The 223,587-nt window shown below is 70.4% G+C and carries 210 protein-coding genes, 4 tRNA genes and 1 riboswitch (2 of these 215 only partly in view); of the genes, 156 read left to right on the top strand and 58 right to left on the bottom strand.

The window, feature by feature from the left end; genetic code table 11:
* The 8 genes from nuoH to recQ all read left to right on the top strand — a co-directional run.
* A protein-coding gene (gene nuoH / locus ACZ7LU_RS16385) for an NADH-quinone oxidoreductase subunit NuoH (protein WP_398301386.1) crosses the window boundary here: on the top strand, positions 1-724 show its 3' portion. The gene continues 614 nt to the left of window position 1, outside the view; the window shows 724 of its 1,338 coding nt (coding positions 615-1,338); its start codon lies beyond the left edge, outside the window; it ends in the stop codon at positions 722-724.
* A complete protein-coding gene (gene nuoI / locus ACZ7LU_RS16380) occupies positions 717-1,376 on the top strand; it encodes an NADH-quinone oxidoreductase subunit NuoI (protein ID WP_471916988.1) in 660 nt (219 codons plus the stop codon). Before nuoH ends, nuoI begins: the two co-directional genes overlap by 8 nt.
* Positions 1,373-2,212 carry an NADH-quinone oxidoreductase subunit J gene (locus ACZ7LU_RS16375; protein ID WP_468314270.1) on the top strand — a complete coding sequence of 280 codons (840 nt, stop codon included), beginning with the start codon at positions 1,373-1,375 and terminating at the stop codon, positions 2,210-2,212. The genes nuoI and ACZ7LU_RS16375 overlap by 4 nt, the downstream gene beginning before the upstream one ends.
* Positions 2,209-2,508, top strand: coding sequence for an NADH-quinone oxidoreductase subunit NuoK (gene nuoK, locus ACZ7LU_RS16370; protein WP_003974374.1), 300 nt, complete (start codon positions 2,209-2,211; stop codon positions 2,506-2,508). Before ACZ7LU_RS16375 ends, nuoK (ACZ7LU_RS16370) begins: the two co-directional genes overlap by 4 nt.
* A 14-nt stretch (positions 2,509-2,522) precedes the next feature.
* Positions 2,523-4,418, top strand: coding sequence for an NADH-quinone oxidoreductase subunit L (nuoL, locus tag ACZ7LU_RS16365; protein WP_471916987.1), 1,896 nt, complete (start codon positions 2,523-2,525; stop codon positions 4,416-4,418).
* Between the two features lie 5 nt (positions 4,419-4,423).
* A complete protein-coding gene (locus tag ACZ7LU_RS16360) occupies positions 4,424-5,995 on the top strand; it encodes an NADH-quinone oxidoreductase subunit M (RefSeq protein ID WP_398300084.1) in 1,572 nt (523 codons plus the stop codon).
* Positions 5,992-7,641 carry an NADH-quinone oxidoreductase subunit NuoN gene (gene nuoN, locus ACZ7LU_RS16355; RefSeq protein ID WP_468088051.1) on the top strand — a complete coding sequence of 550 codons (1,650 nt, stop codon included), beginning with the start codon at positions 5,992-5,994 and terminating at the stop codon, positions 7,639-7,641. Before ACZ7LU_RS16360 ends, nuoN begins: the two co-directional genes overlap by 4 nt.
* A gap of 185 nt (positions 7,642-7,826) precedes the next feature.
* The gene (recQ, locus tag ACZ7LU_RS16350; RefSeq protein WP_471917085.1) at positions 7,827-9,902 is read left to right on the top strand and encodes a DNA helicase RecQ; all 2,076 of its coding nucleotides are present in this window, start codon (positions 7,827-7,829) and stop codon (positions 9,900-9,902) included.
* Positions 9,903-9,995: 93 nt separating this feature from the next.
* Here recQ and fahA read toward each other — a convergent pair whose 3' ends face one another.
* Positions 9,996-11,330, bottom strand: a complete 1,335-nt coding sequence (fahA, locus tag ACZ7LU_RS16345) for a fumarylacetoacetase (protein ID WP_471916986.1) — start codon at positions 11,328-11,330, stop codon at positions 9,996-9,998.
* Positions 11,331-11,555: 225 nt separating this feature from the next.
* On the opposite strand from fahA, the gene ACZ7LU_RS16340 reads away from it, so the two are divergent.
* Entirely contained in the window at positions 11,556-12,398 is an 843-nt protein-coding gene (locus ACZ7LU_RS16340; protein WP_398300092.1) for an HAD family hydrolase, read from the top strand.
* Here the strand turns inward: ACZ7LU_RS16340 and ACZ7LU_RS16335 are convergent.
* Both ACZ7LU_RS16335 and ACZ7LU_RS16330 read right to left on the bottom strand, forming a co-directional pair.
* The gene (locus ACZ7LU_RS16335) at positions 12,395-14,386 is read right to left on the bottom strand and encodes a CocE/NonD family hydrolase (protein WP_471916985.1); all 1,992 of its coding nucleotides are present in this window, start codon (positions 14,384-14,386) and stop codon (positions 12,395-12,397) included. The two genes, ACZ7LU_RS16340 and ACZ7LU_RS16335, sit on opposite strands and share 4 nt — an antisense overlap.
* A gap of 63 nt (positions 14,387-14,449) precedes the next feature.
* Positions 14,450-15,964, bottom strand: a complete 1,515-nt coding sequence (locus ACZ7LU_RS16330) for a peptide MFS transporter (protein ID WP_398300096.1) — start codon at positions 15,962-15,964, stop codon at positions 14,450-14,452.
* A gap of 316 nt (positions 15,965-16,280) precedes the next feature.
* Between ACZ7LU_RS16330 and ACZ7LU_RS16325 the strand changes: the two genes are divergently transcribed.
* The 4 genes from ACZ7LU_RS16325 (at position 16,281) to ACZ7LU_RS16310 (ending at position 20,779) form a co-directional block, all read left to right on the top strand.
* Positions 16,281-17,291, top strand: a complete 1,011-nt coding sequence (locus ACZ7LU_RS16325; protein WP_398300098.1) for a polyprenyl synthetase family protein — start codon at positions 16,281-16,283, stop codon at positions 17,289-17,291.
* A gap of 273 nt (positions 17,292-17,564) precedes the next feature.
* The gene (locus ACZ7LU_RS16320; RefSeq protein WP_471113927.1) at positions 17,565-18,806 is read left to right on the top strand and encodes a LolA family protein; all 1,242 of its coding nucleotides are present in this window, start codon (positions 17,565-17,567) and stop codon (positions 18,804-18,806) included.
* Positions 18,807-18,948: 142 nt separating this feature from the next.
* On the top strand, positions 18,949-19,887 hold the full coding sequence (locus tag ACZ7LU_RS16315) for an ABC transporter ATP-binding protein (protein WP_471917084.1): 939 nt from the start codon (positions 18,949-18,951) through the stop codon (positions 19,885-19,887).
* Entirely contained in the window at positions 19,874-20,779 is a 906-nt protein-coding gene (locus ACZ7LU_RS16310) for an ABC transporter permease (RefSeq protein ID WP_471916984.1), read from the top strand. Before ACZ7LU_RS16315 ends, ACZ7LU_RS16310 begins: the two co-directional genes overlap by 14 nt.
* A 40-nt stretch (positions 20,780-20,819) precedes the next feature.
* On the opposite strand, the gene ACZ7LU_RS16305 is transcribed toward ACZ7LU_RS16310, so the two are convergent.
* The 5 genes from ACZ7LU_RS16305 to ACZ7LU_RS16285 all read right to left on the bottom strand — a co-directional run bounded on the left by ACZ7LU_RS16305 (position 20,820) and on the right by ACZ7LU_RS16285 (position 25,994).
* Positions 20,820-21,413, bottom strand: coding sequence for a flavodoxin family protein (locus ACZ7LU_RS16305; protein ID WP_471916983.1), 594 nt, complete (start codon positions 21,411-21,413; stop codon positions 20,820-20,822).
* Positions 21,414-21,530: 117 nt separating this feature from the next.
* Positions 21,531-23,408, bottom strand: a complete 1,878-nt coding sequence (locus tag ACZ7LU_RS16300; protein ID WP_471916982.1) for a hypothetical protein — start codon at positions 23,406-23,408, stop codon at positions 21,531-21,533.
* A gap of 152 nt (positions 23,409-23,560) precedes the next feature.
* A complete protein-coding gene (locus ACZ7LU_RS16295; protein ID WP_398300110.1) occupies positions 23,561-24,013 on the bottom strand; it encodes a VOC family protein in 453 nt (150 codons plus the stop codon).
* A 17-nt stretch (positions 24,014-24,030) separates the two neighbouring features.
* A complete protein-coding gene (gene rarD, locus ACZ7LU_RS16290; RefSeq protein WP_471916981.1) occupies positions 24,031-25,029 on the bottom strand; it encodes an EamA family transporter RarD in 999 nt (332 codons plus the stop codon).
* A gap of 128 nt (positions 25,030-25,157) precedes the next feature.
* A complete protein-coding gene (locus tag ACZ7LU_RS16285; RefSeq protein ID WP_471916980.1) occupies positions 25,158-25,994 on the bottom strand; it encodes an SDR family oxidoreductase in 837 nt (278 codons plus the stop codon).
* 101 nt (positions 25,995-26,095) lie between these two features.
* Between ACZ7LU_RS16285 and ACZ7LU_RS16280 the strand changes: the two genes are divergently transcribed.
* Positions 26,096-26,467 carry a winged helix-turn-helix transcriptional regulator gene (locus ACZ7LU_RS16280; RefSeq protein WP_398300116.1) on the top strand — a complete coding sequence of 124 codons (372 nt, stop codon included), beginning with the start codon at positions 26,096-26,098 and terminating at the stop codon, positions 26,465-26,467.
* Between the two features lie 36 nt (positions 26,468-26,503).
* Here ACZ7LU_RS16280 and ACZ7LU_RS16275 read toward each other — a convergent pair whose 3' ends face one another.
* The 5 genes from ACZ7LU_RS16275 to ACZ7LU_RS16255 all read right to left on the bottom strand — a co-directional run bounded on the left by ACZ7LU_RS16275 (position 26,504) and on the right by ACZ7LU_RS16255 (position 33,462).
* On the bottom strand, positions 26,504-27,595 hold the full coding sequence (locus ACZ7LU_RS16275) for a 2-oxoacid:ferredoxin oxidoreductase subunit beta (RefSeq protein ID WP_398300118.1): 1,092 nt from the start codon (positions 27,593-27,595) through the stop codon (positions 26,504-26,506).
* Positions 27,588-29,519 (bottom strand): 2-oxoacid:acceptor oxidoreductase subunit alpha, encoded by a 1,932-nt coding sequence (locus ACZ7LU_RS16270; RefSeq protein ID WP_398300120.1) that lies wholly within the window; start codon positions 29,517-29,519, stop codon positions 27,588-27,590. The genes ACZ7LU_RS16275 and ACZ7LU_RS16270 overlap by 8 nt, the downstream gene beginning before the upstream one ends.
* 352 nt (positions 29,520-29,871) lie before the next feature.
* On the bottom strand, positions 29,872-30,543 hold the full coding sequence (locus ACZ7LU_RS16265) for a LuxR C-terminal-related transcriptional regulator (RefSeq protein ID WP_471916979.1): 672 nt from the start codon (positions 30,541-30,543) through the stop codon (positions 29,872-29,874).
* A gap of 229 nt (positions 30,544-30,772) precedes the next feature.
* Complete coding sequence (locus ACZ7LU_RS16260; protein ID WP_471916978.1) at positions 30,773-32,134, bottom strand: sensor histidine kinase; 1,362 nt, start codon at positions 32,132-32,134, stop codon at positions 30,773-30,775.
* A gap of 158 nt (positions 32,135-32,292) precedes the next feature.
* A complete protein-coding gene (locus ACZ7LU_RS16255; protein WP_398300126.1) occupies positions 32,293-33,462 on the bottom strand; it encodes a sensor histidine kinase in 1,170 nt (389 codons plus the stop codon).
* 202 nt (positions 33,463-33,664) lie between these two features.
* Between ACZ7LU_RS16255 and ACZ7LU_RS16250 the strand changes: the two genes are divergently transcribed.
* The 13 genes from ACZ7LU_RS16250 to ACZ7LU_RS16190 all read left to right on the top strand — a co-directional run bounded on the left by ACZ7LU_RS16250 (position 33,665) and on the right by ACZ7LU_RS16190 (position 45,534).
* A complete protein-coding gene (locus tag ACZ7LU_RS16250) occupies positions 33,665-34,054 on the top strand; it encodes an NADH-quinone oxidoreductase subunit A (RefSeq protein ID WP_055547887.1) in 390 nt (129 codons plus the stop codon).
* Entirely contained in the window at positions 34,045-34,662 is a 618-nt protein-coding gene (locus tag ACZ7LU_RS16245) for an NADH-quinone oxidoreductase subunit B (protein WP_471916977.1), read from the top strand. Before ACZ7LU_RS16250 ends, ACZ7LU_RS16245 begins: the two co-directional genes overlap by 10 nt.
* Positions 34,659-35,777 carry an NADH-quinone oxidoreductase subunit C gene (locus tag ACZ7LU_RS16240; protein ID WP_471916976.1) on the top strand — a complete coding sequence of 373 codons (1,119 nt, stop codon included), beginning with the start codon at positions 34,659-34,661 and terminating at the stop codon, positions 35,775-35,777. The genes ACZ7LU_RS16245 and ACZ7LU_RS16240 overlap by 4 nt, the downstream gene beginning before the upstream one ends.
* The gene (locus ACZ7LU_RS16235) at positions 35,774-36,742 is read left to right on the top strand and encodes a complex I subunit 1/NuoH family protein (RefSeq protein WP_471916975.1); all 969 of its coding nucleotides are present in this window, start codon (positions 35,774-35,776) and stop codon (positions 36,740-36,742) included. Before ACZ7LU_RS16240 ends, ACZ7LU_RS16235 begins: the two co-directional genes overlap by 4 nt.
* The gene (locus ACZ7LU_RS16230; RefSeq protein WP_471916974.1) at positions 36,742-37,350 is read left to right on the top strand and encodes a NuoI/complex I 23 kDa subunit family protein; all 609 of its coding nucleotides are present in this window, start codon (positions 36,742-36,744) and stop codon (positions 37,348-37,350) included. Before ACZ7LU_RS16235 ends, ACZ7LU_RS16230 begins: the two co-directional genes overlap by 1 nt.
* Positions 37,347-37,925 (top strand): NADH-quinone oxidoreductase subunit J family protein, encoded by a 579-nt coding sequence (locus ACZ7LU_RS16225; RefSeq protein WP_471916973.1) that lies wholly within the window; start codon positions 37,347-37,349, stop codon positions 37,923-37,925. The genes ACZ7LU_RS16230 and ACZ7LU_RS16225 overlap by 4 nt, the downstream gene beginning before the upstream one ends.
* Positions 37,925-38,332 carry an NADH-quinone oxidoreductase subunit NuoK gene (gene nuoK, locus ACZ7LU_RS16220; protein ID WP_471916972.1) on the top strand — a complete coding sequence of 136 codons (408 nt, stop codon included), beginning with the start codon at positions 37,925-37,927 and terminating at the stop codon, positions 38,330-38,332. Before ACZ7LU_RS16225 ends, nuoK (ACZ7LU_RS16220) begins: the two co-directional genes overlap by 1 nt.
* The gene (locus ACZ7LU_RS16215; RefSeq protein ID WP_471916971.1) at positions 38,329-40,338 is read left to right on the top strand and encodes an NADH-quinone oxidoreductase subunit 5 family protein; all 2,010 of its coding nucleotides are present in this window, start codon (positions 38,329-38,331) and stop codon (positions 40,336-40,338) included. The genes nuoK (ACZ7LU_RS16220) and ACZ7LU_RS16215 overlap by 4 nt, the downstream gene beginning before the upstream one ends.
* A 6-nt stretch (positions 40,339-40,344) precedes the next feature.
* The gene (locus ACZ7LU_RS16210) at positions 40,345-41,940 is read left to right on the top strand and encodes an NADH-quinone oxidoreductase subunit M (protein ID WP_398300142.1); all 1,596 of its coding nucleotides are present in this window, start codon (positions 40,345-40,347) and stop codon (positions 41,938-41,940) included.
* Positions 41,937-43,469, top strand: coding sequence for an NADH-quinone oxidoreductase subunit N (locus ACZ7LU_RS16205; RefSeq protein WP_470978805.1), 1,533 nt, complete (start codon positions 41,937-41,939; stop codon positions 43,467-43,469). Before ACZ7LU_RS16210 ends, ACZ7LU_RS16205 begins: the two co-directional genes overlap by 4 nt.
* Before the next feature lie 184 nt (positions 43,470-43,653).
* The gene (gene htpX, locus ACZ7LU_RS16200; RefSeq protein WP_393473013.1) at positions 43,654-44,517 is read left to right on the top strand and encodes a zinc metalloprotease HtpX; all 864 of its coding nucleotides are present in this window, start codon (positions 43,654-43,656) and stop codon (positions 44,515-44,517) included.
* Entirely contained in the window at positions 44,514-44,909 is a 396-nt protein-coding gene (locus tag ACZ7LU_RS16195) for a YccF domain-containing protein (RefSeq protein WP_398300146.1), read from the top strand. The genes htpX and ACZ7LU_RS16195 overlap by 4 nt, the downstream gene beginning before the upstream one ends.
* A gap of 88 nt (positions 44,910-44,997) precedes the next feature.
* Complete coding sequence (locus ACZ7LU_RS16190) at positions 44,998-45,534, top strand: SMI1/KNR4 family protein (RefSeq protein WP_468088007.1); 537 nt, start codon at positions 44,998-45,000, stop codon at positions 45,532-45,534.
* Positions 45,535-45,666: 132 nt separating this feature from the next.
* On the opposite strand, the gene ACZ7LU_RS16185 is transcribed toward ACZ7LU_RS16190, so the two are convergent.
* On the bottom strand, positions 45,667-46,920 hold the full coding sequence (locus ACZ7LU_RS16185; RefSeq protein WP_471916970.1) for an APC family permease: 1,254 nt from the start codon (positions 46,918-46,920) through the stop codon (positions 45,667-45,669).
* A gap of 102 nt (positions 46,921-47,022) precedes the next feature.
* On the opposite strand from ACZ7LU_RS16185, the gene ACZ7LU_RS16180 reads away from it, so the two are divergent.
* Positions 47,023-47,289: a GlsB/YeaQ/YmgE family stress response membrane protein gene (locus ACZ7LU_RS16180; protein WP_362994366.1), complete on the top strand. Its 267-nt coding sequence runs from the start codon at positions 47,023-47,025 to the stop codon at positions 47,287-47,289.
* A gap of 145 nt (positions 47,290-47,434) precedes the next feature.
* Here the strand turns inward: ACZ7LU_RS16180 and ACZ7LU_RS16175 are convergent, their stop codons facing one another.
* Positions 47,435-47,923 (bottom strand): YajQ family cyclic di-GMP-binding protein, encoded by a 489-nt coding sequence (locus ACZ7LU_RS16175; RefSeq protein ID WP_362994368.1) that lies wholly within the window; start codon positions 47,921-47,923, stop codon positions 47,435-47,437.
* 196 nt (positions 47,924-48,119) lie between these two features.
* On the opposite strand from ACZ7LU_RS16175, the gene ACZ7LU_RS16170 reads away from it, so the two are divergent.
* Positions 48,120-48,201 (top strand) — tRNA-Tyr (locus ACZ7LU_RS16170).
* Between the two features lie 75 nt (positions 48,202-48,276).
* Here ACZ7LU_RS16170 and ACZ7LU_RS16165 read toward each other — a convergent pair.
* A complete protein-coding gene (locus ACZ7LU_RS16165; protein ID WP_471916969.1) occupies positions 48,277-50,997 on the bottom strand; it encodes an NACHT domain-containing protein in 2,721 nt (906 codons plus the stop codon).
* Between the two features lie 234 nt (positions 50,998-51,231).
* On the opposite strand from ACZ7LU_RS16165, the gene ACZ7LU_RS16160 reads away from it, so the two are divergent.
* Positions 51,232-51,444: a hypothetical protein gene (locus ACZ7LU_RS16160; protein ID WP_362994372.1), complete on the top strand. Its 213-nt coding sequence runs from the start codon at positions 51,232-51,234 to the stop codon at positions 51,442-51,444.
* 49 nt (positions 51,445-51,493) lie between these two features.
* Here the strand turns inward: ACZ7LU_RS16160 and ACZ7LU_RS16155 are convergent, their stop codons facing one another.
* Positions 51,494-52,150: an SDR family oxidoreductase gene (locus tag ACZ7LU_RS16155; protein WP_398300154.1), complete on the bottom strand. Its 657-nt coding sequence runs from the start codon at positions 52,148-52,150 to the stop codon at positions 51,494-51,496.
* 221 nt (positions 52,151-52,371) lie between these two features.
* Positions 52,372-53,667 carry an amidohydrolase family protein gene (locus ACZ7LU_RS16150; protein ID WP_468715836.1) on the bottom strand — a complete coding sequence of 432 codons (1,296 nt, stop codon included), beginning with the start codon at positions 53,665-53,667 and terminating at the stop codon, positions 52,372-52,374.
* Between the two features lie 245 nt (positions 53,668-53,912).
* On the opposite strand from ACZ7LU_RS16150, the gene ACZ7LU_RS16145 reads away from it, so the two are divergent.
* From ACZ7LU_RS16145 to ACZ7LU_RS16110, 8 genes are all read left to right on the top strand, one after another.
* Positions 53,913-53,985 (top strand) — tRNA-Thr (locus ACZ7LU_RS16145).
* A 48-nt stretch (positions 53,986-54,033) separates the two neighbouring features.
* A tRNA-Met gene (locus ACZ7LU_RS16140) sits at positions 54,034-54,106 on the top strand.
* A gap of 88 nt (positions 54,107-54,194) precedes the next feature.
* Positions 54,195-54,359: a 50S ribosomal protein L33 gene (gene rpmG, locus ACZ7LU_RS16135; RefSeq protein ID WP_004571794.1), complete on the top strand. Its 165-nt coding sequence runs from the start codon at positions 54,195-54,197 to the stop codon at positions 54,357-54,359.
* An 86-nt stretch (positions 54,360-54,445) separates the two neighbouring features.
* Positions 54,446-54,910, top strand: a complete 465-nt coding sequence (locus ACZ7LU_RS16130) for an FAS1-like dehydratase domain-containing protein (RefSeq protein WP_471916968.1) — start codon at positions 54,446-54,448, stop codon at positions 54,908-54,910.
* Positions 54,911-54,914: 4 nt separating this feature from the next.
* On the top strand, positions 54,915-55,343 hold the full coding sequence (locus ACZ7LU_RS16125; protein ID WP_362994382.1) for a MaoC family dehydratase: 429 nt from the start codon (positions 54,915-54,917) through the stop codon (positions 55,341-55,343).
* A 157-nt stretch (positions 55,344-55,500) separates the two neighbouring features.
* Positions 55,501-56,058 (top strand): TetR/AcrR family transcriptional regulator, encoded by a 558-nt coding sequence (locus tag ACZ7LU_RS16120; protein ID WP_468087998.1) that lies wholly within the window; start codon positions 55,501-55,503, stop codon positions 56,056-56,058.
* Between the two features lie 78 nt (positions 56,059-56,136).
* The gene (locus ACZ7LU_RS16115; protein WP_468087996.1) at positions 56,137-57,573 is read left to right on the top strand and encodes an MFS transporter; all 1,437 of its coding nucleotides are present in this window, start codon (positions 56,137-56,139) and stop codon (positions 57,571-57,573) included.
* 70 nt (positions 57,574-57,643) lie between these two features.
* Positions 57,644-58,699: a UDP-N-acetylmuramate dehydrogenase gene (locus ACZ7LU_RS16110; RefSeq protein WP_471916967.1), complete on the top strand. Its 1,056-nt coding sequence runs from the start codon at positions 57,644-57,646 to the stop codon at positions 58,697-58,699.
* On the opposite strand, the gene ACZ7LU_RS16105 is transcribed toward ACZ7LU_RS16110, so the two are convergent.
* Both ACZ7LU_RS16105 and ACZ7LU_RS16100 read right to left on the bottom strand, forming a co-directional pair.
* On the bottom strand, positions 58,689-59,717 hold the full coding sequence (locus ACZ7LU_RS16105; protein ID WP_468087992.1) for an adenosine deaminase: 1,029 nt from the start codon (positions 59,715-59,717) through the stop codon (positions 58,689-58,691). The genes ACZ7LU_RS16110 and ACZ7LU_RS16105 overlap by 11 nt on opposite strands.
* A 141-nt stretch (positions 59,718-59,858) precedes the next feature.
* Positions 59,859-61,085, bottom strand: a complete 1,227-nt coding sequence (locus tag ACZ7LU_RS16100; protein ID WP_398300168.1) for a pyridoxal phosphate-dependent aminotransferase — start codon at positions 61,083-61,085, stop codon at positions 59,859-59,861.
* 181 nt (positions 61,086-61,266) lie between these two features.
* On the opposite strand from ACZ7LU_RS16100, the gene ACZ7LU_RS16095 reads away from it, so the two are divergent.
* The 11 genes from ACZ7LU_RS16095 (at position 61,267) to ACZ7LU_RS16045 (ending at position 75,532) form a co-directional block, all read left to right on the top strand.
* Positions 61,267-61,339: transfer RNA gene (locus ACZ7LU_RS16095), tRNA-Trp, on the top strand.
* Between the two features lie 107 nt (positions 61,340-61,446).
* Positions 61,447-61,734 carry a preprotein translocase subunit SecE gene (secE, locus tag ACZ7LU_RS16090; protein ID WP_398300170.1) on the top strand — a complete coding sequence of 96 codons (288 nt, stop codon included), beginning with the start codon at positions 61,447-61,449 and terminating at the stop codon, positions 61,732-61,734.
* 77 nt (positions 61,735-61,811) lie between these two features.
* A complete protein-coding gene (gene nusG / locus ACZ7LU_RS16085; RefSeq protein ID WP_398300172.1) occupies positions 61,812-62,729 on the top strand; it encodes a transcription termination/antitermination protein NusG in 918 nt (305 codons plus the stop codon).
* 185 nt (positions 62,730-62,914) lie between these two features.
* A complete protein-coding gene (gene rplK, locus ACZ7LU_RS16080) occupies positions 62,915-63,349 on the top strand; it encodes a 50S ribosomal protein L11 (protein WP_030782612.1) in 435 nt (144 codons plus the stop codon).
* Between the two features lie 89 nt (positions 63,350-63,438).
* The gene (rplA, locus tag ACZ7LU_RS16075; RefSeq protein ID WP_362994399.1) at positions 63,439-64,161 is read left to right on the top strand and encodes a 50S ribosomal protein L1; all 723 of its coding nucleotides are present in this window, start codon (positions 63,439-63,441) and stop codon (positions 64,159-64,161) included.
* A gap of 157 nt (positions 64,162-64,318) precedes the next feature.
* On the top strand, positions 64,319-65,212 hold the full coding sequence (locus tag ACZ7LU_RS16070) for an SCO4651 family lipoprotein (RefSeq protein WP_468314132.1): 894 nt from the start codon (positions 64,319-64,321) through the stop codon (positions 65,210-65,212).
* An 80-nt stretch (positions 65,213-65,292) separates the two neighbouring features.
* The gene (locus tag ACZ7LU_RS16065; protein ID WP_471916966.1) at positions 65,293-66,147 is read left to right on the top strand and encodes an SCO4651 family lipoprotein; all 855 of its coding nucleotides are present in this window, start codon (positions 65,293-65,295) and stop codon (positions 66,145-66,147) included.
* A 270-nt stretch (positions 66,148-66,417) separates the two neighbouring features.
* Positions 66,418-66,948, top strand: coding sequence for a 50S ribosomal protein L10 (gene rplJ, locus ACZ7LU_RS16060; protein WP_398300177.1), 531 nt, complete (start codon positions 66,418-66,420; stop codon positions 66,946-66,948).
* Positions 66,949-67,056: 108 nt separating this feature from the next.
* Complete coding sequence (gene rplL, locus ACZ7LU_RS16055) at positions 67,057-67,440, top strand: 50S ribosomal protein L7/L12 (RefSeq protein ID WP_398300179.1); 384 nt, start codon at positions 67,057-67,059, stop codon at positions 67,438-67,440.
* Positions 67,441-68,033: 593 nt separating this feature from the next.
* Positions 68,034-71,519, top strand: coding sequence for a DNA-directed RNA polymerase subunit beta (rpoB, locus tag ACZ7LU_RS16050; protein WP_362994408.1), 3,486 nt, complete (start codon positions 68,034-68,036; stop codon positions 71,517-71,519).
* 98 nt (positions 71,520-71,617) lie between these two features.
* On the top strand, positions 71,618-75,532 hold the full coding sequence (locus ACZ7LU_RS16045) for a DNA-directed RNA polymerase subunit beta' (RefSeq protein WP_398300181.1): 3,915 nt from the start codon (positions 71,618-71,620) through the stop codon (positions 75,530-75,532).
* A gap of 54 nt (positions 75,533-75,586) precedes the next feature.
* On the opposite strand, the gene ACZ7LU_RS16040 is transcribed toward ACZ7LU_RS16045, so the two are convergent.
* The 5 genes from ACZ7LU_RS16040 to ACZ7LU_RS16020 form a co-directional block, all read right to left on the bottom strand.
* On the bottom strand, positions 75,587-76,624 hold the full coding sequence (locus tag ACZ7LU_RS16040; RefSeq protein WP_471916965.1) for a M48 family metalloprotease: 1,038 nt from the start codon (positions 76,622-76,624) through the stop codon (positions 75,587-75,589).
* A gap of 18 nt (positions 76,625-76,642) precedes the next feature.
* Entirely contained in the window at positions 76,643-77,656 is a 1,014-nt protein-coding gene (locus tag ACZ7LU_RS16035; RefSeq protein ID WP_471916964.1) for a hypothetical protein, read from the bottom strand.
* Between the two features lie 17 nt (positions 77,657-77,673).
* Positions 77,674-79,809: a hypothetical protein gene (locus tag ACZ7LU_RS16030; protein WP_471916963.1), complete on the bottom strand. Its 2,136-nt coding sequence runs from the start codon at positions 79,807-79,809 to the stop codon at positions 77,674-77,676.
* Positions 79,806-80,549 carry a hypothetical protein gene (locus ACZ7LU_RS16025; RefSeq protein ID WP_471916962.1) on the bottom strand — a complete coding sequence of 248 codons (744 nt, stop codon included), beginning with the start codon at positions 80,547-80,549 and terminating at the stop codon, positions 79,806-79,808. The genes ACZ7LU_RS16030 and ACZ7LU_RS16025 overlap by 4 nt, the downstream gene beginning before the upstream one ends.
* 114 nt (positions 80,550-80,663) lie before the next feature.
* The gene (locus tag ACZ7LU_RS16020; RefSeq protein ID WP_471916961.1) at positions 80,664-81,380 is read right to left on the bottom strand and encodes a Crp/Fnr family transcriptional regulator; all 717 of its coding nucleotides are present in this window, start codon (positions 81,378-81,380) and stop codon (positions 80,664-80,666) included.
* A 388-nt stretch (positions 81,381-81,768) separates the two neighbouring features.
* Here ACZ7LU_RS16020 and rpsL point away from each other — a divergent pair, with 388 nt between their 5' ends.
* The 35 genes from rpsL (at position 81,769) to truA (ending at position 104,103) form a co-directional block, all read left to right on the top strand.
* The gene (gene rpsL, locus ACZ7LU_RS16015) at positions 81,769-82,140 is read left to right on the top strand and encodes a 30S ribosomal protein S12 (RefSeq protein WP_003948652.1); all 372 of its coding nucleotides are present in this window, start codon (positions 81,769-81,771) and stop codon (positions 82,138-82,140) included.
* A 2-nt stretch (positions 82,141-82,142) separates the two neighbouring features.
* Complete coding sequence (gene rpsG, locus ACZ7LU_RS16010) at positions 82,143-82,613, top strand: 30S ribosomal protein S7 (protein WP_003974303.1); 471 nt, start codon at positions 82,143-82,145, stop codon at positions 82,611-82,613.
* Positions 82,614-82,652: 39 nt separating this feature from the next.
* The gene (gene fusA, locus ACZ7LU_RS16005) at positions 82,653-84,779 is read left to right on the top strand and encodes an elongation factor G (RefSeq protein ID WP_362994424.1); all 2,127 of its coding nucleotides are present in this window, start codon (positions 82,653-82,655) and stop codon (positions 84,777-84,779) included.
* A gap of 144 nt (positions 84,780-84,923) precedes the next feature.
* Positions 84,924-86,117, top strand: coding sequence for an elongation factor Tu (tuf, locus tag ACZ7LU_RS16000; protein ID WP_150171078.1), 1,194 nt, complete (start codon positions 84,924-84,926; stop codon positions 86,115-86,117).
* Between the two features lie 598 nt (positions 86,118-86,715).
* The gene (gene rpsJ / locus ACZ7LU_RS15995; protein WP_003948644.1) at positions 86,716-87,024 is read left to right on the top strand and encodes a 30S ribosomal protein S10; all 309 of its coding nucleotides are present in this window, start codon (positions 86,716-86,718) and stop codon (positions 87,022-87,024) included.
* 14 nt (positions 87,025-87,038) lie between these two features.
* Positions 87,039-87,683, top strand: a complete 645-nt coding sequence (rplC, locus tag ACZ7LU_RS15990) for a 50S ribosomal protein L3 (protein WP_030782583.1) — start codon at positions 87,039-87,041, stop codon at positions 87,681-87,683.
* A gap of 8 nt (positions 87,684-87,691) precedes the next feature.
* Positions 87,692-88,345 (top strand): 50S ribosomal protein L4, encoded by a 654-nt coding sequence (rplD, locus tag ACZ7LU_RS15985; protein ID WP_150171088.1) that lies wholly within the window; start codon positions 87,692-87,694, stop codon positions 88,343-88,345.
* Positions 88,345-88,764, top strand: a complete 420-nt coding sequence (rplW, locus tag ACZ7LU_RS15980) for a 50S ribosomal protein L23 (RefSeq protein WP_055564827.1) — start codon at positions 88,345-88,347, stop codon at positions 88,762-88,764. Before rplD ends, rplW begins: the two co-directional genes overlap by 1 nt.
* Before the next feature lie 39 nt (positions 88,765-88,803).
* On the top strand, positions 88,804-89,640 hold the full coding sequence (gene rplB, locus ACZ7LU_RS15975) for a 50S ribosomal protein L2 (RefSeq protein ID WP_268772968.1): 837 nt from the start codon (positions 88,804-88,806) through the stop codon (positions 89,638-89,640).
* Between the two features lie 12 nt (positions 89,641-89,652).
* Positions 89,653-89,934, top strand: a complete 282-nt coding sequence (rpsS, locus tag ACZ7LU_RS15970) for a 30S ribosomal protein S19 (protein WP_030782571.1) — start codon at positions 89,653-89,655, stop codon at positions 89,932-89,934.
* A 41-nt stretch (positions 89,935-89,975) separates the two neighbouring features.
* Positions 89,976-90,323 (top strand): 50S ribosomal protein L22, encoded by a 348-nt coding sequence (gene rplV / locus ACZ7LU_RS15965; protein ID WP_004571827.1) that lies wholly within the window; start codon positions 89,976-89,978, stop codon positions 90,321-90,323.
* Positions 90,323-91,156 (top strand): 30S ribosomal protein S3, encoded by an 834-nt coding sequence (rpsC, locus tag ACZ7LU_RS15960; RefSeq protein ID WP_055564829.1) that lies wholly within the window; start codon positions 90,323-90,325, stop codon positions 91,154-91,156. Before rplV ends, rpsC begins: the two co-directional genes overlap by 1 nt.
* Before the next feature lie 5 nt (positions 91,157-91,161).
* Entirely contained in the window at positions 91,162-91,581 is a 420-nt protein-coding gene (rplP, locus tag ACZ7LU_RS15955) for a 50S ribosomal protein L16 (protein WP_055698227.1), read from the top strand.
* Positions 91,581-91,805 (top strand): 50S ribosomal protein L29, encoded by a 225-nt coding sequence (gene rpmC, locus ACZ7LU_RS15950; RefSeq protein ID WP_006347226.1) that lies wholly within the window; start codon positions 91,581-91,583, stop codon positions 91,803-91,805. Before rplP ends, rpmC begins: the two co-directional genes overlap by 1 nt.
* A complete protein-coding gene (gene rpsQ / locus ACZ7LU_RS15945; protein WP_164321735.1) occupies positions 91,805-92,092 on the top strand; it encodes a 30S ribosomal protein S17 in 288 nt (95 codons plus the stop codon). Before rpmC ends, rpsQ begins: the two co-directional genes overlap by 1 nt.
* Before the next feature lie 100 nt (positions 92,093-92,192).
* On the top strand, positions 92,193-92,561 hold the full coding sequence (gene rplN / locus ACZ7LU_RS15940; protein WP_003974257.1) for a 50S ribosomal protein L14: 369 nt from the start codon (positions 92,193-92,195) through the stop codon (positions 92,559-92,561).
* Positions 92,562-92,563: 2 nt separating this feature from the next.
* Positions 92,564-92,887 carry a 50S ribosomal protein L24 gene (gene rplX, locus ACZ7LU_RS15935; protein ID WP_030685463.1) on the top strand — a complete coding sequence of 108 codons (324 nt, stop codon included), beginning with the start codon at positions 92,564-92,566 and terminating at the stop codon, positions 92,885-92,887.
* Positions 92,887-93,444: a 50S ribosomal protein L5 gene (rplE, locus tag ACZ7LU_RS15930; RefSeq protein ID WP_362994433.1), complete on the top strand. Its 558-nt coding sequence runs from the start codon at positions 92,887-92,889 to the stop codon at positions 93,442-93,444. The genes rplX and rplE overlap by 1 nt, the downstream gene beginning before the upstream one ends.
* Before the next feature lie 5 nt (positions 93,445-93,449).
* A complete protein-coding gene (locus ACZ7LU_RS15925) occupies positions 93,450-93,635 on the top strand; it encodes a type Z 30S ribosomal protein S14 (protein WP_003956452.1) in 186 nt (61 codons plus the stop codon).
* 221 nt (positions 93,636-93,856) lie between these two features.
* The gene (rpsH, locus tag ACZ7LU_RS15920) at positions 93,857-94,255 is read left to right on the top strand and encodes a 30S ribosomal protein S8 (protein ID WP_018528360.1); all 399 of its coding nucleotides are present in this window, start codon (positions 93,857-93,859) and stop codon (positions 94,253-94,255) included.
* Between the two features lie 21 nt (positions 94,256-94,276).
* Complete coding sequence (rplF, locus tag ACZ7LU_RS15915; RefSeq protein WP_055527119.1) at positions 94,277-94,816, top strand: 50S ribosomal protein L6; 540 nt, start codon at positions 94,277-94,279, stop codon at positions 94,814-94,816.
* Positions 94,817-94,819: 3 nt separating this feature from the next.
* Entirely contained in the window at positions 94,820-95,203 is a 384-nt protein-coding gene (gene rplR, locus ACZ7LU_RS15910) for a 50S ribosomal protein L18 (protein WP_398300201.1), read from the top strand.
* A gap of 41 nt (positions 95,204-95,244) precedes the next feature.
* Complete coding sequence (gene rpsE, locus ACZ7LU_RS15905; protein WP_055564834.1) at positions 95,245-95,850, top strand: 30S ribosomal protein S5; 606 nt, start codon at positions 95,245-95,247, stop codon at positions 95,848-95,850.
* Positions 95,850-96,032 (top strand): 50S ribosomal protein L30, encoded by a 183-nt coding sequence (gene rpmD / locus ACZ7LU_RS15900; RefSeq protein ID WP_005481207.1) that lies wholly within the window; start codon positions 95,850-95,852, stop codon positions 96,030-96,032. The genes rpsE and rpmD overlap by 1 nt, the downstream gene beginning before the upstream one ends.
* A 1-nt stretch (position 96,033) precedes the next feature.
* Positions 96,034-96,489 carry a 50S ribosomal protein L15 gene (gene rplO, locus ACZ7LU_RS15895; protein WP_062775150.1) on the top strand — a complete coding sequence of 152 codons (456 nt, stop codon included), beginning with the start codon at positions 96,034-96,036 and terminating at the stop codon, positions 96,487-96,489.
* A 224-nt stretch (positions 96,490-96,713) separates the two neighbouring features.
* On the top strand, positions 96,714-98,027 hold the full coding sequence (secY, locus tag ACZ7LU_RS15890) for a preprotein translocase subunit SecY (protein WP_468557072.1): 1,314 nt from the start codon (positions 96,714-96,716) through the stop codon (positions 98,025-98,027).
* Positions 98,027-98,680, top strand: coding sequence for an adenylate kinase (locus tag ACZ7LU_RS15885; RefSeq protein WP_398300206.1), 654 nt, complete (start codon positions 98,027-98,029; stop codon positions 98,678-98,680). The genes secY and ACZ7LU_RS15885 overlap by 1 nt, the downstream gene beginning before the upstream one ends.
* 124 nt (positions 98,681-98,804) lie before the next feature.
* Positions 98,805-99,641 carry a type I methionyl aminopeptidase gene (gene map, locus ACZ7LU_RS15880; RefSeq protein ID WP_398300208.1) on the top strand — a complete coding sequence of 279 codons (837 nt, stop codon included), beginning with the start codon at positions 98,805-98,807 and terminating at the stop codon, positions 99,639-99,641.
* 315 nt (positions 99,642-99,956) lie between these two features.
* Positions 99,957-100,178 (top strand): translation initiation factor IF-1, encoded by a 222-nt coding sequence (infA, locus tag ACZ7LU_RS15875; RefSeq protein ID WP_003948620.1) that lies wholly within the window; start codon positions 99,957-99,959, stop codon positions 100,176-100,178.
* Between the two features lie 58 nt (positions 100,179-100,236).
* Positions 100,237-100,350: a 50S ribosomal protein L36 gene (gene rpmJ, locus ACZ7LU_RS15870; RefSeq protein ID WP_003948619.1), complete on the top strand. Its 114-nt coding sequence runs from the start codon at positions 100,237-100,239 to the stop codon at positions 100,348-100,350.
* A gap of 190 nt (positions 100,351-100,540) precedes the next feature.
* A complete protein-coding gene (gene rpsM, locus ACZ7LU_RS15865) occupies positions 100,541-100,921 on the top strand; it encodes a 30S ribosomal protein S13 (RefSeq protein ID WP_030782528.1) in 381 nt (126 codons plus the stop codon).
* 65 nt (positions 100,922-100,986) lie between these two features.
* The gene (gene rpsK / locus ACZ7LU_RS15860; protein ID WP_003948617.1) at positions 100,987-101,391 is read left to right on the top strand and encodes a 30S ribosomal protein S11; all 405 of its coding nucleotides are present in this window, start codon (positions 100,987-100,989) and stop codon (positions 101,389-101,391) included.
* Positions 101,392-101,509: 118 nt separating this feature from the next.
* Positions 101,510-102,532, top strand: coding sequence for a DNA-directed RNA polymerase subunit alpha (locus ACZ7LU_RS15855; RefSeq protein WP_016645160.1), 1,023 nt, complete (start codon positions 101,510-101,512; stop codon positions 102,530-102,532).
* Between the two features lie 135 nt (positions 102,533-102,667).
* Positions 102,668-103,156, top strand: coding sequence for a 50S ribosomal protein L17 (gene rplQ, locus ACZ7LU_RS15850; protein WP_398300211.1), 489 nt, complete (start codon positions 102,668-102,670; stop codon positions 103,154-103,156).
* Positions 103,157-103,248: 92 nt separating this feature from the next.
* A complete protein-coding gene (gene truA / locus ACZ7LU_RS15845) occupies positions 103,249-104,103 on the top strand; it encodes a tRNA pseudouridine(38-40) synthase TruA (RefSeq protein WP_468557070.1) in 855 nt (284 codons plus the stop codon).
* A 15-nt stretch (positions 104,104-104,118) separates the two neighbouring features.
* On the opposite strand, the gene ACZ7LU_RS15840 is transcribed toward truA, so the two are convergent.
* Positions 104,119-104,985, bottom strand: coding sequence for a hypothetical protein (locus ACZ7LU_RS15840; RefSeq protein WP_471916960.1), 867 nt, complete (start codon positions 104,983-104,985; stop codon positions 104,119-104,121).
* Positions 104,986-105,059: 74 nt separating this feature from the next.
* Here ACZ7LU_RS15840 and ACZ7LU_RS15835 point away from each other — a divergent pair, with 74 nt between their 5' ends.
* The 4 genes from ACZ7LU_RS15835 (at position 105,060) to glmM (ending at position 109,023) form a co-directional block, all read left to right on the top strand.
* Entirely contained in the window at positions 105,060-106,286 is a 1,227-nt protein-coding gene (locus ACZ7LU_RS15835) for a glycosyltransferase family 87 protein (RefSeq protein ID WP_471916959.1), read from the top strand.
* Positions 106,287-106,530: 244 nt separating this feature from the next.
* Positions 106,531-106,974, top strand: a complete 444-nt coding sequence (rplM, locus tag ACZ7LU_RS15830) for a 50S ribosomal protein L13 (RefSeq protein WP_030782512.1) — start codon at positions 106,531-106,533, stop codon at positions 106,972-106,974.
* A gap of 42 nt (positions 106,975-107,016) precedes the next feature.
* A complete protein-coding gene (gene rpsI, locus ACZ7LU_RS15825; RefSeq protein WP_150185750.1) occupies positions 107,017-107,538 on the top strand; it encodes a 30S ribosomal protein S9 in 522 nt (173 codons plus the stop codon).
* A 117-nt stretch (positions 107,539-107,655) separates the two neighbouring features.
* Entirely contained in the window at positions 107,656-109,023 is a 1,368-nt protein-coding gene (glmM, locus tag ACZ7LU_RS15820) for a phosphoglucosamine mutase (protein ID WP_398300219.1), read from the top strand.
* Here the strand turns inward: glmM and ACZ7LU_RS15815 are convergent.
* Both ACZ7LU_RS15815 and coaA read right to left on the bottom strand, forming a co-directional pair.
* Positions 109,020-109,967, bottom strand: a complete 948-nt coding sequence (locus ACZ7LU_RS15815; RefSeq protein ID WP_471916958.1) for a DUF389 domain-containing protein — start codon at positions 109,965-109,967, stop codon at positions 109,020-109,022. The genes glmM and ACZ7LU_RS15815 overlap by 4 nt on opposite strands.
* Positions 109,968-109,989: 22 nt before the next feature.
* Entirely contained in the window at positions 109,990-110,988 is a 999-nt protein-coding gene (gene coaA, locus ACZ7LU_RS15810; protein WP_398300223.1) for a type I pantothenate kinase, read from the bottom strand.
* A gap of 105 nt (positions 110,989-111,093) precedes the next feature.
* Between coaA and ACZ7LU_RS15805 the strand changes: the two genes are divergently transcribed.
* From ACZ7LU_RS15805 to tsaE, 5 genes are all read left to right on the top strand, one after another.
* Positions 111,094-111,462: a holo-ACP synthase gene (locus tag ACZ7LU_RS15805; RefSeq protein ID WP_398300225.1), complete on the top strand. Its 369-nt coding sequence runs from the start codon at positions 111,094-111,096 to the stop codon at positions 111,460-111,462.
* Between the two features lie 28 nt (positions 111,463-111,490).
* Positions 111,491-112,927: an NAD(P)H-hydrate dehydratase gene (locus ACZ7LU_RS15800; RefSeq protein ID WP_471916957.1), complete on the top strand. Its 1,437-nt coding sequence runs from the start codon at positions 111,491-111,493 to the stop codon at positions 112,925-112,927.
* Positions 112,928-113,023: 96 nt separating this feature from the next.
* Positions 113,024-114,184 (top strand): alanine racemase, encoded by a 1,161-nt coding sequence (alr, locus tag ACZ7LU_RS15795; protein ID WP_471916956.1) that lies wholly within the window; start codon positions 113,024-113,026, stop codon positions 114,182-114,184.
* A 13-nt stretch (positions 114,185-114,197) separates the two neighbouring features.
* Positions 114,198-115,406, top strand: coding sequence for an alpha/beta fold hydrolase (locus ACZ7LU_RS15790; RefSeq protein ID WP_471916955.1), 1,209 nt, complete (start codon positions 114,198-114,200; stop codon positions 115,404-115,406).
* Between the two features lie 78 nt (positions 115,407-115,484).
* On the top strand, positions 115,485-115,997 hold the full coding sequence (tsaE, locus tag ACZ7LU_RS15785) for a tRNA (adenosine(37)-N6)-threonylcarbamoyltransferase complex ATPase subunit type 1 TsaE (RefSeq protein ID WP_471916954.1): 513 nt from the start codon (positions 115,485-115,487) through the stop codon (positions 115,995-115,997).
* A gap of 430 nt (positions 115,998-116,427) precedes the next feature.
* Here the strand turns inward: tsaE and ACZ7LU_RS15780 are convergent, their stop codons facing one another.
* Positions 116,428-116,976, bottom strand: coding sequence for a hypothetical protein (locus tag ACZ7LU_RS15780; RefSeq protein ID WP_468557059.1), 549 nt, complete (start codon positions 116,974-116,976; stop codon positions 116,428-116,430).
* A 112-nt stretch (positions 116,977-117,088) separates the two neighbouring features.
* Between ACZ7LU_RS15780 and tsaB the strand changes: the two genes are divergently transcribed.
* Genes tsaB through ACZ7LU_RS15760 form a run of 4 tightly spaced genes read left to right on the top strand, consistent with a single transcriptional unit; the run spans position 117,089 to position 119,634 of the window.
* Positions 117,089-117,745 carry a tRNA (adenosine(37)-N6)-threonylcarbamoyltransferase complex dimerization subunit type 1 TsaB gene (tsaB, locus tag ACZ7LU_RS15775; RefSeq protein WP_468087951.1) on the top strand — a complete coding sequence of 219 codons (657 nt, stop codon included), beginning with the start codon at positions 117,089-117,091 and terminating at the stop codon, positions 117,743-117,745.
* 41 nt (positions 117,746-117,786) lie between these two features.
* Positions 117,787-118,269 (top strand): ribosomal protein S18-alanine N-acetyltransferase, encoded by a 483-nt coding sequence (rimI, locus tag ACZ7LU_RS15770; protein WP_398301389.1) that lies wholly within the window; start codon positions 117,787-117,789, stop codon positions 118,267-118,269.
* Positions 118,262-119,380, top strand: a complete 1,119-nt coding sequence (tsaD, locus tag ACZ7LU_RS15765) for a tRNA (adenosine(37)-N6)-threonylcarbamoyltransferase complex transferase subunit TsaD (protein ID WP_468087949.1) — start codon at positions 118,262-118,264, stop codon at positions 119,378-119,380. Before rimI ends, tsaD begins: the two co-directional genes overlap by 8 nt.
* Positions 119,377-119,634 (top strand): hypothetical protein, encoded by a 258-nt coding sequence (locus ACZ7LU_RS15760; protein WP_468087947.1) that lies wholly within the window; start codon positions 119,377-119,379, stop codon positions 119,632-119,634. Before tsaD ends, ACZ7LU_RS15760 begins: the two co-directional genes overlap by 4 nt.
* A gap of 22 nt (positions 119,635-119,656) precedes the next feature.
* Here the strand turns inward: ACZ7LU_RS15760 and ACZ7LU_RS15755 are convergent, their stop codons facing one another.
* The 3 genes from ACZ7LU_RS15755 to ACZ7LU_RS15745 form a co-directional block, all read right to left on the bottom strand.
* Positions 119,657-120,670 carry a hypothetical protein gene (locus ACZ7LU_RS15755; protein WP_471916953.1) on the bottom strand — a complete coding sequence of 338 codons (1,014 nt, stop codon included), beginning with the start codon at positions 120,668-120,670 and terminating at the stop codon, positions 119,657-119,659.
* A 63-nt stretch (positions 120,671-120,733) separates the two neighbouring features.
* Positions 120,734-121,363, bottom strand: a complete 630-nt coding sequence (locus tag ACZ7LU_RS15750) for a class I SAM-dependent methyltransferase (RefSeq protein WP_471916952.1) — start codon at positions 121,361-121,363, stop codon at positions 120,734-120,736.
* 28 nt (positions 121,364-121,391) lie between these two features.
* Positions 121,392-122,054 (bottom strand): TetR/AcrR family transcriptional regulator, encoded by a 663-nt coding sequence (locus ACZ7LU_RS15745; RefSeq protein ID WP_468715884.1) that lies wholly within the window; start codon positions 122,052-122,054, stop codon positions 121,392-121,394.
* 228 nt (positions 122,055-122,282) lie between these two features.
* On the opposite strand from ACZ7LU_RS15745, the gene ACZ7LU_RS15740 reads away from it, so the two are divergent.
* The 3 genes from ACZ7LU_RS15740 (at position 122,283) to ACZ7LU_RS15730 (ending at position 125,543) form a co-directional block, all read left to right on the top strand.
* Complete coding sequence (locus ACZ7LU_RS15740) at positions 122,283-123,803, top strand: MFS transporter (RefSeq protein ID WP_471916951.1); 1,521 nt, start codon at positions 122,283-122,285, stop codon at positions 123,801-123,803.
* A 42-nt stretch (positions 123,804-123,845) separates the two neighbouring features.
* Positions 123,846-124,199, top strand: coding sequence for a YciI family protein (locus tag ACZ7LU_RS15735; protein WP_398300252.1), 354 nt, complete (start codon positions 123,846-123,848; stop codon positions 124,197-124,199).
* 72 nt (positions 124,200-124,271) lie between these two features.
* The gene (locus tag ACZ7LU_RS15730; protein WP_471113976.1) at positions 124,272-125,543 is read left to right on the top strand and encodes an RNA polymerase sigma factor; all 1,272 of its coding nucleotides are present in this window, start codon (positions 124,272-124,274) and stop codon (positions 125,541-125,543) included.
* Here ACZ7LU_RS15730 and ACZ7LU_RS15725 read toward each other — a convergent pair.
* Positions 125,540-126,790 (bottom strand): THUMP-like domain-containing protein, encoded by a 1,251-nt coding sequence (locus tag ACZ7LU_RS15725; protein ID WP_471916950.1) that lies wholly within the window; start codon positions 126,788-126,790, stop codon positions 125,540-125,542. The genes ACZ7LU_RS15730 and ACZ7LU_RS15725 overlap by 4 nt on opposite strands.
* A gap of 82 nt (positions 126,791-126,872) precedes the next feature.
* Between ACZ7LU_RS15725 and ACZ7LU_RS15720 the strand changes: the two genes are divergently transcribed.
* From ACZ7LU_RS15720 to groL, 3 genes are all read left to right on the top strand, one after another.
* On the top strand, positions 126,873-127,799 hold the full coding sequence (locus ACZ7LU_RS15720; protein ID WP_471916949.1) for a polysaccharide deacetylase family protein: 927 nt from the start codon (positions 126,873-126,875) through the stop codon (positions 127,797-127,799).
* Between the two features lie 551 nt (positions 127,800-128,350).
* A complete protein-coding gene (gene groES, locus ACZ7LU_RS15715; protein WP_006347174.1) occupies positions 128,351-128,659 on the top strand; it encodes a co-chaperone GroES in 309 nt (102 codons plus the stop codon).
* 113 nt (positions 128,660-128,772) lie between these two features.
* Positions 128,773-130,401: a chaperonin GroEL gene (gene groL / locus ACZ7LU_RS15710; RefSeq protein WP_398300260.1), complete on the top strand. Its 1,629-nt coding sequence runs from the start codon at positions 128,773-128,775 to the stop codon at positions 130,399-130,401.
* 172 nt (positions 130,402-130,573) lie between these two features.
* Here the strand turns inward: groL and ACZ7LU_RS15705 are convergent, their stop codons facing one another.
* Together ACZ7LU_RS15705 and ACZ7LU_RS15700 are read right to left on the bottom strand one after the other, a co-directional pair.
* Complete coding sequence (locus tag ACZ7LU_RS15705) at positions 130,574-131,347, bottom strand: SDR family NAD(P)-dependent oxidoreductase (RefSeq protein ID WP_468557039.1); 774 nt, start codon at positions 131,345-131,347, stop codon at positions 130,574-130,576.
* A 9-nt stretch (positions 131,348-131,356) separates the two neighbouring features.
* Positions 131,357-132,037: an MOSC domain-containing protein gene (locus tag ACZ7LU_RS15700; RefSeq protein ID WP_471916948.1), complete on the bottom strand. Its 681-nt coding sequence runs from the start codon at positions 132,035-132,037 to the stop codon at positions 131,357-131,359.
* An 81-nt stretch (positions 132,038-132,118) separates the two neighbouring features.
* Between ACZ7LU_RS15700 and ACZ7LU_RS15695 the strand changes: the two genes are divergently transcribed.
* Positions 132,119-133,015: a LysR family transcriptional regulator gene (locus ACZ7LU_RS15695; protein ID WP_471916947.1), complete on the top strand. Its 897-nt coding sequence runs from the start codon at positions 132,119-132,121 to the stop codon at positions 133,013-133,015.
* Positions 133,016-133,055: 40 nt separating this feature from the next.
* Here ACZ7LU_RS15695 and ACZ7LU_RS15690 read toward each other — a convergent pair whose 3' ends face one another.
* On the bottom strand, positions 133,056-133,400 hold the full coding sequence (locus tag ACZ7LU_RS15690; RefSeq protein ID WP_468087925.1) for a WhiB family transcriptional regulator: 345 nt from the start codon (positions 133,398-133,400) through the stop codon (positions 133,056-133,058).
* Positions 133,401-133,790: 390 nt separating this feature from the next.
* On the opposite strand from ACZ7LU_RS15690, the gene ACZ7LU_RS15685 reads away from it, so the two are divergent.
* From ACZ7LU_RS15685 to ACZ7LU_RS15670, 4 genes are all read left to right on the top strand, one after another.
* On the top strand, positions 133,791-134,402 hold the full coding sequence (locus tag ACZ7LU_RS15685; protein WP_003948568.1) for a response regulator transcription factor: 612 nt from the start codon (positions 133,791-133,793) through the stop codon (positions 134,400-134,402).
* 245 nt (positions 134,403-134,647) lie between these two features.
* A complete protein-coding gene (locus ACZ7LU_RS15680; protein WP_127909693.1) occupies positions 134,648-135,223 on the top strand; it encodes a sigma-70 family RNA polymerase sigma factor in 576 nt (191 codons plus the stop codon).
* A 150-nt stretch (positions 135,224-135,373) separates the two neighbouring features.
* Positions 135,374-136,891 (top strand): IMP dehydrogenase, encoded by a 1,518-nt coding sequence (guaB, locus tag ACZ7LU_RS15675; protein ID WP_398300268.1) that lies wholly within the window; start codon positions 135,374-135,376, stop codon positions 136,889-136,891.
* A gap of 113 nt (positions 136,892-137,004) precedes the next feature.
* Positions 137,005-138,129 carry a GuaB3 family IMP dehydrogenase-related protein gene (locus ACZ7LU_RS15670; protein WP_362993411.1) on the top strand — a complete coding sequence of 375 codons (1,125 nt, stop codon included), beginning with the start codon at positions 137,005-137,007 and terminating at the stop codon, positions 138,127-138,129.
* Positions 138,130-138,194: 65 nt separating this feature from the next.
* On the opposite strand, the gene ACZ7LU_RS15665 is transcribed toward ACZ7LU_RS15670, so the two are convergent.
* The gene (locus ACZ7LU_RS15665) at positions 138,195-139,448 is read right to left on the bottom strand and encodes a nucleotide sugar dehydrogenase (protein WP_398300270.1); all 1,254 of its coding nucleotides are present in this window, start codon (positions 139,446-139,448) and stop codon (positions 138,195-138,197) included.
* A gap of 227 nt (positions 139,449-139,675) precedes the next feature.
* Here ACZ7LU_RS15665 and ACZ7LU_RS15660 point away from each other — a divergent pair, with 227 nt between their 5' ends.
* The 8 genes from ACZ7LU_RS15660 to ACZ7LU_RS15625 all read left to right on the top strand — a co-directional run bounded on the left by ACZ7LU_RS15660 (position 139,676) and on the right by ACZ7LU_RS15625 (position 155,631).
* Positions 139,676-141,385, top strand: a complete 1,710-nt coding sequence (locus ACZ7LU_RS15660; protein WP_398300272.1) for a glycerol-3-phosphate dehydrogenase/oxidase — start codon at positions 139,676-139,678, stop codon at positions 141,383-141,385.
* Positions 141,386-141,729: 344 nt separating this feature from the next.
* Positions 141,730-143,847 (top strand): serine/threonine-protein kinase, encoded by a 2,118-nt coding sequence (locus tag ACZ7LU_RS15655; protein WP_471916946.1) that lies wholly within the window; start codon positions 141,730-141,732, stop codon positions 143,845-143,847.
* 128 nt (positions 143,848-143,975) lie between these two features.
* Complete coding sequence (locus ACZ7LU_RS15650; protein ID WP_471916945.1) at positions 143,976-146,396, top strand: protein kinase; 2,421 nt, start codon at positions 143,976-143,978, stop codon at positions 146,394-146,396.
* 132 nt (positions 146,397-146,528) lie between these two features.
* The gene (locus tag ACZ7LU_RS15645; protein WP_471917083.1) at positions 146,529-148,130 is read left to right on the top strand and encodes a serine/threonine-protein kinase; all 1,602 of its coding nucleotides are present in this window, start codon (positions 146,529-146,531) and stop codon (positions 148,128-148,130) included.
* A gap of 112 nt (positions 148,131-148,242) precedes the next feature.
* Positions 148,243-150,051, top strand: coding sequence for a protein kinase domain-containing protein (locus ACZ7LU_RS15640; protein ID WP_471916944.1), 1,809 nt, complete (start codon positions 148,243-148,245; stop codon positions 150,049-150,051).
* A gap of 145 nt (positions 150,052-150,196) precedes the next feature.
* On the top strand, positions 150,197-151,972 hold the full coding sequence (locus ACZ7LU_RS15635) for a serine/threonine-protein kinase (RefSeq protein ID WP_471916943.1): 1,776 nt from the start codon (positions 150,197-150,199) through the stop codon (positions 151,970-151,972).
* Between the two features lie 145 nt (positions 151,973-152,117).
* Complete coding sequence (locus ACZ7LU_RS15630; RefSeq protein WP_468314011.1) at positions 152,118-153,734, top strand: succinic semialdehyde dehydrogenase; 1,617 nt, start codon at positions 152,118-152,120, stop codon at positions 153,732-153,734.
* A gap of 76 nt (positions 153,735-153,810) precedes the next feature.
* On the top strand, positions 153,811-155,631 hold the full coding sequence (locus tag ACZ7LU_RS15625) for a GMC oxidoreductase (protein WP_471916942.1): 1,821 nt from the start codon (positions 153,811-153,813) through the stop codon (positions 155,629-155,631).
* Between the two features lie 79 nt (positions 155,632-155,710).
* On the opposite strand, the gene ACZ7LU_RS15620 is transcribed toward ACZ7LU_RS15625, so the two are convergent.
* The gene (locus ACZ7LU_RS15620) at positions 155,711-156,817 is read right to left on the bottom strand and encodes an LAETG motif-containing sortase-dependent surface protein (RefSeq protein WP_471916941.1); all 1,107 of its coding nucleotides are present in this window, start codon (positions 156,815-156,817) and stop codon (positions 155,711-155,713) included.
* Positions 156,818-157,076: 259 nt separating this feature from the next.
* Here ACZ7LU_RS15620 and ACZ7LU_RS15615 point away from each other — a divergent pair, with 259 nt between their 5' ends.
* The 3 genes from ACZ7LU_RS15615 to ACZ7LU_RS15605 all read left to right on the top strand — a co-directional run bounded on the left by ACZ7LU_RS15615 (position 157,077) and on the right by ACZ7LU_RS15605 (position 159,243).
* A complete protein-coding gene (locus ACZ7LU_RS15615; protein ID WP_471916940.1) occupies positions 157,077-157,442 on the top strand; it encodes a hypothetical protein in 366 nt (121 codons plus the stop codon).
* 101 nt (positions 157,443-157,543) lie between these two features.
* The gene (locus ACZ7LU_RS15610) at positions 157,544-158,347 is read left to right on the top strand and encodes a hypothetical protein (protein WP_471916939.1); all 804 of its coding nucleotides are present in this window, start codon (positions 157,544-157,546) and stop codon (positions 158,345-158,347) included.
* A 179-nt stretch (positions 158,348-158,526) separates the two neighbouring features.
* On the top strand, positions 158,527-159,243 hold the full coding sequence (locus ACZ7LU_RS15605) for a hypothetical protein (protein WP_471151009.1): 717 nt from the start codon (positions 158,527-158,529) through the stop codon (positions 159,241-159,243).
* A gap of 663 nt (positions 159,244-159,906) precedes the next feature.
* Here the strand turns inward: ACZ7LU_RS15605 and ACZ7LU_RS15600 are convergent.
* The gene (locus ACZ7LU_RS15600) at positions 159,907-160,209 is read right to left on the bottom strand and encodes a chorismate mutase (RefSeq protein ID WP_471916938.1); all 303 of its coding nucleotides are present in this window, start codon (positions 160,207-160,209) and stop codon (positions 159,907-159,909) included.
* Between the two features lie 446 nt (positions 160,210-160,655).
* Between ACZ7LU_RS15600 and guaA the strand changes: the two genes are divergently transcribed.
* Positions 160,656-162,242 (top strand): glutamine-hydrolyzing GMP synthase, encoded by a 1,587-nt coding sequence (guaA, locus tag ACZ7LU_RS15595; protein WP_471916937.1) that lies wholly within the window; start codon positions 160,656-160,658, stop codon positions 162,240-162,242.
* Between the two features lie 83 nt (positions 162,243-162,325).
* On the opposite strand, the gene ACZ7LU_RS15590 is transcribed toward guaA, so the two are convergent.
* Positions 162,326-162,805: a pyridoxamine 5'-phosphate oxidase family protein gene (locus ACZ7LU_RS15590; RefSeq protein WP_471151012.1), complete on the bottom strand. Its 480-nt coding sequence runs from the start codon at positions 162,803-162,805 to the stop codon at positions 162,326-162,328.
* 154 nt (positions 162,806-162,959) lie between these two features.
* Here ACZ7LU_RS15590 and ACZ7LU_RS15585 point away from each other — a divergent pair, with 154 nt between their 5' ends.
* From ACZ7LU_RS15585 to ACZ7LU_RS15570, 4 genes are all read left to right on the top strand, one after another.
* A complete protein-coding gene (locus tag ACZ7LU_RS15585; RefSeq protein WP_470978668.1) occupies positions 162,960-163,745 on the top strand; it encodes a class II aldolase/adducin family protein in 786 nt (261 codons plus the stop codon).
* 151 nt (positions 163,746-163,896) lie between these two features.
* Positions 163,897-165,162: a hypothetical protein gene (locus ACZ7LU_RS15580; protein ID WP_471916936.1), complete on the top strand. Its 1,266-nt coding sequence runs from the start codon at positions 163,897-163,899 to the stop codon at positions 165,160-165,162.
* Between the two features lie 131 nt (positions 165,163-165,293).
* Positions 165,294-165,887, top strand: a complete 594-nt coding sequence (locus tag ACZ7LU_RS15575; RefSeq protein ID WP_471916935.1) for a DoxX family protein — start codon at positions 165,294-165,296, stop codon at positions 165,885-165,887.
* Between the two features lie 41 nt (positions 165,888-165,928).
* Entirely contained in the window at positions 165,929-166,669 is a 741-nt protein-coding gene (locus ACZ7LU_RS15570) for a class I SAM-dependent methyltransferase (RefSeq protein ID WP_471916934.1), read from the top strand.
* Positions 166,670-166,828: 159 nt separating this feature from the next.
* On the opposite strand, the gene ACZ7LU_RS15565 is transcribed toward ACZ7LU_RS15570, so the two are convergent.
* Complete coding sequence (locus ACZ7LU_RS15565) at positions 166,829-167,071, bottom strand: hypothetical protein (protein WP_471916933.1); 243 nt, start codon at positions 167,069-167,071, stop codon at positions 166,829-166,831.
* On the bottom strand, positions 167,058-168,407 hold the full coding sequence (locus tag ACZ7LU_RS15560; protein ID WP_471916932.1) for a PspC domain-containing protein: 1,350 nt from the start codon (positions 168,405-168,407) through the stop codon (positions 167,058-167,060). Before ACZ7LU_RS15560 ends, ACZ7LU_RS15565 begins: the two co-directional genes overlap by 14 nt.
* Positions 168,408-168,591: 184 nt before the next feature.
* Here ACZ7LU_RS15560 and ACZ7LU_RS15555 point away from each other — a divergent pair, with 184 nt between their 5' ends.
* The gene (locus ACZ7LU_RS15555; RefSeq protein WP_398300304.1) at positions 168,592-169,881 is read left to right on the top strand and encodes a PspC domain-containing protein; all 1,290 of its coding nucleotides are present in this window, start codon (positions 168,592-168,594) and stop codon (positions 169,879-169,881) included.
* Positions 169,878-170,609, top strand: a complete 732-nt coding sequence (locus ACZ7LU_RS15550) for a LuxR C-terminal-related transcriptional regulator (RefSeq protein ID WP_468604601.1) — start codon at positions 169,878-169,880, stop codon at positions 170,607-170,609. The genes ACZ7LU_RS15555 and ACZ7LU_RS15550 overlap by 4 nt, the downstream gene beginning before the upstream one ends.
* Before the next feature lie 26 nt (positions 170,610-170,635).
* Here the strand turns inward: ACZ7LU_RS15550 and ACZ7LU_RS15545 are convergent, their stop codons facing one another.
* Positions 170,636-171,685 carry a C40 family peptidase gene (locus ACZ7LU_RS15545; protein WP_471916931.1) on the bottom strand — a complete coding sequence of 350 codons (1,050 nt, stop codon included), beginning with the start codon at positions 171,683-171,685 and terminating at the stop codon, positions 170,636-170,638.
* A 346-nt stretch (positions 171,686-172,031) separates the two neighbouring features.
* On the opposite strand from ACZ7LU_RS15545, the gene ACZ7LU_RS15540 reads away from it, so the two are divergent.
* Entirely contained in the window at positions 172,032-172,385 is a 354-nt protein-coding gene (locus tag ACZ7LU_RS15540) for a hypothetical protein (protein ID WP_362993363.1), read from the top strand.
* Between the two features lie 96 nt (positions 172,386-172,481).
* Here the strand turns inward: ACZ7LU_RS15540 and ACZ7LU_RS15535 are convergent, their stop codons facing one another.
* Positions 172,482-173,723, bottom strand: a complete 1,242-nt coding sequence (locus ACZ7LU_RS15535) for a C40 family peptidase (protein WP_471916930.1) — start codon at positions 173,721-173,723, stop codon at positions 172,482-172,484.
* Positions 173,724-173,731: 8 nt separating this feature from the next.
* Positions 173,732-173,887: riboswitch (cyclic di-AMP (ydaO/yuaA leader) on the bottom strand.
* A gap of 254 nt (positions 173,888-174,141) precedes the next feature.
* Between ACZ7LU_RS15535 and pcrA the strand changes: the two genes are divergently transcribed.
* Entirely contained in the window at positions 174,142-176,619 is a 2,478-nt protein-coding gene (gene pcrA / locus ACZ7LU_RS15530; protein WP_471916929.1) for a DNA helicase PcrA, read from the top strand.
* Positions 176,620-176,673: 54 nt separating this feature from the next.
* On the opposite strand, the gene ACZ7LU_RS15525 is transcribed toward pcrA, so the two are convergent.
* Both ACZ7LU_RS15525 and ACZ7LU_RS15520 read right to left on the bottom strand, forming a co-directional pair.
* Entirely contained in the window at positions 176,674-178,107 is a 1,434-nt protein-coding gene (locus tag ACZ7LU_RS15525; RefSeq protein WP_471916928.1) for a M23 family metallopeptidase, read from the bottom strand.
* Between the two features lie 229 nt (positions 178,108-178,336).
* A complete protein-coding gene (locus ACZ7LU_RS15520) occupies positions 178,337-179,290 on the bottom strand; it encodes a lipase family alpha/beta hydrolase (RefSeq protein WP_471916927.1) in 954 nt (317 codons plus the stop codon).
* Positions 179,291-179,712: 422 nt separating this feature from the next.
* On the opposite strand from ACZ7LU_RS15520, the gene ACZ7LU_RS15515 reads away from it, so the two are divergent.
* Positions 179,713-180,123, top strand: coding sequence for a cobalamin B12-binding domain-containing protein (locus ACZ7LU_RS15515; RefSeq protein ID WP_398300317.1), 411 nt, complete (start codon positions 179,713-179,715; stop codon positions 180,121-180,123).
* Positions 180,124-180,187: 64 nt separating this feature from the next.
* On the opposite strand, the gene ACZ7LU_RS15510 is transcribed toward ACZ7LU_RS15515, so the two are convergent.
* Together ACZ7LU_RS15510 and ACZ7LU_RS15505 are read right to left on the bottom strand one after the other, a co-directional pair.
* Positions 180,188-181,801 (bottom strand): DUF5691 domain-containing protein, encoded by a 1,614-nt coding sequence (locus ACZ7LU_RS15510; RefSeq protein ID WP_471916926.1) that lies wholly within the window; start codon positions 181,799-181,801, stop codon positions 180,188-180,190.
* A 116-nt stretch (positions 181,802-181,917) separates the two neighbouring features.
* Positions 181,918-183,270 (bottom strand): SWIM zinc finger family protein, encoded by a 1,353-nt coding sequence (locus tag ACZ7LU_RS15505; protein WP_471916925.1) that lies wholly within the window; start codon positions 183,268-183,270, stop codon positions 181,918-181,920.
* A gap of 153 nt (positions 183,271-183,423) precedes the next feature.
* On the opposite strand from ACZ7LU_RS15505, the gene ACZ7LU_RS15500 reads away from it, so the two are divergent.
* The 7 genes from ACZ7LU_RS15500 (at position 183,424) to sucD (ending at position 192,775) form a co-directional block, all read left to right on the top strand.
* Entirely contained in the window at positions 183,424-184,548 is a 1,125-nt protein-coding gene (locus tag ACZ7LU_RS15500; RefSeq protein ID WP_468087882.1) for an ATP-binding protein, read from the top strand.
* Entirely contained in the window at positions 184,545-187,103 is a 2,559-nt protein-coding gene (locus tag ACZ7LU_RS15495) for a DUF5682 family protein (RefSeq protein ID WP_471916924.1), read from the top strand. The genes ACZ7LU_RS15500 and ACZ7LU_RS15495 overlap by 4 nt, the downstream gene beginning before the upstream one ends.
* An 82-nt stretch (positions 187,104-187,185) precedes the next feature.
* On the top strand, positions 187,186-188,373 hold the full coding sequence (locus ACZ7LU_RS15490) for a VWA domain-containing protein (RefSeq protein ID WP_471916923.1): 1,188 nt from the start codon (positions 187,186-187,188) through the stop codon (positions 188,371-188,373).
* 651 nt (positions 188,374-189,024) lie between these two features.
* Positions 189,025-189,363 (top strand): hypothetical protein, encoded by a 339-nt coding sequence (locus ACZ7LU_RS15485; RefSeq protein ID WP_471916922.1) that lies wholly within the window; start codon positions 189,025-189,027, stop codon positions 189,361-189,363.
* A 139-nt stretch (positions 189,364-189,502) separates the two neighbouring features.
* Complete coding sequence (locus tag ACZ7LU_RS15480; RefSeq protein WP_471916921.1) at positions 189,503-190,351, top strand: hypothetical protein; 849 nt, start codon at positions 189,503-189,505, stop codon at positions 190,349-190,351.
* A gap of 339 nt (positions 190,352-190,690) precedes the next feature.
* A complete protein-coding gene (gene sucC, locus ACZ7LU_RS15475) occupies positions 190,691-191,869 on the top strand; it encodes an ADP-forming succinate--CoA ligase subunit beta (protein WP_398300332.1) in 1,179 nt (392 codons plus the stop codon).
* Between the two features lie 21 nt (positions 191,870-191,890).
* The gene (gene sucD, locus ACZ7LU_RS15470) at positions 191,891-192,775 is read left to right on the top strand and encodes a succinate--CoA ligase subunit alpha (RefSeq protein ID WP_398300334.1); all 885 of its coding nucleotides are present in this window, start codon (positions 191,891-191,893) and stop codon (positions 192,773-192,775) included.
* A 182-nt stretch (positions 192,776-192,957) separates the two neighbouring features.
* Here sucD and ACZ7LU_RS15465 read toward each other — a convergent pair whose 3' ends face one another.
* Positions 192,958-194,124: a helix-turn-helix domain-containing protein gene (locus tag ACZ7LU_RS15465; RefSeq protein WP_471916920.1), complete on the bottom strand. Its 1,167-nt coding sequence runs from the start codon at positions 194,122-194,124 to the stop codon at positions 192,958-192,960.
* 150 nt (positions 194,125-194,274) lie between these two features.
* On the opposite strand from ACZ7LU_RS15465, the gene ACZ7LU_RS15460 reads away from it, so the two are divergent.
* Positions 194,275-196,149: a cell division protein PerM gene (locus tag ACZ7LU_RS15460; RefSeq protein ID WP_471916919.1), complete on the top strand. Its 1,875-nt coding sequence runs from the start codon at positions 194,275-194,277 to the stop codon at positions 196,147-196,149.
* Between the two features lie 61 nt (positions 196,150-196,210).
* Here the strand turns inward: ACZ7LU_RS15460 and ACZ7LU_RS15455 are convergent, their stop codons facing one another.
* Positions 196,211-197,071, bottom strand: a complete 861-nt coding sequence (locus ACZ7LU_RS15455) for a hypothetical protein (RefSeq protein WP_471916918.1) — start codon at positions 197,069-197,071, stop codon at positions 196,211-196,213.
* A gap of 276 nt (positions 197,072-197,347) precedes the next feature.
* On the opposite strand from ACZ7LU_RS15455, the gene purN reads away from it, so the two are divergent.
* Both purN and purH read left to right on the top strand, forming a co-directional pair.
* Positions 197,348-197,986 carry a phosphoribosylglycinamide formyltransferase gene (gene purN / locus ACZ7LU_RS15450; RefSeq protein WP_398300342.1) on the top strand — a complete coding sequence of 213 codons (639 nt, stop codon included), beginning with the start codon at positions 197,348-197,350 and terminating at the stop codon, positions 197,984-197,986.
* Entirely contained in the window at positions 197,983-199,578 is a 1,596-nt protein-coding gene (gene purH / locus ACZ7LU_RS15445) for a bifunctional phosphoribosylaminoimidazolecarboxamide formyltransferase/IMP cyclohydrolase (protein WP_470978618.1), read from the top strand. Before purN ends, purH begins: the two co-directional genes overlap by 4 nt.
* Positions 199,579-199,697: 119 nt before the next feature.
* Here purH and ACZ7LU_RS15440 read toward each other — a convergent pair whose 3' ends face one another.
* Positions 199,698-200,438, bottom strand: coding sequence for an RDD family protein (locus tag ACZ7LU_RS15440; protein ID WP_471916917.1), 741 nt, complete (start codon positions 200,436-200,438; stop codon positions 199,698-199,700).
* A 254-nt stretch (positions 200,439-200,692) separates the two neighbouring features.
* Between ACZ7LU_RS15440 and ACZ7LU_RS15435 the strand changes: the two genes are divergently transcribed.
* The 4 genes from ACZ7LU_RS15435 (at position 200,693) to ACZ7LU_RS15420 (ending at position 204,238) form a co-directional block, all read left to right on the top strand.
* A complete protein-coding gene (locus ACZ7LU_RS15435) occupies positions 200,693-201,547 on the top strand; it encodes a bifunctional methylenetetrahydrofolate dehydrogenase/methenyltetrahydrofolate cyclohydrolase (RefSeq protein WP_398300348.1) in 855 nt (284 codons plus the stop codon).
* 19 nt (positions 201,548-201,566) lie between these two features.
* Positions 201,567-202,055, top strand: coding sequence for a DUF3017 domain-containing protein (locus ACZ7LU_RS15430; protein ID WP_468087869.1), 489 nt, complete (start codon positions 201,567-201,569; stop codon positions 202,053-202,055).
* A 269-nt stretch (positions 202,056-202,324) separates the two neighbouring features.
* Positions 202,325-203,512, top strand: a complete 1,188-nt coding sequence (locus ACZ7LU_RS15425) for a sensor histidine kinase (RefSeq protein WP_471114031.1) — start codon at positions 202,325-202,327, stop codon at positions 203,510-203,512.
* A gap of 21 nt (positions 203,513-203,533) precedes the next feature.
* Entirely contained in the window at positions 203,534-204,238 is a 705-nt protein-coding gene (locus ACZ7LU_RS15420) for a response regulator (protein WP_468556974.1), read from the top strand.
* A gap of 27 nt (positions 204,239-204,265) precedes the next feature.
* On the opposite strand, the gene ACZ7LU_RS15415 is transcribed toward ACZ7LU_RS15420, so the two are convergent.
* On the bottom strand, positions 204,266-204,607 hold the full coding sequence (locus ACZ7LU_RS15415) for a hypothetical protein (protein ID WP_471916916.1): 342 nt from the start codon (positions 204,605-204,607) through the stop codon (positions 204,266-204,268).
* 600 nt (positions 204,608-205,207) lie between these two features.
* Here ACZ7LU_RS15415 and ACZ7LU_RS15410 point away from each other — a divergent pair.
* On the top strand, positions 205,208-206,272 hold the full coding sequence (locus ACZ7LU_RS15410) for a helix-turn-helix domain-containing protein (RefSeq protein WP_470978610.1): 1,065 nt from the start codon (positions 205,208-205,210) through the stop codon (positions 206,270-206,272).
* A 460-nt stretch (positions 206,273-206,732) separates the two neighbouring features.
* Complete coding sequence (locus ACZ7LU_RS15405; RefSeq protein ID WP_398300359.1) at positions 206,733-207,722, top strand: malate dehydrogenase; 990 nt, start codon at positions 206,733-206,735, stop codon at positions 207,720-207,722.
* Between the two features lie 116 nt (positions 207,723-207,838).
* On the opposite strand, the gene ACZ7LU_RS15400 is transcribed toward ACZ7LU_RS15405, so the two are convergent.
* Positions 207,839-208,180 carry a hypothetical protein gene (locus ACZ7LU_RS15400; protein WP_468315894.1) on the bottom strand — a complete coding sequence of 114 codons (342 nt, stop codon included), beginning with the start codon at positions 208,178-208,180 and terminating at the stop codon, positions 207,839-207,841.
* Positions 208,181-208,252: 72 nt separating this feature from the next.
* On the opposite strand from ACZ7LU_RS15400, the gene ACZ7LU_RS15395 reads away from it, so the two are divergent.
* From ACZ7LU_RS15395 to ACZ7LU_RS15365, 7 genes are all read left to right on the top strand, one after another.
* Positions 208,253-208,498 carry a helix-turn-helix transcriptional regulator gene (locus ACZ7LU_RS15395; protein ID WP_398300363.1) on the top strand — a complete coding sequence of 82 codons (246 nt, stop codon included), beginning with the start codon at positions 208,253-208,255 and terminating at the stop codon, positions 208,496-208,498.
* Entirely contained in the window at positions 208,498-209,058 is a 561-nt protein-coding gene (locus ACZ7LU_RS15390) for a hypothetical protein (RefSeq protein WP_471916915.1), read from the top strand. Before ACZ7LU_RS15395 ends, ACZ7LU_RS15390 begins: the two co-directional genes overlap by 1 nt.
* An 84-nt stretch (positions 209,059-209,142) precedes the next feature.
* A complete protein-coding gene (locus tag ACZ7LU_RS15385; RefSeq protein ID WP_398300367.1) occupies positions 209,143-210,672 on the top strand; it encodes an aldehyde dehydrogenase family protein in 1,530 nt (509 codons plus the stop codon).
* Positions 210,673-210,723: 51 nt separating this feature from the next.
* The gene (locus tag ACZ7LU_RS15380) at positions 210,724-212,256 is read left to right on the top strand and encodes a GMC family oxidoreductase (RefSeq protein WP_398300369.1); all 1,533 of its coding nucleotides are present in this window, start codon (positions 210,724-210,726) and stop codon (positions 212,254-212,256) included.
* Positions 212,253-213,362 carry a quaternary amine ABC transporter ATP-binding protein gene (locus ACZ7LU_RS15375; RefSeq protein WP_468087849.1) on the top strand — a complete coding sequence of 370 codons (1,110 nt, stop codon included), beginning with the start codon at positions 212,253-212,255 and terminating at the stop codon, positions 213,360-213,362. Before ACZ7LU_RS15380 ends, ACZ7LU_RS15375 begins: the two co-directional genes overlap by 4 nt.
* Complete coding sequence (locus tag ACZ7LU_RS15370) at positions 213,362-215,338, top strand: ABC transporter permease (RefSeq protein ID WP_471916914.1); 1,977 nt, start codon at positions 213,362-213,364, stop codon at positions 215,336-215,338. The genes ACZ7LU_RS15375 and ACZ7LU_RS15370 overlap by 1 nt, the downstream gene beginning before the upstream one ends.
* A 1-nt stretch (position 215,339) precedes the next feature.
* The gene (locus tag ACZ7LU_RS15365) at positions 215,340-216,320 is read left to right on the top strand and encodes an ABC transporter substrate-binding protein (protein WP_471916913.1); all 981 of its coding nucleotides are present in this window, start codon (positions 215,340-215,342) and stop codon (positions 216,318-216,320) included.
* 57 nt (positions 216,321-216,377) lie between these two features.
* Here ACZ7LU_RS15365 and ACZ7LU_RS15360 read toward each other — a convergent pair whose 3' ends face one another.
* From ACZ7LU_RS15360 to ACZ7LU_RS15350, 3 genes are read right to left on the bottom strand one after another with little or no spacing between them, the layout of a single operon-like run.
* Entirely contained in the window at positions 216,378-217,106 is a 729-nt protein-coding gene (locus tag ACZ7LU_RS15360; RefSeq protein ID WP_471917082.1) for an isocitrate lyase/PEP mutase family protein, read from the bottom strand.
* Positions 217,103-217,549, bottom strand: coding sequence for a carboxymuconolactone decarboxylase family protein (locus ACZ7LU_RS15355; RefSeq protein ID WP_471916912.1), 447 nt, complete (start codon positions 217,547-217,549; stop codon positions 217,103-217,105). Before ACZ7LU_RS15355 ends, ACZ7LU_RS15360 begins: the two co-directional genes overlap by 4 nt.
* Positions 217,546-218,040 (bottom strand): carboxymuconolactone decarboxylase family protein, encoded by a 495-nt coding sequence (locus tag ACZ7LU_RS15350; RefSeq protein WP_468556960.1) that lies wholly within the window; start codon positions 218,038-218,040, stop codon positions 217,546-217,548. The genes ACZ7LU_RS15355 and ACZ7LU_RS15350 overlap by 4 nt, the downstream gene beginning before the upstream one ends.
* Positions 218,041-218,086: 46 nt before the next feature.
* Here ACZ7LU_RS15350 and pdxR point away from each other — a divergent pair, with 46 nt between their 5' ends.
* Positions 218,087-219,493: a MocR-like pyridoxine biosynthesis transcription factor PdxR gene (gene pdxR / locus ACZ7LU_RS15345; protein WP_471916911.1), complete on the top strand. Its 1,407-nt coding sequence runs from the start codon at positions 218,087-218,089 to the stop codon at positions 219,491-219,493.
* Positions 219,494-219,516: 23 nt separating this feature from the next.
* Here the strand turns inward: pdxR and ACZ7LU_RS15340 are convergent, their stop codons facing one another.
* A complete protein-coding gene (locus ACZ7LU_RS15340) occupies positions 219,517-220,383 on the bottom strand; it encodes a DMT family protein (protein WP_471917081.1) in 867 nt (288 codons plus the stop codon).
* A 154-nt stretch (positions 220,384-220,537) separates the two neighbouring features.
* On the opposite strand from ACZ7LU_RS15340, the gene ACZ7LU_RS15335 reads away from it, so the two are divergent.
* Positions 220,538-220,960 (top strand): hypothetical protein, encoded by a 423-nt coding sequence (locus tag ACZ7LU_RS15335; protein WP_471916910.1) that lies wholly within the window; start codon positions 220,538-220,540, stop codon positions 220,958-220,960.
* A gap of 18 nt (positions 220,961-220,978) precedes the next feature.
* On the top strand, positions 220,979-222,163 hold the full coding sequence (locus ACZ7LU_RS15330; RefSeq protein ID WP_398300385.1) for a glutathionylspermidine synthase family protein: 1,185 nt from the start codon (positions 220,979-220,981) through the stop codon (positions 222,161-222,163).
* 12 nt (positions 222,164-222,175) lie between these two features.
* Here the strand turns inward: ACZ7LU_RS15330 and ACZ7LU_RS15325 are convergent, their stop codons facing one another.
* Positions 222,176-223,201 carry an NADP-dependent oxidoreductase gene (locus ACZ7LU_RS15325; protein ID WP_471916909.1) on the bottom strand — a complete coding sequence of 342 codons (1,026 nt, stop codon included), beginning with the start codon at positions 223,199-223,201 and terminating at the stop codon, positions 222,176-222,178.
* 201 nt (positions 223,202-223,402) lie between these two features.
* Here ACZ7LU_RS15325 and ACZ7LU_RS15320 point away from each other — a divergent pair, with 201 nt between their 5' ends.
* Positions 223,403-223,587, top strand: the start of a protein-coding gene (locus tag ACZ7LU_RS15320; RefSeq protein ID WP_471916908.1) for an AfsR/SARP family transcriptional regulator. It continues 3,154 nt past the right edge of the window; 185 of the gene's 3,339 nt are visible here — the first part of the coding sequence; it begins with the start codon at positions 223,403-223,405; the stop codon falls past the right edge of the window.

The raw sequence follows: 223,587 nt of genomic DNA, 5'->3' as shown, positions 1-223,587 counted from the left end.
GATCTACATCGTGACGATGATCGGCGAGACCAACCGCGCGCCGTTCGACATGCCGGAGTCCGAGGGCGACCTCGTCGGTGGCTTCAACACCGAGTACTCCTCCATCAAGTTCGCGATGTTCATGCTCGCCGAGTACATCAACATGGTCACCGTCTCGGCGGTGTCGGTCACGCTCTTCCTGGGAGGCTGGCGGGCGCCGTATCCGATCAGCACGTTCTGGGAGGGCGCGAACCACGGCTGGTGGCCGATGCTCTGGTTCGTGATCAAGGTCCAGCTGCTGCTGTTCTTCTTCATCTGGCTGCGCGGCTCGCTGCCCCGCGTCCGCTACGACCAGCTGATGAAGCTCGGCTGGAAGGTCCTGATCCCGGTCTCGGTCGTCTGGCTGATGCTCGTCGCCACGGTCAGGGCGATGCGGAACGAGGACTACGAATTCACCTCGATCGCGCTCTATGTGGGCGGCGGGGTCATCGCCCTGCTATTGCTCTCCGTGGTCGTCGACATCTTCCGCGACAAGCGGGAGAAGGAAGCCGCCGCCGAGGAGGAGAAGCCGGTCGCCTTCGACCCGATGGCGGGCGGATTCCCTGTTCCGCCGCTGCCCGGCCAGAGCCTGCCACCCGTCCCGCGCCGCCGCCCGCGCCATGAGCGGGAGCTGATTGTCAGTGGTGGCCCGGATACTCAAAGTGACGGAACCCGAAGTGACGGAAAGGAGGCGTCCGATGGCTGAGTCGAACCAGGAGTCGCACGACCCGAACCAATCGAAGCAGGGGTTCCAGAACCCTGTCGCGGGCTTCGGCGTGACCTTCAAGGCCATGTTCAAGAAGCGGCTGACCGAGCAGTATCCGGAGCAGCAGAAGACCACCGCTCCCCGCTTCCACGGCAGGCACCAGCTGAACCGCCATCCGGACGGCCTGGAGAAGTGCGTCGGCTGTGAGCTCTGCGCCTGGGCCTGTCCCGCGGACGCCATCTATGTGGAGGGCGCGGACAACACGGACGAGGAAAGGTATTCGCCCGGCGAGAGGTACGGCCGCGTCTACCAGATCAACTACGCCCGCTGCATCCTGTGCGGCCTGTGCATCGAGGCGTGCCCCACGCGCGCGCTGACGATGACGAACCAGTTCGAGCTGGCCGACAGCAGCCGCGAGAACCTCATCTACACCAAGGAGCAGCTGCTCGCCGGTCTGGAAGAGGGCATGGTCGACTCGCCGCACGCGATTTACCCGGGCATGGACGAGCAGGACTACTACCGGGGCCAGGTGACCGAGGCGGCGCCGGGGACGGTGCCCCAGGTCGCGCTCTCCAAGGGCGAGACGCCGCAGGAGGCCGCCGCGGACTTCGGGGACGGCGAGCCGGCGTCGGAGAAGGTGGTCGGCCGATGACGCAGCTCGCCGCCTATTCGACCTCCACCGGCGAGGCCTTCCAGTTCTGGGTGCTCGGCACGGTCGCGGTGATCGGCGCCCTGTGCACCATCCTGATGAAGAAGGCCGTGCACAGCGCGCTCTGCCTGGCCGGAACCATGATCATCCTCGCGGTGTTCTACCTGGCCAACGGCGCGTATTTCCTGGGCATCGTCCAGATCGTCGTCTACACCGGCGCGATCATGATGCTCTTCCTCTTCGTGGTCATGCTCGTCGGCGTCACCGCCGCCGACTCCCTGACGGAGACCATCAAGGGACAGCGCTGGCTGGCCCTGCTCTGCGGGCTCGGCTTCGCGGTGCTGCTCTTCGCGGGCATCGGGAACGCCTCGGTGAAGGAGTTCAACGGCCTCACCAAGGCGAACTCCGGAGGCAATGTGGAGGGCCTCGCCGGGCTCATCTTCACCAAGTACGTCTTCGCCTTCGAGATCACCGGCGCCCTGCTCATCACGGCGACGGTCGGCGCGATGGTCCTCACCCACCGCGAGCGCACGGAGCGCGCCAAGACGCAGCGCGAGCTCTCCGAGGAGCGCGTGCGCGAGGGCAAGCACCTGCCGCCGCTCCCCGCCCCGGGTGTCTACGCCCGGCACAACGCCGTGGACATCGCGGGCCTGCTCCCCGACGGCACCCCGTCGGAGCTCACGGTCAACAAGACGCTGCGCGAGCGCGGCCAGATCCGCGACGTGTCGCGCGAGGCACTGGACGACCTGCGCGCCCTCGAACAGCGTTCCACCGACCGGCTGGAGCGGCCCGACCTGCGGAGCGACGACATCGGGCGGACCGAGGAGGCGTCGAAGTGAACCCCGTCAACTACCTGTATCTGGCCGCCCTGTTGTTCACGATCGGCGCGACCGGCGTGCTCATCAGGCGGAACGCGATCGTGGTGTTCATGTGCATCGAGCTCATGCTCAACGCCTGCAACCTCGCGTTCGTGGCCTTCTCCCGGATGCACGGCAACCTCGACGGCCAGATCATCGCGTTCTTCACGATGGTCGTCGCCGCCGCGGAGGTCGTGGTCGGGCTCGCGATCATCGTGTCGCTGTTCCGTTCCCGCCACTCGGCCTCGGTCGACGACGCCAGCCTGATGAAGCTCTGAGGGGTCGCTGAATCGTGGAGAACTTGATTGCGCTGCTCGTCGCGGCGCCGCTGCTCGGAGCGGCCGTACTGCTGTGCGGCGGCCGGGCACTGGACCGCGCGGGCCACTGGCTCGGCACGCTGCTCGCGGCCGCCTCCTTCGTCGTCGCCGTCGTGCTGTTCACCGACATGCTGGGCAAGGGCGCCGAGGAGCGCTCGCTGTCGCAGCACCTGTTCAGCTGGATCCCCGTGGAGGGCTTCCAGGCGGACGTCGCCTTCCAGCTCGACCAGTTGTCGATGACGTTCGTCCTGCTGATCTCCGGTGTGGGCACGCTCATCCACATCTACTCCATCGGGTACATGGAGCACGACGAGCGGCGCCGCCGCTTCTTCGGCTACCTGAACCTCTTCCTCGCGGCGATGCTCCTCCTGGTCCTCGCCGACAACTACCTCCTCCTGTACGTCGGGTGGGAGGGCGTCGGCCTCGCCTCGTACCTCCTGATCGGCTTCTGGCAGCACAAGCCCAGCGCGGCCACCGCCGCGAAGAAGGCCTTCCTGGTCAACCGCGTCGGTGACGTGGGCCTTTCGATCGCCATCATGCTGATGTTCACCACCTTCGGGACCTTCGCCTTCGGCCCGGTCCTGGAGGCGACGGACGGGGCGTCGGAGGGCAAGCTCACCGCCATCGGCCTGATGCTGCTGCTCGCCGCGTGCGGCAAGTCCGCGCAGGTGCCGCTGCAGTCCTGGCTGGGCGACGCGATGGAGGGCCCGACCCCGGTCTCGGCCCTGATCCACGCCGCGACGATGGTGACCGCGGGTGTGTATCTGATCGTCCGCTCCGGCGAGATCTTCAACGCCGCCCCGGACGCCCAGCTGGTCGTGACCATCGTCGGAGCGGTCACGCTGCTGTTCGGTGCGATCGTCGGTTGCGCGAAGGACGACATCAAGAAGGCTCTCGCCGGCTCGACGATGTCCCAGATCGGCTACATGATCCTCGCCGCGGGCCTCGGCCCCATCGGCTACGTCTTCGCGATCATGCACCTGGTCACGCACGGCTTCTTCAAGGCCGGTCTCTTCCTCGGCGCCGGTTCGGTCATGCACGGCATGAACGACGAGGTCGACATGCGGAAGTACGGCGGCCTCAGGAAGTACATGCCGGTCACCTTCGTGACCTTCGGCCTCGGCTATCTGGCGATCATCGGCTTCCCCGGTCTTTCCGGCTTCTTCTCCAAGGACAAGATCATCGAAGCGGCGTTCGCCAAGGGCGGCACGGAGGGCTGGATCCTCGGCTCGGTGGCGCTCCTGGGCGCGGCCATCACCGCGTACTACATGACGCGCGTGATGATCATGACGTTCTTCGGTGAGAAGCGGTGGCAGCCGGATGCGGAAGGCAATGAACCGCACCCGCACGAGTCGCCGAAGTCCATGACGATCCCGATGATCGTGCTCGCCTTCGGGTCGGTGTTCGCGGGTGGCTTCTTCAGCATCGGCGACCGCTTCATGCACTGGCTCGAGCCGGTCACCCACCACGACCACGGCGACTCGCCGCTGAGCGCGGCCACGGTCACCGGCGCCACCATGGTGGTCCTGCTCATCGGTGTGGCCCTCGCCTACGTCCAGTACGGCCGCCGGCCCGTCCCGGTGACCGCCCCGCGCGGCTCGGTCCTGACCCGCGCCGCCCGCCGCGACCTCCTCCAGGACGACTTCAACCACGTCGTCCTGGTCCGCGGCGGCGAGCACCTCACGCGGTCCTTGGTCTACGTCGACCACACCCTGGTCGACGGGGTCGTCAACGGCACGGCGGCCTCGATGGGCGGCCTCTCCGGCCGCCTGCGCAAACTGCAGAACGGCTACGCCCGCTCCTACGCGGTCTCGATGTTCGGCGGCGCTGCGGTGCTCATCGCCGCGACCCTGCTGATGAGGGCGGTCTGATACCGATGTCCTTTCCCCTCCTGACAGCGACGGCGGTCCTGCCCGCGGTCGGCGCGATCGCCACGGCAGCCGTCCCGGCCGCCCGGCGGACCGCCGCCAAGTGGCTCGCGCTGCTCGTCTCGCTCGCCACGCTCGGCCTCGCCGGGACCGTGCTCGTCCGGTTCGACCCGGACGGCGACCGCTATCAACTGACCGAATCGCGCGCCTGGATCAAGGACTTCGGCGTGCGGTACGAGCTCGGGGTCGACGGCATCGCCGTCGCACTCATCGCGCTCACCGCGCTCCTGATCCCCTTCATCATCCTGGCGGGCTGGCACGACGCCGACCCCCTGGAAACCAAATCGTCGCGCTGGCGCCCGACCCAGGGCTTCTTCGCCCTGATCCTCGCCGTCGAGGCGATGGTGATCATCTCCTTCGAGGCCACCGACGTCTTCCTCTTCTACATCTTCTTCGAAGCCATGCTCATCCCGATGTACTTCCTCATCGGCGGCTTCGGAGACCGCGCCCACGCGGGCACCGACGAGAACGCCTCGGCACAGCGCTCGTACGCCGCGGTGAAGTTCCTCCTCTACAACCTCGTCGGCGGCCTCATCATGCTGGCCGCCGTGATCGGGCTCTACGTGGTCGCGGGGAACTTCTCGCTCCAGGAGATCGCCGCCGCGCGCGCGGACGGTTCGCTCGACATGGCGACCAACACCGAGCGGTGGCTCTTCCTCGGCTTCTTCTTCGCGTTCGCGGTGAAGGCCCCGCTGTGGCCGCTCCACACCTGGCTGCCGAACGCGATGGGAGAGTCCACCGCCCCGGTCGCCGTGCTGATCACGGCCGTCGTCGACAAGGTCGGCACGTTCGCGATGCTGCGGTTCTGCCTCGGGCTCTTCCCGGAGGCGAGCGAGTGGGCGACGCCCGTCATCCTCGTCCTCGCCCTGATCAGCATCATCTACGGAGCGCTGCTCGCGGTCGGCCAGCGCGACATCAAGCGCCTCGTGGCGTACGCGTCCATCTCGCACTTCGGCTTCATCGTGCTCGGCATCTTCGCGATGACGTCGCAGGGCCAGTCCGGCGCGACGCTCTACATGGTCAACCACGGCATCTCGACCGCCGCCCTGATGCTGGTGGCCGGCTTCCTGATCTCGCGGCGCGGCTCGCGTCTGATCGCCGACTACGGAGGGGTGCAGAAAGTCGCCCCGGTGCTCGCGGGCACCTTCCTGATCGGCGGCCTCGCGACGCTCTCGCTCCCCGGGCTCGCGCCCTTCGTGAGCGAGTTCCTCGTCCTGGTCGGCGCGTTCGCGCGCTACCCGGTGGTCGGCATCATCGCGACCGTCGGCATCGTGCTCGCCGCGCTGTACACACTCGTCCTCTACCAACGGACGATGACGGGCCCCGTGAAGGCGGAGGTCGCGACCATGCCCGACCTGCGGGTGCGTGAACTGGTCGTCGTGGCACCGCTGATCGCGCTCCTGATCGGCCTCGGGGTCTACCCGAAGCCGCTCACCGAGGTGGTCAACCCTGCGGTCGAGCACACGATGTCCGACGTACAGAAGAAAGACCCCAAGCCCGAGGTGGAGGCGGCCAAGTGAGCGCAACAGCCGTCCACAGCCTGTGGACAACGGCGGCGGAACCGATCGGCAAGATCGACGCCCCCGACATCGAGTACGGACAGCTGTCGCCGACGTTGATCGTCATCGGCGCGGCCGTCCTCGGAGTGCTCATCGAAGCCTTCGTCCCGCGCAAGTCCCGTTACTACGTACAGCTCTTCGTCTCCGTCGTCGCCCTGGCCGCCGCCTTCGCCGCGGTCGTCGGACTCGCGGCCCGTGGCTTCGGCACCACCAAGGCCCAGATCGCGGCAATGGGCGCGATCGCGGTCGACGGTCCCGCGCTCTTCCTGCAGGGCACCATCCTGCTCACCGGAATCGTCGCGATCTTCACCTTCGCGGAGCGGCGCCTCGACCCGGCGGCGCACGGCAACCGCGTCGACTCGTTCGTGGCGCAGGCCGGCGCCGTGCCGGGCAGCGAGGCCGAACAGGCCGCCACCAAGGCCGGGTTCACCACCACCGAGGTGTTCCCGCTGGCCCTCTTCGCCATCGGCGGCATGCTCGTCTTCCCCGCGGCCAACGACCTCCTGACGCTCTTCATCGCGCTGGAAGTCTTCTCCCTGCCGCTGTACCTGCTCTGCGCGCTCGCCCGGCGCAAGCGCCTGATGTCGCAGGAATCCGCCGTCAAGTACTTCCTGCTCGGCGCGTTCGCCTCGGCGTTCACGCTCTTCGGCATCGCGCTCCTCTACGGCTACGCGGGCTCCGTGTCGTACGCCACGATCGCGAACGTCGTCGAGGGCAACGTCAAGACCGTGAACCCGGCGCTCGCCGACACCATGGGCAATGACGCGCTGCTCCTGATCGGCGTCGCGATGGTGGTCATGGGGCTGCTCTTCAAGGTCGGCGCGGTGCCGTTCCACATGTGGACCCCGGACGTCTACCAGGGCGCCCCGACGCCGGTCACCGGCTTCATGGCGGCGGCGACGAAGGTGGCCGCGTTCGGCGCGCTCCTCCGTCTCCTCTACGTGGTGCTTCCCGGCCTGCGCTGGGACTGGCGGCCGGTCATGTGGGGCGTCGCGATCATCACGATGCTGGGCGGCGCGATCATCGCGATCACGCAGACCGACATCAAGCGGCTCCTCGCGTACTCGTCGATCGCGCACGCCGGCTTCATCCTCGCCGGTGTCATCGCCACCACCCCGGACGGCATCTCCTCCGTCCTCTTCTATCTGGGCGCCTACTCCTTCGTGACCATCGGCGCCTTCGCCGTCGTCACGCTGGTGCGGGACGCGGGCGGCGAGGCGACGCACCTGTCGAAGTGGGCGGGGCTCGGCCGCCGGTCGCCCCTGGTCGCCGCGGTCTTCGCGGTCTTCCTGCTCGCCTTCGCCGGCATCCCGCTGACCTCCGGGTTCGCCGGGAAGTTCGCCGTCTTCAAGGCGGCAGCGGAGGGCGGCGCGGGCGCGCTGGTCGTGGTCGGTGTCCTGTCGTCGGCGATCGCCGCGTTCTTCTACATCCGCGTGATCGTCCTGATGTTCTTCAGCGAGCCGAAGGCGGACGGCCCCACGGTCGCCGTGCCCTCGCCGCTGACGATGACGGCGATCGGTGTGGGCGTCGCGGTGACGCTGGTCCTCGGTGTGGCCCCGCAGTACTTCTTGGATCTGGCGAACCAGGCGGGAGTCTTCGTCCGGTAGCCGGAGCCCTTCGTATCTTTCGTACACGTGTCGCCGCCCGGCATCCCGAGAGGGGGTGCCGGGCGGTTGCCTGTGGATAACTGTCCGGGGTGTCGGTGGGGAGCCCTATCGTGGAGGCAGTGGTCGAGGTAGTGGCCGAGGCAGGAAGCACGGCGGGGGACAGGGCGATGGATGGGACCAAAGGCATGAGCGAGGTGACGGCGGCGGTAGCGGCGCCGGGCGCGGCGACCGGCTCCGTGACGGAGAGCGACGCCCTGCGGACGCTCCACCGCGTCTTCGGGTACGACGCCTTCCGCGGCGAGCAGGAAACGATCATCGACCACGTGGTGGGCGGCGGCGACGCCGTCGTCCTCATGCCGACCGGCGGCGGCAAGTCCCTCTGCTACCAGATCCCGGCCCTGGTCAGACCGGGCACGGGCGTCGTGGTCTCCCCGCTCATCGCGCTCATGCAGGACCAGGTGGACGCGCTGCGGGCGCTCGGTGTGCGCGCCGGGTTCATCAACTCCACGCAGGACTTCGACCAGCGGCGCGTGATGGAGGCGGAGTTCCTCGCGGGCGAGCTCGATGTGCTGTATCTCGCACCGGAGCGGCTGCGCCTGGACGCCACGCTGGACCTCCTCTCGCGGGGCCGGATCTCCGTCTTCGCGATCGACGAGGCGCACTGCGTCGCCCAGTGGGGGCACGACTTCCGGCCCGACTACCTCGCGCTCTCCGTGCTCGGGCAGCGCTGGCCCGACGTGCCGCGGATCGCCCTGACCGCGACGGCCACGCACGCCACGCACCGGGAGATCACCGAGCGGCTCGGCATGCCGGACGCCAAGCACTTCGTGGCGAGCTTCGACCGGCCCAACATCCAGTACCGCATCGTGCCGAAGGCCGAGCCGAAGAAGCAGCTCCTGTCCTTCCTGAAGGAGGAGCACGCGGGCGACGCCGGCATCGTCTACTGCCTGTCACGCAATTCGGTCGAGAAGACCGCCGAGTTCCTGTGCAGGAACGGCATCGAGGCCGTCCCGTACCACGCGGGCCTGGACGGCGGCACCCGCGCGGCCCACCAGTCCCGCTTCCTGCGGGAGGAGGGCCTCGTCGTCTGCGCCACGATCGCCTTCGGCATGGGCATCGACAAGCCGGACGTCCGCTTCGTCGCCCACCTCGACCTGCCCAAGTCGGTCGAGGGGTACTACCAGGAGACCGGCCGCGCGGGCCGCGACGGCCTGCCCTCCACGGCCTGGATGGCGTACGGCCTCCAGGACGTCGTCCAGCAGCGCAAGATGATCCAGAGCAGCGAGGGCGACGAGGCGTTCCGCCGCCGGGCGGCCTCGCACCTCGACTCGATGCTGGCGCTCTGCGAGACCGCGCAGTGCCGCCGCACCCAGCTCCTCACCTACTTCGGCCAGGAAGCGGCGGCGGAGTCCTGCGGGAACTGCGACACGTGCCTCACCCCGCCCGAGACCTGGGACGGCACGGTGGCGGCGCAGAAGGTGCTGTCCACGGTGGTGCGCCTGCAGCGTGAGCGCGGGCAGAAGTTCGGCGCGGGCCAGATCATCGACATCCTGCTCGGCAAGAAGACCGCGAAGGTCATCCAGTTCGACCACGACCAGCTGTCGGTCTTCGGCATCGGCGAGGAGCTGGCGGAGGCCGAATGGCGGGGCGTGGTGCGGCAGTTGCTGGCGCAGGGCCTGCTCGCCGTCGAGGGGGAGTACGGCACGCTGGTGCTCACCGAGACGAGCGGTTCCGTCCTGGGCCGGGAGCGTGAGGTGCGGCTGCGCAAGGAGCCGAAGCGGGCTCCGGCGGCGCGGGCGGCCAAGGGCGAGCGCAAGGCGAAGTCGGCGGCGGCCGTCGCCGAGCTGCCCCAGGAGGCGGTGCCGATCTTCGAGGCGCTGCGCGCCTGGCGTGCGGCCCAGGCGAAGGAGCAGGGCGTCCCCGCGTATGTGATCTTCCACGACGCCACGCTCCGGGAGATCGCCACGCTGCGGCCCACGTCCGTGTCGGACCTCGAAGGCATCAGCGGAGTGGGCGAGAAGAAGCGGACGACGTACGGCGAGGGTGTGGTCGGGGTCGTGGCGGAGTTCGTGGGCGGCGCCACGGATTCCGGCGGGGCGCCTGACAGGGCGGCTGACGGGGCGGCTGACGGGGCTGCCCGGCCGGGCGAGGCACCCGGCGGCGCCTCCGCCGGCGGGCCGGCCGGCGGAGGCACCCCGGCTCCGGCCGATGAGGCGGAGCTGGGCTGGGGCGACGAGGAGGAGCCGGACTGGGCGTCGTGACGCGTCCGGACTGGGGGCCCTGACGCGTGCCGGGCCGGGCGTCCTGACGTGTGGCCGCGGTCAGGTGGGGTGTCGTCGGCGCCCCGCCCCGCGTTACCTCGCCGCCACGATGCGGCCCGTCACCTCGCCGAGGCCCACCTTCGTGCCGCCCGGGCCCGGGGCCCAGGCGGAGAGGGTGACCTCGTCGCCGTCCTCCAGGAAGGTGCGCTTGCCGTCGGGGAGTTCGAGGGGGTCGCGGCCGTTCCAGGTGATCTCGATCAGGGAGCCGTACTGACCGGGTTCGGAGCCGCTGACCGTGCCCGAGCCGTACAGGTCGCCGGTGCGGAGTGAGGCGCCGTTGACCGTCATGTGGGCCAGCTGCTGCGCGGCCGTCCAGTACACCGTGGAGAACGGCGGCTCGGAGATGACCTGGCCGTTCAGGGTGACCGTCATGCGCAGGTCGTAGCCGCCGGGCTCGTCCGCCGACGACTCGGCGGAGTCGTCCAGGTAGGGCAGGAGCGGATGCGTCCGCTCCGGGGGTGCGACCCGCGCCGAGTCCAGCGCCTCCAGGGGGGTGATCCACGCGGAGACCGAGGTGGCGAAGGACTTCCCGAGGAACGGGCCGAGGGGGACGTACTCCCAGGCCTGGATGTCGCGCGCGGACCAGTCGTTGAGGAGGGTAAGCCCGAAGACGTGCTCGCGGAAGTCCGCCAGGGGGACGGGGGTTCCCTGCGCCGAGGAGGCGCCGACCACGAAGCCGACCTCCGCCTCGATGTCGAGCCGGACCGAGGGGCCGAAGACGGGAGCCGCGTCGGAGGGCGCCTTGCGCTGGCCCGTCGGGCGGACCACGTCCGTGCCGGAGACGACGACCGTGCCGGCCCGCCCGTGGTAACCGATGGGCAGGTGCTTCCAGTTGGGGGTCAGCGGGGTCGGCGAGTCCGGGCGGAACATCTTGCCCAGGTTCGTCGCGTGGTTCTCCGAGGCGTAGAAGTCGACGTAGTCCGCGACCTCGAACGGCAGGTGCAGGGTCACTTCGGAGAGAGGGTGCAGCAGGGGGCGTACGGCTTCGCGGTGGGCGGGCACCGTCACCCACGCCGTCAGGGCGCGCCGCACGTCGGACCAGGCGGTGCGGCCCGCGGCGAGCAGCGGGTTCAGGGTGGGGCGCGCGAGGAGCGAGACGTAGGGGGAGCCGAGTGCGGCGGCCGCGGCGCCCGCGTCCAGGACGTACGAGCCGAGCCGCACCCCGACCCTGCGCCGGCCGGTCGCCTCGCCGGCCAGGGAGAACACGCCGTAGGGGAGGTTGTGCGGTCCGAAGGGGTCGCCCTCGGGAAGGCCGAAGGGATCGCCCTCGGGAAGACCGGTGGAGCCGCCCTCGGGGTGGCCGGTGGGGCCTCCGGAGAGGTCGGCGGAGTCACCGGCGGCCGGGTCGAGCGGGGTCTGCTCGGACATGCGTACCTGCCTCGCTTTCCATAGGGGTGTGCCACACGTTACGTGTGGAGGGCCCTGTTGCGGCAGTGCCTGAAGAGTGCGCAATGTCCGGATAACGCGCGCCGCGCGAGGTGGAATATCACCTTCCGCTTTCCTGTGAGGGAGGAACTGCCCGTCCTCACCCGGCCGTATGCGCACCTTGCCAAGCAGCTTCCGGTGGAGCGCAGGATCCGTATTCTCTGGATCATGGCCGCTCCCCTCGCATATGCACTCATCGCCACTGACCTGGACGGGACGCTGCTGCGCGGCGACGACACGGTCTCGGACCGGTCGCGGCGGGCACTGGCCGCCGCCGGCGAGGCGGGCGCCCGGCACCTCGTGGTGACAGGCCGCCCGGCACCGAGGGTGCGGCCCCTCCTGGACGAACTCGGCTACGCGGGCCTCGCCGTCTGCGGTCAGGGGGCGCAGCTGTACGACGCGGGGGCGAACCGGATGGAGTGGTCCGTGAAGCTCGACCGCGAGCTCGCCGAGGCCGCGCTCGGCAAGATCGAGGCGGAGGTCGGGCAGGTCTACGCGGCCGTGGACCAGGACGGGGTCCACGGCCTCACGCTCATCGAGCCGGGGTACGAGATGCCGCACCCCACGCTTCCCGCGATGCGGGTGCCCGGGCGGGACGTGCTGTGGGAGGAGCCCATCAGCAAGGTGCTCCTGCGCCATCCGTGGCTGCCGGACGACGAGTTGGCGGCGGTGGCGCGCGACGCGGTGGGTTCCCTCGCGACGGTCACCATGTCGGGGCCCGGCACGGTGGAGCTCCAGCCGTGCGGGGTGACCAAGGCGACCGGGCTCGCGCTGGCCGCCGAGCGGCTCGGCCTGACGGCCGCGGACACGATCGCCTTCGGGGACATGCCGAACGACATCCCCATGTTCCTGTGGGCCGCCCACGGGGTGGCCATGGCCAACGCCCACGGGGAACTCAAAGCGGTGGCCGACGAGTTGACCCTCTCGAACGAGGACGACGGCATCGCCGTCGTCCTCGACCGTCTCCTGCGGGGCGACCTCCGGACCAGGTCCTGGGCCGACAGGTCCTAGCCCGCGGTCCGCCGGATCCGCTTCTCCCACGTCCGGTGGAAGACGACCTCGTCGCCGGCCCTGCACACCACCTCGTTCGAGGTGATGAAGTCCGCCGCGTCGCACGTGATCTCCGAGCGGGTCTCGACGCGCGTGTCCCAGCCGAGTTCGGGCCGGTGCAGGCGGATCGTCCAGTCCGAGCGGGTGCGGGCGCTCAGCGGGTCGCCCTCCTGGATCGTGTACGTCTCCAGCGCGTCCTCGGTGAATTCGAGACCGTCGGGGTACACGCGGGTGCCGCCGTAGCGCGGGTCGACCTCCAGGCGCCACTCGCCCTTGGCGACGTCGCGTACGACCAGGCGCTCGGGCCGCTGTTCGTCCAGGGTCGCCGGATACGCCACACCGAGCGGCTCCGACTGCTCGGCGGGCGCGAAGGTGATCGACGGGTCGAAGTCGCCTTCACGGACGGGCAGTTCCAGGGAGCTGCCCACCGGCTCCAGGGTGAAGCCCACCGAGTCCGCCTGCGGCCAGATCCAGGGCCAGTACGCGGAGGAGACCGCGAGGCGGATGCGGTGGCCCGGCGGGAAGGTGTGGCCGATGCCGTTGAGCTCGAACGTCACGTCCTCGGTGGCGCCGAGGGGCCAGGCGTCCGCGCGGTCCCTGCCGTGCCGGGCGGAGAGGTTGAGCACGCCCCGGGTGACCAGGGTCGACGAGCCGTCGGGGGCGATGTCGCAGAGGCGGGCGACGGCCTGCCCGAAGGGCACGTCCATCCGCAGCCGCAGCGTCACCCTGGGGCGCCCGAGGATCCGTACCTCCGAGGGGACCTCGAATTCGAAGCACGCCGACTTCGCGTCCTCGTCCCGCTGGTCGGGCGGCAGGTCCGCGTCGTTCCCGAAGGGGAAGAAGCGGCCCGCGTCCAGGCCCGTGTGCTGCGGGGAGCCGACGAGGACGGGGGTGCCCTGGAGCGCGTACGAGACGGGGGTGACGTTCGGGGACGGCCAGGACGGGTCGCCGACCCAGCCGCCGGACAGCTCCGGATAGACCGTCGCCGGCGGGTGCGAGTCGCTGATCCAGGAGCGGAGCTTCGGCTCGGCCATGACGCCGGTGTCGACACCCTTGAGGTGGTGGTCCCACCAGCGCAGGGTCTCCTGGAGGAAGCCGATCGCGGGGCCCGGCGGCAGGCCGCGGTCCGGGTACTGGTGCGACCAGGGGCCGATCAGGCCGCGCACCCGGTCGTCGGGGAGGTGCTCGACCAGACGCAGGACGGTGTCGCGGTACGGGTCGTGCCAGCCGCCGACCGCGAGCACCGCGGCGCCGATCGCGGAGTAGTCCTCGCAGACGCTGCCGTGCCGCCAGTAGTCGTCGCGGGTCTGGTGGTCGAGCCAGGTGTGGATGAGGGGTTCGACGGCTTCGAGGCGCGTCAGCCACATCTCGCGCCAGGCGTCACCCACGAAGTACGGGTCCGGCGGGCGCGACGCGAAGGCGAGCATCGTCGCCGCCCACGCGTGCATGTCCACCGCGAGGACGGAACCGCCCATGTAGTGCACGTCGTTGTCATAGCGGTCGTCCGCCGAGCAGACCGTGACGATCGCCTTGAGCGACTCGGGTGCGAGCGCCGCGATCTGGAGGGAGTTGAAGCCGCCCCAGGAGATGCCGAACATGCCGACCTTGCCGGTCGACCAAGGCTGCGCGGCCAGCCAGTTCACCACCTCGACGCCGTCGGCCAGCTCCTGCGGCGAGTACTCGTCGGTGGGCAGGCCCTCGCTGTTGCCGTGGCCGCGGACGTCGACGCGCACGGAGGCGTAGCCGTGGCCCGCGTACCAGGGGTGGCGCTGCCAGTCGCGCGGCGCCGTCCAGTCGCTGAGGCGGTAGGGGAGGTATTCGAGGAGCACGGGGACCGGCTCGTCGGTGACCGGGCGCCACACACGCGCGTAGAGCCTGGTCCCGTCGGAGAGGGGTACGTGGAAGTCCTCGCGGGTGGTCTCGTACGGGAAGGAGTCGCGGATCTGCATGAGTGGAACCTCAGTGGACGGGGTGTCTCCGGTGGACGGGTCGTATCCGGTGGGCGGGGTGTCCTAGTGGACGGGGTGCATGGTGCGGCGCAGCCACGGTGCGAGCGCGATCACGGCGACGCCCGCGAGGACGGCGATCGCGCCGTTCACGCCGAAGTACGCCGGGTTGGAGACCTCTCCGTAGACCTTCACGACCTGCGCCTGGATGCCGTTGGCGAGCGCGAGGGAGAGGAACCACAGGGCCATGGTCTGGCTGGCGAAGGCCTTCGGGGCGAGCTTGGTCGTCGCGGACATGCCCGAGGTCTCCACGAGGATGTCGCCGAGCCCGAGCAGCAGGTAGGAGCCGACGATCCACCAGACCGCCATCTTGTACGTGTCGTCGGCGTGCCCGGAGGTGGGCAGCGTCATCAGGAGGAACGACAGACCGCCCAGGATCACACCGAAGGCGATCTTGTTGGAGGCATGCGGCTGGCGACGGCCCATCCGCGCCCAGACGGCGGCGACGACCGGCGCGAGCCCGACCTCGAAGGCGCCGAGCGCGGAGGCGTACCAGCTCGCGGGGAAGGTGAAGCCGAAGATCGACGTCTCGGCGTTCGTCGACGCGAGCAGGATCATCGTCGAGTACGCCTGGAAGAGGATGAAGTTGAAGACCACCGAGGCCAGGAAGAGGACCACGTACGGCCGGAGGCGGCCGCGCTCCTCGGCGCTCACGCGCGGGCTGCGGAACATCACCGCGAAGTAGACGACCGGCGCGATCACGGAGACGAGGGTGAGCAGGTCGACGAAGCGGTCCATGGTGAGCCAGCCGACGGCGGCGAGGAGCCCGGCGACGGCGGCGGCCGCGACCAGGCCTGCGACGATCAGCAGGACGGCCCGGCGCATCGCGTCCCTCGGCAGCGCGAACTCCGCGGACGCCTTCCGGCCCGCGAGATGGCGCCGTCCCGCGACGTACTGGACGAGGCCGAAGGTCATGCCGATCGCGGCCGCCGAGAAGCCCCAGTGCCAGCCCTTGTGGTCGCCGAGCCAGCCGGTGATCAGCGGGCCCGCGAAGGCGCCCACGTTGATCGCCATGTAGTACAGCGCGAAGCCCGCGTCGCGGCGCTCGTCCTCGGTGCGGTAGAGCTTGCCGACCATCGAGGCGACATTGGGCTTGAGGAGGCCGGTGCCCGCGCTGATCAGGCCGAGCCCCACCCAGGTCATCGTCGCCGTCGGCACGGCCATCGAGTAGTGGCCGCAGGCGATCAGGATGCCGCCCCACAGCACCGCGCGGTACGAGCCGAGGATGCGGTCGGCGAGCCAGCCGCCCGCCACGGAGACGAGGTAGACCAGCGTGCCGTACGCCGCCGAGACCGACGCGGCCGTGCCGGCATCCATCCCCATGCCGTCGTTCGCGACGGAGTCGGCGAAGTAGAGGACCAGGATGGCCTGCATGCCGAGGAACGAGAAGCGCTCCCAGACCTCAAGGCCTGAGAGGGTGAGCAGGCCGCGCGGCTGGCCGAAGAAGGCGCGGTCGTCGCCCGGCGGCGGATCGCCGGTCGGCTCGGCTGGCGGCTCGTACTCGGCCGTAGTACGGGACAAAGACTCTTCTCCCGGTCGTTACGGGTCTTGCGGGGCAGGACGGCCTTCTCGGGCTTATGGGCTGATCAAGAACATACCGGTGAGCGTCGCACACCGCTCGGCCTGGTGTGCGAAGAGGGTGCGGGGGGACTCGGTATCCGCTCCGACCAGCGCGGCGGCGTGCGACGGGCGGGCAGGTGCTCGCCGTGATCGAAAGTCGACCGGATACGCTGACTTGAGTGATGGCAGCGACACATCGACAAACCCGTGTCATCGAACGAGATCCAATGATCGACCGAGTTGGCCATGTGATCGTCAGCAGACAGGAGAACCTCTCGTGACCGTCGTCGGGCCTTTTGGGCTGAGCGTGCGGGACCAGGCTCTCGAAGCCGATGTCCAGGTCGGATTGGCGGCTGTCGAGGAGGGACTGCTCGAAGCCACCAAGAGCGAGGTGCCCTTCATCACCGAGGCCGCCCAGCACTTGGTCCGCGCCGGGGGCAAGCGTTTCCGGCCGCTGCTCGTGATGCTCGCTGCCCAGTTCGGCGACCCCTACGCGCCGGGTGTCGTGCCCTCCGCCGTCGTCGTCGAGCTGACCCACCTCGCGACGCTGTACCACGACGACGTCATGGACGAGGCCGATGTGCGCCGCGGCGTCGAGAGCGCCAACCAGCGCTGGGGGAACTCCGTCGCCGTGCTGACCGGCGACTTCCTCTTCGCCCGCGCCTCGTACATCCTGGCCGACCTCGGCCCGGAGGCCGTCCGCATCCAGGCCGAGGCCTTCGAGCGGCTGGTCACCGGCCAGATCCTGGAGACCGCGGGACCGACCGAGGGCCGCGACCCGGTCGACCACTACCTCGACGTGCTCCGGGGCAAGACCGGTTCGCTGGTCGCCGTGGCCTGCCGGTTCGGCGCGATGATGTCCGGCGCGGACGAGACCGTCGTGGACGTCCTCACGCAGTACGGCGAGCGGCTCGGTGTCGCCTTCCAGCTGGCCGACGACGTGCTCGACATCGCCTCCGACTCGCACGAGTCCGGCAAGACGCCGGGCACGGACCTGCGCGAGGGCATCCCCACGCTGCCGGTGCTCCGGCTGCGCGAGCGGGCCGCGCGGCTCGGCCTCGCCGAGGACATCGCCCTGTGCGAGCTCCTCGACTCGGACCTCACGGACGACGCACGGCACGCGGAGGCCCTCACCAGGCTGCGCGCGCACCCCGCCCTCGAACACGCGCGCAGGGACACGGTCTGCTACGCGGAGAGCGCACGGGCCGCCCTCGGCCCGCTGCCCGAGGGCGACGCGAAGGCGTCGCTGATCGAGCTCTGCGACCTCGTGGTGCACCGGGCGGGCTGAGCGCCCGTCCTTTTCCCGGGCCGCCACAGGAGCCCGGACTGTCGATCGGCGGTGCCACCCCCTACGGGACGGGGGAGGCACCGCTGATTCATGTCATCCCAGAGCAGTACATGGAGTTGCTTCCGGGGTCTGACGCTTCTTGGTGGCCGATTTGGTCGGATGGAGTCCAGCGAGAACAACCACTCCTGACCTATTCGGGTGAGAATGGCGGCACAGGGTGGACGAAGGCACGTACAGGGAAGGCCGCCGCCGACCACGGAGGTAAGGCAGACAATGGCACCGTACGAATCGGCGAAGGACACCAGCGAGGCCGCGGACCTGCGCGCCGGCCGCCGCAAGGCAGCCCGTTACGCGGTCCCGATCGCGGTGGCGGGGGTGGCGGCGGCGACGATCGGGCTCGTCCCGGCGCTCGCCACATCGGGCGACCCGGACCTCCCGAAGGTCACCGCACAGGAGCTCATCGAGAAGATCGCCGCGTCGGACACGCAGCAGCTCTCCGGCAACGTCAAGATCAGCACCGACCTGGGCCTGCCGTCGTTCGGCGGCATGGCGGGCGGCTTCGGCGGCGGGGGCGGCGCGGACCGGGGCGACGACGACGGCGACGAGAAGGGCTCGGCGGCCGACCCCAAGAGCAAGCTCATGGAGCTGGCGTCCGGCACGCACACGCTGCGCGTCGCGGCCGACGGCCCCGACAAGCAGAAGGTGTCCGTCCTCGGCGACGCCTCCGAGTACAGCCTCATCCACAACGGCGACGACGTGTGGGCGTACGACAGCGCGTCGAACGAGGCCTACCACGCGAAGGACGAGGGCGCCTCTCCGGAGAAGGGCGAAAACCACGGCGCGGTGCCGAAGGGGGAGCTGCCCAGCACCCCGAAGGAGTTCGCCGAGCAGGCCCTGAAGGCCGTCGACGACACCACGTCCGTCAAGGTCGACGGCACCGCGCAGGTCGCGGGCCGCGACGCGTACCGCCTGGTGATCAAGCCGAAGCAGGCAGGTTCGACGGTCGGCCAGATCACCGTCGCGGTGGACGAGAAGACCGGCACACCCCTCAAGTTCACCCTGACCCCGGCCTCCGGCGGCGCGGCCGTCGTCGACGCGGGCTTCACGAAGGTCGACTTCGACAAGCCGTCCGCGTCCACCTTCGACTTCACGCCCCCCAAGGGCACGAAGGTCACCGAGGCCGACGAGCAGAGCCGTGACTTCAAGGGCAAGGACGGAAAGAAGTTCGACGAGGGCGACCTCAACGAACCGAAGGTCATCGGGAAGGGCTGGAGCTCCATCGCCGAGCTGAAGCTGCCCGGCGGCCAGGGCCTGCCCACGGCCGGCTCCGGCGACGTCCCGCAGGACGCGCAGAAGCTGCTCGACTCCCTGGGCGACCAGGTCGACGGAAAGTTCGGCTCCGGCACGGTCTTCTCGACCCGCCTGATCAACGCCCTCGTCACCGACGACGGCACGGTCTACGTGGGCGCGGTCACGAAGGACGCGCTGGTGAAGGCGGCGAACGAAGCGCACTAGCGGTGCGTACGGCATAAGGGAACGGGAACGGCGGATGGGAGGTGCCGGACGGGCACCTTCCATCCGTCTCTTCGGAGAACGGGAGGGCAGCGTGCCGGGCAACAGCGGCAGTTCGCAGGGCTCGGCAGGGCCAAAGGCCCCGGTGGAGCACGTCATCGAGACGCACGCGCTCACCAAGCGCTACGGAAAGCACCTCGCCGTCGACCGGCTCGACCTCACCGTCCCCGAAGGCAGCGTCTTCGGCTTCCTCGGGCCGAACGGCTCGGGCAAGACGACGACGATCCGCATGCTGATGGGCCTCATCGAGCCGACCTCCGGCCGCGCCCAGGTCCTTGGCCGCCCCATGCCGCGCGCCACGCGCACCGTCCTCCCGCACGTGGGCGCGCTGATCGAGGGCCCCGCCCTCTACGGCTTCCTGTCGGGCCGCGACAACCTCCTGCGGTACGACTCCGCGGACCCGACCGCCGACCCGCGCACCCGGAAGGCGCGGGCCGATGCGGCCCTCGACCGGGTCGGGCTCACCGCGGCCGCGGGCAAGAAGGCGAAGGCGTACTCCCTCGGCATGAAGCAGCGGCTCGGGCTCGCGGCCGCGCTGCTCCAGCCGCGCAGGCTCCTGGTCCTGGACGAGCCGACGAACGGCCTCGACCCGCAGGGCATGCGCGAGATCCGCACCCTGGTGCGGGAGCTGGCCGCGGAGGGCACGACCGTCTTCCTCTCCTCGCACCTGCTCGACGAGATCGAGCAGGTCTGCACGCACGCGGCCGTGATGACCCGGGGCCGTCTCATCACCCAGGGGTCCGTCGCCGAGCTGGCGGCGGGCGCGCGGGGCAGGCTCGTCGTGACGACACCGGACCCGGGCGAGGCGGCCCGCGTCCTGAAGGAGCAGGGTGTGACGGATCTGGTCTCTACGGAGGACCGTGTCACCGGCGAACCACCGGTTCAGGACGGCGTGGACCTGGCCGATCTGAACGCCGCGCTGGTCGGCGCGGGCGTCCGCGTCCGCGGCTTCGGGCTCGAACGTGCCTCTCTGGAGGACGCGTTCGTGGCGCTGACGGGGGAGGGCTTCGATGTCGCGGGCTGAGGTCGCCGAGACCACGGACGTGTCCCGGGCGGACGTCCCGAGGGAGCAGCGCTGGATCTGGACGCTCGGTCTCTTCCGCAGCGAGCTGGGGATCACGTTCCGCCGCTGGCGGACCATCGCGCTGCTCGCGGTCCTCGCCGCCGTGCCGATCCTGGTGGGCATCGCGGTCAAGATCGAGACGAGCGACGGCTCCACGATCGGCGGGGGCGGCGACGAGGGCGGGCCCGCCTTCATCGCGCAGATCACCAACAACGGCCTGTTCCTGGTCTTCACCGCGCTCGCCGCGACCCTGCCGTTCTTCCTGCCCATGGCGATCGGCGTCGTCGCGGGAGACGCCGTCGCGGGCGAGGCGAGCGCGGGCACGCTGCGCTATCTGCTGGTCGCGCCCGCGGGACGGACCCGGCTGCTCCTCGTCAAGTACGCGACCACGCTGACGTTCTGCCTGGTCGCGACCCTGGTCGTCGCCACGTCCGCGCTCGCGACCGGCGCGCTGCTCTTCCCGCTCGGCGAGGTCACGACGATCTCAGGCACCCGCATGGGCTTCGGCGAGGGGCTGCTGCGGGCCCTGCTGATCGCGCTGGTCGTCGCCGTGTCGCTGATCGGCGTGGCGGCGCTCGGCCTGTTCGTCTCGACGCTCACCAGCAGCGGCATCGCGGCGATGGCGACGACGGTGGGGCTGCTGATCACGGTCCAGATCCTCGACCAGATCCCGCAGCTGCACGCCCTCCACCCGTACTTCTTCTCGCACTACTGGCTGTCGTTCGCCGACCTGATGCGCGAGCCGGTCTACTGGGACGACATCATCAAGAACCTGCAGATGCAGGGCCTGTATGCGGCCGTGTTCGGCTCGGCCGCGTGGGCGCGGTTCGGGGCGAAGGACGTCATGGCGTAGGCCGTGCGGCGGGTGGTCGGCCGGGTGGCCGGTCGGGTGGTCAGTTGTCGTACGGGTAGCGGGCCAGCGGGGGCTCCTGGGCGAAGAACGTCTTGGCGCGCGCCAGGGCCTCGGTGTCCTCCAGGACGTGGCCGGGCCGGGTGCCGTTGCCCAGCAGGACGCCGCCGAAGCGCATGGGGAAGAAGGCGGCGGTGTGGTTCAACGTGCCGATCAGCGGCTGCGCCACCTCCTCCTCGCGGTGCGCGAGCGCCGTCACGCCCCACAGGGTGCGGCCCTTGAGGGTCTCCTTGAAGTCGATCTCCGGGGTCTCCAGCCAGGCGTCCCAGTAGTCGAGGTAGCGCTTGACGGTGGCCGACACCGAGTACCAGTACAGCGGCGAGGCGATGACGATGTCCGTCGCCTCCAGGGTGGCCTCCAGGAGCAGCGCTTCGTTGTCGCCGACGGGGCGGGGCCGGGCGCGCGGGCGGGTGTCGTCGTGCCGCTGGTCCTCGAAGTCGGGGAGCGGTACGTCGGCGAGGTTCACCCAGCGCTGCTCGACGTCCGGGGGCAGCTGCTCGGCGGCCTTGCGGGTCAGGATCTCGGTGTTGCCCTCCGGGCGGGCGCTGCCGAGGACGAAGAGGAACTTGCGGGTCATGGGATCCCCCTGGGGTCGCTTGCACACGGCGGTTGCTTGCACGTGCACTATATGCACGCGCAATGAAAGTCGTCCAGGGGTGGCCGCTTCACGTGACGGCACGTCACGGGAGCCCGGTTACGGGCGTACGTGGACGGCCCACCCCGAGGCATAGGTGTCGGGTACGGGGTGGCGGGGCCAGGAACGGGCCCAGTGCGGGGGGCCCGCCTCGCGCAGGACGAGGGCGGCGGGGTGGCGCGGGTCGTCCGGCTCTGCGGGGGCGCAGCCGGCCACGTACGCGATGGGGATCACGGAGGCGTTGCCGCGCAGGACGCACGGAGTGCCGCCGGTCCCGGATCCGTCACCCCCGACGCCGTGGTCGTGCAGGACTTCGGCGATCCGCGCCCAGTCGCCGCGGGCGCCCGCCTGGATCCCGGCGTTCCCGTGGACGAGGGGGAGCTGGACGGCGAAGTGTCCGGCGAGGACGAGCCCCAGCGCGGCGAGGCCGACCCACGGCCGACGGGACGCGCGGGCGGCCGCGGCGAGGGCGAGCACTCCGAGGGCGGCGGCCGGGGCGAGCAGGGCGTGGGTGGGGAGGAGGAAGCGAGGGGCGGCGTAGGGGACGAGGAGGAGGTAGGGCAGGGCGACGGCAACCGCGACGACGACAGCGAGCAGACAGCCGCGGAGGACGGCGGGGGCGGGGGGACGGATCTCCGACCCCCCGACAGGCGCACCACGTGCACCTCCCGCATCACGCACACCCCCCAAGTCCCGCGCGCCTTCCGCGTCCTGCGGACTGCCCGCGTCCCGCGCGCCTTCCGCGTCCTGCGGGCTGCCTGCGTTCTGCGGACTTCCTGCGTCCCGCGCACTCCCCGCGTCCCGCGCGCCTTCCGCGTCCTGCGGGCTGCCTGCGTCCTGCGGACTTCCTGCGTCCCGCGCGCCTTCCGCGTCCCGCGCGCCTTCCGCGTCCTGCGGACTTCCTGCGTCCTGCGGACTTCCTGCGTCCTGCGGACTTCCTGCGTCCTGCGGACTTCCTGCGTCCTGCGGACTTCCTGCGTCCTGCGGACTGCCCGCGTCCCGCGGACTCCCCGCGTCCCGCACACCCCCCAAGCCCTGCGAACCCCCCGAGCCCTGCACACCCCCCAAGCCCCGCAGTCCCCCCACCCCCCGCACGCTCCACAACCCCACCCCCACCAGAACCGGCAGCAGCAGCCACCACTCCGTTGCGATGGGGCGGATGCCGTCGGCGGCGCAGGGGCGGCAGAGGAGCGGGCCGTCCATGACGGTGAAGTGGTGGGCCAGGGAGAGCAGCGGCCGCAGATCCCCCTGCACTTCGCTCGCCTCCCTCAGCCGTTCGCGGACGCCGCCGAAACGGACGTACGCCTCGACGATCCACGGCAGCGCACCCGCCGCGAGCCCGCCGAGCACGGCGAGAACGCGGCCCCGCCCCCGCCAGCCGGGGACGACGAGAGCGGCGACCAGCAGGGGCACACCCAGGGCGACGCCGTCGTTGGGGCGCATCAGCGTGGCGAGGGCGAGGCCGCACGCGATCCCGGCGCGGGTCGCGGCGGACTGCCGCGGCCACAGGAAGAGGCCGACCGCCCCGACGGCACCCATGGCGGTGTAGTGGTTGGGCATCGCGGCGCTCGCGTAGAACAGCGCGAACCACAGGCCGCCGTAGAGCGCGGCGGCGAGGGCGGCCGCCGACGGCCGGTGCAGGACGCGCAGCCAGGGGCGGAACCCCAGATAGAGCGCGGCGGTCGCGAGCAACGTCAGCCACACCCTGAGCAGCACGACGGAGTCGCTCCAGGCCGCCACGGGCGCGATCAGGAACGGCACACCACGGGTGCGGGGCGCGCTGAACGGCGTGGCGGGGCCGTGCGGGGAGTAGCGGCTGGCGTAGACGATCTCGTCCCAGCCGAGGGGCAGGGAGAGCGGGACGAGAAGGAGGGACAGCAGGGCGAAGGCACCGCAGACGGCGAGGAGGAGACGGTGGGCGCGCGGCTGCTGTGCCATCGTCCCAGCTTGCCAAAGACCGGCCTGCCGCCCCGGCTCGGCCACGCGGCGACACCGTCAAGAACCTGCCGGGGAGGTATGGGGAAACCGGCGACGCCGACCGTCTGGGTGACGGGGACCGCCTGGGCGGGGGACGCCGAGCCGTGGACCGCCTAGTGGACGCAGAACTCGTTCCCCTCCGGGTCCGTCATGATCACCCACTCGCCGCCGGGCTCCTTGACGTGCCGCGCCACGGCGGCGCCCAGCGCCTCCAGCCGGCGCACCTCGTCGTCGCGGCGGCCCGGCCCGGTGTGCACGTCGAGGTGCAGCCGGTTCTTGCCGGTCTTGGGCTCGGGCACGCGCTGGAAGAGGATCCGGCGGCCGAGGCCGGTGCCGCTGGCCTCGTCGTACGGGTCGTCGGGGTGCCGGACGGCGATGAGGTCGCGCCAGGCGCGGCGGCCGCGGAATTCGACGGTCGCGGCTTCGGGCGCCGCGCCGAGGCCGAGCAGACGGTCGATGAGGGCGCTGTTGTCCTCGACCTCGTACCCCAACGTCTCGGCCCAGAAGGCCGCTTGGGCGTGCGGGTCGGCGGCGTCGATGACCAGCTTCCAGTGCAGGGTTGCCATGTAACCAGTTATACCGGTTAGGCGGTGCGGGTGGGTGCCTCTTCAGGCGACACAGGCACTGTCGGCGCCCCTGCCGCCGCCCCCGCCGCCCTCGCGGCCACCACCCGCGCCGCGTTCCGCCGGGCCGTGCGCAGCGCGTCCCAGGTCAGCAGGGAGAGTGCCAGCCAGACGAGGCCGAAGCCCGCCCACCGCTCGGGCGGCATCGCCTCGTGGAAGTACAGGATGCCGAGCAGGAACTGGAAGACCGGCGCGAGGTACTGCAGAAGGCCCAGGGTGGAGAGCGGCACCCGGATCGCCGCGGCCCCGAAGCAGACGAGGGGAGCGGCGGTCACCACACCGGTGGCCGCGAGCAGCGCCGCGTGCCCGGCGCCCTCCGTGCCGAACACGATGTCGCCCTGCGTGGCGAGCCACGCCAGATAGCCGACGGCGGGCAGGAACTGCACGGCGGTCTCCGCGGCGAGCGACTCCAGGCCGCCGAGGTTGACCTTCTTCTTCACCAGGCCGTACGTCGCGAAGGTGAAGGCGAGGCAGAGCGAGATCCACGGCGGCCTGCCGTACCCGAACGCGAGCACGAGGACCGCCGCGAACCCGATGCCGACCGCCGCCCACTGCACCGGCCGCAGCCGCTCGCCGAGCAGCAGGACGCCCATGGCGATGGTGACCAGCGGGTTGATGAAGTAGCCGAGGGACGCCTCGACGACGTGACCGGAGTTCACGGACCAGATGTAGACGCCCCAGTTGACGGTGATGACCGCCGCGGCGATCGCCACCAGGCCGAGCCTGCGCGGCTGGCGCAGCAGCTCGCGGGCCCAGCCCCAGCGTCGTACGAAAAGCAGCGCGACGCCGACGACCACGAGCGACCAGGCCATCCGGTGGGCGAGGATCTCGACGGCGCCGGCGGGTTTCAGGAGCGGCCAGAAGAGAGGGACCAGACCCCACATCCCGTAGGCGGCGAAGCCGTTCAGCAGCCCGACGCGCTGCTCGTTCCCCGGCTTCCCGGCTGCTCCGCTGTCCACGGCCCCTCCTTCGTGCACGGCAGCCCGCGCTGCCCCACTGAAGGTAGCGCCGGGAACCCTCGGCTGTCATGCCCGTTCCACGGTGACGCTCGTGACGCCTCGGGGGTGCTCCTGGGATGCGGCCGGGCTCAGCCCCGGAGCGCCGCCGCCACCGCGTCCGCGAGCGGGGTCGTGGGCCGGCCGATCAGCTTCGCCAGCTCCCCGCTGGTCCCCGCCAGGCGCCCGCGCGCGATGGCCGCGTCCACGTCGACGAGGACCGCCGCCATCGGCTCGGGCACCCCGGCGCCGGTCAGCACGGCGAGGTGTTGCTCGGCGGGCACGTTCGCGTACGAGATGTCCTTGCCGGTCTGCGCCGCGACCTCGGCGGCGTACTCGGCGAAGCTCCACGCGACATCGCCGCTGAGCTCGTAGACCTTGCCCTCGTGGCCCTCGCCCGTCAGGACGGCGACGGCGGCCGCGGCGTAGTCTGCGCGGGCCGCGGAGGCGACGACGGCGCCGTGCTCCAGGACCGGGGCGAGGTGCTCGGTGTAGTTCTCGTGGTACCAGCCGTTGCGCAGGAAGGTGTGCGGCAGGCCGGAGTCGAGGATCAGCTGTTCGGTCGCCTTGTGCTCGGCCGCCAGGTCGAAGTCGGCGTCGGGGCCGCCGAGGATGCCCGTGTAGGCGAGGAGCGCGACGCCCGCCTCGCGCGCGGCGTCGACGACCGCGCGGTGCTGCGGCACGCGCCGCCCGATCTCGCTGCCGGAGATCAGCAGCACGCGATCGCCTGCGGCGAAGACGCCGCGCAGGCTCTCGGGGGCGCTGTAGTCGGCGACGCGCAGCTCGACGCCGCGCTCGGCGAGGCCGGCCGCCTTGTCCTTGTCGCGTACGACGGCCGCGATGTCCCCGGCGGGGACCCGGGCGGCGAGCAGCCCCTCGATGACGAGACGGCCGAGGTGTCCGGTGGCTCCGGTGACGACGATGCTCATGTCTGGTTGCTCCTGTTACGTCCGGTGGAAGTCGGTATGACACCCACCTTAGGAGCAGCGCTAACTTTCCGTAAGTACCCACTTTGAAGTAAGGTACTGGCATGGACGTAAGTACCTGGAACGTCGCGGGCGAGGAGATGTGCCCCCACCGCCTCGTCCTGGAGCACGTGACGAGCCGCTGGGGCGTCCTCGTCCTGCTCGCCCTGGAGGAGCGTTCGTACCGGTTCAGCGAGCTGCGCCGCGAGATCGGCCGCGTCAGCGAGAAGATGCTGGCCCAGACCCTGCAGACCCTGGAGCGCGACGGCCTGGTGCACCGCGACGCCAAGCCGGTCATCCCGCCCCGCGTCGACTACTCCCTCACCGGGCTCGGCCGCGAGGCCGCCGAGCAGGTGCGGGCCCTCGCGGCCTGGACGGAGCGGCGCATGGGCGACGTGCAGAAGGCGCGCACGGCATACGACGAGGCCCGGTCCTGACGGATCAGGACCGGGCCTCGTGCCGAGCGGGTCGGGCTAGCCGACGACCGTCCATGTGTCGCCGCCGGCGAGCAGTGCGGCGAGGTCGCCCTTGCCGTCCCGCTCGATGGCGGTGTCGAGCTGGTCGGCCATGAGCGTGTCGTAGACCGGCCGTCGGACGTTGCGCAGGACGCCGATCGGGGTGTGGTGCAGGGTGTCGGGGTCGGCGAGCCGGGAGAGCGCGAAGGCCGTGGTCGGTGACGTGGCGTGCGCGTCGTGGACCAGGATGTCGGCTTCGTTGTCCGGGGTGACGGCGACGACCTTGAGGTCGCCGGTCACCGCGTCGCGTACGACGCCCTTGGAACCGTCGGCGCCGAAGCGGATCGGCTGCCCGTGCTCCAGGCGGATCACCGCCTCCTCGGCCTGCTGCTTGTCCTTGAGGACCTCGAAGGCGCCGTCGTTGAAGATGTTGCAGTTCTGGTAGATCTCCACCAGCGCGGTGCCGGGGTGCGCGGCGGCCTCGCGCAGCACCGAGGTGAGGTGCTTACGGTCGGAGTCCACGGTGCGGGCCACGAAGGACGCCTCGGCGCCGATCGCGAGGGAGACCGGGTTGAAGGGCGCGTCGAGCGATCCCATGGGCGTCGACTTGGTGATCTTGCCGACCTCGGAGGTCGGGGAGTACTGGCCCTTGGTGAGGCCGTAGATCCGGTTGTTGAACAGCAGGATCTTCAGGTTCACGTTGCGCCGCAGGGCGTGGATGAGGTGGTTGCCGCCGATGGACAGCGCGTCGCCGTCGCCGGTGACCACCCACACGGACAGGTCGCGGCGCGAGGAGGCCAGGCCGGTGGCGATGGCCGGGGCGCGGCCGTGGATGGAGTGCATCCCGTAGGTGTTCATGTAGTACGGGAAGCGGGAGGAGCAGCCGATGCCCGAGACGAAGACGATGTTCTCCTTCGCCAGGCCGAGCTCGGGCATGAAGCTCTGCACGGCGGCCAGCACGGCGTAGTCACCGCAGCCGGGGCACCAGCGCACCTCCTGGTCGGACTTGAAGTCCTTCATGGACTGCTGGGCGTCGGCCTTGGGCACCAGGGAAAGCGCTTCGATCGTGCTCCCGGTCCCCTCCGGCCCGGCCGTCTTCGTGTCAGCCATCGATGGTCTCCTTGAGAGCCGTGGCGAGCTGCTCGGCCTTGAAGGGCATTCCATTGACCTGGTTGTACGAGACCGCGTCCACCAGGTACTTGGCGCGGATCAGGGTGGCGAGCTGACCGAGGTTCATCTCGGGGATCACCACCTTGTCGTAACGCGCGAGGACATCGCCCAGATTCCGCGGCAGCGGGTTGAGGTGGCGCAGATGGGCCTGCGCGATGGGGACACCGGCCGCGCGCAGCCGGCGGACGGCCGCGGTGATCGGGCCGTACGTCGAACCCCAGCCGAGCACCAGCGTGTCGGCGGTCCCGCCGGCGTCGTCGACCTCCACGTCGGGCACGGCGATGCCGTCGACCTTGGCCTGGCGGGTGCGGACCATGAAGTCGTGGTTGGCCGGGTCGTAGGAGATGTTGCCCGTGCCGTCCTGCTTCTCGATGCCGCCGATGCGGTGCTCCAGGCCCGGCGTGCCCGGGATCGCCCACGGGCGCGCGAGGGTCTGCGGGTCGCGCTTGTAGGGCCAGAAGGTCTCGGTGCCGTCGGCCTCGGTGTGGTTGGGACCGGAGGCGAACTGCACGCGCAGGTCGGGCAGTTCGTCGACCTCGGGGATGCGCCACGGCTCGCTGCCGTTGGCCAGATAGCCGTCGCTCAGCAGGAAGACCGGCGTGCGGTAGGTGACCGCGATGCGGGCCGCCTCCAGCGCCGCGTCGAAGCAGTCCGCCGGGGTCCTGGGCGCCACGATCGGCACCGGCGCCTCGCCGTTGCGCCCGTACATCGCCTGCAGCAGGTCGGCCTGCTCGGTCTTGGTCGGCAGGCCCGTGCTCGGACCGCCGCGCTGGATGTCCACGATCAGCAGCGGCAGTTCGAGCGAGACGGCCAGACCGATGGTCTCCGACTTCAGCGCCACACCGGGACCGGAGGTCGTCGTCACCGCGAGCGACCCGCCGAACGCAGCCCCGAGCGCCGCGCCGATGCCCGCGATCTCGTCCTCGGCCTGGAAGGTGCGCACGCCGAAGTTCTTGTGCTTGGACAGCTCGTGCAGGATGTCCGAGGCCGGGGTGATGGGGTAACTGCCCAAATAGAGCGGCAGATCCGCCTGCCGGCCCGCCGCGATCAGACCGTACGACAGCGCCAGGTTCCCCGAGATGTTGCGGTAGGTGCCGGTCGCGAACGCCTGGGCGGCGGGGGCGACTTCGTAGGAGACCGCGAAGTCCTCGGTGGTCTCGCCGAAGTTCCAGCCCGCGTGGAAGGCGGCGATGTTCGCCTCGGCGATCTCCGGCTTCTTCGCGAACTTCGCCCGCAGGAACCTCTCGGTGCCCTCGGTCGGCCGGTGGTACATCCACGACAACAGCCCCAGCGCGAACATGTTCTTGCTGCGCCCGGCGTCCTTGCGGGACAGGTCGAAGTCCTTCAGCGCCTCCACCGTCAGCGTGGTCAGCGGCACCGGGTGCACGCTGTAGCCGTCCAGGGAGCCGTCCTCCAGCGGGGAGGTGGCGTAACCGACCTTCTGCATCGCGCGCTTGGAGAACTCGTCGGTGTTGACGATGACTTCCGCGCCGCGCGGCACGTCACCGATGTTCGCCTTCAGCGCCGCCGGGTTCATCGCCACCAGGACGTTCGGCGCGTCGCCCGGGGTCAGGATGTCGTGGTCGGCGAAGTGCAGCTGGAAGGAGGAGACACCCGGCAGGGTCCCGGCGGGTGCGCGGATCTCGGCGGGGAAGTTCGGCAGCGTCGACAGGTCGTTGCCGAAAGAGGCGGTCTCCGAAGTGAACCGGTCGCCCGTGAGCTGCATTCCGTCGCCGGAGTCACCCGCGAAGCGGATGATGACCCGGTCCAGACGGCGCACATCCTTGTCACCTGCGGGCTTGCGTTGTCCTCCGACGACTGCCCCGTCGGCCTGCTCGGCTTGGCTACTGACCTGGCTGGTCACTGAACTGGACCTCCCTCGAGGCGACTGTGCGGAATCGCCGGGACGGCCGGCGCTCCCAAGGTCCACCCTACGTCTGTAAGGGTCGCCTTCCTGGGCTTGCTCGCATTCTGGATGCATTTCTGAGACGCCGTGTCGCACTGGTTTGCCATGGTTTGCCTCGCCCCCCGGTCCTTCATGGATGACGCTCCCCGCTCATCCTTTGGTTCTAGGACTTGCCTTGACCGACTCCGTGCTCGTGACTCTCTGTGTTCACGCCCGTTCACGCCCGTTCACACCTGTTCATACCTGTCCGGGCCGGAGGGGCGCTCGATTCCGGGTGCCGCCCGGCACCGTCTGGCAGGCTGTCAGTCGTTCACGAATTGAGATAGGTGAGGACCGCGAGCACGCGGCGGTGATCCCCGTCACTCTGTGACAGGCCGAGCTTCAGGAAGATGTTGCTCACGTGCTTCTCGACGGCACCGTCGCTCACCACGAGCTGCCGGGCCACCGCCGAGTTCGTCCGTCCTTCGGCCATCAGGCCGAGTACCTCGCGTTCCCGTGGTGTAAGCCCCGCGAGCACGTCCTGCTTGCGGCTGCGGCCCAGCAGCTGCGCCACGACCTCCGGGTCGAGCGCCGTGCCGCCCTCCGCCACCCGCACCACCGCGTCGACGAACTCCCGCACCTCGGCGACCCGGTCCTTGAGCAGATAGCCCACGCCGCGGCTCGACCCGGCGAGCAACTCGGTGGCGTACTGCTCCTCCACGTACTGCGAAAGGACCAGGACCCCGAGGTCGGGGTACTGACTGCGCAGATACACCGCCGCGCGCACGCCCTCGTCGGTGTGGGTCGGAGGCATCCGCACATCGGCGACGACCACGTCCGGCAGGGTGTCCTGCCCGGCGAGGTCGGTGATCGTCTTGATCAGCGCATCGGCATCGCCCACACCGGCGACCACGTCGTGCCCGCGGTCGGTCAGCAGGCGGGTCAGGCCCTCCCGAAGCAGCACTGAATCCTCGGCGATGACGACCCGCACTTTGTCCTCCATTTTTTGGCCCCCCGGCACTTTTTGGCCCCCCGGCGCGCTTGTCTGGCCCGCATCGGTCCGACAGCGGTCGCGTCGGCCGAACACTCGGCTCCTCAGTATCGCGCGATCCGCCGCCGCCCACCGGGCCGGTCGCCGGACTGTTGCGCTCCGGACCACGGGACAGCGCGCGGCCCCGGCTCTGGGGGAGAGCCGGGGCCGCGCGCGGGCGGGTGTCGGGGCCGGTGTCGGGTCAGGCCTTGCGCCACGGCAGTTCCGCCGTGACCGTCGTCGGGCCGCCCGCCGGCGAGTCGACGACCAGGATCCCGTCGACCGCGTCGAGCCGCTCCGCGAGGCCCGCAAGGCCGGAGCCCGCCGACACATCGGCGCCGCCCGCCCCGTTGTCGCTCACCTGGAGCATCAGCCGGTCCTCGGCCCGCCAGACGTCGACGCTCGCGGCGCTCGCCCCGCTGTGCTTGCTGATGTTCTGCAGCAGCTCAGAGACCGTGAAGTACGCGATGCCCTCGATCGCCGCCGCCGGGCGGCTCGTCAGATCCACCTCCATCTGGACCGGCACCGTGCAACGGGCGGCCAGCGAGGAGAGCGCCGCGTCCAGGCCGCGGTCGGTGAGGACGGCCGGGTGGATGCCGCGGGCCAGGTCGCGCAGTTCCTGCAGCGCCACCTTCACCTCGCCGTGCGCCTCGTCGACCATGCGCGCCGCGGCTTCCGGGTCCTCGGCCAGCTTCTCCTTGGCGAGCCCCAGATCCATCGCGAGGGCGACAAGGCGGGCCTGCGCGCCGTCGTGCAGATCGCGCTCGATGCGGCGCAGGTCGGCGGCGGCGGTGTCCACGACGACACCGCGGTCCGACTCCAGTTCGACGACGCGGGTCGCGAGCCGCGAGGGGCCGAGCAGCCCGGACACCATGACGCGGTCCACGGTCGTCAGGGCCCGCAGGATCCACGGGGTGGCCAGCGTGACGAGGAGACCGGTCGCGGCGGTGATGCCGAGCTCGAACGGATTGTCGAGGTAGATGCGGTGGTCGTCGTCGCCCCCGTAGAGCTGGATGCCGTCCTGCCCCCCGTACATCGGGAAGAGCCAGAACCAGAGCGGATACGTCAGCATCAGCCAGCCGTACGACCAGAACACCGCCGCCACCGCGAACGAGAAGAGCGACCACGGCAGCATCAGCAGCGAGTACAGCAGGTGCCGCCAGGACGCGCCGCTCTTCAGGACGGCACCCATGAGCGCCAGCAGGCCACCGCCCTTGGGCCGCAGCGGCTCCGGCGGCGCGATGTCCAGGCCGAGCAGCCCGCGCGCCCGCGTCCGCTCGATGGCGCCGATGCCGCGGCAGCCGGCCAGACCCGCCGCGAGCACCGGGATGCCGATGAAGGTGATCAGGAGGCCCACGCCGAGCGAGAGCATCGTGATGGCGAAGACGAAGGACGTGATGCCGATCGGCAGGCTCAGCAGGGTGTAGCCGAACTCCCGCCAGGTGCGCGCCTCGATGGGCGCGCGCAGCCCGGCGGGCAGGCGGTGCCGCCGCTCCTCGACGTCGGTGCCCCGGAATTCCGGCCGGTCCATCCGCGCGTACCCCTGTCCGTAGTCCGTGGCCATCGCTGCCGTCCGTTTCTGCGTCTGTGGCTCAGAGGCTCTATGGCCCTGTGGCCGGCTCTGTGCTTGTGGTGTCCGCTGTAAGTGCCCTGGTTACAGACTCGTCGGCGCGGCCGCTCGCGGCCATGGAGCGGGTCGGCGTCTTCCACCGGGGGTTTTCCCTACCCCACGCGGTCCCGCCACGGCAGCTCCGCCGTGATCGTCGTGGGCCCGCCCTGCGGCGAATCGATCACGAAGAGCCCGTCCACGGCGCCGAGCCGGTCCGCGAGCCCCGCCATGCCCGTCCCGCCGTCGAGCCGCGCCCCGCCGCGCCCGTCGTCCCACACCTGGATGAGCAGCCGCTCCTCCGAACGCCAGACGTCGACGCTCGCGGACTTCGCCCCGCTGTGCTTGCTGACGTTCTGCAGGAGCTCGGAGACCGTGAAGTACGCGATGCCCTCGATGGCGGCCGCCGGGCGCGCCGGGAGCTCGGCGGTCACCTTCACCGGGACCGTGCAGCGCGACGCGACGGAGGAGAGCGCGGCGTTGAGGCCGCGGTCCGTGAGGACGGCCGGGTGGATGCCGCGGGCCAGATCGCGCAGTTCCTGCAGCGCCAGCTTCACCTCGCCGTGCGCCTCGTCGACCATGGAGGCCGCGGCGTCCGGGTCCTCAAGGAGCTTCTCCTTGGCGAGGCCGAGCCCCATGGCGAGGGCGACAAGGCGGGCCTGCGCGCCGTCGTGCAGATCGCGTTCGATGCGGCGCAGGTCGGCGGCGGCGGTGTCCACCACCACGCCCCGGTCGGACTCCAGTTCGGCGATGCGCCGCTCCAACTCGTCGGACGGTGACAGCAGTCCGCGCACCATCGCCCGGTCGGCGTTGGCGAGGCCGCGCGCGATGAAGGGCAGAACCGGCCAGAGCACGAAGAGCCCGGTGAGGGTGACCGTGAAGGTCACCACGCCCCACGGCAGCCGGATGAACGCGTACAGCATGGTGCGCCAGCCCACCGGGTCCTTCAGGTTCGCCCACAGCCGGCCGAGGAAGCCCTGCCCGCGGTGTCCCGGCATCGGGCTCGGCTCGTCGACCCGGACGCCGAGCAGTTTCCTGGCCCGGCCCCGTTCGGCCCGGCCGATGAGGCGCGCGCCGAGCAGCCCCAGCGCGAGCAGCGGCAGACCGATCACCGTCACCGTCAGGCCGGTGCCCACGGCCAGCACGGTGATCGCGTAGACGAAGCCGGCGATCCCCATCGGCAGGTTCACCAGGAGGTGTGCGATCTCCTTCCAGGTGTGCCGGTCGTACGCGAAGCGCGCGGGTGGTGGCCGGTCGTCCTGCGGAGACGTGGTGCGTGCGGTCATACGCGCTAGGGTGCCCGGCTCGCCGCCGCGACGCCATGAGGGCGGCCGCCGGGGCAGCCGGGGGATAACCCCACCCCGGCCGGATCATTGCGTGACGCTCTGCTTACTGAACCTTTAGCAGGCCCTAGACTCCCGTGCGTACAGATCGTCGAAAAGGGTCAGGTTCAGGGAGTGACAGGCGGTCAGGGAGTGAGGGAGTGACGTGCACGTGACGAACGTCGCGGCAAGCTACTACCAGTCGTACTCCGTCGTCGGACTGCTCGCCGTCGTGGGCGTGCTGTTCGTCGCCGTGGCCTTCGGCGCGGGGCGGCTGCTGCGCCCGGTGGTGCCGACCCCGGAGAAACTCCTGACGTACGAGTGCGGCGTCGACCCCGTCGGCGAGGGCTGGGCCCACACCCAGGTCCGCTACTACGTCTACGCGTTCCTCTACGTGATCTTCGCCGTCGACTCGATCTTCCTCTTCCCCTGGGCGACGGTCTTCGCCGCGCCCGGCTACGGCGCGACGACACTCGTGGAGATGTTCATCTTCCTCGGCTTCCTGGCCGTGGGCCTGCTGTACGCATACAAGAAGGGCGTCCTGACGTGGACGTGACCCCGGAGACCGAAGGGCGGCCGCGGCCCGTGCTGCTCCCCGAGCCGAAGAGGCTGGGCGCGCTCGCCCGCCTCGCCCCCGAGCCGATGAAGGTGGTCCTCAACTGGGGCCGCCGGTACTCCCTCTGGGTCTTCAACTTCGGCCTCGCCTGCTGCGCCATCGAGTTCATCGCCGCGTCCATGGCGCGCCACGACTTCATCCGGCTCGGCGTCATCCCGTTCGCGCCGGGCCCGCGCCAGGCCGACCTGATGGTCGTCTCCGGCACGGTCACGGACAAGATGGCGCCCGCGGTCAAGCGCCTGTACGAGCAGATGCCCGAACCGAAGTACGTCATCTCCTTCGGCGCCTGCTCCAACTGCGGCGGCCCCTACTGGGACTCGTACTCCGTGACGAAGGGCGTCGACCAGATCATCCCCGTCGACGTGTACGTCCCCGGCTGCCCGCCCCGCCCCGAGGCGCTCCTCCAGGGCATCCTCAAGCTCCAGGAGAAGATCGCGCGGGAGTCGCTGGGGGAGCGGTACGGGAACGGTTCCGGTGGCCGGCCCTCGGCGGCCGCGCTCCGGAGCGGCCTGGTGAAGGCGCCCGCGCCGGGGGAGGACCAGGCATGACCGGCTGGCTGCCGAGCCCCGTCGAGGAGCTCTTCGGCGCGGAGGCGACGGCCGACGAGTCGTACGACGTACTCACCGTCGACGTCCCTGCCGCCGCGTGGACCACCGCCCTTGAAACCGCCCGCACCACCCTGACCTGCACCTATTTCGACTGGCTGAGCGCGGTCGACGAACCGGGCACCGGCTTCAGGGTGGCCGCCCACGTCGTGGCGCTCTCTCCCGTACGCCGCCTCCTGCTCCGTACGACGGTCGCGCACGACGCCCCGGTGCTCGCCTCCGCGGTCGGCGTCTACGCGGGCGCGGCCTGGCACGAGCGCGAGACGCACGAAATGTTCGGCGTGACCTTCGAGGGCCACCCCGGGCTGACCCCGCTGCTCCTGCCCGACAGCTTCGAGGGCCACCCCCTCCGCAAGGACTTCGTGCTCGCGGCCCGCGTCACGAAGGCCTGGCCGGGCGCCAAGGAGCCGGGGGAGTCCGAGCACGGCGGCCCCAAGCGCCGCCAGATGCTGCCGCCCGGCGTGCCCGACCCGAACGAATGGGGCCCTCTGAAGGGCCAGCTCCCTCCGGCTCCGGCACGTCCGGCGCGCGGGGCGGGGCGCGCCGGGGCCGCTGGGGCAGGTGCTGCCGGGGCGGCGGGGCGCGCCGCCGGGGAACGCCCCGTGCGGCGGACCCGGAGCGTGAGCGAGGGCTCTGCCAGCCAGGCCGCGCCGACGCCTCCGGCGGAGGGCGCATCGGCCACGCCCGCCGAGCGGGAGGCGCCGGCCCGGCCCCCGAGGCGCGCGCGGAGCGCGAGCCAGGGATCGGCGTCACAGCGTGCGCAGACGCCGCCCGAAGCCACGGTTCCGGCCGAAGCCACGGCTCCGCCCGAAGCCGCGGTTCCGGCCGCAGCTCCGGCCGATGTGGAACCCAAGGCTCCGCGCAGCTCCGACGCGCCCTGGCACCACGCCCGCCCGACGTTCGACACCACGAAGCAGCCCAAGTCCGAGTCCGAGTCCGCCCCCGAGCCTGGTCCCGACCCGACGGCCGCGCCGGAGACCCCCCGTACCGGGGGCACCGGAAGCACGGGGGCCGCCGAAGACAACGGGGACACCGAAGACACTGGAGGGAACGAGTGAACGACGCCCTCGACGTCGCCCTGCGCCTCGTCATCGTCTTCGCGGCGTTCCTGGTCCTGCCCCTCGTCGTCGGCCAGACCGAGCACAAGGTGATGGCCCACATGCAGGGCCGCCTCGGCCCCATGCACGCGGGTGGTTTCCACGGCTGGGCCCAACTGATCGCCGACGGCGTGAAGTTCGCCCAGAAGGAAGACGTCGTCCCGGCCAAGGCCGACCGCCGCGTCTTCCAGGTGGCACCCGCCATCGCCCTCCTCCCGTACCTCCTCGTCCTGATCGCGATTCCGATCGGCCCCGGCGAGGGCGCGGTCGGCGAGGTCGTCGACGCGGGCATCTTCTTCGTGCTCGCGGTCATGGGCGTCGGCGTACTCGGCTCGCTCATGGCGGGCTGGGCCAGCGCCAACAAGTTCTCCCTCCTCGGCGGCCTCCGCACCGCCGCCCAGCTCCTCGCGTACGAACTGCCCATGCTGCTCGCCGCCGCCTCGGTCGCGATGGCCGCGGGCACGGTCTCGCTGCCCGGCATCGTCGACGCGTTCGAGTGGTGGTGGCTGCCCTGGCAGATCGTCGGTGCCCTCGTCTTCTTCGTCGCGGGCCTCGCCGAACTCCAGCGCCCGCCCTTCGACATGCCGGTCGCCGACTCCGAGATCATCTTCGGCGCCTACACCGAGTACACCGGTCTGCGCTTCGCCCTCTTCCTCCTCGCCGAGTACGCCGGAATCGTCGTCCTGTGCGGCCTGACCACCGTCCTCTTCCTGGGCGGCTGGCACGGCCCGTGGGGTGCCGACGGGCTCGGCTGGGTCTGGACCCTGCTGAAGACGGCGGTGCTCGCCTTCGTCGTCATCTGGCTGCGTGTCAGCTACCCCCGTCTCCGCGAGGACCAGCTCCAGAAGCTCGCCTGGACCCTCCTCGTCCCGCTCGCCCTCGCGCAGATCGCGCTCACCGGCATCGTGAAGGTGGCGATCAACTGATGCCTCCGATCCCCGGGTCAGGCCTCGCCAAGGGCCTCGCCGTCACCCTCCGCACGATGACGAAGAAGACCGTCACCGAGCAGTACCCCGAGCACCAGCCCGAACTGCCGCCCCGCACCCGGGGCGTCATCGGCCTGTTCGAGGAGAACTGCACGGTCTGCATGCTGTGCGCCCGCGAGTGCCCCGACTGGTGCATCTACATCGACTCCCACAAGGAGACGGTCCCGCCCGCCGCCCCCGGCGGCCGCGAGCGCAGCCGCAACGTCCTCGACCGCTTCGCCATCGACTTCGCCCTCTGCATGTACTGCGGCATCTGCATCGAGGTCTGCCCCTTCGACGCGCTCTTCTGGTCGCCGGAGTTCGAGTACGCCGAGACCGACATCCACGAACTCACCCACGAGCGCGACAAGCTGCGCGAGTGGATGTGGACGGTCCCCGCCCCGCCCGCCCTGGACGCCGGCGCCGAGGAGCCGAAGGAACTCGCCGCCGCCCGCAAGGCCGCGGAGAAACTGGCCGCCGCCGAAGCCGCCGCGACCGCATCGCCGGCCACGCGTCCCGGGGCCCCCGGGATCCCCGAGAGCCCCGAGACGAAGGGCGAGGAGTCGTGAACGAGGTCGTGCACATCGCCGCCGAAACACACGGCTTCCTCTCCCCGACCGGCGTCGAGATCGCCTTCCTCCTGGTCGGCGTCGTCACGCTCGGCGCGGCGGTCATCACGGTCACGACCAAGCAGCTGGTGCACGCCGCCCTGTGGCTCGTGGTCGCGCTCGGCGGACTCGCCGTCGAGTACCTCCTGCTGACCGCCGAGTTCATCGCCTGGGTGCAGGTCCTCATCTACGTCGGTTCCGTGGTCGTCCTCCTCCTCTTCGGACTGATGCTCACCAGGGCGCCCATCGGCCGCTCCCCGGACGCCGACTCGGGCAACCGCCCGGTCGCGCTCGCGGTGGCCCTCACCGCTGCCGCCGCCCTGGTCTGGGTCGTCGTGGACGCCTTCCGCACCACGGTGATCGACCTGGACGGCGCCGCCCAGGGCTCCACCGACGTGACCGGCTCGGTCCTCTTCCGGCACTGGGTGCTCCCCTTCGAGGCGCTCTCGGTCCTCCTCCTCGCCGCCCTCGTCGGCGCGATCGTCCTGTCCCGCAAGACGGCCAAGGGCACGTCCGCCCCGGAGGGAGACCGCTGATGCACCTCCACCTCGCCTATCCCGCCGTTCTCGCCGTCCTCCTCTTCAGCGTCGGCCTGTACGGAGTCCTCGCCCGCCGCAACGCGATCCTGGTCCTGATGTCCGTCGAGCTGATGCTCAACGCCGTCAACCTCAACCTCGTCGCCTTCGACGTCTGGCTCCGCGACTCCCTCCACGCCGGCCAGGCCCTGACCCTCTTCGTCATCGCCATCGCCGCCGCCGAGATCGGCATCGGCCTCGCGATCGTCCTGGCGGTCTACCGCAACCGCGGCAGCTCCGCCGTCGACGAACTCCGCGACACCGCAGAGGCCACCTCCGAGGCAACCGAGGCCGCCGCCGAAGAGCCCGACCCCGCACAGCAGCCGCCGTCGGCGCAGACGTCGAAGAAGGCTGAGGCCACCGCGTGACCACGACCACCCTCGCCGTCCTCGTCCCCCTCCTTCCGTTCCTGGGCGCGGCCGCGGGCCTGCTCCTCGGCCGCCGCGTCCCCGGCCTCGTCCGGCCCCTCGCGGTCCTGCCCACCCTGACGGCCCTCGTGCTCGCCGTGCTCGTGGCGGCCCGGCAGGGCGGCGGCACCGGCGGCGGCAAGGCCCCGGTCGACGCCGCGACCGAGCTCACCCCGACCGGCTCGGTCCCCATCGAGCTCGCCCTGCACATCGACGGCTTCGCCGCCCTCGTCGCCGTCCTGGTCGGCGTCGTCGCCTCCTGCGTGCAGATCTACTCGACGGGCTACCTCCGCGACGACCGCCGCTACCCCTCGTACGCCGCTCTCGTCTCCCTCTTCACCTCCGCGATGCTGCTCGTCGTCTACTCCGGCGACCTGATGGTGCTCCTGGTCGGCTGGGAGATCATGGGCATCTGTTCGTACTTCCTGGTGGGCCACTACTGGGAGACCCCCGAGGCGCGCGCCGCCTCCCTGAAGGCCTTCCTCGTCACCAAGCTCGGCGACGTCCCCTTCCTGATCGGTCTGTTCGCGCTCGCCGCCGACACGGGCTCCTTCCGCATCACGACGATCCTCGCGACGGTCACGGACGGCGGCCTGGACCACCCCACGCTCATCGCCCTGCTGCTCCTCGCGGGCGTGGCGGGCAAGTCGGCGCAGTTCCCGCTGCACACCTGGCTGCCCGACGCGATGGCAGGCCCCACGCCCGTCTCCGCGCTGATCCACGCCGCGACGATGGTCGCCGCCGGTGTCTACTTCGTGGCCCGGCTCCTCCCCGTCTTCGCCGGCTCCGACGCGGCCCTGGTCGTCCTCGCCGTCATGGCCGCCGTCACCATGGCCGGGTCGGCACTCGCCGCGCTCGCCCAGGACGACATCAAGCGCGTCCTCGCGTACTCGACGATCGGCCAGCTCGGTTACATGACCGGCGCCCTCGCCGTCGGCGACCGCGGAGCCGCCGTCTTCCACCTCCTGTCCCACGGCGCCTTCAAGGCGCTCCTGTTCCTCACCGCGGGCGTGCTCATCCACGCCGCCGGCACCAACTCGCTGGCCGCCATGTCCCGCATGAAGGGCCTGCGCGACCGCGTCCCCGACGCCTACTGGACGATGACCGTGGCGCTCCTCGCGCTCGCCGCGATCCCGCCGTTCAGCGGCTTCTTCTCCAAGGAGGCCGTGCTCGGTGCCGCCGAGCACACGGCCACGGGCCATGCCGCGACCGCGCCCACCGCGGCGGGCTGGATCGTCCTCGTCGCCGGGCTGCTCACCGCCCTCCTCACCGCCGCGTACGCGACGCGGCTCTGGCTGCTCGCCTTCAACGGCCGGGGGACCGAAGCCCCCCGGCACGGCAGGCAGCCCGTCGCCATGACCGCCGTGCTCTGGGTGCTCGCCGTCCCCTCCCTCGTCTTCGGTCTGACCGTCGGCGTCCTGCCGGACTGGTTCGACGGCCACTCGCTCGCCCCGACGCTCACCACCTCCGTCGTGGGCACGGGTCTCGCGCTCGTCGGCGGTCTGGTCACCTATGGCGCGTGGCGGCACACCACGGCGCTCACCGACCGCGTCCCGATGGGCGCGGTCGCCGCGAGCCCCGACGGTGACGGCGGCCTGGTCGAGGCAGAAGCCATCGCCACCCACGCCCCCGCGTACGGAGACGTGGCCTCGGCACCGGACCCGGCCGACCCCGGCCGCCTGCTGCTCGGACCGCTGCACCGGCACGCGGCCGCCGGCTTCCACCTCGACGCCGTCTACACCGCCCTGTTCGTGCGCCCTGTCCGGGCCGCCGCGGGACTCGTCCGCTTCCTCGACCGCGAGGTCGTCGAGACGTACGTGCGCGGCGCGGGCGCCGCACCCCGCTGGCTCGGCGCGGCCGTCCGCCGCGCACAGACCGGCAACGTGCAGACCTATCTGAGCGCGCTGCTCGCAGGCACGGTCGTCCTGGCCGTCGCCGCCGTCCTCGTCGCCACCGCCGGAGCGTGAGCAGCCGTGATCGGTATCAGTGAGTCCGTGATGCAGTTTCTTCTGGCGTTGATCGTCGTCGGCCCGCTCATCGGTGCCGTGGCCGCCCTTCTGCCGGCCCCGCCCGGGCTGAAGGGAAAGTCGCCCGACCAGGCCGTGCTGCGCCACGGCGTGACCGTGACCGGCGTGATCCTGCTCGCCGCGATCGTCCTCGCGCTCGGCTTCGACCACGACCAGCCGTCGAAGATGCAGGCCACGACCGATATCAGCTGGATCCCCGCACTCGACGTGCGCATCCATCTCGGCATCGACGGCATCTCGCTCCCCCTTCTGGTCCTGACCGCGCTGCTGACGTTCCTCTGTGCGCTGTACTCCTACTTCAAGCTGCCCGCGGGCCCGTCCCCCAAGGCATTCGTCGCACTGATCCTCATGCTCGAGTCCGGCACCCTCGCGACCTTCGCCGTCCTCGATCTGCTGTTGTTCTTCCTGGCGTTCGAGATGGTGCTCATCCCGATGTACTTCCTCATCGCCCGCTGGGGCGGTGAGCAACGCACGCAGGCCGCCTGGAAGTTCATCCTGTACACCCTGCTCGGATCCGTCGTGATGCTGCTGGGCCTGCTCCTCATCGGGCTCAAGTCCGGCACATTCGACATGGTGGCACTCGCCACTGACAACGGCCGGGGCCTGACCACATCCGTGCAGGTCATCGCCGTTCTGGCGATCGGGATCGGGCTCGCGGTCAAGACGCCGATGTGGCCGTTGCACAGCTGGCTGCCCGACGCCCACACCGCCGCGCCGACCGTCGGCTCGGTCCTGCTGGCCGGCGTGCTGCTGAAGATGGGTACGTACGGGTTCGTCCGGATCATCCTGCCCATCGCCCCCGACGGAATGCGGGAGTTCGCGCCGTACCTCGCGGCCTTCGCGGTCGTCGGGATCATCTACGGATCCCTGGCCTGCCTCGCGCTCGCCAAGCAGGGCGCGAAGGGCGACCTCAAGCGCCTCATCGCGTACTCGTCCGTCGGCCACATGGGCTTCGTCCTGCTCGGCATCGCGACGATGAGCCCGACCGGCGTGAACGGCGCGCTGTTCGCCAACATCGCCCACGGCCTCATCACCGGCCTGCTCTTCTTCCTCGTCGGCGCGCTGAAGGACCGCACCGGCACCACCGACCTCGACGCCCTCGCGCGGGAGTCCGGCGCCGCGCTGTACGGCAAGGCACCCCGCCTCGGCGGCCTCCTGGCCTTCGGTGCCGTCGCCTCCCTCGGCCTGCCGGGCCTCGCCGGGTTCTGGGGCGAAATGCTCGCCCTCTTCGGCGCGTTCGAGCCCGCTGCCGACCTGAGCCGCCCGGCCTTCCTCACCTTCATGGCCATCGCCGCCTTCGGCACCCTGCTCACCGCCGCGTACATGCTCATCGTCGTACGCCGTGTCTGCATGGGCCCGATGCCGCAGACCGCCACGGCCGACGAGCCGGCCCCCAAGGCCCTCGCCGACGTCCACGGCTACGAATTCGCCGCCTGGACCCCGCTCGTCGCCCTCACCGTCCTCGCCGGGCTCTGGCCCGCGGCTCTCCTCGGCCTGACCGACCCGGCCGTGCAGAAGCTCCTCACTGGAGGCAAGTCGTGACCGTGGCCGCCGAAAGCGCCGCCAGCCTCGTCCAGTCCGTCGACTGGCTCGCGATCGCGCCGCCGACCATCGCCGCGGTCGTCGGCCTCGTCGTGCTCGTGGCCGACCTCTTCGTGAAGGACGGCAAGAAGGCGCTCCTCGGCTGGCTCTCCGTGGCGGGCCTGGCCGCGGCGGCGCTCTCCCTGCTCCCCCTCCTGGACGACGACCGCTCGACCTTCTGCCTGACCGGCGGGGGCACGCACGCGTGCAGCTACACCGCCGACCGCTTCACCCTCGTCATCCAGCTCCTCGTCCTCGGCGGCGCCCTGCTCGCCGCCCTGCTCTCGATGAGCACCCTCAAGGACTCGGGCGATGAACTCCCCGCAGGGGAGTTCTGGTTCCTGCTGCTTTCCTCCGCGGCGGGCGCCGCCCTGCTGCCCGCCTCGCGCGACCTCGCGACGCTCATCGTCGCCCTCGAAGTGGCGTCCCTGCCGGCGTTCGCCCTCGTCGGCCTCAGGCGCGGCGACAAGCGCTCCTCCGAAGCGGCCCTGAAGTTCTTCCTGTCCTCGGTCACCGCGACCGCGGTGAGCCTCATGGGCGTCAGCTTCGTGTACGCGGCGACCGGCACCCTGCACCTCACGGAGATCGCCACCAAGCTCCAGGAAGTCGACGGACAGCTCCACACGCTCGCCCAGACCGGTGTCGCGCTCACCCTCGTCGGCTTCGCCTTCAAGGTGGCCGCCGTGCCCTTCCACTTCTGGGTGCCGGACACCTACGTAGGCGCGCCCCTGCCCGTCGCCGCCTACCTCTCCGTCGTCGGGAAGGCCGTCGGCTTCACCGGCCTCATCCTCGTCACCGTCGTCGCCTTCCCGTCGTACGCGGACGTGTGGGGCCCCGCGCTCGCCGTCCTCGCCGCGCTCACCATGACCGCGGGCAACGTGGCGGCCCTGCGCCAGCAGTCCACGCGCGCGTACAGCGCGGTACGCCTCCTCGCCTGGTCCTCGGTCGGCCAGGCCGGGTACCTCCTGGTCCCGATCGCCGCCGCCGGGTACGCCGACAACGAGGCCGCCGCCGAGAAGGCCATCGGCTCCACCGTCGCGTACGCCCTGATGTACGCCGCCGTGAACCTCGGCGCCTTCGCCGTGGCCGCCCTCGTCGGCCGTACGCAGCGCCTGAACCGCGTCAGCGACTACCGCGGCCTGTACGCGCGGAGCCCCCTCGCCGCCCTCGTCCTCGGCTTCTTCCTGCTCTGCCTGGCGGGACTGCCGCCCGGCATCATCGGTCTCTTCGCGAAGGTCACCGTCTTCTCGGCCGCCGTCGACGCGGGCCTCGGCTGGCTCGCCGTGGTCATGGCCGTCAACGTGGTGATCGCGCTCTTCTACTACCTCCAGTGGACGGCGCTCCTGTTCCGCGCCCCGGAAGGGGAGCCGGTCAAGCACCGCGTCCCCGCCCCGCTCACCGCGGCCATCGCGCTGACGGCGGTCCTCGGCATCGCGCTCTCCGGAGCGCCCCAGCTGGTCCTGAGGTTCTCGGACACCGGCCTGTTCTGACGGCCCGCTCCGACAGAGCGCCCCCGGCCGCCCCCGGCCGTCACCCGCGCGGCCTACACCGCTCATGCGTGCACAAGGGAACTAGTGCTCCCCGCCTGGCGTTGACCAGTACGGGAGGGTCCACTGAACAGTGGAAGCACCAGTCAGCAGAGGGTTCCCCCACGCACCACCAGGAGGGCGTACCGTGCACCGCCGGCACAACGGGTTGAAGACCGCCGTACTCCTCGGGGGACTGTCCGCGCTCATCCTTGTCATCGGCAGTTTCTTCGGGCGTACAGGCCTGATCGTCGCGCTCTTCGTGGCGCTCGGCACCAACGCGTACGCGTACTGGAACAGCGACAAGCTCGCCCTGCGCGCCATGCGGGCCCGCCCGGTGAGCGAATTCGAGGCCCCCGAGCTGTACCGCATGGTCCGCGAGCTCTCCACCCAGGCCCGCCAGCCCATGCCCCGTCTGTACATCTCACCCACCGAGGCGCCGAACGCGTTCGCGACGGGCCGCAACCCCCGCAACGCGGCGGTGTGCTGCACCGACGGCATCCTCCGCCTCCTCGACGAGCGCGAACTGCGCGGCGTCATCGGCCACGAGCTCAGCCACGTCTACAACCGCGACATCCTGATCTCGTCGGTCGCGGGCGCCCTCGCCTCCGTGATCATGTTCCTGGTCAACTTCGCCTGGCTGATCCCCGTCGGCCGGTCGAACGACAACGAAGGCCCCGGCATCTTCGGCATGCTCCTGATCATGCTGCTCGGCCCGCTGGCGGCCTCCGTCATCCAGCTCGCGATCAGCCGCTCCAGGGAGTACGAGGCCGACGCGTCCGGCGCGCAGCTCACCGGCGACCCCCTCGCCCTCGCGAGCGCCCTGCGCAAACTCGACGCGGGGACGAAGCAGTTGCCGCTGCCTCCCGAGCCCCGCCTCGAGACGGCGAGTCACATGATGATCGCCAACCCCTTCCGTCCGGGACAGGGCATGTCCAAGATGTTCTCCACCCATCCGCCGATGGCGGAGCGCATCGCCCGACTCGAGCAGATGGCAGGTCGCCACCAGTGAAGACAATCCTGAACGTCATATGGCTCGTCCTCTGCGGCTTCTGGATGTTCCTGGCCTACTTGGTCGCGGGTGCGATCCTCTGCGTCACGATCATCGGCATCCCGTTCGGCCTGGCCAGCTTCCGCATCGGCCGCTATGCCCTGTGGCCCTTCGGCTACACCACGGTCGAGCGCCGCGACGCGGGCGCGCCCTCCTGCGTGGGCAACGTGCTGTGGCTGCTCCTCGCGGGCTGGTGGCTCGCCCTCGGCCACATCTTCACCGGCATCCTCCTGTGCGTCACGATCATCGGCATCCCTCTGGGCATCGCCAACTTCAAGCTGATCCCGGTCTCGCTGCTGCCCCTCGGCCGCGACATCGTCCGCACCGACCAGCCCTTCGCCGCGCGCTATTGAGGCGCGGTGCCCTGAAGAGGCGCTGGAGTCCGGCGAAGGAGACCTCGGCCAAGGCCCGATTGTCAGTGCCGGGGTCCACCATGAACTCATGAACAACAGCGAGCAGTTGCTGGCCCGTGTCGCCACCGAGGCGCGCGCCACCCGTCCCTGGGGCTGGGACACCCTCCCCACCCCCGTGGACGCGGCGACCCTGGCCCGGGCGGAGGCCTCCCTGGGCTTTACCCTGCCGCCCCTGCTCGCCGCGCTCTACACCCGCATAGGCGACGGCGGCTGGGGCCCGGAGTACGGCTTGTTGCCCCTGCTCGAAGGCAAGTCGTCAGGAGGCGAGCCCGCCGTCGTCGAGGAGTACTTCACGATGCGCGGCTCCGAGTGGGGCTGGCCCGAAGGCGTCCTGCCGATATCCCACTGGGGCTGCGCGATGTACGCGTGCGTGGACTGCCACACCGACGACGCGCAGGTCCTGCTCTTCGAGCCCAACGGCGGCGACCCGCGGCACGCCTGGTTCGTCGACTCCCCGGACCTCACGACGTGGCTCACCGCATGGCTCGACGGCACGGGCTGGTACGAGGAGGACAACGACGGCCTGGACCTGCCGGCCTGGCAGGACGCCCGCACGCGCGCGTAAGGCACCCTTCCCACGGCCTCTGCCTAGACCTACGGCCTCTCCCAGGGCACACCCGCCAGCCGCCAGCCGCCAGCCGCCAGCCGCCAGCCGCCAGCCGCCAGCCGCCAGCCGTCAGCCGTCAGCCGTCACCTGTCAGCCGTCAGTGCCACCGCCCCGCACTCGTCCCCGTACCCCATAGGCGACGACACCCACCGCCAGCACCAGCACCCCGGCCACCACCGACGACACCGGCAGGGCGAACGCCAGCGTGACGCAGCCGATCACGCCCACCAGCGGCACGACACGCGCTGTCGGCTCCGGACTCAGCGTCCAAGCCGACGCGTTGGCCACCCCGTAGTACACGAGCACCCCGAAGGAGGAGAAGCCGATCGCCCCACGCACATCCGCCGTCGCCGCCACCACCGCGACCACGGCCCCCACGGCGAGCTCCGCGCGGTGCGGCACCCGGAAGCGCGGATGCACGGCCGCGAGCGCCCCTGGCAGGTGCCCGTCCCGCGCCATGGCCAGCGTGGTCCGCGACACGCCCAGGACCAGCGCGAGCAGCGAGCCGAGCGCCGCCACCGCCGCGCCCGCCCGGACCACCGGCACCAGCCCCGGTGCCCCCGCCGCACGCGCCGCCTCCACCAGCGGCGCCGACGCGCCGGCGAGCCCGTCGGAACCGAGTACGGTCAGCGCGGCCACCGCCACGGCCGCGTACACGCACAGCGTGATGCCCAGGGCCAGCGGGATCGCCCGCGGAATGGTCCGCGCGGGGTCCCGTACCTCCTCGCCGAGCGTCGCGATCCGCGCGTACCCGGCGAAGGCGAAGAACAGCAGCCCGGCCGCCTGCAGCACCCCGCCGAACCCACCCGAGAGCCCCACTTCGAGGCGTCCCGCGTCGGAGGCCCCCGATCCCGCGCAAGCGGCCACGACGGCCGCCAGCACGGCGAGCACCACAGCGACGATCCCGCGCGTCAGCCACGCCGACTTCTGCACACCCACATAGTTGACGGCGGTCAGCAGCACCACGGCTCCGACGGCCACCGCGTGCGCCTGCCCCGGCCAGAGGTACGCCCCCACGGTGAGCGCCATCGCCGCACACGAAGCGGTCTTGCCGACGACGAACGCCCAGCCCGCCAAGTAGCCCCAGAACGCTCCGAGCCGTTCCCGCCCGTAGACGTAGGTCCCGCCCGACGCGGGGTAGCGGGCGGCGAGCCGTGCCGACGACATCGCGTTGCAGTACGCCACCACGGCGGCGACGCCGAGGCCGATCAGCAGCCCCGACCCGGCGGCTCCCGCGGCCGGCCCGAGCGCCGCGAAGATACCCGCCCCCATCATCGACCCGAGGCCGATCACCACCGCGTCGAAGACGCCGAGCGTCCGCCGAAGCTCCGGCTGCTGTGTCATACGCCGCACCCTACGGATCACCGCAACCGCGACTCTCCGTAGAGACGTCCTTCAGGACAACAGCGCACAAAAGCTCACCGCGCGAGAAAGGCCGGTCACCGCATGGGCATCATCAGCTGGATCGTTCTGGGACTGCTGGCCGGAGCCGTCGCCAAACTGCTGCTGCCCGGTCGCGACCCGGGCGGCTTCATCGGCACGACCGTCATCGGCATCGCCGGCGCCTTCATCGGCGGCTGGATCTCCGCCCGCTACCTCGACCACCCCATCGCCGACGACTTCTACGACGGCGCCACCTGGGCGGCGGCCATCGGCGGCTCACTGGTCCTGCTGGTCGCGTACCGCATCCTCTTCGGCCACTCACGGCGCTGAGACGCCGTTCCCCGATCTGCGGCCAGCAGCAAGGGCGGGCACCCCACCCGGGGTGCCCGCCCTCCGTCGTCCGTACGACAGCGGACCACCGGCCGTACGACCGGCCGTACGACCGGCCGTACGACCGGCCGTACTACCGGCAGTGCTACCGGTAGTTCACGAACTGCAGTGCGAAGTCGAAGTCCTGCCCCTTGAGCAGCGCCTGTACGGCCTGCAGGTCGTCCCGGCTCTTCGAGCTGACCCGCAGCTCATCGCCCTGGACCTGCGCCTTGACGCCCTTGGGGCCCTCGTCGCGGATGATCTTGGCGACCTTCTTCGCGTTCTCCTGGGAGATGCCCTCCTCGATGGAGGCGAAGATCTTGTACTCCTTGCCGGACAGCTGCGGCTCGCCCACCTCCAGCGCCTTCAGCGAGATGCCGCGCTTGACCAGCTTGGACTGGAAGACATCGAGGATCGCCTTGACCCGCTCCTCGCCGCTCGCCTCCATCAGGATCTTCTCGCCGGACCACGAGATCGAGGCGCCCGTGCCCTTGAAGTCGTAACGCTGCGAGATCTCCTTGGCGGCCTGGTTGAGGGCGTTGTCGACCTCCTGCCGCTCGACCTTCGAGACGATGTCGAAACTGGAGTCGGCCATGTCCTGTGGCTCCTTGTATCGGGGTATGCGTACTCAGCGGTTACACGGCCGACTGACGCTGGCCGCATCCGCAAAGCCTAGCCACCGCCCCCGCGCGGGGTGCCGCTCAATCGGGTGGCGAAGCACCCCTGTGCATCAGGTATCGTTTACGTCGTTGCCACGGAGCGCCGCGAAAGCGGAGCTTGGCGACAAACCCGGCGGTGTGCCCGAGCGGCCAAAGGGAGCAGACTGTAAATCTGCCGGCTCAGCCTTCCCAGGTTCGAATCCTGGCGCCGCCACATGAAGGTGAACCCCCTCCGATCTGCGGAAACGCAGATCGGAGGGGGTTTCTTCGTATATGGCGGCGCGCACGTTCAGACCGTGCCGAGACGCCCCCGTACGACCTTCGTGGACTCCGGCAACAGATGAGCGCCGACAAGGGCGGTGTCTTCGGGGACACGCAGAGTGAGTAGGGAGCGCACCCTCTCCAGGGTGCTGAGGTCGATGCTCGGCTGGAGCGTATCGATGGTGAGCTCGCACAGTTTGGGGAAGAGACCCAGCCAGTCCCAGGTGGATCCCATGTCCGCCTCGACCCACAGATGGGTGAGGCGCTGACCCGGGCACGTGGCGACGAACTCCTCGACGGTGAATTCGCCCGTGATCCTGATGCGGGAGCGGCCGCCGAAGCTGCGCAGCGCGCGCAGCTCGTTCAGGTTCGACACGGGGAAGTAGAGCCCGTCCTCAGCGAGGTGAGCGACCACCTCCTGGCCGTACAGCTCGGTGTCGTACCGCCCCCACGCCTGGGCGAGTTCGTTGCGTACCCGCAGGTCAGGGTGGTTGCGGTAGAGGGCGAGCACCTCGATCGCGGCATACGTGGCGATGGGCGTGGCGGTCAGCACGGTGAAGTACGCCTCATCGGCCACGACGCGGTAGGCGGCCTCCGCCGCCGCGGCCGCCGCCTTCTGCTCTTCCGTGGCGAAGGGGCCCGGGGCGTTTGGGCGCGTGGGCAGCTCCCGGGGGCCGGACAGCAGCTCGATGACGACGGGACCGATGGCCGCCAGGGCGCGCGCCTGGTCCGGCGAACGCGGCGGGATGAGGGCCGCCGCCCGCTCCTGCACTTCCGCCCGTACCGAAGGGGCGAGCTCGGTCGCGTGCTCCAGGCAGGCGGCCGCGAGGAGGTGGAGCCGGTCCATGCCCTGACGTGAGGTGTCATCGCGCCTGATGAGGCCGGTGAGGAGATACGTCCGCTCGGTGGGCCGCGCATGGGCGACGGCCATGCGGATGACGTCCTCCCACTGGTCCAGGTGCGCGTTGGCGATGAGGAAGTCGAAGTCGAGCCCTTCGACCGCCGCCTTGGCCCCCAGGTAGTCCTGGAAGGTCCGGTGGACGAAATCCATGGAGTCCGCACTCGGTTCCCGGAGGAGGCCGCTGCGGACGAGCAGATGCCTGTAGACCTCCTCCGGAGTGCCCTGTTCGGCGACCTTCGGCATGGCCGGCAGGACCTGGCCCAGGAGCTCCACCGCGTCGGTGCGGTTCATCTCGGAGCGGCCGTTGCGGATCATCCAGTAGGCCAGTTTCTGGATCAGCTGGATGTGCTCGGCCTCGCTGATGTGGATGGGCCCGGACTTGTGCACACCGCGCTCACGGTCGCGCCGGAAGAGCAGCATGGACAGGGCCGCGTCGTAGATCTCCTTGCGGCCCTCGGGCAGGAAGCCGCGGCGGTCCTGGTGCAGTGCGCAGATCAGGCCGCACATCAGCGGGTTGATCGCGAGCCTGCTCAGGTCCTCCTGGGCGCGGACCGCGCGCAGCAGCTCGGTGGCGTACTGGTCGCTGATGCCGGCCGCCTTGTGCCACCGCTGGATGAACTCCGCGATGTTGGCCCGGTTCATGGGGGCGAGGTCCAGCTCGGCGAAGTCGTCGTCGGTCAGCCAGCGTTCCCGTACGGCAGAGGGCCGGGAGGTGACGAGCCAGCGGTTGTCGGGGTAGGCGCTGAGCAGCTCCCGCAGCCAGCGACGGGCGTCGTTGCGGTCGTCCTCGGGCACCTCGTCGATGCCGTCGACCAGGATGAGCCCGCGCCCCTCCTGCAGCACCCGGTCGATCCAGCCGTGCGGCTGGCTGCCGGCGATCGGGCAGTCCACCGCGGCCAGGAAGCCGTCGGGAGCGGGCAGCGGAGCGCCACTGCGGGTCAGGGTGCGCAGAGGGAGGACGAAAGGCACGACTCCGTAGAGGTACAGCAGCTGTTCATCCAGGGACTTCTTCGCCGTGGTCACCGCCAGCCACTGGATGAGAGTGGTTTTTCCGGAGCCGGCCACACCCCGTAGGAGTACGCGGTTACGGCCCGCCAGGACGTGGTCGGCCGAGACCACGCTGGGAGTGGCGCTCAACGCGTCGGCGGCCGCGTCCAGCCTGAGGTAGGCCACGTCGAGCCGCCAGCTCTCCGGAGCTCCGGACAGGTCGAGGCCGAAGATGCTCAGCTTGCCGTGCTTGGTCGCGATGTAGTGCGCGTACCGCTCCTCGAACGGTCCGTCAGCCGGGGAGGGCGACCGGGTGATCAGGGAGTCGATCTTGCGGGTCAACTCCTCGATGCCGCGGCTCTGTTCGAGCAGGGTGCGGGGGACGAAGGTGGACCGCTGGGTGAAGAAGTTCAAGATGTGCAGGCACGCGGTGTCCAGCACGCCGGCGTGCAGGGTGACCGCGTCGTGGGACAGGCCGAGCGTCGCCGTCCGGTTCTGGGCGCGCAGGTGGCGGGAGAGCTCCAGATGGCCGAGCCGTACGGCCTGCACATCGTCCATGTCGAGTGTGCCGAGGGTGCGCAGGGAGTCGGTGACGGCGTGGATCACGGCCTGCTTCTCGAAGGAGGGCAGCAGCTCTTCCACGTTGGTCGAGTGGGCGGCTCGCTTGACCAGCTCCTCCGCGATCTTGTGCAGATCCTTGTCGGAGAGCGTCCGCTTCTCACCGCGGAACGAGACGAGCCGCGACACCCGGACGGGTCTGTCGACCAGCTCGGCCCCGGCGCCCTCGGACACGAACAACTTCCTGACCAGCGGTCCCACGATGCTCGAGGCGAGCCGGGCTCCGATCACGGCGGGTTCCATCAGCCCAGCCCTCCGAGGCGTTCCGCGCGGCGTGCGCGGCCCGAGCCGCCGACCGCCCTCGCGGCAGGATAGGGCCGAATGCGGGACGGGATGCCCAACTTCCCGGATACGTCACCCAGTTGGGAGTCGCTTCTTTGACCTGCGGGAATGCTGGAGGGATGAGTGTCCGTACGTACTTTCGGAGCGTCTGGCCACGGCGCGCGGCCACACCGCCCGCACGGGCACACTGATCCCATGTCGTCCCGTCGCAGAAACTGCCCGGAGTGCCGCCGCGAGATCGCTGTCGTCGGCGGCCGGTTCGCCCGCCACGACCCGCCGGGCCCGCGCGGCACCGGTGACCTGATCTCCTGTCCGGGGTCCCGCAGGCAGGCCCCGCTGGGAGCCGCACAGGCGGCTCTGGACGGCTATGTGGTCCCGGACCACCCCGGGCAGCTCCCGCTGTTCTGAGCGGGCCTCAGAAGCCGTCCTCGGACCGGCTGAACGGCTGCCCCGGTCCTCAGTTGCCCGCGACCGACTTGACCGCCACCGACACCGGCACGGACCCGCTGACCAGCTCCAGCGTCAGCCCGGCCGTCGCCGGTGTCTCCAGGAGCTCCGCGAGCACCGCGGCGACGTCGTCCCGGGGGACCGGCCCGCGCCCGGTCGACGCCTCCAGGCGTACGAGACCGGTGCCCGCGTCGTCCGTCAGCATCCCGGGACGCAGGATCGTCCAGTCGAGGGCGGCACGCGCGCGTACGTTCGCGTCCGCCTCGCCCTTGGCCCGCAGATAGGCGTCGAAGACCTCGTCGCCCTGGTGCTCGGGATCGGCGCCCATCGACGACACGACGATGTAGCGTCGCACCCCGGCCCGCTCCGCCGCGTCCGCGAAGAGCACGGCCGCGCCACGGTCCACGGTGTTCTTGCGGTCGACGCCGCTGCCCGGCCCCGCGCCCGCCGCGAAGACCGCCGCGTCGGCGCCGCGCAGCCGCTCGGCGACCTCGTCGACCGACGCCGACTCCAGGTCGCACAACACCGGTTCGGCACCCGCCGCGCGCAGATCGGCCTCCTGATCGGCGTTGCGGATCACCCCGGCGACTTCGTCACCACGCGCGGCGAGCAGACGCTCCAGCCGCAGCGCGATCTGACCATGACCCCCAGCGATGACAATGCGCATACTCCCGACCGTACGGCAGGGCGGACGCGATCGCTCAACGCGCGCGTGCGCACCAGCGGGAACACGCGCGTGTGCCCCACGGGAACATGCGCGTGTGCCCCACGGGAACATGCGCGTGGGGCCTGGGAAACACGCGCGGGGGCCCCGGAAGACACGCGCGCGTGGGACCCGGAAAACACGACAGCGAGGCACGCCACACACGCGTGGAGGCCGTCCAGCCCTCAGGAGGACGGCTCGTCACCCTTCGGGCGTCCGGGCGCCGCCCCCGCCGACCGACCCTGCCGCGGCAGGTCCAACGCCACCGCCACCGCGGAGTCGCAGTACTCGCGCACCGCACTGGTCCGCGCCACGACGCGCCCTCCGTGCACCACGATCCGGCTGTACGCGAGCGACAGCGCCCCCGCGAGCCGGTCGCCGCGCACGGCGAGCAGTTCGGCGGGAAAGCCCGCCTCCACCCGCACCTCGGGCAGCCCCATGGCCGTCCGCGCGGCCCCGCTCACCGCTCCGTAGGCGTCCTCGGGCCGCAGCCCGAACCCCGTGGCCAGCAGGTACGCCGCCTCCAGCGGATCCCCGCGCCCCACCGGGTTCGACACGTCCCGCATCGCCCCGCTGCCCGCGGCGACCCGCACCCCGGCCGCGCGCAGCAGCCGCACGGGAGCCGTCCTGCGCCGTTCCGCGCTCCCGCAGCCGCCCTGAGGCAGACACACCACCGTCACCCCGGCCGACGCGAGCTGCTCGGCGGTGCGCGAGGCCACGTCGGCGGGCAGCCGTCCGAGACCGCCGCACGGCCCGACCGTCACCCCGGCCCGCAGACCGGCCGCCATCGCCGCGAGCCGCCCGAGCCGGGCCGGGTCGTCACCGTCCGTGTGCAGGTCGACCGGGCACCCGTGCTCCGCGGCGAGCTCCAGGACCGCCTCCGTGTAGCCCGTCGGGTCGGGGTCGAGATCAGGACAACCGCCCACTACGGAGGCGCCCATTTTCACCGCGTCCCGCAGCATCGCGAGCCCGTCGGCGCCCGCGACGCCGGTCAGCAGCCGCGGCACCGCGACGGTCGTCATGTCGACCAGACCCCGCAGCGAGCGCCGCGCCTGAAGCACCGCCTCCATCGGGCCGAGCCCCTGCACGTCACCGATCCGCACGTGCGAACGCACCGCCGTGGCGCCGTGTCCGAGCTGCAGCAGGGCCGCCTCTGTGGCCCTGCGCTGCACGTCGGGGACGTCGTACGAGACGGGGCCCACCGTGTCCGCCGACAGCGCCGTGTCGCCGTGTGCGTGCGGCTCCGCGGGTGCCGGCAGCAGGAGGTAGCCGTCGAGGTCCACGCGCGCGGCGTGCGAGGTCAGGCTGCCGGCCGTGCCGACCGCCTCGATGCGCCCGCCGCCGAGCCGGACGTCGACGGTCCGGCCGTCGGTGAGCCGGGCACCGCAGAGCAGCAGGGCCCCCGGATCGTCCGCGGGGCCGGAACCGGACGGTCCGGGGGCACCGGAGGAGTGGGGCTGCTGCGGCTGGCTGTCGGGCATCGCACTCCTGGGGCTCGGGGGGCGGCTGCAGTCGTTTCGAGGCGTCAAGATCACGCAGCGCGCGTCGAGCCTAGGACGGCGAAAGGCCCGCTTCGAGGAGGAGCGGAATAGTCGTACCGGTGTGGTTCGAGCAGGCGGACGGGGCGTTCGCAGACGCCTGTGGCGGGCCGGCCGACGTCCTGGGGCAGCCCCGGCGAAACGGATTTGGGCGATCGGCGACCAACCGTGTAATGTCTTCATCGCTCGCCCCAATAGCTCAGTCGGTAGAGCGTCTCCATGGTAAGGAGAAGGTCTGCGGTTCGATTCCGCATTGGGGCTCTGATGTCGAGTGATCCTCGCTTTCGGGTGAGGAGATCACGGCATCGCAGCGGTGTAGCTCAGTCGGTAGAGCAAGCGGCTCATAATCGCTGTGTCACCGGTTCAAGTCCGGTCACCGCTACTCCTGGTAGCCGATTGTGGGGTCGGTCCTTCGATCGGCTACTCTTTTATGCGTTCATCCGTCCATCGTCCGTCCAAGGAGCACTCACGTGGCTGCCACCGACGTCCGCCCGAAGATCACGCTGGCCTGCGTGGAGTGCAAGGAGCGGAACTACATCACCAAGAAGAACCGGCGTAACGACCCGGACCGACTGGAGATGAAGAAGCACTGCCCGCGCTGCAACGCGCACACTGCGCACCGCGAAACGCGCTAAACACAGGCTCGTACACGAGGCCGTCCCCGTTGTTCGGGGGCGGCCTCGCGTCGTTTACGAAACCAACCGCAGGAGGTGCCGAGCCCATGGCGCTCGACCAGTCCTTCGTGGGGCGGTCCTATCCCCCCACTGATCCTTATGAGGTCGGCCGGGAGAAGATCCGTGAGTTCGCCGAAGCGGTGGGAGACGCCAATCCCGCCTACACGGACACGGAGACAGCCAAAGCGCTCGGTTACCCCGATGTGATCGCTCCGCCCACTTTTGTGTTTGCGATCACGTTCAAGGCGGCGGGTCAGGTCATCGAGGACCCGCAGCTGGGCCTCGACTACAGCCGCGTGGTGCACGGCGATCAGAAGTTCGCCTACAGCCGCCCGGTGCGCGCGGGTGACCGGCTCACGGTCAGCTCGACCATCGAGGGGATCAAGTCGCTCGCGGGCAACGACATCCTGGACATCCGCGGCGAGGTCCACGACGAGGCCGGCGAGCACGTCGTGACCGCCTGGATCAAGCTCGTCGCGCGCGCGGCGGAGCCCGTGGCAGAGGAGGCGTGAAGCGATGACGGCGAAGATTTCCTACGACGACGTCGAGGTCGGCACCGAGCTGCCGGCCCAGTCCTTCCCGGTGACCCGCGCCACCCTCGTGCGGTACGCGGGCGCCTCCGGTGACTTCAACCCGATCCACTGGAACGAGAAGTTCGCGGTCGAGGTCGGCCTCCCCGACGTCATCGCCCACGGCATGTTCACCATGGCCGAGGCGATCCGCGTCGTGACCGACTGGCTGGGCGACCCCGGGGCCGTCGTCGAGTACGGCGTCCGCTTCACCAAGCCGGTCGTCGTCCCGAACGACGACAAGGGCGCCACCATCGACGTCAGCGCCAAGGTCGCGGCCAAGCTGGACGACAACCGCGTGCGGGTCGACCTTCTCGCGAAGAGCGGCGACCAGAAGGTCCTCGGCATGTCGCGAGCGGTCGTGCAGCTGGCCTGACGGCTGGTGAGGGTCTGCCGGGCTGTTAAGGGTCTACGTAGACGCAGGTAAGGGGCACCCCGCAATGGGGGGTGCCCCTTACGCATGTCTGCAGAGGTGCACACAGAGGCACCACCGCGCGCTTGACTGCTTAGTGATTGGCCACTAACTTAGCCGCATGGTCAGGATGAGCGCAGAAGAGCGGCGCGAAAGCGTCGTCCGCGCGGCGATGGTCGAGTTCGCCCGCGGGGGCTACAACGGCACGTCCACCGAGGTGATCGCCAAGCGGGTGGGTGTGTCGCAGCCGTACCTCTTCCGGCTCTTTCCGGGGAAGCAGGCCATCTTCCTCGCCGCGTCCGGCCGCTGTTGCGAGGAGGTCACCGAGGTCTTCCGCAAGGCGTCCGAGGGGCTGGAGGGGGAGGAGGCGCTGCACGCCATGGGTGAGGCCTACCAGGCGCTCATCGCCGACGACCCGGACAAGCTCCTCATGCAGATGCAGATGTACGTCGCCGTGGCTTCCGCGGAGGCGTCGGGCGACCGCGAGTTCGGTGACGCGCTGCGGGCCGCCTGGATGGAGATGTACGACACGGTCCGCCTCGCGCTGGGCGCGGACGTCGGGGAGGCGACGCAGTTCCTGGCGTACGGGATGCTGATCAACGTCCTGGTGTCGATGGGATTCAGGCCCGACCACCGGGTGTGGGCCGGTTTCTACGATTCGGCGCAGCCCAAGACGTGAGTGCGTGCGGGTCGGAGGAGTGCGTTTTTCTACGGCCAGGAAAGTTAGTCATCAATAACTAACCTCAGGGGGAAAGCAATGTCACAACAGACAGCGCAGCGCGGGGGAGCGGCCTGGGCCCTCGTCATCACCAGCGTCGCCGGATTCATGGCGGCACTCGACAACCTCGTCGTCACCACCGCCCTGCCCTCCATCCGCGAGGACCTCGGGGGAGCCCTGCACGACCTCGAATGGACGGTGAGCGCCTACACCCTCACCTTCGCCGTGCTGCTGATGTTCGGCGCGGCCCTGGGCGACCGGTTCGGCCGCCGCCGGCTCTTCATGGTCGGCCTCTCCGTCTTCACCGGCGCCTCCGCCGCCGCGGCGCTCGCGCCGGGTCTCGACGCGCTGATCGCCGCCCGCGCGGTGCAGGGCGTCGGTGCCGCGATCATGATGCCGCTCACGCTGACCCTGCTGACCGCGGCGGTGTCGCCGGCCAAGCGCGGTATGGCGTACGGCATCTGGGGCGCCGTCAACGGCCTCGCGGTCGCCGGTGGCCCGCTGATCGGCGGCAGCCTCACCGAGCACGTCTCCTGGCAGTGGATCTTCTGGCTGAACGTCCCGCTCGGCCTGGTCCTGCTGCCCCTCGCCCGCCTCCGCCTCGCCGAGTCGTACGCCCGCGGCGCCCGTCTCGACATCGTGGGCACCCTGCTGGCCAGTGGTGGACTCTTCGGAATCGTGTACGCCCTGGTGCGCGGCCCCATCGACGGCTGGTCCAGCGCCACGGTCCTCGTCAGCCTCACCGTGGGCATCGCGCTGCTCGGCGGCTTCGTTCGGCACGGGATGCACCACAAGGCGCCCATGCTTCCGATGCGCCTCTTTCGTAGTCGTGCGTTTTCCGGGATCAACGCCGCGAGCCTGCTGATGTTCCTCGGGATGTTCGGCTCGATCTTCCTGCTCAGCCAGTACATGCAGAACGTCCTCGGCTACTCGCCGACCGAAGCCGGGCTGCGGATGCTGCCCTGGACCGGCATGCCGATGCTCGTCTCGCCGCTCGCCGGCTACCTCTCCGACCGGATAGGCGGCCGCCCGGTCGTCGCCGCCGGGCTCTTCCTTCAGGCCACGGGGCTGGCCTGGTACGCCACCGTGGTCGCGACCGACGCCACGTACAGCGCCCAGCTGCCGGCGCTGATCATCAGCGGCATCGGCATGTCCCTGTACTTCGCCCCGGCCTCCAACCTGGTCATGTCCAGCGTCCGCCCGCAGGAGCAGGGCATCGCCTCCGGTGCCAACAACGCGCTGCGCGAGGTCGGCGGCGCCCTCGGCATCGCCGTGATGTCCTCCATCTTCTCGGCGCAGGGCGGCTACGGCTCCGGCCAGGACTTCGTCGACGGCCTGGAGCCCGCGCTCTGGGTCGGCGCCGCGGTGGTGGCCCTCGCGGCGGTGGCCGCGCTGGTCATCCCCTCCCGCGGGAAGACCGACGCGTCCGCCCCGGGGACGTCGAAGGAGCCGGACGGCGAGCTCGTCGCCGCCTGACGCCCCGCTCCACGGCTCACGACAACGGCCCCGCCCTGACCGGCGGGGCCGTTCTCGTACTCTTGAGCACGTGCAGGAACTCCACGATGCCCCGCTCGCCCCGCTGACCACCTTCCGGCTCGGCGGTCCCGCGACCCGTCTGATCACCGCGACGACCGACGCCGAGGTGATCGCCGCCGTCCGGGAGGCCGACGAATCCGGAACGCCGCTGCTGCTGATCGGCGGCGGCTCGAACCTCGTCATCGGCGACAAGGGCTTCGACGGCACCGCCCTGCGCATCGCCACCCAGGGCTTCGCGCTCGACGGCACGAAGCTGGAGCTGGCGGCCGGCGAGACCTGGACCGACGCGGTCGCGCGCACCGTCGACGCCGGTCTCGCGGGCATCGAGTGCCTCGCCGGGATCCCCGGCTCCGCGGGCGCGACCCCGATCCAGAACGTGGGGGCGTACGGCCAGGAAGTCTCGTCGACCATCACCGAAGTGATCGCGTACGACCGGAAGACGCAGGAAACGGTCGCGATGACGAACGCCGAGTGCGACTTCTCGTACCGTCACAGTCGTTTCAAGGCCGACCCCGACCGGTTCGTGGTGCTGCGGGTCCGCTTCGAGCTCGAGGACGCACAGGGGATGAGCGCCCCCATCAAGTACCCGGAGACGGCGCGCACGCTCGGTGTCGAAGCGGGCGACCGGGTCCCCGCAGCGGTGGCCAGGGAGACCGTCCTGAAGCTCCGCGCGGGCAAGGGCATGGTGCTCGACCCCGAGGACCACGACAGCTGGTCGGCCGGCTCCTTCTTCACCAACCCGATCCTCACCGAGGAGGAGTTCGCCGCCTTCCACGCGCGCGTGGAGGACCGCCTCGGCCCGGACGTTACCCCGCCCGCCTTCCCGACGGGCGACGGCCGCGTGAAGACCTCCGCCGCCTGGCTCATCGACAAGGCAGGCTTCACCAAGGGCTACGGAGAGGGCCGCGCCCGGATCTCCACCAAGCACACCCTCGCGCTCACCAACCGCGGCGGCGCGACCACCGAAGACCTCCTGGCACTGGCCCGCGAGGTCGTCGCCGGGGTGCACGCCGCCTTCGGCGTCACGCTGGTCAACGAACCGGTGACGGTGGGCGTCAGCCTGTAGGGGCCGTCAGCCAGTCGTCGATCCCGGCCAGCAGCTTGTCCTGCACGTCGGCGGGCGCGGCCGAGCCGCGGACCGACTGCCGAGCCAGCTCGGCCAGTTCGGCGTCGGAGAACGCGTGGTACCGCCGCGCGATCTCGTACTGCGCGGCCAGCCGCGACCCGAAGAGCAGCGGGTCGTCGGCGCCGAGCGCTATCGGCACCCCGGCCTCGAACAGCGTGCGCAGGGGAATGTCGTCCGGCTTCTCGTAGACCCCCAGGGCCACGTTGGACGCCGGGCACACCTCGCAGGTCACGCCCCGGTCCGCGAGCCGCTTGAGGAGCCGCGGGTCCTCGGCGGCCCGCACCCCGTGCCCGATCCGCGTCGCGTCCAGGTCGTCCAGACAGTCCCGCACCGACGCGGGCCCCGTCAGCTCGCCGCCGTGCGGCGCCGCCAGCAGACCGCCGTCCCGCGCGATCGCGAAGGCCCTGTCGAAGTCGCGCGCCATGCCGCGCCGCTCGTCGTTGGAGAGCCCGAAGCCGACGATGCCCCGGTCCGCGTACCGCACCGCGAGCCGGGCCAGCGTGCGGGCGTCCAGCGGGTGCTTCATGCGGTTGGCGGCGACCAGGACGCGCATGCCGAGGCCGGTCTCCCGCGAGGCGCTCTCGACGGCGTCCAGGATGATCTCCAGGGCCGGGATCAGACCGCCGAGGCGCGGCGCGTACGACGTCGGGTCGACCTGGATCTCCAGCCACCCCGACCCGTCCCGCAGATCCTCCTCCGCGGCCTCGCGCACCAGGCGCCGGATGTCCTCCGGCTCGCGCAGACAGGAGCGCGCGGCGTCGTAGAGCCGCTGGAAGCGGAACCACCCGCGCTCGTCCGTGGCGCGCAGCTTCGGCGGCTCGGCGCCGGTCAGCGCCTCCGGGAGCCGCACGCCGTACTTGTCGGCGAGCTCCAGCAGGGTGGTGGGCCGCATCGACCCGGTGAAGTGCAGGTGCAGATGGGCCTTGGGCAGCTCTCTTACGTCTCGTACACGCTCCATTGGAGGATCTTGCCGTACGCACCTGGCGTCCCGGTAGCCGCTTTCCACCTTCGTGGTCTCCCCGAACGAAGAAACGGGCCGCCTCCCCGAAGAGGGGAGACGGCCCGCACGCGCGCGTGGAGCGCGAAAACCACCGAAGCGTCAGTCGCGGGCCTCGGCGAGCAGCTTCTGGATCCGTGAGACGCCCTCGACGAGGTCCTCGTCACCCAGCGCGTACGAAAGGCGGAGGTAACCCGGCGTCCCGAAGGCCTCGCCCGGAACGACCGCGACCTCGGCCTCCTCCAGGATGAGCGCGGCCAGCTCCACGGAGTCCTGCGGGCGCTTGCCGCGGATCTCCTTGCCGATGAGGCCCTTCACCGAGGGGTACGCGTAGAAGGCGCCCTCGGGCTCGGGGCAGACGACGCCCTGGATGTCGTTGAGCATCCGCACGATCGTCCTGCGACGCCGGTCGAAGGCCTCGCGCATCTTCTCGACGGCGACCAGGTCACCGGAGACGGCCGCGAGGGCGGCGGCCTGCGCGACGTTCGACACGTTGGACGTGGCGTGCGACTGCAGGTTCGTCGCGGCCTTCACGACATCCTTGGGGCCGATGATCCAGCCCACTCGCCAACCGGTCATCGCATACGTCTTGGCGACGCCGTTGACCACGATGCACTTGTCGCGCAGCTCGGGGAGGATCGCGGGGAGCGAGGTGAACTTCGCGTCTCCGTAGACGAGGTGTTCGTAGATCTCGTCGGTCATGACCCACAGGCCGTGCTCGACGGCCCAGCGGCCGATCGCCTCGGCGTCGGCCTCGCTGTAGACGGCACCCGTGGGGTTCGACGGCGACACGAAGAGGACGACCTTCGTGCGCTCCGTGCGCGCGGCCTCCAGCTGCTCCACGGAGACGCGGTAACCGGTGGTCTCGTCGGCGACGACCGGGACCGGCACACCGCCGGCGAGACGGATCGACTCCGGGTACGTCGTCCAGTAGGGCGCGGGGACGATGACCTCGTCGCCCGGGTCGAGGATCGCGGCGAACGCCTCGTAGATGGCCTGCTTGCCGCCGTTGGTCACCAGGATCTGGGACGCGTCGACCTCGTACCCCGAATCGCGCAGGGTCTTCGTGGCGATCGCGGCCTTGAGCTCGGGGAGGCCCCCGGCCGGCGTGTAGCGGTGGAACTTCGGGTTCTTGCAGGCCTCGATGGCCGCTTCGACGATGTAGTCCGGCGTCGGGAAGTCGGGCTCGCCGGCACCGAAGCCGATCACCGGACGGCCCGCGGCCTTGAGGGCCTTGGCCTTGGCGTCGACAGCGAGGGTCGCGGACTCGGAGATCGCGCCGATGCGCGCGGACACCCGGCGCTCGGTCGGAGAAGTTGCAGCGCTCATCACCCCATCGTTCCAGACCCCGAACGGGCCCGGCGCGCGGGTTTACCGGACCATCGGATCCCTTTCTGTTCGACGGGGCGCCGCTGAGCACGTACACTCACTGCTCGTTGGCCCTCACCGGCCGCTGCCTCCCGACGCACTCCGTGCACTTGGGCGGATGCGGTAGGTTGGGGGAAATCAAAGGGTCGTAGCTCAATTGGTAGAGCACTGGTCTCCAAAACCAGCGGTTGGGGGTTCAAGTCCCTCCGGCCCTGCTACACACTCCTTCGCCAGGATGTGTGCGCATGTACGTACTGCATTGCACCGCCGTGCGGCTCAACCGGGCGCGGCACGGCCACGACCCGGAATCAGGTGAGGACGAGTGACGGACGCCGTGGGCTCCATCGACATGCCTGATGCCCAGGACGAGGCGCCGGAGTCGAAGAAGAAGTCCCGCAAGGGCGGCAAGCGCGGCAAGAAGGGCCCCTTCGGCCGTCTCGCGCTCTTCTACCGCCAGATCATCGCGGAGCTCCGCAAGGTCGTCTGGCCGACTCGCAGTCAGCTCACGACCTACACCACAGTGGTGATTGTCTTCGTCGTCATCATGATCGGCCTTGTGACCGTGATTGACTATGGCTTCAGCCACGCTGTCAAGTACATCTTCGGCTGAGCCGAGAGCGAAGGGCGCTGTTCGTGGCGCCCATTTCGCGCGTTCCACCCCTCTGTATCCAGGAAGAAGCAGCCACCGTGTCTGACCCGAACCTGAACGATGCCGTTGAGCCTCGCGGAGAGAACGCGGAGTCCGTGGAGGACCAGCTCGACATCGTCGAGGCGGCGGACGCCGAGGACCCGGACCAGGCCGACGCTGCCGACGCCGCCGCGGGCGAGCCCGCCGAAGAGGCCGCCATCCACCTGGAGGGCGACGCCGAGGCCGTAGCCGAGTCCGACGAGGACGAGGCCGCCGTCGCCGAGGTCGCCGACGAGGAGTCCGCCGAGGACACCGATGGCGCGGACGCCGCGGACGAGCCCGAGGAGGAGGCCGAGCCGGTCGACCCGATCGTCGCCCTCCGCGAGGAGCTCCGCACCCTCCCCGGCGAGTGGTACGTCATCCACACCTACGCCGGTTACGAGAACCGCGTGAAGACCAACCTCGAGCAGCGCGCCGTCTCGCTCAACGTCGAGGACTTCATCTTCCAGGCCGAGGTGCCGCAGGAAGAGGTCGCCCAGATCAAGAACGGCGAGCGCAAGACGATCCGCCAGAACAAGCTCCCCGGCTACGTGCTGGTGCGCATGGACCTGACGAACGAGTCGTGGGGCGTCGTCCGCAACACCCCCGGCGTCACCGGCTTCGTGGGCAACGCCTACGACCCGTACCCGCTGACCCTGGACGAGATCGTCAAGATGCTCGCCCCGGAGGCCGAGGAGAAGGCCGCCCGCGAGGCCGCCGAGGCCGAGGGCAAGCCGGCTCCCGCCCGCAAGGTCGAGGTCCAGGTCCTGGACTTCGAGGTCGGCGACTCGGTCACCGTCACCGACGGCCCGTTCGCGACGCTGCAGGCGACGATCAACGAGATCAACGCCGACTCGAAGAAGGTCAAGGGCCTCGTCGAGATCTTCGGCCGCGAGACCCCGGTCGAGCTCAGCTTCGACCAGATCCAGAAGAACTAGCCCTCGCGGCTTCCTGAGCTTCCTCTGGAACACACACCTCCGACCAGGTCAGACGGGCTGCCAAAGCCGGTCTGACCTGCTCGGTTTTTAGCCGCGCGACTATACCCGTTATCGTTGTGCGGTATGCCTCCATCCGGATGACCGGATGGCCGGCTGAAAACTCTCACTAGGACCCGGAGAGAGCTATGCCTCCCAAGAAGAAGAAGGTCACGGGGCTTATCAAGCTCCAGATCCAGGCTGGTGCCGCCAACCCGGCCCCGCCGGTCGGCCCCGCCCTGGGCCAGCACGGCGTCAACATCATGGAGTTCTGCAAGGCCTACAACGCCGCGACCGAGTCGCAGCGTGGCTGGGTGATCCCGGTGGAGATCACGGTCTACGAAGACCGCTCCTTCACCTTCATCACCAAGACGCCGCCGGCCGCCAAGATGATCCTCAAGGCCGCTGGTGTCGAGAAGGGCTCCGGCGAGCCCCACAAGACCAAGGTCGCCAAGGTCACCGAGGCGCAGATCCGTGAGATCGCGCAGACCAAGATGGAAGACCTCAACGCCAACGACCTGGACGCCGCGTCGAAGATCATCGCCGGCACCGCCCGTTCCATGGGCATCACGGTCGAGGGCTGAGACTCCTCCCCCGTCTGACCTTTCTCCAGTGGTAGGGCCAAGCGCTGGCCCGCACCACGACTCCATACCTGAACACACCAGGAGCAGAAGTGAAGCGCAGCAAGACTCTCCGCGCTGCGGACGCCAAGATCGACCGGGAGAAGCTGTACGCCCCGCTCGAGGCCGTCCGTCTCGCCAAGGAGACCTCCGCGACCAAGTTCGACGGCACCGTCGAGGTCGCCATGCGTCTGGGCGTCGACCCGCGCAAGGCCGACCAGATGGTCCGTGGCACCGTGAACCTCCCGCACGGCACCGGCAAGACCGCCCGGGTCCTGGTCTTCGCGACCGGTGACCGTGCTGCGGCCGCGGAAGCCGCTGGCGCCGACATCGTCGGCTCCGACGAGCTCATCGACGAGGTCGCGAAGGGCCGCCTGGACTTCGACGCCGTCGTCGCCACCCCGGACCTCATGGGCAAGGTCGGCCGCCTCGGCCGCGTGCTCGGTCCGCGTGGTCTGATGCCGAACCCGAAGACCGGCACCGTGACCCCCGACGTCGTGAAGGCTGTCAACGACATCAAGGGCGGCAAGATCGAGTTCCGCGTCGACAAGCACTCGAACCTGCACTTCATCATCGGCAAGGTGTCCTTCGACGACACCAAGCTGGTGGAGAACTACGCCGCGGCCCTGGAGGAGATCCTCCGTCTGAAGCCGTCGGCCGCCAAGGGTCGCTATATCAAGAAGGCCGCCATCACCACCACGATGGGCCCCGGCATTCCGCTCGACTCGAACCGCACCCGCAACCTCCTCACCGAGGAGGACCCGGCCGCCGTCTGAAACTGACGGCAGCCGCGTCGCGTACGCGTTCTGTGGACGGGCCCCGCAACCTTTCGAGGTGCGGGGCCCGTCCTGTTTGTGTACGGGCCTTTCGGTTACGTCTGTCAGAGGCCTGCGTTAGCGTGCAGACACCATGAACGCCAAGGGGTGGGACAACATGAACAGCACGATCATGCGCCGGACAGGTCTCTCGATCGCGGTGGTCGCGGCACTGACGGGTCTTACGGCCTGTGGCTCGGGGGACTCCTCGGACAAGGCCGACGGCGACAAGGGCAAGGGCGGGATCAGCCTCAGCCCGATAGCCGCCCTGCGCACGGTTGAGAAGTCGACCGACAAGGCGGACACCGCCCGGATCGACGGTTCGACCACCATGGGCACGCTCACGTCCATGGACATGAAGGGCGTCATGGGATGGTCCGACGGGATCACGGGCAATGTCACGGTGACGTTCACGGGCGGCACGCAGGCCCAGCAGATGCGGCAGCTGGGCCAGACGAAGCTCGACTACCGCTATCTGAAGGACGGCTTCTACGCGAACATGGGCGACAAGTTCGCGGCCCAGGCGGGCGGGGGCAAGCACTGGCTCGAGTACGACTACGACACGCTCGCCGAGATGAGCGGCGCCGCCGGCCAGGCCTTCCAGGACCAGATGCAGAACAGCACGCCGAACCAGTCGGTGAAGATGCTCCTTGCCTCCGGTGACGTGAAGCGCGTCGGCGAGGAGAAGGTCCGCGGGACGCAGACGACCCACTACTCCGGCAAGGTCGACATCGCGGACTTCACCGCCAAGAGCGCGGACCTGGACAAGAACCGGCTGTCCGAGCTGAAGAAGCAGTTCGAGCAGGCCGGCATCAGCACCGAGACCATCGACATCTGGGTCAACGAGGACGACCTCCTGGTCAAGAAGATCGAGAAGGCCGACACGAAGAACGGCCCCTTCGAGCAGACGGCCTACTACAGCGACTACGGCACCCCGCTCTCCGTCGAGAAGCCCCCGGCCTCGGACACCATGAGCTTCAAGGACCTCCTGAACAGGCAGCCCGCGGCATAACCCGTGAGCTCCGGCCCCCGCCCTCGGGTACTCTCTGCAAGCAGAAAATAAGTCGATCATGTGTTCCTAGGGGTGGGGTCATGAGCATTTCCGTACGTATGGGCAGCAAGAGAACCGCGAGCACCGCGCTGGCGGCCTTGCTGCTCGCCGGCGGCGCGGTCAGCTGCGGGTCGGAGAAGTCCGACAAGGCGGGGGAGGACATGGCGCCCGCGGCGGCCGTGAAGAAGGCCGCGGACAGGACCGAGGACCTCACCTCGTTCACGTTCCGGATGAAGGGCACCGTCCCGGGTGACGGGCGGGTCCAGGCCGACGCGGCGATGAGCACCAAGCCGCTCGCCATGCAGATGAAGATGTCCGCGCCCGACCAGGGCCCGGACAAGATGGAGCTGCGCTACGTCGACGGCGGCATCTACCTCGGCGGCGGCAAGGCGGCCGCCAAGGAGATGGAGGGCAAGAGCTGGATCAAGTTCGACGCCAAGGCCATGGAGAAGGCGGGCGGCAAGTCCGCCGCCACCTCGGCCTCGGCCCAGGCCGACAACAACCCGGCCGACCAGTCCACGCTCCTGACCGGCTCCAAGGACCTGAAGAAGGTCGGCAGCGAGTCCGTCGGCGGCGTCGAGACCACCCGCTACACGGGCACGGTCACGCTCGACCAGATGCGCAAGCTCATCGAGGACGAGGACGCGGCCACCAAGAAGCGCCGCGAGAAGAGCATCAAGCAGTACGAGGACATGGGCGTCGAGAAGCTCACCATGGACATGTGGGTCGACGGCGAGGACCACACCAAGCAGTTCCGCGCCCGCGGCAAGGGCGACAAGGGCCGCCTCGACATGACCATCACCTTCCTCGACTACAACAAGCCGGTGAACGTCGAGGCCCCGCCGAAGGCGCAGGTCATGGACCTCTCCAAGGAGATGAAGGGCCTCGAGGGCTGACGGCCGACGCCGGATTTGCCTGACGCGGACCCGTTCGCGTAGTCTTCCCCAGAAGCCAAAGACCGCTGGTCGTTGCCGTTCTCTCGCAAGAGGGGGCGGTGGCCGAAGGATCCGCTGAGACGGCGGACGACCCGCGCAGGTGACTGTGGATGTGCTCCTGAATCGCATGCGATTCGGTCGAGCTCACGCCCCGTGCGCCTGCGCCGGGGCGTTTCGTTTTGTCGGCCCCTTTTGAGCGGTCCTCATCACCCGGAAGGAGGCCGACGCTCTATGCCGACGCCCGACAAGGCTGCCGCGGTAGCCGAGCTCACGGACAAGTTCCGCAGCTCGAACGCCGCCGTGCTGACCGAGTACCGGGGTCTCACCGTGGCCCAGCTCAAGCAGCTGCGCCGTTCCCTCGGTGAAAACTCCGAGTACGCCGTGGTGAAGAACACGCTGACCAAGATTGCGGCCAACGAGGCCGGGATCGACACGCTCGACGACCTGTTCACGGGTCCGACGGCGGTTGCCTTCGTCACCGGTGACCCGGTGGAGTCGGCGAAGGGTCTTCGTGACTTCGCCAAGGACAACCCGAATCTCGTCATCAAGGGCGGTGTCCTTGATGGCAAGGCGCTGTCCGCCGATGAGTTCAAGAAGCTCGCGGACCTCGAGTCCCGCGAGGTTCTGCTCGCCAAGCTGGCGGGCGCCATGAAGGGCAAGCAGTCCCAGGCTGCCGCGCTCTTCCAGGCGCTTCCCTCGAAGTTCGTCCGCACCGCGGAGGCGCTTCGTGCCAAGAAGGCCGAGCAGGGCGGTGCCGAGTAATTCGGCTCGCACATTGACCGCCGCCTGAGGCGACGGTCACAGCGGGCCCAACGTACGCCCGCCTCCATGTACACCCGGCACCAGCCGAATTAGTGGAAGGACGCCATCATGGCGAAGCTGTCCCAGGACGACCTGCTCGCGCAGTTCGAAGAGATGACCCTCATCGAGCTCTCCGAGTTCGTGAAGGCCTTCGAGGAGAAGTTCGACGTCACCGCCGCCGCCCCGGCCGCCGTCGCCGTCGCGGGCCCGGGTGCCCCGGCCGCCGAGGCCGAGGCCGAGCAGGACGAGTTCGACGTCATCCTCACCGGCGCCGGCGAGAAGAAGATCCAGGTCATCAAGGTCGTGCGTGAGCTGACCTCGCTGGGTCTCAAGGAGGCCAAGGACCTCGTCGACGGCACCCCGAAGCCGGTCCTCGAGAAGGTCGCCAAGGACGCCGCTGAGAAGGCCGCCGAGGCCCTCAAGGGCGCCGGCGCCTCCGTCGAGGTCAAGTGACCTCACGAGTCGTCTGACTCTCTTCACCGCACGTACGGCGGAAACGCTGTAACGCGCGGGACGCCTAAGGCGATCACCCATGTGGGTGGTCGCCTTTCGGCGTTCCCGGGCACGCGTGTGAGGGCGCCTTGCGATGTCGGTCCCGGCGAGTATGGTGATCTTCGTTGTGCCTCGGGACAGCCCGTGACGGTGAGTGTCCCAGGGCGACGTCTGGGCAGGGGGGCCTTGACGAACCGCACGCAGCGCGCAATTCTCAGGACGCGTCGTCACAACGATCCGGATCCGAGGCATGGATCGGCGGCGAAGAGGGCAGTATCGATGTGCATCGAGGGCGTGGCTTGCAGCAGGGGTTGAGAACAACGAGGGTCTCCCAGAACCCGCACTGGACATCAGTGGGCCAACTGGCTACACTGACCCTTTGCGCTGCCTGTTAGCTGCCTCCTGCCCGTCACCAGGGGCATGCCCATGCTTGAGCACCGTGGACTGAAACTGCCCTGACCTGGCCAAACAGCCAAGTCAGGGGGATCCGTCTCTGTGTCCAGCCTGGGACCGGTACGCGCGTAGTGAGTCCGAGCCCTCGGAAGGACCCCCTCTTGGCCGCCTCGCGCACTGCCTCGACCGCGAATACGAACAACGGCGCCAGCACCGCCCCGCTGCGCATCTCCTTTGCAAAGATCAAGGAGCCCCTCGAGGTTCCGAACCTTCTTGCGCTGCAGACCGAGAGCTTTGACTGGCTGCTCGGCAATGACGCGTGGAAGGCTCGTGTCGAGGCGGCTCTGGAAAGCGGACAGGACGTCCCCACCAAGTCCGGTCTGGAGGAGATCTTCGAGGAGATCTCCCCGATCGAGGACTTCTCCGGGTCGATGTCCCTGACGTTCCGCGACCACCGCTTCGAGCCCCCCAAGAACTCGATCGACGAGTGCAAGGAGCGCGACTTCACGTTCGCCGCCCCGCTCTTCGTCACGGCCGAGTTCACCAACAACGAGACCGGCGAGATCAAGTCCCAGACGGTCTTCATGGGCGACTTCCCGCTCATGACCAACAAGGGCACCTTCGTCATCAACGGCACCGAGCGTGTCGTCGTGTCGCAGCTGGTCCGTTCGCCGGGTGTCTACTTCGATTCCTCGATCGACAAGACGTCCGACAAGGACATCTTCTCCGCCAAGATCATCCCGTCCCGGGGTGCCTGGCTGGAGATGGAAATCGACAAGCGCGACATGGTCGGTGTGCGCATCGACCGCAAGCGCAAGCAGTCGGTCACCGTTCTGCTCAAGGCTCTCGGTTGGACGACCGAGCAGATCCTCGAGGAGTTCGGCGAGTACGAGTCCATGCGCGCCACCCTGGAGAAGGACCACACCCAGGGCCAGGACGACGCGCTGCTCGACATCTACCGCAAGCTCCGTCCGGGCGAGCCGCCGACCCGTGAGGCCGCTCAGACCCTGCTTGAGAATCTCTACTTCAACCCCAAGCGCTACGACCTCGCGAAGGTCGGCCGCTACAAGGTCAACAAGAAGCTGGGTGCGGACGCTCCGCTCGACGCGGGCATCCTCACGGTCGAGGACATCATCGCCTCGATCAAGTACCTGGTGAAGCTGCACGCCGGCGAGACCGAGACCGTTGGCGACAGCGGCACGTCGATCGTCGTCGAGACCGACGACATCGACCACTTCGGCAACCGCCGTCTGCGCAACGTCGGCGAGCTCATCCAGAACCAGGTCCGCACGGGTCTGGCTCGTATGGAGCGCGTCGTCCGCGAGCGCATGACGACCCAGGACGTCGAGGCGATCACGCCGCAGACCCTGATCAACATTCGCCCGGTCGTGGCGTCGATCAAGGAATTCTTCGGCACCTCGCAGCTGTCGCAGTTCATGGACCAGAACAACCCGCTGTCGGGTCTCACCCACAAGCGCCGCCTGTCGGCGCTTGGCCCGGGTGGTCTCTCCCGTGAGCGGGCCGGCTTCGAGGTCCGTGACGTGCACCCGTCTCACTACGGCCGCATGTGCCCCATCGAGACGCCCGAAGGCCCGAACATCGGTCTGATCGGTTCGCTCGCCTCGTACGGCCGCGTCAACGCGTTCGGCTTCGTCGAGACGCCGTACCGCAAGGTCGTCGAGGGCCAGGTCACCGACGACGTCGACTACCTGACGGCCGACGAGGAGGACCGCTTCGTCATCGCGCAGGCCAACGCGCCGCTGACGGACGACCTCCACTTCGCCGAGGCCCGCGTCCTGATCCGCCGCCGTGGCGGAGAGATCGACTACGTGCCCGGCACGGACGTCGACTACATGGACGTCTCGCCGCGCCAGATGGTGTCCGTCGCGACCGCGATGATCCCCTTCCTGGAGCACGACGACGCCAACCGTGCCCTCATGGGCGCGAACATGATGCGTCAGGCCGTGCCGCTGATCACCGCCGAGGCTCCCCTCGTCGGCACCGGCATGGAGTACCGCTGTGCGGTCGACGCCGGTGACGTGATCAAGGCCGAGAAGGCGGGTGTGGTCCAGGAGGTCTCCGCGGACTACGTCACGGTCACCAACGACGACGGCACGTACACCACGTACCGCATCGCCAAGTTCTCCCGGTCGAACCAGGGCACCTCCGTCAACCAGAAGGTTGTCGTCGACGAGGGCGCCCGCGTGATCGAGGGCCAGGTCCTGGCCGACGGTCCCGCGACCGAAGAGGGCGAGATGGCCCTCGGCAAGAACCTGCTCGTGGCGTTCATGCCCTGGGAGGGTCACAACTACGAGGACGCGATCATCCTGTCGCAGCGCCTCGTGCAGGACGACGTCCTCTCCTCGATCCACATCGAGGAGCACGAGGTCGACGCCCGTGACACCAAGCTCGGCCCGGAGGAGATCACCCGGGACATCCCGAACGTCTCCGAGGAGGTCCTCGCCGACCTCGACGAGCGCGGCATCATCCGTATCGGTGCCGAGGTCGTCGCCGGCGACATCCTCGTCGGCAAGGTCACGCCCAAGGGTGAGACCGAGCTGACGCCCGAGGAGCGCCTGCTCCGCGCGATCTTCGGTGAGAAGGCGCGCGAGGTGCGCGACACCTCGCTGAAGGTGCCGCACGGTGAGATCGGCAAGGTCATCGGCGTCCGCGTCTTCGACCGTGAAGAGGGCGACGAGCTGCCGCCGGGCGTGAACCAGCTGGTTCGTGTCTACGTGGCGCAGAAGCGCAAGATCACGGACGGTGACAAGCTCGCCGGCCGCCACGGCAACAAGGGTGTCATCTCGAAGATCCTGCCGATCGAGGACATGCCGTTCCTCGAGGACGGAACTCCGGTCGACATCATCCTGAACCCGCTGGGTGTGCCGTCCCGAATGAACCCGGGACAGGTCCTGGAGATCCACCTCGGCTGGCTCGCCAGCCGCGGCTGGGACGTCTCCGGTCTCGCGGACGAGTGGGCGCAGCGCCTCCAGGCCATCGGCGCCGACAAGGTCGAGCCCGGTACGAACGTCGCCACCCCCGTCTTCGACGGTGCGCGTGAGGACGAGCTCGCCGGTCTGCTGCAGCACACCATCCCGAACCGCGACGGCGAGCGCATGGTGCTCCCGTCCGGCAAGGCGCAGCTGTTCGACGGCCGCTCCGGTGAGCCGTTCCCGGACCCGATCTCGGTCGGGTACATGTACATCCTCAAGCTGCACCACCTGGTCGACGACAAGCTGCACGCGCGTTCGACCGGCCCGTACTCGATGATCACCCAGCAGCCGCTGGGTGGTAAGGCCCAGTTCGGTGGCCAGCGCTTCGGTGAGATGGAGGTGTGGGCGCTGGAGGCATACGGCGCCGCTTACGCCCTCCAGGAGCTGCTGACGATCAAGTCCGACGACGTGACCGGCCGCGTGAAGGTCTACGAGGCCATCGTCAAGGGCGAGAACATCCCCGAGCCCGGCATTCCCGAGTCCTTCAAGGTGCTCATCAAGGAAATGCAGTCGCTCTGCCTCAACGTGGAGGTGCTGTCCTCGGACGGCATGTCCATCGAGATGCGCGACACCGACGAGGACGTCTTCCGCGCGGCGGAGGAGCTCGGCATCGACCTGTCCCGGCGCGAGCCGAGCAGCGTCGAAGAGGTCTGACGGGTCTGGCCGGGGCCTCCTCGTGAGGCCCCGGCCCTGCCCCGGACCCGTACAGACCATGATTGAGACTCGACCCCGAAAGAGGGATTGACGACAAAGTGCTCGACGTCAACTTCTTCGACGAGCTGCGGATCGGCCTTGCCACCGCGGACGACATCCGACAGTGGTCCCACGGCGAGGTCAAGAAGCCGGAGACCATCAACTACCGCACCCTCAAGCCCGAGAAGGACGGACTCTTCTGCGAGAAGATCTTCGGTCCGACCCGGGACTGGGAGTGCTACTGCGGTAAGTACAAGCGTGTCCGCTTCAAGGGCATCATCTGTGAGCGCTGCGGCGTCGAGGTCACTCGCGCCAAGGTGCGCCGTGAGCGGATGGGCCACATTGAGCTGGCCGCGCCCGTCACGCACATCTGGTACTTCAAGGGCGTCCCGTCGCGCCTGGGTTACCTCCTCGACCTCGCCCCGAAGGACCTCGAGAAGGTCATCTACTTCGCGGCGTACATGATCACGTTCGTGGACGAGGAGCGCCGTACGCGCGACCTGCCGTCCCTGGAGGCGCACGTCTCCGTAGAGCGTCAGCAGATCGAGAACCGTCGCGACTCCGACCTGGAGGCCCGCGCCAAGAAGCTCGAGACCGACCTGGCCGAGCTCGAGGCCGAGGGTGCCAAGGCCGACGTGCGCCGCAAGGTGCGCGAGGGCGCCGAGCGTGAGATGAAGCAGCTGCGCGACCGTGCGCAGCGCGAGATCGACCGTCTCGACGAGGTGTGGAACCGCTTCAAGAACCTCAAGGTCCAGGACCTCGAGGGCGACGAGCTGCTCTACCGCGAGCTGCGTGACCGCTTCGGCACGTACTTCGACGGCTCCATGGGTGCCGCTGCCCTGCAGAAGCGCCTGGAGTCCTTCGACCTCGACGAGGAGGCCGAGCGCCTCCGCGAGATCATCCGTACCGGCAAGGGCCAGAAGAAGACCCGTGCGCTCAAGCGCCTCAAGGTCGTCTCCGCGTTCCTGCAGACCAGCAACAGCCCCAAGGGCATGGTTCTGGACTGCGTGCCGGTCATCCCGCCGGACCTGCGTCCGATGGTGCAGCTGGACGGTGGCCGCTTCGCGACCTCCGACCTGAACGACCTGTACCGCCGCGTGATCAACCGCAACAACCGCCTGAAGCGGCTTCTCGACCTCGGTGCGCCCGAGATCATCGTGAACAACGAGAAGCGCATGCTCCAGGAGGCGGTCGACGCCCTCTTCGACAACGGCCGTCGTGGTCGCCCGGTGACGGGCCCCGGCAACCGTCCGCTGAAGTCCCTCAGCGACATGCTGAAGGGCAAGCAGGGTCGTTTCCGTCAGAACCTGCTCGGTAAGCGTGTGGACTACTCCGCGCGTTCCGTGATCGTCGTCGGTCCGCAGCTGAAGCTGCACCAGTGTGGTCTGCCGAAGGCCATGGCGCTGGAGCTCTTCAAGCCGTTCGTGATGAAGCGCCTGGTCGACCTGAACCACGCGCAGAACATCAAGAGCGCCAAGCGGATGGTCGAGCGCGGCCGCACGGTCGTGTACGACGTCCTCGAAGAGGTCATCGCCGAGCACCCGGTTCTGCTGAACCGTGCGCCCACGCTGCACCGCCTCGGCATCCAGGCCTTCGAGCCGCAGCTGGTCGAGGGCAAGGCCATCCAGATCCACCCGCTCGTCTGCACCGCGTTCAACGCGGACTTCGACGGTGACCAGATGGCCGTCCACCTGCCGCTCTCCGCGGAGGCGCAGGCCGAGGCCCGCATCCTGATGCTGTCCTCGAACAACATCCTGAAGCCGGCCGACGGTCGTCCCGTCACCATGCCGACCCAGGACATGGTGCTCGGTCTCTTCTTCCTCACCACGGACGAGGAAGAGCGCAAGGTCATCGGCGAGGGCCGGTCCTTCGGCTCCACGGCCGAGGCGATCATGGCGTTCGACGCGCGTGAGCTCTCGCTGCAGGCGAAGGTCGACATCCGCTTCCCGGTGGGCACCATCCCGCCGCGCGGCTGGACCCCGCCGGTCAGCGCCGAGGGCGACGACTTCGAGGGCGAGCGGGCGTACCAGCAGGGCGACAGCTTCCGGCTGCGTACGACCCTGGGCCGCGCGCTCTTCAACGAGCTGCTGCCCGAGGACTACCCTTTCGTCGACTACTCCGTCGGCAAGAAGCAGCTCTCCGAGATCGTCAACGACCTCGCCGAGCGCTACCCCAAGGTCATCGTGGCGGCGACGCTCGACAACCTGAAGGCGGCGGGCTTCTACTGGGCGACCCGTTCCGGTGTCACCGTGGCCATCTCCGACGTCGTCGTGCCCGAGGCCAAGAAGGCCATCGTCAAGGGCTACGAGGAGCAGGACGAGAAGGTCCAGAAGCAGTACGAGCGCGGTCTGATCACCAAGGACGAGCGCACGCAGGAGCTCATCGCGATCTGGACCAAGGCGACCAACGAGGTTGCCGAGGCGATGAACGCGAACTTCCCCAAGACCAACCCCATCTTCATGATGGTTGACTCGGGTGCCCGAGGAAACATGATGCAGATGCGGCAGATCGCCGGTATGCGTGGTCTGGTGTCGAACGCGAAGAACGAGACGATCCCGCGTCCGATCAAGGCCTCGTTCCGTGAGGGCCTCTCCGTCCTCGAGTACTTCATCTCCACGCACGGTGCCCGTAAGGGTCTGGCGGACACGGCTCTCCGTACCGCCGACTCCGGTTACCTCACCCGTCGTCTGGTCGACGTCTCCCAGGACGTCATCATTCGCGAGGAGGACTGTGGCACCGAGCGCGGTCTGAAGCTCAAGATCGCGGTCAAGGGCGAGGACGGTGTCCTCCGCAAGACGGAGAACGTCGAGACCTCGGTGTACGCCCGCATGCTGGCCGAGGACGTCGTCATCGACGGCAAGGTCATCGCGCCGGCCAACGTCGACCTCGGTGACGTCCTCATCGACGCCCTGGTCGCCAACGGCGTCGAGGAGGTCAAGACCCGCTCGGTCCTGACCTGTGAGTCGGCGGTCGGCACCTGTGCCTTCTGCTACGGCCGTTCGCTCGCCACCGGCAAGCTGGTCGACATCGGTGAGGCGGTCGGCATCATCGCCGCCCAGTCCATCGGTGAGCCGGGTACGCAGCTCACCATGCGTACCTTCCACACCGGTGGTGTGGCCGGTGACGACATCACCCAGGGTCTGCCCCGTGTCGTCGAGCTCTTCGAGGCTCGTACGCCGAAGGGTGTCGCCCCGATCTCCGAGGCCGCGGGCCGTGTCCGCATCGAGGAGACCGAGAAGACCAAGAAGATCGTCGTCACCCCGGACGACGGCAGCGACGAGACGGCGTTCCCGATCTCGAAGCGTGCCAAGGTCCTGGTGCGCGAGGGTGACCACGTCGAGGTGGGCCAGAAGCTCACCTTCGGTGCCACCAACCCGCACGACGTGCTGCGGATCCTCGGTCAGCGCGCGGTCCAGGTCCACCTGGTCGGCGAAGTCCAGAAGGTCTACAACAGCCAGGGCGTGTCGATCCACGACAAGCACATCGAGATCATCATCCGGCAGATGCTGCGCCGCGTGACGATCATCGAGTCCGGCGACGCGGAGCTGCTGCCGGGCGAGCTCGTCGAGCGCTCGAAGTTCGAGACCGAGAACCGTCGGGTCGTGACGGAGGGTGGCCACCCGGCCTCCGGCCGTCCGCAGCTGATGGGTATCACCAAGGCCTCGCTGGCGACGGAATCCTGGCTGTCGGCCGCCTCCTTCCAGGAGACGACCCGAGTCCTGACGGACGCGGCGATCAACGCCAAGTCCGACAGCCTCATCGGCCTCAAGGAGAACGTCATCATCGGTAAGCTCATCCCGGCCGGTACGGGTCTTTCCCGCTACCGCAACATCCGGGTCGAGCCGACCGAAGAGGCCAAGGCCGCGATGTACTCGGCCGTCGGCTACGACGACATCGACTACTCGCCCTTCGGGACGGGTTCGGGTCAGGCTGTGCCGCTGGAGGATTACGACTACGGGCCGTACAACCAGTAGGACCCAGGTCTGTTGAAGGGCGGTCACCTCTCGGGGTGGCCGCCCGTCGGCGTTTCAGTTCCTGTGCGTTTCGAGGTAGCGCTGAAGGCTCTGCAGCCGGGTGTGGAGGTCCGGATGCGGAGAGAGCAGTGAGACCGCCGGGCGGAACCTGTCGTTGTCGGGCGATGCGGGCTGCTTCGCGTCCGCTCCGTCGATGATGAACTTCTCGAGCACATAGGCGAGTTGAGGTCCATAGCCGCGGGCGGCGGCGGAGCGGTCGGCGCGCAGTTCCGCACGCCGCCTGACCGCGGCGAGCAGTGGGGGGATCAGCGCCAGCAGGAGCAGCCAGGGGAACAGGTACACCACCAGTGACGCGAGGAGTATCGCGATCAGCAGGAGCTGGCTCCTGGCCTTCGTGTCCTTTCTGGTCCGGATGCGGCGCGATGGCGACAGCAGGCGATACAGAGCACGCACAGCCCGCCAGATGAGCCGGGCGGGGAGGGCGTACCAAAAGGTCAGCAGCGCCGTCCAGGAGTGACCGGCCACATGGTGGCCGAGTTCATGGGCGAGCACGGCGGACAGCTGGCCGGGCGGCAGCCGGAGCGCGGCCGATGTCACGGCGACGATGTGGCCGGCGGCGGCCTCCGCGCTGGGCTTCTCGCTCTCATGGATCCAGAGTTGGTACGCGGTGCTGGCCACGCCGAATCGAGCGGTGACGTCATGCCAGGGGGGCGCGAGCCGGTCCTGTTCGCCGAGTGACGGCGGCCTGTAGCCCAGTACATGGTGGGCCAGGAAAGCCTCGGTGGGACGGTGGAGGACCAGCGCGCCGCTGAGCAGCCAGCTGACGGCGGTCACCCAGGCAGGTAGGCCGGTCCAGCTCTCCACGAGGAAGCCCAGACAGGTCACGGCCACGAGACCGACGACCGTGTGCGGCACATGGAGCGCGAGAGCGCTGATGGCCATGACGTCCGCGCGCCGGCGAGGAGCCGCGATGTGGACGCGGCCGGCGGTGGGGCCGGTCTTCGGGGGTGGGGGAGCGGCGTCCGGCGGCGAGTGGGGGGTTTCCGCCACGGGTATGTGTTCGGGGTACTCCGGTTCGTGTGGTTGGGACATGGTGTCCCCTCCCTGGGGCTAGGAGTTTTCGGCCGTCCGGCATGGGCTTTCGCGCTGCTCGTCGAGTACTGGTGGGAGGGGAGCGACTGACTTGAGCAGGGGATCCCCTTGTGGGGGCGGTCCTGACTTCACTTGCGTCAGTGCGGACCTGAAGAGGGCAAGGACCAACTGCTGAGGCTCTTCGAGCTGGTACTTCTCCAGCGGCCCGTCAGGGAGCACGCGGTCTATGAGCTGGAGCTGGTTCTCGATCTGCTTCAGCTCATCCGCGCGCAGGCAGTCCACCACCAGGTGGGTGTCCTGTGGGTGTTCGGACAGGTGGAGGAGCAGGGCGCTGAGCCCGCCCCGGGCCAGGTGGTGCCGGTAGAACGCGATCTTCTTGGCCCTGAGATCCTGTTCCTGTTCGAGTTGACGCAGCGCCGGGTCCCGCTCCAGCCGTGCGGTGCCCTCGATCCGAAGGCCCTGGTGCGCCGCGATGTCTGTGGACATGTCGAGCAACTGCTGCACCGCGACTTGGGCGGCCGCGCTGGACGAGATCGGGAACGTGCGCGTCGTCGGGCGCATCAATCGTTGAAGCACCCGGTTCAGCAGCGCCGGCACGTCCCGTTCGTGGCTGGCGACGAACTGTTCCGGGTCGACCACCTGCCAGGTGAGGTCGAAGGTGGTGTCGAACTGGAAGCTGTCGGCCGCGCTGGGAAGCCGGGTGCGGAGGCACAGGGGATGAACCCCCATGTCCACCTCGTACACAGCGGTGTGGCCGCGGAGGCCGGCCGGACGCCGCGGGGGTATGTAGGTCTCGTACGTGTCACCTGCCCCGGCAAGGACGAGGGCGCAGTCCGCGCGCCCCAGGTGCCGTCTCCCCGGCAGCTCGTACCGCGTCAGGTGACGCACTGCCAGCACGGGGTCGGTGATCTCGATGGGCCGGTCGAGGAAATTCGAAGGATCCCGTCGTTCGAGTCGTTCGAGCCCTTCGGGCCGTTCTGGCCGTTCGTGCGGTGCAGCCAGTGGATCCTGCTGGTCATCGCTGTTCGCCATGGGTGGCTCCTCGGTGTTCATGAAAGAGCTGAGACGGCTGTTCGCAAGCGGTCGATGACGCCCAGAGGGCTGCCATCGGCCTCGCGCGCGGTGCGCAGCAAGTAGCCGATCCGGTGTTGGTTGGTGGCAGGGGCGGAGAGGTCGGACAGCAGCAGTGCCAGCGGCTCCTCGACCTGCCGGTCGTGTTCCGCCACGCGGAGCCACTGCTGCAACGTGTCCATTGCGCTGTCGGTATGGGCACGATCGCCCAGGGCGGCACGCCAGAGAGCGGCGAGCAGCACGTCCTCGTCACTGTTCGGGTCGGCGTGGGCCGCGGCGTACCACTCCAGGACAAGAGGGCGCTCCGTGCCCTCCACCGTCTCGCGGCAGGCGAGCCCGAAGGCCCACAGGACGTGGTCGTGCACTGTGTGGTCGTCGTGGAGCAGTGGCACGAGTGCCCTGAGCACCGGCCCGCGGGCCGCGAGAAGCAGCAGCTGGGTGGCCTCGGCGAGCTGGTTCACCTCCTCCTCCTCTTCGTTCTCCAGGCGTACGGCCTCGAGCAGCGCGTCGAGCGCTTGTTCCGGGTGTCTGGGGCCGAGCAGCCCGTAGACGCGGATGGCGGTCCAGCGGCGGCTTGGGTGCTCCCCGGTGCACCAGGTGTGCAGGATCCGGTGCACGCCCTCCACCTCGAGCAGACCCGCGAGGCTGAGTGCGTTGGCGGCGGTCAGCCAGCCGTTGTACGACCGGCCGCTGACCCACGGTTCGATCAGATGTGCCATGGCGGACGAGAGGTCGGCCTTGGCGAGGAGCGCGGTGGCCGCCGCGGCTCGAGTACGGACCAGGGGACGCCCGTCGGAGGCCAGTTGCTGGAGCCAGGGAACGAGGGCCGGCCGGGTCGAGGGGTGGACGGTCCATACTTCGCGCAGCAGCACGCGCGCGGTGTCGGCGTCCTCGAACTCGACGGAGTACTGGGACACCGGACCCCATTCCGTGACCTCGTCCCGCGTGGAGCCGAGCGCGTGGGCCAGCTCCAGCCGTGAGGGGATGGAGCTGCCGAAGACCGGGATGCGGGGCGCCTCGTGCGGATTGGCCGTCTCCTGTAGCCGGACGAAGAGGCTGTCGCCGAGCTCGGCGGCGGTGGCGTAGGGAGCACGGTCGAAGACGGCGAGAGAGATCAGGAACGCCTTGTCGCGCAGCTCGTCGCCGTCAGGCTTCTCCGGTGCCGTGAGCCACCGGGTGACACGGTCCGCCAACGCCGACCGGGCGAAGTCGATCAGCTTCTCCTCGTTGAGCTCACCACGGTGATGAGCGGCGAGCTGTTCGGCGAACCTGCGTGTCTCGTCGGGCTGGTGGGTGCGCGCGATGAACTCCTCGACGGGCTGGGTCCGCCGCAGCTGCTGCCAGGCATCCGCCCCCACCAGGTGCGTGACGTGAGCAGCGAGGATGTCCTCGACCGGTGGCGGCTCCCAGGTGACACAGGGGACGTCGAGCAGCACGGACGACGTCTCCACCGTGATCACGCACAGACCTCCGCGCCGCGCCAGTTGCTCCCGCACGCCCAGCACGTGGGCTTCCAGCAGCGGCTTGCTGCGGCTGGTGGTCAGTTCGTGCAGGAGATAGCCCGGCGCTCCGTCGAAGGCGTCCGGCAGGGCCGCCGGGGCGGTGTCCGGCTCGAGCAGCCGGATCGGTCGGGCACCGAGCCGGTCCAGCAGCATCAGAGCGGCGGACCTCCGGCCGGTGGCACGGCTGCCCCGGAGGACCACGACGCGTTCGTCACGAAGCAGCGCCAGGGCTTCGTCGAAGCTCGGGCAGCTCCGGTAGACGGCGGCCAGTTCTTCCAGGTGGTTCTGAGGGATGTGGCCGGACGCCGTACGGAGGGATCCGCTGAAGCCCGGGGAACCGAGCTGGAAGACGACGTCACCTGAGACATGGCCGCCCACCACGCCGAATTGATCGCGAGTGATCAGGGTCTCGGGGGTGTGGTCGATGAGGTCTCGGCGGGCGGCCCAGGCCGGTTGCCGCTCCCCGGGCTCCTGCGTCGACTCGTCCTGTTCCTGCCCTTCGACGGCGGAGTCACCGTCCGCCGGGGCGGCAGCCTTCCCGGGCTTCTCGGCTTTGTCCGGGCGGTCGCCCTTCGACGGCTTCACCGCCGCGGGCTGCCCCTCCTGGCTCACTTCCTTTCACCTTGCTCCTGGCCGCGGAAGTCGAAGGAGAGGTCGCCGTTGACCTCACCGCCGGCGACCCCGTACTGCGAACCCATGATCTGAGTGCTGCCGGTAGGGGAGACCGGCGTACTGCCCGGGGCCGGAGAGCCGGGAGAGGGGGCACCGCCGTCTTTGCGCCCGGCCGAGGGGACCCGGTGCAGCCAGGCGCTCGTAGCCCCTTCCTTGGCCTGCACGGCGACCTGATGGAACTCCTCGGGCCGCACTCCGTGGTGGCCGTGGCGCACCACGCCCTGGTACACGCTGTCGGACACGCAGAGAACGCTGCTGCCGTCGGCGGCCTTCAGCGCTTCTCGCAGCGGGTCGGCGTCGAGGAGACGGAAGGCGTGGTTGAGGTCCGATCCGACCCATCCGTTCTCGTCCAAGGCGACATATCCAGCCGCGAGCACGATCCGCAACCGGATCTGAGTACTGTTCGCCATCAGCCGGTTCTTCGCGTGCAGCAGCATCGGGGTCTCGGTGAGCAATGCCTTGACCAGGGTGGACACCGGCACGTTGGCGTCGATGAGTTCGACGACGGCGTCACCCCGGTCGGTGCGGAGCCGTGCCGTCTCGCTGACGCCGGCGACGTTGAGCGTGCCGTCCGCCACGTCGTACAGGAGCCGTCGGAGAATCGCCTGCTCGACGTCGTCCCGGGTTCCGAACTTCTCGATGTCGAAGAGCAGGATGGTGCGGTTAACGGGCTCGGACATGTCTGCCTCTCGTCGGTCGGATTGCTCCGTCGACGAGAACCATGGCGGGCCGGAGGCTGTCCTCCGAGGGCCGATGACGCGTACGAACTGTGACCGTGTGCACAGAGCGCCGGGCTAGGCGGGCTCGCTCCCGGCTATGCGGCGAAGCACGTCCGGCCGGACGACGACGATGCGGCGACGGCTCGTGACGACGATCCGCCGGTTCCGCAGCTCCTTCAGGAGCCGGGCGACCGCCTCGCGGGAGGCTCCGACCGAACCCGCGAACTCCTGCTGGCTGAGCGGGATGGTCAGCGCGATGCCCTCTTCGGTCCGGGTGCCGTGGGTACGCAGGAGGTCCAGGAGCAGGACAGCGAGCCGCTCACGCACCGTGAGGGCCGCCCACTCAAGTCGGCGACGGTCGGTCGAGCGCTGGCGGTCGGTGGCGAGCCCCAGGAGTTTGAGTGCGACCTCGGGGTTTCCCGCGAGGAACCCGGTGAAGCGGCCCTGCTCGATGGTGACCGCTTCGACTTGCTCCAGCGCGGTCACGGTGGCCGAGCGGCCGCGGCCGCTCAATGCGGCGCCCTCTCCGATGATGTCGCCGGGGCCTCGCAGAGCGAGGAGGGCCTCGTAGCCGTTGGCCGCGGTGGCCGTGACCTTGGTCCAGCCCTGGAGGAGCAGCAGCACATGAGTGGAGGGCTCGTCCTGGCGCATGATGACCGCGCGGGCGGGATAGTGAAGAGGGCGGCCAATGGCCAGCAGCGCGGTGCGGTCGTCCCTCTCCAGCCGTGCCAGGAAGGGCACCCGATCATCGAGGCCGTCGTCGCTCCACACGTGCCCCAGCCCGCCGGTCATCCCGCTGCCCCCGTGTTCACGTGCGTCGATGCCATCGGTTTCGCGACCATTCAACGTACTTGAGGGGGCCGATCGGGGTACCGGCGACAACCAGCCGCACTGGCCTGGAGCAGTCGCGCGCGAATCGAAAAGCCCGGCGTGTCGCCCCCCATCGCATTTGTTTTGACCAGACTCGATGAGGTAGGTACGCTCAGACCTTGTGCCTGGGGTGTGCCTGGGCTCGTGCGCGTGTCTTCAACCGCATCGCGAGTCCGTCAACAAGGCCACCGTGATCTGCGCCCCTTTCCGCCTTGCGGCGGGAGTCTGCAGGATTCGACACACCCGACCGCGTGGGTCGGCGACGTTCCGGGTTAGCTTTACTATTCGGCACACAGAAACCGGAGAAGTAGTGCCTACGATCCAGCAGCTGGTCCGCAAGGGCCGGCAGGACAAGGTCGAGAAGAACAAGACGCCCGCACTCGAGGGTTCGCCCCAGCGCCGTGGCGTCTGCACGCGTGTGTTCACGACCACCCCGAAGAAGCCGAACTCGGCCCTCCGTAAGGTCGCGCGTGTGCGTCTGACCTCCGGGATCGAGGTCACGGCCTACATTCCGGGTGAGGGACACAACCTGCAGGAGCACTCCATCGTGCTCGTGCGTGGTGGCCGTGTGAAGGACCTGCCTGGTGTTCGTTACAAGATCATCCGCGGTTCCCTCGACACCCAGGGTGTCAAGAACCGCAAGCAGGCCCGCAGCCGCTACGGCGCCAAGAAGGAGAAGTAAGAATGCCTCGTAAGGGCCCCGCCCCGAAGCGCCCGGTCATCATCGACCCGGTCTACGGTTCTCCTCTGGTGACCTCCCTCATCAACAAGGTGCTGCTGAACGGCAAGCGCTCCACCGCCGAGCGCATCGTGTACGGCGCCATGGAGGGCCTGCGCGAGAAGACCGGCAACGACCCGGTCATCACGCTGAAGCGCGCGCTCGAGAACATCAAGCCGACCCTCGAGGTCAAGTCCCGCCGTGTCGGTGGCGCGACCTACCAGGTCCCGATCGAGGTCAAGCCGGGCCGTGCGAACACGCTCGCCCTGCGCTGGCTGGTCGGTTACTCCCGCGCCCGTCGCGAGAAGACCATGACCGAGCGTCTGCTCAACGAGCTCCTCGACGCCTCCAACGGCCTCGGTGCCGCTGTGAAGAAGCGCGAGGACACCCACAAGATGGCCGAGTCCAACAAGGCCTTCGCGCACTACCGCTGGTAGTCGCTACCCACATCGAGACCGAGAGAAGACTGAGCCGACATGGCTACCACTTCACTTGACCTGGCCAAGGTGCGCAACATCGGCATCATGGCTCACATCGACGCGGGCAAGACGACGACCACCGAGCGGATCCTGTTCTACACCGGTGTCTCGTACAAGATCGGTGAGGTCCACGACGGCGCCGCGACGATGGACTGGATGGAGCAGGAGCAGGAGCGTGGCATCACGATCACCTCTGCTGCCACCACCTGTCACTGGCCGCTGAACGACGTCGATCACACCATCAACATCATCGACACCCCGGGCCACGTCGACTTCACCGTCGAGGTGGAGCGTTCGCTCCGCGTGCTCGACGGTGCCGTGACGGTGTTCGACGGCGTCGCCGGCGTTGAGCCCCAGTCCGAGACCGTGTGGCGTCAGGCGGACCGCTACGGCGTCCCGCGTATCTGCTTCGTCAACAAGCTCGACCGCACGGGTGCCGAGTTCCACCGCTGCGTCGACATGATCGTCGACCGCCTCGGTGCGACCCCGCTGGTCATGCAGCTGCCCATCGGTGCAGAGGCTGACTTCAAGGGCGTCGTCGACCTCGTCACCATGAAGGCCTTCGTCTGGTCCGCCGAGACCAAGATGGGCGAGGCCTACGACATCGTCGACATCCCCGACACGCACACCGAGGCTGCCGAGGAGTACCGCGGCAAGCTCCTCGAGGCCGTCGCGGAGAACGACGAAGAGATGATGGAGCTGTACCTCGAGGGCCAGGAGCCCTCGGTGGACCAGCTGTACGCGGCGATCCGTCGCATCACCATCGCCTCCGGCAAGGGCGGCGACACCACCGTCACCCCCGTCTTCTGCGGTACCGCGTTCAAGAACAAGGGCGTCCAGCCCCTGCTCGACGCGGTCGTGCGCTACCTGCCTTCCCCCCTGGACGTCGAGGCCATCGAGGGCCACGACGTCAAGGACCCGGAGCAGGTCATCAAGCGCAAGCCGTCCGACGACGAGCCGCTGTCGGCCCTCGCGTTCAAGATCGCGAGCGACCCGCACCTCGGCAAGCTCACCTTCGTCCGGATCTACTCCGGTCGCCTGGACTCCGGCACCGCGGTGCTGAACTCCGTCAAGGGCAAGAAGGAGCGCATCGGCAAGATCTACCGCATGCACGCGAACAAGCGTGAGGAGATCGAGTCGGTGGGCGCCGGTGACATCGTCGCCGTCATGGGCCTGAAGCAGACCACCACGGGTGAGACGCTCTCCGACGACAAGCAGCCGGTGATCCTGGAGTCCATGGACTTCCCGGCGCCGGTCATCGAGGTCGCCATCGAGCCGAAGTCCAAGGGTGACCAGGAGAAGCTGGGTGTCGCCATCCAGCGTCTCTCGGAGGAGGACCCCTCCTTCCGCGTTCACTCGGACGAGGAGACCGGCCAGACCATCATCGGTGGTATGGGCGAGCTTCACCTCGAGGTGCTCGTCGACCGCATGAAGCGCGAATTCCGCGTCGAGGCGAACGTCGGCAAGCCGCAGGTGGCGTACCGCGAGACGATCCGCAAGGCCGTCGAGCGCGTCGACTTCACCCACAAGAAGCAGACCGGTGGTACCGGTCAGTTCGCGAAGGTGCAGATCGCGATCGAGCCCATCGAGGGCGGCGACGCGTCGTACGAGTTCGTGAACAAGGTCACGGGTGGCCGCATCCCCAAGGAGTACATCCCTTCGGTGGACGCGGGTGCTCAGGAGGCCATGCAGTTCGGCATCCTGGCGGGCTACGAGATGACGGGCGTTCGCGTCACGCTCATCGACGGCGCCTACCACGAGGTCGACTCCTCCGAGCTCGCCTTCAAGATCGCCGGTTCGCAGGCCTTCAAGGAGGCCGCGCGCAAGGCCAGCCCCGTGCTGCTCGAGCCGATGATGGCCGTCGAGGTCACCACGCCCGAGGACTACATGGGCGATGTCATCGGTGACATCAACTCCCGCCGTGGCCAGATCCAGGCCATGGAGGAGCGCAGCGGCGCTCGCGTCGTGAAGGGCCTCGTGCCCCTCTCGGAGATGTTCGGCTACGTCGGAGACCTCCGCAGCAAGACGTCGGGTCGCGCAAGCTACTCAATGCAGTTCGACTCCTACGCCGAGGTTCCGCGGAACGTCGCCGAGGAGATCATCGCGAAGGCCAAGGGCGAGTAACTCACCCGAGTTAACGCTTTAGGCTTGACACCATCCGCCGGGGTTCGACCCCAGCAGGGCGAGAACCCCGGCGGCTGGCTTCCCAGCAAAGATCACCTGGCGCCGATGAAGCAAGGCGTACAGAACCACTCCCAGGAGGACCCAGTGGCGAAGGCGAAGTTCGAGCGGACTAAGCCGCACGTCAACATCGGCACCATCGGTCACATTGACCACGGTAAGACGACCCTCACGGCCGCCATTACCAAGGTGCTGCACGACGCGTACCCCGACCTGAACGAGGCCTCGGCCTTCGACCAGATCGACAAGGCTCCCGAGGAGCGCCAGCGCGGTATCACGATCTCGATCGCGCACGTCGAGTACCAGACCGAGGCGCGTCACTACGCCCACGTCGACTGCCCCGGTCACGCGGACTACATCAAGAACATGATCACGGGTGCGGCGCAGATGGACGGCGCCATCCTCGTGGTCGCCGCCACCGACGGCCCGATGCCGCAGACCAAGGAGCACGTGCTCCTGGCCCGCCAGGTCGGCGTTCCGTACATCGTTGTCGCCCTGAACAAGGCCGACATGGTGGACGACGAGGAGATCCTGGAGCTCGTCGAGCTCGAGGTCCGTGAGCTCCTCTCCGAGTACGAGTTCCCGGGCGACGACCTGCCGGTCGTCAAGGTGTCCGCTCTGAAGGCCCTCGAGGGCGACAAGGAGTGGGGCAACACCGTCCTCGAGCTCATGAAGGCCGTGGACGAGTCCATCCCGGAGCCCGAGCGCGACGTCGACAAGCCGTTCCTGATGCCGATCGAGGACGTCTTCACGATCACCGGTCGTGGCACCGTCGTCACCGGCCGCATCGAGCGTGGTGTCCTCAAGGTCAACGAGACCGTCGACATCATCGGCATCAAGACCGAGAAGACCACCACCACGGTCACCGGCATCGAGATGTTCCGCAAGCTGCTCGACGAGGGCCAGGCCGGTGAGAACGTCGGTCTGCTCCTCCGTGGCATCAAGCGCGAGGACGTCGAGCGCGGCCAGGTCATCATCAAGCCCGGTTCGGTCACGCCGCACACCGAGTTCGAGGCCCAGGCCTACATCCTGTCGAAGGACGAGGGTGGCCGTCACACCCCGTTCTTCAACAACTACCGCCCGCAGTTCTACTTCCGTACGACGGACGTGACCGGCGTCGTGACCCTCCCCGAGGGCACCGAGATGGTCATGCCGGGTGACAACACGGAGATGTCCGTGGAGCTCATCCAGCCCGTCGCCATGGAAGAGGGCCTGAAGTTCGCCATCCGTGAGGGTGGCCGGACCGTCGGCGCCGGCCAGGTCACCAAGATCAACAAGTAAGCTTCCCGCTTGCGCGTTGATCGGGGTTTCCCGGTCGCTCTGAACTGAGCGCACAGCAGTACCTCGCAGTAGCGGAAGGGCCCGTACGACTTCGGTCGTACGGGCCCTTCTGTGTGCGCGTGACGTGCGCGTGTCGTGCGCGTGGCGCGTGCTGTGGCGGCGCGTCCCGGGTTTGATCTGCGTCACTCAAGGGGTACGCTCTTCGGCTCGATTGGCACCAGACGTGCCCCGTATGGCAGACTGTCATGGTTGCTCGGTTGAGTGCCGATGCTGCGCGCCTCCCGCCGGGAGGACCGGAAGCGAGTCCCACAGTACTCGTCGCCTTATCTGTCGCAGGGCCCGTAAAGGCCCGCAGGCAGCGCTGGGGCGGAAGTACGGGAATCTTTCGGGAAGTGCAGCGCGGTGGTTCAGCCAGGCGCCCGGTGGGTTTCTTCCCCCGGACCCGCGGTCATCAGGGCCGCAGCCCCTAGCAGGGATTCTCCTTCGGGAGAACTGTGTGAGCGGGACTGCGACACGCCCGACCGCGTGGGTCGGAGGAAGTAGAAAAAAGGGCCTATCGGGAGCCAGAGCGTTCGAGACAAAGGACTACTAAGTAGCCATGGCGGGACAGAAGATCCGCATCCGGCTCAAGGCCTACGACCACGAGGTCATCGACTCTTCGGCGAAGAAGATCGTCGAGACGGTGACTCGCACTGGTGCGTCGGTCGCGGGCCCGGTGCCGCTGCCCACTGAGAAGAACGTGTACTGCGTCATCAAGTCGCCGCACAAGTACAAGGACTCGCGCGAGCACTTCGAGATGCGCACGCACAAGCGCCTGATCGACATCCTCGACCCCACCCCCAAGACCGTTGACTCGTTGATGCGCCTGGACCTTCCGGCCGGCGTCGACATCGAGATCAAGCTCTGAAGGGCGCGAAGAAGATGACCAAGCAGATCAAGGGCATCCTGGGCGAGAAGCTCGGCATGACCCAGGTCTGGGACGAGAACAACCGTGTCGTCCCGGTGACCGTGGTCAAGGCCGGGCCCTGCGTCGTTACCCAGGTCCGTACGAATGACAGCGACGGCTACGAGTCGGTCCAGATCGCCTTCGGCGAGATCGACCCGCGCAAGGTGAACAAGCCCCTCAAGGGCCACTTCGCCAAGGCCGACGTGACCCCCCGTCGCCACCTCGTCGAGATCCGTACCGCTGGTGCCAGCGAGTACACCCTCGGCCAGGAGCTGACTGCCGAGACGTTCGAGGCCGGTATCAAGGTCGACGTCACCGGCAAGAGCAAGGGCAAGGGCTTCGCCGGTGTGATGAAGCGTCACAACTTCCACGGCGGCAAGGCCTCCCACGGTGCCCACCGCGTGCACCGCAAGCCCGGTTCCATCGGTGGCTGTGCCACCCCCGGCCGTGTCTTCAAGGGCATGCGCATGGCGGGTCGCATGGGCAACGAGCGGGTCACCACCCAGAACCTGACCGTCCACGCCGTTGACGCGGAGAAGGGTCTGCTGCTCATCAAGGGCGCGGTCCCCGGTCCGAACGGCGGCCTCGTCCTGGTCCGTACCGCGGCCAAGGGGGCCTGAGGTAACCCATGAGCACCATTGACATCCTTTCGCCGGCAGGCGACAAGACCGGGACGGTCGAGCTCCCCGCGGAGATCTTCGACGTCGAGAAGATCAGCATTCCGCTGATCCACCAGGTCGTCGTCGCGCAGCTGGCCGCGGCCCGTCAGGGCACGCACAAGACCAAGACCCGCGGTGAAGTCCGTGGTGGTGGCAAGAAGCCTTACCGCCAGAAGGGCACCGGCCGCGCGCGCCAGGGTTCGACCCGTGCGCCGCAGTTCGCCGGCGGTGGCGTCGTCCACGGCCCCGTGCCGCGTGACTACTCCCAGCGCACCCCCAAGAAGATGAAGGCTGCCGCCCTGCGTCACGCCCTCACCGACCGGGCGCGCAACTCCCGCATCCACGTCGTCTCCGGCGTGGTCGAGGGCGAGATCTCGACGAAGGCCGCGAAGAGCCTGCTCGGCAAGGTCAGCGAGCGCAAGAACGTGCTCCTGGTCATCGAGCGCTCGGACGAGCTGTCGCTGCTCTCCGCCCGCAACCTGCCCCAGGTCCACATCCTGGAGCCGGGCCAGCTGAACACGTACGACGTGCTCGTCTCGGACGACGTGGTCTTCACCAAGGCCGCGTTCGAGTCCTTCGTGTCCGGCCCGAAGGCCACTGACACCGAAGGGAGCGAAGCCTGATGGCCATCCGTCACCAGAGCATCGCGTCCAAGGCTGCGAAGGCCGCCAAGGCCGCGCGCGTCGCCAAGGCGAAGCGCATCGCGACCGAGGGCAAGATCGCCGTTGAGCCCACCCCGCTGAGCAAGTCCTTCTCGGACCCGCGCGACGTCCTCGTCAAGCCGGTCGTCTCCGAGAAGTCGTACGCGCTGCTCGACGAGGGCAAGTACACGTTCATCGTGGCCCCGGGCGCCAACAAGACCCAGATCAAGCAGGCCGTCGAGGCGGTCTTCTCGGTCAAGGTCACCGGCGTCAACACGATCAACCGTCAGGGCAAGCGGAAGCGTACGCGCACCGGTTTCGGCAAGCGTGCCGACACCAAGCGCGCGATCGTGACCCTTGCTGAGGGCGACCGTATCGACATCTTCGGCCAGGCCTCCTAACGGAGCGCCCTGGTCCGAATATCGGACGAGGACTGAGAAATGGGAATCCGCAAGTACAAGCCGACTACGCCGGGCCGCCGTGGCTCCTCCGTAGCCGACTTCGTCGAGGTAACGCGGTCCACGCCGGAGAAGTCGCTGGTTCGCCCGCTGCACAGCAAGGGCGGCCGTAACAATTCCGGTCGTGTGACCGTTCGCCACCAGGGTGGTGGCCACAAGCGCGCCTACCGCGTGATCGACTTCCGTCGCCACGACAAGGACGGCGTGCCGGCCAAGGTCGCGCACATCGAGTACGACCCCAACCGCACCGCGCGCATCGCGCTGCTGCACTACGCGGACGGCGAGAAGCGCTACATCCTCGCCCCGCGCGGCACGCAGCAGGGTGACCGGATCGAGAGTGGCGCCGGCGCCGACATCAAGCCCGGCAACAACATGGCGCTGCGCAACATCCCGGTCGGTACGACCATCCACGCCATCGAGCTGCGGCCCGGCGGCGGCGCGAAGTTCGCCCGCTCCGCGGGTGCCTCCGTGCAGCTGCTCGCGAAGGAAGGCGCCATGGCGCACCTTCGCATGCCGTCCGGTGAGATCCGTCTGGTCGACGTCCGCTGCCGCGCCACCATCGGCGAGGTCGGCAACGCCGAGCAGTCGAACATCAACTGGGGCAAGGCCGGCCGTATGCGCTGGAAGGGCGTCCGCCCGACCGTGCGTGGTGTCGTGATGAACCCGGTCGACCACCCGCACGGTGGTGGTGAAGGCAAGACCTCCGGTGGTCGTCACCCGGTCTCGCCGTGGGGCAAGAAGGAGGGTCGTACTCGTGATCGCAACAAGGCGAGCAACAAGTACATCGTCCGCCGCCGCAAGTCGAACAAGAAGCGCTAGGAGCGGGTTTAGATGCCGCGCAGTCTCAAGAAGGGGCCCTTCGTCGACGACCACCTCGTAAAGAAGGTGGACGCCCAGAACGAAGCCGGCACCAAGAACGTCATCAAGACCTGGTCCCGTCGCTCGATGATCATTCCCAGCATGCTGGGTCACACGATCGCGGTGCACAACGGCAAGACCCACATCCCGGTGTTCGTCACCGAGTCGATGGTCGGCCACAAGCTCGGCGAGTTCTCGCCGACTCGCACCTTCCGCGGCCACGTCAAGGACGACCGGAAGTCGAAGCGCCGCTAACGCGGGGTGGAACGACTATGACTAACACCGAAGGGACAACCATGGAAGCCAGGGCCCAGGCGCGGTACATCCGCGTCACGCCCATGAAGGCCCGCCGCGTGGTGGACCTCATCCGTGGCATGGATGCCACGGAGGCTCAGGCGGTCCTGCGTTTCGCCCCGCAGGCCGCGAGCGTGCCGGTCGGCAAGGTGCTGGACAGCGCCATTGCCAACGCCGCGCACAACTACGACCACACCGACGCCTCTTCGCTGGTCATCAGCGAGGCGTACGTGGATGAGGGCCCGACCCTGAAGCGGTTCCGTCCGCGTGCTCAGGGCCGTGCCTACCGGATCCGTAAGCGGACCAGCCACATCACCGTGGTCGTCAGCAGCAAGGAAGGAACCCGGTAATGGGCCAGAAGGTAAACCCGCACGGGTTCCGGCTCGGTGTCACGACCGACTTCAAGTCGCGTTGGTACGCCGACAAGCTGTACAAGGACTACGTCAAGGAAGACGTCGCCATCCGTCGGATGATGACGTCCGGCATGGAGCGCGCCGGCATCTCGAAGGTTGAGATCGAGCGCACCCGTGACCGCGTGCGTGTGGACATCCACACCGCCCGTCCCGGCATCGTCATCGGCCGCCGTGGCGCCGAGGCCGACCGCATCCGCGGCGACCTCGAGAAGCTCACGGGCAAGCAGGTCCAGCTGAACATCCTCGAGGTCAAGAACCCCGAGGTCGACGCTCAGCTCGTGGCCCAGGCCGTGGCGGAGCAGCTGTCCTCCCGCGTCTCCTTCCGTCGCGCCATGCGTAAGAGCATGCAGTCGGCGATGAAGGCGGGCGCCAAGGGCATCAAGATCCAGTGTGGTGGCCGTCTCGGCGGCGCCGAGATGTCGCGCTCGGAGTTCTACCGCGAGGGCCGCGTGCCCCTGCACACGCTCCGCGCCAACGTCGACTACGGCTTCTTCGAGGCCAAGACGACCTTCGGCCGCATCGGCGTGAAGGTCTGGATCTACAAGGGCGACGTCAAGAACATCGCCGAGGTCCGCGCCGAGAACGCCGCTGCCCGCGCCGGCAACCGCCCGGCCCGTGGTGGCAACGACCGCCCGGCCCGTGGTGGCCGCGGTGGCGAGCGTGGCGGTCGCGGCCGCAAGCCGCAGCAGTCGGCTCCGGCCGCCGAGGCCCCCAAGGCCGAGGCGCCCGCCGCTGCTCCGGCTGCTGAGAGCACCGGAACGGAGGCCTGACCGAAATGCTGATCCCCCGTAGGGTCAAGCACCGCAAGCAGCACCACCCGAAGCGCAGCGGTATGTCCAAGGGTGGCACGCAGGTTGCGTTCGGCGAGTACGGCATCCAGGCGCTGACCCCGGCGTACGTGACGAACCGTCAGATCGAGGCAGCTCGTATCGCGATGACGCGTCACATCAAGCGTGGCGGCAAGGTCTGGATCAACATTTACCCGGACCGCCCCCTCACCAAGAAGCCTGCCGAGACCCGCATGGGTTCCGGTAAGGGTTCTCCGGAGTGGTGGGTCGCCAACGTCAAGCCCGGACGCGTCATGTTCGAGCTGTCGTACCCGAACGAGAAGATTGCTCGTGAGGCGCTTACCCGCGCTGCTCACAAGCTTCCGATGAAGTGCCGCATCGTCCGGCGCGAGGCAGGTGAGTCGTGATGTCGGCCGGTACCAAGGCGTCCGAGCTGCGCGAGCTGGGCAACGAGGAGCTTGTCAACAAGCTTCGCGAGGCCAAGGAAGAGCTGTTCAACCTCCGCTTCCAGGCGGCGACGGGCCAGCTCGAGAACCACGGTCGGCTCAAGGCCGTCCGTAAGGACATCGCGCGGATCTACACCCTGATGCGTGAGCGCGAGCTGGGCATCGAGACGGTGGAGAGCGCCTGATGAGCGAGAGCAACGTGACTGAAGAGACGAAGGCCGCGCGCGGCTTCCGCAAGACCCGTGAGGGTCTTGTCGTCAGCGACAAGATGGACAAGACCGTCGTCGTCGCCGTCGAGGACCGCGTCAAGCACGCGCTGTACGGCAAGGTCATCCGCCGTACCAACAAGCTCAAGGCGCACGACGAGCAGAACGCTGCCGGCGTCGGCGACCGCGTCCTCCTGATGGAGACGCGTCCGCTGTCCGCCACCAAGCGCTGGCGCATCGTCGAGATCCTCGAGAAGGCCAAGTAATCCCTCTGAGGGGCACCCCCCTCGGAGTTCGTTCCGCCAGGCTCCCGGGGCAGTTCGCTGAACTGCCCCGGGGGAACCGGCAGACAATCAGGAGATAGACGTGATCCAGCAGGAGTCGCGACTGCGCGTCGCCGACAACACGGGTGCGAAGGAAATTCTCACCATCCGTGTTCTCGGTGGCTCGGGTCGCCGCTACGCGGGCATCGGTGACGTCATCGTCGCCACCGTCAAGGACGCGATCCCCGGTGGCAACGTGAAGAAGGGTGACGTCGTCAAGGCGGTCATCGTTCGCACCGTCAAGGAGCGCCGCCGTCCGGACGGCTCGTACATCCGCTTCGACGAGAACGCCGCCGTCATTCTGAAGAACGACGGCGACCCTCGCGGCACCCGTATCTTCGGCCCTGTCGGCCGTGAGCTGCGCGAGAAGAAGTTCATGAAGATCATCTCGCTCGCGCCGGAGGTGCTGTAAGCATGAAGATCAAGAAGGGCGACCTGGTCCAGGTCATCACCGGTAAGGACAAGGGCAAGCAGGGCAAGGTCATTGCCGCTTACCCGCGCGAGGAGCGCGTCCTGGTCGAGGGTGTCAACCGGGTCAAGAAGCACACGAAGGCCGGCCCGACCGCCAGCGGCTCGCAGGCCGGCGGCATCGTGACCACCGAGGCCCCCGTCCACGTCTCCAACGTCCAGCTGGTCGTGGAGAAGGACGGCAACAAGGTTGTCACGCGCGTCGGATACCGCTTCGACGACGAGGGCAACAAGATCCGCGTTGCCAAGCGGACGGGTGAGGACATCTGATGACGACCACCACCACTCCGCGTCTCAAGACGAAGTACCGCGACGAGATCAAGGACAAGCTGCGTGAGGAGTTCTCTTACGAGAACGTCATGCAGATCCCCGGCCTGGTCAAGATCGTGGTCAACATGGGTGTCGGCGACGCCGCCCGTGACTCGAAGCTGATCGACGGCGCCATCCGCGACCTCACCACGATCACCGGCCAGAAGCCGGCCGTGACGAAGGCCCGGAAGTCCATCGCGCAGTTCAAGCTGCGCGAGGGCCAGCCGATCGGCTGCCACGTCACGCTCCGTGGCGACCGCATGTGGGAGTTCCTGGACCGCACCCTGTCGCTCGCGCTGCCGCGCATCCGCGACTTCCGTGGTCTGTCCCCCAAGCAGTTCGACGGCCGTGGCAACTACACCTTCGGTCTCACGGAGCAGGTCATGTTCCACGAGATCGACCAGGACAAGATCGACCGCGTCCGGGGTATGGACATCACCGTGGTGACCACGGCGACCAACGACGCTGAGGGCCGTGCGCTCCTTCGTCACCTCGGCTTCCCGTTCAAGGAGGCGTAAGCGAGATGGCGAAGAAGGCTCTGATTGCCAAGGCTGCTCGTAAGCCCAAGTTCGGTGTGCGTGCGTACACCCGCTGCCAGCGCTGCGGCCGCCCGCACTCCGTCTACCGCAAGTTCGGCCTCTGCCGCGTGTGCCTTCGTGAGATGGCTCACCGTGGCGAGCTCCCGGGCGTGACCAAGAGCTCCTGGTAGTCCCCACCTTTTCGAAGGTTTCTGGGACTCCTGGATCTCTCGGTAAGTAAAGGGTTGGCAGATGCCGTCCTCCACATGGCTTAGGCTAGGAGGGTTGGGCGTCTGCCGCCCTGACCGACTTACTACGCCGTAGGTCCCCGCGCCGCACCCGTCCTGCCTCTGAGTGGGGAGAGGGATGGCGCAGATAGGAAACCCCGGCGAGAGAGGCCGAAGGCCAATTCATGACCATGACTGATCCGATCGCGGACATGCTGACTCGTCTGCGTAACGCGAACTCGGCGTACCACGACACCGTGGCGATGCCGCACAGCAAGATCAAGTCTCACATCGCGGAGATCCTCCAGCAGGAGGGCTTCATCACGGGCTGGAAGGTCGAGGACGCCGAGGTCGGCAAGAACCTCGTTCTCGAGCTGAAGTTCGGCCCGAACCGTGAGCGCTCCATCGCGGGCATCAAGCGGATCTCCAAGCCCGGTCTCCGGGTTTACGCGAAGTCCACCAACCTGCCGAAGGTCCTCGGCGGCCTCGGCGTGGCGATCATCTCCACGTCGCACGGTCTCCTGACCGGCCAGCAGGCAGGCAAGAAGGGCGTAGGTGGGGAAGTCCTCGCCTACGTCTGGTAGTCGGGAACGGAGGAATAGCTAATGTCGCGTATTGGCAAGCTCCCCATCACGGTTCCCGCCGGCGTGGACGTCACCATCGACGGCCAGACGGTCGCGGTCAAGGGTCCCAAGGGCACCCTGAGCCACACCATCGTCGCGCCGATCGAGATCGCTAAGGGTGAGGACGGCGTTCTGAACGTCACCCGCCCGAACGACGAGCGTCAGAACAAGGCCCTCCACGGCCTGTCCCGCACGCTGGTGGCGAACATGATCACCGGCGTGACCCAGGGTTACGTGAAGAAGCTCGAAATCAGCGGTGTCGGTTACCGCGTCCTGGCGAAGGGCTCCAACCTGGAGTTCTCGCTCGGCTACAGCCACCCGATCCTGATCGAGGCGCCCGAGGGCATCTCCTTCAAGGTCGAATCGGCGACCAAGTTCTCGGTCGAGGGCATCGACAAGCAGAAGGTCGGCGAGGTTGCGGCCAACATCCGCAAGCTGCGCAAGCCCGACCCGTACAAGGCCAAGGGCGTCAAGTACGAAGGCGAAGTCATCCGCCGCAAGGTCGGAAAGGCGGGTAAGTAAGCCATGGCATACGGTGTCAAGATTGCTAAGGGCGACGCTTACAAGCGTGCTGCCATCAAGCGTCGTCACATCCGCATCCGTAAGCACATCTCGGGTACGGCTGAGCGTCCGCGCCTGGTCGTGACGCGTTCCAACCGCCACATCGTGGCCCAGGTCATCGACGACATCAAGGGTCACACCCTGGCGTCGGCTTCGACCCTGGACACCACGATCCGCGGCGCCGAGGGCGACAAGTCCGCGCAGGCCAAGTCGGTCGGCGCCCTGGTCGCCGAGCGCGCCAAGGCCGCCGGTGTCGAGACTGTCGTGTTCGACCGTGGTGGTAACCAGTACGCCGGGCGCATCGCCGCCCTGGCGGACGCCGCCCGCGAAGCCGGACTCAAGTTCTGAGTCGGTTCCGTAGCTAGCGGAAACAGAGAGAGGTAATTCCAATGGCTGGACCCCAGCGCCGCGGTGGCGGTGCCGGTGGCGGCGAGCGGCGGGACCGGAAGGGTCGCGACGGTGGCAACGCCGCCGCCGAGAAGACCGCGTACGTTGAGCGCGTTGTCGCGATCAACCGCGTCGCCAAGGTTGTGAAGGGTGGTCGTCGCTTCAGCTTCACTGCGCTCGTCGTAGTGGGCGACGGTGACGGCACCGTGGGTGTCGGTTACGGCAAGGCCAAGGAGGTGCCGGCCGCCATCGCCAAGGGTGTTGAGGAGGCCAAGAAGCACTTCTTCAAGGTCCCCCGTATCCAGGGCACCATCCCGCACCCCATCCAGGGTGAGAAGGCCGCGGGCGTCGTCCTGCTGAAGCCTGCTTCCCCCGGTACCGGTGTTATCGCCGGTGGCCCGGTGCGTGCGGTGCTCGAGTGCGCCGGCGTTCACGACATCCTGTCGAAGTCCCTGGGCTCCGACAACGCGATCAACATCGTGCACGCGACCGTGGCGGCCCTCAAGGGCCTGCAGCGTCCCGAGGAGATCGCGGCTCGCCGTGGTCTGCCCCTCGAGGACGTCGCCCCCGCGGCTCTGCTTCGTGCTCGTGCGGGAGCGGGTGCGTAATGGCACAGCTCAAGATCACGCAGACGAAGTCGTACATCGGCAGCAAGCAGAACCACCGCGACACCCTGCGTTCCCTTGGTCTCAAGGGCATCAACACGCAGGTCGTCAAGGAGGACCGCCCCGAGTTCCGCGGAATGGTGCACACCGTCCGCCACCTCGTGACGGTTGAGGAGGTCGACTGACATGGCGGAGCAGAACCCGCTGAAGGTCCACAACCTCCGGCCCGCCCCGGGCGCCAAGACCGCCAAGACCCGTGTGGGTCGTGGTGAGGCGTCCAAGGGTAAGACCGCTGGTCGTGGTACCAAGGGCACCAAGGCCCGTTACCAGGTTCCGGAGCGCTTCGAGGGTGGCCAGATGCCCCTCCACATGCGTCTCCCGAAGCTCAAGGGCTTCAAGAACCCGTTCAAGACCGAGTTCCAGGTCGTGAACCTCGACAAGCTGAGCGCGCTGTACCCGGAGGGTGGCGAGGTCACCGTCGAGGGTCTCGTCGCCAAGGGTGCCGTTCGCAAGAACAGCCTCGTCAAGGTGCTCGGCCAGGGTGAGCTCACCGTGGCGCTGCAGGTGACGGTCGACGCCGTCTCCGGCTCCGCCAAGGAGAAGATCACCGCCGCGGGCGGTACCGTCACCGAGCTCGTCTGATTCATCAAGACGTGTCGATGACATGAGCGATTCCCAGCCGGGGATGCCCCACAAAAGGGGCATCCCCGGTTGGTCGTTCCAAGGGGGGCACGGTCGCCGGTAAGGTGGCGTGCACTGTCTAAGCTCCGTGCGGTCTGCCCGCACGGTTTTCTTGACTGATATGTATTCGTCGATCCTCAGACCATCACCTCTGGCGCACGCGCGCGGGGGTCGCAGGAGGCACCGTGCTCACCGCGTTCGCCCGGGCGTTCAAGACGCCCGACCTGCGCAAGAAGCTGCTCTTCACGCTCGGCATCATCGTGATCTACCGGGTGGGTACGCATGTGCCGATCCCCGGTGTCGACTACAAGAACGTCCAGGCCTGCATCGACAACGCCAATGCGAACCAGGGCCTGTTCGGTCTCGTCAACATGTTCAGCGGTGGCGCGCTGCTGCAGATCACGATCTTCGCGCTCGGCATCATGCCGTACATCACGGCGAGCATCATTCTGCAGCTGTTGACCGTGGTGATCCCGCGACTCGAGGCCCTCAAGAAGGAGGGCCAGGCCGGCACAGCGAAGATCACGCAGTACACGCGCTATCTGACCATCGCGCTCGCGATTCTTCAGGGCACCGGCCTGGTGGCCACCGCCCGCACCGGCACCCTCTTCCAGGGCTGCCCCGTCGCCAGTGAGATCGTTCCCGACCAGTCGATCTTCGTGACGATCACGATGGTCATCACGATGACCGCCGGTACGGCCTGTGTGATGTGGCTCGGTGAGCTCATCACCGACCGCGGCATCGGCAACGGCATGTCGATCCTGATGTTCATCTCGATCGCCGCGACCTTCCCGAGCGCCCTGTGGGCCATCAAGCAGCAGGGTGACCTGGCCAAGGGCTGGATCGAGTTCGGCACCGTCATCGCGGTCGGTCTCGTCATGGTCGGCCTGGTGGTCTTCGTCGAGCAGGCGCAGCGCCGCATTCCGGTCCAGTACGCGAAGCGCATGATCGGCCGCCGGTCCTACGGCGGGACGTCGACGTACATCCCGCTGAAGGTCAATCAGGCAGGCATCATCCCTGTGATCTTCGCCTCGTCGCTGCTCTACATTCCGGCGCTGGTCGCCCAGTTCGCGGGCGGCAACTCGGGCTGGAAGACGTGGATCGAGGCGAACCTGACCAAGGGTGACCATCCGATTTACATCGCCACGTACTTCATCCTGATCGTCTTCTTCGCCTTCTTCTACGTCGCGATCTCCTTCAACCCCGAGGAAGTCGCCGACAACATGAAGAAGTATGGTGGCTTCATCCCGGGCATCCGGGCTGGCCGTCCGACCGCTGAGTATCTGAGCTACGTACTCAACCGGATCACCTGGCCGGGTTCGCTGTATCTGGGTCTGATCGCTCTTGTGCCGACGATGGCGTTGGTGGGCTTCGGGGCTAACCAGAACTTCCCGTTCGGCGGGACGAGCATCCTCATCATCGTGGGTGTGGGTCTGGAAACCGTGAAGCAGATCGAGAGCCAGCTCCAGCAGCGCAATTACGAAGGGTTCCTCCGCTGATGCGTATCGTCCTCGTCGGGCCGCCCGGTGCGGGCAAGGGAACGCAGGCCGCGTTCCTCGCCAAGAACCTGTCGATCCCGCACATCTCCACGGGCGACCTCTTCCGTGCCAACATCAGCCAGGGCACGGAGCTGGGCAAGCAGGCGAAGGCGTACATGGACGCCGGCAACCTCGTGCCCGACGAGGTGACCATCGGCATGGCGAAGGACCGGATGGCGCAGCCGGACGCCGAGAACGGCTTCCTGCTCGACGGGTTCCCGCGCAACGTGTCGCAGGCGGAGGCGCTGGACGTGGCGCTCAAGGCCGATGACGTGAAGCTCGACGCCGTCCTGGACCTGGAGGTCCCGGAGGACGAGGTCGTCAAGCGGATCGCCGGCCGGCGCATCTGCCGCAAGGACTCCAGCCACGTCTTCCACGTGACGTACAGCAAGCCGAAGCAGGAGGGCGTCTGTGACGTCTGCGGCGGCGAGCTCTACCAGCGCGAGGACGACAGCGAGGACACCGTCCGCAAGCGCCTCGAGGTCTACCACACGCAGACCGAGCCGATCATCGACTACTACCGGACCCAGGGTCTGGTCGTGACGATCTCCGCGCTCGGCAAGGTGGACGAGGTCACCGCGCGTGCGATGGACGCGCTCAAGGGCGACAAGTAGCCAGGAGTAACCAGTACGCTGTTTCGGCCGCGGTGCCCTTCGGGGGACCGCGGCCGTACTGTTGTGTACGTAGTCGGTTCGTACGTAGCCGGTTGTTGGACGGATGACGGAGAGCGGAAGCCCCATGGTGCAGATCAAGACCCCCGAGCAGATCGCGAAGATGCGTGAGGCGGGCCTTGTCGTCGCCGCGATTCACGCCGCGACCCGTGAGGCCGCGGTGCCCGGCGCCACCACGAAGGATCTCGACGACGTCGCCCGCAAGGTGATCGCCGAGCACGGCGCGAAGTCCAACTTCCTCGGGTACGGCGGTTTCCCCGCGACGATCTGCACCTCGGTCAACGAGGTCGTCGTGCACGGCATCCCGGACGACAAGACCGTCCTCAAGGACGGCGACATCATCTCCATCGACGCCGGCGCGATCGTCGACGGCTGGCACGGTGACGCCGCCTACACCGCCTTCGTGGGCACCGGTCACGCCCCGGAGCTGATCGAGCTCTCCCGGGTGACCGAGGAGTCGATGTGGGCCGGCATCGCGGCCATGAAGCAGGGCAACCGGCTCGTCGACGTCTCGCGTGCCATCGAGACGTACATCCGCCGCCAGCCGAAGCCGGGCGGCGGGAAGTACGGGATCGTCGAGGACTACGGCGGGCACGGCATCGGCACCGAGATGCACATGGACCCCCACCTCCTGAACTACGTCGAGCGCCGCCGCGGCAAGGGCCCCAAGCTGGTCCCCGGCTTCTGCCTGGCCATCGAGCCCATGGTCTCCCTCGGCACGCCCCGCACGGAGGTCCTGGAGGACGACTGGACCGTCATCACGACGGACGGCACGTGGTCCTCGCACTGGGAGCACTCGGTCGCCCTCACGGAGGCGGGCCCGCTCGTCCTGACGGCCCCGGACTGCGGACGCGAGCGCCTTGCGGCGTACGGGGTGACCCCGGCACCGGACCCGCTGGGCTGAGGGGTCCGGCTGCGCCGGGGCGAGAGCCGTGGTTCTCGCGGGGCGGCGCCGTGGGCTGTGCCCACCCGTGCCGCCCTGCGGCACGCCTGCCCACAGCAGTGCGGCACCACTGGGCGCGTCTGCCCATAGGAGTGCGGTGCGACATGCGGCACTGGTGGGCCGACCGGTTGCTTAACGATCTACGGCATGGGGCAGACTTTCTCGATTCGTCTTTCCGAGTGCACTGACGTAGACTGACGCGTCGGCTCTCGTGCATCCGTGTGTCTGCATACGGAGCATGTAGTCGATCAAGGTAGTCGATTCGAAGGGCGAAGCGTGGCCAAGAAGCAAGGTGCCATCGAGATCGAAGGCACTGTCGTCGAGTCTCTTCCGAACGCCATGTTCAAGGTGGAGCTCCAGAACGGCCACCAGGTCCTGGCACACATCAGCGGCAAGATGCGCATGCACTACATCCGCATCCTCCCTGACGACCGGGTCGTGGTGGAGTTGTCTCCGTACGACCTGACGCGTGGCCGGATCGTCTACCGGTACAAGTAGATCTTGCCCGCATCCCGCTCACGCGGGGTGGTGGCACTGACCCGGAGAACCTCACCCAATGAAGGTCAAGCCGAGCGTCAAGAAGATCTGCGACAAGTGCAGGGTGATCCGCCGTCACGGCCGGGTCATGATCATCTGCGACAACCCGCGCCACAAGCAGCGCCAGGGCTGACGCACGACTGCAGTTCGCAGATTTTCGCGCGACGCAAGTAAGTAGATACGCAGCACCCGTCCCTCTTCAGTTCCATTCAGGTAATGGAGGGCGACACCCCCGGTCGGAGGCCGGGGACCCAGTAGGTACCTCGTACGGCCGCTGGGAGTGGTTCTGCTGAAGACCTCCGAAGAATCAACAGGAGCCATGAATGGCACGCGTTGAAGGCGTTGACCTCCCGCGCGAAAAGCGCATCGAGGTCGCCCTCACCTACGTGTTCGGCATCGGCCGCACGCTGGCCCAGCAGACGCTGGACGCCACCGAGGTGGACCGCAACACCCGCGTTCGCGACCTGACCGAGGAAGACCTCGTCAAGATCCGCGAGTACGTGGACGCCAACATCAAGACCGAGGGTGACCTGCGTCGCGAGATCCAGGCCGACATCCGTCGCAAGGTCGAGATCGGCTGCTACCAGGGTCTGCGCCACCGTCGTGGCCTGCCCGTCCGTGGTCAGCGCACCAGCACGAACGCCCGCACCCGCAAGGGCCCGCGTCGCGCCATCGCCGGTAAGAAGAAGCCGGGCAAGAAGTAGTCCTCGCTCAGCGGTCTATCGACAGCTGACGCTGCAGGACCGACCACCTCCCGTAGGAGTTATAGATGCCCCCCAAGGGTCGTCAGGGCGCTGCCAAGAAGGTGCGCCGCAAGGAAAAGAAGAACGTTGCCCACGGGCACGCTCACATCAAGAGCACGTTCAACAACACGATCGTGTCCATCACGGACCCGACCGGCAACGTGATCTCGTGGGCCTCCGCCGGCCACGTCGGCTTCAAGGGCTCGCGCAAGTCCACGCCGTTCGCCGCGCAGATGGCCGCCGAGTCGGCTGCCCGTCGCGCGCAGGAGCACGGCATGCGCAAGGTCGACGTGTTCGTCAAGGGCCCGGGTTCCGGTCGCGAGACCGCCATCCGTTCGCTCCAGGCGACCGGCCTCGAGGTCGGCTCGATCCAGGACGTGACGCCCACGCCGCACAACGGCTGCCGTCCGCCCAAGCGCCGCCGCGTCTGACGCAGGCTGCTTGATCTGAGAGTGCGGGCGGTACGGCTCTTCGGAGGCGTGCCGCCCGTACCCTTGTAGTGATTTCAGGGCATCAAATAGTGGGTGCCCCTGACTGAAGGATTCCTTCATGCTTATTGCACAGCGCCCGTCGCTGACCGAAGAGGTCGTCGACGAGTTCCGCTCGCGGTTCGTCATCGAGCCGCTGGAGCCGGGCTTCGGCTACACCCTCGGCAACTCCCTCCGCCGGACCCTTCTGTCCTCGATCCCGGGTGCGGCGGTCACGTCGATCCGTATCGACGGTGTCCTGCACGAGTTCACCACCGTGCCGGGTGTCAAGGAAGACGTCACCGACCTCATCCTCAACATCAAGCAGCTGGTCGTCTCCTCGGAGCACGACGAGCCCGTCGTGATGTACCTGCGCAAGCAGGGCCCGGGTCTGGTCACCGCCGCCGACATCGCCCCGCCGGCCGGCGTCGAGGTGCACAACCCCGACCTCGTCCTCGCCACGCTCAACGGCAAGGGCAAGCTGGAGATGGAGCTGACCGTCGAGCGCGGCCGCGGCTACGTCTCCGCCGTCCAGAACAAGCAGGTCGGTCAGGAGATCGGGCGCATCCCGGTCGACTCGATCTACTCGCCGGTGCTCAAGGTCACGTACAAGGTCGAGGCGACCCGTGTCGAGCAGCGCACCGACTTCGACAAGCTGATCGTCGACGTCGAGACCAAGCAGGCCATGCGTCCGCGCGACGCCATGGCGTCGGCCGGCAAGACCCTGGTCGAGCTGTTCGGTCTGGCCCGCGAGCTCAACATCGACGCCGAGGGCATCGACATGGGCCCGTCCCCGACGGACGCCGCCCTCGCCGCCGACCTGGCGCTGCCGATCGAGGAGCTCGAGCTCACCGTCCGGTCGTACAACTGCCTCAAGCGTGAGGGCATCCACTCGGTGGGCGAGCTCGTGGCCCGCTCCGAGGCGGACCTGCTCGACATTCGCAACTTCGGTGCGAAGTCGATCGACGAGGTCAAGATGAAGCTCAACGGCATGGGTCTCGCGCTGAAGGACTCGCCTCCCGGGTTCGACCCGACCGCCGCCGCGGACGCCTTTGGTGCGGACGACGACGCGGACGCCGGGTTCGTGGAGACCGAGCAGTACTAAGAGCTCGGGACCAGCGGTTTGAATTTGGCTGCGGGATCGTTGTGGTTGATCGCGCAGTTCCCCGCGCCCCTATCGGGGCGCGGCCACTGACCCCGGTACCTGATACGGCCGGGGCAGACATCAAGGAGAAACACCATGCCGAAGCCCACCAAGGGTGCCCGTCTGGGCGGCAGCGCCGCGCACGAGAAGCTTCTGCTGGCGAACCTCGCCAAGCAGCTCTTCGAGCACGGCCGCATCACCACCACCGAGGCGAAGGCCCGTCGCCTGCGTCCGTACGCGGAGCGTCTGGTCACCAAGGCGAAGAAGGGTGACCTTCACAACCGCCGCCAGGTGCTGTCCGTCATCACCGACAAGAGCATCGTGCACACGCTCTTCACGGAGATCGGCCCGCGCTACGAGAACCGCCCGGGTGGCTACACCCGTATCACCAAGATCGGTAACCGTCGTGGCGACAACGCGCCCATGGCGATCATCGAGCTGGTGGAGGCCCTGACCGTGGCCCAGGAGGCCACCGGTGAGGCCGAGGCCGCCACCAAGCGCGCCGCCAAGGACGCCGAGGTTTCGGAGCCCAAGGTCGACACGACCAAGGGTGACGAGGCCGCCGAGGAGTCGAAGGACGCCTGAGGCTCTGCCTTGCTGTGAGCGGGTCCGCCCTTCGGGGCGGGCCCGCTTTCGCGTGTACCTGGTGCTGAGCTGGTGCTGAGAGGATTGTTGGTGTGAGTGATGAAGTGGAGCCCGGGTTCGTACGGGTGCGTCTCGACCTTTCGTACGACGGGAAGGACTTCTCCGGCTGGGCCAAGCAGCGCCAGGGGCAGCGGACCGTCCAGGGGGAGATCGAGGCCGCGCTGCGGACCGTGACGCGGTCCCAGGAGACGTACGAGCTGACGGTCGCGGGCCGGACCGACAGCGGGGTGCATGCGCGGGGGCAGGTGGCGCATGTGGACCTGCCCGAGGCCGTGTGGGACGAGCACCGCGACAAGCTGCTGCGCCGGCTCGCCGGACGGCTGCCGCACGACGTGCGGGTGTGGAAGGTCGCCGAGGCGCCCGCCGGGTTCAACGCTCGGTTCTCCGCGGTGTGGCGGCGCTACGCCTACCGCGTCACCGACCACCCCGGCGGCGTCGACCCGCTGCTGCGCGGCCATGTGCTGTGGCACGACTGGGAGTTGGACCTCGACGCCATGAACGCCGCCGCCGAGCGGCTCATCGGCGAGCACGACTTCGCCGCCTACTGCAAGCGGCGTGAGGGCGCCACGACCATTCGTACGCTGCAGGAGCTGCGGTGGGAGCGGCGGGCCGACGGGATCCTCGAAGCGACCGTGCGGGCCGACGCGTTCTGCCACAACATGGTGCGCTCGCTCGTCGGCGCCATGCTGTTCGTGGGTGACGGGCACCGGCCCGTGGAGTGGCCGGGCAAGGTGCTCGCGGCCGGTGTGCGGGACTCCGCCGTGCACGTCGTGCGGCCGCACGGGCTCACCCTCGAAGAGGTCGGCTATCCCGCCGACGACCTGCTCGCCGCGCGCAACAAGGAGGCGCGCAACAAGCGGACGCTGCCCGGGGCCGGGTGCTGCTGAGCCCCGGCCGGGGCGCTACTGCGGGGCGTTGGCCGCGGCCGACGCCTGGGCCTCGCCCCGCTGGTTGATGCGGTGGAAGGCGAAGCGGGCCAGGTCGTCGCCGACGGCGTAGGCCTTGCGGTCCGACGTCGTCACGTTCTTGCCGCTGGTGTAGCCGGTGGTGGTGAAGTAGGCGTAGCGGCCGTAGGCGTTGTAGGTGCCGCGGCACACGCCCGTGCGGCAGAAGGAGGGCACGCCCTTGCCGGAGAGGGAGGTGACGAGGCCCTTCTTCACCTCGTCCTTGACCTTCGCCGCGTCGGACGCGGTGTCGAAGACGGCGACGCCGACCGTGACCGCGATGCCGTTCCTGATGTAGCTGGCGCGGATCAGGCGCGTGCAGTCGTGCTTGGCCAGGACGGAGCCGAGGGCGGGCTGGGTGACGGACGCGCAGTTGGCGGTGGAGTCGGTCGGGCCCTTCTTGTAGACGCGCTCGCCCGCTCGCAGGGACTTGCCGGGGAAGAGGCCCTCGGGGGTGAGCGGCGCCTTGTCCTTCTTGGCGCTGGAGATGAAGTCCTTGGGGTCCGGCGGGGGCGGCGGTGTGGTCGCCTCGAAGGTCGGTCCTGAGTCGGTGCTCGCGCCGGGGATGTCCGCGGCCGTCGGCAGTTCGCTCGCGGGTTTGTTCGACGCGGTGGTGTCGTCGCTGTTCGCGGAGACGACCGTGATGGCCACGGCGGCCGCGATGCCGATGGTGGCGAGCGCGCCGCCGCCGATCATCAGCCACTTCCGGCGGCGGGTGCGCGCCTCGGCGGCCTCGGCGAGCGCCGCCCAGTCGGGCGCGGGTCCGCCACCGGGTCCGCCCATTCCGCCCGGACCCCACTGAGGTCCCCCTTGCCCAAAGCTCATGGGGCGCATCTTAGACGTGCTTTCAGGGATGTTGAGCGGGGGTTGCGTGGGCTCTGAGCCCTAGCCTGAGGCGTATGGAAACGGGCAAAACGGCGGTTAGTGGGTGGTTGTTGCGGCCGGCCGAGTGGCACGTCCGGTGGGTGCTCGGGGTGGTCCTGGTCGCCGCGGTGGTCCGGGTGGGGCTGCGCGTGCCGGACGGCGGGATGGACAACGACATCGTGGTGCGGGCCGCCGAGGCGTGGCTCGACGGCCGGTCGCCCTACGCCGACCCGCACTTCCTCTATCTCCCCGGTGCCGTGCTCGCGGCGGTGCCGCAGGCGCTGCTGCCCGTGAACGTCGTGCGGTTCCTCGTGCCCGCGGGGGTGACCGCCGGGCTCGTCGTCGGGTGGGCGTGCGCCCTGCGCGTGCACGGGGTGCCGTGGCGCAGCCGGTTCGCGGCGTACGGCCTGCTCGGGCTCGCGCTCGGCTTCGCGCCCTTCGGGCACCTCGTCCAGCTCGGCAACTGGACGGTGGGCTCCGTCGCCGCGCTGCCGCTCTCCCTGCTGCTCGTGTGCCGCGGCCGGTGGGTCGCGGCCGGGCTCGTCATCGGCGCCGCCGTCGCCGTGAAGCCGCTGCTCGCGCCCGTCGTGCTGCTCTTCGTCCTGGCGCGCCGGTGGCTGGCGCTGGGGGTCGCGGTGGGCGTGCCCGTCCTGGTGTCGGCGGCCGCGGCGCTCGTCATGCCGGACCCCGCCGGGTTCTTCACGCGGACGCTGCCCTTCCTGCTGCGGGGGGAGGACTCCTTCGTACGTCTCTATGAGGCGTCGCCGTCCGCGGTGCTGGCGCGGGTCGGGGTGCCGCAGACGGGCGCCACGCTGCTGGCCCTGTGCGCGGCGACGGCCGGGGTGTGGTGTGCCTGGCGGCGGTGGCGACGGGGGGACGAGGGGCCGGCGAGGACCGTGGAATGCGCCGTGATGCTGATGCTGTCGGCCTTCCTCGTCTCCCGTCCCTCGTACGACCACTATCTGCTCGTCGTGGTTCCGCTGCTGCTCGCGGGGGTGCTGACGCCGGGGGCGGTGGCGCGGAGCCCGTGGTTCTGGGTGGCGCTGGTGCCGCAGGTGCCGGGTTTCGCGTGGCCGTGGCTCGAACCGGGGACACGGCGGGCCTTCAAGGACGCGGTGACGTTGTGCCTGCTCGCGGGCGCGGCCGGGTGGGCGTGCGCGTCGGGGGCGTGGGCGTGCGCGGCGGGGGCGCTGTGCGGTCGGTGCGGGGTGGGGCGGGCGGGCCGTTACCCTGATGAGTGCAGACCTGTCCGTGGTGTGTGAGTCGCCGGTGCCGGTCTTCAGAGCCGCGTTTTGACCGGTACGGGGCGGCACGGGTACTCTCGGGGATTGATACGTATTGGTGTCCTCGATCTCACGCGAAAGGGCCCTTACGTAGGTTCCCTGGAGCAGTTACCAGTGGCTCGCATACGGGCAGCGTCCCCGGCATTGTGAGCCCCAGCTGCATGATCGCTTCCTGGGTGCCGTGTGTCTGGACCCCATCCACTGAAGAAGCGAAGGCTACTAAGTGCGTACGTACAGCCCCAAGCCCGGCGATGTGACCCGCCAGTGGCACGTCATCGACGCCCGGGACATCGTCCTCGGTCGTCTGGCGACCACCGCTGCCACCCTCCTGCGTGGCAAGCACAAGCCGATCTACGCCCCCCACGTTGACACCGGTGACTTCGTCATCATCATCAACGCGGAGAAGGTGCACCTCTCCGGCAACAAGAAGACCCAGAAGATGGCGTACCGCCACTCCGGCTACCCGGGTGGTCTGCGTTCCGTCCGTTACGACGAGCTGCTCGAGAAGAGCCCCGAGAAGGCTGTCGAGAAGGCCGTCAAGGGCATGCTCCCCAAGAACACCCTGGGCCGTCAGATGCTCTCGAAGCTGAAGGTCTACGCGGGCGACCAGCACCCGCACGGCGCTCAGCAGCCGGTCCCGTTCGAGATCACCCAGGTCGCGCAGTAGTTCCGGCCACCCCCAAAGACGTAAAGAAATCTGAGGAGAATCGTGGCCGAGACCACCGTTGAGCAGCCGGTCGAAGAGACCGAGGGTGTCGACGTAGAGCAGTACACCACCGAGTCCGAGGCGCCCGTCGAGGGCGAGTACACCTCGGAGTCGAACGCCGCGCGCTTCGGCGACCCCCAGCCGGCCGCCGGCCTGGGCCGTCGCAAGAACGCCATCGCCCGCGTCCGGATCGTCCCGGGCACCGGCAAGTGGAAGGTCAACGGGCGCACGCTCGAGGACTACTTCCCGAACAAGGTCCACCAGCAGGAAGTCAACGAGCCCTTCAAGGTGCTCGAGCTCGACGGCCGCTACGACGTCATCGCCCGCATCTCGGGTGGCGGCGTCTCCGGTCAGGCCGGTGCGCTCCGTCTCGGTGTCGCCCGCGCGCTGAACGAGGCCGACGTCGAGAACAACCGCGGCGCCCTCAAGAAGGCCGGTTACCTCAAGCGTGACGACCGTGCGGTCGAGCGCAAGAAGGCCGGTCTCAAGAAGGCCCGCAAGGCCCCGCAGTACAGCAAGCGCTAATCGCTGCCTGCTCGTACTTCTCGTTCGCCCCGGCGGCACTCACCGTGCTGCCGGGGCGTTCGTCTATTCAGGAACCCCTGAGGCAATTCGTTTTTCTGGAACGTTCGGAGGACAGCAGTGGGACGACTCTTCGGCACGGACGGCGTGCGCGGTGTCGCCAACGCGGATCTGACGGCCGAGCTCGCGCTCGGACTCTCCGTGGCGGCGGCGCACGTACTGGCCGAGGCGGGCACCTTTGAAGGCCATCGCCCGGTGGCGGTGGTCGGGCGTGACCCGCGCGCGTCCGGGGAGTTCCTGGAGGCCGCCGTGGTCGCGGGCCTCGCGAGCGCGGGTGTGGACGTCCTGCGCGTCGGTGTGCTGCCCACCCCCGCGGTGGCGCATCTCACCGGTGCGCTGGGCGCCGACCTCGGCGTGATGCTCTCCGCCAGCCACAACGCCATGCCGGACAACGGCATCAAGTTCTTCGCCCGCGGCGGCCACAAGCTCGCCGACGAGCTGGAGGACCGCATCGAGGCCGAGTACGACCAGCAGTTCGTGAGCCGCACCGGCACCCCCCGGCAGCGGCCCACCGGCGCTGCCGTCGGCCGCGTGAAGGCGTACGACCAGGGACTCGACCAGTACGTCGCCCACCTCATCGGCGTCCTCCCCAACCGCCTCGACGGACTGAAGATCGTCCTCGACGAGGCGCACGGCGCCGCCGCCCGCGTCTCGCCCGAGGCCTTCGCCCGCGCAGGCGCCGAGGTCATCACGATCGGCGCCCAGCCCGACGGCCTGAACATCAACGACGGGTGCGGATCCACGCACCTCGACCTGCTCAAGGCCGCCGTCGTCGAGCACAAGGCCGACTTCGGCGTCGCGCACGACGGGGACGCCGACCGGTGCCTCGCCGTGGACCACACCGGTGCCGAGGTCGACGGCGACCAGATCCTCGCCGTGCTCGCCCTCGCCATGCGGGAGCACGGCACGCTGCGTCACGACACCGTTGTCGCCACGGTCATGTCCAACCTCGGCTTCAAGCTCGCCATGGAGGGCCAGGGGCTCTCCCTGGTGCAGACCGCCGTCGGCGACCGGTATGTCCTGGAGGCGATGAAGGAGCACGGCTTCGCCCTCGGCGGCGAGCAGTCCGGGCACGTCATCGTCCTGGACCACGCCACGACCGGCGACGGCACGCTGACCGGGCTGCTGCTCGCGGCCCGCGTCGCCGAGACGGGCCGGTCCCTCGCGGACCTCGCGAGCGTCATGGAGCGGCTCCCGCAGGTCCTGATCAACGTGCCGGACGTCGACAAGTCGCGCGTGAAGACCTCCGCGGAGCTGTCCGCCGCCGTCACCGAGGCCGAGCGCGAGCTGGGCTCCACGGGCCGGGTGCTGCTGCGCCCCTCCGGGACCGAGCCGCTGGTGCGGGTCATGGTCGAGGCCGCCGACATCGAGCAGGCCCGGTCCGTCGCGGGACGGCTCGCCGACGTGGTGAAGTCGGCGCTGGGCTAGGAGCGCGGTGATCTCGCGGTGCGCTCGCGCTGTGCGGCCCAGAGGAATTTCTGGATCAGCAGCGTGAGCGTGCCGGCGAGGACGATGCCGAGCAGGTTCAGGAGAAGCTGCTCGGTGGAGCCCCAGGCCTGCTTGTACTCGGAGTAGCTGAAGGCGACCGCCGCGTTCGCCGCCGCGGGGACCGTCGTCACGGAGATCGCCACGCCGACCAGGGCGCCCGACTTCGCCGAGGTGAGCGAGAGCATGCCCGCCGACCCCGCGAGGACCGCGACGACGAACGAGAACCAGTCGGGGCGGTAGATGAAGTTCGTGTTCGGGCGCTCCGACTCCAGCGCGTCGTGCGTGAACAGGTCCAGTGCGTCCATGAAGTAGCTGAACCCCACCGTCACCACCATCGCCGCAGCGAAGCCCACGAGCAGGGCGACCAGTGAGCGCAGGGCGAGGCGGGGCGTGCGCTGGGCCACGGTCGTGCAGACCCCGGCCAGCGGGCCGAACTCCGGGCCCACCGCCATCGCGCCCACGATCAGGATCGCGTTGTCGAGGACCACGCCGCAGGCCGCGATCATCGTGGCGAGCGTGATGAACGTGACGTACGTGGCCGAGAGCGTCGACTCCTCGTGGGTCGCGTCGGCCAGCTGCTCCCAAAGGACCGCGTCGGCCGCCTCGCCCGGCGCGTCGTCCTCCGCCCGGTCCGCGCGCCTGGAGAGCGACAGGTCGATGTTCTCCACGGCGATCGACCCCGACTCGTCGATGCCGAGCGCGCGCAGGCCGCCGATCAGCTCGTCGCCCGCCTCGCGGGCCACGTCGCACATGACGACGTCGCCCGCCGGGTTGCGGGCGGCGCCCGTGAGCACCGCGAGGTGGGTGGTGCCGACCGTTCGCTCGATCAGGTGGACCACGTCGTCGGTTCTGTCCGGGGGCGTGATCAGGCGCAGGTGCAGCATGTGCGCAGGTTAGCGGGGCTTCTCAGAGCTTGCGCAGGCTCAGGCGCTGGACCTTGTGGTCCGGGCCCTTGCGGACGACGAGCGTGGCGCGGCTGCGGGTCGGGGCCACGTTCTCGACGAGGTTCAGCTTGTTGATCGTGCGCCAGGTCGTGCGGGCGTAGTCGAGGGCCTCCTCCTCCGACACCTGGGTGTACTTGCGGAAGTACGAGGACGGGTCCTGGAACGCCGTCTGGCGCAGCTTCTTGAAGCGGTTCAGGTACCAGCGCTCGATGTCGTCGGCGCGGGCGTCGACGTACACGCTGAAGTCGAAGTAGTCCGCGAGGCCCACGCGGGTGCGGCCGTCCTTGCCGGGGAGGGCGGGCTGAAGCACGTTCAGGCCCTCGACGATGAGGATGTCCGGGCGGCGGACCGTGAGGCGCCGGTCCGGCACGATGTCGTAGATCAGGTGCGAGTAGACGGGCGCCGTGACCTCGTCCTTGCCGGCCTTGATGTCCGCGACGAAACGGGTGAGGGCGCGGCGGTCGTACGACTCCGGGAAGCCCTTGCGCGACATCAGGCCGCGGGCCTCCAGCTCCTTGGTGGGCAGCAGGAAGCCGTCCGTCGTGACCCGCTCCACGCGGGGGTGTTCCGGCCAGCGGGAGAGCAGGGCCTGGAGGAGGCGGGCGACGGTGGACTTGCCGACCGCGACGGAGCCGGCGACTCCTATGACGAAGGGGGTGCCGGACTGGGACCCCTTCTCGCCCAGGAACGTGTTGAGGGCGCCGCGCAGGCCGTCCGTCGCGCCCACGTAGAGGTTCAGGAGGCGGGAGAGCGGGAGGTAGATGTCACGGACCTCGTCCAGGTCGATGACGTCGCCGAGGCCGCGGAGCCGTTCCAGCTCCTCCGCGGTGAGGGGGAGGGGCGTCTTCTCGCGAAGCGCGCTCCACTCGGTGCGGGTGAGGTCGAGGTAGGGAGTCGCCTCCGGCCTGTGCCGGTGGGCGCTCCGCGGTGCCGTCGGGGGCACAGAGACCGAAGAGATCACGGTCCATTGTTACGGCTGGTTGAACGGGATGGGGTGGTGGGTGGGGGGTGGGGTACGTCACCCGGGCCGCTCCGGAGGGCCGGGGAGCTGTGTCACGCTGAGCCGGTGATTATCGGGGTTGGCATTGACGTTGCGGAGATCGAGCGGTTCGGGGCGGCGCTGGAGCGGACGCCCGGGATGGCCGATCGGCTGTTCGTGGAGAGCGAGTTGCTGCTGCCGGGCGGCGAGCGGCGGGGGATCGCTTCACTGGCGGCGCGGTTCGCCGCGAAGGAGGCGCTGGCGAAGGCGCTGGGGGCGCCCGCGGGGCTCCGGTGGACGGACGCCGAGGTGTATGTGGAGGAGAGCGGACAGCCGCGGGTGCGGGTGCGGGGGACCGTGGCCGAGCGGGCTTCCGCGCTGGGGGTCCGGTCCTGGCACGTGTCGCTGAGCCATGACGCGGGGGTCGCTTCCGCGGTGGTGGTGGCGGAGGGCTAGGAAGTTCCGCGCGGGGGAGACTGGGGGGATGCGTACTGCGTATGGCGTGGAGAGGGTTCGAGCGGGTGAGCGCGCGGTCATGGCGCGGGAGCCCGAAGGTGTGCTGATGCAGCGCGCGGCGGCGGGGCTCGCCGCCGAGTGCGCGCGGCTGCTCGGCAAGGTGTACGGCACGAGAGTGACGCTGCTCGTGGGCAGCGGGGACAACGGCGGCGACGCTCTGTACGCAGGGGCCCGGCTGGCGCGGCGAGGGGCCGGGGTCGTTGCCGTGCTGCTCGATCCGGCGCGCGCCCATGCCGGTGGGCTCGCCGCTCTGCGGAGGGCCGGTGGCTCGGCGGTGGGCGCCGATGACCCTCGGGCCGAGGGGCTGGTGCGCGGGGCGCGGCTCGTGGTCGACGGGATCGTGGGCATCGGGGGGCGGGGCGGGCTGCGGGAGCGCGCCGCGGCGCTCGTCGCGGCTGCCGGGGAGGACGCGCTGGTCGTCGCCGTCGACGTGCCCAGTGGGGTGGACTCCGATACCGGCGAGGTGCGCGGGGACGCGGTGCGGGCCGATGTGACGGTGACCTTCGGGGCGTACAAGCCGGGGCTGCTGGTCGATCCCGGGCGGGAGTACGCCGGTGTCGTACGGCTCGTGGACATCGGGCTCGGACTGGGCGTGGACGAGGCGGAGTTGGAGGCTCTCCAGTTCGCGGACGTCGCCCGGCTGCTGCCCGTGCCCGGCGGGGAGAGCGACAAGTACCGGCGGGGCGTGGTGGGGATCGTCGCCGGGTCCGCCCGGTATCCGGGGGCCGCGGTGCTCGCCGTGGCGGGGGCGTTGCGCGGGGGCGCGGGCGCCGTGCGGTACGTGGGGCCGGCTGCCGACGCCGTCATCGCGCGGTTCCCCGAGACCCTGGTGTCCGCGGGGCCGCCGTCGAAGGCCGGGCGCGTGCAGGCGTGGGTCGTGGGCCCCGGGCTCGGGGACGACGCGGAGCGGCTGGGCGAGGTGCTTGCCGCTGACGTGCCCGTCCTGATCGACGCCGACGGGCTGCGGCTCGCCGCGGAGCGTGCGGTACGGGAGCGCCGTGCCCCCACGCTGCTCACCCCGCACGCGGGGGAGGCCGCCGCCCTGCTCGGCGTCGCCCGCGAGGAGGTCGAGGCGGGGCGGCTCTCCGCCGTACGGGAGCTGGCGCGGCGGTACGGGGCGACGGTGCTGTTGAAGGGGTCCACGACCTTGGTCGCCTCGGAGACAGGGGCCGTGCGCGTCAATCCGACCGGGACGGCCTGGCTCGCCACCGCGGGCAGCGGCGACGTGCTGTCCGGGCTCGCCGGGTCGCTGCTCGCGGCGGGGCTCGACGCGCGGGACGCGGGGTCCGTCGGCGCGTATCTGCACGGTCTCGCCGGGCGGCACGCGGCGGACGGCGCTCCCGTGGCGGCGCAGGACGTGGCCGAGGCGATCCCCGCCGTGTGGCGGGAGGTCAGGAGGCCGTAGCGGCGTCGGGTCTCGGGAGGGGAGGGCGCTGCTTGTGGGGCGGCCCGAACCGGTGGGAGCGGGGGCTGTCGGCGGGCTCTGAGACACTTGTCCGCGATGAACGAGACAGCCCCTTTCCGTGTCCGCGCCGAGATCGACCTCGCCGCCCTCCGCGCCAACGTGCGCGCGCTGCGCGCCCACGTGCCGGGCGCCGAGTTCATGGCCGTGGTGAAGGCCGACGCGTACGGCCACGGAATGGTGCCCTGCGCCAAGGCCGCCCGCCAGGCCGGCGCCACCTGGATCGGCACCGCGACGCCCGAGGAGGCCCTCGCGCTGCGTGCCGCGGGCCTGCCGGGGCGGATCATGTGCTGGCTGTGGACGCCGGGCGGACCCTGGCGCGAGGGCGTCGAGGCCGACCTGGACATGTCGGTGAGCGCTCTGTGGGCGCTGGACGAGGTGACGGCCGCCGCCCGTGCGGCCGGGCGGACCGCCCGTATCCAGCTGAAGGCCGACACCGGCCTCGGGCGGAACGGCTGCATGCCGGCCGACTGGCCCGAGCTCGTCGACCGGGCCCTGCGCGCCGAGGCCGAAGGGCTGGTCCGGGTCACCGGCCTCTGGTCGCACTTCGCGTGCGCCGACGAGCCGGGACACCCGTCGATCGTCGGCCAGCTCACGGTCTTCCGCGAGATGGTGGCGCAGGCCGAGGAGATGGGCGTACGGCCGGAGGTGCGGCACATCGCCAACTCGCCGGGGACGCTGACGCTTCCGGAGACGCACTTCGATCTCGTCCGCCCCGGCATCGCGATGTACGGCATATCGCCGAGCCCCGAGGTGGGCACCCCCGAGGACTTCGGGCTGCGGCCCGTCATGACGCTCACCGCCTCGCTCGCCCACGTGAAGCACGCCCCGGCCGGCCACGGCGTGAGCTACGGCCATCACTACGTCACCCCCGGCGAGACGACCCTCGGCCTCGTCCCCGCGGGTTACGGCGACGGGCTCCCGCGGCACGCCTCCGGCACGGGCCCGGTGCTCGTCGGCGGGAAGCTGCGGACGGCCGCGGGCCGGATCGCGATGGACCAGTTCGTGGTGGACCTCGGCGGCGACGAGCCCGAGGTCGGCGCGGAGGCGGTGCTGTTCGGGCCCGGCGACCGGGGCGAGCCGACCGCCGAGGACTGGGCGCAGGCCGCCGGCACCATCGCGTACGAGATCGTCACCCGCATCGGACCGCGCGTCCCGCGCGTCTTCCTGAACGAGCGGCCTGACGCCACCGGGAACTGACGAGGAGCGGCACGTGAGCGAGAGCAGCACGGGGGCGGCCGCGGCGGAAGCGGTGACGGAGGCCGCCGCCGCGGCCGGGAACTGGCGCCGGGCCGGGGTGGCGGGCGCCGCGATAGGCGTGATCGCCGCGGGCGCGGCCGCCGGTGTCGCCATAGAGCGGCTGACCGTCGGCCGCGGCATGCGCAAGAAGGCCCGCCTCGCGCTCGACGCGGCGGGGCCGTACGGCTCGCTGCGCGGCATGCCCGGCACGGCGTACGCGGACGACGGCACGGAGCTTTCGTACGAGGTCGAGGAGGTCGAGGACGACGGCGGCGAGGACCCGCGGCGGCGCAGGCTCTTCGGCCGCCGGGCCCCCGCGCCCGTCACCGTCGTCTTCAGTCACGGCTACTGCCTGAACCAGGACTCCTGGCACTTCCAGCGGGCCGCCCTGCGCGGCGTCGTCCGCGCCGTCTACTGGGACCAGCGCAGCCACGCCAGGTCGGGGCGCGGCGTCGACCAGCTGGAGCACGGCGTGCCGGTCTCCATCGACCAGCTCGGGCGCGACCTGAAGGCCGTCATCGACGCGGCGGCGCCCGAGGGGCCGCTCGTCCTCGTCGGGCACTCCATGGGCGGCATGACGACCATGGCGCTCGCCGACCAGTTCCCGGAGCTGATCCGCGAGCGCGTGGTCGGCGTCGCCCTGGTCGGCACGTCGTCGGGGCAGCTCGGCCAGGTGAACTTCGGCCTTCCGGTGGCCGGGATGAACGCGGTGCGGCGGGTGCTGCCCGGTCTGCTGCGGGCGATGGGTTCGCAGGCCGAGCTGGTGGAGCGGGGGCGGCGGGCCACCGCGGACCTGTTCGCCGGCGTCATCAAGCGCTACTCGTTCTCGCGCAGGGACGTGGACCCGGCCATCGCGCGGTTCGCCGAGCGGATGATCGAGTCGACGCCGATCGACGTGGTCGCGGAGTTCTATCCGGCGTTCGCCGAGCACGACAAGGCGGAGGCGCTCAAGCACTTCGCCGAGCTGCCGGTGCTCGTGCTCGCCGGGGACAAGGACCTGGTCACGCCGAGCGAGCACAGCGAGGCGATCGCGCATCGGCTGCCGGACGCCGAGCTGGTCCTCGTCCCGGACGCCGGGCACCTGGTCATGCTGGAGCACCCGGAGGTCGTCATGGACCGCCTCGCGGATCTGCTGGTGCGGGCGGGGGCGGTCCCGGAGGCGGGCCTGGCCGACGGGGGCTGAGCGCGGGGGTGGTCCCGGGGGACGGTCCCGGTCGAAGGCGGCTGAGCGGGGCAGGTTCCAGCCGCTACCGTGGGCGGTATGGAAGCACCGCACCACCAGGCCCCCGCCGCCACCCTCAAGATCTCCGTCAACTCCCCCGAACAGATGGGCGAGTTGGGCCGCCGCCTGGCCAAACTCCTGCGCCCCGGCGACCTCGTCATGCTCACCGGCGAGCTCGGCGCCGGCAAGACCACGCTGACCCGCGGCCTCGGTGAGGGCCTCGGCGTGCGCGGCGCCGTCACGTCCCCGACCTTCGTCATCGCCCGTGTGCACCCGCCGCTCGGCGAAGGTCCCGCGCTGGTGCACGTCGACGCCTACCGCCTGGGCGGCGGGCTCGACGAGATGGAGGACCTGGACCTCGACGTCTCCCTGCCCGAATCGGTGATCGTCGTGGAGTGGGGCGACGGCAAGGTGGAGGAGCTGTCGGATGACCGGCTGCACGTCGTGATCGACCGCGCGGTGGGTGACACGACGGACGACGGGCGCGAGGTGACGCTGACCGGACTCGGCGGGCGGTGGGCGGACGCGGACCTGGCGTCCCTGGGCGCCTGACCGTCCCCGAACCCCCAGCCCCGGGCCCGGCGCCCGGGGCTTTCTCGTACGTTCGACCGAACGTTCCGACAAGACGTCGGCAAAATGTTGCGCTGCGTGCGTCGGGCGTGGTCACATGGATACCGGAGCTGGTTAGGTCTACCTAACTTCGTCTGCCCCGGAGCCCCCAGGAGGCATCCATGTCGGCTTCAGAACATGACGCACACGCTCAGCCGCGCGGGACAAGGCTGCCGGGACCCTCGGCCGGCGTGAGCCCCTCGCACCTCTCGATGAGTGACCTGCTCGCATCGTGCGCCGCCGCGAGCGCCGTCTCCACGCCTCCGCGCGACCCGGAACCGGTCGGGGGCGTCCGCGCGGAACGGCGGCGTCCGGCCCGCTGATCGTCGTCAGCCCAGCCGTCGACGTCAGCTGCTCAGGGGACGTCAGCTGATCAGGGAACGACGACGACCTTCTTCTCGCGCAGCGCGAACTCCCACATCGCGTTGCCGTGCGCACGCGACTCGCGGATGCCGCCCGTCTTCTTCGAGGGGTCCGGCTTCGGCGTCGAGCCGTCGACGGCCGCGCTGAAGCCGACCGCGACGCCCTGGCTGCTCGTGAAGATCACGACGTGCTCGATCGGCACGCCGTCCGTACCGGTGACGCGGCCCGTGCGTGAGGTGACGGCGTACGTCCCGGGGTCGGGGTCGACCGTGCCCGGGGTCACCCCGAAGGTGAGCTTCACCTTGCCGGACGCCTCGACGAGCCAGACCCGGTCCTCCGCGAGCGAGTAGACGACCCGCTCGCCGGTGCCGGACCGGGCGGGCAGCGCCGCGGGGTCCTTCTTGTCCTTGGGGGAACGTGAGGCCGAGACCGAGGGGGACGCGTCGGGCTTCCCCATGCTGTCCGGGGCGTTGGCCGAGGCCTGGTAGGCGAGGAAGCCGACCGCGGCGAGCGCAGCGGCGGTGAGCCCGGCCACGAATCCCGAGCTGCTCCTTGACACCTTGCGCCACCCACCTCTTCGTACTGCGTACGGCTACGGAGTGACGGTAGCAGCAGGCGCCCCGCATCCCGGGTCGGCCGTGCGCCGGGCGCCGGAGCCGTAGGCTGTTCGCGTGCTCTTGCTCGCTCTGGATACCGCAACGCCCGCCGTCACCGTCGCCCTCCACGACGGCTCCTCCGTCATCGCGGAGTCGAGCCAGGTCGACGCCCGGCGCCATGGAGAACTGCTCCTGCCGGCCGTCGACCGCGTGCTCGCCGACGCAGGCCTGGGACTGGACGCCGTCACCGGCATCGTCGTCGGCGTGGGCCCCGGCCCCTACACCGGCCTCCGCGTCGGCCTGATGACCGCCGACACGTTCGGCCTCGTGCTCGGCGTCCCCGTGCACGGGGTGTGCACGCTGGACGGCCTCGCCTACGCCTCCGGGATCGAAGGCGGCCCCTTCGTGGTGGCCACCGACGCCCGGCGCAAGGAGGTCTACTGGGCCCGCTACGACGACGTACGCACTCGTGCGAGTGACGCCGCCGTCGACCGGCCCGCCGACATCGCCGCCGCCGTCGAGGGACTGCCCGCCGTCGGCGCGGGCGCGCTCCTCTACCCCGACACGTTCCCCGACGCGCGCGCCCCCGAGCACGTGTCGGCGGGCGCCCTCGCGTCGCTGGCCGCCGAGAAGCTGGCCGCGGGCGAGGAGCTCATGGAGCCCCGGCCGCTGTACCTGCGCAGGCCCGACGCGCAGGTGCCCAAGAACTACAAGGTGGTCACCCCCAAGTGACCCGGGCGACGCAGGTGACCGAGTCCGCCGCGCTGCGTGAGATGCGCTGGTGGGACATCGACGCGGTGTTCGTCCTGGAGAAGGAGCTCTTCCCGGACGACGCCTGGTCGCGCGGGATGTTCTGGTCCGAGCTCGCCCACTCGCGCGGGCCGCTCGCCACCCGCCGCTACGTCGTCGCCATGGCCGGCGACCGTCTCGTCGGCTACGCGGGCCTCGCCGCCTCCGGTGACCTCGCCGATGTCCAGACCATCGCGGTGGCCCGCGACCACTGGGGCACCGGGCTCGGCGCCCGGCTCCTCACCGACCTGCTCCAGGCCGCGACCGCCTTCGAGTGCTCCGAAGTGATGCTGGAAGTGCGGGTCGACAACACCCGGGCGCAGAAGCTGTACGAGCGCTTCGGCTTCGAGCCCATCGGCTTCCGGCGCGGCTACTACCAGCCCGGCAACGTGGACGCCCTGGTCATGCGCCGCACCGATCCCTCCACCCCCGTATCAGGCGTACAAGGAACCGAGATTCATGGCTGACTCGCGCGACGAACCCCTCGTCCTCGGCATCGAGACCTCCTGCGACGAGACCGGCGTCGGCATCGTCCGCGGCACCACGCTGCTCGCGGACGCCGTCGCCTCCAGCGTCGACGAGCACGCACGCTTCGGCGGCGTCGTGCCCGAGGTGGCCTCCCGCGCCCACCTCGAAGCGATGGTGCCCACCATCGACCGCGCCCTGAAGGAAGCGGGTGTGAGCGCGAAGGACCTCGACGGCATCGCGGTCACCGCGGGTCCCGGCCTCGCGGGCGCGCTGCTCGTCGGCGTCTCCGCCGCCAAGGCGTACGCGTACGCGCTCGGCAAGCCGCTCTACGGCGTCAACCACCTCGCCTCGCACATCTGCGTGGACCAGCTGGAGCACGGGCCGCTGCCCGAGCCCACCATGGCGCTCCTGGTGTCCGGCGGCCACTCGTCGCTGCTGCTGTCCGCCGACATCACCTCGGACGTGCGGCCGCTCGGGTCGACCATCGACGACGCGGCGGGCGAGGCCTTCGACAAGATCGCGCGGGTGCTGAACCTCGGCTTCCCCGGCGGCCCCGTCATCGACCGCTACGCCCGCGAGGGCGACCCGACGGCGATCGCCTTCCCGCGCGGTCTGACCGGTCCGCGCGACCCGGCCTACGACTTCTCCTTCTCCGGGCTCAAGACGTCCGTCGCCCGCTGGATCGAGGCGAAGCGGGCCGCGGGCGAGGAGGTGCCGGTGCGGGACGTGTCGGCGTCCTTCCAGGAGGCCGTCGTCGACGTGCTGACCCGCAAGGCCGTGCGGGCCTGCAAGGACGAGGGCGTCGACCACCTCATGATCGGCGGTGGCGTGGCCGCCAACTCGCGGCTGCGGGCGCTGGCGCAGGAGCGGTGCGAGAAGGCCGGGATCCGGCTGCGCGTGCCGCGCCCGAAGCTGTGCACGGACAACGGCGCGATGGTCGCGGCCCTCGGCGCCGAGATGGTGGCCCGCAACCGGGCCGCCTCGTCCTGGGACCTCTCGGCCGACTCGTCGCTCCCGGTGACCGAGCCGCACGTGCCGGGGCACACGCACGGGCACACGCACACGCACGACCACGTGCACGAGGTCAGCAAGGAGAACCTGTACTCGTGAGCGTCGCCCTGATGTGGGAGGCCCGGGCCGTCGAGGGGCGGGGGGCGGAGCTGCTCGCGTGGGCGCGGGCCCAGGAGCTCGACGGCACCCCGCTGCGCCGCGAGACCTTCCGGGCGCCGCAGGACCGGGTGCTCGTCATCACCTGGTGGGACGCCACGCTCGACACCGAACTGCCCGAACTGCCGGAGCCCGGCGAAGGCCTGGTGACGCGGGCGGTGCACCGGTGGCGCTTCGAGTCGGTCGAGGAGGCCTAGGTCTCATCGGCGCCGAGGAGGCCTAGGTCTCCTCGGCGCCCAGCAGCACCGCGGCCGTCACGAGCGACAGGACCGTCGTGACGGCCGTGGAGAGCACCGCCAGGGTGCCGAGCGTGCTGTCGAAGTACAGGTCGAGGGCGTCGTCGGCGACGAACGCGTACAGGCCGCGCCCGTCCACGTAGAGCAGGACGAAGGCCAGCGCGAGGCCCGCGCCCCGGCCCGCAGGGCGCCCCGCCACCAGCAGCGCCCCGACGGCCAGGGGTGCGAGGGCGAACGCCACGGTGTGGAAGGTGTAGGGGATCGACGTCGAGTACGAGGCGTCGACCGCGTCCCGGAAGAAGCCGCCGACCCCGGCGTCGGGCGAGCCGCCCACGAGGAAGACCTGCGCCCGCGTCAGCCGGTGGATCAGCCAGGCGACGGCCACCGCACCTGACAGGAGCAGGCACGCTCCGGCCACGGTGAGCCGCCGGCGCGCCGCCGTCGGCGGTGGGCCGTACGCGGAGTACGGGGCGGGCGGGGCGTCGTAGGGGACGTACGACCTGGGGATGACGGAGCGGCGTCCCGCGCGCGTCATCGCGATGAGCGTCGCGACGCCCACCAGCAGCCCGGTCGCCCGGAAGGCGCTGAGCAGCTGCCCGTAGTGGGAGCGCTCGAGGACGGCGCGGTGGTCCGAGGAGACCGCGAGGCCCACCAGTTCCCGCAGGGCGAGGCCGATCAGCAGCACCGCCAGGAGCGTCAGCGCGCCCCGCGCCACCCGGCGGCGGGCGAACGCGAGCCCGCCGAAGACGAGCGCGGCCGCGAGCAGCGCCCAGTCGTGCGGGGTCAGGGCCCAGGGGGTGAGCGGCGCCCGCGGGTCGTACAGGGCCGTGAGGAAGTCACCGGCGTCCGCGCCGCCGGCCTCCACCTCGTGGCCGAGCCAGCCCGCCCCGGCGACCGCGTACAGGCCGACGGCCAGACCGGTCCGCAGGTACGCCGCTGAACTCTCCGGTCCCGCGCGATGCAGGTCCCCGTGTGTGCCGTGGTGCAGCATGGCCATGCGTGTCCCCGCCCCCCGGAGGCTTCCGAAGCCCCTGCTGTCAGGGACACGCCGTGGGCCCGGTCAGTTCCCTTCGGTCCCTTCGGGCTTCCGGTACGTCAGCAGGTAGCGCCAGAACAGCAGTTGGCGCATGCTGCCGCCGGGCAGGAGGCGGGCCGCCTCGGCGCGGATCTCGGGGAGCCGCATGTCCGGCTGTCGCACAGGGGGCTTGAGCGGGGGCTCGTACCCGCCGCGCAGCCGCTCCGCCGCGTACACCGTCACCCGGGCCATCGCGTTGGCGGGGGACGCCACGAGGTCCCACCAGGTCGTCCCGGCGTAGCAGCCGAGCACGAGGAGGGTGCCGCCCGGGGCGAGCGCGTCGCGCAGGCGCGTGACCGTGGCGAACGGCATGTGGTGCAGGCTGGCCAGGCAGGTGACGGCGTCGTAGTGGGCCGCGGGCAGCGCCTCCTCGGTCACGTCCGCCTGCCGGAAACGGGGGCCTCCACCTAGCTCGCGGGCCTTGGCGATGACCTCCGCCGACGGGTCGAGCGCGTCGACCTCGTAACCGCGGGCCGCGAGGAGGCGGGCGAAGCGGCCGGTGCCGCAGCCGATGTCGAGGACGGTACGGCTTCTCCCCGGGCCCTCCGGCGGGGTCGGCGACGGCAGGTTCCGCAGGAGCAGCCGGTGGTAGTGGTCGTTGTGGTCGAAGGGCATGCGGGGGAGCCTCGCACATCCCTTCCGGTCACCCTGGGCGTTGCGCCCGGCCCAGCAACCCGTCGATCACGGCGTCCAGTTGCCGCGCCACGTCGTAGTCCTCGGTCAGCTCGGACCAGCGGCCCGCGAGTGCCGCGAGATGGGGGAGCTCGGCGGGGTCCACGTCCGCGAGCAGGTCGGGGAAGTGGCGCTTGCGGCCCGGGTCCTCGGCGCGGCGCTCCATCGCGTGGCGGAAGACGAGGTCTCCGTAGACGCAGTGCCAGATGGTCCGGTACGCGCGGACGGCGTCCGCGGGGGTGAGCCCGCAGTCGATGCCCGCGCCGACGATCTCCTCGACCATCCAGAGCGCGCCCTTGTCCGTGAGGTCGCCGAGGCTGAGCACCTCGACCACCCAGGGCATCCGCGCCAGCATGCCGTGCATGTGCAGGGAGACGGCGAGGAGGCGCTCGCGCGGGTCGGCGGGCAGCTCGGGGCGGGGGAGCGCGGCGGCCGTGCCGGAGAGCGTGAGCATCAGGAGCTCGTCCTTGTCGCGCACGTGGTGGTAGAGCGCCATCGGCGTCGTACCGACCTCCTTGGCGACCCGACGCATGCTCAGGGCTGCGACGCCTTCCGCCGCCAGGATGCGACGGGCGACCTCGACGATCGTCTCCGTCTGAATACGCGGGGGACGCCCCACGCGCCGCTTCTTCACCGCACCGCTGGGCCCGTCGGCTGCCTGGGCGTTCGCCGCGCCGCTGGGCCCACCGACAGTCTCGGCGTTCGCCGCGCTGCCCGGCTCTCCGGCTGCCCCGTCCGGGTCTTTCTCTGCTGCCACCCGCCCATTGTCGTGCCTGACGGCTGAGGGTGTGGCCGAGCCGGGCCGAGCCGGGGACGAGCAGGACTTGCGGAGTTTCTATACGCGTATAGTAATGTCCGTCGCATGGTGACCAAGGTGAACTCGAACGCTCCGCAAGGGCGTTGGCTGCTGCCGGTGTTGCTCACCGTGCAGTTCCTCGTCTCCCTCGACATGTCCGTCGTCAACATCGCCCTGCCCGACATGGGCGACGACCTCGGCTTCGACCCCGGCTCGCTGCTCTGGGTCGTCAATGCCTACGCGCTCGCCTTCGGCGGCCTGCTCATGCTCGGTGGGCGACTCGCCGACCTGGTCGGCCGGCGGCGCACTCTCCTCTGGGGCTTCGCGCTCTTCGGCGCGGCGAGCCTCGCGGGCGGGCTCGCCCTCACGCCGGGGCAGCTCATCGCGGCGCGGGCGGTCCAGGGCGCGGGCGCGGCGGCGCTCGCTCCCGTCGCGCTCGCCCTGATCACCGTCAACTACGCGGCGGGGCCCGCGCGGTCCCGGGCGCTCGGCCTCTGGGGCGTCTCGGGCGCGCTCGGCGGCGCGGTCGGCATCATGGCGGGGGGCCTGCTCACCGACGGGGTCGGCTGGCGCTCCGTGATGCTCGTCAACGTCCCCGTCGTGCTCGCCGCGCTCCTCGCCGCGCGCCACGGCGTGCCCGCCGACCGCCGCACAGGGCCCGCGCCCCGCCTCGACGTCACGGGCGCCCTGCTCGTCACGGCGGGAATGACGGTGCTCGTACTCGGCCTCGTGCGCACGGAGACGTACGCGTGGGGATCAGGGGTCACGCTGGGAACCCTCGGCACGGCGGCCGCGCTGCTCGGAGCCTTCGTCGCCGTCGAGGCCCGCAAGCGGGAACCCCTGCTGCGGCTCGGCCTGCTCGGCACGGCACACCGCCCCGTGCTCTCCGCGAACGTCTTCGCCCTGCTGATGTCATCCGGGCAGTTCGCCGCCTTCTACTTCACCTCGCTCTACCTCCAGCAGGTGATGGGGTACGGGCCGACGGCGGCAGGCGCCGCCTTCCTGCCGTTCTGCGCGGGCGTCGTGGCCGGGTCGACGGTCGCGACCAGGGCCGTGGGGCACTTGGGCGAGCGGGCGCTGCTCGTGACGGGCGGGCTGCTCGGGGCCGCCGGATTCGGCTGGTTCGCACTGACGGTCGAGGCGGGCGGCACGTTCCTGAGCTCCGTCCTCGGGCCCTCGCTCGTCGCGAGCGTCGGCATCGGCATGTGCTTCGTACCGCTGGGCACCGCGGCGACCAGCGGCGTCGACCCCGCGGAGACCGGCATGGCCGCCGGTCTGCTCAACAGCTCGCGCCAGCTCGGCGGCTCGCTGGGCCTCGCGGTCCTGGTCACGGTCGCCGCGCACGCCACGGGCCCGGAGCGGGACCCGGGCGCGCTCGCCGAGGGGTACGCGGCGGCCTTCGCCGTGTCGGCGGCCCTCCTGGTGGCGGCCGCCCTCGCGACAGCGGTGCTGCACGGACGCCGTACACCCACCCCGGCACCGCTGCGACCTGCGGAAACCCCCTCCGGCGCAGACACACGCGAAGAAACTTCGAAAAATCTCGGCGACGATGTCGAAACGGGCGTCTCCCGTTCGTCGCAAGGGTGAGAGGCGAGGAGAAGCCCCGCCGCCACCCGATGGGAGACCACCATGCCGCGCTACCTGACGCTGATCCGCATCGACGAGAACAACGCCCCCGAGGGCGGCCCGAGCCCCGAGATGCAGGAGCGCATGGGCGCACTGCTCGAAGAGATCACCAAGGCCGGGGTGATGCTCGACACCGCGGGCCTGAAGCCGACCTCCGAAGGCACCCGCGTGACATGGGACAAGGGCGAAGTGTCCACCACCGACGGCCCCTTCACCGAGACCAAGGAGGTCATCGGCGGCTACTCGATCTGCCAGGCCAAGGACATGGCCGAGGCGGTCGAGTGGACCACACGGTTCCTCAAGACCCACGACGACCACTGGACGATCACCGCGGAGGTCAGGGAGATCGAGGGCTGAGAGCCACAGGCTCCGAGAGCCGCCAAGACCGGCGCGCGCCTTTGCGGGTCCCGTGCGGGGATGCTCTGATGGATGGCCGTGAGCCATCCGCCGGAGCAGCCCCGCCAGGTCATCGAGACCGTCTTCCGCATGGAGTCGCCGCGCATCATCGCCGGCGTCACGCGGATCGTACGGGACGTCGGCATCGCCGAGGAGCTGGCGCAGGACGCCCTGGTGGCGGCCCTCGAACGGTGGCCCGGGGAGGGCGTCCCGGACAACCCGGGCGCCTGGCTCATGGCCACCGCCCGGCACCGCGCCATCGACCTGGTGCGCCGCCGCGAGCGCTACGCCCAGAAGCTCGCGGAGGTCGGCCGCGACCTGGAGGCCACAGCGCCCCACGTCGACGAGACCGCCGACCCCGACGCCATCGACGACGACCTGCTGCGCCTCATCTTCACGGCCTGCCACCCGGTGCTCTCCGCCGAGTCCCGCGTGGCGCTCACGCTGCGCCTCCTCGGCGGCCTGACCACCGGGGAGATCGCCCGCGCCGTGCTCGCCTCCGAGTCGACCGTGGCGCAGCGGATCGTGCGCGCCAAGCGCGCCCTCGCCGCCGGAGGCATCGACTTCGAGGTCCCCTACGGCCCGGACCGCGACGCCCGCCTCGGCTCGGTCCTCGAAGTCATCTACCTGATCTTCAACGAGGGGTACGCCGCCACGGCGGGGGACGACCTGCTGCGCCCCGCCCTGTGCGAGGACGCGCTGCGCCTCGCCCGGGTGCTCGCCGCCCTGATGCCCGACGAGTCCGAAGTGCACGGCCTGGCCGCGCTGTTGGAGCTGCAGGCCTCCCGCACGGCGGCGCGCACGGGCCCGTCAGGCGAGCCCGTGCTGCTCAAGGACCAGAACCGCACCCGCTGGAACCAGCTGCTGATCCGGCGCGGTTTCGCCGCGCTCGCGCGGGCGCAGAGCATGGCGGCCTCGCCCGCCGGGGGCCTCGGCCCGTACGCCCTCCAGGCCGCGATCGCCGCCTGCCACGCGCACGCGCACACGTACGAGGACACCGACTGGCAGCAGATCGCCGTCCTCTACGGCCTGCTCGCCGCCCGCGCCCCGTCCCCGGTGGTCGAGCTGAACCGGGCGGTCGCGGTCGCGATGGCCCAGGGCACGGAGGCCGGCCTGGTCCTGGTCGACGCGCTCGCCGCCGAGTCCGCGCTGCGCGACTACCACTTGCTGCCCAGCGTGCGCGGTGACCTGCTGGCGCGGCTCGGCCGGCGGGCGGAGGCCCGCGCGGAGTTCGAGCGGGCGGCGTCGCTGGCCAGGAACATGCGGGAACGCGAACTGCTGCTGGAGCGGGCGGCCGGCTGTTAGGGCTGTGTCCCCCGGGTGACCGGGTGGCCGATCAGCATGGTCGGGGCGCCCGCGACGCGGGTCAGGAAGACGGTCGCCGCGTTCTTCCCCTGCGGCTTCACCTTGCGCCGCAGCTCCTCCGGCTCGACGGCGGAGCCGCGCTTCTTGACGGTGAGGATGCCGACCCCGCGCTCCCGCAGCAGCGCCTTCAGCTTCTTCACGTTGAAGGGCAGCTGGTCGGTGATCTCGTACGCGGTGGCGTACGGGGTGTCGTGCCGGGCGTCGGAGGTGACGTACGCGATGGTCTCGTCGATGAGCCCGCCCCCGACCCGCGCGGCGACCTCGGCGACCAGGTGGGCGCGGATGACGGCGCCGTCCGGCTCGTACAGGTAACGCCCGACGGGACGCACCTCGGGGTCCGGCAGCATCTCGGCGAGCGAGGTCCACAGGGAGGCGCCGCCGGGCAGGAGCGTCGCGCGGTGCGAGGCGGGGGTGTCCGTGCCGAACCACAGCACGGCCTCCTTCACGTCGCCGCCGTCCGAGATCCACTCGGCGCCGGCCTCGGCGGGGATCGCCTCGTGCGGGATGCCGGGCGCGATCTTCAGCGCGGCGAGCGGGGCCTCGAGCGCGGCGCCGATCGCCCAGGACAGGGGTGGGGAGTAGGCCTCGGGGTCGAAGATCCGGCCGCGCCCGCCCCGCCGTGCCGGGTCGACGAAGACGGCGTCGTACGCGGAGGTGTCCACCTCGGTGACATCCGCCTCCCGGACCTCGATGAGGTCGGCGAGGCCGAGGGCGTCGGCGTTGGCACGGGCGACCGCGCAGGTCAGGGGGTCGCGGTCGACGGCGAGCACGGAGATCCCGGCCCGCGCGAGCGCGATGGCGTCGCCGCCGATGCCGCAGCAGAGGTCGGCGAGTGAACGGACGCCCAGGTCCCGGAAGCCCGTGGCGCGGTGGGCGGCGACGGAGGCGCGCGTGGACTGCTCGACGCCGTTCGGCGTGAAGAACATCCGGGCCGCGTCCTCGGCCCCGAACTTCGCTTCGGCCCGGCGGCGCAGCCGGGCCTGCGCGATGGCGGCGGAGACCAGGAGCGCCGGGTGCGTGCGGCGCAGCCGGGTGGCGGCGGCGAGCTCCTGCGCGGGCTCGACGTCCCGCACCTCGTCGAGCAGGGCCAGGCCCTCGTCGGTGCGCAGGGCGGCGAAGGCGGCGAGGGGGTCGCCGAGGTCGGTCTCGTGGCCGCTCGGCGTGTTCGGGTCGTTCACCTGCCCCATTGTGGGCCAGTCGGTGGATGGTGGTCGGCCGGTGGCGGTGTCGGGCCCGCGCCACGGCCTTGAACTGCGAGGATCCGGCGCCATGCAACTAGTACGACAAAAGGAAGAATCCGCCAGAAGACGGAAGAATCAGGTGCGTGTCCTGGTGGCCGCCCTGTCCGTCGCGGCGATCGCCTCGGGCTGCGTCTCCGGGGACGACTCCGACGGCGTGAGACCCGCCCACGGCCAGCAGCCGCTCAACGCCCCACCCGCCCGCGCCCTCGACGCCTACGCAAGGAAACTCGCCGCGGTCCAGGTGGCACGGGCCGCGGCGGCCAAGCGCTGGGGCCTGGCGAAGACCCCGCTCGCGGCACCCGCGCCACCCCGGACCAAGCCGCGGCTCACCACCCGCAAGGGCTTCGAGGTCAAGGGACACAAGGGCCTGCCGCCGGTCTTCACGACCATCCCCACCAAGAAGAAGGTCGTCTTCCTGACCATCGACGACGGCGCCGAGAAGGACCCTGCGCTCCTGAGGATGATGAGCGACCTGCGGATCCCGTACACCGCGTTCCTCAGCGACTACCTCGTCAAGGAGGACTACGCCTACTTCAAGAAGATGCAGTCCCGCGGCGTCGTCCTGAACAACCACACCCTCAACCACCCCTACATGCCCGGACTTTCGTACGAGGGTCAGCGCCGCGAGATCTGCGGCATGCAGGACACCATCCAGAAGCGCTACGGCAAACGCCCCAAGCTCTTCCGTCCGCCGTACGGCAACTACAACGAGGACACCCTGCGCGCCGCCAAGGCCTGCGGGATCAAGGCGGTGCCCCTCTGGGCGTCGGAGGCCTTCGCCGACCGCATGGAGTGGCGCGAGTGGGACAAGGACCTGCACCCCGGCGACATCATCCTCACGCATTTCCGGGGGCGTGAGGACTGGAAGGGAACCATGCCCGACATGGTCCGCCGGGTCATGAAGACCGTCACCGCCAAGGGGTACGCGGTGGCCAGGCTGGAGGACTACCTGTGACCCCGCGGGCGCGAGCGCACCGCCGCATCCTCGCCGCGGCCCTCCTGTGCGGAGCACTCGCGCCCGCACTGCTCACGGGCTGCGCGGACTCGGTGGACCCGATCGAGCGCCTGGGCAGAAAGGCAGCCCAGAAACTGCCACTCAAGCCTGGAGCCACGGTCGCCCCGAGCGCACCGCACCGCTGTGGGCAGGCGTCCCGCTGGGGGTCCCCCCAGGCCCTTGAGGCACTGGGGGAGGGACGGGTGGGCACAGCCCCCGGTGCCGAGCACGAGGAACCAAGGCGCCCCCCTGTCGCCGACAGGGAACCCCGGACGACCCGAACCCGTTGCCCCGAAGGGGTGCCCGAACCCCCAATCCGCTAAAGCCCGGCGCAGCCGATTGGCACTCCGCTTGACCGAGTGCTAACCCGCGTCCTAGTCTCGCTTCTGGCACTCCCCACTGGAGAGTGCCAACAGCGACGGGCAGGTCCGGCACCCGCGACGACGGATCCACCTGGTCGCCACACCTCAGACTCTTAACCCCGTGAGATCTCCGAAGGGGGAGACCGGATCGTGACGACCGCCAGCTCCAAGGTTGCCATCAAGCCGCTTGAGGACCGCATTGTGGTCCAGCCGCTCGACGCCGAGCAGACCACGGCCTCCGGCCTGGTCATTCCGGACACCGCGAAGGAGAAGCCCCAGGAGGGTGCTGTCCTCGCCGTGGGCCCGGGCCGCTTCGAGAACGGCGAGCGCCTGCCGCTCGACGTGAAGGTCGGCGATGTCGTGCTGTACAGCAAGTACGGCGGCACCGAGGTGAAGTACAACGGTGACGAGTACCTCGTCCTCTCGGCCCGCGACGTGCTCGCGATCGTCGAGAAGTAGTTCACCCAGCAGATTTGCTTTCCGAGCTGCGCCCCTGGTCACCCCGCTGATTGCCGGGCGGCGAGGGGCGTAGTTCGTTACAACCGAGTTTTCGAGAGGGCTGAATCGCTCCCATGGCGAAGATCCTGAAGTTCGACGAGGACGCCCGTCGCGCCCTTGAGCGCGGCGTCAACAAGCTTGCCGACACGGTCAAGGTGACGATCGGCCCCCGCGGCCGCAACGTCGTCATCGACAAGAAGTTCGGCGCCCCGACCATCACCAACGACGGCGTCACCATCGCCCGCGAGGTAGAGGTCGACGACCCGTACGAGAACCTCGGCGCCCAGCTGGTGAAGGAGGTGGCGACCAAGACCAACGACATCGCGGGTGACGGCACCACCACCGCCACCGTGCTCGCCCAGGCCCTCGTCAAGGAAGGTCTGCGCAACGTCGCCGCCGGCGCCTCCCCGGCCGCCCTGAAGAAGGGCATCGACGCCGCCGTCGCGGCCGTCTCCGAGGAGCTCCTCGCCACCGCCCGCCCGATCGACGACAAGGCCGACATCGCGGCCGTCGCCGGTCTGTCGGCCCAGGACCCGCAGGTCGGCGAGCTCATCGCCGAGGCGATGGACAAGGTCGGCAAGGACGGTGTCATCACCGTCGAGGAGTCCAACACCTTCGGCCTGGAGCTCGACTTCACCGAGGGCATGGCCTTCGACAAGGGCTACCTGTCGCCGTACATGGTGTCCGACCAGGAGCGTATGGAGGCCGTCCTCGACGACCCGTACATCCTGATCCACCAGGGCAAGATCTCGTCGATCCAGGACCTCCTGCCGCTGCTCGAGAAGGTCATCCAGGCCAACTCCTCGAAGCCGCTCCTGATCATCGCCGAGGACGTCGAGGGCGAGGCCCTGTCGACCCTGGTCGTGAACAAGATCCGCGGCACCTTCAACGCCGTCGCGGTGAAGGCCCCCGGCTTCGGCGACCGCCGCAAGGCGATGCTCGGCGACATGGCCACCCTCACCGGTGCCACCGTCATCGCCGAGGAGGTCGGCCTCAAGCTCGACCAGGTCGGCCTCGACGTGCTCGGCACCGCCCGCCGCGTCACCATCACCAAGGACGACACCACGATCGTCGACGGCGGCGGCAACAAGGCCGACGCCGACGCCCGCGTCGCCCAGATCAAGGCCGAGATCGAGGCCACGGACTCCGACTGGGACCGCGAGAAGCTCCAGGAGCGCCTCGCGAAGCTGGCCGGCGGCGTGTGCGTCATCAAGGTCGGCGCCGCCACCGAGGTGGAGCTGAAGGAGAAGAAGCACCGTCTGGAGGACGCCATCTCCGCGACCCGCGCCGCGGTCGAGGAGGGCATCGTCTCCGGTGGTGGCTCGGCTCTGGTGCACGCCGTCAAGGTCCTCGAGGGCAACCTCGGCAAGGAGGGCGACGAGGCCACCGGTGTCGCCGTCGTCCGCCGCGCCGCCGTCGAGCCGCTGCGCTGGATCGCCGAGAACGCCGGCCTCGAGGGCTACGTCATCACCTCGAAGGTCGCCGAGCTCGAGAAGGGCTTCGGCTTCAACGCCGCGACCGGTGAGTACGGCGACCTGGTCAAGGCCGGCGTCATCGACCCGGTCAAGGTCACCCGCTCCGCCCTGGAGAACGCCGCGTCGATCGCCTCCCTGCTCCTCACGACCGAGACCCTGGTCGTCGAGAAGCCGGCCGAGGAAGAGGCCGACGCCGGTCACAGCCACGGTCACGGCCACTCGCACTGACCGCTGCGCCCGCTTGAACGGTGACTGAGGCCCGGCTTCCCTTACGGGGAGCCGGGCCTCAGTCCTTTCCGGCTTCGCGTCTGCCTGGTTGCGCTTACGTGGCCGGGTGCGGGCCGTGGTCCGTCCTCGCGCAGTTCCCCGCGCCCCTTACGGGGCGCCCCCGCCCCCGGAGCTACTGCGGCCCGTACTTGCGGCCCGTCCGCGACGTGACCCCGCCCAGCAGATTCCGCGGCGTCACCTTCACCACCCCCATCAGCGCCTTGTACCGCGGGTCGGGGACGGACAGTGTCTTGCCGCGGGCGAGGTCGGCCAGAGCGACCGCGACCAGCTTGTCCGCGTCGAGCCACATCCAGTTGGGGATGTTCGACGTACCCATCCCGGCACGCTGGTGGAACTCCGTGCGTACGAAGCCGGGGCAGAGCGCCATCAGCCGCACCCCGGACCCGGCCAAGTCCTTCGCCGCGCCCTGCGTGAACTGCACGACCCACGCCTTGGACGCGCCGTACGTCCCGCGCGGCACGAACGCCGCCACCGACGCCACGTTCACGACACCGCCGCGGCCGCGGTCCCGCATCGACGCCGTCGCCGCCGACGTCAGCCGGAGCACCGCCTCGCAGTGCACCTTGAGCATCGTCAGCTCGTCCTCGAGCGACACCTCCAGATAGCGGCCCTTGTTGCCGAACCCCGCGTTGTTGATCAGCAGGTCGACCGCGTCCCTCCGGTTCGACAGCCGCTGCTCGACCGCCTCGATGCCCGCGTCCGTCGCGAGGTCGGCGGTGAGCACCTCCGCCTCGATGCCGTGCCGGTCGTGCAGCTCGGTCGCCTGTTCGCGCAGCCGCTTGGTGTCGCGAGCCACCAGCACGAGGTTGTGCCCGTCACCCGCGAGGCGCCGCGCGAAGGCGGCGCCGATGCCGGCGGTAGATCCCGTAATCAGAGCCGTAGTCATGGCCCAAGGCTAGTGAGATCCCGTGACCGCGTGCTGCGCCACGTACTTGCGCGCGCGTGCGGCCGTCTCCGGGTGCAGTGCGTCGCCCGCCGCGAGCAGCTGCGGCAGCAGCGCCTTCTCCGTCGTGACGGCCCGGTACTGCAGGCCGACGGTGACCTCGTGCGCCGGTCGGTGCAGGATCTCGATGCGGTCCCCGGCCCGGATCTCACCCGGTTCGATGACCCGCAGATACGCGCCGGGGGCGTCCCCCTCGGTGAACCGCTTGATCCACCCCTTCTCGCCGAGGTGGCCCTGGAACGTACGGCAGGGAATGCGGCCGCTCGTCACCTCCAGCACCAGATCGGCACCTATCCGCCAGCGCTCGCCGATCCTCGCGCCGTTCACGTCGACCCCGGACGTCGTGAGGTTCTCGCCGAAGGAGCCGTCGGGCAGGGCCCGCCCGAGCGTCCGCTCCCAGGAGTCGAGGTCCTCGCGGGCGTAGGCGTACACCGCCTGGTCGTCGCCTCCGTGGTGCCGCAGGTCGGAGATCTCGTCACCCTCGACGCCGCTGCCGCCGACCCCCTTCGCGCCCGGCGCGGCGACGCGCACGGGTCCGGGGACCGGGCGCTTGTCGATGCCGGTGAGACCGGAGGGCGCGGCGGTGTGGTCGGACGGCTTGTGGCGGCCCACATTGACAGAAAGAAGCTTCATGGCAGGCAGGCTAAGGGAGTCACCCTCAAAGACGCGACGTAATATTTCGCGACATGTCCAAGCGTCGCTTATGATCGAACCATGATCGAGGCCCGTCATCTCCGTGTGCTGCGCGCCGTGGCCGCCACCGGCTCCTTCTCGGCCGCGGCCCGTGAGCTCGGCTGCACCCAGCCCGCCGTCAGCCAGCAGATGAAGGCACTCGAAGCCTCGGCCGGCACGCCGCTGCTGATCCGCACGGGCCGTGAGATGCGCCTGACGCAGGCGGGCGAGGCCCTCGTCCGGCACGCGGCGGGCATCCTCGCCGGGCTCACCGCCGCCGAGGAGGAGGTCGCCGCGATCGCGGGCCTGCGCGCGGGCCGGGTCCGGCTCGTCTCCTTCCCCAGCGGCAGCTCGACCCTCGTCCCCTGCGCCCTCGCGGCCTTGCGTGCGGCACATCCCGGCACGCGCGTCTCGCTCGTGGAGGCCGAACCGCCGCGCTCCGTGGAGATGCTGCGCGAGGGCGACTGCGACGTGGCGCTGGCGTTCCGGTACGAAGGGGCGACGGCGGCGGAGGAGTGGAGCGACCTCGTCGTGCGTCCGCTGCTCGCGGACCGGCTCGTCGGCCTCGTGCCGGAGGGGCACCGGCTCGCCGACGCGGCATCGGTCACCATCGGGGAGTTCGCGGACGAGTCGTGGATCGCGGGCTGCCCCCGCTGCCGCAGGCAACTGGTGGAGGTCTGCGAGAGCGCGGGCTTCGTGCCCCGGATCGATTTCGCGACCGACGACTATCCGGCGGTGATCGGCCTGGTCGGGGCCGGCCTCGGGGTGGCGGTGCTGCCCGAACTCGCGATCGAGTCGGTGCGCCCCAAGGGCGCCCGCACCGTGACGGTGGAGCCTGCCGTGCAGCGGGAGATCGTCGCGCTCACCCTGCCGGATCTGGCGCAGGTGCCTGCCGTCGCCGCCACGCTGGACCACCTCGCGCGGGCCGCGGCCCGCTGATCGGCACCCCCGCGGGGGCGCCTTGTGAAGAAACGTTCCTTCAGCTGTGGGACACGGCGCTGTGGGACACGGCGCCGCTCGTCGAGGCGGACGCCGTGACGAGCCGGTTGCGGGCCCGCCCCATCAGCTCTTCGCGCTCGTCCTCGGTCAGCCCGCCCCATACGCCGTAGGGCTCGCGCACCGCGAGCGCGTGCGCGGCGCACTCCGCCCGCACCGGGCACCGCATGCAGACCTCCTTGGCCGAGTTCTCGCGTGCACTGCGAGCCGCTCCCCGCTCGCCCTCCGGGTGGAAGAAGAGTGAGCTGTCGACCCCGCGGCAGGCCGCGAGGAGCTGCCAGTCCCACAGATCTGCGTTCGGTCCGGGAAGGCGGGAGAAATCTGCCATTGCTGGTCCCCTTGGTGCCGTTCTGACGCGGATACGGTGCCGATGACCGTACATCTACTGTCTAAGGAGATGAAAATATGACTCATTGCGAATCTAGCCATAGACACCAGTAAAAGGGAAGAAAAGGCGCTAAATGGGGCATAGGTTGTGATGAAAGGTTGAGGGTGTCCCGCGCGCTCTGCGCTGTGTCCGCCCCCTCACGTAGAGTGCCGAAGGTGGCTGACCGCCCCGTAACTCTTTCGGGTGACCGTCGTTGAGAGTGCGGAGGCGGTTGAAGAAACAAGCGCTCGGGCAGGTGTCCGAGAGCGTCAACCGCACAGGTGACGAATAAGTACCAGCCTGGAGGCTCAAGGTGACGCGCAGCAGCTGTGAGAGCCGCGGAGGACAGTCATGACATCGGTCCTCGTCTGCGACGACTCCCCGCTTGCCCGAGAGGCGCTCCGCCGCGCGGTCGCGACCGTGCCCGGCGTAGAGCGTGTGACGACTGCGGCCAACGGCGAGGAAGTCCTCCGCCGCTGGGGCGCCGACCGCTCGGACCTGATTCTGATGGACGTACGCATGCCCGGTCTCGGGGGTGTGGAGACCGTCCGGCGGCTGCTGTCCGCCGACCCGGGTGCGCGCATCATCATGCTCACCGTCGCCGAGGACCTGGACGGGGTCGCACTCGCGGTCGCGGCCGGCGCCCGCGGCTATCTGCACAAGGACGCCTCGCGCGCCGAGCTGCGGGCGACCGTCACCCAGGCGCTCGCCGACCCGACGTGGCGGCTCGCGCCGCGCAGACTGCGCTCGGCCGAGATGGGCGCCGCGCCCACCCTCACCGCGCGTGAGATCCAGGTCCTCGAAGGCATGAGCCACGGCCGCTCGAACGCGGAGATCGGCCGTGAGCTCTTCCTCTCCGAGGACACGGTGAAGACGCACGCCAGGCGCCTGTTCAAGAAGCTCGGCGCCTCGGACCGGGCACACGCCGTGGCGCTCGGATTCCGCTGGGGTCTGGTCCGCTGAGTGCACCGCCACGGGGGCACGGCGATCCCCGTCCGCCACCCGGTGGGCGGGGCGGCCGACGCCCGTGGCTGCTTGTTTCGCCGCCGATGCCGCATCCTTGAGGTGTGGAGTTCCTCGGGGACGAGTCGATCGAGCGGGAGGGGAGGGCGCAGGAGATGAGTTCCGGCGCACCTGCTCATAACGCTTCAGTGCACAACTACGGACGCGGTGCCACGGATCAGTCGCCGTCAAGGCACCATGGACCGATGCGCGATGACAAGACGACGGTGATCGGTGCCCTCGTTCTTCGCGCTGTGGAGGGCGACGAGCAGGCCACCCACGACCTGCTGGCACACGTCCACCCCCTCGCGCTGCGCTACTGCCGCACCCGTCTGTCCCGGCTTCCGGGTGACGCACGGCACTTCGTGGAGGACCTGGCCCAGGAAGTCTGTGTCGCCGTCCTCCTCGCCCTGCCGCGCTACAAGGACACGGGGCGCCCCTTCGAAGCCTTCGTCTTCGCGATCGCGGCGCACAAGGTCGCCGACCTGCAGCGTGCGGCCATGCGGCACCCCGGGTCCACCGCGGTGCCCTCCGACGAGATGCCCGAGCGGCCCGACGACTCGCTCGGCCCGGAGGAGCGCGCGCTGCTCAGCAGCGACGCGGAGTGGGCCAAGAAGCTCCTCGCCAACCTCCCGGAGAACCAGCGCGAGCTGCTTCTCCTGCGGATCGCCGTCGGCCTCACGGCCGAGGAGACCGGACAGATGCTGGGGATGTCCCCCGGGGCGGTGCGGGTCGCGCAGCACCGGGCTCTCAGCCGTCTGCGGGCGCTCGCCGAGCAGTGAGGCCCGGCTGTCCACGGGTGCTCGCCGAGCGCTGAGCGCCGCCGTACGAACGTACAAAGAACCGCGATGATCTTGATCGTGGAATGAGACACCCTCGAAGCCCGTTAGCATGGACATCCGCACCGATCAAGGCCATTTGGGGAAGGTGTCATGACTGCAAACGGCGGTTCTTCGACTGGGGTGCCCGAGAAATTCGCGACACTCGGGCTGACCTACGACGACGTGCTGCTGCTGCCGGGCGCGTCGGACATGGCGCCCGACCAGATCGACACCTCCTCGCTCGTCTCCAAGAACGTCCGGGTGAACGTCCCGCTGCTCTCCGCGGCGATGGACAAGGTCACCGAGGCCCGCATGGCGATCGCCATGGCGCGCCAGGGCGGCGTCGGTGTGCTGCACCGCAACCTCTCCATCGCGGACCAAGCCAACCAGGTCGACCTGGTGAAGCGCTCCGAGTCCGGCATGGTCACCGACCCGATCACGGTGCACCCGGACGCGACGCTCGGTGAGGCCGACGCGATCTGCGCGAAGTTCCGCATCAGCGGTGTCCCGGTGACCGACGCGGCGGGCAAGCTGCTCGGCATCGTCACCAACCGCGACATGGCCTTCGAGAACGACCGCAGCCGTCAGGTCCGCGAGGTCATGACGCCCATGCCGCTGGTCACCGGCAAGGTCGGCATCTCCGGCGTGGACGCCATGGAGCTGCTGCGCCGCCACAAGATCGAGAAGCTGCCGCTGGTCGACGACGCGGGCATCCTCAAGGGCCTCATCACGGTCAAGGACTTCGTGAAGGCCGAGAAGTACCCGAACGCCGCCAAGGACGGCGAGGGCCGCCTGCTGGTCGGCGCCGCCGTCGGTGTCGCGGGTGACGCCTTCGAGCGCGCCCAGGCCCTGGTCGCCGCGGGCGTCGACTTCATCGTCGTCGACACCGCGCACGGCCACTCCCGCCTGGTCGGCGACATGGTCGCCAAGATCAAGTCGGACGCCCCGCGCGTGGACGTCATCGGCGGCAACATCGCCACCCGCGAGGGCGCCCAGGCGCTCATCGACGCCGGTGTCGACGGCATCAAGGTCGGCGTCGGCCCCGGCTCCATCTGCACCACCCGTGTCGTCGCCGGCATCGGCGTACCGCAGGTAACAGCCATCTACGAAGCGTCGCTCGCCGCCAAGGAGGCCGGTGTCCCGGTCATCGGCGACGGCGGCCTGCAGTACTCCGGAGACATCGCCAAGGCGCTCGTCGCCGGCGCGGACACGGTCATGCTGGGCTCGCTCCTCGCCGGCTGCGAGGAGTCGCCGGGCGAGCTGATGTTCATCAACGGCAAGCAGTTCAAGTCGTACCGCGGCATGGGCTCGCTGGGCGCGATGCAGACCCGCGGCGAGCGCAAGTCCTTCTCCAAGGACCGCTACTTCCAGGAGGGCGTCGCCTCCGACGAGAAGCTGGTGCCCGAGGGCATCGAGGGCCAGGTGCCCTACCGCGGCCCGCTCTCGGCGGTCGTCCACCAGCTGGTGGGCGGACTGCGCCAGTCGATGTTCTACGTCGGCGGACGCACCGTCCCCGACCTCCAGGCCAACGGCCGCTTCGTCCGCATCACGTCCGCGGGTCTCAAGGAGAGCCACCCGCACGACATCCAGATGACGGTCGAGGCACCGAACTACAGCCGTACGAAGTAGCCTGTCGGCTCCACACGCACGCGAGAGGGGCGGCCCCGGATCAACCGGGACCGCCCCTTCCGTGTGCGTCGGGGATACTGGACAGGCAGACCAAGAGGGAAAGGCCCCACAACGTGACTGAGATCGAGATCGGGCGCGGCAAGCGCGGCCGCCGCGCGTACGCCTTCGACGACATCGCCGTCGTACCGAGCCGGCGCACCCGCGACCCGAAGGAGGTCTCGATCGCGTGGCAGATCGACGCCTACCGCTTCGAGCTGCCCTTCCTGGCGGCCCCGATGGACTCCGTGGTCTCTCCGCAGACCGCCATCCGCATCGGTGAGCTGGGCGGCCTCGGCGTCCTGAACCTCGAAGGCCTCTGGACGCGGTACGAGGACCCGCAGCCGCTGCTCGACGAGATCGCCGAGCTCGACTCGGAGACCGCGACCCGCCGCCTCCAGGAGATCTACGCGGCCCCGATCAAGGCCGACCTGATCGGACAGCGCATCAAGGAGGTGCGCGACGCGGGCGTCGTCACCGCCGCCGCGCTCTCGCCGCAGCGCACCGCCGAGTTCTCCAAGGCCGTCGTCGACGCCGGCGTGGACATCTTCGTGATCCGCGGCACCACCGTCTCCGCCGAGCACGTCTCCGGAGCCGCCGAGCCGCTGAACCTGAAGCAGTTCATCTACGAGCTCGACGTCCCGGTCATCGTCGGCGGCTGCGCCACGTACACCGCGGCCCTGCACCTGATGCGCACCGGCGCCGCGGGCGTCCTGGTCGGCTTCGGCGGCGGCGCCGCGCACACCACGCGCAACGTCCTGGGCATCCAGGTCCCGATGGCCACCGCCGTCGCCGACGTCGCGGCCGCCCGCCGTGACTACATGGACGAGTCCGGCGGCCGGTACGTGCACGTCATCGCCGACGGCGGCGTGGGCTGGTCCGGCGATCTGCCCAAGGCCATCGCGTGCGGCGCCGACTCCGTGATGGTGGGCTCCCCGCTTGCCCGCGCCACGGACGCGCCCGGCAAGGGCCACCACTGGGGCATGGAGGCCGTCCACGAGGATGTGCCGCGCGGCAAGAAGGTCGACCTCGGCACGGTCGGCACCACCGAGGAGATCCTCACCGGCCCGTCGCACATCCCGGACGGCTCGATGAACTTCTTCGGAGCGCTGCGCCGCGCCATGGCGACCACGGGCTACAGCGAGCTCAAGGAGTTCCAGCGCGTCGAGGTGACGGTCGCGGACTCGCAGCACAAGCGCTGACGGATCGTTCGCGAAAGGGCCCCGGTACTTCGTACCGGGGCCCTTTTCGTCGTCCCTTTTCGTCGTCACAGACGGTGGGCGGCGCCCGCCGGAGTAGCACCCCTGGTGTCCAGGAGCAGTTGGGCCTTCACCGCGAGCCCCTGGAGGTCGTACGTGCGGTGGTGCTGGAGCAGGATCGTCAGGTCGGCGTCGGCGGCCGCCTCGTATAGGGAGTCCGCGCGCGGGACGGGGCGGCCGAGCACGCTCCAGCTGGGCACGTAGGGGTCGTGGTAGCTGACGGCCGCGCCGAGCTCCATGAGGCGGGTCGCCACCTCCTGCGCGGGCGCGCCCTGCTGGTCGGCGAGGTCGGGCTTGTAGGTGACGCCGAGGAGCAGGACGCGGGCGCCGCGGGCGGACTTGCCGTGTTCGTTGAGCAGGGTCGCCGAGCGCTGGATGACGTACTGCGGCATGCGGTCGTTGACCTGCTGGGCCAGCTCGACCATGCGCAGGGGGCGGACGCCGCGGGACGGGTTCGGGATGTCCAGGGGGACGCCGTGGCCGCCGACTCCGGGCCCGGGGCGGAAGGCCTGGAAGCCGAACGGCTTGGTCTCGGCGCAGCGGATGACGTCCCACAGGTCGATGCCGAGGTCGTGGCAGAGGACCGCCATCTCGTTGACCAGGGCCATGTTCACGTGCCGGTAGTTGGTCTCCAGGAGGTGGACGGTCTCGGCCTCGCGGGGGCCCCGGGCGCGGACGACCTTGTCGGTGAGCCGGCCGTAGAAGGCGGCGGCCGATTCGGTGCAGGCCGGGGTGAGGCCGCCGATGACCTTGGGGGTGCCCGCGTAGCCGTGCGTGCGGTTGCCGGGGTCGAGGCGGCCGGGGGAGTACGCGAGGTGGAAGTCGCGGCCCGCCCGCAGGCCCGAACCCGACTCGAGGATCGGGCGGAGGAATTCCTCGGTGGTCCCCGGGTAGGCGGGGGATTCGAGGATCACGGTGGTGTGCGGACGCAGGCGCGCGGCCAGCGCCCCGGCCGCCTCGGCGACCTGGCTCAGGTCGAGCGAGCGGTCCGCGGCAGGCGGGGTGGGGGCGCAGATGACGGCGGTGCGGACCCGGCCGAGCTCGGCCGGGTTGACGGTCGGCCGGAAGCCCCCCGAGAGCATCCGGCGGACGTCGGCGGCGGTGAGGGTGCCTTCGGCGCCGTCGCAGGGCAGCCGGCCGCCGGCCAGGTCGGCGGCGCGGACCGGGTCGTAGCCGATGGTGGCGATGCCGCCGGAAACGGCGGCCTGGGCGAGGGGCAGGCCGAGGTGGCCGAGGCCGATGACAGCGAGATCTGCGGGCATGGCGGTGGGCCGTCCTCCCAATAGCCGGACCGGGACGAGTGCGCAAGCCCTGTGGACAAGGCGGAGCAGCGCAATGTCAGACTAGGAGTAAATATGACCGATTTGCGGTATTGCACCGCGTGGAGCTCCGGAGTGTTGTCCACAGGCTGGGTTCGTGTTCAGCGGGCGACGGAGAAATCTGGGCATGATGTGAGTCCGACCACACCCGATCTCAACGGGAGGCAGCGGTGAGGACAGCGACACTGGGGCCGGCCGAGCGTGCCGAGTCACTTGCGGGAATGGCCGAACGGGAGCTGGACATCCTGGTCGTCGGCGCGGGCGTGGTCGGCGCCGGGACGGCACTCGACGCGGTGACCCGCGGCCTGTCCACCGGCCTCGTCGAGGCGCGGGACTGGGCCTCCGGCACGTCGAGCCGGTCGAGCAAGCTGATCCACGGCGGCCTCCGCTATCTGGAGATGCTCGACTTCGCGCTGGTGCGCGAGGCCCTGAAGGAGCGCGGCCTGCTCCTGGAGCGCCTCGCCCCCCACCTCGTGAAGCCCGTGCCGTTCCTCTACCCCTTGCAGCACAAGGGCTGGGAGAGGGTGTACGCCGGATCGGGCGTCGCGCTCTACGACGCCATGTCCATGTCCCGCGGACACGGCCGCGGCCTGCCCATGCACCGCCACCTGACACGCCGCCACGCCCTGCGCGTCGCCCCCTGCCTGAAGAAGGACGCCCTGGTCGGCGCCATGCAGTACTACGACGCCCAAATGGACGACGCGCGTTACGTGGCCACCTTGGTCCGCACCGCTTCGGCGTACGGCGCGAAGGTCGCCAACCGCGCGAAGGTCACCGGCTTCCTCCGCGAGGGCGAGCGCGTCGTCGGCGCCCGCGTGCAGGACGTCGAGGGCGGCGGGGAGTACGAGATCCGCGCCAAGCAGGTCGTCAACGCGACCGGTGTGTGGACGGACGACACCCAGGCCATGGTCGGTGAGCGCGGCCAGTTCCACGTCAGGGCGTCCAAGGGCATCCACTTGGTCGTGCCCAAGGACCGGATCAACGCCTCCACCGGACTGATCCTGCGCACCGAGAAGAGCGTCCTCTTCGTCATCCCGTGGGGGCGGCACTGGATCATCGGGACGACCGACACGGACTGGGACCTGGACAAGGCGCACCCGGCCGCCTCCAGCGCCGACATCGACTATCTCCTGGAGCATGTGAACTCGGTGCTCGCCGTGCCCCTCTCCCGGGACGACGTCCAGGGGGTGTACGCCGGGCTCCGGCCGCTGCTCGCCGGCGAGTCGGACGCCACGAGCAAGCTGTCCCGCGAGCACACGGTCGCGCATCCGGCGCCGGGCCTCGTGGTCGTCGCGGGCGGCAAGTACACGACGTACCGCGTGATGGCCAAGGACGCCGTCGACGAGGCGGTGCACGGCCTCGACCAGCGGGTCGCCGACTGCGTCACGGAGGACATCCCCCTCGTCGGCGCCGAGGGGTACAAGGCGCTGTGGAACGCCCGCGCGAGGATCGCCGCGCAGACGGGTCTTCATGTGGTGCGCGTGGAGCACCTGTTGAACCGGTACGGCTCGATGGCCGAGGAAGTGCTCGAACTCATCACCAACGACCCGGACCTGGGCAAACCGCTGCCGGGCGCCGACGACTACCTCCGCGCCGAGGTGGTCTACGCCGCGTCCCACGAAGGCGCACGCCACCTCGACGACGTCCTGACGCGGCGGACCCGCATCTCGATCGAGACGTTCGACCGCGGCACGCGCAGCGCCCGGGAGTGCGCCGAGCTGATGGCACCCGTTCTCGGCTGGGACAAGGACCAGATCGAGCGGGAGGTGCAGCACTACGAGAAGCGGGTGGAGGCCGAGCGGGAGTCGCAGCGGCAGCCGGACGACCTGACGGCGGACGCGGCGCGGCTCGGAGCGCCGGACATCGTGCCGCTCTCCTAGTGAGTACGTCCGGCCCAGGGGTACTTCCGGCTGTTTTGCGGCGAGTTGAAGGACGGCCGTCGCGGTGAACGCCCGGGTGCGGGTGGCGTAGGGTGCGTGCGCCCGGGACGACGGTGACGGCCGGGGCTTGCCTCGGATGGTCGGTGGCGGAAGAGTATGGCCGGTATTCAGCGCTGTGTTGGCATGCCGGTACCTCCTCGTGCGCTGTCCCTCATGAGGGACGGGACGGGGGGCGGGCAGGGGGTCGTTGGACCCTGGGCGTCGGCCGGTCCCCGAGTAAGGGACAATGAAGGCTCTGTCAGGGCGGGTTGCTCGGGTAGCAGCGGTAGCAGCAGAGGGGACGCATGTCGGACGCGGAGCAGACGGGTGACGCCCGTCGGGACAAGAGCCAACGTCTCCTCGCCGGCCGGTACCGGCTGGGAGAGGTGCTCGGCCGCGGCGGCATGGGCACCGTCTGGCGCGCCAAGGACGAGACCCTTGGTCGTACGGTCGCGGTGAAGGAACTGCGTTTCCCCTCCAGCATCGACGAGGAGGAGAAGCGGCGGCTCATCACGCGTACGTTGCGTGAGGCGAAGGCGATCGCGCGGATCCGCAACACCAGCGCCGTGACCGTCTACGACGTGGTCGACGAGGACGACCGGCCGTGGATCGTCATGGAGCTGGTCGAGGGCAAGTCGCTCGCGGAGGCGATCCGCGAGGACGGCACGCTCACGCCGCGGCGGGCGGCCGAGGTCGGCCTCGCCATCCTCGACGTGCTGCGGTCCGCGCACCGCGAGGGCATCCTGCACCGCGACGTGAAGCCGTCGAACGTGCTGATCGCCGAGGACGGTCGCGTCGTGCTGACGGACTTCGGCATCGCGCAGGTCGAAGGCGACCCGTCGATCACGTCCACCGGCATGCTCGTCGGCGCCCCGTCCTACATCTCTCCGGAGCGCGCCCGCGGCCACAAGCCGGGCCCCGCGGCCGACCTGTGGTCGCTGGGCGGCCTGCTGTACGCGGCCGTGGAGGGCGTGCCCCCGTACGACAAGGGGTCGGCCATCGCGACCCTCACCGCGGTGATGACGGAGGACGTCGAAAAGCCGGTGAACGCGGGCCCGTTGGAGAAGGTCATCTACGGCCTGCTCGCCAAGGACCCGGAGCAGCGGCTCGACGACGCGGGAGCGCGGGCGCTCCTCATGGACGTCATCCACGCGCCCGAGGCCAAGGCCGTGCGGGAGCCGGTGGAGGCGACCAAGGTGGTGCCGCTGCCGCCCGTGCCGCCGAACCAGCCGCCGAAGGCTCCGAAGACGCCGAGGACGCCGTTGTCCACGCGGCTCACGAAGTCCGCGAGGACCACGAAGGGTTCCGGTGCCGTCGGCGGTGCCGCGGGCGCCGGTGCGGCCGGCGCGGCCGGTGTTTCGGGTGGCGCCGCCGGATCGCCCGCTTCTGCCGGGAGCACCGGGGCCGCAGGGGCTGCCGGGACTGCCGGGGCCGCCGGGACCAGTGGTTCCACGGGGTCGGCCGCGCGCAAGGCCGAGGAGGTCGCCGACCGGCTGAAGGGCGCCCTTCATTCGGTGCGGAAGACGGCCGCGACGGCTCCGGCCGCCGGCGAGCGCGGCACCGGGGCGGCCACGACCCGCTCCGCGTCCACCTCCGCCGGATCCCCCGCCAACGGCCGGAGCGTGCCGCCGCGGGTGCCGCCCAAGGCGTCGCTCACCGATGTGGTGCCGCGCCGGACGCTGGTGATCGTGTCCGTGGTGGCCCTGCTCGCCGTGCTCGGCACGGTGCTCGCCTTCGCGCTGTCCGGTGGCGGCGAGGGCGACTCCGGCAAGGACAGCAAGGGCGGCGACAAGGCCGCGTCCAGCGGGGCGACCGCCGGTGGCGACGGCCAGGGCGATGCCGACAAGGACGCGGGCAAGGACACCGGCAAGGAAACGGACAAGGGCTCCGGGGCCGACGACGGCAAGGGCAAGGAAGAGAGCCCCGACCCGGACGAGGGCAAGGGCACCGACCCCAGCAAGGGCGACGACGACGGCAAGAAGCCGGAGGACGGCGCCGAAACGACGTACAAGCACTCCCAGGGCTTCGAGATCGGGCTCCCGAAGGGGTGGAAGTACCAGTCCACGGGCCGCGCGGGCGCGCGGTTCGGCGGGCCCAACGGCCAGAAGCTGCTGGTCGGCTGGACCACCACGCCCAAGGACAACCCGGTCGGCGACTGGAAGAACCAGGAGAAGTTCATGGTCCGGCCGCAGTACGACCGGATCCGGATAGAGAAGGTCGGCTTCCGCGGCTGGAACACCGCCGACTGGGAGTTCACCTATGTGGACGGCGGGACCAAGTACCGGTCCATCGACCGCGGCTTCGTCGTCAACGGCGGGCTGGGCTACGGAATCATGTACACCGCCAAGGCCGACGCATGGGGCGGCGAGGAGCGGCGGAGCGCGTGGCGGACGTTCACAAGGACGTTCGAGCCGAAGTCCTGAGCTGAGATCTCGTATCCCCTCATTGCGGTTCGCCCACGGCACGTATCGTGAGTGCTTGCGGACCGTACACAGCCGCAACGGGCCGCAAGACGAACGGATTTGACCACCGGGCGGACGGGGAAGGCATCGTGGACGACTACGCGGGTCGGGTGCTCGCCGACCGCTACCGCCTGCCGCTGCCGCCTTCCGACGCGTACGAACTCGCCGAGTCACGCGCCTTCGACACGTACAGCGGGCAGGAAGTGCTCGTCAGGCAGGTCCCGCTGCCCGAGATCGTCGACGCGGAGATGCTCGACGAGGAGCACGACCTGCCCGACGGCTTCGCGCCGCGGGCGGGGAGCGGCGGGGCCGGTGTGCGGCGGGCCGCGGCACGGACGACGCGCAGGCCGGCGGAGCCGGCGGTGCGGCGCGCCATCGAGGCGGCGCAGACCGCCGCGCAGATACCGGACCACCCCCGGCTCGACCAGGTCTTCGACGTGTTCGCGGAGGGCGGTTCGCTGTGGATCGTCAGCGAGTTGGTGGCGGCCAGGCCGCTGGCGGCGCTCCTCGCGGACCGGCCGCTGAGTCCGTACCGGGCCGCCGAGGTCGCGGCGGACGTCCTCGCGGCGCTGCGCGTCCTGCACGGGCACGGCTGGGTCCACCGGAACATCACCGCGCGGACCGTCCTTATCTGCGACGACGGCCGCGTGATGCTGACGGGTCTGGCGGCCGGAGCGGCCGAGGAGGCGCTCTGCGGGTACGACCCACGGCCGGTGGAGGCGGGGGAGCCCGCCGGTTCGGCGGGGTCGGTCGGCAATGTGGCCGGGCACGCCGGCGCGCCTGCCGAGGGGGCGTACGAGACCGGGGACACGGAGCTCGCCCCCGCCCCGGAGTCCGCCGCGAGCAGCGCGCGGGCCGGGCGCACGGGCGCGGCCGCGGCGTACCGCGCGGGAGCGAGGGCCGCGGCGCGGGCGACCGAAGAGGACGCCGAGGGCCGGGGGCCAGGCCCGACCGGGCAGATACCCGACCCGTACGGCGTGGCGGGCAGGCAGCCGCCCTGGCACGGCGCCGTGCCGCGGAACGGAATCCCGGCGGCGCGGACCACGGCGGACGAGAGCGGCGGCCCGCAGGGGGACACGTACGAGCAGGGCCACGGGGACACAGGGGACACAGGGGACACACGCGAGCAGGCCCGTGGGGGATGGGACGACGGTTCCGCCGACGGAGCCCCCTCGCGTGGCCCCTCCACCGCCCTGGCCGCCGAGCGCGCCCGGCACGCGCGCATGGTGGTGGTCGGCGCCGTCACCGAGCGGTGGGCGCCCGAGCAGGCCGGCCCCGTGCACGAGAACTGGCGGCTCGCCGCGCCGATAGGCCCCTCCACCGACCTGTGGGCCCTGGGGGCACTGCTCTTCCGCGCCGTGCAGGGACACGCGCCCTACCCGGAGGACAGCCCGGCCGAACTCGTCCAGCTCGTCTGCGCCGAGCCGCCCGCCTTCGCCGAGGAGTGCGGCCCGCTGCGGCCCGTGGTCGAGTCGCTGCTGCGTCAGGACCCCACCGAGCGGCTCGACTTCGAGGAGCTGAGCGGCTGGCTGCGCTCGCTGGTGCGGTCCGCGCCCGAGCCGGAGGCCGGGGCGCACGTCGTGCCGGTGCCGCCGTACGACGCGGGCCGGCTGCCCGTCGTACGCCGCCGTGGCGAGGTCGTGCGCAAGCGACGCGGCGCCGCGGCGGCCGCTGCCGCGGGGAACGGGCAGGGGAACGGCCACGGGCGGCACAAGCGCGGCAAGGGGCCGGCCCGCGTGCCGCAGAGCCGTGGCCCGGCCCGGCCCCGTTCGCTCGGGCGGCTGCTGCTGATCGCCATTCTGGTCGGGCTCGCCGCGGCCATCGTGTACGCCATGGTGTTCATGCCCAAGGCGGATGACGGGGCGTCGGGTGACCGCGCGGGGACGGCGGGCGAGGTCAGCTCGGCCCCGCAGGCCCCGGGGGAACCCACCGAAGGCAAGGACAAAGACACAGAGAAAGAGAAAGAAAAAGAGAAAAACAGAGACAAAGACAAAGACGAAGACGAGTCCGGCAAGAACCCCGGTTCGCAGGAACCGCAGACCACCAACCCCGACCTGCCGCAGGGATTCACCCTCCGCAAGGACCCCGAGGGCTTCCACGTCGCCGTCGCCGGCGGCTGGGACCGGCAGCCCAAGAACGGCCGGGGCCAGGTCCGTTACACGCACGCCGGCTTCGAGCTGCTGATCGTGCCCGGGCGCGACACCACCGACGGCTACGGCAGCGACCCCATGAAGTACCAGCGTGAGGACGAGCGCGAGCTGCAGCCCTTCCGTGACTCGTCCTGGGCGACCTCCAGCGGCATGCGCCGTATTGACGTCGGCGGACGGGCCATGGCGGAGGGGCAGTTCACTTGGCAGGACGCCGCGGGCCGCGAGGTCTTCGTACGCAATCTCGTGATGATCGTCGGCGGGAAGTACCACGTGGTGCAGGTGCGCGGGCCCGAGGCCGAGCGGGACGAGGTGACGCGGTTGTACGAGCAGGCTTCGGCCACCTACCGGGTCACCGGCTGAGCCGATTCCGGCACTCCGGACATGCACGGCATGCGTCACAGTGCGGTCTCCTAAGGGCCCCTGTGGTTCCCTGTGCGCTTCCCGCTCCTTAACCTGGCCCTGTCAAGACCATTGCGGGGGAACGTGAACCAGATGCAGGGCCTGCTCCTCGCGGGCCGCTACCGACTCACTGAGACCATCGGCCGCGGTGGCATGGGACGGGTGTGGCGTGCGCAGGACGAGGTGCTGCACCGTGCCGTCGCCGTCAAGGAGCTGACGGCGGCGCAGTTCGTGCAGGAGGCCGACCGCGCCGTCCTCTTCGCGCGTACGCAGACGGAGGCGCGGGCCGCCGCCCGCATCAACCACCCCGCCGTGGTCACCGTGCACGACGTGCTGCAGTACGACGACCGGCCCTGGATCGTGATGGAGCTGGTCGAGGGGCGTTCGCTGGCGGACGCCGTCAAGGACGACGAGCGCGTCGAGCCCGTCGAGGCGGCCCGCATCGGCCTGTGGACCCTGAAGGCCCTGCGTGCCGCACACGCCGCGGGCGTCCTGCACCGCGACGTCAAACCCGGCAACGTCCTCCTCGCCGACGACCGGCGCATCCTGCTCACCGACTTCGGGATCGCCGCGATCGAGGGCGACTCCACCATCACGCGGACCGGGGAAGTCGTCGGCTCGGTCGACTACCTGGCGCCCGAGCGTGTCAGCGGCGGCAACCCCGGCCCGGCCTCCGACCTGTGGGCGCTCGGCGCCACGCTGTACACGGCCGTCGAGGGTTTCTCGCCCTTCCGGCGCACGTCACCGCTCGGCACCATGCAGGCCGTGGTCACGGAGGAGCCCGCGCCCTCCCGGCACGCGGGTGTCCTCGCACCCGTCATCAGCGCGCTGCTGCGCAAGGACCCGGAGACCCGGCCCTCCGCCGAAGAGGCCGAGCAGATGCTGGCGGAGGCCGCGGAGGGACGCCGTCCGCAGCACGCGCAGGCGTACGTGCCGACGCAGACGCACCCGGCCACCGGCGCACACACGGACACGCACGTGGACGCGCTGGGCGGGGCCCGCTCGACGTCCGCGTACGGTCCCCCGCCCCCGCAGGCCGGCGCCACCCCGACCGGCCGCGACATCCTCACCGTCGTCGGCGGGCAGGGGCAGCCCTCGCGCGAGCGCCGTCGCTGGCCCGGGATCGTCGCCCTCGTCGTGGTGGCCGCGCTGCTCGGCGGCGGTGGCGTCCTTGGGTACGTGCGCTTCGCCGGCGGGACGGAGCAGCAGTCGAAGGGCGAGCGGGGCACGGCAGTGGGCGGCATCCCCGACGACTGGCGGCGGGTGAACGATCCCGAGGGCTTCAGCCTCATGCTGCCCAAGGAGTGGAAGCGCGAGGTGAACGGCAACCAGATCGACTACACGCCCGACGGCGGCCGCCGGTTCCTGCGCATCGCCGTCGAGAAGAACCCGCAGTACGAGAGCTCCTACGCGCATCAGTTGTCCCTGGAGAAGAACCTACGGGTGAAACTTCCGCAGTACCGGCGGCTGGAACTGAACTCGAACACGTTTCGGGATCAGTCGGGCTCTCTCTGGGAGTTCAGCTGGACGGCGGGTGCGAACGACACGACCAAGGGGCCGCGCCGGGCCATCTCGCAGACGTATCTCAGCCGTGACGGTGTCGAGTACGTGCTGTACATGTCCGCCCCGGCAGGGGGCTGGGACACCACGCGGGAGCAGTTCGACGCGATGCTCCGGGGGTGGCGGGAGCACTGAGCGCCCACGCTCACCTCTGGTGACGCTGTGGCGACCCGCGCCGACGGCCGGAACCGGCCCCGCGCTCGCTCCGCCCCATTCCGTTCGCACACGTGTGGGGCATGATGGCCGCATGGGGAGCCTGGGAGACCACGCCGGTGGGTCAGGTGCCGGTGGGGGCGGCGTCGGCGTCGGTGGCGGCGGTGCCGGTGAGGGCAACGCCCGTGTGATCGCGGGCCGTTACCGCCTCGAGGCGCGGCTCGGCCGGGGCGGCATGGGGGTCGTGTGGCGTGCCACCGATCTGCTCCTGGGTCGCCAGGTCGCCGTCAAGGAACTGGCACGCGACGAGACGCTCTCCGACGCCGAGGCGGAGCAGCAGCGCGAGCGGACCCTGCGCGAGGCGCGGGCGGTGGCGCAGCTGCGGCACCCGCACGTCATCGTCGTCCATGACGTCGTCGTGCAGGACGAACAGCCGTACATAGTGATGGAGTTGATCGACGGCGGCTCGCTGGCCGGGCGGATCGCGCGGAGCGGACCGCTGGACGCGGACGCCGTCGCACGCATGGGCATCGACCTGGTCGGGGCGCTGCGCACCGCCCATGAGGCGGGCATCCTGCACCGTGACCTCAAGCCCGCCAACGTACTCCTGGAGCGGGCGACCGGCCGTGTCGTGCTCACCGACTTCGGGATCGCGCAGCTGACCGGGGCGACGACGCTCACGGAGGTCGGGTCGTTCGTGGGTTCGCCCGAGTACACCGCGCCGGAGCGGATGGCGGGGGAGCGGACGGGGCCCGAGTCCGACCTGTGGTCGCTCGGCGCGCTGCTGGTCACCGCGCTGACCGGCGAGTCGCCGTTCCGCCGCGACTCCATCGGCGGGGTGCTGCACGCCGTCGTCTACGACGACTTCCGCCCGCCCGCGGCCGCCGCGCCGCTGCTGCCCGTGGTCCTCGGCCTCCTCGACCGCAATCCGGACCGGCGGCTGGACGCGGCGGAGGTGGAGGGGCTGCTGAAGGCGTACGTCGAGACGGGGCGGATGCCGGCGGTGGTGCGGGAGAGACCGGGGTCCGGGCTGACTGAACTTCCGGGACGGGCGGGGCGGGTAGGACGAGTGGGGCGGGTGGGACTGGCGGGCCTTTCGGGGCGGCAGGGTCCGCCAGGTCCACCGGGGTCCTCGGGAAGGTCAGGTCTGCCGGGGTTCCAGGGGCGAACGGGGCGGCCGGGGCGGCCGGGGCGTGGCGGCCAGACGCCCGCAGAGCGGGAGCTGCTCGCGAGCCAGGCCGCCGCGGGGCTGGTCAAACCGGAGCGGCACGGCCGGGCGTTCATGGTCGCCGCCGCGCTGGCGGCCGCCCTCACGGGTGCGGGGGTCTCCGCCGCGCTGCTGCTGGGCAGGGGCGGCGACGGTGATGACACGCCGGCCACCCCCTCGTCCTCCGCGACGCTGGTCTCGCCGACGCCCACGGTCACCGTGACGACGCGCACGCCAAGGCCGTCGTCGCCCGAGGCGCCCCAGGGCTACCGCATCGCGAAGGACCCCAGGGGCTTCGCACTCGCCGTGCCCGAACGCTTCCGGCGCCAGGAGGACGGCCCCCGCGTCTTCTACGTGTCGCCCGACGGCACCTACCGCATCGGCATCAAAGAGGCGGCCTCCGAGCCCGGCGGCCCGCTCGCCGCACAGCGCCGCGCCGACGCCGAAGGACCACGCACCAACCCCGGTTACCGCGACGGCAGGGTCACGGAGACCACGCGCAACGGCAGGCCCGCCGCCCTGTGGGAGTACACCTGGGACGGCTACAGCGAGGAGAAGGGCGGCCGGCGCACGCTCGACCTGTGCTGGCAGGAGGGCGGCCGGCTGTTCGACGTGTGGGTCTCGGCGCCGGCTGCGGACGCGGGGCAGGCGCGGCGGTACTTCGACGCGGCGGTGGACACGTTCGTACGCCGGTGAGGTGCGGTTCGCGTCTTCGCGTACGCCGATGAGGTGCGGTTCGCGTGTCCGCGTACGCCGATGACGTCCCTCGGCGTGCATCACCCCGGTCACAATGGGGGGCCTGGCTGGAAACGTGGGGGCCCGGCACGGTAGTGATGTGGGCATGAGTAACGACGGGGGAGCCTCTTACGGGCCGTACGAACCCACCAGCTTCGGCCTGCAGCCACCACAGCGACCGGGAGCACCGGGCGCACCAGGCGCAGCCGGCGTACCGGGAGCACCGGGAGCACCGGGAATACCGGAACAATCCAGCCAACACGGTGGCCCTCACCCGCACCCCGGCAATCCGTACGCCCAGCCCGCCCAAGCCCAGCCTGCCCAAGCCCAGCCCGCCCCAGCCGTGCCCACCCAGGCCGCGCCCCACCAGCCGTCCCACCCCGAGCCGGGCGCCGGCCGGCTGATCGCGAACCGCTACCGGCTGCTCGCCAAGCTCGGCCACGGCGGCATGGGGACGGTGTGGCGGGCCAAGGACGAGACGGTGGACCGCGAGGTCGCCGTGAAGGAGCCGCGCCTCCCCGACCACCTGCCGGAGCGCGAGCGCGCCAACGCCTTCGAGCGGATGCGCCGCGAGGCGCGCGCCGCGGCCCGCCTCGACCACCCGGCCGTGGTCAACGTCCACGACGTGGCGGTCGAGGACGGCCAGCCGTGGATCGTGATGGAGCTCGTCCAGGGCCGTTCCCTGGGCGCCGCGCTCCAGGAGGGCACGCTCGGCGCCCGCGACGCCGCGCGCGTCGGCCTCGACGTGCTGAACGCGCTGGACGCCGCGCACCAGGCGGGCATCCTGCACCGCGACGTGAAGCCGGACAACGTCATGCTCGGCCGCCACGACCGCGTCGTCCTCACCGACTTCGGCATCGCGCAGATCGAGGGCGAGACGAATCTGACGGACACCGGCGGTTTCGTCGGCTCGCCCGAATTCATCGCGCCGGAACGTGTGTTGGGCCAGCGGCCGGGACCGGCGTCCGACCTCTGGTCGCTGGGCGTCGTCCTGTACGCCGCGACCGAGGGCGTCTCGCCCTTCCGCCGCAACAACACCCCCGCGACCCTCCAGTCCGTCCTGAACGCGACCCCCGCCGCGCCCGCCTCCGCCTCCGGACCGCTCGCCGAGGCGATCAACCGGCTGCTGGTCAAGGACCCGGCCCAGCGTCCGAACGCCGCGCAGGTCCGCGCCCTCCTGGAGGAGGCGGCAAGGCCTCCGCAGCCGGCGCCGACGCAGGTCGTCACGGTCGCGGGCGGTGACGCCGGACAGCGGGGCAAGGGCATCTTCCTGAGCCGCAAGGCCCTGGCGGTCGTCGCGGGCGTGGTCGTCGCGGCCGTGGCCGCCGGGGTCCTGGTGGCGGTGAACCCCTTCGGCGGCTCGGACGCCGAAGAATGGAAGAAGCACGAGGCGAAGGCGGTCGCCGCCACGGTCTCCACCCCCGACGGGTACGTGGAGAGCAAGCCGGAGGCCACCGACACGGACAAGTCCTGGGTCAGGTACACCGATCCCAGCGGTGCCGTCTTCATCACGCTCGACCTCGCGGAGAAGAAGGACACCTCACTGGAGGTCGCGGGGACCGCAGCGGCCCAGGCGTACGCCGACGCGGAGACGTTCGAGGAGAGTGGCGAGACCAAGTACAGCCACATGTCCGGCGACCCCGCTCCCGTCGCCAGGACCAAGGAGACGAAGTACCAGGGTCGGAGCGCCGCCGAGAACACGGTCACGTACACCGACTCGCAGACCGAGCTGCCGCACGAGGCGAAGATCCTCTACTACCGGACCAAGTCGGGGGACATGTACCGGCTGTGGATCGACTATCCCGGCAAGGGCGACTTCACCGCCCGCGGCCGCGAGGTCGCCGAGACCGCCATCGCCGACCTGGCGCTCGACAAGCTCTGAAAAACCGCTCCGAGGCTCGTCCTGCTGGCGACAACGCCCTGATCAGTGGCTTTGTCGCCAGCAATCACTGGCGCGGTGTGAGTGAGCCGTGAAGCCCATTACCGATGGGTACCCAAAAGCCTGACGTGCGCCTACTCTCACGAGCATGACGGACTCGCAGGCCATCGCAGCGCCCCTCGGCACGAACCCGACCGCCCCGGCCCCCGAAGGCGCGCGCACCGCCGCCGACGTGGTCACGCCCGAGCTGATCGCCCAGCTCACCCGTGACGTCATCGGTTCGGGGCGTACGGCCAACCACACGCCGCTCACCGGCGAGAAGCTGGCCGACCTGCCCGAGTCCACCCCCGCGGACGTGGCCACCGCCTTCGAGCGGGCCCGCACCGCCCAGATCGCCTGGGCCAGGACCCCTGTGAAGCAGCGCGCCGCCGTGCTGCTGCGCTTCCACGACCTGGTGCTCCAGCGCCAGGCCGAGGTCCTGGACCTCATTCAGCTGGAGACAGGCAAGTCCCGGCTGCACGCGCACGAGGAGATCCAGGCCGTCGCGGTCGCCGCCCGGCACTACGGCCGCAAGGCCCCCTCGTATCTGAGCCCGAAGCGGCACACCGGCGTCGTCCCGACCCTCACCAAGGTCACCGAGAACCGCCAGCCGCGCGGCGTCGTCGGCCAGATCGCCCCCTGGAACTACCCGTTCGAGCTCTCCATCGGCGACGCGCTGCCCGCCCTCGTCGCGGGCAACGCCCTCGTGATGAAGCCCGACACGGAGACCTGCCTGACCGCCCTGTGGGCCCGCGACCTCATCATCGAGGCCGGCCTGCCGTCGGAGGTCTTCCAGGTCGTGCTCGGCGAGGGCCCCGTCATCGGCCCCGAGGTCGTCAAGCACGCCGACTACGTCTCCTTCACCGGCTCCACCCGCACCGGACGCGAGGTCGCGCAGGGCGCCGCCGCACGCCTGGTCGGCGTCTCGCTCGAACTCGGCGGCAAGAACGCCATGCTGGTGCTGCACGACGCCGACATCGACAAGGCCGCATCGGGCGCGCTGCGCGCCTGCTTCTCCTCCGCGGGCCAGCTGTGCATCTCCATCGAGCGGCTGTACGTCCACGAGTCGATCGCGGACGAGTTCGTGGCGCGCTTCGCGGAGCGCACGAAGGCGATGCGGCTCGGCAAGTCCCTCGCGTACGGCGCCGACATGGGCTCTCTCGCCGGCGAGCGGCAGCTGGAGACCGTGACCCGGCACGTCGAGGAGGCCGTCGCCAAGGGCGCCACGCTCGTCGCGGGCGGCGTGGCGCGCCCGGACATCGGCCCCTACTTCTTCGAGCCGACGATCCTGGACGGCGTCGAGGCCCCGATGGCGGTCTGCACCGAGGAGACCTTCGGCCCGGTCGTCTCCATCTACCGCTTCACGGACGAGAACGAGGCGGTCGAGCTCGCCAACGCCACGCCGTACGGCCTGAACTCCTCGGTCTGGACGAAGGACGGCGCCCGCGGCCGCAAGGTCGCCGCCCGCCTGCGCACCGGCACGGTCAACGTCAACGAGGGCTACGCGCCCGCCTACGGCAGCGTGCAGTCCCCGATGGGCGGCATGAAGGACTCCGGTCTCGGCCGCCGGCACGGCTCCGAGGGCATCCTCAAGTACACCGAGGCGCAGACCGTCGCCACCCAGCGGATCATGCCGCTCGCCCCGTCGTTCGGTCTTGACGACGAGAAGTACGCGGCGTTCATGACCGCGAGCCTCAAGGTCATGAAGGCGTTCCGCCTGCGTTAGCAGCGCCCCGTCAGGGGCGCGGGGAACTGCGCGAGCAACCACAGACGGCCCGCGGGCAATTTGACGAGGAGAGTCGATGTCACAGGAGAGCTCTGCCCAAAACCAGGTGGGCGATGACGCGTACGACTACGACGTGATCGTCGTGGGCAGCGGTTTCGGCGGCGCGGTGTCCGCGCTGCGGTTGACGGAGAAAGGTTACTGCGTCGGCGTACTGGAGGCGGGCCGCCGCTTCACGCGCGCGACGCTGCCCAAGAACTCCTGGGACCTGAAGAACTACCTGTGGGCCCCCGCGCTCGGCCTCTTCGGCATCCAGCGCATCCACCTGCTCGGCAATGTGATGGTCCTCGCGGGCGCCGGGGTCGGCGGCGGCTCGCTGAACTACGCCAACACCCTCTACGTACCACCCGAGCCGTTCTTCAAGGACGCGCAGTGGAAGGACATCACGGACTGGCAGGACGAACTGCACCCTTACTACGAGCAGGCCAAGCGGATGCTCGGGGTGCGGCTCAACCCGACGACGACGCCCTCGGACGTCCATCTGAAGGCCGCCGCCCAGGAGATGGGGGTCGGCGACAGCTTCCACATGGCGCCCGTCGGCGTCTTCTTCGGTGACGAGAACGACGCGGACGGTCGTTCAACCACCCGTCCCGGCACGGAAGTTCCCGATCCCTACTTCGGCGGCGCCGGCCCCTCCCGCAGGGCCTGCACCGAATGCGGCGAGTGCATGACGGGCTGCCGGCACGGCGCGAAGAACACCCTCAACGAGAACTACCTCTACCTGGCGGAGAAGGCCGGCGCGGTCGTCCACCCGATGACGTCGGTCGTCGCCGTCACCGAGGACTCGCGGGGCGGTTTCGCCGTCGCCACCCTGCCCACCGACGACAAGCGCAAGGGCCGGGGCCGGACGTTCCGGGCACGCAAGGTGGTCATCGCCGCCGGCACGTACGGGACGCAGACCCTCCTGCACCGCATGAAGGACACCGGCCTGCTGCCGCACATATCGAAGCGGCTCGGCACGCTCACCCGCACCAACTCCGAAGCGCTGGTCGGCGCCCAGACCACCGACCGCCGCTACCGCAAGCGCCACGGCGCCGAGAAGGTCGACTTCACCAAGGGCGTCGCGATCACCTCGTCGATCCACCCGAACGCCAACACCCACATCGAGCCCGTCCGCTACGGCAAGAAGTCCAACGCCATGGGCAGCCTGACGGTGCTCCAGGTCCCGTACAGCGTCAAGGGCGGCAAGGCCCGGGTCGCGGGATGGCTCGGCAACGTCGCCCGCCACCCCTCGCTCCTCGTCCGCTCCCTCTCCAACCGCCGCTGGTCGGAGCGGACCATCATCGGCCTGGTCATGCAGTCGCTCGACAACTCCCTGACCACGTACCGCAAGGAGAAGGGCCTCGGGAAGGGGCTGCTCACCGCCCGCCAGGGCCACGGCGCGCCCAACCCCGACCAGATACCCGAGGCCACCCGGGCGGCGACGATCCTCTCCAAGGAGATCAACGGCTTCGCGGGCTCCAACATCGGCGAGCTCATGGGCACCCCGCTGACCGCGCACTTCCTCGGCGGCTGCCCGATCGGCGACTCGCCGGAAACGGGCGTCATCGACCCCTACCACCGGCTCTACGGACACCCCGGCATCTCGGTCGTCGACGGCGCCGCGGTCTCCGCGAACCTCGGGGTGAACCCGTCCCTGACGATCACCGCGCAGGCCGAGCGTGCGATGTCGTTCTGGCCCAACAAGGGCGGCGAGGACCCGCGTCCGGCGCAGGGCGAGCGGTACGTGCGGCTCGCGGCCGTCGAACCGAAGACCCCGGCGGTCCCGGCGGACGCCTTCGGCGCGCTGAAGCTGCCGTTCCTCGGCATGCCGACGGTGCCGCCCAAGCCCGAGGACTGAGCGGCACCGGGCCACGGATACACGTAAGGACCTGCGCCCCCCTCCGAGCGCAGGTCCTTCCGCGTGATCAGGTGCCGCGTTACGCGGCGGTGTCGGCCTTGCGGCGACGCACGGCGAACACCGCGCCCGCACCGGCGACGACGGCGATCCCGCCCACGAGGGCGACGGTCGGCAGCATCGAGCTGGAGCCGGTCTCGGCGAGGCTGCCCGTGCCACCGGTGGTGTTGGCGCTCGGGAGCTCCTTGGCTGCGCCCTGCGGCGACTTTTCGGCGGTCGGCGTCGGCGTCGGCTTGCTCGGGGTGTGGGTGGCCTCGCCGGGCGTCTCGTCGGTGCTGCCCGCCTTGACGACCGTCAGCGGCTGGTACGCGTCCGAGTTGTGCGTGCAGTTCTCCTCGGTGTCGAGGTACCCGCCGAGGCCGACCGCGTAGCCCTCACCGGACGGGGCCTTGGCGTCGATGTCGACCCGCAGCTTGATGTCGACCTGCTCGTCGGGGCCGAGGTCGGTGACGTCGAAGGCGAGGCCGCCGTTCACATCGCCGTCGATCGTCTTCCAGTCGCCGCTCTCGGCGTCGAAGTACTGCAGGTCGGCATGGCTGCCCAGCCGGTCCTCGTCGTCCTTGCCGTACGAGAAGTCGTTGACGGCCGCGATCCACTTGACCTCGCCGAGCTCCTCGTCGCTGGAGTTGGTGAGGGACAGCTCGAACCGGTGCCAGCCGCTGCCCTTGACGATCTTCTTGGGCAGGCCGACGAGGTCGATCTCCAGTTCGGAGTCGGGGTCGACGCCGTTCTCGTCGACCGGGCAGTCGACCGGCTCCTCCGCGTCCCCGTCCTCCAGCTCCTCGTCATCGAGGTCCTCGTCCTTGATGTCGTCGAGGACGTCGTCACTCTTCGAGGGCTTCGGGGACTTCGCGGGCTGGGCGGTCTTTCCGGGCTTCGCGGGCGGCGTGGAGGTCGGCTTGCCCTCCGGCTCGTCCGTGTCCTTGTCCGTGTCCTCGTCCGGCGCGGGCGGCGTGGAGGTGGGCGTGCCCGTGGGCGTCCCGGACGGCGTGGGCGTCCCGGAGGGCGTCGTGGCCGACGTCGCGGAGCCGGCCTCTTCGGTCGCGAAGGAGGCCGGGGCCGAGAGCAGCGCGAGCGGGGCCAGGGCAGCCGTAGCGGCCGCGGCAGCCATGGCACGACGAAGCTTCATGAAGACCTCAGGAAGTCCGGCGTGCTGCCTGGTGGGGCAGCACGGAGGTGGAGGCGTCCGAGGTGGGGACGCGGGTGTGGCCGTTGTTACTGCATGCATGACCTGCGATCCCTGTGAATGGTTGTCCCCGAACTGACGGAATTCTTATGTGGGGTGGATCACAGCGCTTGTGCTGTCGTGAAGGGGTGCCGTAGAACTGCCCCCGCTCCAGAGGCGTATGGGTGCCGAGGGGGCAACGGCAGCAAGGGGAGGGGACAGCGTGGCCATACCCGACGAGGTGTGGGAGAGATTCGAGAACGACAGCGAGCGGGACATCCGCTCGTCCGCACCGAAGGAGCCGTCCGCGCGGGCCCGCATGGTGGCCGAAAGGCTGCGGCGCCTCGACGAGGAGGCCGCGCGCCAACGGGTCGAGGAGGCGGGGCGGTTCCGCCGCAGGCGCGCGAAGCGTGAGGCCACGAGCGAGCGGTGGCGGCCGGACGACTGGCGGGCTGCGCCGACGGGTCCGCGGCGCAGTCCACGGTCCGAGCGCAGCCGCAGGGTGTGGAGCGTGGTGATCGTCATCGGCGGCATGGCCCTCGCGATCGTCCTGCTCAGCCCGTTCCGCTTCTGGCTCTGGGGCTGGTGACGGCGGCGCCCGGAACCGGAATGGATCTTCCCCCGTCGTAGAAGTGCAAGCAGTACTGAGTTGGCAGTACCAAGCAGGAAAGCCTTCGGGGGAAACAGAACGTGAAGTCAGCTGTGTCGCGTGTCGTGGTGACCGTCTCGGTCGTGGCGGCCCTCGGAGCGAGCGCCGCGTGCAGCGGCAGCGGTGACGATGACGCCAAGAAGCCGGCGAAGCCGCGTGCCAGTGCGGGTGCCGTGCTGGAGAAGGCGGCCCTCGCCGCGGGGGACGTCAAGGGCTACAAGGTCGAGACGCCCAAGAAGTCCGAGGAGGCCAAGGGGCCCGACGGCGGGAAGCGGCTGCCCGCGGAGTGCGCCCCGCTCGCGGCGATGCTCGGTTCCGGCCTTGGTTCCGGCCCCGCCTCCGGCTCTGGTTCTGGCTCTGGGGCCGGTTCCGGTGGCTCGGTGAAGGCGAAGGCTTACGTCGACCGGGTCCTGACCTCGACCGACGACGCGGACTACACGACGACGCGCATCGAGTTGGCCTCCTCCACCGAGGCCGATGCCAAGCGAGCGATGACGGACCTGCGCACGGCGTCGAAGTCGAAGAAGTGCGCCGCCTTCCGCATCGGCGAGCAGCGCTACCTCGGCGTCAAGGCGCTGCCGGCCCCGGAGGGCGGTGGCGATGAGGTCGTTTCGTACAAAATCGCCCATCGCACGGGTGAGTTCATGGTGCGGGACAGCATCACCGTCGCGCGCAGCGGCTCGACGCTCGCGGTCTTCGACGCGTCGAACCTGTACGACCCGGAGAGCGTCCAGTGGGACAAGGACGCCGCGAAGGACGGCGGGGACGGCGCCGGGGCGCCCACGGCGGACGAGGACCCGAAGGTGGACCCCGCGATCGTCGAGGCACAGCTCGGCAAGCTCTGACCTGGCCTGACGAGCTCCGACCTAACTCACACGCGCCGCGTACAACCTTTTCGGCGGTTTCCGATCGTTACGGAAAACGCTGGTGACAGGCGCGCCTTTACCGCTTTCATGTCGCCTCGGCGCGGGCCGTCGCCCGCGCCGTGAAACTGAAGGCAGGAAACGCAAAAGTGAAGTCATCTGTGTCTCGGGCCGTCATGGCCGCGTCCGTCACGGTCGCGCTGGGCCTGACCGCAGCCTGTGGCAGCGACAACGGCAGCGGCACCAGCGGCGACAACGGCAAGAAGTCGTCGGAGAAGCCCGCCGCGGTGAAGCCGGCAGCGAAGAAGCCGGCCGTGCTGACCACCGCCGACCTGAACAAGGCGGCACTCGTCAAGGGCGACCTCAAGGGCTACAAGGTCGAGAAGATGTCCGCGGCGGACATGCCCGCGCAGACCGTGCCCGCGGACCCGGCCGCTTGCCAGCCGCTCGCCAACATGTTCATGTTCGCCGGCCGGCCGGCGGCGGAAGCCCGCATCGGCCGGAACGTGACCAGCAAGAACGAGATGGACGCCACCGTCATCTCGTTCGCGCTGCTCGCGCACGAGCAGGCCGACGCGGAGAAGGTCATGGACGGCCTGCGGACGGCCACGAAGAAGTGCACCTCGTACGAGCACGCGGGCTCCAAGTACCGCGACGTCGCGGCTCTGACCGCCCCGAAGGCGGGCGACGACGCCGTCTCGTACAAGGTCGTGGGCGACATCGAGGGCCAGAAGACACCGATGAGCTTCACCGTCGTCCGCAGCGGGTCGACGGTCGCGGCCTTCTACTCGATCAACCTGCTCAAGCCGAAGAAGTTCGGCGTGCCGACGGAGATCGTCGAGGCGCAGGTGAACAAGTTGGAGAAGACGAGCAAGTAGCTCAAGCAGCTCAAGTAGATCGGGCAGAGGGCGGAGCGAAGGGCCCCGCGGGACGGATCCGCGGGGCCCTTGGCCGTCGGCACCGACGTCAGGGCTGCGTCGGGGCCTCGGAGCGGCGCCGGGGGGAGTGCGCCGCTTGGTCGAGGTGCCGGTGGCCGACCCGGCGCACGAGGGGCGCGCACGTGGTATCGACCAATGGCAATGAAGCTGTGGACGGGGGCTTGCGCGGTCCGCCCTTCTCGCATCGTGCTGGAAGTGCTGTTGGCTGCGCAACCGTTTCGGCCCACTTCTCTATGGAAAGGGCCGGGATCCTGGGAGGGCGTTGGGGACAGGGTGCAGGACGGCATTCAGGACGGCATCGGACGGCATTCAGGACGGCGTCGGGGACGGAGGCCGGCCGGCTCCGGGCGTCCCCGGAACCGACCGTTCTCTTGGGTGACCGGGCTGCTGTCCCCTGCCGTCCGGTCACATCACTGGAGTGAGGTCCCACGGCGCGAGGACGCAATCCTCACGCCTCATCGCTCCAGCGGAGCCACGCGTGGTTCTTACGGGCCCGCACCTGGCTGACACGGACACCGGGACCAACGAAGCCCGCCCGGAACCGGTCACGCGCCGTACGGGTGAGAACGGACCCGAACTCGTGCGCGGGGCGGCCGCGTGGGGTCAGACACGGCCCCGGCACAGTTCGAGGAGCGTCATCGCGAGCGCCGTGCCGGGCTTGCCGAGGGCGTCCCTGTAGTGGCCGAGGATCTCCATCTCGCGGGAGAGGTTCACGCGGCGGCCGCCGGAGGTGATGCGGGCTTCCTGGATGACGGCCGAGACGGCCATGCGTTCCTGTACGAGGCCGATGATCCGGTCGTCGAGCGCGTCGATCCGCTCCCGGGCGTTCTCGATCACGCCGGCGGCCTCGGGGGTGCGGGCGCCGGTCTTGTCGGCGGCGGCGGTGGTGGCGGTGGTGGCGGTCATCTGGGGCTCCTTGTCGGAAGAGGTGAGGAGCCACGGAGCGGCAGGACCCGCGTACGACAGAGCGCCCCGGGCCTTGTCGGCCCGGGGCGCCCGGTAAGTCGCTTGTCAGTGGATCAAGCAGCTCGACCATGGCAGCCGGCAGGCCGGGTGCCATAGGTAAAGAGGAAGCTGAGGTGCTTGGTCACGGGCTCAGTATGCCCCCACGCGCGCGTGCCGGGTCAATCGGGACCCGCGTACGGCTCGGATGCTGAGACGCCCGTCCACGCTCCGACGCTCCGTGCGGCCGTATGCCTCCGGTATGCGGTCGGATGCCTCGGGTGCGGGCCCCGTCGGATACGACGAAGCGGTCGCGCCGAGCCCGTTAGAATTGACAAACACAGACCCCCTGCTCACGCACGAGCCTCTGCTCACGCACCGCTCAAGCTCAACGCCGGAAGGCCGCCGCCGTGCCATCAGCGTCCCCCGCTGCCGCCGTTCCCGACACCGTTCTGGTCGTCGACTTCGGAGCGCAGTACGCCCAGCTCATCGCCCGTCGCGTCCGTGAGGCCCGCGTCTACAGCGAGATCGTGCCGAGCACGATGCCCGTCTCCGAGATGCTCGCCAAGAAGCCCGCCGCCATAATCCTGTCCGGCGGCCCCTCGTCGGTCTACGCGGAGAACGCGCCGGTCGTCGACCGTCAGCTCTTCGAGGCCGGCGTCCCCGTCTTCGGCATGTGCTACGGCTTCCAGCTGATGGCCACCACCCTCGGCGGCACGGTCGACAACACGGGCGCCCGTGAGTACGGCCGGACGCCGCTGGCCGTCTCCAAGGCCGGCTCCACCCTCTTCGAGGGCACCCCCACCGAGCAGTCCGTGTGGATGTCGCACGGCGACGCGTGCAGCGCCGCGCCCGAGGGCTTCACGGTCACCGCGTCCACGGACGTCGTGCCGGTCGCCGCCTTCGAGGACGACGAGAAGAAGCTGTACGGCGTGCAGTACCACCCCGAGGTGATGCACTCCACGCACGGCCAGCAGGTCCTCGAGCACTTCCTCTACCGCGGCGCCGGCCTCAAGCCGAACTGGACGACCGGCAACGTCATCGACGAGCAGGTCGCCGCGATCCGTGAGCAGGTCGGCACCAAGCGCGCGATCTGCGGCCTCTCCGGCGGCGTGGACTCCGCGGTCGCCGCGGCTCTCGTGCAGAAGGCCATCGGCTCGCAGCTGACCTGCGTGTACGTCGACCACGGCCTGATGCGCAAGGGCGAGACCGAGCAGGTCGAGAAGGACTTCGTCGCCGCGACCGGCGTCAAGCTGAAGGTCGTCGACGCCCAGGAGCGGTTCCTGAACGCCCTCGCCGGGGTCAGCGACCCCGAGGAGAAGCGGAAGATCATCGGGCGCGAGTTCATCCGCGTCTTCGAGCAGGCCCAGGCGGAGATCGTCGCCGAGGCCCCGGGCGACCAGCCCGTGGAGTTCCTGGTCCAGGGCACCCTCTACCCCGACGTGGTCGAGTCCGGTGGCGGCAGCGGCACCGCGAACATCAAGTCCCACCACAACGTGGGCGGCCTCCCCGAGGACCTCGAGTTCAAGCTCATCGAGCCGCTGCGCAAGCTGTTCAAGGACGAGGTCCGGATGGTCGGCGCCGAGCTCGGCCTGCCGGACGAGATCGTCCAGCGCCAGCCCTTCCCCGGCCCCGGCCTGGGCATCCGCATCGTCGGCGAGGTCACCAAGGACCGCCTCGACCTGCTGCGCGAGGCCGACGCCATCGCCCGCGAGGAGCTGACGGCGGCCGGTCTGGACCGCGAGATCTGGCAGTGCCCCGTGGTGCTGCTCGCGGACGTCCGCAGCGTCGGCGTCCAGGGCGACGGCCGCACCTACGGCCACCCGATCGTCCTGCGCCCCGTCTCGTCCGAGGACGCCATGACGGCCGACTGGACCCGCATGCCGTACGACGTCCTCGCGAAGATCTCGACCCGCATCACGAACGAGGTCGCCGACGTGAACCGCGTCGTCCTCGACGTGACGTCGAAGCCGCCGGGGACCATCGAGTGGGAGTGACCCCTGCGGTCGACCTTCCCACGCCTTGCTGAGCGCCGGTGCCGCCCTTTCGTCCACATCACGGAGGGGCGGCACCGGCGTTCTCACGTCCGGCGCGTGGTGCGCACCCCGGCGCCCGGCTTCCACAGCTGCACCGCCAGGTACTTCTCGTCCTCGATGAAGGTCCGCACGACCTCCGTCAGCTCGGTGCGGAAGAGATGGAAGGCGTCCGGGTCCGGCGGATTCACCGCGTCCGCGTACCGCGCGACGGTCGCCGGGTCCCGCACCTCCACCGCCCGCCCCGCGATACGGACGTCGCCGCCCGCCATCTCCGTGCCCGCCCCCGGGTTCGCCTGCAGCGCGAAGCGCGGATCGCGGCGCAGGTCGAGCGCCTTGAGGGAGTTCGGCATCATGCCGAGCCACAGCTCCCCGTTCAGGAAGCGGACTTCCAGCCCGGTCGTGCGCGGCGACCCGTCCTTGCGGAGCGTCGCGAGAACGTGGTGCGTGAACGCGCCGAACCGCTTCTCGACGGTCGCGGCGAGGTCCGGCTCTGCGGTGGCGAAGGCTTCCCAATTGCACGTCATACGTCGAGTCTGCCGCCGATACCCGACACCTTCTGTCGCCTTTTATCGCCCCTCCGAACGTGCCGCACCTCGCACCCTTGATCGCGTCACACCCCTGTCCTCCTGTGCTTCCCGCCGGTAACTTCCGCCCCGTACGACCACGGATGGAGGACACATGCAGGCGCCCACACCGATACCCGTCGAACGGTTGCAGTTCGCGATGCCGCCCGTCCACGAGTCCGTGACGGACGAACGCCGGCACCGCAAGGAGAGGCTCGCCGGCGCGCTGCGGATCTTCGGACGGTTCGGGTACGAGGACGGGGTCTCCGGCCACATCACCGCGCGCGACCCGGAACACACCGACTGCTTCTGGGTGAACCCCTTCGGCATGCCCTTCAAGCACGTCACCGTCGGCGACCTCGTCCTCGTCAACGCCGAGGGGCAGGTGGTCGAGGGGCGCCATCACGTCAACCAGGCCGCGTTCACCGTCCACGCCCAGGCCCACTTGGCGCGGCCCGACGTGGTCGCCGTCGCCCACTGCCACTCGCTGCACGGCCGCGCACTCTCCACCCTCGGCGAGCTCCTGGACCCGATCACCCAGGAGGCCTGCGCCTTCTACGAGAACCACGCGCTGTACGACGGCTACACCGGTGTCGTCGTCGACGCCGAGGAGGGCCGCAGGATCGCGACCGCGCTCGGCGACCACAAGGCGGTCATCCTGCGCAACCACGGTCTGCTCACCGTCGGGGACTCCGTCGACGCCGCCGCCTGGTGGTTCATCTCCATGGAACGCTCCTGCCAGGTCCAGCTGAGCGCGCGGGCCGCCGGCCGGCCGGTGCTGATCGGCCACAAGCAGGCGGTGCAGACCCGCGAGCAGCTCGGCAGCGACCTGGTCGCGTGGATCAACTACCAGTCCCTGTGGCAGGACATCAGCCGCAGCGAACCGGACCTGCTGGCCTGACCCGGCCGTCAACACCGGGCCGACCCATTCACCCCCGCTGACCTGACCCCGGCAGTGCGTTCGCCTTTCGGTGCGGCACAATTCGCTTGCTCTGTAAGGAAGTTCGCATGGGGCCCCAGGGGCTTCGAGGGTGGGGAAGGCGGCGTACGCGGTGGCAGTGCAGGAGGCGGGGCAGGGCGCGCACGGGGGTGGCTGCACATGCGGCGGCTGCCCGCACGGGGCGCGCGAGGGGCACCGAAGAGCCGTGGCCGCGTTCCTCGCCAAACGGGACGAACTCGCCTCCGGGCAGGGGCTGCCGGCGGCCGTCGCCCACTCGGCGGGCGCCTCACGGCAGTGGGTGTCGGACGAGCTGACGCAGTCCGCGCACACCGTCGCCGAGCGCGGCAGGGCCGAGGGCGAGGCCTGGCTGCGACGGCTCTGGACGCGCACGCTCGGTGTCGTCTGGATCTCCTTCGGCGTGCTGCTCCTCGTCCAGGCGCTCACCGCGATCGGCGCTGGCTGGTCGGACGCGCGGACGGCCGGGCTCCTCGCGGCCCTCGTCGTGGGCGGGCTGCTGACCGGCGCGGCGTACACCCACCGGGCGCGCGGCGGGATCCTCGCGCCGGTGATCGGCGAGGACAACCGGCTCTCCACCTCGCGTGCCGTGGCCGCCGCCTGGGTGGTCCTCGTCGTCTTCGCCGTGCTCGTCCTCGCCGGCGAACTGGCCGCTGCCTCGGACCACCGGCAGCGCGACGAACTGATCGCCGGTCTCGACCTGGCCCGCGCCGCCGGAACGGTGACCGTCCTCGCCGTGGTGTGCGCGGTCGCCGTCCTGGTACGCAGGGTCGTCGGCCTGCGCGTGCTCAGCCAGCGCCTGCAGAAGGTGCGCGCGGACCGGCCGCGGGCCGCCGACCCGCTCACCGACGACGAGGGGCGTGGCAGCTTCAGCGACGCCCAGTACGTCCTGGTCAACGCCGTCGCCGTGGTCTTCGCCGCCGTACGCCTCGCGCGGCGGCCCGAGCAGCTGCCCGACCTGCCGTGGGGTCTCGCCCTGCTCGTGCTGGTGTCGGCCGCGACGTATCTGGCGGGGAAGTACTCCGAGGGGGGCCGTCCCGTGATCCTCTCCGTCGTCCGCGCCCGGGAGGCCGGTGACCTCGACGCGCCCATCCGCACGGGCGACGACATCGAGATCCGCGGCGCGGGCTTCGTCCCGCCCGGCGCCGGGGACGCGGACCGCCTCGCCCGCACGGTCGTCCGCATCGGCGCCGTGCACGTCCACGTGCCGCTCGTGCCCGTACCGGGCGGCTTCACCAACCCGACCGACGCCACGCTGACCGTGCCCGTCCCCGTCGACGTCGAACCCGGCCGCGTCGACGTCCAGGTCGTCACGGCCGCGGGCGTCGAGACGAACCGCGTCACGATCGACGTCACCGACTGAACCACCTCTGCCTCCCCCCTCTCCGGATCACCCGGACCTGTCTCGTGGAATCCGCTGCACATGGGTGAGCAGCGGCGCCTCTTCGTACGTATCGTCGGAAGACGGGACCACGCGAGAGGCGGCGGAGTGCCATGGCGCACGGCATGCGTACGGACAGCCACACCCACCACGTCGGGCGAGACGACTGGCGGGACTCCGCCACCCGCTACGCCCTGCTCCCCCTCCGGATCTTCCTTGGCGTCACCTTCATCTACGCCGGCCTGGACAAGCTCACCGACAGCGCCTTCATGCAGGCGAGCGGCGCAGGCTCGATCGGCGCCCAGATGGAGGGCGTCCAGGACATCTCCGCGATCCCCCCGCTCGTCGACCTCTCCCTCAAGAGCCCCGTCGGCTTCGGCTACGCCATCGCCCTGGGCGAACTGGCCGTCGGCATCGGCACACTCATCGGCCTGTTCGCCCGGGTCGCGGCGCTCGGCGGAGCACTCATCTCGCTGAGCCTCTGGCTGACCGTCAGCTGGCAGGAGACGCCCTACTACTACGGCAACGACCTGGCGTACCTGATGGCGTGGCTGCCACTGGTGCTCGCCGGAGCCGCGGTCTTCTCCATCGACGCCCGGCGCGCCGCCCGCCGCCGCGGGAACGCCCCGGGGCCCGGCCAGGACCCGTCCGGCGCCGCATGGGCCGAGCCGGGGCAGGACCGAGGCGAGGGCCGACCAGTGCCCTAATCGTGTTGACCACCTCCAGCAGGCAGTGCTGGAGTCGGCACGTGGACAGCATCCCCGCCAACCGGCGGCTCTGGAACCAGATCAGCAGCGCCTACCAGCACAAGCACGACCCCCGAATCGGCGCCACACCCCGGCTGTGGGGCATGTACTCCATTCCCGACGCCCACCTGCACGCCCTGGGCGACGTCACCGGTAAACGCGTCCTCGAACTCGGCTGCGGCGCCGGCCAGTGGTCCAGGGCACTCGCCGCCGAGGGCGCCACCGTGGTCGGGCTCGACCTGTCCGAAGCCCAACTCGCCGCCGCCTCCCGCGCGATGGGAGCGTCCCGCTACTCGCTGGTGCAAGGCGCCGCCGAACACCTCCCCTTCGCCGCCGACAGCTTCGACCTGGTGTTCTGCGACTTCGGTGGGCTCAGCTGGGCGCCCCCGCACCTGGCCGTCCCGGAGGCCGCACGCGTCCTTGGCCGAGGCGGGCGCCTGGTGTTCAACGTCGCCAGCCCATGGTTCGAAGCGTGCTACGACGAAGCCGCCGGCCGCGTGACCACGACGCTGCAGAAGGACTACTTCGGCCTGGACGCCATCGCCGAAGACGACGGCGCGATCAGCTATCAGCTCACCTACGGCGACTGGGTCAAGGTCCTGCGCGGCGCGGGCCTCATCATCGACGACCTCATCGAACCGCGGCCCCCACTCGGAACACCCAACGGCTACAACGAGACCGATCCACCCGACTGGGCACACCGCTGGCCGGCGGAACTGCTCTGGGTGACCCACAAACCGTAGGTTCCGCCGAGCCGAGCCGAGCCGAGCGGAGCTGAGCCGAGCCGCGCCGAGCCGAGCCGAGCGGAGCTGAGCCGAGCGGAGCCGAGCCGAGCGGGCTGAGCCGCGCCGAGCTGAGCCGCGCCGAGCCGAGCCGTGAAGGCATCCCCTCCCGGACACGCCCTAGTCCTGCCGCTGGCCCTTCGCGCCCCGGGAGCGGTCGACCGGGCGAGCCGCTCCCCTCGGACGTATCCCGTGGATCGCCGCCGTCACGCCCGCGAGGAGCAGACCGGCCATCACGAGCGGCAGCGCGACGAACCAGGGCGCGTCCCAGGCTCCGCCCGCGTCGCCCGCGTACACGACGGCGACCAACAGCAGGAAGAGGCCTGCCACCAGCTTTCCGGGGTGGAATTCATGACGTAGCACGGATCACCTTCGCTTGTCCGACGCCGACTTCGAGGCGCAGATCTATCGTGCCGCCGTCCTTGCTGCCCGCGGGCGGCTCCAGCGTCACCTTCTTCTCCCGACCCGGAGCGATGTCCAGGTCCTTGCCCTTGTCGTCCGGCAACACGATGTCGCCGACGCCCACTTCCGCGTCGAGCCGCACGGTGGCGTCCTTCGGCACGATCACCCGGAGGTCGCCCGCGCCGACCTCGGCGCCGGTCTCGAGCGTCTTCCCCCTGCCGACGTCGACCCTGCTCAGATCGAGCGTGCCCCTGCCGAGCCCCACCTCGTACTGCGGCCGGACGTCCGCCACGGCCGTGGGTATCCAGTCCGTGCGGGTGTAGTGCGTCGTGATGTTCTTCGGCAGGGCAGCCGAGGCCGCGAGGAGCCCGGCGGTGAGCACCGCCAGCACGATCGATCCCGCGCCGGTGCGCCCGAGGAAGGCGCTGACCGCGATGCCGAGGCCGAACACCGCCAGCGCGCACGCGAGACCGGTCTGCAACGTCGTGCCGAGTGGTTGGTCCTCCCAGGTCAGGCCGGTGCCGAGGCCGCCGGCGAGCAGGGCGAACAGGAACACCGAGCCGCCGATCCAGCGGGGCCCGCTGGGCTGGGGCACCGGGTCGGCCGCAGCCGTCTCCTTGCGGGGTATACCGCGGTGGCCCGTCGGCTGATAGCCGATGTCGAGGCCTTCCGGGCCCCAGAAGTACCCCGAGATCCCGTCGTACGTCCCGTCCTTGACTATCGGGTCGCGCCACCAGGAAGGGCCTCCGGCGACGGGCGGCGCCTTCGCCTCGGGCGGGGCGTCCGCCGCCGCCTGCGCCGCCGGATCGGTGTCGAGGGTGTCGCGCTGCTGCGACCAGTATCCCGCGCCCGCGAGGAGCAGGGTCAGGACGGCGGCGAAGGTGAGCGCCCCGCCGTTGTTCAACAGGGTGAGGAAGACGCCGCAGCCGACCAGGGCGAAGAGCACCGCGGTCAGCGCCTGGCCGTCGACCCGGCCGGAGAGGAGCCTGCGCGCCTCGTTCTCCTCCTCGTCCTCGTACGGCACGAAGAGCCAGGCGAAGCCGTAGAAGACCAGGCCGAGGCCGCTGGTTATGGCCAGGACGGCGAGGCCGATGCGGAAGATCACCGGATCCATGTCGCAGTGCCGGCCGAGCCCGGCGCACACGCCGCCGAGCTTCTTCTGCCGACGGTCGCGGCGGAAGGTCCGCTCCTCCGCGGGCAGGCCCGGCGCGTGAGCGCCCGGCTCGCCGTGCGCGGTGCGCAGGGCATCGCGCACGGCGGCCTCGGTCTCCGTCTCGGCGGGCTGCTGATCTCTCATGCGTCCATGGTGACTGCCGCAGGCCCGCCGCGGCAGTCGGGACGACCCTGGCCGAACCCTGATATCGCCCCTGAGACGCCTCGGGTCCCACCCCTGATAGGGGCGGGGCAGGGGCCGAGATCAGGGAATTCTCGGGGGTCGACCCTGATGCTCGTACCCGAGCCCGCGTGTGAGGATCAATGACATGCCGGAAGCCGCTGCCCCGCCCATCGAGGACGTCCGACCGCTGCGCAAGCTCTATCGCAGCGGTGACGGCCGTTGGCTCGGTGGCGTCGCGCGCGGCCTGGCCGGACACCTCGGGCTGCCCGTGATCTGGGTCCGGCTGGTCTTCGTCGGCCTGTTCACCGCGGACGGCCTGGGCGCGCTGCTCTATGCGGCGTTCTGGTTCTTCGTCCCGCTCGGTGTGGGCGGCGTCGACTCCGAGCGGCCGCCCGCGGCCGTCACCTCCGAGACCGCGCCGGACGGCCGCCGAAGACTCGTGGCCCGCAAGCCCGACAAGGGGCAGCTCGTCGCGCTCCTCGCGATGGTCGTCGTCGCCATGGTCTTCGTCGGCAATGTGGACCTGGACGGCTCGACCAAGGCCTATGTCGTCCCGACCCTGCTCGTCGCCGCCGGTGTCGCCCTGGTCTGGCGGCAGGCCGACAACGCCCGCCGGGCGCGCTGGATGGCCGTCGGCCGTCGCAGGCGCACCCTCACCATCGCCCGGTCGGCGGCCGGTGTGCTCCTGGTCGGCGCAGGCGTCTCCGGCATCTTCGTGCTGCAGGGCTCCGCCGCGCATCTCGGGGCCGTGCTGCAGGCCTCGCTCGCCGTGCTCGTCGGCATCGCGCTGCTCGCCGGCCCCTATCTCGTCCGCATGATGCAGGACCTCTCCGAGGAGCGGCTGATGCGCATCCGCGCCCAGGAGAGAGCCGAGGTCGCCGCCCATGTCCACGACTCCGTGCTGCACACCCTCACCCTGATCCAGCGCAACGCGGAGAGCGCCGGCGAGGTCCGCCGGCTCGCCCGCGCCCAGGAGCGGGAGCTGCGGGCCTGGCTCTACAACCCCGAGGGCAGCGGCAAGGACGAGGACGAGGAGCCCGACACCCTCGCCGAGGCGGTCCGCCGCAGCGCCGCCGAGGTCGAGGACAAGCACGGCGTCCCCATCGAGGTCGTCATAGTGGGCGACTGCCCGCTCGACGAGCCGCTGACCGCACAGATGCAGGCCGCGAGGGAAGCGATGGTCAACGCCGCCAAGTACGGTGGCGAGGGCGGTGCGGTGCAGGTCTTCGCCGAAGTCGAGGAGGAGACGGTGTTCGTGTCCGTCCGGGACCGCGGTCCGGGCTTCGATCTGGATTCCGTGCCGGACGACCGCATGGGCGTACGAGAATCGATCATCGGCCGCATGCAGCGCAACGGCGGCACGGCGCGGCTGCGCGCGGTGCCCGGCGGCGGCACGGAAGTCGAGCTGGAGATGGAGAGGACGGCGACGACATGAGCGACGCGACCGGGGCGAGCGAGCCCACGGAGCCGACCGGGACGGACGAGGGCGGCGGTGCGGGCGGGCGTCGCGTGCGAGTCGTCCTGGTCGACGACCACCGGATGTTCCGTACGGGAGTGCAGGCGGAGATCGGCCGGACGGACATCACCGGCGTCGAGGTCGTCGGCGAGGCCGCCGACGTCGACCAGGCGGTCACGGTCATCACGGCCACCCGGCCGGAGGTCGTCCTGCTGGACGTGCACCTGCCGGGCGGCGGTGGCGTGGAAGTCCTGCGCCGCTGCTCGCCGTTGATGGCCGACGCGGAGAGCCCGGTGCGCTTCCTCGCGCTGTCGGTCTCCGACGCCGCCGAGGACGTCATCGGCGTCATCCGGGGCGGTGCCCGCGGCTATGTCACCAAGACCATCACCGGCACCGACCTGGTGGACTCCATCTTCCGCGTGCAGGACGGGGACGCGGTGTTCTCGCCGCGCCTCGCCGGGTTCGTCCTGGACGCCTTCGCCTCGACGGACGCGCCCCCGATCGACGAGGACCTGGACCGCCTCACACAGCGCGAGCGGGAGGTCCTGCGCCTCATCGCCCGCGGGTACGCGTACAAGGAGATCGCCAAGCAGCTCTACATCTCCGTGAAGACCGTCGAGTCACATGTGTCGGCTGTTCTGAGGAAGCTGCAGCTGTCCAACCGCCATGAGCTGACCCGGTGGGCGACGGCGCGGCGGCTGGTCTGAGCGGACGAAGCGCGCGGGGAGTCGGCTCACGCCACGCGCGTGGCTCCTGCGAACGGCATCTGGTCGATGGGTGCGAGCCGCACCGGGGCGCTCGGATTCGGGGCGTGGATCATCTGGCCGTTGCCGACGTAGAGGCCGACGTGGCTGATGCCGGAGTAGAAGAACACCAGGTCGCCGGGGCGTAGTTCGGAGCGGGAGACGCGCTTGCCCGAGTCGATCTGGGCGTACGTGGTGCGGGGCAGCGCGACCCCCGCCGAGCGGTACGCGGCCTGGGTGAGCCCCGAGCAGTCGAACGCGTTCGGGCCGGTGGCGCCCCAGACGTAGGGGCTGCCGATGGCCTTGTACGCGTAGGAGACGGCGGTCGCGGCGCGGGCGTTGGGGGCCTTGGCGGCGCCCAGGGAGGCGTCACGGGTGTCCGAGCGGGAGGCGCGGTCGTCCTCTTCCCGGCCGGCGAGCTCCGCGCGCTGCTCGGCGGTGAGCCGGGACAGCAGCCGCTTCGCCTCGCCGAGCTTCCTGGTGATCGTCTTCTTGTGCTTGTCCAGCTCCGCCTGGCGTGCGCGGAGGGCGGTCAGCCGGTCGTCGGCCTCGCCGCGCAGCCGGTCCATCTCCCGGAGCTGCTTCCGCACATCGCGGACGGCGAGGGCCTGCCGGCTGCCGGCCCGGTCGGCGCGTGCCGCGCGGTCCAGGAACTGTTCCGGGTCGGAGGAGAGCGCGAGCTGCACGGAGGGGTCGATGCCGCCTGCGCGGTACTGCGCGGCGGCGTACGAACCGAGGCTGTCGCGGGCGGTGTTGAGCTTCTCCGTCTTGCGGGCAGCCGTGTCGCGCAGCTCGCGGAGCGCTTTCTCGGCCTTCTCGGCCTTCTCCTTCGCGCCGTTGTACTTCTCGGTGGCTGTCTCCGCCTCGCGGTAGAGCGCGTCGACCTTGGACTTCACCTCGGCGGGGCCGAGCCGGGGGTCCGCGTGCCCCGTGCCGTCCAGGGCGGTCGCCGACGCGGCTCCGGCGAGGGCGAGGGTTGCGGCGGTGCGGGCCGTGCTGCCGCTGAGCGAGCGCTGTCTGGGCTTGCGGTGCGCTGCCACGAAGTGGGGCTCCTTACGTGTCCGGCGGCGGCCCGCACAGGGGGACGGGCCGCCGCCGGTTTTCTCGGCGGTGGCGACCGACAGCCGTCCCGGGTTCGGACGGCGGTTGGGGAGCCGGTCACCTGGTGCAGGACGCTAAACCCGACCGTCACGGGTTGGTGAGGGAGTGCGCGCAACTGGCGGAAGTGGGCGGACAGTGACCGACAACGACCGTGCCGTTCGCGGGACGGCGGCTGCTTGGTGCGCGGCCGTGACCGATGGCTCGTTTCCGGCTTGCCCGGCCGGAGTGTGGTGCTATGGGGGCGCCTGCCACGCCCGGCCCGAGGCCCGGCTAGGCTCCGGCCTCATGGACCTACTCATCCATCTCTTCGTCGGCCTGCACATCATCGGCATCGCCTCGCTCCTGGGCGGCTTCCTGACCCAGATGAAGCAGATGGGCCAGGGCACCGCGCGCTTCAGCCCCGGCATGCTGCACGGCGCGTTGATCATGCTCGTCACCGGTGTGGTCCTGGTGGGCCTCAACCAGGCGGACGACAACACGGTCAACAACGTCAAGATCGGCATCAAGCTGGCCCTGCTGATCGTGATCCTCGCGCTGGTCTATGTGAAGCGGGACGAGGAGAAGGTCGACAAGGGCATGTTCGGTGCGGTCGGCCTGCTGACCACGGCGAACATCTTCATCGCGGTGCTGTGGACCTGAGTTTTCACGCCTCACGCGCGCGTGGCCCGCATCCGGGGAGGATGCGGGCCACGCGCGCGTAGTGGGGTGCGTCGGTCTCAAGAGCGTGCTTCGTCCTTATGCGGGGCGCACCACGCTGTGGATCGGCATGTAGTAGATCGACTCGACGCGGACGTTCGCGCCCGGCTTCGGGGCGTGGACCATCTTGCCGTTGCCGATGTAGATCCCCACGTGACTGATGTCGTCGTAGAAGAACACCAGGTCACCCGGCTTGGCGTCGGCGGTCTTCACGGTCGTGCCGACCTTCACCTGGTCCCAGGTGGTGCGCGGCAGGGAGATTCCCGCGGCCTTCCAGGCGTCCTGCGTGAGTCCGGAGCAGTCGTAGGAGTCGGGGCCGGTGGCGCCCCAGACGTACGGCTTGCCGATCTGGGCCTCCGCGAAGTCGATGACCTTCGCGGCCTTGGTGGCGTAGCTGCCGTCGGTGCTTCCGGAGCCGGTGCCTGTGCCACCGGTGCCGGTGCCAGAGTCCGAACCCGAACCCGAGCCCGCGTCGGAACCGGAACCGGAACCGGATCCGGAACCAGAGCCCTGGTCGGCCCCCCGCTCCTTCTCCCGCTGCGCCGCCTCCTCGGCCTTCCGCTCGCGCTCCGCCTCCGCGGCCTGCTCGCGGGCCAGCTTCTCGGCCTTGCGCTTGGCCTCCTGCTTCTTCTTCCGCTCGATCTCCGCGAGCCGCGCCTTCTCCTCGGCGGTCAGCTTCGAGAGGAGCTCCCGCGCGTCACCCAGCTTCTTCTGGACGGTCCGCTTGCTCGTCCTGAGGTCGTCCCGCGACTCGCTCAGCGTCTTGAGGCTCTTCGCGGCCTTCGTGCGCTGCTCGGTCGCCGACGCCTGCTGCGCCTGGTAGTCGTCGACCGCCTTCTTCTGGCGCGTGGTCAGCCGGTCCGCCAGGTGGTTCTGGTCGAAGTAGCCCTGCGGGTCGTCGGCGAGCATCATCGTGGCCGTCTCCGAGACGGCGCCGGTGCGGTACTGGGCGGCGGCGAAGGAGCCCAGCTCCTTGCGCGCGTCGTTCAGCTCGTCCGTGCGTTCGGCCACGTCGTCGAGCAGACGGTCGACCTTCTTGCGCTGCTTGTCGGTGCGCTCCTTGGCCGAGTTGTACTTCTGGGTGGCCACGCCGGCCTGCTGGTAGAGCTCGTCGACCTTCTTCTGGATCTCTTCGAGGCTGGGCTTCGCCGGCGCGGAGGGCGCCGCCTGCGCGCTCTGTGCCAGGAGGGCGACGGAGGTGAGGGCCGCCGTCGTGATGCCGAGGGCGGGGGCCGTGCGTAGGCCGGCTGAACGGGTCCGCGGCTTGCGGTGCGACGCCAAGGGAGGCGACTCCTTCCGTAGACCGCCTACCGGGTTAGCTGTCGGGTTCGGGCGGGTGGTTCGGAAGGCTGCCCTACAGTCCCGTACTTCGTACGGGACCGATTCACCCCAAGGTTCTGGTGGGTCCCCGGCTCCGAACACGTCGGACTCGGCGGAGGCCACCCGTTCCCGGCGGGGTTCGCCGGTGGGGGGCGAGTGGCCCGCCGGGCACGCTAGCCAACCCGTGAGGCCCCTGTGAAGGTTGATGTTCGATATGCCCGATACATTTTCGTGACTTTACGAGACCCTTGACGCGGACACGACTGAGACGGCGCGAGGCGTAGCGGAGTGTGATCATCTGTGGGCGCGGAGTAGGTGGGCGGGGGTGTGTCCGGAACCGCAGCGGGTTGTCAGTGGGGCCGCCTAGACTCGGGAAGCGATGAGCAGCCTCTTTGATGACAGCTTCCTGGCGGACCTGCAGCCCTCCCGGGCCGCGGACGAAGCGCCCCCGCCGCCGCCCGAGGACAGCGCTCCGGAGCCCATTCCGGACGATTTGTTCGACGGGAAGTTCGACGCGCCCATGACCCGGGAGTCGCACTACCGCGACGGCGCCCCGCGCCCGGTCATCGACCCGGCGTCGCTCCTCGACGGGCTGAACGAGAACCAGCGCGCGGCCGTCGTGCACGCCGGCTCCCCCCTGCTCATCGTGGCCGGCGCCGGTTCCGGCAAGACCCGTGTGCTGACCCACCGCATCGCGTACCTCCTCGCCGAGCGCGGCGTGCACCCGGGCCAGATCCTCGCGATCACCTTCACGAACAAGGCCGCGGGCGAGATGAAGGAGCGCGTCGAGCAGCTCGTCGGCCCCCGGGCGAACGCGATGTGGGTCTCCACCTTCCACAGCGCCTGCGTCCGCATCCTGCGCCGTGAGTACAAGAAGCTGGGCTTCACCTCCTCCTTCTCGATCTACGACGCCGCGGACTCCAAGCGCCTCATGGCCCTGGTCTGCCGCGACCTGGATCTCGACCCGAAGAAGTTCCCGCCGAAGTCCTTCAGCGCCAAGATCTCGAACCTGAAGAACGAGCTGATCGACGAGGAGGACTTCGCCGGACAGGCCGCCGACGGCTTCGAGAAGACCCTCGCCCAGGCCTACGCGATGTACCAGTCACGCCTCCGCGAGGCGAACGCGCTGGACTTCGACGACCTGATCATGACGACGGTCCACCTGCTGCGCGCCTTCCCGGACGTCGCCGAGCACTACAGGCGCCGCTTCCGGCACGTCATGGTCGACGAGTACCAGGACACCAACCACGCGCAGTACGCCCTGGTGCGCGAGCTCGTCGGCCCCTCCGGAGGCGAGGAGGACGACCCGGCCGAGCTGTGCGTCGTGGGTGACGCGGACCAGTCCATCTACGCCTTCCGCGGCGCCACCATCCGCAACATCCTCCAGTTCGAGGAGGACTACACCGACGCGACGACGATCCTCCTGGAGCAGAACTACCGCTCCACGCAGACGATCCTCACCGCCGCGAACGCGGTCATCGAGCGGAACGAGAGCCGCCGCCCCAAGAACCTCTGGACCAACCAGGGCGCGGGCGCCCGCATCACGGGATACGTCGCCGACACCGAGCACGACGAGGCCCAGTTCGTCGCCGACGAGATCGACCGCCTCACCGACGCGGGCGAGGCCAAGGCCGGCGACGTCGCGATCTTCTACCGGACGAACGCCCAGTCCCGTGTCTTCGAAGAGATCTTCATCCGTGTCGGCCTGCCCTACAAGGTCGTCGGCGGCGTCCGCTTCTACGAGCGCAAGGAGGTCCGCGATGTGCTGGCCTACCTGCGCGTCCTCGCCAACCCCGAGGACGCGGTCCCGCTGCGCCGCATTCTGAACGTACCGAAGAGGGGCATCGGCGACCGTGCCGAAGCCATGATCGACGCGCTCTCGCAGCGCGAGAAGATCTCCTTCCCGCAGGCCCTGCGCCGCGTCGACGAGGCGTACGGAATGGCGGCCCGCTCCACCAACGCCGTCAAGCGTTTCAACACGCTCATGGAGGAGCTGCGGACCATCGTCGAGTCCGGCGCGGGCCCTGCCGTCGTCCTGGAAGCCGTCCTCGAACGGACCGGTTACCTCGCCGAGTTGCAGGCCTCGACCGACCCGCAGGACGAGACGCGCATCGAGAACCTCCAGGAGCTCGCGGCCGTGGCGCTGGAGTTCGAGCAGGACAACAGCGCGGCTGCCGAGGGCGAGGAGGGGGCCGCCCCCGCCGGCACGCTCTCCGACTTCCTGGAGCGCGTCGCCCTGGTCGCCGACTCCGACCAGATCCCCGACGAGGAGGACGACGGCTCCGGAGTCATCACGCTCATGACCCTGCACACCGCCAAGGGCCTCGAATTCCCCGTGGTGTTCCTGACCGGCATGGAGGACGGCGTCTTCCCGCACATGCGCGCCCTCGGGCAGGTCAAGGAGCTGGAGGAGGAGCGCCGGCTCGCGTACGTGGGCATCACACGCGCGCGTGAGCGGCTCTATCTGACGCGGTCCTCGATGCGCAGCGCCTGGGGTCAGCCGTCGTACAACCCTCCGTCGCGTTTCCTCGAGGAGATCCCGGACACGCACCTGGACTGGAAGCGGACCGGCTCGGTGGGTGCGCCCGTGTCGTCCGGGCCCGCCGCGGGGATCGCCGCGTCGCTGTCCTCCTCGCGCTCGCGTTCCGGCGGGGCGCAGGGCTTCGCCACGCGCCGCGCGTCGGAGAAGCCGGTGGTGTCGCTCGCCGTCGGCGACCGGGTCACGCACGACCAGTTCGGCCTCGGGACCGTGGTCGGGGTGAAGGGGACGGGTGCGAACGCCGAGGCGACGGTGGACTTCGGAGAGCCGAAGCCAAAGCGTCTGCTGCTGAGGTACGCGCCGGTGGAGAAGCTCTGACGCCTGGCGGATCTGGGACGCCCGGGGCGGCGGCCGGAGAGTGACCCCCGGGGGTTACGTCGGGTCGAGGCCGTGGCTGCGCAGCCACGGCAGCGGGTCGATCGCCGAGCCGCCGCCGGGCCGCACCTCGAAGTGCAGGTGCGGTCCTGTGGAGTTGCCGGAGTTCCCGGAGAAGGCGATGGGCTCGCCCGCCTTCACGGGACCGCTGGAGATCTTGTGCGTGGAGAGGTGGCAGTACCACGTCTCCGTGCCGTCCTTGGCGGTGACGATCGCCATGTTGCCGTAGGCGCTGTTCCACTTCGTCGACACGGTGCCGTCGGTCGCGGCGAGGACCTCCGTGCCGTACGACACCGGGAAGTCGATGCCGGAGTGCGCGGACATCCAGTTGACGCCCGCCTGGCCGTAGTAGGCGCTCAGCCCGTGCTGCTTGACCGGCAGGGCGAACTTGGGGCGCAGCCGCTCCTTGCGCGCCGCCTCGGCTGCCGCCTTCTTCTGGGCGGCCACCTTCTCGGCCTTGAGGTCGATGCGTTCCTGCGTGCGGCTCGCGCGGTCCGCGAAGTCGCCGGCGTCGGCGGAGAGGTTCGCCAGCTGGGTGTCCAGCTTGTTGTTGGCGGCGGAGGGCTGCACGGGCGCGGCGTCCGGAGCCGATGCCGCCGTTTCCTTCTTCTCGTCGTCCGCGCCGAAGTTGCCCACGGAGGCGGCGGCCACACCGGCGACGCCCATCACGCAGGCCGAGGGCACCGCGACGGTGAACAGGGCGGAGCGCTTGGCGGGGGTCCGTCGGCGGGTCCTGGAGCGGCCGTCGCCGCCGCTCTTTCCGCGGGTGGCGCGGGACGTGCGGGGAGCGGTGCTCCGGGAGTCCGCGGCGGCCGGTTCGGGATCGGTGGTCCCGTACGCGGCGTCGGTGTCGGCGTCGAGCTCGTACTGGTCGGGGTCGGGCTGCTCTGCCTCGTGCGGCGGGGCAGCGTCGTGCGGGTCGTACGCGCTCGTGTCGAAGGTCTGCGTGTCCCACTCGCCGGGCTGCGGCGTCTGGTCCCAGGCGGTGGTGTCCCACTGGCCCGTGGAGTCGGGGCCCGGTTGCGAGGGGATGTCGGCGAGCTGCTGGTAGCCACCGGTCGACCACATGGAGGCGGTGTCGTAGCTGCCGGTGTCGTACGTGTCGGCGTAGTACTGCGCGGCGTACGGGTCCTGGGCGAGCGTCGTCCGCTGCGGCGGGGCCGTGGTGGCCGTGGTGGTCGTCCACTGGCCCGTGTCGTGGCCGGTGCCGGCGCCGGGCATGTCACCGAAGAGCGGATCGGTGGCGAAAGTACCGGTGTCGAAGCTTCCGGTGTCGAAACCGGTGGTGGCGAAGCTGCCGGTGGAGTAGGTGTCGTAGCCGTACCCGCCGTGCTGGGCGCTCTGTTGGTCGTACGTCGTGTAGTGCGGTTGGTCGGCGCCGGGTGCCGAGGACGGGGGAGTCGAGCTCCCCGACGGGTGACGGTCGTTCACCAACTTCTCTTTCGCCTCGGCAGCAGGGGCAGAGCAGTGCGGCGACTGTACCCGGCGGTATACGGGCGCGACAATCTTCGGCAGGTTTCACGGTTTCAGGAAACGGGCATTCGGCCGTCTTTCGGGGGACTGTGGGCACAGCCTTGGCTCTGCGTTCGAGGTTCGTTCGATAGAGGCAGGGGTGTGCGGGGGTGTGGGGGCGGGATGTGACGGGTGAGGCGGGGCCGGGTCAGGCGACCGTCAGTCCGCCCGGCGCGCTCTTGGCGTCGGCTCCTGGATTCGCCAGGTCGAGAGCCTGGCGTATGCCGTTCGCGACGGCGGGGTGCACCGGCAGCGCGAGATGACCGATGCCGGTCACGCGGACGTTCTGCGCGAGCAGGTCGGGGTGGTCGACGCAGGCCGTCTCCAGCGGGTCCATGATCTGGTCCAGGTCGCTCCAGAAACTCACGAACTGCGTGCGGCAGTCCGGTGCCGGCTCCTTGAGTTCCTGGATCACGTCGGAGCCCGGGCGCATCTGCCGGACGATCGGGTGGGCGTCCGCGAGCGGTACGACGCGGGTGCCGGCGTGCGGGGTGCCGAGTGTGACCAGCGTGCGTACGCGTTCGTCACCGTCGAGCCGCTGTACGTAGTAGCGGGCGATCAGGCCGCCGAGGCTGTGCCCGACGATGTCCACCCGGGCGTGTCCCGTGCGTTCGCAGATCTCTTCGATGTGGCGGCCGAGCAGCTCGGCGGCGACGCGGATGTCGCAGGTCAACGGAGAGTAGTTGAGGGTCTCGACCCGGCGGCCGTGTTGGGAGAGCGCGCGGCGCAGCAGTACGAAGACGGAGCGGTTGTCGATGAAGCCGTGCAGGAGCAGGACCGGAGGCCTGCCGTCCGGGGGGAGCCGGGGCGCGCCGGGGGGCGGCTGGACCGGGGCCGGCCTGCGCTCCTGGGCAATGCCCGAGGGGTAGAGGAGCAGGTGGCCCGTGAGGATCGTCAGCTCCAGCGCGGTCGCTTTCAGCAGGGCCCCGGAGAGGCCGGCCACTTTGGCCGGCAGGGCGGGGAGGGATGGGAGGGGTGGAAGAGACGGGAGGGGTAGGAGGGACGCAAGTGCCGGGAGTGGGGTCAGGCCGAGGATTTTCGGCAGCAGCGAACCGAGTGGACGAAAGGGGCGGGCCCCCGCGTGGGCTTTCGTGACCGGCATCGTCGACCTCCCGTTTGGCGCACGGAAGGGAGGCTCTGTCCCCCGTGTGCCCTAGGGGGAGTCGTGGTCGAGGAGTCGGCTGTGCGATGGCGATCCCGGCCACCGCCCTGCGGTGACTCCGTGCCCCCGTTGCATCGCCGATGCGCGGTGTCACCACGCCGTGCGGCTGCCGGCGCGGTGGCCCGGCGTCTCGTTGCGGCTCCCCTCGCGCCTGGTCCGGATGCGGAGCGTGAACCCCTGGGTTACGGACGGGCGCGCAGCGAACGTGTCCCACGTGTGATTTCCCCCTCGCTCTCCACCGCGAAACTGCCGCTTGCGCGATGCTGGGGATAACGTTCGTTCACTTCCCCGGCCGGTGCGGTGCGGGGTATCTGTGCCGGGACAGACTTTGTCGGTACGGATATCGGTACATGGAGGCAGTGATGGGTGTGGCAGCCGGGCCGATCCGCGTGGTGGTCGCCAAGCCGGGGCTCGACGGGCACGATCGCGGGGCCAAGGTGATCGCGCGGGCGTTGCGTGACGCGGGTATGGAGGTCATCTACACCGGGCTGCACCAGACGCCCGAGCAGGTGGTGGACACCGCGATCCAGGAGGACGCCGACGCGATCGGCCTCTCCATCCTCTCCGGAGCGCACAACACGCTGTTCGCGCGCGTGTTGGAGCTCTTGAAGGAGCGGGACGCGGAGGACATCAAGGTGTTTGGTGGCGGCATCATCCCGGAGGCGGACATCGCGCCGCTGAAGGAGAAGGGCGTCGCGGAGATCTTCACGCCCGGGGCCACCACCACGTCGATCGTGGAGTGGGTTCGGGGGAACGTGCGACAGGCCGTCTGAGGCATTCCCCGTCGCCCGTCTGCCGTGGTCGGCGTCATATCGGCGGACATCATCTCGGTGGGCGTCATGGCGGCGGGGGGAGCTCGTCGCGTATCGCCGCGCGGAGGCGCAGGGTGGTGACCAGGCGCTGGAACGCTTCCGACCAGTAGCTGCCCGCGCCGGGTGACGCGTCCTCCGCTTCGTCGGGAACCGCGGTGAGCGCTTCCAGGCGGACCGCCTCGGCCGGGTCCAGACAGCGTTCCGCCAGGCCCATCACTCCGCTGAAGCTCCATGGGTAACTGCCCGCGTCGCGCGCGATGTTCAGGGCGTCCACCACGGCCCGGCCGAGAGGGCCGGCCCAGGGCACCGCGCAGACGCCGAGCAGTTGGAACGCCTCCGACAGGCCGTGTGCCGCTATGAACCCCGCCACCCAGTCCGCGCGCTCGGCGGCAGGCATGGAGGCGAGCAGTTTGGCCCGCTCGGCGAGGGACACGGCGCCCGGACCCGCCGCGTCGGGTGAGGCGGGGGCGCCGAGCAGCGCTCTGGACCAGGCGACGTCACGCTGGCGTACGGCCGCGCGGCACCATGCGGCGTGCAGTTCGCCCCGCCAGTCGTCGGCCACCGGGAGCGCCACGATCTCCGCCGGGGTGCGGTTGCCGAGCCGGGGCGGCCAGGTGGCGAGCGGGGCCGATTCCACGAGCTGGCCGAGCCACCAGGAGCGCTCGCCCCGGCCGGTGGGGGGCTTCGGGACGACGCCGTCCCGCTCCATGCCCGCGTCGCACTCGTGCGGCGCCTCGACGGTGAGGGTCGGCGTGCTCGATGTGTGGTCGACGGCCACGCAGGAGGCCGCGCGTGCCGACATCCGGCCCGCCAGGGCCGATTCGGGGAGCGCGGACAGCAGTTCCGCCGCGGTGGAGCGGACGTTGCGACTGCGGTCGGTGAGGGCCTGCTCCAAGAAGGGCTCGTCCGCGGCGGAGAGGCCCGTGCGCAGCGAGTCGAGGAACATCAGACGGTCCTCCGCCCGCTCCGTCGACCAGGTGGAGGTGAGCAGGTCGAGGGCCATGAGGGCGTCTTCCGCGCGCAGCGCGGTGAGGAGGGCCACGCGCTCGGCGAAGAGGCCCTCTTCCCAGAGCTGCCTGACTTTCTGTGCGTCGTCGGTGGACGGGAGCGCCACGCCGCCTCCCGGGGTGGCGCGGAGTGCGAACTTCCAGTCGGGGTTCAGGCGGGCCAGCCAGAGAGCTCTCGGGCCCGCGAAGGTGAGTGCCTGGGGGCGCAGGTCCGTGCGGCCGCGGGCCGCGTTCAGGAGCGCGGGCAGGAGCTCAGGTGGTGCGCCGTACCCTCGCGCGTTGGCCAGGGCCAGCCACTGGGGCAGGAGCTCCATCAGGTCGGGTGCGGCGCCGCGGCGGCCGCCGCTGCCGGTGCCGGGCTGGTCGGCGAGGAGCGTCGCGAGCCTGCGTCGGGCCGCGGGCGGCACCTGTGGCCTGGGATCGTCCGCGGCGGGCTCGGGCGGCGTGGCGGCCGCGGCCGGGCGCAGGCCTGCCCTGCGGCGCACCGTCTGCACCGCCGCCGCGTCCAGGAGGGCGAGTGGCGCCTCCTTGCCGGGGGCGTGAAGGGTGGGCGGCAGCGCGCGGCGGTCGGTGCCCAGCAAGGCTGCCGTGACCAGGTCGTCCCAGGCGGGGGCGGGGCTTGGAGTGGGCATGCGTGTCTCCTGGTGTGCGTGTGTCCCCTGGTGTTGTACGTGCGTCTCCTGGCGTGCGGTTGCCCTCTGGTGTCTGTTTGCGCTCTCGCGTGTGTTCGCGCTCTGGTGTGCGGTCGTCAGCACAGCGACACCGGCTCTCGTGAGTCCTTCTGCCAGGCCGTGAGGGGTGTGAAGCCTTGATGTCCGCACTCGCCGAACACCGTCAGCGGTGCGCCTCCGGACAGGGAGACCAGACGCCACAGTCCTGGTCTGGACGTGGCGGCCGGGGACAGGGGGAGGGCGGTGGTGCCCTCGGAGTCCGTCAGTTGCCAGGAGCCTTCGTGCGGGGTCGGTATCACCTCGGAGAGCGTGACCGGCCAGGACTCCAGCCATGGGTCGCCGCGCAGCGCCTCGCCGTAGCGGACGGTGGCCTCTTCCGTGCGTACGCCCGGGGGGCGGTGTGCGGTGGGGGCCGGGGCCGCGAACTGTTCGCCCAGGTCCGCGCGCGGCTGGGACGCGCCCGGATAGGCGGTCACCTCGGCGTCGAGCGCGAGGCCCACGGGGAGGGCGAGTGTGGGCGCGCGGCCCGCGGCGCCGTACGAGAGAAGGAGCGCGGTGCGGCCGGATTCCGCGCCGTACAGCCATATGCGGCGTGTGGTGAGTCTGCTGTCAGCCGTGTCGTACTGCGCGAGGACCAGCCAGTGGTCCCGCAGCGGCGGGCCCTCCGGGTGCGCGGGCAGGCCGACGTGCGAGCGGACCGTGGCCGCCAGGTCGGCCGGCAGCCGGTCGCGGTGGAGCCAGCCCTGGTCGAGGAGGTGGAGCAGCGCGCACTCCTCCAGCAGGCGCGCGGGCCAGCCGGGGCCGGAGGACGGGATCGCCCCCAACTCCCTGACGCGCGCCGCGAGTCCCGGCGCCTGAGCGTCGACCATGCGTGCGGCCGTCTCCTCCCACGCGCCGTACCCCGCCTGCTCGGCGGAGGCGGTGCCGCCGCGGAGCAGGTCGGACAGGCGCTGCTCCAGCTCCGACGCCCCCGCGGTGATCCGCTCGGCCCGCTTCTCCGCTCTTTTACGCGCCGCCTCCGGGTCCGCCGAGGTCCCGGACGTCGCGGGCGAACTCCGCTTCTCCTCGGCCTTCTTGCGCCGTGACGTGAGCCATTCCTCGGCCCAGGGCGGCGGGTCTCCGCCTTCCGGCACGGTGCCGTCCGCGCCCGCCCAGACCAGCAGCAGCCCCAGCGCGTGCTTGCACGGGAACTTGCGGCTCGGACAACTGCACTTGTACGCCGGGCCCGCGGCGTCCGCGATGTCGACGACCGTCTGATACGGCTTGCTGCCACTGCCCTTGCACAGCCCCCACACCGTCCCCTCGTCGGAACTGCCCGCCTCCGACCATGGGCCGGCGACGCCGAGTTTGCTTCCCGCCTTGCGCGACGGGGCGTCAGGAGCCAGTGCCAGCACCTGATCCGCCGTCCAGCGCACCCCCTGCTGAGTCATGTCTCGAAGGTAGGCGCAGCCACTGACAATCGACCCGGCGGCAGGCGTTTGCGCAGGTCAACGGCGTACGAAGGGTGATTGTCAGTGGCGTGGTGCACCGTGGAGTCATATCCGGGCCAGACGCGTCCGGACGAGCTGGAGGGGGATCGCTCCATGACCGTTTCCGTCGACTCGACGACGTCCGCGACCGCGAATCCGTCGGACGCCCTGCGGCCGCACGCCGAGCAGGCCTTCGCCGCCGAACTGGCCGCGCTCGCCGCGCAGGACGACCGGCCGAGGCCGCAGCGGTGGAAGCTCTCGCCGTGGGCCGTCGCCACCTATCTGCTCGGCGGCACCCTGCCCGACGGCACAGTGATCACGCCGAAGTACGTGGGGCCGCGACGCATCGTCGAGGTCGCCGTCACCACCCTCGCCACCGACCGCGCCCTGCTGCTGCTCGGCGTCCCCGGCACCGCCAAGACATGGGTGTCCGAGCACCTCGCGGCCGCCGTCAGCGGCGACTCGACCCTGCTCGTCCAGGGCACCGCGGGCACACCGGAGGAAGCCATCCGGTACGGCTGGAACTACGCCCAGCTGCTCGCGCACGGCCCCAGCCGCGACGCGCTCGTGCCCAGTCCCGTGATGCGGGCGATGGCGGAGGGCATGACGGCACGCGTCGAAGAGCTGACCCGCATCCCCGCCGACGTGCAGGACACCCTGATCACGATCCTGTCGGAAAAGACGCTGCCCATCCCGGAGTTGGGGCAGGAGCAGCAGGCCGTGCGCGGCTTCAACCTCATCGCCACGGCCAATGACCGCGACCGCGGGGTCAACGACCTGTCGAGCGCCCTGCGCCGCCGCTTCAACACCGTCGTCCTGCCGCTGCCTGAGAGCGCCGACGCCGAGGTCGACATCGTCTCGCGCCGCGTCGACCAGATCGGCCGCTCCCTCGACCTGCCCACGGGTCCCGAGGGCATCGACGAGATACGCCGTGTCGTCACCGTCTTCCGCGAGCTGCGCGACGGCGTGACGGCTGACGGGCGTACGAAACTGAAGTCGCCCAGCGGCACGCTGTCCACGGCCGAGGCGATCTCCGTCGTCACCAACGGGCTCGCGCTGGCCACGCACTTCGGAGACGGCGTCCTGCGCCCCGGCGATGTCGCGGCCGGCATCCTCGGCGCCGTCGTGCGGGACCCGGCGGCGGACCGCGTCATCTGGCAGGAGTACCTGGAGGCGGTCGTGCGGGAGCGCGACGGGTGGAAGGACTTCTACCGCGCGTGCCGCGAGGTGAGCGCATGACGAGGGCGCTGGAACCGCTGCTGCTCGGGGTGCGGCACCACGGGCCGGGCTCCGCGCGTGCGGTGCGGGCGGCGCTCGACGAGGGGCGGCCCGACGCCGTGCTCGTGGAGGGCCCGCCCGAGGCCGACGCCCTGGTGCGGCTCGCCGCCGACGAGGGGATGCGGCCGCCGGTGGCGCTGCTCGCACATGTGGTGGACGAGCCGGGGCGTTCGGCGTTCTGGCCGCTCGCCGAGTTCTCTCCGGAGTGGGTCGCCATCAAGTGGGCGCTGGGGCATGGGGTGACGGTGCGTTTCATCGACCTGCCCGCGGCTCACTCTCTGGCGCTGCGTGCCGAGGCGGAGGAGGGAGACGAGAAGGCGCCGCTGGGGAAAGAGGGAGGCGAGAAGGCGCCGCGAGGGGAAGAGGGAGGCGCTGAGGTGCCGCTGGGGGAGGAGGGCGGTGGGGAGGACAGGGACGTGGGGGACGTGCGGATCGACCCCATCGGCGTCCTCGCCGAGACCGCCGGGTACGACGACCCCGAGCGCTGGTGGGAGGACGTCATCGAGCACCGGGGGGCGGACGGTGACGCGTTCGCGCCGTTCGAGGCGCTGGGCGACGCGATGGGGGCGCTCCGCGAGGCCTACGGGGACGGCGGGCACGACCGTGACCTGGTGCGTGAGGCGTACATGCGGCTCCAGGTCCGCGCCGCGCAGAAGGAGTTCGGGGCCGAGCGGGTCGCCGTGGTGTGCGGGGCCTGGCACGCCCCCGCGCTGCTGCGGAAGGTCACCGTGGGCGCCGACCGGGCGCTGCTCAAAGGGCTGCCCAAGGTGAAGGCCGAGATGACGTGGGTGCCGTGGACCCACCGCCGGCTCTCCCGCGCCAGCGGTTACGGCGCGGGGATCACCTCCCCCGGCTGGTACGGGCATCTGTTCAGCGCACCCGACCGGCCCGTCGAGCGGTGGATGACGAAGGTCGCGGGACTCTTGCGCGACGAGGACATGCTCGTCTCGTCCGCGCACGTCATCGAGGCGGTGCGGCTCGCCGACACGCTGGCCGCGATGCGGGGGCGGCCACTGGCCGGGCTGACCGAGACGACCGACGCCGTGCGCGCGGTGATGTGCGAGGGCTCCGACGTGCCGCTCGCGCTCGTGCACGACAAGCTCGTCGTGGGGGACGTGCTGGGCGAGGTGCCCGAATCGGCGCCCGCAGTGCCGCTGCAGCGGGACCTCACACGGCTGCAGCGCGCGCTGCGGCTCAAACCGGAAGCGGCGGAGCGGGAGTTGGAACTCGACCTCCGCAAGGAGACGGACGCCGCGCGCAGCAGACTGCTGCACCGGCTGCGGCTGCTCGGCGTGCACTGGGGGGAGCCGGCGGCGTCCAGGGGGAGCACGGGGACGTTCCGGGAGACCTGGCGGCTGCGGTGGGAGCCTGAGCTCTCCGTGCGGGTCGCCGAGGCCGGGGTGTGGGGGACGACGGTCCTCGCCGCGGCCACGGGCAAGGCCGCGTCCGACGCGATCGACGCGAGGGCCCTCGCCGACGTCACCGCGCTCGCCGAGCGGTGTCTGCTGGCCGAGCTGCCGGACGCCCTGCCCGTGGTGATGCGGGTGCTGGCGGACCGGGCGGCGCTGGACGCGGACGTCGGCCACCTCGCGCAGGCGTTGCCCGCGCTGGTGCGGTCCCTTCGGTACGGGGACGTCCGGGGGACCGGCACCGAGGCTCTCGGCGGGGTGGCCCTGGGGCTCGCCGAGCGGATCTTCGTGGGGCTGCCGCCCGCGTGCGCGGGGCTGGACGCGGAGGCGGCCGTGGAGATGCGGGGGCACGTCGACGCCGTTCACGGGGCGGTGGGGCTGCTCGGCGACATCCGCCCGGGCCCGACCGGGGGGCCGGAGCCTCGGCCTTCGGCGCCCGGGGCCGTGGACGCTGCACACGCGGTGGCGGGACGGGGGGTGCGGGAGCGCTGGCACTCCGTGCTTCGGGTGCTGGGGCAGCGGGACACCGTCGCCGGGGTCGTGCGGGGGCGGAGCGTGCGCCTGTTGCTGGACGCAGGCGTGTTGGGGGACGAGGAGGTCGCTCGGCTCATGGGGCTCGCGCTGTCCCGGGGGAGTGCGCCCGCCGAAGGCGCGGCCTGGATCGAGGGGTTCGTCGGAGGCGGATCCGGCGGCGGGATGCTGCTGGTGCACGACGAGCGGCTGCTCGGCCTGGTCGACGACTGGCTGAGCGGGGTGTCGGACAGCGCCTTCACCGACGTACTGCCGTTGCTGCGGCGCACTTTCTCGGCGTACGAGCCGGGGGTGCGGCGGACATTGGGCGAGCTGGTGAGACGCGGGCCGGCGGGGGCCGGCGCCGGGAGCGGACCTCTGAGTGGGGCAGGGGGAGGCCTCCCCGGGTTCGCCGACGAGGTCGACGCCGCGCGCGCGGACGCCGTCGTGCCGATCGTGCACCTGCTGCTGGGCCTGTCGACGGAGGCACAAACGGAAGCGGAGGCGGAAGCGGAAGGGGGAGCAGAGGTGGCGGGGCGTGTGGTGACGGGGGCCGCGGGGGGCAGCGGCAACGGCTGTGTGGGGGTGGCGGGGTGAGTGGGGTGGCCGGTGGGTGGCGGTGGCTCGTGCTGAGTGAGGGCGGTGTCAACGGGGTGCCAGTGGGGGTCAGCGGTGACGGTTGTGTGGGGGTGGCGGGGTGAGTGGGGCTGCTGATGAGCGGTTGCGGCGGTGGCGGCTTGTGTTGGGCGGGGGTGGCGCCGACGGGACGGGATGTGCGCTCACCGGCCGGGACGCGGCGATGGACGGTGCGCTCTCCGCGCTGTACGGGGGAGGGGGCGAGAAGGACGGCCGGGGGCGGGAGCGTTCGGCGGGGCTCGGGGCGTCGGCGCCGTCCGTGGCGCGCTGGCTCGGGGACATCCGGACGTACTTCCCCTCGTCCGTCGTCCAGGTCATGCAGCGCGACGCCATCGACAGGCTGGGGCTCTCCGCGCTCCTCCTGGAGCCGGAGATGCTGGAGGCCGTCGACGCGGACGTGCACCTGGTCGGCACCCTGCTCTCGCTCAACAAGGCCATGCCGGAGACGACCAAGGAGACCGCGCGTGCCGTCGTGCGCAAGGTCGTCGAAGACCTGGAGAAGCGGCTCGCGACACGGACCCGCTCCACGCTCACCGGGGCCCTCGACCGCAGCGCCCGCGTCAGCAGACCCCGCCACCACGACATCGACTGGAACCGCACGATCGCGGTCAACCTCAAGAACTACCTGCCCGAGTACCGGACGATCGTCCCCGAGCGGCTCATCGGGTACGGGCGGGCGTCCCAGTCCGTGAAGAAGGAGGTCATCCTCTGCATCGACCAGTCGGGGTCGATGGCCGCGTCCGTCGTCTACGCCTCCGTGTTCGGGGCCGTGCTCGGGTCCATGCGGTCGCTGAACACCCGGCTCGTCGTCTTCGACACGAACGTCGTCGACCTCACCGACCAGCTCGACGACCCGGTCGACGTCCTCTTCGGTACGCAACTGGGTGGCGGGACCGACATCAACAGGGCGCTCGCGTACTGCCAGTCGCAGATCACCCGGCCCGCCGACACGGTCGTCGTCCTCATCAGCGACCTCTACGAAGGCGGCATACGCAACGAGATGCTGAAGCGGGTCGCGGCGATGAAGGCGTCCGGAGTGCAGTTCGTGACGCTGCTCGCGCTCTCCGACGAAGGGGCTCCCGCGTACGACCGCGAGCACGCGGCGGCGCTCGCGGCGCTGGGAGCGCCGGCCTTCGCCTGCACGCCGGACCTCTTCCCGGAGGTGATGGCCGCGGCGATCGAAAGGCGCCCTCTTCCCATACCGGACACGGCAGCGGGGAACGGGACATGAGCAGGCATCGGTGACAGCGGGCTTGCGCGACGGCGTGCGTCCCGTGCGAGTATCTACGCGCCTCGCCCACCCTCTCAGAGGACCTTTCCCGCCTTGACCTCGGTTTCCGCTGTTTCCGCGGACGTTCCGTCCGGTGCCGCTGTGCGCTTCGTGCGTGCGGTGGCCGGTCGGCGTGGGCTGCAAGTGGCGCTGTTGCTCGGTGGGCTGCTCCTCCTCGGATTCCTCTTCGGGGAGCGGGCGCACGCGGCGGACGGCCTTCCTGTCGGTGACGCCGGGCAGGTGCGCGGCGGGCAGGCTGTTCAGCAAGTTCAGCCAGTTCAGCAAGTCCAGCGGATTCAGCCGGTTCAGCAGGCTCAGCAAGTTGTGCCGGATCGGCCGGTTCGGGAGATTCAGCAGGTTCTGCCGGACGAGCAGGTTCGGTCGCTGCGGGAGGCGGAGCCTGTTCGCGCGGTGACGCGGGCTGTTCCGGAGCCCGTCGTACGCCATGTCGTACGGCCAGTTGCCCGTCCCGTCGTACGGCCTGTCGTGCGGCCAGTTGTACGTCCTGTCGTACGCGTTGAGCCTCCGGAGTCGCTGCCCGAGCAGGCCGAGTCGGTCCGGTCGGACGAGCCCGGGCATCGTTCTGAGGCAGCGGAGTCGGCGTCGGCTCCCGTGGGGCCCCGCGTCGACGCCTCGTACCTCTCCGGCCTCTCTGGTCTCTCTGGTCTCTCCGGCTTCTCCGAGAACCGGCACCCCGGCACCGAGCCGGACGGCCGCGACGACGAAGCGCACGGTACGAAGCACGTGCCGCTGCCCGTCGCCCCGGGGCACCCCGGTGGCCATCTCGGCAACGCGACCGTGGGCGAGGGCAGTTCCTCGCGCCACGGTGATCTGCACGCCGCCGCGTTCGGCAGCCGCGCGCCGGTGCGGTTGCAGGCCGGGCCCGGGGTTCCTGCGGACCCCGCGCCGACCCGCGACAGGCAGCAGGACATTCCCGAATTCCCCGGCTAGGGCAGCCCTTTCCCCGCGACGACCTGCCGCGCGGGGGCGGTACAGGTCTGCCCTCCGGTCACCGGACATCTCCGGAAGCACCGGGTTCACAGCCGGAGCTCGTGAGTCAGAGCTCGAATTCGAAGGATCCGACGCAAGCATGAACAAGAACATCCGCCGTTCCATCGTCATAGCCGCCGGTGTCACGGGTGCCTGGGCACTCGGTTCCGCCGTCGCCAGCGCCGACGAGCTGCCCCAGCACTCCCTCGCGCTGCCGGACCAGGCGTCCGACGCCGTCGAGGACAAGGTCGAGAACAAGGTTCAGAGCAAGGTCCAGGACCAGGTCGAGAACCAGGTCCAGGACAAGGTCGAGAACAAGGTCCAGGACCAAGTCCAGGACCAGGCTCAGGACAAGGTCCGAGACGACCTCCCCCGCTCCACCGACGACATCGACTACCTCTTCGGCCCCCTCTCCACCTTCGCGCACACCACGGGCCACGCCCAGGACACCGCCACCCCCATCGCCGACGAGACCGCCGCAGCCGTGCTGCCGCCCGTCGCCGCCACCGCTGTCGACGGTGTCGTGCCGGTCGCGGGGCAGGCCGTCGGGGACGCGTCGGAGCTGGCGCAGGGTGTGGTCGGTGACGTGCGGCCGTTCGCCGGTGGGGTCGTCGGTGAGGTCCCGCCGTTCGCGGAGGCGGTCGTGGGTGAGGACGTGCGCCCGTTCGCGGACGGTGTCGTCGGCTCGGCCACGCCGCTCGTGCGGACCGTCGCCGACCAGGTGCGGCCCGTCGTGCAGGGGGTCGGCGACAGCACGGGCGGCCTTGCGCAGGGTGTGACGGGTGATGTCCGACCCTTCGCGGGTGGCGTCACCTCGCAGGTCCAGCCGTTCGCGCGGGACCTCGCCGGAACCGTCGCCCCTGACGCCCGGGACCTCGCGGGCAACGCCGTCACCGGAGCCCGGGGCGTCACCGCGGACGTGACACCGGGCTACCTGCACACCAGCTGACCGCTGAGCAGCTGACCGGCTGACCGGCCGACCGGCTGATCGCTGGAGCAACGGGAGCAAACGGGCGGTCCCTGGCGCAGCAGGGGCCGCCCGTCGGCACATCCGTCGGCACTTCGCGGCCGCGATCTGTGACCGTCATCACCGCCCAAATGTGATCTGCGATTTAGGGACCCACGGCCTGCGGCGATAACCTGCGAGACGGACATGCCGCGTACTGGACTCCGTCCTACGCCTCCCTTGTGACAGCGCAGTCACGTTGCCCTCCGCGGCACGCCCATGCAGACAGCTGACACCAATGCAGCAGATCGCAGCGAGATCACGGATAAGGGACGGACGCGCGTGGACCTGTTCGAGTACCAGGCGAGGGACCTCTTCGCCAAGCACGGTGTACCGGTGCTGGCCGGTGAAGTCATCGACACGCCTGAGGCGGCGCGCGAGGCCACCGAACGACTGGGTGGCAAGTCGGTCGTCAAGGCGCAGGTGAAGGTCGGCGGCCGCGGCAAGGCCGGCGGCGTGAAGCTGGCGGCGAACCCGGACGAGGCCGTCGCTCGTGCGACGGACATCCTCGGCATGGACATCAAGGGCCACACGGTCCACAAGGTGATGATCGCCGAGCTGTCCCCGGAGATCGAGGCCGAGTACTACGTCTCGTACCTCCTCGACCGCACCAACCGCACCTTCCTCGCCATGGCGTCGGTGCAGGGCGGCATGGACATCGAGGAGGTCGCGGAGAAGACCCCCGAGGCCCTCGCGAAGGTCCCGGTCAACGCCGTCGAAGGCGTGAACATCGAGAAGGCCCGCGAGATCGTGGCCGAGGCGAAGTTCCCGGCCGACGTGGCCGAGGGTGTCGCCGAGGCCATGGTGACCCTGTGGGAGACCTTCGTCGCCGAGGACGCGCTCCTCGTCGAGGTCAACCCGCTGGTCAAGACCAAGGACGGCCGCATTCTGGCCCTGGACGGCAAGGTCTCGCTCGACGAGAACGCCGACTTCCGCCAGGCCGACCACGAGGCGCTCGAGGACAAGGACGCAGCCAACCCGCTCGAGGCTGCTGCCAAGGCCAAGGGCCTCAACTACGTCAAGCTCGACGGCGAGGTCGGCATCATCGGCAACGGTGCCGGTCTGGTCATGTCGACCCTGGACGTCGTCGCGTACGCCGGTGAGGCGCACGGCGGCGTGAAGCCCGCCAACTTCCTCGACATCGGTGGCGGCGCCTCCGCCGAGGTCATGGCGAACGGCCTGGAGATCATCCTCGGCGACTCGGACGTCAAGTCCGTCTTCGTCAACGTCTTCGGTGGCATCACCGCGTGCGACGAGGTCGCCAACGGCATCGTGCAGGCCCTGGAGCTGCTCGCCTCCAAGGGCGAGAAGGTCGAGAAGCCGCTGGTCGTGCGCCTCGACGGCAACAACGCGGAGCTGGGTCGCAAGATCCTGAGCGACGCCAACCACCCGCTGGTGCAGCGTGTGGACACCATGGACGGCGCGGCCGACAAGGCCGCCGAGCTCGCGGCCGCGAAGTAAGGGACGAGGGAAAGAACAGCCATGGCTATCTTCCTCAACAAGGACAGCAAGGTCATCGTCCAGGGCATGACCGGTGCCACGGGCATGAAGCACACCAAGCTCATGCTGGGTGACGGCACGAACATCGTCGGCGGCGTGAACCCGCGCAAGGCCGGCACGTCCGTCGACTTCGACGGCACCGAGGTGCCGGTCTTCGGCACCGTCAAGGAGGCTATGGAGAAGACGGGCGCCAACGTCTCCGTCCTCTTCGTGCCGCCGGCCTTCTCCAAGGCCGCCGTCGTCGAGGCGATCGACGCGGAGATCCCCCTCGCGGTCGTCATCACCGAGGGCATCGCCGTCCACGACTCCGCCGCCTTCTGGGCGTACGCGAAGTCGAAGGGCAACAAGACCCGCATCATCGGCCCGAACTGCCCCGGTCTCATCACCCCGGGCCAGTCGAACGCCGGCATCATCCCGGGCGACATCACGAAGCCGGGCCGCATCGGCCTGGTCTCGAAGTCCGGCACGCTGACGTACCAGATGATGTACGAGCTCCGTGACATCGGCTTCTCGTCGGCCGTCGGCATCGGTGGCGACCCGGTCATCGGTACGACGCACATCGACGCCCTCGAGGCGTTCGAGGCCGACCCCGACACCGACCTGATCGTGATGATCGGTGAGATCGGCGGCGACGCGGAGGAGCGCGCGGCGGACTTCATCAAGGCGAACGTGACGAAGCCGGTCGTCGGCTACGTCGCGGGCTTCACGGCGCCCGAGGGCAAGACGATGGGCCACGCGGGCGCCATCGTCTCCGGCTCCTCCGGCACCGCCGCCGCGAAGAAGGAGGCCCTCGAGGCCGCCGGCGTGAAGGTCGGCAAGACGCCGACCGAGACGGCGAAGCTGGCGCGCGAGATCCTGGCGGGATGACTCCGTCGGTTTAGCAGTGTCTGAAAGTGGGCCCGCACCTCATGCGCATGAGGTGCGGGCCCTCTTCTCGTTCTTCGCGGCTGCGGGTCGGTGGGGGCTTGTCGCGCAGTTCCCCGCGCCCCTAAATACCGGCCCGGTGGGGGCTTGGTGCGCAGTTCCTCGCGCCCCTTGAGTGTCGCCCCTTACGGCAGTTGGGGGGTCAGGCGGGGGTTGCCGGTGGTTAGTTCTGCTCGGAGTTTTTCGCGGAGGGTGGTGTCCTCGTACGAGAGGGGGCCCGGGCCCATGCGGGGTGGTACGCCGTTGATGGCGGTGCCGGGGGCCTGTGGTGGTTCGTACTGGGTGGGTGCGTTCCGCAGGGTCAGCGCTGTCGCGCCGACGATCAGTGCCGTGAACGCGATGGCGGCGCGCGTCCAGAAACGGGCGCGGTACTCGCTACCGGTCCTGACCCGCTCCGCCTTGGGCAGCCGCAGCGCCTCGGCCCCGGCGACCTCCATGAGGCGCCGGTGCAGCACTTCGGGGTCCGCCAGTTCGGGCATCCGTTCGGCGACCGTCTCGCGCGCGTGCAGCAGGCGCTTCGCGGTGGCCGGTGTGCTCGCCTCCGTCTCGGCGGCGGTCTCCGGCAGGTCGAGGCCGAGGCCGTCGTAGAGCATCAGGGTGCGGCGCTGCGCGGGCGGCAGGCTCAGGAGTACGTCGAGGAAGGCGCGGTCGGCCGCCGACGCGGGCAGGGCGTCCGGGTGGCGTTGGCCGGGGCGGAAGCGGTGCCAGGGGGACATCGCGTACTCGTACGCCGCCGCGCGCACCCACCCCGCCGGGTCACGGTCGACCGCCACCTCGGGCCAGCGCTGCCACGCCAGCTGGAAGGCCCGCTCCACCGACTCCTGTGCGAGGCCCCGCCGCCCGGTGAGCAGGTACGTCTGGCGTACGAGACCGGGGGCGCAGTAGGCGCAGAGGGCGTCGAAGGCCTGGGCGGGGCTATTGTCGCGCGGTCCGGGGAACGGGGGCGCGGCCGTCGTCGTCACCCGGAGCGGCTGGGGCTGGGGTTGGGGAGCGGTGCCGGCCGTGGGGGCGGTGGCTGCCACCGGTGCGGGGGTGCGTGCCGGGGTGCGTGCCGGGGGCCGCGACTTCGGCCCGCGCTTGGCGGCCGACGGGGTGGCCCCCGCGTTCAGGAGCTTCACGTACGCCTCACGCTTGCGGCCCCGCGGCGCGGTCCGGCCCGTTTCCCACGAACGGACCGTTTCACGGGTGACGCCGATCTTCGCCGCGATGTCGGCCTGGCTCAGCGACTTCGCCTCGCGCAGCCTGCGGCGTTCCTTGGGGGACGGCAGAGGCGTGGCAGGGCTCTGGGGCATGTCGGACTCTCCGCACCGTGGGCCGACGTACGGCGGGAGGCCGGGCGCGGCTGCCCGCCGTACGAATAATTACATAAACGTATATTGGGCGACACATCCGATATTCGCCTGTTACGGGAAGAAAGCGCGTGTCGTTGGCAGCATGGCCGCGTGACCCAGACGTTCGATCACCACGCCTCGTCGCCGCCCGCCGAGCCGCCGCGCACGCGGGCCCGCGATCGTTCGCCCGGACTGGCCACCTGCGCGCTGGGCGGGGCCGTCGCCGCGGGTTTGGGGCTCGGCGCGTTCGCCGTGCTGGTCATCATGTTGTGGATCAGCTCGCCGTACCCGGACAGCGGACCCGACGGCGCCCTGCACGTCGCCGCGGGGCTCTGGCTCCTGGCGCACGGCACGGAACTGATCAGGACGGACACGCTCTCGGGCGCACCCGCGCCGATCGGTGTGACGCCGCTCCTCCTCGTCGTCCTGCCGGGCTGGCTGCTGCACCGGGCGGCACGCGACGCGGCGTCCCCCGAGGGGCGCGGGCACGCCGGGCAGACGGCGTGGTGCGGGGTGGTGGCCGGCTATCTGCTGGTCGGCGGGGCCGCGGCGCTGTACGCGGCGGGCGGTGCGCTGCGGCCCGACTGGCTCAGCGCGGTCGTGCACGTGCCGGTGTTCGCGGTGGGCGCGGCCGGGCTCGGGGTGTGGACGGCGCGCGGTCGGCCGTGGGGGCCGCTGCCGGGAGTCGTGCGCCGTCCGCTGGCCGCGCTTCCCGAGGGGGTGCGGGTGGCTCTGCGCGCCGCGCTCGTACGGAGCTTCCTCGCCCGCCGCCGTGCGGTGGCCGTCACCCGGGCCGGGGTGGCGGGCGCGCTGGTGCTCGTCGGCGGTGGCGCGCTGCTCGTCGCGGTGTCGCTCGTGCTGCGCGCCGGACTGGTGCAGTTGTCGTTCGCGCAGGTCACGGACGTGTGGTCGGGGCGGCTCGCGGTGCTGCTGCTGGCCCTCGTCCTCGTGCCGAACGCGGCGGTGTGGGGCGCGGCCTACGGCCTCGGGCCCGGCTTCACCCTCGGCGCGGGCTCCGTCACGAACCCTCTCGCGGCGGGCGCGGCGCCGCTGCTGCCACCCTTCCCGCTGTTCGCGGCGGTGCCGCCGACGGGGCCGGGGTCACCGCTGACCTGGTCGGCCGCGGTGGTACCCGTGGCGGCGGGGTGCGCGGTCGCGTGGTGCACGGTCCAGGCGGCGGCGCCCGCCTTCGGGGAGCGGGACGAGGCGTGGCCGCCGGGGCGGACGGCCGTGTGTGCCGCGATGGCGGCGGTGGTGTGCGGGGCGGTCATGGCGGTACTCGCGGCGCTCGCGGGCGGTCCGATGGGCGTGGCGGTGCTCGCCGAGTTCGGGCCGGTGTGGTGGCAGGTGGGGGCGGCGGCGCTCGGCTGGACGCTCCTGGTCGGGGTGCCGGTGGCGCTGCTCCTGCGGGCGTGGCGGCTGAGGCGGCCCTCTGCGCGGCGGCCTTCCGTGCAGCGGCCCTCCGCGAAGGTGCGACGGACGTGGCTGCCCCGGCCGGCTATGCCTCCGCTGCGGCTTCCGTGGCCGGGGCGGTCGGGGTCCGGATACGGCGGGGCGCGGGAGCCGTCGGCGGCTCCTGACATGCCGGGTCCGGCGGACCCGCTGGAGCTGACTGAACTGCCCGGGCTGCCCGGACTGCCTGAACCAACGGAAGCCCCGGAACCGCCGGAACCGCCGGAACCGCCGGAGCTGTCGGAACCGCTGCGACCGCCGGCCCCACAGGACCCGCTGGCCCTACAGGACCCGCTGGTACAGGACCCACCGGCCCCACAGAACCCACCGGACCTGTCAGCCCCACCGGCCTCCCCCAACCCCCCAAGGCCACCAGAACCCCCCAAGCCGCCCGAAGCCCCCCACCCCCCGAGCCCCACCTGGCAAGCCGACGCGGCCCGCGAGGCCCGCTGGCAGGCGCTGAAGGAGGAGGGAGAACGCCTCTGGGAGCGTCGCCCCCCGCCCCCGGGCCAGAGCCGCAGCACCGACAACTAGCTGACCGGCTGACCGGCTGACCGGCTGACTGACTGGCTGACCAGCCGACCACTCGTCGCCGCTAGTCGTCCTGCTCGCCCAAGAGCGGCCGCAGCTGCTTGGGCAGCAGGTCCTCGCAGGACTGCTTCGACGTGCTGGTGAGCGCGTCGTCCACGCACGTGTAGTAGTCGCGGTACACCAGCTGCGCGGTGAACGTGGCCGCCACCATGACGAGCGCGAGCCCGCCCGTGACCAGGCCGCTGATCGCGGCGGTCGTCTGCGGCCGCGTCGATGCCGCGGGGTCGCTCTTGGCCCGGCCGGCCGGAGCGGGCATCCCGGGTGCGGCAGGAGTAGCAGGAGTAGCAGGCGCGGCGGGCGTACCCGGCGAGGCCGCCGTCGCAGGCGCCGGTGCCGTCGGATCCGGCGTCCGCGGCTTCGCGCGCAGCGACTGGACCGCCCACATCACCGCCAGCGCGCCGAGCAGCAGCGCGACGTACCGCCAGCCGAACAGCGCGAAGAAGAAGCCCCACATGCCGGAGAGCAGGGCGTAGCGCGCGCGGCGCTGGGCCGGGTCGGTCGGGTCCCAGCGCATGCCGCCACCGCCACCGCCGGACCCCGAGGGGCCTTCCTTGCCGGGGCCGTTCTGCTGGTCCTGGCCCTGCCCGGGGCGCTCGCCGAAGCCGCCCTGGGAGCGGCCGGGCTGGCGGTCGCTCCACTGGCTGCCCCAGGGGGAACCGTGGCCCCCGCCCGAGTCCTGGTCGTCCGGCGCGGAGTCGCCGGAGGGACGGCGCGGCTGCCACGGCCGGTCCGGGGTCCCCTCCGGCGGCGGCGCGAAGGGGTTGTCGTCGTCCTTGCCCGTTCCCTGGGCACCCGGGCCCCGGGACTCGGGTCCCTGGGATTCCGGGTCCTGCGGCGGAGACGAAGGGCGGCTACGGTCCGGCATCAGGTGTGCGTCTTCCCCTTGGTAGGGCCGTGGTGGAGCCGTCGTGCGACGGCTCGGCAACTCGGCATTCTTCGGTATTCAGGCGCCTTTCCCCCAGACGCTACCTCCCGCCCGCGCCCCCGTCCCGTGAGGGGCGGTTCCGGGTGCCGGTATCGTTGCTGGCGGTCGGCCGCTTCGTAGGGTTCCCCGTATCGAGGGGCCCGAAGCCTTTGTACGACCGTACAAAGACGCAAAGACGCGCCTTCCAGGACGCATCCTCCGAGAAAGGGCCCCGCTGTGGCCAAGAGCGCTGTGGTCGCGCGCCCCAAGCGCCTCGTCGTGCTGGTGTCCGGGTCGGGCACGAACCTTCAGGCCCTGATCGACACGATCCACGCCGAGGGGGCCGAGCGCTACGGCGCCGAGATCGTCGCGGTCGGCGCCGACCGCGACGGCATCGCGGGCCTGGAGCGCGCCGAGCGCGCCGGGATCCCGACCTTTGTGTGCCGGGTGAAGGACCATGCGACGCGCGACGAGTGGGACACCGCGCTCGCCGAGGCGACGGCCGCGTACGGACCGGACCTGGTGGTCTCCGCCGGGTTCATGAAGATCGTGGGGAAGGCGTTCCTCGCGCGCTTCGGCGGGCGGTTCGTGAACACACACCCCGCGCTGCTGCCCAGTTTTCCCGGGGCCCACGGCGCGCGCGACGCGCTCGCGTACGGCGTGAAGGTCACCGGCTGCACCGTCCACTTCGTCGACGACGGCGTCGACACCGGACCGATCATCGCCCAGGGCGTGGTCGAGGTCCGGGACGAGGACGACGAGAGCGCTCTGCACGAGCGCATCAAGGAAGTCGAGCGCACGCTGCTCGTCGATGTCGTGGGGCGTCTGGCCCGGCACGGCTACCGCATTGAGGGACGAAAGGTTCTTATCCCGTGACCGCCGAAGCTACGAACACCGCGAACGCCACAGGCACCGACGGCACGCAGCGCCCCATCAAGCGCGCGCTCGTCAGCGTCTACGACAAGACCGGCCTGGAAGAGCTCGCGCGCGGGCTGCACGAGGCGGGCGTCGAACTCGTCTCCACCGGCTCGACGGCCGCGCGGATCGCCGCCGCCGGAGTGCCCGTCACCAAGGTCGAGGAGCTGACCGGCTTCCCCGAGTGCCTCGACGGCCGGGTCAAGACCCTGCACCCGAAGGTCCACGCGGGCATCCTCGCCGACCTGCGCCTGGCGGACCACCGCCGCCAGCTCGACGAGCTGGGCGTCGAGCCCTTCCAGCTCGTCGTCGTGAACCTGTACCCCTTCAAGGAGACCGTCGCCTCCGGCGCCACGCCCGACGAGTGCGTGGAGCAGATCGACATCGGCGGCCCCTCGATGGTGCGTGCCGCCGCCAAGAACCACCCGTCGGTCGCGGTCGTCACCGACCCGAAGCGGTACGCGGACGTCCTCGCGGCGGTCAAGGCGGGCGGCTTCGACCTGACCGCGCGCAAGCGGCTCGCGGGAGAAGCGTTCCAGCACACGGCGGCGTACGACGTCGCGGTCGCCGGCTGGTTCGCCGAGGGGTACGCCGCCGTGGACGACTCGGGCCACCCCGGGTTCCTCGGCGCCACGTACGAGCGCAAGAACGTGCTCCGTTACGGCGAGAACCCGCACCAGGGCGCGGCTCTCTACGTCGACGGCACGGGCGGCCTCGCCGAGGCCGAGCAGCTGCACGGCAAGGAGATGTCGTACAACAACTTCACGGACACGGACGCCGCGCGCCGTGCCGCGTACGACCACGACGAGCCCTGCGTCGCGATCATCAAGCACGCCAACCCGTGCGGCATCGCGATCGGCGCGGACGTCGCCGAGGCGCACCGCAAGGCGCACGCCTGCGACCCGCTGTCCGCGTTCGGCGGCGTCATCGCCGTCAACCGCCCGGTGAGCAAGGAGATGGCGGAGCAGGTCGCCGACATCTTCACCGAGGTCATCGTCGCGCCCGGGTACGAGGACGGCGCCCTCGAAGTCCTCACCAAGAAGAAGAACATCCGCGTGCTGCGCGCCCACCGGGCGCCGTCGAACGCGGTCGAGGTGAAGCAGATCGACGGCGGCGCGCTGCTCCAGGTCACCGACCGGCTGCAGGCCGAGGGCGACGACCCCGCCAACTGGACGCTCGCAACGGGCGACGCCCTGAACGAGGACGAGCTGGCCGAGCTGGCGTTCGCCTGGAAGGCGTCCCGCGCGGTCAAGTCCAACGCGATCCTGCTCGCCAAGGACGGCGCCTCCGTCGGCGTCGGCATGGGCCAGGTCAACCGCGTCGACTCCGCGAAGCTCGCGGTCGAGCGGGCGGGCGAGGAGCGGGCCCGCGGTTCGTACGCCGCGTCCGACGCGTTCTTCCCCTTCCCCGACGGCCTGGAGATCCTGACCGCCGCGGGCGTCAAGGCCGTGGTCCAGCCGGGCGGTTCGGTCCGCGACGAGCTGGTCGTCGAGGCCGCGAAGAAGGCGGGCGTGACGATGTACTTCACGGGGACGCGACACTTCTTCCACTGATACCTGCTGATACCCACCGGCCGAGGCCGCTGATACCGAGCTCGACAACGGCGAAGGCCGCGCCCCCTCGTATGAGGGAGGCGCGGCCTTCGCCGGTGGTGGCAACTGCCGTGCGTACGTCAGTTGTTGGACCGCTGGATCACCATGGTCTTGGCCGCCTTGTCGTGCCAGCCCTGCTGACGCCCGCTCTTGTCCCAGAACGGCGACAGGTAGACGAGCAGCGAGCCGATGCCGCAGGCCAGCGAGCCCACCAGCGGAATGATGTAGCGGACGAAGGCAGCGCCGATGCCCGGCTTCTGGCCGCTCTCCGCGTCGATGACGCGGATGCCCACGGCGAGCTTGCCGAGCGTGCCGCCGACCATGGCCGTCATCAGCCACTCGTAGAGCAGGCCGACGACCGCGAGGGCGCCTATCACGGCGCCGAGGGACCCCATGATGTCGGTGCTCGCGTCGTTCATGCAGCTGTCGTACGCGGCCGAGCCCGGGTCGCAGTCCGCTGCCTCGCCGATGGCGCCCGCGGCGCCGACGACGAGGAGGACGATGTAGATGAGCGTGAAGGCGACACCGTCGATCGCGCGGGCACCGAACCGGCGGCCCATGGACGCGACCGTCGGACCGCCGCCCTGGTAGCCGTAGCCACCGCCGGGCTGCTGCGGGTACGCGCCGTAGGGAGAGGCCAGCTGCTGCGGGTAGCCGTAGCCCTGCTGCGGGACGCCGCCCGGGGCCTGCTGGGGGTAGCCGTACTGCGGCTGGCCCGGCGGCTGGCCGTAGCCGGGCTGGCCCGGAGCCTGGCCGTAGCCACCGGGCTGGCCCTGGGGCTGCTGCTGGCCGTAGGGGTTGTTCGGGTCGCCGAAACTCATGGCGGATTTCCTCCGTTGTTCACTGCGGGGACGACGCGGTGCGACCGGAGGAAAGAGGTGCTGCTGAGCGGTTTGCCCCCCGACACTGCCCGCGGCATGGCCCGGGCCATGGTTCTCAATGGGCCGCCTTCCTGTCCAGTCGGCCACGCCAGGTGTTGTGCAAGTGCAACCTCGCTGATCAGTGGGTGAAGCGGCGGGACGGCAGGGGGCGACCTGATTGGTACCGGGCGGGCCTCATCCGGGAAGATGGAGCCATGACCGCCCAGATTCTCGATGGCAAGGCCACCGCAGCCGCGATCAAGTCCGAACTGACCGCCCGCGTGGCGGCCCTGAAGGAGAAGGGCGTCACGCCCGGACTCGGCACCGTCCTGGTCGGCGACGACCCCGGCAGCCAGAAGTACGTCGCGGGCAAGCACCGCGACTGCGCGCAGGTCGGCATCGCCTCCATCCAGCGTGAACTGCCCGCCACCGCCTCCCAGGAGGAGATCGAGGCAGTGGTCCGCGAGCTCAACGAGGACCCCGCCTGCACCGGCTACATCGTCCAGCTCCCGCTGCCCAAGGGCATCGACGAGAACCGCGTCCTCGAGCTCATGGACCCGGACAAGGACGCCGACGGACTCCACCCGATGAACCTCGGCCGCCTCGTCCTGAACGAGCCGGCGCCGCTGCCCTGCACCCCGTACGGAATCATCCGGCTGCTCCGGCAGCACGACGTGGAGATCAAGGGCGCCGAGGTCGTCGTCGTCGGCCGCGGCGTCACCATCGGCAGGCCCATGCCGCTCCTTCTCACCCGCAAGTCAGAGAACGCCACGGTCACCCAGTGCCACACCGGCACCCGTGACCTCGCCGCCCACCTGAAGCGCGCCGACATCATCGTGGCCGCGGCGGGCGTGCCGCACCTGATCAAGCCCGAGGACGTGAAGCCGGGCGCCGCCGTCCTGGACGTCGGCGTCTCGCGCGACGAGAGCGGCAAGATCGTCGGTGACGTCCACCCGGGCGTCGCCGAGGTCGCCGGATGGATCTCCCCGAACCCGGGCGGTGTCGGCCCGATGACCCGCGCCCAGCTCCTGGTGAACGTCGTCGAGGCCGCGGAACGCGCAGCGCGCTGATCGGGAAAGAGGCGAGGTCATGAGCGAGGCCGGCAGCTCGGAAGCCGAACAGGACAGCAGCACCCCGGAGGGCCCCCGGGCCAAGGGCGCGGTCAGCGCGCCGGGCCCGGACGGGCGGCCGCGGAAGGTGTCGCGCCGCTTCCCGCTGTTCACCCGCGACACCGCACGGCCCGAGGGCGGCGGCCGCGCCGCGGCCGGCGACGCACCCGCACCCGCCCGGCAGTGGCCGCTGCTCAGCGTCGTCTCCTTGGTCGGGCTCGGGCTGCTGCTCACCGCGCTCGACGTGTTCCGCGTCGGCACGCTGCTGGTCGGCGTCGCCCTCGTCGGCGGCGCCGTGCTCCGCTGGGCGCTGCCGGACGTGGGGATGCTGGCGGTGCGCTCCCGGTTCACCGACATGGTCACGTACGGGGCGCTGGGCCTCGCCATCGTGCTGCTCGCGATGATGGCGCAGCCCAACCCGTGGCTGGAGATCCCGTTCCTGGACGACACGTTGCACTACACGATCTAGTCGTACGGCGCGTGCCCGCGCGTGACGGTGGCCCGTCCTCCCCCGAGGGGACGGGCCACCGCTCTGCGGACCGGGCGTCCTCCCCCGTGCGATCCCCCGACGGCCGCGGTCCCTGGTTCCACAAACTACGGGCGGGACGCCTGCCACGTCGTCACGTCCTGGGTTGAACCCGGCCTGCTCCAGGCGCGGTAGACGTGCGGTTCCTGCAACTTCCGCGGTACCGCCGCTGGTTGACGTTCCGGCGCCCATACGCGCGTTACGCTGCGGCGATGCGGATCCGCCCCCTCGCCGTAGACGCACTCATCGCGGTCGCCCTGACCACGGTGGCCGTGCTGCTCGGGCAGGAGTCCGTCAAGCAGGGCTGGCCCGCGCTCGACCCCGTGGGATACGCGCTGGTGGCGCTGGTCTGCGTGCCGGTCGCCGCCCGGAGCAGGGCGCCGCTCACCGTCCTGGGCGTCGTCCATCTGGCGTGGTTCGTCTACGTCACCGCCGGCTACTGGCCCGTGGTCGGCACCTTCGGCCCCATGCTCACCGTCTACACGGTCGCCTCCCTGTGCCCGCCACGCACCTCCCTCGCCTGCGCCGCGCTGACGGCCACCCTCTGGATCTACGCAGGCGCGATCACCGAGGGCTCCTCGATGCCGTCCGTCGTCGGCCAGGCCGTCGGCTTCTCCATCGTCCTCTGGCGCTTCGGGTACGTCGCACGCCGTACGGCGGAACTGGCCCGGCAGCTGAAGCGGGAGCAGGACGAACGCGCCCGGCGCGAGGTCGCCGAGGAGCGGGGGCGCATCGCACGCGAGCTGCACGACGTGGTCGCCCACCACATGTCGGTGATATCCGTGCAGGCGGGCCTCGCGACGTTCGTCTTCGGCTCCGACCCCGCCACCGCGCGCGCCGCGCTCGGCACCATCTCCGGGACCAGCGGCGAGGCGCTCGAAGAGCTGCGCCGCATGCTGCGGGTGCTGCGGGCCGAGGACGGCGAGCAGACCGGCGACGCCCCCGCCGCCCCTATGCCGGGCCTCGCCCGCCTGGACGAGATGGTCGAACGGGTCCGTGCGGGGGGAGCCCCCGTCGAGCTGCGCGTCAGGGGGACGCCCCGGCCGGTGGCGCCGGGCGTGGAGCTCTGCGCGTACCGCGTGGTGCAGGAGGCGCTCACCAACGTACTGAAACACGCCCGGGGAGCGGCGGTGACCGTCGAACTCGCCTACGAGCGGCGGCACATCGAGGTCTCGGTCGTCAATGACGGAGCCGGCGAGGGGGAGGGGGTGAATCAGGACAGAGTACGGACGGGTAGCGGGCACGGCTTGATTGGGATGCGGGAGCGGGCCAAGCTCTACGGCGGGGCGATCAGTATCGGCCCGCTGAGCGAGGGGGGATTCGCCGTGCGACTCACCCTGCCGACCTCGGCGCGCGCCGAGGCGCGGGGGGACGAGGCAGGGGACGGCGCAACGGAATGAGCCGGGTGACCGGGTGACCGGATGACTGCATGCATCAGAGTGCTCGTCGTCGACGACCAATTCCTCATCCGTGCGGGGTTGGTGGGGCTGCTGCGCGCCGCGCCGGGCATCGAGGTCGTCGGCGAGGCGGGTGACGGGGACGAGGCCGTGGAGCTCGCCGCGCGGACCTCACCCGACGTCGTGCTCATGGACATCCGGATGCCGGGCATGAACGGCATCACGGCCACCGCGAAGATCCTGCAGCAGGCCGCCGAACCGGCGCCGCGCATCCTGGTCCTGACGACGTTCGACCTCGACGAGTACGTGTACGGGGCGTTGCGCGCGGGCGCCTCCGGGTTCCTGCTCAAGGACTCGGGGCCCGAGCGGCTGCTCGCCGCGGTGGCGGCGGTCGGCGGCGGTGACGCGCTCTTCGCGCCCAGTGTGACGCGGCGCCTCGTCGAGGCGTTCGCCCGGCAGGGGGCAGGGCACGAGGGAGACGGTCTCGAGGGGGCGAAGAGCCGGCGGCCGCCCGACCTCGCGGCGCTGACCCTGCGCGAGGTCGAGGTCCTGAAGCTGATCGCCCGGGGCCTGACCAACGCGGACATCGCGGAGCGGCTCTACATCAGCGAGGCCACCGTCAAGACCCACCTCAACCGCACGATGAGCAAACTCGACCTGGACAGCAGGGCGCAGGCGGTGGTGGTGGCGTACGAGACGGGGCTGGTCACGCCCGGGGCCGGGGGATGAGCGGGGTCGGGCCGCCGTTTCGGTGGCTCAGCAGGTGACCACCTTGCCGTAGGAGCCGCGGCCCCAGTTCCACTCCCACTGTTGGTTGGGCTGGTACGTGAGACACGGCGAGTCGTTGCCCCAGTCGATGACGACCTTCAGATGCATGGCCCGGCCGCAGTGGTTGGTGACCTTCACGTACTTGCGGTGCTTGATGACGTCTCGCTTGACGCAGGCGGGGGCGGTGCCGCGGAGCGAGGCGGCCGTGGTGGAGGCCGCCGGGGTGGAGTCCGCCGGGGTGGCTGACGCCGCCGGGGTCGTGGCCAGGGCCGTGCCGAGGAGGGCGGACGCGGTGATGACGGTGCCGGCGAGCCGCTTGCCGTATTTCATGTGCGGGTCCCTTCGGGGGTCGTGCTGAGCGGTGTTGACACCGGTGCGACTGGTGTCGCTGGTGTCGCTGGTGTCGCAACGACTCTGCCGAGATCCTCGGGTCCGGGGCCGCAAGACATGGCCGAAGTCGCCCTTTCGGGGACGCCACACGCTCCGTATAGGGAAACGCGTACGGAGAGACGCGTACAGACAGACGGCTGGGGTGACGGTGCCCGTCCCCACCCCCGTGGGAGGACGGGCACCGTCGGTCGGGGAGATGCGATTCCTGCTGGAACCTCCCGATGTAAGCGGTGCGTTCCGCTCGTGATCCAGAGTCATGGACCCGCCAACCCCGGACAAGGGATGACCGGTCCCTGTGGCACGGAGGTGACCATTCCGCAACGGTGTTCGAGGTGTGCAACGGTGCTGGTCGGCCGGGCCGGGGCGGGTGGGGCGAGCAGGGTGTTCGGGGGTGTCTCGTACTGCTGTCCGGGGGCGGTTCTCTGCTTCCGCCCCCACTTCGGGAACTGACATCCTGGCTCCGAGCATCCCTCTGGGTAGTCCTGGACGGGTCGGTGTGGGGGAGCAGGACGGGAACGTACGGGGGGAATTGGGGGAGCAATGCCTCGTTGGAAGGCGCTACCGGAAGAGCTCGACCCTGAGATCAAGGAGTTCGTCGGCCAGCTGCGCAGACTCGTCGACCGCAGCGGGCTGAGCATCGCGGCGGTGTCCGACAGGACCGGCTACAGCAAGACGTCGTGGGAGCGCTATCTGAACGGGCGGCTCCTCGCGCCCAAGGGGGCGATCGTCGCGCTGGCGGAGGTGACGGGTACGCAGCCCGTCCACCTCATCACCATGTGGGAGCTGGCCGAGCGGGCGTGGAGCCGGTCCGAGATGCGGCACGACATGACGATGCAGGCGATCCGCATCTCGCAGGCGCGGGCCGCGCTGGGCGCGACGGGGGCGCACCCGACCGGGCCGGCGCGGCCCGCTTCTGGCTCTCCCGCTTCCGCTGCCCCTCCTTCCACTCCCGTGTCCCGAGGCGGACCCGTCGTGGGGGTGGCGGGGCCCGCCGGGGTGTCGCCCACCGTGCCGCCGCAAGGGGGCGCCGGGGCCCAAGGAGTCTTCGGAGCCGCGGCCCCCTTCGGTGAAGGGAGCGGAGGCGGGGACTCGCCCGACGGGCAGCGGCGGCGCAGGAAGCTGACGATGTTCCTCGCGGGTGTCGTGGGCGCCCTCGTCGTCATCGCCGCCGCGGTCTTCATGACCGGTTTCGGCGATGACGACAAGGGCGACGACAAGGCGAAGCCGTCCGCCACGCCGACCGCCAAGGACACGAAGCTGCCCGCGGGGGTGGAGTGCAGCGGCAAGGACTGCGCGGGCAAGGACCCCGAGAACATGGGGTGCGGCGGCGAGCTGGCGAGGACGACGTCGCGGGCGACGGTCGGCACGACGCTGGTCGAGGTGCGGTACAGCAAGACGTGCGGGGCCGCGTGGGCACGCATCACGCAGGCCACACCCGGGGACGAGCTCACGATCACGGGGTCGGGGAGCGGGGCGTCGGCGAAGCAGAGCAGCACGGTGAACGAGGACTTCGACGCGTATACGCCGATGGTGGCGGTCACGTCGGGGACGGCGGCGAAGGCGTGCGCGACCTTGACCTCGGGTGAGACGGGCTGCACGGACTAGCCCCCCCGGCCTGCCCCTGCGGTCATGCGGCCCTACTGCCCTGCCGCCTGCCGCCTGCCGCCCTGCCCCGCTAAGGGCTGCTCCGGACGGTGATTTGAGGGGTTGGCGAGAAAGTCGGGTGGGAGGGGGCATGACATGCGTTGCGGGGGGCAGGCGGACCGTACCCCCACGGGAGTGGTCACACCCCCACGGCGGCCGCCACGCTCCCCCCTCACGTGGCGGCCGCCCCCCCGGGCAACAGAGCGTCCCCCCAGCGGAGTGCTGTGGGGCGGGCCACACCGACCCGGCCGCTAGGGGCGGGCGGGGCGCGATAGCCTGACGGCGGATCTCTCTTGATGCCAAGAGATCGATCATCGAGAGGCGATCGAGGACTCGAAGAGGCGTCGGCGGGGATCCAGGAATCAGGGGATCCAGTAGAGGGACACGGGACCCCACCGCCAGCTGTCTTACGGAGATCGCCATGACCCGCACTCCCGTGAATGTCACCGTCACCGGCGCGGCCGGCCAGATCGGCTACGCGCTGCTCTTCCGCATCGCCTCGGGCCACCTGCTCGGCGCGGACGTGCCGGTCAACCTGCGCCTTCTGGAGATCACGCCGGCGCTGAAGGCCGCCGAGGGCACCGCCATGGAGCTCGACGACTGCGCCTTCCCGCTGCTGAACTCCATCGAGATCAGCGACGACCCGAACGTCGCCTTCGACGGTGCCAACGTCGCGCTGCTCGTCGGCGCCCGCCCCCGCACCAAGGGCATGGAGCGCGGTGACCTCCTGGAGGCCAACGGCGGCATCTTCAAGCCGCAGGGCAAGGCCATCAACGACCACGCCGCCGACGACATCAAGGTGCTCGTGGTCGGCAACCCGGCCAACACCAACGCGCTCATCGCGCAGGCCGCCGCCCCGGACGTACCGGCCGAGCGCTTCACCGCGATGACCCGCCTGGACCACAACCGCGCGCTGTCGCAGCTCGCGAAGAAGACCGGCTCGTCCGTCGCCGACATCAAGCGCCTGACCATCTGGGGCAACCACTCGGCCACCCAGTACCCGGACATCTTCCACGCGGAGATCGCCGGCAAGAACGCCGCCGAGGTCGTGAACGACCAGGCCTGGCTCGCCGACGAGTTCATCCCGACCGTCGCCAAGCGCGGTGCCGCGATCATCGAGGCCCGTGGCGCCTCGTCGGCCGCCTCCGCCGCCAACGCCGCCATCGACCACGTCCACACGTGGGTGAACGGCACGGCCGCCGGCGACTGGACCTCCATGGGCATCCCGTCCGACGGTTCGTACGGCGTGCCGGAGGGCCTCATCTCCTCCTTCCCCGTCACCGCCAAGGACGGCAAGTACGAGATCGTCCAGGGCCTGGAGATCAACGACTTCTCGCGTGCGCGCATCGACGCGTCCGTGCAGGAGCTCACCGAGGAGCGCGAGGCCGTCCGCGGTCTCGGCCTCATCTGATTGCGCTGAGCCCACGCGTACGCGCGCGACTGAAAGACCGCCCCCCGGCAGCCGTCAAGGCCGCCGGGGGGCGGTCTTATTGGTCGACGAGCTGTGAGCGCCCCAGTCCCGCCGGCTCAGGTGTGAGAGGCGTCCGCCGCCTGCAGTGCCGCCGCCTCCTTGGACAGCAGGACCGCCGACGCCAGGCTCAGGCCCGGTTCGGCCTGGCGCAGGGCCTTGACCGCGTGGACCGAGTCGGCGGGGCCCGTGTGTCCGGCGGCGGTGATCCGGCGCAGGGCCCAGCGGCCGCGTATCTCGGAGTCCGGGACGGCGGCCGCGCGGGCGAGGAGCGCCGCCGCGCGCTCGAGGCCGGGGCGGTCCTTCTCGTCGGCCGTCGCGAGCGCCTCGCGCAGCTCCTCCGCGACCGCGTCCGTGTCGCGCAGGGCGATCACCATCAGTTCCCGCTTCGTGCCGAACATGTCTTCTGCTCCCTGTCCTCGTGGCCCTAGGGGCTCTTGCTGTCGTACTCGCAAATGTAGTACTTCTTATACATGAGTGAGCACGTGCACAACAGATTGGCGATGGTGCGCGCCGAGCGGAAGGTGTCGCGTCAGAGCCTGGCCGAGGCAGTGGGAGCCCACTACCAGACCATCGGCTACATCGAGCGAGGGCAGTACAACCCGAGCCTCGACCTCGCGCTGAAGATCTCGAAGTTCTTCGAGCTGCCGGTCGAGGCGCTGTTCTCCCTCGAACCGTTCCGCCCGCTCACGGACGAGGTCTACGGGAGGAAGCAGTGATGAAGACCGACGAGCGCCCCATGACCGGCTACGACCGGCGGATGTACGCGATCATGAACCGCCGCGAGGGCGCTCCGCTCTACGCCACCGCGGCCCGCCGCCGCGCCGCCGTCGTCACCCACATGGTGCTGACCGGCGCGGGTATCGCCTGCTGGCTCTGCTCCGTGCTCGGCGACGAGCGCTGGGCGACGTTCGGGATGCTCGGGATCCTGCTGCCGTGGTGCGTGGCGACCGGTGTCATCAACGGCGCGACCCGCGGCCTCCTTGAGCTGCGGCTGCGCGCCCTCGACGAGCGGCAGCGCGCCGAGAAGAACCGCGTGGTGTCCCGTGCGCACTACGTGATGCTGTGGCTCCTGCTGGCCACGACCGTGGGCGTGGGGGTCGCCGGGCTGGCGGGCGTGGAGATCGAGGGGCTGGTCTTCCCCGTGCTGTTCAGCGTGTTCGTCGTGCACTGGCTGATGCCGTTGTGGCTGGCGGGGCTCACGGTCGGTGACGACCCGGTGGACGACGAAGCCGACGAGATGGTCGCCGTCGGGGGTGGAGAAGCCGCCGGCCGCTAGTGACGCAGCGCACGTATGAGACACGCATGCATTGTTCCGGTCAGGGAAGGTGCACCCGGCTGCCGCGAGTGACGGGCGGGGCATATGACAGGAACGGAAGGCAAACGGGACGTGTCGGCACAACAGACCATCCATGTGGGCGGAGAGTGGCTTGCGGCCGCCTCCGGCGCCACCCGCGAGATCCTCGACCCGGCGGACGCCAAGCCGTTCGCCGTGATCGCCGAGGGCGGAGCGGACGATGCGGACGCCGCCATCGCCGCCGCCCGCAAGGCCTTCGACGAGGGCCCGTGGCCGAGCACTCCGGTCGCCGAGCGTGCCGCGCTGCTGCGCCGCGTCGCCGATCTCCTCGTACGTGACCGCGAGGAGATCGGTCTCCTGGAGAGCCGTGACGCGGGCAAGACCCTCGAAGAGGGCCGTGTCGACGTGGACTGCGTCGCCGACGCCTTCCGTTACTTCGCCGACCTGGTGATCGGCGAGGGCGCAGGGCGCGTCGTGGACGCCGGGTCCGACGACATCCACAGCGTCGTCGTGCACGAGCCCGTCGGCGTCTGCTCGATGATCACGCCCTGGAACTATCCCCTGCTCCAGGCCAGTTGGAAGATCGCGCCCGCCCTCGCCGCCGGCAACACCTTCGTCATCAAGCCCAGCGAGATCACCCCGCTGACGACGGTCGCGCTCATCGAGCTGCTCGTCGAGGCCGGGCTGCCCGCGGGTGTCGCCAACATCGTCACCGGGCCCGGCCACACCGTCGGCGCCCGGCTCGCCGACCACCCCGACGTCGACCTGGTCTCCTTCACCGGCGGCCTCGTCTCCGGCACCAAGGTCGCCCAGGCCGCCGCGCTCGGCGTGAAGAAGGTCGCCCTGGAGCTCGGCGGCAAGAACCCCAACGTCGTCTTCGCCGACGCCTGCGCCACGGACGAGGGTTTCGACACCGCCGTCGACCAGGCGCTGAACGCCGCCTTCATCCACAGCGGGCAGGTCTGCTCCGCCGGTGGCCGCCTCATCATCGAGGAGTCCGTGCGGGAACGTTTCGTCGCCGAACTCGCCCGCCGCGCCCAGAAGATCAAGCTCGGGCGCGGCACCGAGGACGGTGTCGAGTGCGGGCCGCTCGTCTCGGCGCAGCAGCGCGAGAAGACCGAGATGTACGTCGCCTCCGCTCTGGAGGAGGGCGCGGTGCTGCGGTCCGGCGGCAAGCGGCCCGAGCCGAGCGAGGTGCGGCCCGCCGAGGGGTACTTCTACGAGCCGACCGTGCTCGACCAGTGCCACCGCGGGATGAAGGTCGTGCGGGAAGAGGTCTTCGGGCCCGTCCTGACCGTCGAGACCTTCCGTACCGAGGACGAGGCCGTCGCGCTCGCCAACGACACCGAGTACGGCCTCGCGGGCGCCGTGTGGACCAGCGACCAGGGCCGTGCGAGCCGCATGGCGCGGCGGATGCGCCACGGCACCATCTGGATCAACGACTTCCACCCCTACCTTCCGCAGGCGGAGTGGGGCGGCTTCGGCAAGAGCGGCGTCGGACGCGAGCTCGGCCCCGCGGGCCTCGCCGAGTACCGCGAGTCGAAGCACGTCTACCAGAACCTGGCACCGCGTCCGGTCCGCTGGTTCGCCGGCTGAGCCCTCGGCACGTACGACCCCTCATTACGCGCAGAACGTTGGAGTAACCGCATGTCCCAGACCGAGTTCGACTACGTCATCGTCGGTGGCGGCACCGCGGGATCGGTGATCGCTTCCCGCCTCACCGAGAACCCGGACGTCACCGTCGCCGTCATCGAGGGCGGCCCCAGCGACATCGACCGCGAGGACGTCCTCACGCTGCGCAAGTGGCTCGGTCTGCTCGGCGGCGAGCTGGACTACGAGTACACGACCACCGAGCAGCCGCGCGGCAACTCGCACATCCTGCACAGCCGCGCCAAGGTGCTCGGCGGCTGCTCCTCGCACAACACCCTCATCTCCTTCAAGCCGCTGCCGTCCGACTGGGACGAGTGGGAGGAGGCGGGCGCGGCCGGCTGGAACGCCAAGGCCATGGACCCCTACTTCGGCAAGCTGCGCAACAACATCGTGCGCGTCGCCAAGAAGGACCAGAACCAGATCGCCACCGACTGGGTCGAGGCGACGAAGACCGCGCTCGGCGTCCCGGAGATCGTCGGCTTCAACGACAAGCCCTTCGACGAGGGCGTCGGTTTCTTCGACCTCTCGTACCACCCGGAGAACAACAAGCGCTCCTCCGCGTCGGTCGCCTACCTGCACCCCCACATGGAGGCCGGTGACCGCCCGAACCTCCACCTCTTCCTGGAGACCTGGGCGACCAAGCTGGAGCTGGACGGCAAGACCGCCCGCGGCGTCCACGTGCGGATGAAGGACGGCGAGGAGTCGCTGCTCACCGCCCGCCGCGAGGTTCTCGTCTGCGCCGGCGCCATCGACACGCCGCGGCTGCTCATGCACTCCGGCATCGGCCCGAAGAAGGACCTCGAAGCCCTCGGCATCCCGGTCGTCCACGACCTGCCGGGCGTCGGCGAGAACCTCATCGACCACCCCGAGTCGGTCATCGTCTGGGAGACCAACGGGCCGATCCCCGGCAACTCCGCGATGGACTCGGACGCCGGTCTGTTCGTGAAGCGGGACCCGGACCACAAGGGCCCGGACCTGATGTTCCACTTCTACCAGATCCCGTTCACCGACAACCCGGAGCGCCTCGGCTACGAGCGCCCCGAGCACGGGGTGTCGATGACCCCGAACATCCCCAAGTCCCGCGCCCGCGGCCGTCTCTACCTGACGTCGGCCGACCCGGAGGTCAAGCCCGCCCTCGACTTCAAGTACTTCGAGGACGAGGGTGACTACGACGGGCAGACCCTCGTCGACGGCATCAAGCTGGCCCGCAAGGTCGCGCAGGCCGAGCCGTTCAAGAAGTGGCTCAAGCGCGAGGTCTTCCCCGGCCCCGACGTCACCGACGACGCCGAGATCAGCGAACTCGTCCGCAAGGCCGCGCACACCGTCTACCACCCGGCGGGCACCTGCCGAATGGGTGCTTCCACTGATGAACTCGCCGTGGTCGACCCGGAGCTGAGAATCCGGGGCCTGGCAGGAATCCGTATCGCGGACGCATCCGTCTTCCCGACGATGCCCGCCGTGAACCCGATGATCGGAGTGCTCATGGTCGGGGAGAAATGTGCCGAGATCCTTGGTGGTGACGGCCGATGAGCGAGGCCACCGCGACGATCGCGGACCAGGAAGAGACAGCAGCGGACGGACCCGTCTTCGCCGTCAAGAACCTCTGGAAGGTCTTCGGACCCGGCGCCGAGCGCATACCCGGCAACGAGGAGGTGCACGGCCTCAGCCCCGCCGAACTGCGGGACCGCACCGGCTGCACCGCCGCGGTCCGCGATGTGTCCTTCGAGGTCAACAAGGGTGAGGTCTTCGTCGTCATGGGCCTGTCGGGCTCCGGCAAGTCCACCCTCGTGCGCTGCCTGACCCGGCTCATCGAGCCCACCTCCGGCGCCCTCGCCATCGACGGCGAGGACGTCCTCGCCATGGACAAGGCCCGCCTGCGCGAACTGCGCCGCCACCGCGCCGCCATGGTCTTCCAGCACTTCGGTCTCCTGCCGCACCGCTCGGTCCTCGACAACGTCGCGTACGGCCTGGAGATCCAGGGCGTCGGCAAGGCCGAACGCCGCGCCAAGGCCCTCGAAGTCGTCAAGAAGGTCGGCCTGGAAGGGCTCGAACAGCGCAAGCCCGGCCAGCTCTCCGGCGGCCAGCAGCAACGCGTGGGCCTGGCCCGCGCCCTCGCCGTGGACCCCGAAGTCCTCCTCTTCGACGAGCCGTTCAGCGCCCTCGACCCGCTGATCCGCCGCGACATGCAGGAAGAAGTCGTCCGCCTGCACCGCGAAGAGGGCCGCACCATGGTCTTCATCACCCATGACCTCAGCGAGGCCCTCAAGCTCGGCGACCGCATCGCCCTGATGCGCGACGGCCGCGTCGTGCAGCTCGGCACGCCCGAGGAGATCGTCGGCTCCCCGGCCGACGACTACGTACGCGACTTCGTGCGCGACGTGGTGCGCGCCGACGTGATGAGCGTGCGCAGCGCCATGCGCCCCGCCGAGGGCGACGAGGAGAGCGCCGGCGCGGCGCTCGCCCCCGACGCCAAGGTCTCCGAGGCCATCGAGGCCGTCGCCCGCACCGGCTCCCCGGTGCGCGTGATGGACGGCAAGCGCTGCCTCGGCGTGGTGGACCACGCCGGGCTGCTCGCCGTGGTCGCGGGCACCGCGACGGCGTCCCCTGTCCCCGGCCGGGGCGAGGCGATCGCCTGATGGCCACCGCCACCGCCTCGGGCCCCGTCCGCGACACCGGAATCGGCGCGCTCCTGCGACACCGTGCCGTCGGCAAGCTCCTGCTGCTCGCCGTCGCCGCGGCCGTACTCGTGCCGATCGTCAACGCCAAGTGGGCCTCCGGCGCCTGGCCCGACGCGCTCACGGTCGATCTGACCGAGCCGCTCGGCAAGACGACCGACTGGATCATCGACAACCGCGACAGCCACCCGCTGTTCACCTACTTCCTCGGGCACGTCTCCAACGCCATCGTGCTCTCCGTGCGCGGCGTCTACCTCGTGCTGCTCGCCGCGGGATGGGCGGGCGTGACCATCGGCGCCGGGCTCGTCGCCTGGCGCGTGGCGGGCGTCAGGCTCGCCGTCCTTGCGTCGGCCTCGTTCGCCGTGTGCGGGCTGCTCGGCATGTGGGTGCCGACCATGCAGACCCTCGCCCTGATGATCGTGGCGGTCCTCGTCTCGGTCGTCATCGGCCTGCTGCTCGGCCTCGCGGGCGGCCTGAACGACCGGATCTTCCGGATCCTGCGGCCGGTCCTCGACACGATGCAGGTGCTGCCCGCCTACGCCTACCTGCTGCCGTTCGCCCTCGTCTTCGGCATGGGCGTCCCCGCGGCCATCATCGCGACCGTCGTCTACGCCGCCCCGCCCATGGCCCGGCTCACCGCGCTCGGCCTGCGCGGCGCCGACGGCGGCGTGATGGAGGCGGTGACCTCGCTCGGCGCGACCGGCCGGCAGCGCCTGTTCTCCGCGCGCCTGCCGCTCGCCCTCAAGGAGCTCCTGCTCGGCCTCAACCAGACGATCATGATGGCGCTCTCCATGGCCGTCATCGCCTCGGTGATCGGCGCCGGCGGTCTCGGCGACCGCGTCTACCAGGCGCTCTCCACCGTCGACGTCGGCCAGGCGCTCGCGGCCGGCATCCCCATCGTGCTGCTCGCCGTGGTCCTCGACCGCGTGACAGGCGCGGCCGGGGAGCGCACCGGCGCGCACGCCGAGGACGCCTCGCCGCTGCGCGGCTGGCGCGGCTGGTCCGTCGCGGGCGCCCTGACGGTCGTCGCCGCGCTCGCCGCCCGCTTCGCGGACCGGGTGGACTGGCCGACCGGCTGGGTCGTCAACATCGCCCCTTCGGTCAACACCGCCAAGGAGTGGATGGTCGACCACATCTACACCGGCGTGCCCGTCGTCGGCGGCACCGCCGACTGGGCCTCGCACTTCACCACCTGGATCCTCAACCCGGTCAGGGACGGCCTCCAGGGTCTGCCCTGGTGGTCGGTCCTGCTCGTCGTCGCCGCCCTCGCCTGGCTGATCGGCACCTGGCAGACGGCGCTCACCGCCGTCGCCGCGATGGCCGCGATCGGCGTGCTCGGCGTGTGGGACAAGTCCCTCGACACGCTCGCGCAGGTCCTCGCCGGTGTCGCCGTGACCCTGGTCCTCGGCTTCGCGATCGGCATCGCGGCGTCCCGCAGCAAGCGGTTCGAACGCCTGCTCCGCCCGGTGCTCGACGTGTTCCAGACGATGCCGCAGTTCGTCTACCTCATCCCGGTCGTCGCCCTCTTCGGCATCGGCCGCGCCCCCGCGGTCGCCGCCGCGGTCGTCTACGCGCTGCCCGCCGTCGTCCGCATCACCACGCAGGGGCTCAGCCAGGTCGACGCCGCCGCGATGGAGTCCTCGCGCTCGCTCGGCGCCACGAGCTGGCAGCAGCTGCGCAAGGTCCAGCTGCCGCTGGCCCGCCCGGCCCTCATGCTCGCCCTGAACCAGGGCGTCGTCCTCGTCCTCGCCGTCGTCGTCATCGGCGGTCTGGTCGGCGGTGGCGCGCTCGGCTACGACGTGGTGTTCGGCATCGCGCAGGGCGACCTGGCGACGGGCCTGGTGGCCGGTGCCGCGATCGTCTGCCTCGGCCTGATGCTCGACCGGGTCACGCAGCCCACGGAACGCCGGCCCCGCCGCGCGAAGAAGGGAGCCTGACATGCGAGTTCGTCACATGCGGGTTCGTACGCGTGTCATGAGTGCCGTCACGGCCGCCGGCGCGCTCCTCGCGCTCTCCGGCTGCGGCGCCGCCGACATGAGCAAGCAGGCGTCGCCGTACGCGAACGCCGCGGGAGCCAAGACGGTGACCCTCTCGGTCCAGTCCTGGGTCGGCGCGCAGGCGGACGTCGCCGTCGCCGAGTACCTGCTCAAGAACGAGCTCGGCTACCGCGTCGACAAGGTCCAGATCGACGAGGTGCCCGCCTGGGACGCCCTCAGCCAGGGCCGCGTCGACGCGATCATGGAGGACTGGGGCCACCCGGACCAGGAGCAGCGGTACGTCAAGGACAAGAAGACCATCGTCCCCGGCGGCGACGTCGGCGTGACGGGGCACATCGGCTGGTACGTCCCGACGTACTTCGCGAAGAAGCACCCGGACGTCACCGACTGGAAGAACCTCAACAAGTACGCCGACCAGTTCCGCACGTCCGAGAGCGGCAGCAAGGGCCAGCTCATGGACGGCTCCCCGTCGTACGTGACGAACGACAAGGCGCTGGTGGAGAACCTGGACCTGGACTACCAGGTCGTCTTCGCGGGTTCCGAGGCGGCGCAGATCACCCAGATCGAGCAGTTCGCCAAGCAGAAGAAGCCGTTCCTCACCTACTGGTACAAGCCGCAGTGGCTGTTCGAGAAGGTGCCGATGACGGAGGTGAAGCTGCCCGAGTACAAGGAGGGCTGCGACGCCGACCCAGCGAAGATCAAGTGCGCCTACCCGCACACGCCCCTGCAGAAGTACTTCAACGCGGACTTCGCCAAGAACGGCGGCGAGGCCGCGGAGTTCCTGAAGAACTTCAAGTGGTCGGAGGAGGACCAGAACGAGGTCTCCCTGATGATCGCCGACAAGAAGATGTCGCCGGAGGACGCGGCGAAGGCGTGGATCGACAAGAACGAGTCGAAGTGGAAGGGCTGGCTGCCGAAGTAGCCCCTCCCGTGGAGTGGTGCCGGGTGCCTCGCGAGGAGGCGCCCGGCACTTCCGCGTCTACCTCAGTTGTTCGGCGATCCCTCGCAGGGCCGACATGGTCTTCCGCAACAGTCCGGGCCCGAACGTAACCCGTGTGGCGCCCAGCGCGCCGAGCTCCCGCGGGGAGGGCCCGTCGGGCATGGCCAGCACGTTGACCGGCCCCTCGATCCCGGCCCGCAGCGCGGGGATCGCCTCGGCCGGCGCCAGGATCGGATACACGCAGTCGGCGCCGGCCGCCACGTACAGGCGGGCCCGCTCGATCGCGGCCGCCGGGTCCTCGACGCCCCGTACGAACGTATCCACGCGGGCGTTGACGAAGAGCCGGTCGCCCGCCGCCTCGCGCACCTCCGCGAGGAAGGCGGCCTGTTCGGCGGGGTCCCGCAGGGTGCCCGTCCCGCCCTTGCCGCCGAAGGAGTCCTCCAGGTTGCAGCCGACGGCCCCGGTCTCCAGGAGCCGGTCCACCAGTTCCTTCGCGGCGAGGCCGTAGCCCGTCTCGACGTCGGCGGTCACGGGCACGGAGACGGACCGCACGATCCGCGCGATCGCCGCGAACATCTCCCGGGGCGACACCTGCCCGTCCTCGTACCCGAGGGAGAGCGCGATCCCTGCGCTGGGCGTGGCGAGCGCCTCGTACCCCGCCTCCTCGAACACCTGGGCGCTCGCGGCGTCCCACGGCCCGGGCAGGACCAGCGGGTCGTCCTGCGCCCGGCCGTGGTGCAGCGCACGGAGCGTGTCGACGGGGTTCACCACGCGGGGCCTCCGGGTGCGATGCGGCGGCTGACCATCAGCCGGTTCCAGCTGTTGATGACGGTGATCACGCCGATGAGGTGGGCGAGTTCACCTTCGGTGAAGTGCTCGGCGGCCTTCGCGTACGCAGCGTCGGGCACGAAGCCCTCGGTGAGGACGGTGACGGCCTCGGTGAGCGCGAGGGCCGCGCGTTCGCGCTCGCTGAAGAGGTCACCCGCTTCCTCCCAGGCGTTCAGGAGCGCGATGCGCTTCGGGGTCTCGCCGTGTTCCAGGGCGACGTCCACGTGCATGTCGAGGCAGAAGGCGCAGGCGTTGAGCTGCGAGGTCCGCATCATCACGAGCTCGGCGAGGACCGGGTCGCCGAGCCCCTTCTTGGCGGCGGCGCTCAGCGCGCTCATGGCGCCCGCGACCCGCGGGTCCAGGTGGGTGGTGCGTGTGCTCACGCGCCGTTCGCCGCCTTGTAGTGGCCCGGCACCTGGCGCGTGCTGACACCGAAGCGGTTCCACGCGTTGATGACGGTGATCGCGGCGATGAGCTGGGTCAGCTCCGCCTCGTCGAAGTGCGCGGCCGCGTTGTCGTACACCGCGTCCGGCACGAACCCGTCGGTGAGGACGGTGATCGCCTCGGTCAGCTCGATCGCGGCGACCTCCTTGGCCGTGTAGAAGTGCCGCGACTCCTCCCAGGCGCTGAGCTGGACGATCCGCTCGACGCTCTCGCCCGCCGCGAGGGCGTCCTTGGTGTGCATGTCGAGGCAGAGCGCGCAGCGGTTGAGCTGCGAGGCGCGGATCTTGACGAGCTCGAAGATCACCGGGTCGAGGCCCTTACGGGCGGCCGCGTCGAGCTTGATCATGGCCTTGAAGACCTCGGGGGCGTGCTGGGCCCAGGCGAGGCGGGGGGTGTGCTCGTGGACGTATTCCTTGGCTTCCGTAGTCATGGTTCGACGATATGGCCGGAGTAGCCCACGGGTATGGTCCATTTCCATGGAAGAAACGTGGGCCACTCTGGGGGTCGACCTCCATCTGGAGACCGGCGGCGACGCGTCCCGCCACGGCGTCCGCAAGGGCCTCACGGACGCGCTGCGGGAGGCCGTGCGCGGCGGCCGCCTGGCGCCAGGCACCCGCCTGCCGTCGTCCCGCTCGCTCGCCGTCGACCTCGGCATCGCACGGAACACCGTGGCCGACGCGTACGCCGATCTGGTCGCCGAGGGCTGGCTCACCGCCCGCCAGGGTTCGGGCACGCGCGTCGCCGAGCGGGTGGTCGCGCCGCCGGTGCGGTCCGCGCCGCCCCGCAGGAAGGGCAGCACGCCCACGTACAACCTCACCCCGGGCTCGCCGGACCTCGCGTCCTTCCCGCGCGCGGAGTGGCTCAAGGCGGCCCGGCGCGCGCTGGCCGCGGCGCCCAACGACGCCCTCGGATACGCGGACCCGCGCGGCCGCGTCGAACTGCGCACCGCACTCGCCGGGTACCTCGCGCGGGCCCGCGGGGTGCACGCGGACCCCGACCGCATCGTCATCACCGCCGGGTTCGTGCACGCGCTCGCGGTCCTCGGCCGGGTGCTGCGGGCGCGCGGGCTGCGGGAGGTGAGCGTGGAGTCGTACGGCCTCGACATCCACTGGAACCTGCTGCACCGCGCGGGCCTGCGCACGGCGCCGCTCGCCTTCGACGAACTCGGCACGGACGTCTCGGCGCTGGGCCCCGCCTCGCCGAAGGCGGTGCTGCTCACCCCCGCGCACCAGTTCCCGATGGGCGTGCCGCTGCACCCCGACCGGCGGGCGGCGGCCGTCGACTGGGCGCGGCGTGCGGGCGGCGTGATCCTGGAGGACGACTACGACGGGGAGTTCCGCTACGACCGCCAGCCCGTCGGCGCGCTCCAGGGACTCGACCCCGAACGTGTCGTGTACCTCGGCACGGCCAGCAAGTCCCTCGCCCCCGGCCTGCGCCTGGGCTGGATGGTGCTGCCGTCAGGGCTGCACGACGAGGTCCTCGGCGAGAAGGACGCCGCCGGCGCGTCCTGCGGCGCCCTGGACCAGCTGACGCTCGCGGAGTTCATCACGTCGGGGGCGTACGACCGGCATGTGCGCGGCGCCCGGCTGCGCTACCGGCGCCGCCGCGACCAGCTCGTGGCGGCGCTGGCGGCGCGGGCTCCCGAGGTCCGCGCCACGGGTATCGCGGCGGGCCTGCACGCGGTCCTCGAACTCCCGCCGGGCACCGAACGCTCCATCGTCCAGGCGGCCAACTGGGAGCGCCTCGCGGTCCACGGCCTCGCCGGCTTCCGCCACCCTCTGGCGGGGGCGGGGCGGCGGGATGCCCTGGTGGTGGGGTACGGGACTCCTGCGGAGCACGCGTGGGCGGGGGCGTTGGAGGCGTTGTGCAGGGTGCTGCCGTGAGGTCCGGGCTGTGAGCTTCGGGATCAGTCGTGGTGGTCTTCGAGGAGCGGGGTCCTGGTCGGCGCCACGGCCTCGGCGGGGGCCTCGCCGAACCGGGCGAGCGCCAGCGCCCCCGCGACCGCCACCGCGAAGCCAAGGACGGCCGCCCAGCCCAGGCCTTCCCGGGTGCGGTCGCCCAGCCAGACCACGCCCACCAGGGCGGGACCGATCGTCTCGCCGATCACCATGCCCGCCGTGGCCGTCGTCACCGAGCCGCGCTGCAGCGCCGAGGTGAGCAGCAGGAAGGCCGTGCCGCCGCCCACCACCAGGGCGTACGTCGCCGGGTTGGCCACAAGCGCCCGGGGCGCCACGTCGTCGACGAGGCGTACGGACACCTCGACCACCCCGAAACCGCACCCCGCGCCGAGACCGAGCGCCAGCGCCCGCGCCCGTCCCGGCAGCCGGCCGGCGACCGCGCCGCCGACCAGGACGGCGACGGCGATGCCGAGCATCACGTACCGCAGGGCCGTCGAGCCGGTGCGGTCGCCCTCGTCGCCGGACGCGAGGCCCAGCATCGCGAGCCCCGCGCAGACGACGCCCACCGCACCCCATTCGACGCCGCTGAGCCGCACCCGCAGCAGCCGGGAAGCGACCACGGCAGTGACGGCGAGACTGGCGGCGAGCGCCGCTCCCACGGCGTAGATCGGGACCGAGCGCAACGCCACGACCTGCAACAGGAAGCCGAGTCCGTCGAGGGCGAGCCCGGCGACGTAGCGCCACTGGCGCAGGGCGCGCAGCAGCAGCGCCGGGTCGACGCCGGAGCCGGTGCCGGGCGCGGTGGCGCGGGTGGCGACCGCCTGGAGAACCGAGGCCGTGCCGAAGCAGACCGCTGAGCCGAGTGCGCAAAACATCCCAAGAGACACGAAGTGACTGTAGAGGAAGGTGAGTCAAAGGAGACCCAAGGGACATTCGGTGGAGCCGGTTGGCACGGGGTGCCGGAGCCTCCCTACGCTGCTCCCTGTACGAACCATTCGTACGCGGCACGGCTACGGGGGACGACACCACATGGCACAGAAACCACCACGACGACTGCGGTCCAGCACGGTCGCGCTCGGCGGCATGGGCGTCCTCGCCGCGGCGCTCACCTCCTGCGGCTCCGACCCGGACCGCCGCTGCGTGGACCGCGACAGCTACGACCTCGTCAACGGCTACCGCATCGTCAGCGACAGCAACTGCAAGTCGGGCGCCGCCGGTTCCGCCGGGAAGTCCCGTAAGGGTTCCTACGGCACGGGTACCGGCACGGGCACGGGCACGGGCACGGGCACCGGTAAGTCGTCGGGTCGCACCGAACCGGCCTGGTACTACGACGCCGACGTCGACGGACGCTACGCCGACAACGGCACCTTCAGCCGCAGCGAGGCCGTCGACCGGGACGGCTTCGGCTGCTCGGGCGGCGGCAGCGGTGGCAGCGGCAGCAGCGGCGGCTGAGCGACCGGTACGTACGCCATGGAACGCCGCACCACAGAGCCTCGCCCCGACTGGCAGCGGACCGTCGAGGACCAGGGTCTGATCTACCCCCTGACGCGCTACCCCGACGACACCCTGCGCCCCTACTGGGACGAGAGCGCGTACTACGTCTTCTCGCTTCCCGAGGTCGAGGCGCTGGAGGAGGTCGTCGAGGAGCTGCACGCGATGTGCCTGGCCGCCGCCGCGCACATCGTCGAGCACGACCGGCTCGCCGACCTCGGCATCACGGACCCGCGGGTGGCGGCCGCCGTCACCGAGGCCTGGCACCGCCGCACCGAACTCCCCTCCCTCTACGGCCGTTTCGACCTGCGCTACGACGGCACGGGACCGGCCAAGATGCTGGAGTACAACGCCGACACCCCCACCTCCCTGGTCGAGGCCGCGAGCCCCCAGTGGTTCTGGATGGAGGAGCGCTTCCCGGGCGCCGACCAGTGGAACTCCCTCCACGAACGGCTCGTCGCCGCCTGGAAGAAGCAGGCCCCGCTCCTCCCGCCGGGCGGCCCGCTGTACTTCGCCCATTCCGCAGGGGACGAGCTCGGCGAGGACCTGATGACGGTCGCGTATCTGCGGGAGACCGCCGAACAGGCCGGTCTCGCCGCCGAGTCCATCTCCATGGAGGACATCGGCTGGGACCGTCTCTCGCGCCGCTTCGTCGACAAGAAGCTCCGCTTCATGCGCAGCTGCTTCAAGCTCTACCCGTGGGAGTGGCTGACCACGGACCGCTTCGCGCCGCACGTCCTGGAGACCCTCGACAACGGCGGCGGCACGGGCTCGACCCTGTGGATCGAGCCGGCCTGGAAGATGCTCCTCTCCAACAAGGCGCTGCTTGCGGTGTTGTGGGAGCTGTACCCGGGCCACCCGAACCTGCTGCCCGCCTACCTGGACGGCCCGCGCGAACTGGCCGTGTCCGGCGGCTACGTCGCCAAGCCGCTGCTCGGGCGGGAGGGCGCGGGGGTGACGGTGCACGAGCCGGGCCCCGCGCCCGTACTCCGCGAAGAGCGCTGTTGCTACCAGGAGCTGGCGCCCCTGCCCGACTTCGACGGCAACCGGGTCGTGCTCGGCGCGTGGGTCGTGGAGGACGAGGCGGCGGGACTCGGCATCAGGGAGTCCTCGGGCCTGATCACGGACGAGTACGCGAGGTTCATCCCGCACGTGATTCTGTGAAGTGATCCTCCCTCAGGGAGTGATGGTGTCGGCGCCGATGCGCACCAGCATCTTGCCGGTGTTCGCCCCGCGCAGTACGCCGAGGAACGCCTCCGGCGCCCGCTCGATGCCGTCGACGACGGTCTGCTCGGTGCGCAGGGTGCCGTCGGCGAGCAGCGGCGCCGCCCGGCCGATCCACTCCGGGAACAGGTCGAGGTGGCTGGTGACGAGCATGCCCCGCAGGGTCGCCTCCTGCTTGGCGGCCTGGAAGAGGTTGTTCGGCCCCGGCGCCGGCTCGGTCGCGTTGTACGTGCTGATGGCGCCGACCAGCGCGATCCGGCCGCCCGGCCTGATCGCCCCGATCGCTGCCTCCAGGTGGTCGCCGCCGACCGAGTCGAGGTAGACGTCCACGCCGTCGGGCGCGGCCTGGGCGAGCTGCTCGGACAGGCCGCCCAGGCGGTAGTCGACGGCGGCGTCGTACCCGAAGGTGTCGAGGAGCTTCTTCGTCTTCGCCGGGCCGCCGGCGGAGCCGATCACCCGGGAGGCGCCGAGCTCGCGGGCGAGCTGCCCCGCGACACTGCCGACCGCCCCGGCCGCGGCGGACACGAAGACGACGTCGCCCTCGCGCACCGGGGCGGTGCGGGTCAGCGCGGCGTACGCGGTGAGTCCCGTGGCGCCGAGCGGGCCGAGGTAGGCGTCGGCCGGTGCGAGCGTGGTGTCGACGACCGTGGCGGCCGCGGCGTCGAGCACGGAGTACTCCCGCCAGCCCAGGAAGTGCGTGACCGTCGCTCCGACGGGCACCTCGGGGGCGTTCGACGCGACGACCTCGCCGACCGCCGAGCCCTCCAGCGGGGCGCCGAGCCGGAACGGCGGGATGTAGGACGGTACGTCGTCCATGCGGCCCCGCATGTACGGGTCGACCGACATCCAGGTGTTACGGACGACGATCTGCCCCTCGCCGGGCTTGTCGGGCACCTCGGTGGTGGCCAGCTCGAAGAGGTCGGGGGTGGGTTCTCCGACGGGGCGGGCGGCGAGACGGATTTCGCGGGAGACGGTCATGGTGACTCCTGTGTGTTCTGTGTGTGCTGAGGGGTGAGTGGTGAGTGGTGATCGCGGCGTTGCGATCACGGGAACCACCGTGAGTGGTGATCGCTGTGTTGCGATCACGGGAACCACCGTGCCGGGAGCCGCGCACGGAACGCTGACGGTTCACGCACGGTCTCCCGTCAGCGGTGCGCCGGCGGCGATTAACGTGGCCGTATGCGATTCGAGGTGCTGGGCCCGCTGACGGTGCGCACGCAGGACGGGGCGGCCGCGCCTGCCCCGGAGCCGAAGGTCCGCGCGCTGCTCGCCGCCCTCCTCGTGCGGGTCGGACGCCCGGTCCCGGTGGACAGGCTGATCGACGACCTGTGGGGCGACCGACCCCCGGCCTCACCGGTCAACTC

The organism is Streptomyces sp. NPDC039462 (assembly GCF_055639375.1).
Note: the sequence above shows the minus strand (reverse complement) of the source record. Positions and strands in the feature narration are given on the sequence as shown.

What these genes read in the sequence shown, in the direction of transcription:
- ACZ7LU_RS15520 (WP_471916927.1), bottom strand. Translation starts at nt 179,290, where the DNA reads ATGCCGGTCACGAAAGCCCACGCGGGGGCCCGCCCCTTTCGTCCACTC.
- nuoI (WP_471916988.1), top strand. Translation starts at nt 717, where the DNA reads ATGGCTGAGTCGAACCAGGAGTCGCACGACCCGAACCAATCGAAGCAG.
- rpmC (WP_006347226.1), top strand. Translation starts at nt 91,581, where the DNA reads ATGTCGGCCGGTACCAAGGCGTCCGAGCTGCGCGAGCTGGGCAACGAG.
- ACZ7LU_RS15725 (WP_471916950.1), bottom strand. Translation starts at nt 126,790, where the DNA reads ATGGGGCAGGTGAACGACCCGAACACGCCGAGCGGCCACGAGACCGAC.
- ACZ7LU_RS15395 (WP_398300363.1), top strand. Translation starts at nt 208,253, where the DNA reads ATGAGTGAGCACGTGCACAACAGATTGGCGATGGTGCGCGCCGAGCGG.
- ACZ7LU_RS15325 (WP_471916909.1), bottom strand. Translation starts at nt 223,201, where the DNA reads ATGACCGTCTCCCGCGAAATCCGTCTCGCCGCCCGCCCCGTCGGAGAA.
- ACZ7LU_RS16280 (WP_398300116.1), top strand. Translation starts at nt 26,096, where the DNA reads ATGGACGTAAGTACCTGGAACGTCGCGGGCGAGGAGATGTGCCCCCAC.
- ACZ7LU_RS15425 (WP_471114031.1), top strand. Translation starts at nt 202,325, where the DNA reads ATGCGGATCCGCCCCCTCGCCGTAGACGCACTCATCGCGGTCGCCCTG.
- ACZ7LU_RS15505 (WP_471916925.1), bottom strand. Translation starts at nt 183,270, where the DNA reads ATGACTCAGCAGGGGGTGCGCTGGACGGCGGATCAGGTGCTGGCACTG.
- ACZ7LU_RS15410 (WP_470978610.1), top strand. Translation starts at nt 205,208, where the DNA reads ATGCCTCGTTGGAAGGCGCTACCGGAAGAGCTCGACCCTGAGATCAAG.
- ACZ7LU_RS15695 (WP_471916947.1), top strand. Translation starts at nt 132,119, where the DNA reads ATGATCGAGGCCCGTCATCTCCGTGTGCTGCGCGCCGTGGCCGCCACC.
- ACZ7LU_RS16020 (WP_471916961.1), bottom strand. Translation starts at nt 81,380, where the DNA reads ATGACCGGCGGGCTGGGGCACGTGTGGAGCGACGACGGCCTCGATGAT.
- ACZ7LU_RS15560 (WP_471916932.1), bottom strand. Translation starts at nt 168,407, where the DNA reads ATGAGAGATCAGCAGCCCGCCGAGACGGAGACCGAGGCCGCCGTGCGC.
- rpsC (WP_055564829.1), top strand. Translation starts at nt 90,323, where the DNA reads ATGGGCCAGAAGGTAAACCCGCACGGGTTCCGGCTCGGTGTCACGACC.
- ACZ7LU_RS16300 (WP_471916982.1), bottom strand. Translation starts at nt 23,408, where the DNA reads ATGGCACAGCAGCCGCGCGCCCACCGTCTCCTCCTCGCCGTCTGCGGT.
- ACZ7LU_RS16360 (WP_398300084.1), top strand. Translation starts at nt 4,424, where the DNA reads ATGTCCTTTCCCCTCCTGACAGCGACGGCGGTCCTGCCCGCGGTCGGC.
- ACZ7LU_RS16065 (WP_471916966.1), top strand. Translation starts at nt 65,293, where the DNA reads ATGAGCATTTCCGTACGTATGGGCAGCAAGAGAACCGCGAGCACCGCG.
- ACZ7LU_RS15510 (WP_471916926.1), bottom strand. Translation starts at nt 181,801, where the DNA reads ATGCCCACTCCAAGCCCCGCCCCCGCCTGGGACGACCTGGTCACGGCA.
- ACZ7LU_RS15655 (WP_471916946.1), top strand. Translation starts at nt 141,730, where the DNA reads ATGTCGGACGCGGAGCAGACGGGTGACGCCCGTCGGGACAAGAGCCAA.
- ACZ7LU_RS15585 (WP_470978668.1), top strand. Translation starts at nt 162,960, where the DNA reads ATGCAGGCGCCCACACCGATACCCGTCGAACGGTTGCAGTTCGCGATG.
- alr (WP_471916956.1), top strand. Translation starts at nt 113,024, where the DNA reads ATGAACGAGACAGCCCCTTTCCGTGTCCGCGCCGAGATCGACCTCGCC.
- fusA (WP_362994424.1), top strand. Translation starts at nt 82,653, where the DNA reads ATGGCTACCACTTCACTTGACCTGGCCAAGGTGCGCAACATCGGCATC.
- rplO (WP_062775150.1), top strand. Translation starts at nt 96,034, where the DNA reads ATGGCGGAGCAGAACCCGCTGAAGGTCCACAACCTCCGGCCCGCCCCG.
- ACZ7LU_RS16240 (WP_471916976.1), top strand. Translation starts at nt 34,659, where the DNA reads ATGACCGGCTGGCTGCCGAGCCCCGTCGAGGAGCTCTTCGGCGCGGAG.
- ACZ7LU_RS15495 (WP_471916924.1), top strand. Translation starts at nt 184,545, where the DNA reads ATGACGAGGGCGCTGGAACCGCTGCTGCTCGGGGTGCGGCACCACGGG.
- ACZ7LU_RS15465 (WP_471916920.1), bottom strand. Translation starts at nt 194,124, where the DNA reads ATGCCCCAGAGCCCTGCCACGCCTCTGCCGTCCCCCAAGGAACGCCGC.
- ACZ7LU_RS16285 (WP_471916980.1), bottom strand. Translation starts at nt 25,994, where the DNA reads ATGAGCATCGTCGTCACCGGAGCCACCGGACACCTCGGCCGTCTCGTC.
- ACZ7LU_RS16180 (WP_362994366.1), top strand. Translation starts at nt 47,023, where the DNA reads ATGGGCATCATCAGCTGGATCGTTCTGGGACTGCTGGCCGGAGCCGTC.
- ACZ7LU_RS15380 (WP_398300369.1), top strand. Translation starts at nt 210,724, where the DNA reads ATGTCCCAGACCGAGTTCGACTACGTCATCGTCGGTGGCGGCACCGCG.
- ACZ7LU_RS15885 (WP_398300206.1), top strand. Translation starts at nt 98,027, where the DNA reads ATGCGTATCGTCCTCGTCGGGCCGCCCGGTGCGGGCAAGGGAACGCAG.
- rplF (WP_055527119.1), top strand. Translation starts at nt 94,277, where the DNA reads ATGTCGCGTATTGGCAAGCTCCCCATCACGGTTCCCGCCGGCGTGGAC.
- ACZ7LU_RS16150 (WP_468715836.1), bottom strand. Translation starts at nt 53,667, where the DNA reads ATGCCCGACAGCCAGCCGCAGCAGCCCCACTCCTCCGGTGCCCCCGGA.
- ACZ7LU_RS16105 (WP_468087992.1), bottom strand. Translation starts at nt 59,717, where the DNA reads ATGGAGCGTGTACGAGACGTAAGAGAGCTGCCCAAGGCCCATCTGCAC.
- ACZ7LU_RS16155 (WP_398300154.1), bottom strand. Translation starts at nt 52,150, where the DNA reads ATGCGCATTGTCATCGCTGGGGGTCATGGTCAGATCGCGCTGCGGCTG.
- tsaE (WP_471916954.1), top strand. Translation starts at nt 115,485, where the DNA reads ATGGAAGCACCGCACCACCAGGCCCCCGCCGCCACCCTCAAGATCTCC.
- ACZ7LU_RS15620 (WP_471916941.1), bottom strand. Translation starts at nt 156,817, where the DNA reads ATGAAGCTTCGTCGTGCCATGGCTGCCGCGGCCGCTACGGCTGCCCTG.
- rplR (WP_398300201.1), top strand. Translation starts at nt 94,820, where the DNA reads ATGGCATACGGTGTCAAGATTGCTAAGGGCGACGCTTACAAGCGTGCT.
- rpsS (WP_030782571.1), top strand. Translation starts at nt 89,653, where the DNA reads ATGCCGCGCAGTCTCAAGAAGGGGCCCTTCGTCGACGACCACCTCGTA.
- rplD (WP_150171088.1), top strand. Translation starts at nt 87,692, where the DNA reads ATGAGCACCATTGACATCCTTTCGCCGGCAGGCGACAAGACCGGGACG.
- ACZ7LU_RS16100 (WP_398300168.1), bottom strand. Translation starts at nt 61,085, where the DNA reads ATGAGCGCTGCAACTTCTCCGACCGAGCGCCGGGTGTCCGCGCGCATC.
- pcrA (WP_471916929.1), top strand. Translation starts at nt 174,142, where the DNA reads ATGAGCAGCCTCTTTGATGACAGCTTCCTGGCGGACCTGCAGCCCTCC.
- ACZ7LU_RS16115 (WP_468087996.1), top strand. Translation starts at nt 56,137, where the DNA reads ATGTCACAACAGACAGCGCAGCGCGGGGGAGCGGCCTGGGCCCTCGTC.
- ACZ7LU_RS15430 (WP_468087869.1), top strand. Translation starts at nt 201,567, where the DNA reads ATGAGCGAGGCCGGCAGCTCGGAAGCCGAACAGGACAGCAGCACCCCG.
- ACZ7LU_RS15440 (WP_471916917.1), bottom strand. Translation starts at nt 200,438, where the DNA reads ATGAGTTTCGGCGACCCGAACAACCCCTACGGCCAGCAGCAGCCCCAG.
- ACZ7LU_RS15815 (WP_471916958.1), bottom strand. Translation starts at nt 109,967, where the DNA reads ATGCTGCACCTGCGCCTGATCACGCCCCCGGACAGAACCGACGACGTG.
- ACZ7LU_RS16230 (WP_471916974.1), top strand. Translation starts at nt 36,742, where the DNA reads ATGCCTCCGATCCCCGGGTCAGGCCTCGCCAAGGGCCTCGCCGTCACC.
- ACZ7LU_RS16335 (WP_471916985.1), bottom strand. Translation starts at nt 14,386, where the DNA reads ATGCAGATCCGCGACTCCTTCCCGTACGAGACCACCCGCGAGGACTTC.
- rplE (WP_362994433.1), top strand. Translation starts at nt 92,887, where the DNA reads ATGACGACCACCACCACTCCGCGTCTCAAGACGAAGTACCGCGACGAG.
- nuoK (WP_471916972.1), top strand. Translation starts at nt 37,925, where the DNA reads ATGCACCTCCACCTCGCCTATCCCGCCGTTCTCGCCGTCCTCCTCTTC.
- ACZ7LU_RS16025 (WP_471916962.1), bottom strand. Translation starts at nt 80,549, where the DNA reads ATGTCCGAGCCCGTTAACCGCACCATCCTGCTCTTCGACATCGAGAAG.
- ACZ7LU_RS16165 (WP_471916969.1), bottom strand. Translation starts at nt 50,997, where the DNA reads ATGGAACCCGCCGTGATCGGAGCCCGGCTCGCCTCGAGCATCGTGGGA.
- rplQ (WP_398300211.1), top strand. Translation starts at nt 102,668, where the DNA reads ATGCCGAAGCCCACCAAGGGTGCCCGTCTGGGCGGCAGCGCCGCGCAC.
- ACZ7LU_RS15730 (WP_471113976.1), top strand. Translation starts at nt 124,272, where the DNA reads ATGGCCGTGAGCCATCCGCCGGAGCAGCCCCGCCAGGTCATCGAGACC.
- ACZ7LU_RS16130 (WP_471916968.1), top strand. Translation starts at nt 54,446, where the DNA reads ATGGCGCTCGACCAGTCCTTCGTGGGGCGGTCCTATCCCCCCACTGAT.
- rpsH (WP_018528360.1), top strand. Translation starts at nt 93,857, where the DNA reads ATGACCATGACTGATCCGATCGCGGACATGCTGACTCGTCTGCGTAAC.
- ACZ7LU_RS15550 (WP_468604601.1), top strand. Translation starts at nt 169,878, where the DNA reads ATGAGCGACGCGACCGGGGCGAGCGAGCCCACGGAGCCGACCGGGACG.
- ACZ7LU_RS16160 (WP_362994372.1), top strand. Translation starts at nt 51,232, where the DNA reads ATGTCGTCCCGTCGCAGAAACTGCCCGGAGTGCCGCCGCGAGATCGCT.
- ACZ7LU_RS16175 (WP_362994368.1), bottom strand. Translation starts at nt 47,923, where the DNA reads ATGGCCGACTCCAGTTTCGACATCGTCTCGAAGGTCGAGCGGCAGGAG.
- ACZ7LU_RS16295 (WP_398300110.1), bottom strand. Translation starts at nt 24,013, where the DNA reads ATGGCAACCCTGCACTGGAAGCTGGTCATCGACGCCGCCGACCCGCAC.
- ACZ7LU_RS16120 (WP_468087998.1), top strand. Translation starts at nt 55,501, where the DNA reads ATGGTCAGGATGAGCGCAGAAGAGCGGCGCGAAAGCGTCGTCCGCGCG.
- ACZ7LU_RS15455 (WP_471916918.1), bottom strand. Translation starts at nt 197,071, where the DNA reads ATGCCGGACCGTAGCCGCCCTTCGTCTCCGCCGCAGGACCCGGAATCC.
- ACZ7LU_RS15385 (WP_398300367.1), top strand. Translation starts at nt 209,143, where the DNA reads ATGACAGGAACGGAAGGCAAACGGGACGTGTCGGCACAACAGACCATC.
- rplK (WP_030782612.1), top strand. Translation starts at nt 62,915, where the DNA reads ATGCCTCCCAAGAAGAAGAAGGTCACGGGGCTTATCAAGCTCCAGATC.
- ACZ7LU_RS15680 (WP_127909693.1), top strand. Translation starts at nt 134,648, where the DNA reads ATGCGCGATGACAAGACGACGGTGATCGGTGCCCTCGTTCTTCGCGCT.
- rplJ (WP_398300177.1), top strand. Translation starts at nt 66,418, where the DNA reads ATGCCGACGCCCGACAAGGCTGCCGCGGTAGCCGAGCTCACGGACAAG.
- guaB (WP_398300268.1), top strand. Translation starts at nt 135,374, where the DNA reads ATGACTGCAAACGGCGGTTCTTCGACTGGGGTGCCCGAGAAATTCGCG.
- ACZ7LU_RS16265 (WP_471916979.1), bottom strand. Translation starts at nt 30,543, where the DNA reads ATGGAGGACAAAGTGCGGGTCGTCATCGCCGAGGATTCAGTGCTGCTT.
- ACZ7LU_RS16305 (WP_471916983.1), bottom strand. Translation starts at nt 21,413, where the DNA reads ATGACCCGCAAGTTCCTCTTCGTCCTCGGCAGCGCCCGCCCGGAGGGC.
- rimI (WP_398301389.1), top strand. Translation starts at nt 117,787, where the DNA reads ATGCGCTGGTGGGACATCGACGCGGTGTTCGTCCTGGAGAAGGAGCTC.
- ACZ7LU_RS15690 (WP_468087925.1), bottom strand. Translation starts at nt 133,400, where the DNA reads ATGGCAGATTTCTCCCGCCTTCCCGGACCGAACGCAGATCTGTGGGAC.
- ACZ7LU_RS16275 (WP_398300118.1), bottom strand. Translation starts at nt 27,595, where the DNA reads ATGGCTGACACGAAGACGGCCGGGCCGGAGGGGACCGGGAGCACGATC.
- map (WP_398300208.1), top strand. Translation starts at nt 98,805, where the DNA reads ATGGTGCAGATCAAGACCCCCGAGCAGATCGCGAAGATGCGTGAGGCG.
- ACZ7LU_RS15740 (WP_471916951.1), top strand. Translation starts at nt 122,283, where the DNA reads ATGGTGACCAAGGTGAACTCGAACGCTCCGCAAGGGCGTTGGCTGCTG.
- ACZ7LU_RS15685 (WP_003948568.1), top strand. Translation starts at nt 133,791, where the DNA reads ATGACATCGGTCCTCGTCTGCGACGACTCCCCGCTTGCCCGAGAGGCG.
- ACZ7LU_RS15555 (WP_398300304.1), top strand. Translation starts at nt 168,592, where the DNA reads ATGCCGGAAGCCGCTGCCCCGCCCATCGAGGACGTCCGACCGCTGCGC.
- ACZ7LU_RS15400 (WP_468315894.1), bottom strand. Translation starts at nt 208,180, where the DNA reads ATGTTCGGCACGAAGCGGGAACTGATGGTGATCGCCCTGCGCGACACG.
- ACZ7LU_RS15750 (WP_471916952.1), bottom strand. Translation starts at nt 121,363, where the DNA reads ATGCCCTTCGACCACAACGACCACTACCACCGGCTGCTCCTGCGGAAC.
- ACZ7LU_RS15640 (WP_471916944.1), top strand. Translation starts at nt 148,243, where the DNA reads ATGGGGAGCCTGGGAGACCACGCCGGTGGGTCAGGTGCCGGTGGGGGC.
- ACZ7LU_RS16185 (WP_471916970.1), bottom strand. Translation starts at nt 46,920, where the DNA reads ATGACACAGCAGCCGGAGCTTCGGCGGACGCTCGGCGTCTTCGACGCG.
- ACZ7LU_RS15420 (WP_468556974.1), top strand. Translation starts at nt 203,534, where the DNA reads ATGACTGCATGCATCAGAGTGCTCGTCGTCGACGACCAATTCCTCATC.
- ACZ7LU_RS16040 (WP_471916965.1), bottom strand. Translation starts at nt 76,624, where the DNA reads ATGTCCCAACCACACGAACCGGAGTACCCCGAACACATACCCGTGGCG.
- rpsQ (WP_164321735.1), top strand. Translation starts at nt 91,805, where the DNA reads ATGAGCGAGAGCAACGTGACTGAAGAGACGAAGGCCGCGCGCGGCTTC.
- ACZ7LU_RS15335 (WP_471916910.1), top strand. Translation starts at nt 220,538, where the DNA reads ATGGCACAGAAACCACCACGACGACTGCGGTCCAGCACGGTCGCGCTC.
- ACZ7LU_RS16190 (WP_468088007.1), top strand. Translation starts at nt 44,998, where the DNA reads ATGAACAACAGCGAGCAGTTGCTGGCCCGTGTCGCCACCGAGGCGCGC.
- ACZ7LU_RS16340 (WP_398300092.1), top strand. Translation starts at nt 11,556, where the DNA reads ATGGCCGCTCCCCTCGCATATGCACTCATCGCCACTGACCTGGACGGG.
- ACZ7LU_RS15435 (WP_398300348.1), top strand. Translation starts at nt 200,693, where the DNA reads ATGACCGCCCAGATTCTCGATGGCAAGGCCACCGCAGCCGCGATCAAG.
- rpsM (WP_030782528.1), top strand. Translation starts at nt 100,541, where the DNA reads ATGGCACGCGTTGAAGGCGTTGACCTCCCGCGCGAAAAGCGCATCGAG.
- ACZ7LU_RS15480 (WP_471916921.1), top strand. Translation starts at nt 189,503, where the DNA reads ATGAACAAGAACATCCGCCGTTCCATCGTCATAGCCGCCGGTGTCACG.
- pdxR (WP_471916911.1), top strand. Translation starts at nt 218,087, where the DNA reads ATGGAAGAAACGTGGGCCACTCTGGGGGTCGACCTCCATCTGGAGACC.
- ACZ7LU_RS15645 (WP_471917083.1), top strand. Translation starts at nt 146,529, where the DNA reads ATGCAGGGCCTGCTCCTCGCGGGCCGCTACCGACTCACTGAGACCATC.
- ACZ7LU_RS15925 (WP_003956452.1), top strand. Translation starts at nt 93,450, where the DNA reads ATGGCGAAGAAGGCTCTGATTGCCAAGGCTGCTCGTAAGCCCAAGTTC.
- ACZ7LU_RS16070 (WP_468314132.1), top strand. Translation starts at nt 64,319, where the DNA reads ATGAACAGCACGATCATGCGCCGGACAGGTCTCTCGATCGCGGTGGTC.
- ACZ7LU_RS15720 (WP_471916949.1), top strand. Translation starts at nt 126,873, where the DNA reads ATGCAACTAGTACGACAAAAGGAAGAATCCGCCAGAAGACGGAAGAAT.
- ACZ7LU_RS15855 (WP_016645160.1), top strand. Translation starts at nt 101,510, where the DNA reads ATGCTTATTGCACAGCGCCCGTCGCTGACCGAAGAGGTCGTCGACGAG.
- ACZ7LU_RS15540 (WP_362993363.1), top strand. Translation starts at nt 172,032, where the DNA reads ATGGACCTACTCATCCATCTCTTCGTCGGCCTGCACATCATCGGCATC.
- rplV (WP_004571827.1), top strand. Translation starts at nt 89,976, where the DNA reads ATGGAAGCCAGGGCCCAGGCGCGGTACATCCGCGTCACGCCCATGAAG.
- ACZ7LU_RS15840 (WP_471916960.1), bottom strand. Translation starts at nt 104,985, where the DNA reads ATGAGCTTTGGGCAAGGGGGACCTCAGTGGGGTCCGGGCGGAATGGGC.
- ACZ7LU_RS16310 (WP_471916984.1), top strand. Translation starts at nt 19,874, where the DNA reads ATGTCGCGGGCTGAGGTCGCCGAGACCACGGACGTGTCCCGGGCGGAC.
- ACZ7LU_RS15735 (WP_398300252.1), top strand. Translation starts at nt 123,846, where the DNA reads ATGCCGCGCTACCTGACGCTGATCCGCATCGACGAGAACAACGCCCCC.
- ACZ7LU_RS15700 (WP_471916948.1), bottom strand. Translation starts at nt 132,037, where the DNA reads ATGAAGCTTCTTTCTGTCAATGTGGGCCGCCACAAGCCGTCCGACCAC.
- ACZ7LU_RS16255 (WP_398300126.1), bottom strand. Translation starts at nt 33,462, where the DNA reads ATGACCGCACGCACCACGTCTCCGCAGGACGACCGGCCACCACCCGCG.
- ACZ7LU_RS16125 (WP_362994382.1), top strand. Translation starts at nt 54,915, where the DNA reads ATGACGGCGAAGATTTCCTACGACGACGTCGAGGTCGGCACCGAGCTG.
- ACZ7LU_RS15630 (WP_468314011.1), top strand. Translation starts at nt 152,118, where the DNA reads ATGACGGACTCGCAGGCCATCGCAGCGCCCCTCGGCACGAACCCGACC.
- ACZ7LU_RS15330 (WP_398300385.1), top strand. Translation starts at nt 220,979, where the DNA reads ATGGAACGCCGCACCACAGAGCCTCGCCCCGACTGGCAGCGGACCGTC.
- rplB (WP_268772968.1), top strand. Translation starts at nt 88,804, where the DNA reads ATGGGAATCCGCAAGTACAAGCCGACTACGCCGGGCCGCCGTGGCTCC.
- ACZ7LU_RS15500 (WP_468087882.1), top strand. Translation starts at nt 183,424, where the DNA reads ATGACCGTTTCCGTCGACTCGACGACGTCCGCGACCGCGAATCCGTCG.
- ACZ7LU_RS15635 (WP_471916943.1), top strand. Translation starts at nt 150,197, where the DNA reads ATGAGTAACGACGGGGGAGCCTCTTACGGGCCGTACGAACCCACCAGC.
- ACZ7LU_RS15625 (WP_471916942.1), top strand. Translation starts at nt 153,811, where the DNA reads ATGTCACAGGAGAGCTCTGCCCAAAACCAGGTGGGCGATGACGCGTAC.
- rplL (WP_398300179.1), top strand. Translation starts at nt 67,057, where the DNA reads ATGGCGAAGCTGTCCCAGGACGACCTGCTCGCGCAGTTCGAAGAGATG.
- rpmJ (WP_003948619.1), top strand. Translation starts at nt 100,237, where the DNA reads ATGAAGGTCAAGCCGAGCGTCAAGAAGATCTGCGACAAGTGCAGGGTG.
- ACZ7LU_RS15370 (WP_471916914.1), top strand. Translation starts at nt 213,362, where the DNA reads ATGGCCACCGCCACCGCCTCGGGCCCCGTCCGCGACACCGGAATCGGC.
- fahA (WP_471916986.1), bottom strand. Translation starts at nt 11,330, where the DNA reads ATGTCCGAGCAGACCCCGCTCGACCCGGCCGCCGGTGACTCCGCCGAC.
- ACZ7LU_RS15575 (WP_471916935.1), top strand. Translation starts at nt 165,294, where the DNA reads ATGGCGCACGGCATGCGTACGGACAGCCACACCCACCACGTCGGGCGA.
- rplX (WP_030685463.1), top strand. Translation starts at nt 92,564, where the DNA reads ATGAAGATCAAGAAGGGCGACCTGGTCCAGGTCATCACCGGTAAGGAC.
- ACZ7LU_RS15340 (WP_471917081.1), bottom strand. Translation starts at nt 220,383, where the DNA reads ATGTTTTGCGCACTCGGCTCAGCGGTCTGCTTCGGCACGGCCTCGGTT.
- ACZ7LU_RS15755 (WP_471916953.1), bottom strand. Translation starts at nt 120,670, where the DNA reads ATGGCCATGCTGCACCACGGCACACACGGGGACCTGCATCGCGCGGGA.
- ACZ7LU_RS15665 (WP_398300270.1), bottom strand. Translation starts at nt 139,448, where the DNA reads ATGCCCGCAGATCTCGCTGTCATCGGCCTCGGCCACCTCGGCCTGCCC.
- ACZ7LU_RS15705 (WP_468557039.1), bottom strand. Translation starts at nt 131,347, where the DNA reads ATGACTACGGCTCTGATTACGGGATCTACCGCCGGCATCGGCGCCGCC.
- ACZ7LU_RS15375 (WP_468087849.1), top strand. Translation starts at nt 212,253, where the DNA reads ATGAGCGAGGCCACCGCGACGATCGCGGACCAGGAAGAGACAGCAGCG.
- ACZ7LU_RS15515 (WP_398300317.1), top strand. Translation starts at nt 179,713, where the DNA reads ATGGGTGTGGCAGCCGGGCCGATCCGCGTGGTGGTCGCCAAGCCGGGG.
- ACZ7LU_RS15350 (WP_468556960.1), bottom strand. Translation starts at nt 218,040, where the DNA reads ATGACTACGGAAGCCAAGGAATACGTCCACGAGCACACCCCCCGCCTC.
- groL (WP_398300260.1), top strand. Translation starts at nt 128,773, where the DNA reads ATGGCGAAGATCCTGAAGTTCGACGAGGACGCCCGTCGCGCCCTTGAG.
- rplW (WP_055564827.1), top strand. Translation starts at nt 88,345, where the DNA reads ATGGCCATCCGTCACCAGAGCATCGCGTCCAAGGCTGCGAAGGCCGCC.
- ACZ7LU_RS15590 (WP_471151012.1), bottom strand. Translation starts at nt 162,805, where the DNA reads ATGACGTGCAATTGGGAAGCCTTCGCCACCGCAGAGCCGGACCTCGCC.
- ACZ7LU_RS15800 (WP_471916957.1), top strand. Translation starts at nt 111,491, where the DNA reads ATGCGTACTGCGTATGGCGTGGAGAGGGTTCGAGCGGGTGAGCGCGCG.
- ACZ7LU_RS16320 (WP_471113927.1), top strand. Translation starts at nt 17,565, where the DNA reads ATGGCACCGTACGAATCGGCGAAGGACACCAGCGAGGCCGCGGACCTG.
- ACZ7LU_RS16035 (WP_471916964.1), bottom strand. Translation starts at nt 77,656, where the DNA reads ATGGCGAACAGCGATGACCAGCAGGATCCACTGGCTGCACCGCACGAA.
- tsaD (WP_468087949.1), top strand. Translation starts at nt 118,262, where the DNA reads ATGGCTGACTCGCGCGACGAACCCCTCGTCCTCGGCATCGAGACCTCC.
- rpsK (WP_003948617.1), top strand. Translation starts at nt 100,987, where the DNA reads ATGCCCCCCAAGGGTCGTCAGGGCGCTGCCAAGAAGGTGCGCCGCAAG.
- rpmD (WP_005481207.1), top strand. Translation starts at nt 95,850, where the DNA reads ATGGCACAGCTCAAGATCACGCAGACGAAGTCGTACATCGGCAGCAAG.
- ACZ7LU_RS15390 (WP_471916915.1), top strand. Translation starts at nt 208,498, where the DNA reads ATGAAGACCGACGAGCGCCCCATGACCGGCTACGACCGGCGGATGTAC.
- ACZ7LU_RS16375 (WP_468314270.1), top strand. Translation starts at nt 1,373, where the DNA reads ATGACGCAGCTCGCCGCCTATTCGACCTCCACCGGCGAGGCCTTCCAG.
- rpsG (WP_003974303.1), top strand. Translation starts at nt 82,143, where the DNA reads ATGCCTCGTAAGGGCCCCGCCCCGAAGCGCCCGGTCATCATCGACCCG.
- ACZ7LU_RS16260 (WP_471916978.1), bottom strand. Translation starts at nt 32,134, where the DNA reads ATGGCCACGGACTACGGACAGGGGTACGCGCGGATGGACCGGCCGGAA.
- ACZ7LU_RS15415 (WP_471916916.1), bottom strand. Translation starts at nt 204,607, where the DNA reads ATGAAATACGGCAAGCGGCTCGCCGGCACCGTCATCACCGCGTCCGCC.
- rplC (WP_030782583.1), top strand. Translation starts at nt 87,039, where the DNA reads ATGACCAAGCAGATCAAGGGCATCCTGGGCGAGAAGCTCGGCATGACC.
- ACZ7LU_RS15365 (WP_471916913.1), top strand. Translation starts at nt 215,340, where the DNA reads ATGCGAGTTCGTCACATGCGGGTTCGTACGCGTGTCATGAGTGCCGTC.
- ACZ7LU_RS15600 (WP_471916938.1), bottom strand. Translation starts at nt 160,209, where the DNA reads ATGACCGCCACCACCGCCACCACCGCCGCCGCCGACAAGACCGGCGCC.
- ACZ7LU_RS15405 (WP_398300359.1), top strand. Translation starts at nt 206,733, where the DNA reads ATGACCCGCACTCCCGTGAATGTCACCGTCACCGGCGCGGCCGGCCAG.
- sucD (WP_398300334.1), top strand. Translation starts at nt 191,891, where the DNA reads ATGGCTATCTTCCTCAACAAGGACAGCAAGGTCATCGTCCAGGGCATG.
- rpsJ (WP_003948644.1), top strand. Translation starts at nt 86,716, where the DNA reads ATGGCGGGACAGAAGATCCGCATCCGGCTCAAGGCCTACGACCACGAG.
- rpsE (WP_055564834.1), top strand. Translation starts at nt 95,245, where the DNA reads ATGGCTGGACCCCAGCGCCGCGGTGGCGGTGCCGGTGGCGGCGAGCGG.
- recQ (WP_471917085.1), top strand. Translation starts at nt 7,827, where the DNA reads ATGAGCGAGGTGACGGCGGCGGTAGCGGCGCCGGGCGCGGCGACCGGC.
- rplP (WP_055698227.1), top strand. Translation starts at nt 91,162, where the DNA reads ATGCTGATCCCCCGTAGGGTCAAGCACCGCAAGCAGCACCACCCGAAG.
- ACZ7LU_RS15835 (WP_471916959.1), top strand. Translation starts at nt 105,060, where the DNA reads ATGGAAACGGGCAAAACGGCGGTTAGTGGGTGGTTGTTGCGGCCGGCC.